Raw genomic sequence first — 204,688 nt, 5'->3', positions numbered from 1 at the left:
CTGCTTGTAAGGCAGATGCTCTCCCAGCTGAGCTAATCACCCTTCGTCTCGAAGTGGGGCGCATTCTACAGTCGGCAGAACCTAAGTCAATGCCCTGATTGAACTTTTTTTCATTTTCCGCAAAAAAAGTTCGGCGCGCGGTTGGGGCCTCGATTCTGGGCACGGTTCGCGAGCAAGCTCGCTCCTACAGGTAGGGTGGTGCAGCTCGGGTGTAGGAACGAGCTTGCTCGCGAACAGCCCAACGCCGAACTCTCCCGCCAAGAAAAAGGGCGACCCTCGGGCCGCCCTCCTCTTCCACACTCGACACTCAGTCGAGGTAGATCATCTTGCAGGTCATGCCGCCATCGATCACCAGTTCCTGCCCGGTGACGAATCCAGCACCGTCGCCGACCAGCCAGGACACCGCCGCCGCGACGTCCTCCACCGTCCCGACACGGCCGACCAGGTGCTGGTCATGGTCCAGCTCGGTCAGCGGCTCGGCTTCACGCGCACGCAGGTCGCGAGCATCGATCCAGCCTGGGGAGATGGCGTTGACGCGAATCTCCGGCCCCAGGCTGCTGGCCAGGGCATGGGTCAGCGACAACAGGCCGCCCTTGCTCGCCGCATAGGCTTCGGAGTTCGGCTCGGACTGGTGCGCGCGGGTCGAGGCAATGTTGACGATGCTGCCGTTGTGCGCGCGCAGGTACGGCGCGCAGTGCTTGGCCAGCAGCATCGGACCGGTGAGATTCACCGCCAGGGCGCGGTTCCACTCGTTCAGGCCCAGGCCTTCCAGCGGCGTGTTGTGCGGCCGGGCGATGGCGGCGTTGCTCACCAGCGCATCGAGACGGCCGTACTGGCCGATGACATCGGCAATCGCCGTCGCCACCTGCGCCTCGTTGGCCACGTCCAGCGCCACGAAAGCGGCGCGCTCGCCCAGTGCCCTGGCGACCTTCGGCCCGCGCTCGCGGTCGATGTCGGCCAGCACCACTTGCCAGCCCTCGGCGATCAGCCAGGCGCTGACACCCAGGCCGATGCCGCGCGCCGCGCCCGTCACCAGGGCGACGCGACCGTTACCGAAGAGCTCCGTTGCGCTCACAGGGCGGCCAGACCCCGCGCCAGGTCAGCCGTGATGTCAGCGACATCCTCCAGGCCCACGGCGACGCGGATCAGGTTGTCACGGATGCCGGCGTTCTCGCGCTCGGCCGGCGACAGACGACCGTGGGAAGTGGTGGCCGGGTGGGCGATGGTGGTCTTGGTGTCACCCAGGTTGGTGGTGATGGAGATCATCCGGGTGGCGTCGATGAAGCGCCAGGCCGCAGCCTTGTCGCCCTTCACCTCGAAGCTCACCACCGCACCGAAGCCCTTCTGCTGACGCTTGGCCAGTTCGTGCTGCGGGTGGCTGGCCAGGCCCGCGTAGTGCACGCGGTCGATACCGGGCTGCCGTTCCAGCCATTCGGCGACCTGTTGCGCCGAGGCGCTGTGGGCCTGCATGCGCACACGCAGGGTTTCCAGGCCCTTGAGGAAGATCCAGGCATTGAACGGGCTCAGGGTCGGGCCGGCGGTGCGCAGGAAGCCGACGACGGGCTCCATCTGCGCGCGGCGACCGGCGACCACGCCACCCATCGTGCGGCCCTGGCCGTCGATGTACTTGGTCGCCGAGTGGATCACCACGTCCGCGCCCAGTTTCAGCGGCTGCTGCAGCGCCGGGGTGCAGAAGCAGTTGTCCACCGCCAGCAGCGCGCCCTTGGCATGGGCGATCTCGGCCAGCGCAGCGATATCCACCAGCTCGGCCAGCGGGTTGGACGGCGATTCGACGAAGAACAGCCTGGTGTTCGGCTTGCAGGCCGCTTCCCAGGCTTTCAGGTCGCTCAGCGGCGGGTAGTCCACCTCGATACCGAAGCGCTTGAAGTACTTCTCGAACAGGCTGATGGTCGAGCCGAACACGCTGCGCGAGACCAGCACATGGTCGCCGGCGCTGCACAGGCTCATCACCAGGGAGAGGATCGCCGACATACCGGTGGAGGTGGCCACCGCCTGCTCGGCGCCTTCCAGCGCAGCGATGCGCTCCTCGAAGGTACGCACCGTAGGGTTGGTGTAGCGCGAGTAGACGTTGCCCGGCACTTCACCGGCAAAACGCGCGGCCGCATCGGCGGCACTGCGGAACACATAGCTGGAGGTGGTGAACAGGCCTTCGCCGTGTTCAGCCTCCGGGGTGCGGCGTTGCCCGGCGCGTACCGCGAGGGTATCGAAACCGACACCCTCCAGATCGCTGTCCAGCCGGCCGGCTTCCCAATCCTGAGCCATGCCCTGCTCTCCCTATTCGTGTCTGAATCAGTCGTTGTACAGATCGATGATGGCGCTGACGGCGGTACCCTTGGTCTTGGTCGCGTCGTTGCGCGCCTGCTCGATCTTGTCCAGGTAGGCTTCGTCGACGTCGCCGGTGACGTATTCACCGTTGAACACGGCGCAGTCGAAGTGTTCGATCTTGATCTTGCCGCCCTCGGTGGATTCGATCAGGTCCTGCAGGTCCTGATACACCAGCCAGTCGGCACCGATCAGTTCGCCGACTTCCTCGGTGCTGCGGTTGTGCGCGATCAGCTCGTGGGCACTCGGCATGTCGATGCCGTAGACGTTGGGGTAGCGTACCGCCGGGGCAGCGGAGCAGAAGTAGACGTTCTTCGCGCCGGCCTCGCGGGCCATCTGGATGATCTGCTTGCAGGTGGTGCCGCGAACGATGGAGTCGTCCACCAGCATCACGTTCTTGCCGCGGAATTCCAGCTCGATGGCGTTGAGCTTCTGGCGTACCGATTTCTTGCGCGCGGCCTGGCCGGGCATGATGAAGGTACGGCCGATGTAGCGGTTCTTCACGAAGCCTTCGCGGAACTTCACGCCCAGGCGGTTGGCCAGCTCCAGCGCGGCGGTGCGACTGGTGTCCGGGATCGGGATGACCACGTCGATGTCGTGGTCCGGACGCTCGCGGAGGATCTTGTCGGCCAGCTTCTCGCCCATGCGCAGGCGCGCCTTGTAGACCGAGATGCCGTCGATGATGGAGTCCGGACGGGCCAGGTAGACGTGTTCGAAGATGCACGGCGCGTACTGCGGATTGGCCGCGCACTGGCGGGTGTAGAGCTTGCCGTCTTCGGTGATGTACACCGCTTCGCCCGGCGCCAGGTCGCGGATCAGGGTGAAGCCGAGGACGTCCAGGGCCACGCTTTCCGAGGCGATCATGTATTCCACGCCGTTCTCGGTGTGGCGCTGGCCGAAGACGATCGGGCGGATCGCATGGGGATCGCGGAAGCCGACGATGCCGTAGCCGGTGATCATCGCCACCACGGCGTAACCGCCAACGCAGCGGGCATGCACGCCGGCAACCGCGGCGAACACGTCTTCCTCGATGGGCTGCAGCTTGTTGCGCACCGCCAGCTCATGGGCGAACACGTTGAGCAGCACTTCCGAGTCGGAGTTGGTGTTCACGTGGCGCAGGTCGGATTCGTAGATTTCCTTGGCCAACTGCTCGACGTTGGTCAGGTTGCCGTTGTGCGCCAGGGTGATGCCGTAGGGCGAGTTGACGTAGAACGGCTGCGCCTCGGCGGAGCTGGAGCTGCCCGCGGTGGGGTAGCGCACGTGGCCGATGCCGATCTTGCCGACCAGGCGCTGCATGTGGCGCTGCTGGAAGACGTCACGGACCAGGCCGTTGTCCTTGCGCAGGTACAGACGGTCGTCCTGACAGGTGACAATCCCCGCAGCGTCCTGGCCACGATGCTGGAGAACGGTGAGCGCGTCATAGAGCGCCTGATTGACGTTCGACTTGCCCACGATACCGACGATGCCACACATGCGACGCAACCCCTAGTTGGTTTCAGGCTAAAACAATCCGTTATTCGGCAGTATCCACCGGACCTGCCGTTACGGCGACGGCTACCCGTCGCCTCCACCCGCCCGTCACTGGGCCGGCAGCAAAGACCCCGCTCCGGACGGCGGAGCGATGGTAACGCCGGACATCCAGTGCCCGGCGAACGCCAGAATGGTGTTCTTCGACCAGTCGGCGACGATCAGGAAGTGCGGCAGCAGCACCGACTGCTGCCACCACGGGTCCTGTTGCACCGGCGCCAGGCTCAGCAGGCCGACCAGCAACACCACCAGCAGCACGCCACGGGCGCCGCCGAACACCATGCCGAGCACGCGGTCGGTGCCGGACATGCCGGTCACCCGTACCAGCTCGCTGATGAGGAAATTGACGAGCGCGCCCAGCAGCAGCGTGACGACGAACAGAATGGCGCAAGCGGCAATGACGCGCCCCGAGGGCAACTGGATGTAGGGTGCGAGGTGCTCGGCCAGCGCGCCGCCGAACATCCAGGCGACCGCACCGGCTACGATCCAGGTGACCAGCGACAGGGCTTCCTTGACGAAACCACGGCTCAAGCTGATCAGGCTGGAAATGACGATGATGCCGATCATCGTCCAATCGACCCAGGTAAATGCCACGTTGCGGCCCAGAAACGGAAAGGCCCCGCATTTTAGCAGAGGCCTTCGATTTAGCGGAGCCCCAGTTTGACCCGAGGCTGATTGAGTGAAGCTAACGAACCGACTCAGCCGCGCTCGGGCTGGAAGCGCACGACGAAGCCATTGAGCTTCTGCTGCTTGCCGAGCTGGTCACGCAGGCGGTCCGCCTCGGCGCGCTCGACCACCGGACCGACGAATACGCGGTTCATGCCGTCGAAACTGCGCACATAGGCGTTATACCCCTGGCTGCGCAGCGACTTCTGCAGTTCGTCCGCGCGGGCGCGGTTGGACAGGCTGGCCAACTGTACCGACCAACTGACCGGCAGGTTGCTGGCGTCCAGGCGCTGAGCCGGCGCTGTGCTGGCCTGAGCCGGCGCCGGCTGCGGCGCGGGAGCGGCCGGCTTGGGTGCCGGAGCGGCCGGCTGGGCCGGAGCCGATTGAGCGGGAAGGCTGGCGATGGGCGCAGTCGGCACGGGGGCGACTTCCGGCTGTGGGGCAGCATCGGCTTCCTCGGCCTGCGGCTCCGGCACCTCGGTGGGCTGCACCTCGACGCTCGGCATCGCCGGCGGCTTGGGCATCACCGGCGCCTCGACCACGACCTGACGCATCTCGTCCTCGCGGGTAAACAGCATCGGCAGGAAGATGATGGCCAGCGCCAGCAGCACCAGCGCACCGACAACCCTCTGCTTGAGCCCCTTATCGAGCAAGGCCATGAATCACTCCCCTTTTCCGTTATCGAGCAGCCCTGACGAGCCACTCCAGGGCATCCGCCACGCTGTAGAACGAACCGAATACCAGAATCTCGTCGCCCGCCGACGCCTCATTGCACTGCGCTTCGAGCGCCGCGGCAATGTTCGCGTGACGACTGACGCTCGCGCCACGGGCACGCAGCGCAGCTTCCAGCTCCTGGGCCGGCCGACTGCGACCAGTGGGCAGCGGCGCGACGGCCCAATCCTGCACCAAGCCGAGCACGGGTTCCAGTACGCCGTCCAGATCCTTGTCCGCCAGCAGGCCGAACACGGCGCGCCGCACACCCTTGGGCGGCGCCGCACGCAGGCGGCCGGCCAGGTACTGCGCGGCATGCGGATTGTGCCCGACATCCAGCAGCAGATGGCGCGCTTCACCGCGCCATTGCACGACGCGACGATCCAGGCGCCCGGTGACGCGGGTACGCTGCAGGGCGGCGATCAGTTGTTCCGGCAGCCACGGCAGGTCCATGAGTGCATAGACCTGCAAGGCCAGCGCCGCGTTCTCCATCGGCAGGTCGAGCTGCGGCAGGTGATGCAGGCTCAAGGCTTCCCCGGCGGCATTGCGGCCGCGCCAATGCCAGTCGCCCTCCCCCAGCGCCAGGTCGAAATCGCGGCCGCGCAGCACCAGCGGCGCGCCCAGGCTGCGGGCCTGCTCCATGATCGGCGCAGGCGGCTCCAGGTCGCCACACACGGCGGGCCTGCCAGCGCGGAAGATACCGGCCTTCTCGAAGGCGATGCTTTCACGGGTATCGCCCAGCCAGTCGGCATGGTCGACAGCAATGCTGGTGACCACCGCGATGTCGGCATCCAGCAGATTCACCGCGTCCAGCCGGCCGCCCAGGCCGACTTCCAGCACCACGGCGTCCAGGCCGGCGCGCTCGAACAGCCAGAAGGCCGCGAGGGTGCCCATCTCGAAGTAGGTCAGGGAAGTTTCGCCACGGGCCGCCTCGACGGCGGCGAAGGCTTCGCAGAGCGCCTCATCGCTGGCTTCGACGCCCTCGATGAGCACCCGCTCGTTGTAGCGCAGCAGGTGCGGCGAGCTGTACACGCCGACGCGCAGGCCCTGCTCGCCGAGCAGGGCGGCGAGGAAGGCACAGGTGGAACCCTTGCCGTTGGTGCCGGTGACGGTCACCACGCGGGGCGCGGGACGCCCCAGCCCAAGCCGGCCGGCCACCTCGCGGGAGCGATCCAGCCCCATGTCGATTGCCGTGGGGTGGAGTTGTTCGAGGTAGCTGAGCCAGTCGGCAAGGGTACGTGGGGTCATCCTGCGAGCGCGGTACTTGGAGTGTTGGTGAACTTGGCCAGCAGGCTGGCGAGCCGCTGACGCATTTCCGAACGGTGGACGATCATGTCGATGGCACCGTGCTCCAGCAGGAACTCGCTACGCTGGAAGCCTTCGGGCAGCTTCTCGCGCACGGTCTGCTCGATCACCCGCGGGCCGGCGAAGCCGATCAGGGCGCGCGGCTCGCCGACGATCACGTCGCCGAGCATCGCCAGGCTGGCGGAAACGCCGCCGTAGACCGGGTCGGTCAGCACGGAGATGAACGGAATGCCTTCTTCGCGCAGGCGCGCCAGCGCGGCGGAGGTCTTGGCCATCTGCATCAGGGAAATCAGCGCTTCCTGCATGCGCGCACCGCCCGAAGCGGAGAAGCAGATCATCGGGCAACGGTTTTCCAAGGCGTAGTTGGCGGCGCGCACGAAACGCTCGCCGACGATGGAGCCCATCGAGCCGCCCATGAAGGAGAACTCGAAGGCGCTGGCCACCACCGGCATGCCCATCAGCTTGCCGCTCATGGAGATCAGCGCATCCTTCTCGCCGGTGTCCTTCTGCGCGGCGCTCAGGCGATCCTTGTACTTCTTGCTGTCGCGGAACTTCAGGCGATCCACCGGCTCCAGCTCGGCGCCAAGCTCTTCGCGACCCTCTTCATCGAGGAAGATATCCAGGCGGGCACGGGCGCCGATGCGCATGTGGTGATCGCACTTCGGGCAGACGTCCAGGGTCTTTTCCAGCTCGGGACGGTACAGCACCGCCTCGCAGGACGGGCACTTGTGCCACAGGCCTTCCGGAACCGAGCTCTTCTTCGCTTCGGAACGCATGATGGAAGGGATCAGCTTGTCTACCAGCCAGTTGCTCATGCTCTCGTCTCCAGTGCAGGGGCACGGCCTGACGCCATGCGCGTACCCCTGAGCAAATTCATCGTCGCGGTTCCGGCCTCAAGACCCGAACCCCTCGCAAACAAAGGCGCCGCCTGGGGCGTCGCCACGAATACACCACTCGATGCGGGTCGCCGGCGGGCAAGCTCTGACGACTGCCAGCCCCGACGACTCCCAGCGCTGCCGGGCAGCGATTGGGTAGTGGACGGCGGCAGGCCGCTCGTCGTCACATGAAGATTCCGCGTCACGCCACGGACCGGCACAGGGCTATGAAGTCGCGGATCTTCTGCGCGTCCTTGATGCCCTTGCTCGCCTCCACCCCGCCGCTGACATCCACGGCGTAGGGGCGCACCCGGGCGATGGCGCCGGCCACATTGGCGACCGTCAGGCCGCCGGCCAGGATCAACGGGCGCTGCACATCCCTGGGCACCAACGACCAGTCGAACGCCTGGCCGGTACCACCGGGCACGCCTTCCACGAAGGTATCGAGGAGGAAACCACTGGCCTGTGGATAGTTCGCGATCTGCGCCGCCACGTCGTCGCCCGGCTTCACACGCAAGGCCTTGAGGTAACGCTTGTGCCAGCCGGAGCAGGCTTCGGGCGTTTCGTCGCCGTGGAACTGGAGGATGTCCAGCGACACCGCATCGAGGATTTCCCCCAGCTCGCAACGGCTGGCATCGACGAACAGGCCGACGGTGCTGACGAAGGGTGGCAGCGCGGCGACGATCGCCCGCGCCTGCTGGATGCTGACCGCGCGCGGGCTCTTGGCATAGAACACCAGGCCGATCGCATCGGCGCCGGCCTCGGCGGCGGCCAGGGCATCCTCGACACGGGTAATACCGCAGATTTTGATGCGAACGGCGGACAAGATGCAGCAACCTTCAGGCAAGTGATCGATCGATGGTAGCAAATGCCCCCGGCATCGTCAGCCAAGGATATCGGGCAAACTTGAAAGGAAATGTGGCCCCAGGTAGCGCTCCGGCAGCTCGAACGCTTCCGGGTACTCCACCCGCACCAGATACAGCCCGTACGGGTGCGCCGTAACGCCACCCGCGCGACGATCGCGCGCCGCCAGTACCTCCGCCGCCCACTCCGGCGGACGCTCGCCGGCGCCGATGGTCATCAGCACCCCGGCGAAGTTGCGCACCATGTGATGCAGGAAGGCATTGGCGCGAATATCCAGCACGATGAAGTGGCCATGCTCGATCACCTCGAGGTGATGCACAGTCTTCACCGGCGACTTGGCCTGGCACTGCACCGCGCGGAACGAGGTGAAGTCATGGGTGCCGACCAGCGCCCTGGCCGCCTCACGCATGCGCGCAACGTCCAGCGGACGGTGGTTCCAGGTGACCTCTTCAGCCATATGCGCCGGCCGGATCAGGTCGTTGTAGATTACATAGCGGTAGCGCCGCGCCATCGCGGTGAAGCGCGCATGGAACTGCGCCGGCATCACCTTCGCCCAGGTCACGCTGATGTCCGCCGGCAGGTTGGCGTTGCCGCCCATCACCCAGGCCTTCAGCGGCCGCTCGACGCGGGTATCGAAGTGCACGACCTGCCCGCTGGCATGCACGGCGGCATCGGTGCGCCCGGCGCAGATGACCGACACGGGTTCATCGGCCACTTTCGACAGGGCCTTCTCCAGTGCCGCCTGCACCGACGGCACGCCGCCTTCCTGGCGTTGCCAGCCGCGATACCGCGCACCTTTGTATTCGACGCCCAGGGCAATCCTGGAAACGCCAGCGGCAGCCACTTCGGCTGCCGGAGAATCTTTATATATCAACGGCTTATAGTCTTTTCGTTTCCGCAACCGGTCAGATTATACCTGCCTGCACACCTACTGCCACGCGGGGCGCCTGTTTAGTTGCGGAAACGATTTTGATGGCATTTCTGCCGCAGGCAGCCGCTTCATTTATATAGGAAGAGGGTCGCCCAGCCCAGCCATATCGGCCCGCTCTACTGGCATGACCGCACCGCGGCGCGCAACTGCACCTCATACCCCTTCCGCTGCTCCAGTTCAGCCAGCAGCGCCCGCACCTTGGTCTGCAGGGTGTCGACCTTCTGCAGCGATGCTGTCGCCCAGGTCGGCACTTCCACTGCCGGCGCCCGGCACGGGACGGCCACCGGCACCTCCACGCGCACCGTGCGCGGCTCAAGCTCGACCTGGCCGGCGCATCCCGCCAGCGCAACCAACACCCACAGCACCTGCGCCACTTGCACTTTTCGGCTGTACCTGCCGAAAATCGCTGCACCTGCACTTTTTTCACACGTCTGCAGACTCATAGCCCCAACTCCTTGTCGATCAGCGCCTCCACCACCGCAGCCGGGTCTCCCTCGGCGCGCTCCTGCTGCAGCCGCTGGGCGGCGGCGTAGTGCTCGCCGGCCTGACGCTTGGATTCGGCGACAGCCTGATCGGCCTTCGTCTGCCGCTGCTCCGCCTGCTTGACAAGCTCGCCGAGCTGAGCGCCCTGCTCCTTGGCCAACTCTTCCAGGTTGCCGCGGGCGGCCACGCACTGGCCCTTGGCGTCGTTGGCGGCGTCGAGCTGCGGGCGGTAGTGCCCGGCAGCTAGCCAGGCACCAAGACCGGCGCCAGCGGCCACCAGCAGCAGGCAGGCCAGCGCCAGGGCGCCAACCTTCCACCCCGCACTCATGCCACAACCCCGCCGGCCGCCCGGTACTGCTGCACCAGGTCTTCGAGCTTGTGCTCGTGTTGTTGGTACCCGGCCCCCGGAAGCGATGCCCAGATGTTCCGGCACTTCGCGATAGCTTCGCGCACGCGCCCGGCCTTGATGTCATCCAGCGCCTTGCGCTCACTGATCTGCTGCAAAGCCACCCGGTCCTGGTTCTCCGGCGTGAAGCCGCCAGTTAGTCCCAGGCTCTTGCGGTAGGCATCCCAGTAGCGAGACAGCAACTGGTACCGGCCAGCAGCTGTCGACCGGATGTTCAGGCGCGGCAGGTAGATCGACTGGCGCGGGTGGTCTGCGTAGCCCTGGAACAGGCCGCCGCCCACCACCACGTTGTAGCCATCGTCGCTGCCACGATTGGTGCTGGTCCCTTCACTCCAGGCCAGCATATCCAGGAAGGCGAGAACGTTCTGGCCGCCGGCTTCGGCAGCGCTGATTCGAGGCATTGGTCAAACTCCAGAAATGAAAACGCCAGCTCGATGGCTGGCGTTGGGGTAGAGGCGCAGGATCTGCGCTTCGGTGATTGGCATGATCAGTTGGCCTTTATCCAAGCATTAGACCCAGTTCCGACCAAGCGCAGGGAAGTGCCGGCCGCAACGGCGAATCCGCCAGGATTGACTGTCAGCGAGTTCGATGCGTGGGCGTTACTGATGGTCAGGTCGCTATCGATCGGCCACGGGGCGCTAGTCAAGGCGTCCAGGGTAATCACGGCGCCCGCCGAGTGGTTGTTGTAGACGAGTTGCTTCGGCCATTGAGAGGCGGCGATGGTGTCGGTGGACAACGACCCGGTCCGGCGCAACACCATTCTGTCAGCGTTGAAACAGGTTTCGTCGGAGTGCTGCACTCGTCGGCCGAACGTGCCCTTGTAGGTGTTGTTGCCGTAATTGTTGTTCGCCGAATTGAAGTGAGTGGTGAGGTCCTTGGCTCGCTCGAAGAAGCCGAATACACCCGTAGCAGCAGGATCGGCAATCAGTGTATTACCGGTGAAGGTCGAGTCGGCCACGCCCAGCAGTCGCACGCCATTGGTGCGGAAGTTGATCAGGGTGTTGCCCGTGAAAGTCATATAGCGCACGGCGTTCCGGAACAGACAGGCATAGTTATCTGCTGCGCTGGTCGGCATAGTCACGGTGTTGTTGCTGATCGTTATTCCTTCCGCCCAACTGCCCATGACCGGGCTACCCGCAAATAGGGTCTGGTCAATCCCAATGCCAATGCCTTCAGATACCGAGCCATATCCCTTGACGCGGTTGTTGGAGATGTCGAGATCGCCAAGCTGCGCCTGGAAACCATCCCATACCTGTCCCTGTACCAGGATGCCGCCCGCGCTGCTGATGCCTGCGCCATGCGACAGCACGTTGTCGAGAATGCGGATGCCGGTGGAGTTGCGCTTGAACACAGTGTCGAAGAGGAGAATTCCGTAGGCGTTGGCGCTGCTCTTGGTGGTGACAAACTGGTTGCCCTGGATCAGCGTGTTGAATACGTTTCTGCCCTGGATGCCTTCTCCGCCGGTGCCGATGTTGTCCGTGACGGTGTTTGGACCACCCTCGATCTTGATCATTGAGTTGACGCTGCCGACGATGTTGCGGTCGATGATGGTGTTCTCGGAGCTGTTCGAGAAGTAGATCGAATGGTCGAGCTGATTGACGCAGAAGTTTCCATCAATGAGCGTGTTGCGTGCCTTCGAGGACACGATTCCGTCCAGACCGGTCACGGTGATCGAGCCCACGTCGTTGCCACCGCCGCTGATCCCTTGGATGCAGCCAACGACTTGGTTGCCGCGCACAGTGGCATCGGAGGTGACGTGGGTATAGATGCCGAACAGTGAAGGGATAGCTATGGAACCGGCATAGCTGCACTTCACCGTGTTGTACAGCGCGCGGCAGCCGGCCGCTTGCTTGATCAGCAGGCCGCAGCTGTAGGGCTCGGTGTAGCGCACTCGGTAGCTTGTGCAGCGGTCGCCCTGCAGGCGTAGCAGGGCAGGTGGGTTGCCGTCGACTACTGTCGGGTCGTAGGTGCCAGGTCCCACCAGTTCGATGTGTTCGATCCAGGCACGTTGGCCAGTCACTCGGATCAGGTCGAAGTTATCGGACGTGGCCAGAATACGGCCTTTGCCGGTGATTCGCGCATTGTTGACGGCGATGGTCAGGCCGATGGCCGCACTGTTGTCGATGGTGATATCGACTCCTTCCGGAATCACCACCTCGCGACCGGTCGCAATGGCGGCAATGATCTCTGCCACGGTGGCACCGTTCTTCAGCACCATACGGTCGCCGATCAAGTTGTACACCGTGGCGCCCTCATGTCCAACCTTGTCGGAACCGCTGTCAGGTCCGCTGTCGTTGGCCAGGTCCTGACGCAACGACTGGTCTACGCGCATCACCAGCAACGTTTCATCGACGGCCCAATTACCGCTCAATTCAACCGGGAACTCGGCCGGCAGCCTGACGCTGTAGAGAACGCCATCGCGCTCGATCAGTTGTGTCGGACGATCCACCGTCAGAGGAGACCCGTCGACATATTCCAGCGGCGGCAGTTCGAACCCAGAGTTCGCCAGGAAGTTGTAGACGTCCTGCTCGAATCCCGTCCACGACTTGCGGCTGCGCCCGAGACGGTCAAACCATTGATTGCTGGTGGCATTCAGGGCCAGGTCGAAGTTCCCAGCGTTGTCGAACAGATCGCGAGGATCGGACGAACCGTTTGGCTCTACGGGATTGCCGGTGTTGTAGCGCATGCATTTCTCCAGGCACAAAAAAGCCCGCTCATGGCAGGCTCAGGGAATGGAAGGCGATCAGGGCGCGGTGGCGTCGTCGAACTGGTAGACGCGCTCGTCGTAGTTGACGGCGGCGACCGACGCACCGACGTTGCTGCTCGGCTCGATGGACGAAATCAGAACCGGGTAGCACCAGCGCTTCAGCGTTCCGAACAGCAGGTGCGGTGGCTCGATCTCCCATGACAGGTCAGGGATGAAGTCAGGGGCCACGATTGTTAGGGCGTAGTCGTCGACCCTGGTCGCCGCGTAGGGACCTGACAGCGTGCCATCGGGACGGCGGAGCGCGACCTGGTGCGGATCCGTCGACGACCAGTCGAATGGCTCACTGGACTCCAGTTGCACCCGCCCGCCGCCGATCGCCTCGAATCCCAGCAGCAACGCGCTCTGGCCGTAACCTGGCACGTCATCCGCAACGGCGCAGTAGCCGAGATAATCGCTGTTCAGCGCATCCAGTTCAGTGGACCAGGTGTTGTCCCAACGGCGGTACAGCTGAATCATCCGCCGGCGCATGCCGATCCGGTAGGCGCGGTCGCGGCTGGTGACGCCTGGCGCGCTGATCTTCTCGACCTTCCTGCCGACATCGCCAGGCAGACGGCACTGCACCGTCGCCTTTTCCCAGGTCAGTCCGTCCGTGTACTCCACATCGACGCCGTCATAGTCGCCCGGCCCAGGAGCGGTGAAACTGCGCACCAGCCCCTCGGTCATGTTCTGCGGGGTGTACATGTGGTCGAAAGAGGTACGCGGCTCGTCGCGCACCGGCGAGATGAGGCCACGCTTGATGGTCAGCTCGGCGAAACCGGCATCGAGCGGGTCTTCGAGGTTGCTCTTCACCGTACCGGCGTCGGTGATCGCGATGTCGTAGGTGTCACCTCGCGCCTTCCAGATGGCGTCCAGCCGGTCGAGTTCCACTAGGTCGAGGTCGGCGTCGGTGTAGCCGATGGACTTCGCCACGTAGGCGATCCAAGGCACGATGTCCCGCGTTGGCTGCGGCGATGTCCAGGCTCCGCCACTCCGCGTCGGCAGGATGCGGGTCGGCTTCAGCGAGATCTTGTTGTCTGTCATCGAGGAGATGCGATCCGAGGAACGCACCTTGACCGCGATTGTGGTGGCGCCGGCGTAGCTGGTAGGCGCCGGCAGTTTCGCCCGTAGCCCATACCACTGAGCCTTGTCGCGGTATTCGGATGTGGAGTTGCCGCCCTGATTGACGAACACCTTCCGCATCCGTACTTCCGGGCGCATGGCATATGGGAGAGCGATCTGGTCGGTGAACCCCTGCTGGTCCAGGGTGTTGCCGGCATGGCTGAAGTGAACGACGTTCCAGGCCCCGCCGACAGCCATGTCCCGCCACTCCACGTCATAGAAGGCGCTGATCTGGTAGAACTGCCCTTCCCGGCCGACACCGCACAGCCCTTCCGGCATGAACACGTCGAACTCGATCAGGGAGGTCTTCTCCCGCTCAGGGCAGGCTGGGAACGGGCCACGGTAGCCGCCAACGGACCCGCTCATGTCCAGGCTGATGACGGCTGACGAGGTCGTCATGCTATTGAACCCTGGCCAGCCGAGGTCGGTTGAGCCGCTGGAGGTCAGACGCTGGACTGTGATGCTCTGCTTGTCGCCTGAGGTCGTAGCGATGCGATACAGCAGGCCCTTCGGCCCGATGGTGGCCAGGCCGGTGCCCAGCGTGAGCTGGTCGGCCGGCGAGCCCCAGTCATAATCCAGCGTCATGCCGGTGCTGACGTCGAACTCCGAGACGATGTAATAGCCGCCGTTGACACCGACGACCTCGATCTCATCGCCTGGGCTGGCGTTGAGCATCCCCAGCGGACCGGTAACGACATCGCGCGGCGTGCCGTCGGTGACCGTGTAGCTGTACGGCGCGACCACGCGAATCACCTGTCCATCTTCCCAGTCGTCGGGGAACTTGCCCTGGCCGACCGGGATGGAGATGGTGAATCCGCTGAACTGGTACGCCGCGGCGGTCGGCGACGGGGTGACGTCGGTCGATAGCGTCAGCTCCAGGCCTGCGGTACCGGTGGACGTGGCGCCTACCTCGGCCGCAGTGTGCCACCACTGCGCAGCAGTTTCCGCCGATAGGTCAGCGCCCGGCCCATAGATGGTGTAGCTGGCGTCCGCGCCCAAGGCGAGCAGCGCGGTGTCGCCGATGAGCACCGATCCAGCCGGAATCTGGTATTCCCCCTTTCCCACGCACAGCAGGACTTCCATCCACTGCTCGCGCGGAGCGGAGAAGTACTTGCGAGGCGGAAGTAGATAGTCCGGGTAGCGCTTGGGTGACCCTGCAAGCTCAGGGATGACGTCGCCCAGGGCAGCCTTGTTCGCGTTCGCCGACGCGTCGTTCAGCGAGTTACCGCTACCAGGCGCCGACGGCATGCCCGGCATCTTGGGCATCAGTGCGCGGAACACGGATTGCACGCCCTTGAAGAGCGCCGCAGTGATGGTGAAGGGGTCAGTACCGCGCGGTTCGATGTAGATGCGCACGGTGTCCTGCGTCTGCAGCAGGGTATCGCCCCACTCTGCCGCCGGCACGATCCGTTCCTGGGCGTTGATCTGCTGCTCGGTCAGGTCGGTCCTGGTGGCGAACTCGGCGCGGATCAGGCCAATGGTGATCGGGTGCAGGTCGCGATCGCTGTAGCTCGGCACGTTGGTCGTCAGCCAGTCGCGGATGGTCAGCGGCTGAATGATCGGATGCCGCTCCAGCGGCTCACCATCAAGGCGAGACGGAAATATCTCGATCACGGTAATAGATCACTCGCAGGTAGCGCGCCTCGAAGTCGGCCAGGCGCTGAATTGTTGGGGTACCGCGCGGGTTGATGTCCAGAACGGCCAGGCGCCCTTCCTTCTCGACCACCAGGCCGACGTGGACGCACAGCGCGCCACGCATCGCCGCGGCAATGACGCCGGGCGCCGGCTCACACTCGACCAGGGCGCGCTCAACTTCAGCGTGGTAAGCACGCTGCATGTCCACCGGGGTAAGCCGCGTGACCGCACCGAAGTCGCTCAGGCGTGGCAGACCATAGAGTTCGGAGCGGGCCAGGATCACCAGCCCCCAGCAGTCCAGGCACGGCAGTTCGCGGCCGCCCTCAACGTAGGTGGCCGTCAGGTATCGATCGAACATGGGTCAGCTGATGTACTTGAGCCCTGGCGCGAATGTCGTGGTGTACACGTCACGCGGCCAGCCGGTGTTGATCAAGTCGTAGTAGCCGGCGGTGACTTCCACGGTGGTCCCGGAGCAGCGGCCGCTCTTCACCACCATCCGATATGGAGGCTCAGCCGGCGCGCTCCGGTCGGTGTCGAGGAAGATGCGCAGCGTCAGGAAAATCTTCTCCCCTGCCTCGATGGCGGCATCGATTCGCTGCTGGGCTTCGCCGGTGACGTTGTCGATGGCGAATCCCACTGTCTGCGCACCGGAGTTGTCGCGCTTCGGGATCGCCACGTCGATGCCGGCCGCCTGGAAGGTAAGCGTCCGCGCATCCTCCGTGGTGAATACCTGGTCTTCGAAGCCCTGGCACAGCAGCAGCGAGTCAGCCCACGCCGAGCAGGACATCTCCAGCGTGGCGATCGCGACTTCCGGGCCGCCCGAGGCATAGAAGCGTTCGAGTACCGTCATGCTTCAGGCCACTCCCTGTTCAGAGCTACGTCGATGATGTTCATGTTGAACCAGAGGTCGGGGAACTGATCCCAGTACGGCGGAATCAATGGGCGCTCGCGCAACTCGACGGTTGCCGTGATCTCCCAGCGACTGACCTGGACGAGCGTCGGGCCGTCGTACATCCCGCGAATCTTGCAGGTGTACGGCACGAAACCAGCGGGTGTCAGGAGCTCAGCATCAAACCACTGAGTGCCGTCCACGAGGGTTGACTGGAACCACCGCTCGAAGAACGCGGCCTGGTTCTGATCCATGTTCCAGCGGACGTTCACCAGCGTCGGAACGTTCGTATAGTGACGGCGCTCCCGCATCCTGCCGGTAACCAGCATCGTGCTGAGCTTCGGGTCGGTGGTGGTGAGCTTGTAGCTGTCCTGCAACGGTTTCGGCAACTGCGATGGGTACTGAATGGGTTCACTCATGAGCCTGCCGTCCTCAGTGCGTACTTCTGCTGCAGGGCCTTGTGGGCCTTGCCGTCGCCCATGATGCTGGCCACCCAGATGTCGATAATGTCGGAGCCGTCATCACCCTTGCGCGCCTCAGCGGTGCCCGCACGAGATGGGTCCTCGTAGAGGTTCACGGTTGGCGCGCCGCCGGCCGATGCCGCGGTTGAGCTACTGCCGCTCGACGAGCTCGGCACTCGGTCGTTGGAGTTGATCGACTCCAGCAGCGCGCGATTGCGCCGCGTGGCCTCTGCATTGACGACGAACTCGCCATCGCTGAGCCAGCGGAGATTGCTGTCGGAGGTTCCGGTGCCGGCGCCATTCACAATGCCGCCCGTGGCGAGGCCGGGGATCATTGCTAGGGATGATGCCAGAGCGGTGGTGGAGGTCAGCGCAGCGGCTGCCGGGCCGGAGTTACCGCCAAACGTTGCCAGCGATGCCATTGCCGCCGCAGGCGCCCAAGCGGCAGCCGTGGTGCCCGCCATTGCAATAGTCGCTGCTGTCTGCGAAGTCCCCAGCGTCATCGCCAGCAGCGCATTGGCGCCCATCTGGACGCCCATTTTCACGAAGCCTGAGATGATGCTGCGCAGCGCCTCACGCCCGATGTCGCCAAGGGAACTCATGGAGAGATTGAGGTCCATGATGTCCTGGGTGATGCCCTCGGTTACCGTGCTGAAGGCCCCCTGGAAGATGCTCTGCGTTTGGCCGGCGACGTTGGCGGCCTGGTCGCCGAAGTTCTGAACGGCAGCGGTCCACCCGTTGATGGGGTTGGACATGGCGGCATCCATCTGCGCCCAGCCCTGCTGCATTGCTGCGATCTGCTGCGGCAAGTACTCGTTTGTCAGGTCGATCTGGGCCTGGAGCTCCTGCCGCTGCTTCTCGGTCGTGGCCTGGGCCAGTTCGGTACGCAGTTGCAGCACCCGGTCGTTGGTCTGCTGCTCAAGCTGCAGGCGCTGCTGGTAGCGCTCCGCCTCTTTGCTGCCCATGCCGACGGCGGCTGCCTGCGCGGCGTACTGCTCACGCTGGATCAGCAGTTGCCGCTCCACCTGCGCCTGGTACTGCTCGGCAGCGGTCAGGCCCTGCGCACCCTTGATGGCGGCGGCATAGTTCTGCGATGCCTGGGCCAGCGCCTTGCCGTACTCCTCGCGGGTGATCTTGCCCTTGGAGAGGGCCAGTTGGAGCTGGCTTTCTTCCTTTGTCAGGGTGCGCGCGGCCTGGGCGGCCGGATCGTACTGGGCCAGCAGGCGGGACGCGGTGTTATCCGCTTCCCGCACACCGGCGTTCTGGCCGCGGGTCTTCGGCGCGTTCTTTTTCGCCTCCCGCTCCTTGATGTCGGCGATCTGCTGCTCGATGTTTTTCCGCGACGCGGCGTACTTGGTTTCCTCTTCGGCGGTGAAGCCGCCAGCCTTCAGGGCATCCGCCCGGGCCTTGTCCAGGTCCTTCAGCTGTTTCTCCAGCTTCTGGGTCTGGGTTTGCGCCGAGGTGTAGATGCTGTTGATCGTGTCGACACCCTTCTTGCCGGCCGTCTGCAACAGGTTGTTGGCGATGTCCTCGGCCTGTTTCTGGCCATCGGCGGCGATCTTGCCTTGGAGTTCGGCGGCGCGTGCATAGAGAGTGTCGAGGCTGTCCCGGTTGATGCCCAGGCCCATAAGGCGGCCGCCGCGACCGACGCCCTTCTGGGCGTTCTCGATCTGCTTGTAGACCTTGGCCAGCTGCTGCTCGGGGGTTTCGGTGCGGCCTACATCGAGCATTGCGTCCCAGGCAGACTTCGCGGCACTTTTCAGGCCGTTCCAAGCGCTTTCCACATAGCCAAGGTTCTTCTCCATCTCCGCCGACCGCGTGTCCAATGCGTCGGCATAAGCGTCAGTCGCAACGCGTGCCGCATCCATAGTGCGGCCCTGCTCCTGCAGGGACTGGATGTTGGCGTACTGGGCAGCAGTGAGGAAATGCAGCTGGTCGTCCAGCTTTTTCACCGCGCCGACCGGGTCATTGGCGAGGTCGTTGAAGTTCTGCACCACTTCGGTGGTGGCCTGGCTGGTCAGCTTCGACCAGTTCATGGCGCTGGCCGTGATGCTGGTGTACATGGTGGTCAGCGGGTTTCCGGCGGACGCCAACTGGGTCAGTACAGCAGCAGCCTCGCCAACGGTGGCATTCCCCTTGCCGACCTGCTGGGCGAAGTTCGCGAGCTGACTGGCCGAAGTGCCGGCGGCATTGCCATTGGCGATGATGGCGTTGGTCATGAGCTCGGTTTCTTTCGAGCCCTGGTAGTACGCCACGCCAAAGGCGCCGACCGCAGCCGCTGCCAGTGTGAACGGGTTGACAAGCCCGGCCACATAGCCGCCCACGGCTTTGATCGCAGGACCGATTCCGCCGAACATGTCCTTGAGCTGGCCACCCTGTTGCAGGAACACCATCAGCGGCGCCTGGCCTGTGGCGAGGCCAACGGTAATGTCCGTGATCTGCGCCGGCAGCATGCGCATGTTGTTCGCCATCATCTTGGCCGACTGGCCGGTCTTGTTCAGGCCATCGGACGTATCGCTCAAGGCGTCACGCATAGCCTTAAGCCGGGCGTTCGCCTCTGCCACGGTTTCCGCGTCGACCAGGCCGAGTTTCTTGTACCGGGCGAGCTTCTCCTGCATGTCGTCCAGGCGATCAAGGGCGGCAACCGTCGGGTTGATCTGTCCGAGCAGTTTCATCAACCCGGCGCGCTCTTCGTCGATGCTCTGCTCAGCCGAGCGAGAGCTGCGCCCTACCCGACTGGTAGCTTGATCAAGGTTCTGCGCTTCGTCGGCCGCCTGCGACATGTTCGCGGCAATGCTGGTCAGTTGTGCATTGATCGCGCTCTGGCCCTGTGAGAAGGCGCCAAATGTCGTAACCAGATGCGACATTTGGGTATTCAGCTGTCCTAGCTGTGCGTTCGACTGGGTGATCCCAGCGTCGAGTCTGCCAACGCCCTGGCCAACGGCCATCATGGCATTCTCAAGCGCGACAGAGCGCGAAACGAGCGCAGTCAGCTGGGTGCTGGTGGACTCAGTGGCGCTCTCGATGCGAGAAAGCGAAGCCACGGTAGCGGCTGCAGCTTTGCTCATGTTCGGGCCGAGCTTCAGTGTTACTTCGCTCAGTCGAGAGGTGCTGGCAGCAGCCTCGTTGCCGCTCTCCTCCACTCGATCCAGGGCATCGCTGAGATTGATTGCATTCTTCTCAGCCGGCCTTGAGTCGATAGTTATGCTGAGGCGAGTTTCGTCCGCCATAGCGGTCTCCGGCTACTTTTTCGAGGTCGTCTTTTCCGCGTTCTGCGCTTCCCACTGGTCGCGGTACTCGTCGTCCAGGGCGAAGATGGCGGCTTCGAATTCTTCGAGGGGGATGGCGGTGGGGAACCGCTGGAGGTAAGCGTCGATATCGCGGTGAGAGAGCGCGGCCGGTTGGCCGATCATGCCGATGTACTGCCGCCCGCGGCTGATGCAGTGGTAGGCACCGAGGATTTCGGCGCTTACCCCGTCAATCTCAGGAGCCGGAGGCACCGGCAGGCCGAAGCGCTCGTGCTGGTGCCGCTTCTTCTCGTGCTGGGGGCCAGCCCACTCCCTGGCCCAGCGATAGGCGCTCAGGACTTTCCCACGGTCTCCTGAGCGTGCTGCTCGATGCGTTCGGCGATGTCGTTGCCGGTGCGCATGGCGTGCAGATAGAGCTCCGGGTAATCGTTGAGCAGCACCTGGCAGCGCGCCGGGGTGTATTCAGCGGGAACGCCGGGCTCCTCAGCCTCCTGCACGCCCTTCCAGTCCTTGATCAGTTGTTCTGTGGCCAGCACCACCAGCAGGCGGCCCTGTTCGTCGTAGGCGACCTCGCCCAGCGCGGCAGGATCGAAATCCCGAGTACCAACCCCAGCGGCCATGTCGATACAGGCGATGTGCCGCTTGATCAGCGCGAGGTGAGACTGGTACAGCGGGTTCATGATCGACGCGACGAGCAGCGAGAGGTCTGCTTCCTCCTCGACGGGGTGCGGCGCCAGGCGGCCGGTCTCCTTATCCAGCTTGAAGTGCACCCAACGGGTGCCGTGGAGATCGAGCTCGGGCTTCTTCTTCAGGGTGATGGCCATGATATTCCTCTGCGGTAAAAAGGCCCGGCGCGCACCGCAGGGCGCGCCGGGCAAGGTGAATTACGCGGTTACGGTGACCGCGCAGGCGTCGGTTTTGGTCGGATCAGCCACGCTGGTGGCGGTGATGGTCGCAGTGCCTACGGCAATGCCAGCGACGAGGCCGGTCGCACTGACGGTGGCGATCGCATCATCGGAGGATTCCCAGGTTACGGTCTGGCTCGCACCAGTCGGCAGCACAGCGGCTTCCAAGTCGACCGCTTCGCCGACGGCTACCGACACGGTGTCTGGGGTAACGGTTACGCTCGCGATGGCGACCGGGGCCGGCAGGCGGGTGATGGTCGGCGGCACGCGGCGGGCGGTGTAGTTCAGCTCCACCTGGACGATCTCTTGCGCGCCGGCATCCGGCCAGTCGCCGCTGACCTCCAGTTCCGGCAGCAGGATGGAGTAGCCGCCATCGGCGTTGGCGATGGTGAACTCCAGGCTGATGGCATCGCCGGTCTGCTGCTTCTTCCAGTTCTGGTAGGCCAGCTTCGACCAGGCAATGGTGATCGAGCCCGACGGGGTGAAGGTGGTCGGGATGATGTTGCCCGGGAACGGGTTGCCATTGCCGATGCAACGCTGGGTCTGGACGGCGTTGTCGAATTGCAGGGTGAAGGAATCGACGCAGGCATTGTCCTCGCCGACCTGCACGCCATTGATCTTCAGGCCGCTGATGTCCTTGAACCCGAAGCGGCGCTGCGCGGCTTCGGGCTGTGCGTTGACGATGTAGGAGGTGTCGTCAGCCTTGTCGGACCAGGCGCGAGCGGCGAAGGTCGAGGTTACGGTCACCTCGTTGTCACCGGGGAAGTCGAACGCCATCGTCGCAACCTGGGCGCCACGGGCGATACCGGCGACTCCGATATCCGCGGCATAGGTGGCCAGCGAGAAGGTGATGCGGTCGTTGCCCATTGTCAGCACGTTGGCGGCCCATTCCTTGCCGAAGCAGGACGCCATGAACTCATCGAGCGCGCCATAGCGCCACTTCGTTTCGACGTCGCCGCCTACATCCACGGTGGTCTGGGCGGTGCCCTGGGCCATCCGGTCGGCGCCGATCTCGTTGTTCTCCTCGGTGTTGTAGGTCGGGGTTACGCCGTTGCTGATGCGGGTCAGCGTGTTCCAATTGCCGGAGGGCGTGACGCCGGGGGTTACCTCTTTGATCCAGGCGAGCTGGACCTTCGCGCCAGAACTCATGGGGCGATTCTCCTGTGTAGGCGAAAGAAACCGCCGGGCTGGCGGTGGAAGGGAGGCCTCAGTAGGCCCGGTACGGAATGTTCAGGTTGACCTGGTACCAGCCGCGGCCGTCATCGCCGAGCGTGTTCATGGACACGGCGAAGCAGTCGAAGGGGTACGCGGGGTCGGTGTAGAACTGGAAGTGCTCGACGAGGGTGTCCGCAGCCTTGGTGATGGCCAGCGTGCCCTTGTTGCTGGGCACGAAGAGCTGAATGGTGACGCGACCGTCGCGGCGAACGCAGGGGCCGTTGCCAATCTCGGTTGAGGTCGAAGCCGCAGGGAGATCCACCAGACGCGCCCAGATGGCTTTTCCGACTGGATTGAATGGTCCCTTTGGGTTGTTCGGGTAGTCGACATCGTCTGCAGGAATTCCTGCCCATGCGGTCATCCGACTGATGATCACGCCGCGGATTTGCTCAAAGGTCATTTGGTGAACTTCGCACTGACAGCTATATGGGCCACGCCATATACGCCCCCGGGGGCCTGGCCGGAATGGCCATCTTCCAGCGCGCCGGCGTAGATCAGGTTGTTCTGGATGTAGATCACCGAGTACGGCACCAGGTGGGCAAGTTCGGCATACCCTTTGGCGATGGTTTCGTGGCCGTCCTTGTCAAACGCATTAAGCGAGTAGAAAACCGGCTCTCCAATGCTGACGATGTTGTTGGCCACGAAACGACCAGTATCGACAGGCGCGTGCTCCACGATCTCACGCAGTGCCTCCATGGTCATATCGCTCTGCCTCTGCACCACATTGGCCTCCACGGTATCCATGAAGGCGCTTGGCGACACGCTCCAGGACCTTCCGCCATTCCGCCTTGCCATCAGGCTTTCCTCAACTGCAACTCATGGTGCACGCCGGCAGGGTCGCCGCCGACAGTCACGATGCGGTAACCAGCCAGTACCTCGCCAAGGATCGGCACCACGTCGACGGTGCTCAGCTCATGCCCGACCTTGGGCAGGTCCTCCACCTCGTTCACCAGGGCGATCAGCAGGATGTCGCCCACCAGGATGTTCAGCCCGTCGATGCGGTCCTCGTCATACTCGTGGAATACACCGCGCCCGCTGTATATCACGGGCTGGGCTGTGGTGGTCTCGGTGATAGGGTCCCAAGTGCCGGGCCCCATGTACTGGCCGGAGAAGACGGTTACCGACTCGTTGAAGATCGTGTCGAACAGCTCGCCGAAGATGGCCTGCATTTCATCGCGCACGGGGAGCTCCTAGTTTGTATTCGACCCAGCACCGACAGCCGATGATCTCGTCGTCTCCGGCGCCGAGCGAATCGTCGCCCGGATACATCAGTAGCGCACCGCGTCCACTCACGAAGGGGCTGCCGAGCTGCTGCTTCTGCCCCTGCATTGGCGCATGGCTGTGCCGGACGCGGTCATCGCCGACGGTGTGCCACTCCTTCTGGATGCGGCTGCGCTCCACTCCGTCGCCCACCAACTGCTCGTAGACCTGGTCGCGGGCTGCGCTGAAGGCGTTGTGAGCCTGGGTGGCGGCCAGTTGCTCGGCGCCGGTGCGCAGCAGGCGCTCGGAATACCGGCCCACGATGCGGTCAACGTCGGCCTGAGCCACCGCCTTTCCGCGCTCGATCGCGCGCTGGACGATTCCGTCGAAGCGGCGGTCGCGCTTCAGGCGAGTCAGGTACTGGCGCATCTGCACCGGGTCGCCGCTGAGCAGCTGCACGCGGGCATTGGCCACGAACTTGGCATAGCCGCCAGGCTGGCCGACCACGCCGCCGGTGCGCTCTCCGGTGCGGCTGCTGCGCCGGCCGACCAGATCCAGGGCGGTGCGCCGAGCCGACTGGCCGAGCAGGTCTGCGGTCTGGATGGTGTAGCGGACGGCCAGGCGCGTTGCCTCCGCCGTGTCGCGCTGTAGCTCCACGGCGTTCCGGGCGAGCCAGCCGGTGGCGTCGGCGCCCATGGCGTCGAACTCAGGAGCGACAGACCGCGGCAGGTAGCTGATCTCCCAGACGGCGCCCGAAAGGTAGGTGGCGCGCACCTGCTCAAGGAACGCGGCCAGCAGGCCCAGCGACAGCACTTCGACGATGGCGTCCTCGTCCTGCTCCTGGATGTAGCGCTCGATCTCCGCGACCACGGCGGCATCGGTGACCGCCCTGACCTTGTCGAGGTAGGCCTGCTGCAGCGCCGGCTCCTTGCCCTCGATCGCGGCGAGGATCTCGGCCTCGGTCATACCGTGGCCACGCCCGGGCACGGGCAGCGCCAGGCCATGATCGGCGCCAGAATGTCGTTGATGATTCCCACGTAGGGTTTGTTGGGCTGGTCGTCACCCTCGGCTGGGCCGAAGAACTCGGTCTTCAGCGGGCCAACCGTAGCGCTCTTCACCGCCATGCTGGCGACGTAGTCCGGGTTCAGACTGCCGGGCTTCACCAGCTCACGCAGCGCGGCCTCATAGGTGGCCTGCTCGACCTCCGTCGGCACGCTGCCGGCGTCGATCGGATCGCCCTCGCGGTCAATCGCTCCAGAGCGCGGCCATTGCAGCGCCTGGCTGCGGCCTCCGGCTTTCTTGCCGGGGAACACAAAGATGCATTGGGTGGTGGGCACCTGGGTGCCCAGCCCGTCGATGTACGCCGATGCTCGGGTGAGCGCCGCGGTCTTCGCCTCCTCAGTGCCAGTCCAGGCGGCATTGCCTCTTTCGGAATGGTACTGGTCCGCCCCGGCGACCGTTCCATAGAAGACGCTCATTCATGCCACCTGCTGGGGCCAGCGTAGGCCCTTCTTGATGCGACAAACCTGCGAAGCGCTGACACCGAAGCGCCTGGCAACTTCCGCCCCGCTTATGCCTTGCGCGGAGAGCTCGCGGATCTCGGCAACTTGGGCAGCGCTCAACTTTGCCTGCGAGTTCTGTTCACCAAAGCGAATGAGATGATCGGTGGCACCCCGTGCTCTCAACCCTTCCTGGTAGGAATGGAGAATGTTCTGCCCGGCCGTGCACCACTCCAGGTTTATGGAGGCGTTGTTGGCCTTGTTCCCGTCCTTGTGATTGACCTGCGCTCCGTCGAACCAACCTTCGACAAAGGCTTTCGCAACCAGGCGATGCACATTCGCACACTCCTGGCCTCCCTCTCGGCAGAGCATCACAAACATGTAGCCGGAGGGTTTTCTGCCCTGCCGAAGAACGATTCCACCACACTGCCGCTCGGTTTTTCCGAATGCCACGGTTCGCGGCAGAGACCGCACACGCCCAAGACTTGAGACCTCATAGAGCTCTTCAAAGCCCGACACCGTGCGCCATTGCTCGGACGTAACGATTGCATCGGCCATCATCGTTCTCGAATAGGTGGGCCGTCCTGGCCCGGATGGTTCATCCCTGTGCGGGGTTATTACTGCTGATCGGCCTGCTTGTCGGCCAGGGCCTTCTGGAGCTCTTCCAGGGTCGCATCGGGACCAGCCGGCACGCCCAACGCGGCCAGTTGGTCGATCAGCGCCTGCTTCTGCGCCGCTTCGTCGGCTGGAGGCTGGTTGTTGGCGGCAGCCTTGGCTTCAGCCAGCTTCGCGACCAGGGTTTCGGTCTTGCTGTTGGAGCCGGCATTGACGCCAAGGGCCTTCAGCTCGGCGAACAGTTGCTGGCGGTAAGCCTCTTCGCCGCCCTGGTCGTCTCCGCCCTCGCCGCCCTCTACCACCAGCACGCCGGTGAGCACGTAGAACGCGAGGTTCTTGCGGCCCTTGATCTCCTCCCACTCGGGAACGTCGAGCGACGCCCCCGGCAGGATGACGGCGCCGCTCGGCAGGCCAATGGGGGTGACGCGATGGGTGTTGGTGACTTTGGCCATGATGAACTCCCGTCAGATGCCGTCGGTGTAGCGGACTTCCGCCGGACGACGGATATCCACGCCACCGAGGCGGAAGATGCCAGGGACCTCCCAGCGCAGCGGGCCCGCTTGGTATACCGGACGGAAGCGGTGCGGCATCGGGATGTGCATCTTCAGCACCGACGGATCGCGGCGGTAGCTGATCATGCGCGCGGTGCCGCCGGCGCCAGCGGTATCCAGGCCGTTCAGGCCGCGGATGGTGAGCGGGCGACCAGTGCTTGCGGTGTACACGTTGTTTTTCTGCAGGTAGGTCAGGATCGACTCCAAACCGTCCTGATTCACCTTGCGAGTGGCGATCAGCAGGAACTTCGCGTAAGGCATCAGCAGGGTGTCGGAGAACGCGGTGAACAGCGTGCCCTGGGCCTGCACGGTCAGCGCGGTGTTCACGTCGGCCAGGATCTGGTCGGCGGTGGCAGTTGCCCAGTCGCCAGTTACGGCGCTGCCCGCGGTCACGCCTGGGTAGTTGAACAGGCCGCTGAAGCCTTTGGACGAGTCACCCGCCAAGGCAACGCGGTCCACGAACTCCTCGTAGGCACGGCGTGCGGCGGCTGCATCGTCGGCGGTGAGGTTCAGGCCCAGCATCTGCGCCTGGCTGATCTCTTCCAGCCCGTAGCCGTAGCCGATAGCGGCCATGTGCACGTTCGACTCGAACTTCGAGCGCTCGGTGCTGGCCAGCGGAAGGTCGTCGGCGTTGCCGTTGACCCAATCGGCCTTGCCGACCTTATCGGCCGAGTAGAAGGTAACGGTCTTGATCCACTCGGGCGCCGAGGTGTCAACCGGGATCAGCTGCGGATACTGGATATCCGGGTAGACGATCTCGTTGACCTGGCGCTCGATGTAGGTGGTCTGCGAGACCACGAAGCCCAGGGCGGCCTGGGCATCGAGCAGGTGAATACGGCTCATGGTTTCTCCTTAGCCCAGGCGGACTTGAGCGAGTTGGTTGGCGCCAGTGGTGCTGGTGTCGAAGCGCGCACCAGCGACCAGCACGTTGTCGGTAGCGACGTTGGTCCAGACGCCAGTGGCCGGCACGAAGTAGACCGGGTCGCCCGCGGCGACCTGCACGGAGGCGGTCACCCAGATGGCGCCCTCGGTCATCACGCGGGCCGACTCGTACTGGCTGTACTGGTTGGCCTCAGCTTTGACGGAGCGGTCGCGGACGCTGATGCCGACGAATTTCGCGGCAGTGTCGCCAGCAGTCGCGGCACGGCCGGCCTTGTCGGCGGCGCCCTGCATGACCGGGATGCCGAACGCCAGGCCGCCAGAGGCCTCGACGGTACGGGAGATCAGGGTCTTCGGGACTTCGTCGACGATCATGCCCGGCAGGCCGGGGCGGATGTTCGCGGCATATGTAGTTTGTACTGCAGGCATGTCTGCCTCCTGGCCTTTTGGCCGTTCGCAATTACAATGAGAACATCAAGCACCATGCCGGAGGCAAAAATGCGTGACGACTGTCGTTGTTTGGTTGATGGATGCGAGAACCAGTCAAGGGCTCGCGGTATGTGCAGGGCCCACTATCTTCGGTGGCGTCGACATGGAGACCCGAAGGCCGGCAGGGCTCGAAATGGGGAGCCTATGGAATGGCTCATGAACCATCGCGAGCATCAATCTGATGCCTGTCTTGCGTGGCCTTTCGCGAAAACCTCACATGGCTATGGGGAAATCCGCAGGGGTCGATCAACAGCCGGAGCCCACGCCGTGATGTGCGAGATCGTCAATGGACCTGCACCATCGCCAGGGCATCAAGTTGCCCACTCATGCGGAAAAGGGCATGAGGGATGTGTGAACCCGAAGCACTTGCGATGGGCAGAATGCGCGGACAACCTTTCGGATCGCTATGGGCATGGAACAATCAACCGCGGTCGCCGGAATGGCCGTACGAAGCTGACTGAAGAGCAGGTTCTCCAAATCAGGGCGCTCAAGGGCGCCATGTCCGAATCGGAGATAGCCGAGAAGTTTGGAGTTGCCAGGGGAACGATATCTTCGATCATGCTTGGGGATAACTGGTCCTGGCTTTCCTAGTTCTGGCTATTTGGCACCTCCCTTCCAGGCGTCGTTGAGACGCGATTCGTAGGCCGATTGACCGTTGTCAGTCGGGCTGGTGGTCTTGCGGTCGCCCAGGACGCGGCGGACCGGGTCGACGTTGGTGTCCTCGACCAGCAGGTCGAAGCGGGCGTCGATGTAGGCCTCGGTCTTGCCGGCGATGGCGGCGTCGCCCAGCTTGGCCACAACCACAGCCTTGCGGATCTCGGCCGGGGACTTGCCGGTGTAGTCGCCGTCGGCGATCTGGACCGCAAGGGCCAGCAGGTCGGCACGCTCGGTCACCAGCTTGTCGATGGCAGCGTCGTTCAGGACCTTGCCCTTCAGGCCGTCGATCTCGGCGTCCTTCTTGGCGAGCTCGGCATCCTTGGCAGCCAGCGCGGAGGCATGGGCGTCCTGGATGGTCTTGAGGTTCACGCCCGCGTCTTGCAGCTGCTTCTGCAGCTTCTCGACGACTTGGGCGCCCTGCTCGGTGGTCTCGATCGTGAGGCCATCGACCAGGAGTTTGCGGAGTGCATCAGCCATGTCATGGCCTCCTTTCGGTTTCTGCGCAGGGGGTTTCGCAGCGGGGCTGCGCGAGTCCCCGATGCGTAGTTGCTCGCCGCCTCGGGCCTTGTCGACCAGGGCGAGGTGGTTCATTCGCATGTCCGTGACGATGGCGTCGTAGGGTTCTCCCTCCGGGGTTACGCCGTCCTGGAACACGACGGATGCCTCCAGGCCCATCGAGAGCTCGCGCTTGCCGGCCTCGTAGTCGCGGATGGTGTTGGCGTCCATCAGCACCAGCGGCACCTGGACGAAGTCGCCGTCGCGAAGGACCTCGGCGCCGGTGTTGCCGACAGCCAGTTCCTTCCAGTTGTCGGCGTTCACCTCGCCGTGGTGGTCGTTGGTCATCGGGCGGAAGGCGTAGGAGCGCATGGCGTCCTCAGCGAACACCGCCTCCGGCGGCCGATAGACGCGCACCAGAGGCATCTCAGGCTTGCCGACCTCGGAACCGAGGTAGTCCTGCACGCCGATGCGGGCCACCTTGGCGACGGCCACGAGGTAGCCGTCAGTGGTCCGGCGAACCCCGGACACCGACAGGGAGTGGTCGAGAAGGAGCATTGCTATTCCTCGTTGAGATCGTCCGACCAGCTCGGGGTGATCTCTTCGAAGATCTCCGGGCCAAGCTCGATGACGCCGCGGTACGGCTCGACCTGGTCAAGGTCGACGCTGCCGGGCTGGTAGGTGAAGGTGATGTGCGGCTGGTAGTCCGGCCAATCCCAGGAGGCGCCGGCGTCGAGGATGTCCTGGTGTCGCCAGGTCAGCTCGGTGTTGTTGAACAGCAGGACGATGGCGCCCTCGCCGAACTGCTCGACCATACGGGGGCCGCCGGCGGAGCTGGTGAGGTTGCCGTTCGGCTTGTTGGTCCAGGCCTGTGCCACAGCCATCCAGTCGACCGGGACCTTGCTGTAGGCGACGGTGACGTGCAGGTCTTCGGCCGGCAGTGTGGTCTCGAAGCCCTGGGCCTTCGCCCAGTCGATGATCGCGCCAGCGTTCAGCACCTTGCGGGACACGTAGAGCGTGCGCGCTGCGGCGTCCTGCAGCTTGGTGGTGCCGCCCTCCTCGTCCTGCTGGTCCTCCGGAACCTCGGAGCCGAACTCCTCGATCGCCGATTCCAGGCCTGGCATCACGCTGTTCTCCACCAGCAGCGTCTCGGCGGCCTTGCTGATGGCATCAGCCGGGAAGAGCTTGGTTTCGACGATGATCTTGATGGTCTCGGCGGTGGTCTTGCCGATTTCCGCCCGCTCCTTCGCCGTGGTTTGCCAGAGGCTGTTCCAGACGTAATGGATTTCCGGGGGGCGGCTGCCCAGCGCGGAGCGCACCAGGCACTCATCCAGCACCGACATGGCCGGCGTGATGTCCAGTTCTTGGCTCGACTGGATGCGATCGTAGTAGTTGCGTAGGTCCGCCTCGCCGGTGGAATTCATGCCGGCGGGAGACTGGCTGAGCATCCGCGTTGCCGGGATGTCAGCAGCGCCGCAGCCAGCCTGCATGAAGCGATCCATGATGTCGGGCAGCGTGCCGAAGTTGGCGCTCTTGCTCTCGTACTCCTCTTCCTTATCCAGCAGCAGTGCGCCGTTGATGCCTTTCGCCGTAGCCGCCAGCCGGAAGCGTTCCAGCAACTTCTTCTCATAGCTGGGATCCTGCATGCCCTGCATGAAGTCGGGAACTCGGATGATGTCGACCTTCGCCTCGAAGATCAGGCTGGCGACGTTGGCCATCGTGCTGTCGATCTGCTGGATGGCCTCGAAGACGGCCTGCAAGATCGAGTCACCCCAGCCGAATTGGTTGCCGCTGGCCAAGTCCTGGTCGGGGATATCGGCGCCGGTGAAGATCACCAGGCGGGACGGGTGAATCTCGATCGCGCTGCCGCCCAAGCGGTAAGCCTTGGGCTTGCCGTAGTTCGGCGACATGACGTCACGATCCTGCTCGGTAGCAGAGAGGTCGCGCCGGCTCATGACCGTCAGGTACTTGATGCCGCCCTTGCCCAGCCGATCAGGGTCCAGGGGCTTGCTGGTGTCACTGTCGCCGGTGCCGATGAAGATTGCCGCGCCGCCCCAAAGCCGCGCCTTGGTAAGCGCCTCCTTGGTGCGAGCCCTGACCTGTAGGCGCTTCTCCTCGGCCTCGATCTTCTCGATCTGCTGCTTGCTGGCCTGCCACGCCCGCCAGCGCCGGGTGGCGTCCTTGGCGGGAATGTCGATTACCTTCCGGGGGAACCACGCGCCACGGTAGGCGTTCTGCAACTGCTCGTCGGTGAGCAGGACCGGCGCGTAGAAGCTGCCGGCAGCCTTGTCGCGCTCCGTGCCCAAGTTGGCCACGAAGTTGACCAGCTTGTCGCTGAGGAAGCGGACTACGCCCATTAGGAAACACCTGCGAGGGAGTACCGATTGATCGGGAACTCCTTGTGGATGAAGTAGCCACCCGCGTCGTTGGGGTGTTCGATGTCGGCCGACTTGTCCGGCTCGCCGTTAGTTCCCCACACCTGCTGCTCCAGGGCGTCCGCGTAGGTCGGGCACCGGTCGGGGTTCACCCGGTACCGCCGCTCACCCTTGGCGTTGCAGAACATGGCGTTCATGGAGTTAATCCGGTCCTTTACCGGGGGGTTGGCGGCGGGCGCCGAGACGATGAAGCCAGCCTGCTTGAGCAGCGCGATGTCGGTCTCGCTGGCCCGGACGGACTTGCGCGAGTCGCCGGAGGCGTCGGGGTAGATCCTGATCTGGCGGGTCGGCCGGTAGTCGCCATCGGCGTACAGCCAGAACCGTTCCTTGAGCTGCCGGATCATGTCGGGGGTGTCGTAGGCGTTGATGATCTCGTCTACCGCGTGCGGCAGGCCCAGGCGCTTCACGTGCACCACGGCGGCCATCTTGCCGACGTTGAAGTCCATGCCCGTGAAGATCGGTTCCCCAGGCTGCACCGTCTCTTGCGAGGCGTTGAGCTTGCGGTCGAAGGCGGTGTAGATCGTGCCCGACGTCAGGTTGACGAACTGCCCGCGCAGGTACGCTGCGATCAGCTGCGGCGGGTACGACTCCATCAGGGAATCGATGTAGTCGTCCGGGAGGTTCGCCTCGTTGTCGTAGGTGCTGGCCTGGACCAGTCCGTACAGCTCCTGCAGGTGCGGCTTCTCGCGAAGCTGCTTCACGAACTGCTGGAAGACGAACTTGAAGCCTTCCGGGGTGGTGGTGACGTCCACGCGGTTACGGAGACGGTCCACCTTGTAGCGCATACGCGCGATGATTTTGCGCCAGGCCTGCTGGGCCTTGATCAGCGACAGTACGTCGAGCTCGTCCACCAGGGACCGGCCGACCTTGAAACCGACGATGGTCTGCGGCTTCTCCATGGAGCGGCAGATGATGGTCGTGCGGTAGGCGCTGCCGCTGTAGAGGTGAACCTCGTGGTTCGCCTGGTTGATCTTGGTCCGCAGCCCCCAATCGAATGCCACCTCCTCCATCGTCGGATAGAAGATGTCGCGGATCTGGGCGTAGGTCGGTGCGAAGTAGCCGGCGTTGATGCGCGGCCATTCCCAGGCGTGCTGGGCTAGGCCCGAGCAGCCTACCCAGGTCTTGCCGCTGTTGTGATGGATAGCGCCATCGACGGTCACGTAGCAGTTGTTATCCAGCACCTGAAGGTCGTAGTAAGCCTCTACAACATCGAGGGCGACAACGCTTAAAATGTAGCAGGATTCGATTGCGGAGCTTTGATATGACGCCTCTAGACCAGAAGATTTGTGATCTTGCCCATCCTGATCGCAGTGCATCCGAAGTTGCGAAGCTTGCAGGATGTGAGCGCAGCCATGTTTATCGCTGCATTGAGAGGTACGGCCTAACGCTGAAGCAGCGAACGAAACCTGCTCCTCGGCCAAGCTTGAAGCAGCAGATTCTTGACCTTGCAGGCGCGGGTCGGACTTCTGCAGAGATCGCAGCCCTGCTTGGATGCAGTGACAAACATGTGCAGAACACTCTGCGCACTCACAATGCTGGCCGACTGTCTCGCGGCGGCAGGTTTGGCGAGCTGAACCATAGCTATCAGGCTGGCAGGATTGTTGATCTGGACGGCTATGCGCTGGTCCAGGCTCCGCCAGACCATCCCCAAGCAAGGAAGACTGGCTTGATGTTCCAGCACCGACTGATTGCGGAACAGAAGATTGGTCGATACCTGCTTCCGTCAGAAGTCGTTGACCATATTGACGGGCTTCATCTGCATAACGACCCAGAGAATCTGCGAGTCTTTGATTCGAATGCTGATCACCTGCGTGCCACGATTTCGGGACTGCGGCCAAATTGGTCTGAAGAAGGCTTTGCGAAGATGCAGATACCTTCACACCTGCGACCAGCATATCCACGCGTCGATAGCTACCGTCAGCGCAGAGAACGCGGTGATGTCCGCTTGCTACAAATTCTCCTCGCTGCGTCACGACTCGGAATAGAGTCGCCGCACCTTTTGGGTACGCACCACCACTTAGAGCAAGCTCAAATCGATTATTCACAGCCGACCACGATAGAACGTGCATTGGCCGATCGATTTCCTGAATGGGCATAGGCCCAAACTCAGTCATAACCAGAGTGCTTCCTCGCAGGCACCCGAATCCAGCCACGAAGCCGCAGAACTTGTGCGGCAGGGCAAGAAACTTCGCCTGAGGCCTATTCAGCGTCGGCATCGCGCACCCTCGCGTCGATGATGGTCACCGCGACGCTGGTCGGCGGCGCATCGTCCTCGGGGTTCTCCAGCAGCTTCAGCTCGGCGCGCTTCTTCGCCACTTCCAGGCGCTTCAGCTCGATGTCCAGCGCGGCCGACTCGGTGCCGACGTGCCGGCTCAGCAGCTCCAGGTTGCGGAGCTTGTCCGGCCACTTGACCTTGCGGAGAACGCCGGCGATTCGGCGGTCATCACCACGGCCTTCAAACAGCTCGGCGACCTCGATGCCGGACAGGAACTGGCGCCAGACCTTGGGCCATTCGCGGATCGGCTTGAAGCTGCCGTCATCCTCGTGGATATCCAGCACGTCCATCTCGTCGATCTCGCGCAGGCGGCGGACGACGTAGTCGGCGGAGACCTCAGTGCGCTTCGACCGCTCGGCCATAGCCTCGGCGATCGCTTCGGCCACCTCCGGCACGCGGAGCAGCTCGTAGCCCATTTCTGCCGCGCGCTTCGGGGCGTACCCGGCTCGGATGGCTGCCTGCGTCGCGTTGAGGTCGACCAGGTACTCCTCGACGAACAGGCGCCGCTTCTTGTTCAGCGCCATAGGGACCTCAGGTTAGGGATGCCGGCGGCGATCCACTCCGTCCCAGTGTTCGCTCCAGTCAATGCGGACGATGCGCGCCACGTTGCCACGCGCCTTGAAGACCAGGACCGCCAGCACCAGCAGGATGATCAGCAGCCAAGGCGACAGGCTGTAGTGAGGGTGGCCACGCAGCAAGTCCAGGAAAAACGTCAGGGAGTAGCAGCCAGAGCCCACCGACAGCAGGTAAGCCAGTAGCGAAACGCCAGCGCGGTAGCGCGCACCCTGCCGGCGGTAGCTGGCGATGCGAACGCAGATGGCGCTGCAGATGACAGCAGCGACAAGGGCCCACGGATCAACCATTCCGACCATCGCGATCATCTCGACCTCCGAAGCGGCCCGCGACGAAGCGGAGCCAGCCAGGCGTCTTCCCCCCTTGCACCCACTCAAGCAAGCTGATGCCCACGTAGACGCACAACAGGGCTCCAAGCCCGGCCACCAAGCCAGAGGTCTCCACCCATTGTTTGCCGACGAGCTCGCCGGCGATGTAGTAACCGAAGATCCAGGACACCAGGAAGTAGCCGATGCGGGTCAGCACCGACAGGTCCTTGGCCTGGACGACGAAGAACATGGCGCCGGCGAAGGCGCCGATCAGGGCATTGACGTCGATGCCCAGCAGGTAACCGCCGCCGAATCCGACGGCGCCAGCAACTGCAACGGCTCCGGCTTCGGACATGGGGCGATCTCCAGGGCGTGTTCAGGCAGATGGGCTGCGTACGTTGCGCAGCCCTGGTGTGGTGCTTTCCTCAGGCAACAAAAAACCCGGCACGGAGGCCGGGTTTCTGTGTGTTCTGGTGCTTGGGTGCAACTGTGCACAATGGCGAAACAGTATCGAAATGCTCACCAAGTCGTCAAGCAGCGTGCTTCAGGCGCTCTTTCTGGCTCCAGTAGGCCGCCACGCGGTCGTGGTACCGGCGATGCACATGGGGCTGTTCCAGGATGTCGTCACCCCACTCTTCGCGGTATGCCGCGCTGTAACCCTTCATCCGTGCCGCCCATGCCGCCAGTTGTTGGTCGGACATGCTGCGCAGACGTTCGGCTAGGCGTTGCTGGTGGTGATCACGGCGTACCGCGTACCGCTCGGCGCGCTGTTCAGCTACCACGTCACGATCCGTCTGTAGCCAGCGCCAGCCAGGCCCCCGGCGAAGCCCGCTTTGCTTCGCGACCACCTGCGCCACCGGCGCCAGCGCCTTCGCGTCGAGTTGATCGACGGCCTTGGCCAAACGCTCCCAGATGCCAGCCCAGTCTCGAGCCCAATGCGGAATGCTCGGCCCGGCTCCGTACCAATCGCGAACGAACTCGCAGACCTGACCCGGCGCCCATGTATCGCGCCCGTTGACCGCTGCCTTGTGGCTCTTGATCGCGGCCAAGGCCATCCAGTAGGCGATTTCCTGGCGCCGCTGCGAGCATGCCGGCAATTCGGCAGTGAACCAGACCAGGGAGTGAGCGATGTTCAGGTCCTGGCCGTTGGCGATGGGCGAGTACAGCGTATGCCCGAAGTGCTGCAGCGGCTTCGGTAGCGTGCCGATAGCGGCCTGCACCAGACCGGCCGCCAACATGTGGGCGGTGCGCCCGTTGGTGTCCTTGCGGTCCGGGTGCGTCTCGTTGGCCACCCGCCCCCGCTTGCCGAGCTTCGCCTTCTCCGCGTCCACGGCGAGGACTGAGTCGCGGTTCTCGTACATGCAGTCGTGCCAGGCTTGGCGTGCGCTGATCAGTCTCATTTCGGCTCTCCCCTGTGGTTTTCTGTGGTCACTGCTCGCCCTCGAGGAGAGGGACGACTTTCACTCGCACGCCCGGCGTTTCGCCATAGCGCTTCCCCACCATCGCCTTCACGACCTGGACGTCATCCTTCCAGACGACACCGTTCAGGCCGTCGAAAATCGCTTTAATCACGTTATCCGCGTCCGGTTTCTTGGTGGGGTACAGCTGCCCGGCCAGTGCCTGGGCCTTCCGCTTTTTCGACATGGATTGAGGGATGCTCAGGGCGATATCCAGCTCCACCAGCACCGGCCCTTCGATCAGGGCGCGACCCAGCATGGCCTGGTGTCCGGCGTGCGCGATCAGCCCCTCGTAGTTGATGGTCTTGTCGCTGGAGTGCATGCGCGTGAAACCATGCCGGGTACTCAGTCTCGGCCTTCCCTTCCCCACCGGCTCGCCGGGTACCGTGAAGAGCACGGGGCGCAGGTCAGTCATTGGCATGACCTCCCTTCATGCCCCGGTACCGACTGGCCATGCTGGTGACCTTGGCCGGCTGCGGATGCTCGTCGAAATCCAGCTCCTCCAGCGCTCCAGGCGCCAACTGCTCGAAACGCGAGTATTTGCCCAGGAAGGCGCAACGCACGGTGCACGGCTCGCCGTTGCGGTGCTTGCCGATGATCACCTCGGCGATCCCCTTGTACTGGGTCTCCGGGTGATACACCTCGTCGCGGTACACGAACATGATCACGTCGGCGTCCTGCTCGATGGCGCCGGATTCGCGCAGGTCGGACATCATCGGGCGCTTGTTCGGGCGCTGCTCCAGCGAGCGGTTGAGCTGGGACAGAACGATGACCGGGATTCCAAGCTCCATCGCCAGCAGCTTGCATTGGCGGGACATGTCGCTGACGTCCTCGGTACGGCTCGACTTGCCGGAGCTCTCCAGCAGCTGCAGGTAGTCCACCACCAGCAGGCTCAGCCCGTGGCGCTGCTTGTGGCGCCGAGCCAGAGCGCGCAGGCGGGCCGCGTTCAGCCCTGGGCGGTCGGCCATGTACAACTTCGAGCGCTTGACCTTCAGCGAGGCAGAGTTCAGTTCAGCGTAGTGATCAGCCGGTGCAGAACCGTCCTTGATCGCGGTGAGCGGGATGCGCCCGAGCGAAGCCAGGATGCGGTCCATCAGGCCGCCGTTGGTCATTTCCAGCGAGACCACCAGGGCCGAATCCCCAATCTCGCAGGCGACGTGCTCGGCGATGTTGATCGCCAAGGCGGTCTTGCCCATCGCCGGACGGCCAGCAATGACGATCATGTCGCCGGGCTTCATGCCCATCAGGCGCTGGTCCAGGTCGCCGATACCGGTGGCCAGGCCGTCCAGTTTGCCACCGAGGTCGGAGCGGCGCTGCAGCTCCTCGATGTGGTCGGTCAGCACGTCAGCGGCATGGCGGACTTCGTGCGTCGAGATTTTCGAATCCAGAGCCATGACCATCGCCTGGGCAGCGCCGACCTTGTCGGCCTGGGTCGCATCGCTGTGGGCCAGCTCGTGCAGGCGGTCACCAGCAGCAGCGAGGGCTCGGTCAACCGCACGCTCCCGAACGATCCGCGAGTAGGTTCCGGCGTTGGCAACACTCGGCGTGCCCTGGATGATCTTGGCGATGTAGGCCAGTCCGGTGATCAGGCCATCGGTGGTCTGGACCTGGTACCGGTCGCCCAGGAATTCACCGACGGTCACGATGTCGGCCGGCTGGCTGTCGCTGTGCAGAGCCAGGATGGCACGGTACAGGTCGCCGTTCTCCGGCCAGTAGAAATCCTCGGGCGTCAGGTCGGCCGACAGCACGTCGATGAGTTCGTTGCGCAGCAGCATGGCGCCCAGGACGCCCTGCTCGGCTTCCAGGCTGAACGGGTCACGCATGGTAATTCCCCTCGACGATCTTCACGAAGTTCGACGGCGCGATGATCCAGTCGAACGTGGCACGGAATGGTTTCCCGCCGTTGCGGCCAGGAACGTTGCCCATCAGGAACGGTGATGCCCTGACGGTTTCGAACAGCTCCTGCCAGAACTCCATCGAGCGGTGGGCTTCGTGCTCTCGCCATCTGGCTTGCAGGTGGCGTCGACGATTGTCGTTGAGCAGGGCTACCGCTGGCAGCTCTGGCAGCGTTCGGTGGTACAGGTCTGCGATGGCCTGGGCTGGGCACGGTTTGATCCCGTGCTGGTGGCCGTTGAGGTTTTCAGGTTGGTCGGGTTCGAACAGGTCTTGGTCGTTCGACTGGTCCGGTTGAGGCGCAGCGTCAACGAGTCCATCGTCAGATGGACTTAGCTCTTGATCTTTAATCCCTGTCCCTGTCCCTGTCCCTGTCTTAGCCGTGTCAGGTGCGTGACCTGTCACAGTGACTGGTTCGTGACCTGTCACAGTGACTGGTTCGTGACCTGTCACAGGTTTAACGATCTTCTCTAAACGTGACCTGAGCTCGGACGTATGGGTGTTCCAGGGCAGGACGATTCCAACTGCCCGGAGCGCATCGAACATCCGCTTGCGGTCCTCGCGCTCCTTCTGTTTCCGGGCTTTCTCGTTGTCCTTGGCCTCGCGATACTCAACGCGCTCGGCCCAGGCCTCGATAGCTTTCTCGGCCACTACCGGGTGGTAAAGACGGCCATCGGAGCACTCGATAAAGCCCCTCAATGCACCCTCACGGACCTTGCGCCAGCCCTTGATATCGCTTCGGCCATACCCGGCATAGGTAGCAAGAGCTGTGTCGGAATTGGGTAGAGAACCGGCTGGAACCTGTCCCCAGGATGCGCACCACAGCAGAACTGCGGCGCGGAATTCATCGCCAGTGGCCTCGATCGCCAAGTCGCTGTCGCGCAACCTGGCCACATCCAGTGGCATGAAAGACAGTCCGCGCAGATCAACATCCGGCGGAACAAGTGGTTCAGGAAGCGACATTTGAGGCCTCCTTCGGCCTACACAGCGACGCTCGGAGATGCGCAAGGCATTCCCGGCGGGCTTTCTCTTTCGCGATAGGGCTGTAGCTCTGCTTGATCAGGCGGGCAGCCTGCAGGGCCATCTGCTGATGGAATGCGATATCGCCGGCAGGAACTGGAGCAGTACCACCGAGCCCCTGCAGGACCTCGTCAAGGACTTCGGACACCGGACGATTGGCAAGCACGTCAATCCCACTCCAGCTGCTCGACGCTCTCTACTTCGGAGAGCTTCGACTTCGCCAAGTGCAAGATCGCGCCGATCTCCTTCTCGTTGAAGCACTTCATCTCGCTGCCCACGACCTTCAGGTCCAGCACGGCGAGGATGCGGGCGAACTCCAGGAACTTCTCCGGCTTCATCCTGCTGATCGTCGACTCGTCGCAACCCACTGCAAGCGCCACCGGCGCGTTGCCGACCGATGCAAGACGCTGCACGACAAGGCTGTAGATCTTGCGGGCCCTTGCTTCCTGCTCAGGGTTCAATTGAGGCGTGGACATGGTCAGGACGCCAGCTTTTGCCAGGGGAACTCGGGGCACAAATCCGCCCTGCTCACCTGGCCGCCTGCGAGCTCCTCAATTAGAGCAGCGCGCGCGGCTGGAACTGGCCTCAGGCCAGAGCACCACTGACTGACAGTCGGGGCGCGAACACCAAGGAGGCGAGCCAATTTGGCTTTACCGCCAACAATCCTGGCAGCCGCTTCCATCGCTTCGGTTGGGGTCATAGGAGTGTTCTCCAGTTGATCTGGAGAACAGAATAAGGCATTGGCTAATAAATTGACAAGCCATTGCCTAACCAGCTAATTGAAAGGCCATATTAGGCAATGCTTACAGGACCAGAACTCGGAGCCGCCATCGAGGCCGCCCGAATAAAGAAAAAAATCGCCAAGAATGCCCTTGCTGAAGCGTTCGGGGTAAAGCCGCCCTCAATCCAGGGCTGGGTCAAAAATGGACGCATCGATAAATCGAAGCTGATCGATGTGATGAAGTACTTTTCCGACGTTGTTGGCCCCGAGCATTGGGGGCTAAATCCTGCGGAAGCGGAATTGCTGGGGGTTGGTTCTGGGTTTTCGGAGTCTCAATCACATGCCGGTGGACCGAAATTCAGAGCCGACTATTTCCAAAGCAAGGCAAACGATTTCGTGAGCAAGGCTGCCAGCCACTACGAAACCCTGGCGCTACCTGAAGACGCCGAGCGGGTTCGGACCATCATCCAGAACATCCACGCGCTCACTGAATACAAAAGCGGTGATCGAGAGCTCTCATGGCTATCCAATCTGCTTGGCATGCCGGTGGACCGCATCCATGCCATCGCGAATCTGGAAGGATCGATTGATGATCTCGTTGATCTCGCCCAGGAGATCGAGATCAAGCTTGGGCTACCAGAAAAGGCGATGACTGATTCCGATCCGGCCTCCCCCTCACGCCGTGCGTTGATTCGCTATCTGCTGACAGATACACCGGGGCTCGATCCGTACATTGCATACGAGGCCAGGCTGAAGGCCGCTCTTGCCGCAATCGAAAAGGCCTGCAACGAGGGACGAACCACCATTGGAACCGTGCATAGGTTGGAGGAAATCGTCCAAGGTCTGCCAACTGAGAAGCGAGAGATGCGCCCTCATCTTGGCCTCATGCCGAGAACCAAGAAGGACAGGGAAAAAGACCCAGAAGAAGACCGTCCGTTCTGGTTCTAGATCTAGCCATTTCACAAGGAGGTCCCATGCGAGCAATCGCTATCGCAGCGCTATTGATCACCCTGACCGGCTGTGCCAGCCGGGGGACGCCCATTGAGCAAGAGGATGTACGTCAGATCGTCCAAGGACAAACGACCTTCGATCAGATGATCGAACGATTTGGCAACCCGCTTTCCCAGTCCTTCGACTCCGAAGGGAATCTGCAGGCAATCTGGTTCTACGTCTACGTAGGGCCGTTCGGGACCGGCATGGAGCAGCAGAACCTGACGGTACTCTTCGACAAGGACAACAAGGTCAAACGGTACGTGATGACCAATGGTCAGCCGGGGAAGCGCTGATATGACGACGCGACGACTTGCCGGAATTTACCTGGTCCAGTCCATCTCTCTGATAAGCGCATGCGCCTGGACTGGCGCTGCACTCGCTGAGCCGACGTACATCGAAAAAATGACCGGGCTTCCAGCAGTTTGCACCATCGATGACATGTATCAACAGACCGAGGTTGATGCTGCCGCGAAGGAATTTGGCGAAGGCAGCAAGAATTGGTCCAAGGCATTCCACTCCCGACTTGAAGCTATACGCACTTGCGTGGACGGAGCAAAAGAAAAGGGAAAGCTGCTTTACAAAGCTGAGGTGGCGAGCAAGCCAGAGCTGAAGCACCAGCTTTCCGAAATGTATATCGCATGGCTTGATTATCTCGATCATCTATCCGATCAGGACAGGTCAGCATTTGAAGAAGCCTACGAGCAATCTGCAAATCGGCTTAAAGCTGAGCTCGACGCTAGCTGATGCTGCGCCTCAAGCCCAGACATGGCTTTAGCGCGGCCATCTGGCGCGGCGGCTCGATGTAGCCAGGTCATCTCGCGTGGCAGTGATCTATAGGCAGACAAGGAGTGGCAATGGACTGGCTGAAAGTCGTTCTCTGGTCAATCTACTGGACCGGGAATGTCGGAACCTTCATCAAGCTGACGTTCTTCGACGGCTACCACTACAACTGGTGGAACTGGATGATCGCTATCCCAGTGAACGAGTTCCTTTCTGTCATCTGGCCGCTCTACTGGGCGATCCTCAGGCCGTTTTTCTCGTGATCTACCGGCAGATAACGGATCCTGCTTCAGAAGTGGCATAGGGAGATCGTCGAGCAATGAAACAGGCACTCGGCTGGGCGTTCTTTTCCGGCCTGGCACTAATCGCCATCGATGTCCTGTACTACCTGGGAACCGGGAAAGGGGGCGAGCTTTTCGTTGTCGGGATGGTGGCCTGCTGCGCATGCGCACTTATTGGCGGAATTTTCGAACGCTCAGGCAAGCTAGAAGACTACATCACGATGTCCGTGGCGCTTGCGTTCTTTGGCTGGCTCGCTTTCAAGGAATTTTTCTGAGGCGATACCAGATCATCATGGGTAACTGATTCATCACTGGAGATTGGCCTATGTCGACCTTTGCAATGATCGTTGCATCGTTCCTTGATCCGATTGCCTGGGTGATCGGTATCGTGATTGGTCTGATTTTCAAGAAGGCCTGGCTTGCCGCTCTGGTCTCAGCGGTGGCGGTGTTCGGCGTGTCTCTTTTCCTGCTTCGCAACCCCAGTGACGACGCACTCATCATGAAGCTCGTCAGCGGAGCGGTCATGGGGTTGGCGGGCTGGAAGCTCCGAAAATTGCTCTCTCCGCCGGCAAAGGCGAAGGGCGATAGTTAAGGAGGGTCATGGGGGTGACCTTTCCAGCCATGACATGGTCTAACCTGTGGCTGTTGGAGATCGGTTTGTGACGACAGGCAACACTGTCACGACGCTATGTCACAAATGGACTCCCTGCTGTGTGGTATAAATCAATCAAGCCACGAGACAGTGGCGCCAAAAATCAACCAACGACTGGGGTGGTGCGATGCGCAGAAAACTGAATGATGGATGGGAAGACTACTGAATGGAGGCGTCATCGGCTCAGGAGGGAGCCAAATATCTCGGTGAATCAATAGGGTTTTGGATTCAAACGGCGGTGATACTGCTTGGCGCAGCCGCCGCCGTTGCCACTATCTACGCCAATGGGGTGCTTTCTCGGCGCTCCATCGCCCACAACGAGAAGCTTGCCAGGCAGCGCGCAACAATCGATCTCCTTCTGACACAAAAGACCGACCATAATCTGATCGAGTCGAAGAAAGCTGTGGGTTCGATTCACAGCAATGGAGGCGACTTCACATCGCTTGCCACAAAGGAGAAATCGCAGGATGAGAACCGAGGGCATATCCTGGCGATCATCAATAATTACGAATTCATCGCCCTTGGCATAAGGGAAGGCGCATTAGATGAAGCCATCTATAAGCGTGCCGTATACAGCCAGGTCATGCGCGATTGGAAGGCCATGAAGGCATTCATCATGGAGTTGCGCCGGCAGAACCAGATCGATACCCTTTTCCAAGAATTCGAGGTACTGGCCAAGCGCTGGGAGAAAGAAAAGCTCCAATGCGATAGCTAGCCTTGCGAGAGACCAAAGCCCCGCCACCGAGCGGGGCTTTTCGTTTCTGCCTACCCTTCCCTCCCGGCTCTGCACTGAGCTGACGGCCGCCCTTCCCGCCGCTGAACCTACTACAGCGCCACCCTCCCCACCTGACGCCGAGCCCTGAGCCCGCCGCGAGCGGACTTCTTATTTCCGCTTCAATGCCAACCGTTCCGTTTGGAGCCGCACATCAGGCACTTGCTGTATGCACCGTATCGGCCGGACAGGTGGCGCACGTGGCCGCCGCAATCATCACATCCCCCATTCAGCTCTCCCCTGCTCCAGCGATATTCAAGCCAGGCGTTCCAGCTGCACCACAGGGCGCCAATCGCGGTCATGGAAAGCGCACCGAAATACAGCGCGCGCTTGAACGGCAAGGAAATCTGCTCGTAAGGCGCCGATGCAATTGGGTCAATCAGGATTGCCCCAGCGAGGCCCGCTAACAACAGGGTAACGGGGCGCCCATTAAGGCGGAGAAAACGAGGAAGGTTCGTCATCGTGTGGCCACTCCTTGGCTGAAGAAGAAAGACGATCATTTTGCCACTATCCAGCCTTTCCGACCAGAAGCCCGCTAGCGCGGGCTTTTTTGTGTGCGCGCGGAATTTATTAGGCAAAATTAGGCATTGGCTATTTACAAGACATTAGGCATTGGCTTATCTTCCTCTCAACGCCACCACAACACGGCGCCAGGCCACCGAGCCGACCGTTCTTTAAGAACCAGACGAATCCAGCGACGTACCGGCGCCAGCCGGTGGGGAAAAGCTAAACCGTCGCCCATGCAGCCTCTGGACAGCTGCCGGACTCGCCAGATCGCGAGGACGCCAAACCATGCGAGCCACCCGACGTGACGCCAGTAGCGGCGACGGGGAGAGGTTGGGAGACCCGGCACCAAAGCATGGCGCGGAACAAACACAGAGGAGGGACCAGACCATGCAGTAGGAAGACCAGCCGGCGAACGGGCCGGCAGTAGCGCGAACCCTGCCCCAATCACTCGGGCAACAGAGCTGCAGTAAGGCGCGCTCCATTCACCCAGGAACCGATGACCACCGCAGCGCAGCCGATTAGCCGTGGTGACCAGGAAGCTCGAAGCCCACACCCGCGAAGCTCGCCAGGCGATCGGCCGCCTTGGAAGCAGACAGCTTGATGAGCATGCAGCCGCGCAAGACCCCAGCAGGTGCGCGCGGCACCAATGCATCACTGAAGCGCCTTCCACAGAGGGCGCTTTGGGATGACAACGAACACAGCCCAGGAGGGCAAGAAGATGGGGCAAATATCCATTGTTGGTTACGAAAGCGAATGCCACTGCGAACACTGCGGTCGCGCACTGAAGCATGGGATCCGCTTGAGCGATGGGCGCGTGGTGGGGGCTTCCTGCTTCGACAAGAAGCTGACCATGCCGCGCAGCTATCAGGGCAAAACCTTCCGCTTCGGCGCCGAGTTCATCGTAAAGATCGCGAAGGTGGTGCAGTTCTACTCGCCATCCAACTGGTCCCGCTTCGGGGTTTCGGCGTCGAGCACCATCTTCGAGGTGGCCGCATGAAAGCGAATCCAAAGCGCGGACAGGCAAGCCTGAAGGGTGACGGGCGCGACTATTCGCGCCTGGTGCTCGCAGCCTTCGACTCAATCGAGGATGAAGCGGAAACAACCAGGATCGTTGAGCTGAACCGCCGACGGCGCGAAGTGAATGAAAGCGCCAAGAAACGGTTTTGAGCAACAGGTGCCACATCATCACTTCTGCCGCTTCACCGAGGCGGCAGCGGGATGCCTACCAGCATCAATTCCCCTTGGTTTTGCCCGGCTCCGGCCGGGTTCTTTTCCCCGCCCAGTCGAGCACAAGGACAGACCATGAGCATTCCAGCATCCATCAAAGCATCTGAACTCCCCGCCTTCGGCCAGCAGTTCGCCGGCGGCACCCTCTTTACCCGTCAGTGGTACGGCGACAAGGAATACGCCCTGGTGGCGCTCGGCGCCGACACCGAACTCTCCGGTGTCTGGGGCGAGTATGGCCAGGACGTGGCCACCAACCACGGCGACGGCGAAGCCAACACCCGCGCGATGGCCGAAGCCGGTAGCGAGCTGGCCGCTAAGGTGCTGGTCCTGGAGGCCTTCATCCCCTCCGCGCTCGAATCGCACCAAATGATGTTCGCCAAGCAGCTCGGCTACCTGACCGACCTGCGCGAGGATGCCTGGTACTACACCAGCACGCAGTACTCCGCCGACTACGCCTTCCTCATGGACTTCGAGGATGGCTGGCAGGACTACTACGTCAAGGGCACCGAGCGCCTCGCGCGCCCCGTCCGCAAGATTCTCATCCTCCATTGATTCATTACTTCAGTCCTTCTGGAGAGCACCATGACCGATATCGCCGCCTACGCCATCAAGCCGCTTGTTCAGTTCCTTGATCCGAAAGACCTTCCCGCCCGCGGGCAGCCATTTGCCGGAGGCACCTTCATCGATCGCTATTGGGTCAATGATCAGGAGCGCGCCCTGGTCCTTCTCGGCCCCGAACATGAGCCGAGTGGTGCCTGGGGTGAGTACGGCCAGGACGTGGCCACCCACTACATCGACGGGGCGGCAAATACCCAGGCTATGGCAGAGGCTGGTAGCGAGCTCGCCAAGAAGGTTCTGGCGCTGGCCGCACACATTCCATCCTGCCTGGAGGGTCAGCTGCTGATGGCAGCCAAGCACGCCGGTCTGATCACCGACCTTCGCGAGGATCGATTCTATTGGCTGAGCACGCAGTACTCCGCCCTCAGCGCCTTCATCATGGCCTTCGAGGATGGCTGGCAGGGCTACGGCGACAAGGGCTGCGAGCGCCTCGCGCGCCCCGTCCGCAGCCTGCCCATCCTTCAGTAATTCACTCCTTCATTCTTTCCGCCTGCAGGCGATTCGCGGGGCCACGCCCACCGCGGCCAGACCTGACGCATTCCGGGTAGCGCCGGACGTTCGCTCCTTTCGCGAGGTACGCCATGTGGCTTTCCGAATACCGCCGGCGCGCCCGCTTCCGTGGCGCCCAGGCGGCCTACGACCTGCGCGGCGATCCCTTGTGGGATGGCCCTGATCCTGAACCCGAAGAGCTCGACGAGGAATGCAGCGATGACGACAGCGACGATCAACGCCGACTGGGCGAAGAAGAAAGCCCGCTGGATGTTGGAACGCGAGATTCACCTGATCAGCACCAGAGCTGTGCCTAGCGCCGAGGCCGCCAGGGCAATGGTCGAGGCCTACACCGTCGTTTCTCTGCTCGACGATCAGCAGCACGACGACTTCATCCGGCTGGCGGAGGACGCGGCGCGCAAACGCAAGCGCCAGCTCACCGCCAGCCGCGTAAACCGCCTTCTTGAGGAGATCCGGAATGACGACCAGACCTGTGCAATCGCTCGTTGACGACCAGCTCGCCGACCTGATCATGCCGGCCGGTGCCGATCTTGCCGCTGCTCTCGGCCTGCCGCGCGAGACGCTGGTGCAGAACCTGCCGCGCCGTATGGCGCTGACCATCAAGAAAGGCCGGAAGTGCCTGGGGGTGCGCCGTGGAACTCAATGACGGCGACGCCACATTCGTTGGTTCCTTCAACAAGGTCGCTTGGACCGAGGATGGCCGGAAGCTCACGTTCGGGTTCAAGCCCCCGCGCGGCGAGCAGTTCGCAGTCCTTCTCCTTGGCAGCGCTCCGAAGGGCGCCGAGGACTTCGACATCGAGGCCGCGCTGAACCGTCTGGGATTCTTCCGCCGGGAGCCGCGGCCATGAACGCCAAGCGCAAAGCCACCCTCATCGGCGCCCTGCTTGCCTGCGCATTCTACCTGATCCTGCTCCTCGGTCCTGCTATCGGCGGGCACATCACCGGGGAGCAACCAGTCGGCAGCAGCCAGTCGAATTAGTGCTTCGCCGCCTTCTCTTGCTCCAGGACCTTCCTTGAAAGCTCCAGGATTGTGTTCGTAGCACTCTGGTACAGGAAGAAATGGCCTACAGCCCTTCCCTGCGGCTCGTAGATATAGCTAAAGCCGGCAGTCAGGGCTTTGTGAATTTCCTTGATTCCAAGAGCTGATGCGAGATTGACCATGATCTCTTCCAGGCTATCCCGCTGGCTTGTCCCCGTGTGCTTCGTCGTCGCCGTGTAAACGCCCCTTTCAGGTGTCGGCGCTGTAACGATCTTTGCCTTCTGCATCGCTGATCTCCTTATCAAAAAACTGAATCTAACAGCTGCCACATCTACGGTGGCAAGGACTTCCTATGTCTGCAGCTCTCGCATCGGTCGGCGCGCTCGACCGGACCAAATATTTAGGCGGCAGCGATGTCGCCGGCATCCTCGGCATCAGCCCCTGGCGCACCCCGATGGACGTGTACCTGGACAAGGTCCAGCCGCGCACCGGCCCGGTCGACCCGGCGAAGCAGAAAATCTTCACCCGCGGCCAGCGGATGGAGCCCTACGTGATCGACCTGCTGGCCGAAGAGACCGGCCTGAAGATCATCGGCCGCGGCAACCGCTACCGCGATCACCAGCACGACTTCATGGCCGCCGAGATCGACGCCGAGGCCGCCAGCGGCGAGAACATCGAGATCAAGACGGTCAGCCCCTTCAAGGCGAAGGAATGGGGCGAGCAGCAGACCGACGCCGTCCCGGTCCACTACACCGCCCAGGCCATGCACGGCCTGATGGTCACCGGCCGCCAGGTCTGCGTCTTCGGCGTGCTGATCGGTGGAGATGACTTCCGCGTGTACCGGGTCGAACGTGACGACGAGACCATCGCGGCGATTCGCCAGAAGGAAGTCGAGTTCTGGGAGCGCATCCAGCGCCTGGATCCGCCGGAGGCCACGGCCATCAGCGACATCCTGCGGATGTTCGAGCGCGACGCCGGCACCAGCATCGAAGCCGACGGCAAGGTCGTGGAGGTGTTCAACCGCCTGCGCGAGCTGAAGGCCCAGGCCAAGGGCCTGGACTACGAGATCGAGTCCGCCGAGGAGCGCATCAAGCTCTTCCTGCAGGACCACGCCAGCCTGACGGTCAACGGCAAGTCGGTGCTCACCTGGAAGACCCAGAGCACCAGCCGCTTCGATCAGACCGCCTTCAAGGAAGCCCACCCCGCGCTGTTCGAGCAGTTCAAGAAGACGAGCGAATCCCGCGTATTGCGCATCAAGTGACCCCGGAGCCCAGCATGTCCGCTACCGCCCTGAAAGCCGCCGCGACCGGCAATGTCGCCAACAACGGCCAGCCGAAGACGCTGGCCTCCCTCATGACCGACCCGAAGATCAAAGCCCAGATGGCCCTGGCGCTGCCGAAGCACATGACGGCCGACCGCCTGGCGCGCATCGCGCTCACCGAGATCCGCAAGGTTCCGGCCCTGGCCAAGTGCAACCAGGAGAGTTTCCTCGGCGCCGTGATGCAGTGCGCCCAGCTCGGTCTGGAGCCGGGCAACGCCCTCGGCCATGCCTATCTGCTTCCGTTCGGCAACGGCAAGGCCCGCGACGGCCTAGCGAACGTCCAGCTGATCATCGGCTACCGCGGCATGATCGACCTGGCGCGCCGCTCCGGGCAAATCGTCTCGCTGACTGCCCGCACCGTTCACCAGAACGACCAGTTCAGCTACCGCTACGGCCTGGATGAAGATGTTCAGCACGTTCCGGCTGAGGGCGAGCGCGGCGCCATGACCCACGTCTACGCCGTCGCCAAGCTGAAGGATGGCGGCGTGCAGTTCGAGGTCATGAGCAAGGCCGACGTCGACAAGGTGCGCGCCACCAGCAAGGCGTCCGGAAACGGACCGTGGGTCACCCACTACGAGGAGATGGCGAAGAAGACCGTCATCCGCCGGCTGTTCAAGTACCTGCCGGTCAGCATCGAGCTGCAGACCGCCGTCACCCTGGATGAGCGTGCCGACGCAGGGCTCGACCAGGACAACGCGTCGATCCTCACCGGCGAGTACAGCGTCGTCGATGACCAGCCGCTGGGCGACGCGCCGGAGGGCGTGAACACCGACACCGGCGAGATCACCGACCCGCAGGCCGGCAAGCACGGCGGCGACGATGAGCCTCCGCTTGACCTCGGGTAACCGGCCATGACCAGCCAGACCATCGAAGAGCAGTTCGACCGCGTGGAGGAGTTCACCAGCCTCCTCTGCGCGGCGGAGCTCAGCGCCGCCAACACCTGGGAAGAGCAGTTCACCGCCGACCTGCGCGCGAACTTCCAGCGCTACGGTGCGCGGATGTTCCTGAGCGAGTCCCAGCACACCACCCTCGATCGCATCGCCAACCAGTAGGAACCCGACCCCATGAGCCAGAACAACGCCGCTTTCCTCCACATGACCGCCGACACGCTCGGCAAGAGCCTGCTGCAGGGCCTGATTCAGGAAATCCGCATCCTGCCCGACGTCTGGCAGAAGCTGTCCGAAGCCAAACAGACCGACGTGATCGACCGCCTGGAGCAGCAGGTGCGCAATGCCGCCACCATCGCGGTGCACACCATTGCCGGCGCCGAGCGTGAAACGGTCTACGGCAAGCTCGAATCCATCGCGGCCAAGGACAAGATGAAGGCCGTGATCGTGGTGAACCACTCCAGCCCGAACAAGCACGACCTGCTGGACGCGGTGAACGAAGACTGCCTGCTGATCATCGGGGGCGCGGCCGAGTTCCTCGACGGCATGAAGGACGTGAAGGCCGATCCGGACCAGAACCCTCTGGACCTGAATGGCGGCGACCACGACATGGAAGACCCTGGCGCCTGGGGTGGCGAGCAAGCGGCAGACGACAGCGACGTCGTCGACGCCGAGTTCCAAGAGCTGCCGCAACTCACCGTCGAGCGCTTCGCCGGCCACACCCTGGGAGAGATCGCCATCGGCGTCGCCACCAAGAAGGACGTGTTCGATGCAGCCTGGCTGCAATCGCGCTTCGCCCTCACCACCGAGGAGGCCGAGCGCGTCGTTCTCCAGCTGCTGGACCAGGGCGTCATCGTGCTCGAGCAGGAGAACGAGGAATCCCGCGAACTGAACACATACCGCGTCATCAAGAAGCCGGGGGACATTGCCCTCGACCTGGAGTGAGCCATGCGCATCACGAAACTCGAAATCACCAACTTCCAAGGGCTGCGTCATGCGGCCCTTGATGTTTCTGCGCCGGTGCTCCTGGTGGCCGGCCACAACGGCGCCGGTAAGAGCAGCCTTCTGGACGCCATCTGCCACGCATTTACCGGCAAGCCTCGCCGCGTCGCGCAGAAGCAGCACATGAACCAGCTGATCACCGAGGGCGCCAAGAAGGGCGAGGCCCGCGTCGAGTGGTTGGATGCGGCCAATGAGGTACAGGTCTGCGGGGTGGCGCTGCCCACCGGCAAGGGCTCCCCCCTCACCGACTCGCCGTTCCTGCCCTACGTGCTCGACGCCAGCCGCTTCGCCGCGCTGGAGTCCAAGGAGCGCCGGAAGGTTCTGTTCGAGCTCAGCGGCGCCAGCGCCAGCCCTGCGGTAGTCGGCAAACGCCTGGAAGCCAAGGGCATGGACCTGAAGCTGTTCGAGAAGGTGAAGCCCCTGCTCCGCTCCGGGTTCCCGGCAGCCGTCGAGCAGGCCAAGGCCTACGCCAGCGAGGCGCGCGGCGCCTGGAAGGCGATCACCGGAGAGAACTACGGCAGCGAGAAGGCCATCGACTGGGCGCCCGAGCTGGTTGCCTCCGTGGTGACCGACGACCAGGTCGAAGAAGCCGGCAAGGCCCTGCAGGCGCTTGAGGACGATCTCGCCGAGGCCCAGCAGGCCCTGGGCGCCAGCAAGCAGGCCCGCACCGCTGCCGACAGCCGCGCCCGGCGCATCGCCGAACTGCGCGAGCTGGCCGAACTGGAGCCGCGCCGCCGCAACAAGCTCACCACCGACGAGCAGAGCCAGGACGAGTGGTCGGAGAAGGTCATGGCCGCCGAGCTGGCCTCGTCCGGCAGCGTGCCGCACCAGCCGCTGACCTGCCCCCACTGCCAGGGCGCGGTAGATCTGCAGGCCGGCACCTTGGTGGTGCACCAGCCGCCGGAGAAGATCGCTGATGCCGAGGCCGCCCGCCGGCTGCCGGAGTATCGCGGCTATCTGGCCAGCGCCCAGCGCGCCGTGGAGAACAGCCAGCGCGACCTGAACGAGTGCCTGGCTGCCGCCGAGCAGATCAAGGCCCTGGAAGCCGAGTCCGCCAGCGCGCCGACCACCGAGGCGATCGCCAACGGTGAGCAGGCCATCAACGAGCTGCGCCAGACCCGTGACGCGAGCCGCGCGAAGCTGGCCGCCCTGCAGGAAGCCCTGGACGCCGCCGCTCAGCGTGAAAGCTCGATCGCGAAGGCGCAGGCCGCGCACCAGGACGTGGTGGCGTGGACCGGCATGGCCGACGCGCTGTCGCCCACCGGCATTCCGGCGGAGATCCTCGCCGACGCTATTGGCCCGGTGAACGACACCCTGAAGCGCCTGGCCGGCACCGCAGGCTGGTCGCCGGTGGAGATAAGCGCCGACATCGACGTGACCTTCGGCGGCCGGCTCTACGGCCTGCTGTCCGAGTCGGAGCGCTGGCGGTGCGACGCGACCATCGCTCTGGCCATCGCGACGATCTCCGGCCTGCGCCTGGTCCTGCTGGATCGCTTCGACGTGCTGGACCTGCCGAGTCGCGGCCACGCCATCGCGCTGATGCGCGCCGTGACCTTCGACCGCGAGATCGACTCGGTGATCGTTGCCGGCACGCTGAAGGAGCAGATGGGCAAGACGCCGGAATGGCTGCAGGCGGTCTGGATCGACAAAGGCTATCTCGTCGATGACCAGCACCACCTCGCAGCCTGACCCTCAACACTGGCGCTGCAACGGCGCCCAGCACCACGAGCCGTCCCCTATGGAATGCAAGATCACCCCCTCTCGCCGGACGGAGGATGCTGCGCGCCTGGCCGCCCTGGTCGCAGCCTCTGGCATCCAGCCGGTACCGGTCGCCGGGTTCACCAGCGTGAAGCCGCTTCCGCCGCGCTCCGAGCGCATTGACCCCGACACAGTCCCGAAACGCCGCCGGCACGGACTCAGCCGCGCTGAGCGGCGCCTGCTGCGTCAGATCGCGGAGGCTCTATGAGCAAGCGAAAGCCCCACAACATGCGAGCGCGGCTGGAGCGATCCTGCCGCGCCCTGCTCAGCTCGAACCATGTGGCCGTCGTAAACCTCGACCCGAGCCAGCGCCAGGGCATGATCAACTGGAAGAACTGCAAGAACATCCCGCCCGGGCGGCAGATCGCCGACGCCATCTGCGATATCGCCCACCAATGGACGATCTACCTCAGCGCGTTCTGCATCGACCAGCGCGGGCAGCGCTACTACCGGTCGGTCGAGATCGCCCCGCAGGGCATATACCTGGTGAAGGACCTGGCCGACGCGATCGAGCACTCCTATCTGGAAGTGCGCAACGACTGCAACCCCAACCATCTGATCGGCTCCGGCTGGATCGCCATCCCCTCCGCCGTCTCGCTCGACGAAGACCAGGCCGCGCGCGTGTTTGACGCCGTTGGCGCCTGGGATCAGCAGAAGGCCGCATAACCCATCACCACGCCATCCGCAGCACTCGCGGTGCGGCGGCGCTCTACCTGGAGAAAGTCATGACTCGCGAAGAGGCCTACGACGCGGTTGCCAAGCTCGCCGCGGAGCACGCGCTGATCCTCCAGGGCTTCGGCGGCGTGCTGACCATCGTTCACCCGGAAACGCAGCGCGCTGAGGGCTTCGAGGAACACTGCCTGTACATGGCAGGCATGGGCCCGATGCCAGAGAGCAAGGGGAAGCCTAAGCCAGAGCCAGCTCCGCATAAGCCGAGAACGGACGAACAGCTCGACATCTTCAACGATACCAAGGAGCCCGCAGCATGATCAGCTACGGATCGGTCTGCAGCGGCATCGAGGCCGCGAGCGTTGCGTGGCACTCACTGGGCTTTCGCGCCGACTGGTTCGCCGAGATAGAACCCTTCCCTTGTGCCGTTCTGGCTCACCGCTGGCCGGGCGTCCCGAACCTGGGCGACATGACAAAGCTGGTCCGTCAGGTGCTGGCCGGCGCGATGAGGTATTGCCAATGGAAACCCAAGCCGAAACCCTCAACGAAGACGAGATTGCCGCCATCACCGGGTACCGGATACCGTCAAAACAGATCGAATGGCTCCGCAGGAATGGCTGGCAGCACGCACTCAGCGGTGCGCGGCGCCCCGTGGTAGGGCGCGTGTACGCGCGTCTCAAGCTGGCAGGCGTGAAACCCTCATCCTCCAATGCCGCGTCAGAGCCGTGGACGTTGGACCTTTCTCGCGTGGGGTAAGAGATGCGCCCGAAGAAACCAGCAAACCGTGACTTGCCGCCAAGGATGATCCGCCGGGTGCGCACGCTGAAATCGGGCCAGGAGTGGGTCGGCTACTACTACGCCGGGCGTGACGAGAAAGGTAAGCGCAAGGAAATCCCGCTGGGCACAGACCCTGACGAAGCTCGCGTGAAGTGGGCGCAGTTGGAGCGAACCAAGGTGCCGGCCACCGCCAAGACGGTCGGCGACCTGTTGCGACGCTACGACCGCGACGTGATCCCCGGCAAGGGCGTCAAGACCCAGAAGGACAACCGGAAGTGCTTGGTGCACCTTTTCCGAGCCTTCGATGACGCGCCGATGGAAGCGATCACGCCGGCTGTCATAGCGCAGTATCGGGACGGCAGGACCGCTCCCGTACGCGCAAACCGGGAGATAGCCCTGCTCTCACATGCATTCAACATGGCCAGGGAGTGGGGGATTTATTCGAAGGAGAACCCGGCGCGGGGCGTCAGACGGAATAAGGAGGCGCCGCGTGACGTGTATGTCACCGACGAGGTGTGGCAGGCAGTGTATAGCGAGGCACCGCGCGAGCTGCAGGTTGCAATGGACATTGCATACCTGACCGGGCAGCGGCCAGCAGACGTGCGGAAGATGCGGTGGTCAGAGGTGACGGACGATTTCCTCCTGGTCGGCCAGGGCAAGACCTCCATGAAGCTGCGGATTCGCCTCCACATCGACGGGCTACGCACCGGCCTGGGCCGGCTGCTCGATCAGCTGGACAAGTCGCGCCCTCATCTGATCACCACCGCCGAGGGAAAGCAGCTCACCGAGTCCATGTTGCGCCAGCGCTTCGAGCCAGCACGCAAGCGGGCGGCAGGGAAGGCGATGGAGAACGGCGACCCCGACCTGGCCGCCGCCATCATGCAGTTCCAGTTCCGCGACATTCGCCCGAAAGCGGCCTCGGAAATAGTCAGCCTGGAGGATGCATCCGACCTGCTTGGCCATACCACCCAGGACATGACGAAGCGCGTTTACCGGCGCGTCGGCAAGGTGGTGAATCCCGTGAAATAGCCAAGGGGTTGCGGAAATGACTCGAATAGTTGCGGAAACTGCACGTCTGAAAGTGGCGTAATCACCGCCTCTCCGAAGCACAAACGGCAGCCACTTCGGCTGCCGCTTGGGTTACTGCTTCACTCATCTATCTGGAGCCTTCCGGCTCAGGCGATACGCCCGAGCAGTTCACGCGCTTCCTGCTGCTGATTGTCGTTACCCTCGGCGAGTACTTCGTCGAGGATGTCGCGGGCGCCTTCGGTGTCGCCCATGTCGATGTAGGCACGCGCCAGATCCAGCTTGGTGGCCGCTTCGTCGGCACCGGAGAGGAAGTCGAACTCGTCCTCCTCGTCCGCGCCTTCAGCGGGAATCTCGAGCTCACTCGTCGCAAACGACGCATCCGGCTCCGACTCCAGCGCCGGCGACGAGACCTTGGACTCGTCAACGTCGCCCGCCAGACGATCCAGCTCGGCGCTGACCTCGTCGAGTTGAGCGGAGAAACTGTCGCCATCCCTGACCGGCTCGGGCTCATCACCCGGCAGGGAGAGGTCGAAATCATCCGGCAGATCGGCCAGCGACTGCGTCACACCCGCGTCCTTGTCGAAGGAAAACGCCTCCACGCCGACGCTGGACAGCGAGGCCGCGTCATCTTCCAGGCCCAACAGGAAGTTTTCTTCCGCGGAGGCCGGGGCGTCCTTGTCCAGATCGAGCGCAAAGTCAGCCAGGTCGTCGGACAGCGATACGTCCGCAGGCTTGGCAGCCGGTTCCTCGCCCAGATCGAGATCGAAGGCGAAGTCGTCGTCCGACTTGGCCGGCTCGGCGACCGGCGCATCGAACGCCAGGTCGCCGTCCAGGTCGAAGCCACTCAGCGACAGCTCATCGCTCTTGTCCTCGGCCGGCGCAACGGGCTTGCCGTCTTCCAGCTCGAGATCATCCAGCGCCAGATCGAAAGCGTCGTCGAGATCGCCGGGCAGGGAGGCCGGCTCGGCAACGGGTTCCGGCTGGGCCGGCGAATCCAGGGTCAGGTCGTCGAGGCTGAAGCTGTCGAACTCGTCGGCAGCCGCCACCGCGGCAGCGCCTGCGGCACCCACCGCAGCCAGTGCGACCATCCCCGGATAACGGGACTTCAACTGCTCGACCTGGCTGTCGGCGCCACCCATCTCGCGCAATTCGTTTTCCTGGCGGGCGAAACCTTCGCGGTCACCGATCTCGGCATACACCTCCATCAACTTGAGGCGCAGGTCGGTGCGTTGCGGCTCATCGTAGATGGCGCCCTGCAGCAACTCGGCGGCCTGATTGAAGCGGCCGTAGGCGATGTAGATATCCGCCTCGCCCAGGGCATCGCTGGTCTGCGCCGCGACTTGCTCGGGAGTCGATGCCACCGGAGCGGCCACTTCGGTGGCCGACTGAATATCGAGGGAGTCCAGGTCGGAGTCGCCAAGGGCGAGATCGCCGCCCAGGCCCTGCTCGTCCGCTTCGGACTCGGCGTCCAGTTGCTCGCGCTCCTGGGCGGCCCTGCGGCGGGAAATCACCATCAGCAGCACCAGCAGCGCCAACAGGGCACTGCCGGCGATAGCGCCCAGCCAGACGGGGTTGGCCAGGAGCTCATCGATGAAGCTCGGCGCGGGCTGTTCGACCGGCGCGGGAGTCGGGGCCTTCTGCGCTTCCGCCGGCTCGGGCGCCGGAGCGGGCTGAGCAGCCGGAGCAACCGGCGCACTCGCCTCGGGTGCGACCGGTGCGGCAGGAGCTACCGGCTCGGCGGGCTCGGCCGGTTCGGCGGGCGGAGCAGGCTCGGCGGATTGAACCGGAGCAGCCGCCTGATCGGGGGTTGCTGGCTGAGGAGCCGCAGCGGGCGCATCCGCCGCCGGAGCCTGGCCAGCGTCTTGCGGCGCCTTGCCAAGCTCGCCCTGCAGCTTCGCCAACTGGGCATCCTTCAGCTCGATGAGCTTCTGCAGCTTGTCCATCTGGCTCTGCAGATCACTCATGCGGCTTTGCAGTTCGTCGTTCTCGCGGCGAGTGCTATCCAGGCTTTCCTGGGTAACGGCCAGCTTGTCGGCAATGGCCTTGCCGTCCTTGTCGCCCTTGTCGCCACCCTTGGCCTTGCCGTCCTCGCCAGAGACCAGACGCAGGCTGTCCTTGCTCTCGGCTTGCGACGGAGCGGCGCCGGCGTTGGCTCGCGGGGTGGCGTCCAACTGGCGGGCGCCGCCGACCGGCAGGCTGCGTCCCTCGCGCCAGGCCGTGTGTTGCTGGTTGACCTCGGCGACGGCCTCGGGCTGCGAGCGGGACTTGATCTGCTCCGCATCCGGCAGGCGCAGCACCTGGCCGCTCTTCAGGCGGTTGATGTTGCCGCCGAGGAAGGCGTCGGGGTTGAGGTCCTGGATCGCCAGCATGGTCTGCTGGACCGATACGCTGTTGTTCGGGCGGGCGCGTGCGGCGATTTCCCACAGGGTGTCATTGCGACCGGTACGGTACTCGTTACCCTCCAGGCGACGGGGCGACGGGGCCTCCGCCGCAGCGGGGCGAGGGGCCGACACAGCGGCCGGACGCGACGCAACCGGCTGGCGAGCGATCGGCGCCGGAGCGGCACTGGGCGCGCGAGGCGCCGCGGCCGCGGCGGTTTGCGGGGAATACAGCGGCGGATCGAGCAGCACGGTGTACTCGCGCAGCAAGCGCCCATTGGGCCAGAGCACCTCGACCAGGAAGTTCAGGTAGGGCTCCTGCACCGGGCGGTCCGAGGTCACGCGAATGACGCTCTTGCCGTTCGGCTTGACGATGGGAGTGAACTTCAGCCCGGTCAGGAAGTACTGGCGGTCGACGCCCGCCTTGTTGAAGTCTTCCGGGGAAGCCAGCTTGGGGATCACCTCGCTCGAGGAAAGATCACGAACTTCGACCAGGTCGATCTCGGCATCCAGCGGCTGGTTCAGTGCCGAACGCAGGTGGATGTCTCCCAACCCCAGTGCATGCGCCATGCCCGTGGTCAATGCCGAAGCAGCCGCGATTGCCTGCACCAGTTTACGAAGCCGGATCATAATTTAATCCCTTGTTTTAATAGCTTTTTCTGGATTAGAACGATGTCTATCGGGTTGTCGCTGCCCATGATGCCCGCCGTTTTTACAGCTGGGCCTCCCCCTGTCAGCGCCAATCCCGGCCAGTATTGCCAAGCTAGAATACTTCTTCAAATATTCGGTAAGTATCTTTTACAGATAGTGTTTTATCAACAATTCGCCCAAGTTCACAGCATTTAGGGCGGCGCCTTTTCGCACATTATCTGACGCAATCCACAAATTCAGTTGGCACGAATTTGTCAGACCAAGACGCAGGCGTCCGACATAGACACTATCCTGCCCCTGCGCATCACCGATGACAGTCGGATAATCATCGTCAACCCGCTCGATGCCGGGCGCGGCATCCAGGGCGGCCTGCAGCGCGTCCAGCGAAAGCGGTGCGCCGGCGGTGATCGACAGCATCAGCACATCGCCGAAGAACACCGGCGCCAGGGCACAGGTAATGTCCAGCGCCCCCTCCAGCGCGGGGAACAGCGAAGACAGTTCCGCCGCCATGCGCCGCTCCAGGGCCGAATGGCCCTGCTCATCCACCGCACCGACCTGGGCCAGCATGTTGAAGGCGTATTGCCGATCGACGAGCTTCGGCTCCAGCGGACGGGCGTTGAGCAGTTCGGCGGTTTGCCGCGCCAGCTCCTGGACGCCCTCGCGCCCCAGCGCCGAGGCGGAAAGGCAAGCGGTGACGCTCAGTTGGCGAACGTCCAGCACATCCCGCAGCGCCGCGAGCACTTCGGCGACTTCCGCCGCCGGCGCACAGGGCGCGGCGATCCGTGCCGGCAGGCTGAGCGACTCCAGCACGTCAGCATTGGCTGCCGGAAACGCCACCACGGCCTGTTCGGCCAGCGCCGCGCCACTCAGGTCGATCACACTGCAGCCCGCCGCCAGCGCCAGGCCGGAGCACTCGAGAGCGGCATCGGCCGTGGTGGAGAGGAAGGCCATGCGGACCTTGGCGAAGTCGAAATCGGACAGTTTGCCGACGCGCAGGTTGCGCCCACGGAACGCCACCGACTTGCCGGCGGATTCGCCCGTGGCCAGCAGATACAGGGTGCCCACGGGAAAATCCCGCTCTTCCAGCAGCTCGACCAGTGCCTCGCCTACAAGTCCGGTGGCGCCTACTACGGCGATGTCGATGGTTTCAGGCATCCAGTGTCTCGCGATATCAGGAAAGAAAACTGCGCAGCACTTTACTTCCCCCCCAACGGCGAGGCAATCGAGCACCTCGCCACCTATCGCCGCACGATGGGCTATGGGTGCGTGACGCCCTCCGACGCCTGGGCGGCAATGACCGCCCCGGCTGGAGCCGATGCTGCGGGCTGCGCGGTGCCGGTGCCGGTGCCGGTGGAAGCCTCGGTGGGCTTGCCGGCCTTGTCCTGCTCCGCCAGCCGGGCGATCAGGCTGGCGATCTGCGCATCCTTCAGCTCGACCAGCTTGTTCAGCTTCTCCATCTGACTCTGCAGGTCGGCAATCCGGCTGCGCATTTCATCGCCTTCGCGACGGGCGCTATCGAGCCCCTCCTGAAGTACCGCCAGTTGCTCGGCGTCGGCCTTGTCCTTCTGATTCGCCGCGCGCCCCGACACCAGACGCAGGCTATCGCGCGCCTCGGCGCTGACCGGCGCCGCTCCCGCCTCGGTCTTTTTCCGCGCATCCATCTGCCGCCCCTGCGGCAACGCGACCTGTCGGCGCGCCTGCCACTCACCGTTCTGCGCCTGGATGCGCGCAACGGCCTGGGCATGACTCTGAGCCCGCGCCTGCTGCTCATTCGGCAGACGCAGCACCTGCCCCACCTTCAACCGATTGGCGTTGCCATCGACGAACGCATCGGGGTTCAGTTGCTGGATCGCCAGCATGGTCTGCATCACCGACACGCTGGAAGACGGGCGATTGTGCGATGCGATGTTCCACAGGGCATCGTTGCGCTGGATTCGATAGCTCTCCGACGGCGCCGATACCGCTGGCGACGGTGCGGCCTGGCGGGCCGGTGCGGCAAGCGGACGGGTTGCGACGGTCGCCGGCGGAGCCACCGGCGTGGCGACATAGCTCGGCGGATCGAGCAGCAACGTGAACTCGCGCACCAGGCGCCCCTGCGGCCACACCACCTGCAGCACGAAGTTGACGTAAGGTTCCTGAATCGGGCGCAGCGAACTGACGCGGATGGTCCCACGGCCGTTCTTGCCGATGTCCGAGCTGAAGCGCAGGCCGGTCACCAACTGGCTGCGGTCGACTCCCAGGCGGTCGAAGTCCTGCTGGGAAGCGAGGCCGACCACCACCTCGTCCGTACTCAGATCGCCCACGCCGCGCAGGTCGATGCTCGCCGACAAGGTCTGCCCAAGGACCGCGCGCGACGAGATCTCACCCAGCTCCAGCGCATCGGCGGTGCCTGGCAGGAAGGCCGAGGCAATGGCCGCCGCCAACAAGAATCCGTGAAACCGAGACATCCTCTCCCCCGCAGCAAGTATCCGATTGGCCGGCGCGAAAGGGCACACCGAAACCTGGACTGCGAGGATAGCGACTGGTTCCGAGCTGCTTTTACGGGTCCGTCACAGAACACCGCGAAATCAAGGGAGAGTTCCACCGACAGCGCGTACTTCGAGCGTTTTTGTGCGGGATATCACGTGACGCAGACAGCACGACGCCGGCACAGGGCCGGCGTCGTGGGTATCGCTGAAGGAGCGATCAACGCTCGAGCAGAATACGCAGCATGCGCCGCAGCGGCTCGGCGGCGCCCCACAGCAACTGATCGCCGACGGTGAAGGCGCCGATGTACTGCGAGCCCATGTTGAGCTTGCGCAGACGGCCGACCGGAACGCTCAGGGTGCCGGTGACGGCTGCCGGGGTCAGTTCGCGCATGCTGATCTCGCGCTGGTTGGGGACCAGCTTGACCCAGGGGTTGTGCTGGCTGATCAGACCTTCGATGTCGGTCAGCGGCACGTCCTTGTTCAGCTTGATGGTCAGCGCCTGGCTGTGGCAGCGCATGGCGCCGATGCGCACGCAGATGCCGTCCACCGGGATCGGGTTCTTGAAGCGACCGAGGATCTTGTTGGTCTCGGCCTGGCCCTTCCACTCTTCGCGGCTCTGGCCGTTGGGCAGTTCCTTGTCGATCCACGGGATCAGGCTGCCGGCCAGCGGCGCGCCGAAGTTCTCGGTGGGCATGGCGTCGCTGCGAATGGCCTCGGCGACCTTGCGGTCGATGTCGAGGATGGCGCTGGACGGGTTGGCCAGGTCATCGGCCACGGAGGCGTTGATGGCGCCCATCTGCTTGATCAGTTCGCGCATGTTCTGCGCGCCGGCACCGGAGGCCGCCTGGTAGGTCATGGCGCTCATCCACTCGACCAGGCCGGCTTCGAACAGACCGCCCAGAGCCATCAGCATCAGGCTGACGGTGCAGTTGCCGCCGATGTAGTTCTTCGCGCCGGCATCCAGCGACTGGTCGATGACCTTGCGGTTCACCGGGTCGAGGACGATCACCGCGTCATCCTGCATGCGCAGGCTGGAGGCGGCGTCGATCCAGTAGCCCTGCCAGCCGGCTTCGCGCAGCTTGGGGAAGACTTCGTTGGTGTAGTCGCCGCCCTGGCAGGTCAGGATGACGTCGAGGGTTTTCAGTTCCTCGATGCTGTAGGCGTCCTTCAGGGGGGCAATGTCCTTGCCAATGGACGGACCTTCGCCACCCACGTTGGAGGTGGTGAAGAACACCGGCTCGATCAGGTCGAAGTCCCGCTCTTCCAGCATCCGCTGCATGAGCACCGAACCGACCATGCCACGCCAACCGATCAGACCTACACGCTTCATCGCTACTACACCTTCATATATTTAGAGGGCCGTCGCTCCCGCTTTCCTGCAAGGGGCCGGGAGCGAGCGAACCGGAGAGATTACAGATTCCGCAGCGCGGCGACTACCGCATCGCCCATTTCGCGGGTTCCGACCTTGGTGCAGCCTTCGGACCAGATGTCGCCGGTCCGCAGGCCCTGGTCGAGCACCAGGCTCACGGCCTTCTCGATGGCGTCGGCGGCGGCGCCCTGGTTGAAGGTGTAGCGCAGCATCATCGAGACCGAGAGGATGGTCGCCAGCGGGTTGGCGATGCCCTGCCCGGCGATGTCCGGAGCCGAACCATGACAAGGCTCGTACATACCCTTGTTATTCGAATCCAGGGACGCTGAAGGCAGCATGCCGATGGAACCGGTGAGCATGGAAGCCTCATCCGACAGGATGTCGCCGAACATGTTGTCGGTGACCATCACGTCGAACTGCTTGGGTGCGCGGACCAGCTGCATGGCGGCGTTGTCGACGTACATGTGCGACAGCTCGATGTCCGGGTAGTCCTTGGCGACTTCCTCGACCACTTCGCGCCACAGCTGGCTGGAAGCCAGGACGTTGGCCTTGTCCACCGAGCACAGCTTCTTGTTGCGCACGCGGGCCATGTCGAAGCCTACGCGGGCGATGCGGCGGATTTCGCTCTCGCTGTACGGCAGGGTGTCGTACGCCTGGCGCTCGCCGTTCTCCAGCACGCGCTGCTCGCGCGGCTGACCGAAGTAGATGCCGCCGGTCAGCTCGCGGACGATGAGGATGTCCAGGCCGGCGACCACTTCGGGCTTCAGGCTGGAGGCATCGGCCAGTTGCGGGTAGAGGATGGCCGGACGCAGGTTGCCGAACAGGCCCAGTTGCGAGCGGATCTTCAGCAGGCCGCGCTCGGGGCGGATGTCGCGCTCGATCTTGTCCCACTTCGGGCCGCCCACGGCGCCCAGCAGTACGGCGTCGGAGTGGCGCGCGCGCTCCAGGGTCTCGTCGGCCAGCGGTACGCCGTGCTTGTCGATGGCGGCACCGCCGATCACGTCCTCGGTCAGCTCGAAGCCCAGGGCGAACTTGTCGTTGGCCAGCTCCAGCACCTTGACCGCTTCGGCCATGATTTCCGGGCCGATACCGTCGCCGGGGAGAACCAGAATCTGTTTGCTCATCTTTCTGCTCACTTTTTGAAAGTCGCTTGGCCAATAAAGCCGCTTGGCAAATAACGTAACGCCCCGGATGGCTCGCGCCATCCGGGGCGGTCAGAACCTTGAGATCAGCGCTCCGCCCAGAGCACCAGCACGTCGGTGCTGAAGGAACCCTCGGCGTCGATCTCGAAATACTCGCGCACCTCGTCGCCCATCGAAAGCTGCAGGGCACGAATGGCCTCGCGCATCACCTCGGGGGTGCGCATGCGCTCGACCCAGGAAGTGAACTCCAGACGCAGGCGCTGGCGCTTGACGGCGGTCACGGCGAGGCCGGCTTCGCCGACCAGGCGCGCCCACTCCGACGGGGAGTAGTCACGCACATGGCTGGTGTCGCGCAGGACCTCGACAGTCTGCAGATAGGTGTCCAGCAGAGGCAAGCCCGGCGCCGCGACGTCGATGAAGCAGACCACGCCATCCGGCTTGAGCACCCGGCGTACTTCGCGCAGCGCCTGGCCGACATCCCGCCAGTGGTGCGCGGAATAGCGGCTGAAGACGAAATCGAACTCGCCATCCTCGAACGGCAGCTGCTCGGCGGCGCCACAGCGGGTGGAGATGTTGCCCAACCCGCGCTCGGCGGCGGCCGAAGCCACCACGTCGAGCATCTGCTGGGACAGGTCGTAAGCCACCACCTCGCCGGCCAGCGGCGCGACGTTGAAGCTCACGTGCCCTGCCCCGCAACCCAGGTCCAGCACGCGCGCGCCGGTGGTCGCCGACAGTCGCTCGCGCAGCTGGGCGAATTCTTCGCCCTGGGCGTGTACGGCGCTGGTCAGGTAAGCGTTGGCCTGGGCGCCGAACTGGCGCTGGACCACTTGCTCGTGGCGACTCTCGGTCATGGCTTTCTCCTTATTAGGGTGCGCCGCCGCTCAGGCGTCGCGGAACAACCAGGGCTGGCTCTGCTTGTAGCCGGTTTCGAAACGGCGGATGGCGTCGGCGTCCTGCAGGGTCAGGCCGATGTCGTCCAGACCGTTGAGCAGGCAGTGCTTGCGGAACGCATCCACGTCGAAGCGGTACTGCTTGCCGTCCGGGCGGGTTACGGTCTGCGCGGCAAGGTCGACGGTCAGTTGGTAACCCTCGGTGGCTTCGCACTGGGCGAACAGCTCGTCGACTTCCTCATCCTTCAGGATGATCGGCAGCAGGCCGTTCTTGAAGCTGTTGTTGAAGAAGATGTCGGCGAAGCTCGGCGCGATCACGGTGCGGAAACCGTACTCGTCCAGCGCCCACGGCGCGTGCTCGCGGGACGAGCCGCAGCCGAAGTTCTCACGGGCCAGCAGCACGCTGGCGCCCTCGTAGCGCGGGAAGTTGAGGACGAAGTCCTGGTTCACCGGGCGCTTGGAGTTGTCCTGGTTCGGCTGGCCCACGTCGAGGTAGCGCCACTCGTCGAACAGGTTCGGGCCGAAGCCGGTGCGCTTGATCGACTTGAGGAATTGCTTGGGGATGATCTGGTCGGTGTCGACGTTGGCGCGGTCGAGCGGCGCGACGAGGCCGGTATGCTGAGTAAAGGCTTTCATTTATAGGTCTCCTCAGGCCTGCATCAATTCACGTACGTCGATGAAACGACCGGTCACGGCAGCCGCGGCGGCCATCGCCGGGCTCACCAGGTGGGTACGGCCACCGGCGCCCTGGCGGCCTTCGAAGTTGCGGTTGGAGGTGGAGGCACAATGCTCGCCGCTCTCCAGGCGGTCCGGGTTCATCGCCAGGCACATGGAGCAGCCCGGCTCACGCCATTCGAAGCCGGCTTCGATGAAGATCTTGTCCAGGCCTTCCTGTTCGGCCTGGGCCTTCACCAGACCCGAGCCCGGAACGACCAGCGCCTGCTTCACGGTAGAAGCGACCTTGCGGCCCTTGGCCACGGCAGCGGCGGCGCGCAGGTCTTCGATGCGCGAGTTGGTGCAGGAGCCAATGAAGACGCGGTCCAGCTGGATATCGGTGATCGCCTGGTTGGCGTTCAGGCCCATGTACTTCAGTGCGCGGGTGATGGAGTCGCGCTTGACCGCATCGGCCTCGGCCGCCGGGTCCGGCACGTTCTGGTCCACCGCCAGGACCATTTCCGGGGATGTCCCCCAGCTGACCTGCGGCTTGATGTCCTCGGCACGCAGCTCGACGATGGTGTCGAAGTGCGCATCGGCGTCGGAAACCAGGTCGCTCCAGGCTTCCACGGCCTTGTCCCAGTCACTGCCCTGCGGCGAGAACGGACGGCCCTTCACGTATTCCACGGTCTTCTCGTCGCACGCCACCATGCCGACGCGGGCGCCCGCTTCGATGGACATGTTGCAGATGGTCATGCGGCCTTCCATGGACAGGTCGCGGATGGCGCTGCCGGCGAATTCCAGGGCATGGCCGTTGCCGCCGGCGGTGCCGATCTTGCCGATCACCGCGAGCACGATGTCCTTGGCGGTCACGCCGAAGGGCAGCTTGCCTTCCACGCGGACCTGCATGTTCTTCATCTTCTTGGCGACCAGGCACTGAGTGGCGAGCACATGTTCGACCTCGGAGGTGCCGATGCCGTGGGCCAGCGCGCCGAAGGCGCCGTGGGTCGAGGTGTGCGAGTCGCCGCAGACCACGGTCATGCCCGGCAGGGTCGCGCCCTGCTCCGGGCCGACCACGTGGACGATGCCCTGGCGGACGTCGTTCATCTTGAATTCGAGGATGCCGAAGTCGTCGCAGTTCTCGTCCAGGGTCTGGACCTGGATGCGCGACACTTCGTCGGCGATGGCCGCGAGGCCGCCCTTGCGCTCGACCTGGGTGGTCGGCACGTTGTGGTCCGGGGTGGCGATGTTCGCATCGATGCGCCACGGCTTGCGGCCGGCCAGGCGCAGGCCTTCGAAGGCCTGCGGCGAGGTCACTTCGTGGAGGATGTGACGGTCGATGTAGATGAGCGACGAACCATCGTCACGGCGCTTCACCTCGTGCATTTCCCAGAGTTTGTCGTAGAGCGTCTTGCCGGCCATCAGAGAATCCTCATCAGCGTCTTTCTATGCCCCTTGGGCTTGTGGGGATGATGCTATGGAATGGAGCCGAATAACTCAAATTCATATTTTTTATCCAAAGGATTCCCACAAGGAATACTGTGCGTTATAAAAGCCGGGCGCCGCTTCCAGAGCGCAGGGAGTCGACATGGACCTGACCAGCCTCAACACCTTCCTCGCCATCGCCGAGTCCGGCAGCTTCTCCGAAGCCGGCGAGCGCCTGCACCTGACCCAGCCGGCGGTGAGCAAGCGCATCGCCGCCCTGGAGAGCCAGTTGGGCGTACGCCTGTTCGACCGCGTCGGCCGCGAGGTGACCCTCACCGAGTCCGGCCGCGCCCTGCTGCCGCGCGCCTACCAGATCCTCAGCGTGCTGGACGACACCCGCCGCGCCCTGACCAACCTGAACGGTGAAGTGAGCGGCCGGTTGGTCCTGGCCACCAGTCACCACATCGGCCTGCACCGCCTGCCGCCGCTGCTGCGCGCCTTCACCAAGGCCCACCCGCAGGTGGCGTTGGACATCCAGTTCTGCGACTCGGAAGTGGCCTACGAAGAAATTCTCCACGGACGCGCCGAGCTGGCCGTGATCACCCTCGCCCCGGAAACCGCCGAACCGGTACGCGCCGTGCCGGTGTGGGACGACCCGCTGGACTTCGTCGCCGCCCCCGAGCACCCGCTGTCGGTGCAGGGCCCGGTGTTCCTCGCCGACGTGGCGCGGCACCCGGCGGTATTCCCCGGCGGCAACACCTTCACCCACCACATCGTGCGACGCATGTTCGAGGCCGAGGGCCTGACGCCGAACATCGGCATGAGCACCAACTACATGGAGACCATCAAAATGATGGTCTCCATCGGCCTGGCCTGGAGCGTGCTGCCGCGCACCATGCTCGACGACAGCGTCGTACGCCTGCCGCTGCAGGATATCCAGCTCAGCCGCCAGCTGGGCTACATCCTGCATACCGAGCGCACGCTGTCCAACGCCGCGCGAGCCTTCATGCGTCTGCTCGACGCCCAGGCAGCCGGGCTTGCGCCTGCCGCGGCCTAACCTCTATTGTTCTGGCATAACTAGAAGAACAAGGGGCCTGAATGCCCGTCCGCACGTCACGCCGAGACCGCCTTGTAAGCGGTCCCGGTTTCTGTCCGGGGAGCGACGCATGACCCAGCACTCCCCGTCCCTGCCCGAATCCGACGGCCAGGACCAATTCGCCAAGGCCTTCCACACCGGCCCCGACGCAATGGTCATCAGCGACCGGGACAGCGGGCGCTTCCGCGAGATCAACGCCAGCTTCACCGAGCGTTTCGGCTGGAGCCGCGAAGAGGCCATCGGCCGCACTTCGCTGCAACTGGGTATCTGGCGCAGCCTGGACGAGCGCCAGCGGATGCTCGACAGCATCGACGCCGAGCAACGCATCGACGGCTTCGAAGTCACCCTGCTCACCCGCGCGGGCGAAGAACGCAGCGCCCGCGTCTACGGCTGCCAGATCGAACTGCAGGGCCACATCTGCCTGGTCCTGACCATCCGCGACGTCACCCGCCTGCGCGCCCAGGAACAGGCCCTGCGCGACAGCCAGGAACGTCTCGACCTGGCGCTGGACTCCGCCCAGCTGGGCATCTGGGACTGGCACATCCCCTCCGGGATGCTCTACGGCTCGATCCGCGCCGCCGTGCTCCACGAATTGCCGGCGCAGGACTTCCACGGTCCCTTCGGCGAGTTTTTCGCCTGCGTCGACGAGACCGATCGCCGGCGCATGCGCCAGGCTTATGCGCGCCTGGCCAAGGGACCGGACAACGACTACCAGTTCACCTACCGCGCCCAGTTGCAATCCGGCGAAGTACGCTACCTGGAGAGCCGCGCGCGGCTCTACCGTGACACCGAGGGCAAGCCGCTGCGCATGGCCGGCACCCTGCTCGACATCACCGAGCAGGTCATGCGGGAGCGCACCCTGGAAGCCTCCGAGGAAAAATTCGCCAGCCTGTTCCAGGGCAGCCCGGATCCGATCTGCGTCTCGCGGGTGCGCGACGGCGAGTTCATCGAGGTCAATCCGAGCTTCTGCAGCACCTTCGGCTGGCGGGCCGAGGAGGTCATCGGCCATTCCTCGCACCTGATCGCCTTCTGGGCCGATCATCGACTGCGCGAGCGGCTGTTCGAGCAACTGATGCGGGACCATTCGCTGCAGAACGCCGAAGTGCAGTTCCTCACCCGCGAAGGCCGGAGCATCACCTGCATGGTCGCCAGCCGGCTGATCTGGGTCGACCGCCAACTGTGCATCCTCTCCACCTTCCGCGACGTCACCCGGCGCCAGCAGGCGGAAACGGAACTCAAGGCCAGCCAGGAGAAGTTCGCCAAGGCGTTCCACTCCAGCCCCGACGCCATCACCATCACCGAGCGCGACAGCGGCCGCTACATCGAGGTCAACGAAGGCTTTCACCGCCTGACCGGCTATCGCCCCGAGGAAGTCACCGGACACACCTCGCTGGAGCTCAACATCTGGGGCGACCCGGAGGAGCGAACCAAGCTGCTGGCGGCCCTCGACCGCGACGGCTACGTGCACCACCTGGAGATGTGCGGCCGCCACCGCGACGGTCATACCAAGACCGTGGACGTCTCGGTCGAACCCATCGACCTGGGCGGCACCGCCTGCCTGCTGCTCACCGCCCGCGACACCAGCGAGCTGCGCGAAGCGGAAGCGCGCATCCAGCACCTGGCCTACCACGACGCCCTGACCGACCTGCCCAACCGCGCGCTGCTGATGGACCGCCTCAAGCAGCAGATCGCCCTGCTGCAGCGCCACAACCTGCGCGGCGCGCTGCTGTTCCTCGACCTGGACCACTTCAAGCACATCAACGACTCGCTGGGGCACTCGGTGGGCGATGCCATCCTGCAGATGGTCACCGCGCGCCTGGAGGCCAGCGTACGCCAGGAAGACACCGTGGCGCGGCTGGGCGGCGACGAGTTCGTGATCCTGCTCACCGGCATCGATGGCAGCCGCCTGGAAACTGCGCGCCGCGTGCGCCAACTGGCCGAAAAACTGCGCGACCTGCTGGCCGAGCCCATGCTGCTGGACGGGCACCGCCTGCAGATCACCCCGAGCATCGGCATCGCCCTGATCCCCGATGACGGCGCCACTCCCGAGGACCTGCTCAAGCGCGCCGACATCGCCATGTACCGCGCCAAGGACGCCGGACGGAACACCGTGCAACTGTTCCACGCCTCCATGCAGAAGGCTGCCAGCGAACGCTTGCGCCTGGAAAGCGGCCTGCGCATGGCCATCGCCCGTCGCGAGTTCAGCCTGCACTACCAGCCGCAGATCGACTCCCGCGGCGGGCGCATCGTCGGCGCCGAAGCTCTGTTGCGCTGGGAACACCCGACACAGGGAGCGCAATCGCCTGCCAGCTTCATTCGCGTGCTGGAAGACAGCGGGCTGATCATCGCCGTAGGCCACTGGGTCATCGAGGAGGCCTGCCACACCTGCGCGCGCCTGCTCGCCGAAGGACGGATCGACATCGAGGACTTCTGCCTCAGCGTGAACATCAGCCCCCGGCAATTCCGCCAGAACGACTTCGTCGAGCGTGTCCTCGACAGCCTGGACAAGGCCGGACTCCCCGCCCGCCTGCTGAAGCTGGAGATCACCGAAGGGATCGTCATCCAGCAACTGGAGGACACCATCGCCCGGATGCAGCGCCTGCGCCAGGCCGGGGTGCGCTTCGCGATGGACGACTTCGGCACCGGCTACTCCTCGCTCACCTACTTGAAGCGCCTGCCAGTGGACAGCCTGAAGATCGACCAGAGCTTCGTGCGCGATGCGCCCAACGACAGCAATGATGCGGAGATCGTCCGCGCAATCATCGCAATGGGCCACAGCCTGGGCCTGGAACTCATCGCCGAAGGCGTGGAAACCCCGGAGCAGCTGGCCTTGCTGGAGGAACAGGGCTGCCACCTGCACCAGGGCTACCTGTTCAGCCGGCCCGTGCCACTGGAAGCCTTCATCGACCTGCTTCCGCCCCGGGACGGGCAAGGGGCGCCCTGAGGCGCCCCGCTCGGTCAGCCGGCCGGGCGCAACTCCGACATCACCACCATCACCTGCGCCTCGTCCGCCTCGCCGTCGTTCAGATAAAGATGGCCGACACTGCTGTCGAAGTAAGCCGTCTCGCGCAGGCCGATGCTCACCGACTCGCCCGTCTCGAACTGGATGCGCACACGCCCGGACACCACCAGGGCGAACTCCTGGCCGGGGTGGCGGACGAAATCATCGAAGTCCCCCACCTCGCGGGCGAAGATGCGCGCATACAGCGGGGTCATGCTGCGCTGCGGAAAGTCGCCGGCGATCGGGTAGTACTCGTAGCCGCCGGTGTCGTAGCCGGCGGCATCATCGACGCGGGTCTTCACGAAGGTCTTCAGCCCGGCCTGGGCCCCGACGGACGGTAGCGGGCGGAACAACTGGGCGATATCCACCTGCAACGCGCGGGCCGCTGCCGCCAGCTTGTCATAGCTCACCGCGACCTGCGCCAGCTCCATTTTCGACAACGTGGAAACCGCCACGCCAGACAGGTCGGAGAGCTGTTTCAAGGTCAGCTTCTGTTGCTTGCGCACGGCCCGCAGGCGCGCGCCGACTTCGTTCCGGTCCAGTTGCTGTGGCTTGGGCAGGGCTTGGGCGGTTTCGCTCATGGGACATCTCGGAAGTGGGTGCGGAAAGTTTACCGGGCCTTGCCTTTACCGCAAAAATTCTCATATCTTAGATTTCTCACATAAGAGAAAGCCTGTAAAAGGTCCTTGCCGTGAAACCATTCGACATCGTCATCATCGGCGCCGGTATTGCCGGCGCCTCCCTCGCCTACCGCTTGAGCGAAACCCACCGAGTGCTGGTGCTCGAGCGCGAAGAGCAGCCCGGCTACCACTCCACCGGGCGCTCCGCCGCCATGTTCATGGAGGCCTACGGAACGCCGCAGATCCAGGCGCTGACCCGCGCCAGCCGGGCCTTCTACGAGAACCCGCCAGCCGGCTTCAGCGAGCACCCGATCCTCACTCCGCGCGGCTGCCTGTACGTCGGCGGCCCGGAACACGTCGAGCTGCTCAAGCAGGCCGAGGCCACGCCCGGGGTGGAGCGCATCAGCACCGAACGGGCGCTGGAGTTCCTCCCCTGCCTGCGCGCCGACGCCATCGCCGGTGCGCTGTACGAACCCGACGCCCGCGACCTCGACGTGCATGCGCTGCACCAGGGCTACCTGCGCGCGCTGCGCCAGCGCGGCGGCGAACTGCGCTGCAACCGCGAACTGCTATCGGCAGGATTCGCCGACGGGCTGTGGACGCTCGAACTGAGCCAGGGCGAAACCGTCCAGGCCGCGCAACTGGTCAACGCCGCCGGCGCCTGGGCCGATCACGTGGCCGAGCGCTGCGGCATCCGCCCGATCGGCCTGCAGCCCCGCCGCCGCACCGCCTTCACCTTCGCCGTCCCCGAGGGTGTGGACGTCAGCCACTGGCCGACAGTGATCGGCATCGACGAGAGCTTCTACTTCAAGCCCGACGCCGGCCAACTGCTCGGCTCGCCCGCCAACGCCGACCCGGTGGAGGCGCAGGACGTCCAGCCCGAAGAACTCGACATCGCCCTGGGCATTCACCACATCGAGGAACACACCACCCTGGCGATCCGCCGGCCGAACCACAGCTGGGCCGGCCTGCGCTCCTTCGTCGCCGACGGAGACCTGGTGATCGGCCAGGACGCGCAGAACCCGGCGTTCTTCTGGCTGGCCGCCCAGGGCGGCTACGGCATCCAGTCGGCCGACGGCGTCTCCTGCCTGGCCCAGTCGTTGCTGCTCGGCCAGCCGCTCCCCGAAACCCTGCGCCAGGAAGGCGTTGATCCCCTGCGCCTGAGCCCGGCGCGCTTGCGTTGAGTCCTACCGGAGGCAATCCCATGAGCGATATCCAGCGTTACCCCAGCCCCCTGCCCTTCCCCTTCTCGCGCGCGGTCAAGGCCGGCGGCTTCCTGTTCCTGTCCGGGCAAATCCCGATGAGCGCGGACGGCCAGGTGGTGAAGGGCGACATCCAGACCCAGGCCGAAGCGGTGATGACCCGCATCGCCGAGAGCCTGGAAGCCTGCGGCGCGAACTTCTCCCAGGTGGTGAAGGCCACCGTGTGGCTGTCCGACATGGCGCACTTCGCCGGCTTCAACGAGGTGTACCAGCGCTACTTCGACCAGGGCCTGCCGGTACGCTCCTGCGTGGCTTCGGCGCTGGCGCTGGGAGTGGACGTCGAAGTGGAAATCCAGGCCTTCGTCGGCGAAGCATGATCCTTGCGGTTCCGCACCGGGCGGGGCCGCTTCCATAACAACAACAGAGTCTCGATCATGAAAACCAGTCTCAAGCTCGGCGGAGCATACATCGGCCTGGTGGTGGGCGTCGGCTTCGCCTCGGGCCAGGAGATCCTCCAGTTCTTCGGCGGATTCGGCATCATGGGCCTGGCAGGCGCCGCGGTGGCGCTGGCGCTGTTCGCCTTCCTGCTGATGAACCTCTACCAGATCGGCAGCCGCCTGCAGACGCAGTCGCACAAGGAAGCGATGGAGTTCATCTGCGGCAAGCCGCTGGGCCGCGTCGTCGACCTGATGCTGACCTTCTTCCTGTTCGGCACGATGGTGGTCATGTTCGCCGGCGCCAACTCGTCCTTCGAACAGCAACTGGGCATCGGCCACTCCATCGGCGGCATCGTCCTCGGCGTGCTGACCATCATCACCGTGTGCCTGGGCCTGAAGCGGGTGATCACCCTGATGAGCCTGATCACGCCGGTGCTGATGGTCATCGTGGCGATCATCGCCATCTACGCCCTGACGCATATCCAGAAGCCGCTGGCCGAACTGGAACAGATCGCCCTCGCCCTGCCGCACCCGGCGCCCAACTGGCTGCTCAGCGCCTTCCTCTACGTGTCCTACAACGTCGCCGCCACCGCGGCCGCCGTGGTGGTGATGGGCAGCAGCGTGGCCAACCTGCGCAAGGCCGGCCTGGGCGGTGTGATCGGCGGAGCCGGGGTCGGCGTGCTGATCCTGGCGATGGCCCTGGTGATGCTGGTGCAGATCGATGTGATCGGCGACAGCGCCATTCCCACCCTGCTGCTGAGCAACCACATTGCGCCGTGGTTCGGCGACGTGATGCTCGCCCTGTTGCTGGTGAAGCTCTACTGCACCACCAGCGGCTTCGCCTATACCCTGGCCGCGCGTTGCGCCGCCTACGGCGTGCCCTTCCGCGTGGCCACCGTGGCCGCCGTGGTGCTCGCCTTCATCGGCAGCCAGGTCGGCTTCGTCAAGCTGGTGGGGATCGTCTACCCGGTAATGGGCTACCTGGGCTTCGTACTCATGGTGGCGATCATCATCGCCTGGTGGCGCAATCGCTCGGCGCCGCTGGGGCAAAACGCCTGATCGAGGCACAAACGAAAACGCCCGTCTCTTTCGAGACGGGCGTTTTACCATGCGGCTACGACTCGGCTATCGCCGAGACGATACTCAGCCTTCGATGGCCGGACGCTGGCCGTTGATGGCGATCCGCTTGGGCTTGGCTTCTTCCGGGATGATGCGCACCAGCTCGACGCTCAGCAGGCCGTTCTTCAGCGACGCGCCCTGGACCTCGATGTGGTCGGCCAGGCGGAAGGACAGCTTGAAAGCACGCTGGGCGATGCCCTGGTGCAGGTAGGTGACGCTCTCGGAAGCCTTCTCGCGTTTGCCGCCGCTGACGGTTAGCACGCTGCGCTCCACGTGCAGCTCCAGGTCTTCTTCCTGCAGGCCGGCGGCGGCGATGACGATGCGGTACTGGTCGTCACCATGCTTCTCGACGTTGTAGGGCGGGTAGGAACTGCCGCTTTCGCTGCGCAGGGCGGATTCGAACAGATCGTTGAAGCGATCGAAGCCGACGGACTGGCGGAACAGCGGGGCGAGGGAAAGGACGTTGCTCATGCGAATCTCCTGAAATTTTCAGCAAGGTATGATCTGGAGCCTGACTTCAGAACTCCGCTGCGGGACCCGTCTTCGGCTTCCCGCAGGAACATAGATTGGGCTGTGGAAATCCATTTCAAGCCCCCTTCGCAACAGGAGATGATCGATGGCCCAGGTCATGCTGATCACCGGCGCCAGTCGCGGCATCGGCGCCGCCACCGCGCTGCTCGCCGCCGAGCGCGGCTTCACCGTGGCACTCAACTATCGCCGCGAGCGTGAAGCGGCCGAGGCGCTGGTGGCGCGGATCACCGCCGCCGGCGGAACAGCGCAAGCCTTCGCCGCCGACGTGGCGAACGAGGCGGACGTGCTGCGTCTGTTCCACGAAGTGGACGACGCGTTCGGTCGCCTCGACGTGCTGGTGAACAACGCCGGTATCCTGGAACGTCAGATGCGCCTGGAAGACATGGACGTGGCGCGCCTGCAGCGGGTGTTCGCGGTGAACGTCACCGGCACCTTCCTCTGCTGCCGCGAGGCGGTGAAGCGCATGGCGCGCCGGCATGGCGGCAACGGCGGGAGTATCGTCAACGTCTCGTCAATGGCCTCGCGCCTGGGTTCGCCCAACGAGTACATCGACTACGCGGCGGCCAAGGGGGCGGTGGACAGCCTGACCATCGGCCTGGCCAGGGAGGTGGCCGGCGAAGGCATCCGCGTGAATGCCGTGCGGCCGGGGCTGATCAGGACCGAGATCCACGCCAGCGGCGGCGAGCCGGGGCGCGTGGAGCGACTGCAATCGGCGATTCCCCTGGGCCGGGGCGGCGAAGCGGAGGAAGTGGCACGGTCGATCCTGTTCCTCGCGTCGGAGGAATCCAGCTACAGCACCGGCGGGTTCATCGACGTCAGCGGCGGGCGCTGACTCGGCGTTGTCCTGGGCCACGCTTTTGTAGGAGCGAGCTTGCTCGCGAACCGCCCAACGCCGGCGCATCTGGATGGACCGCGTTCGCGAGCAAGCTCGCTCCTACGAAGAGCAACCCGGCATCAGGCCGCTTCTTCGATCTCGACCTGCATCATCCGGTCGATCACTTCGCAGTCATGCTCGCGCCGCACCCGGGCGAACAGCTCCACCGCTTCGGGATAGCTGCGGGTGAGCATGCCCAGCCACTGCTTCAGGCGTCCCGGCGCATAGCGCGGCGCCAGCTTGCGCCGGGCCTGGCGCCAGAAGTCGTCGAGCAGCACGCGCACTTCCGACCAGGGCATCGGCACCACTTCGCGGCCGTCGCGCCAGGCGGCGATCTGCCGGGCGAGGTCCGGGCGGGAAACCAGCCCGCGACCGAGCATGATGTCCGCCACGCCACTGATGGAGCGGCAGCGGTGGTAATCCTCGAGCGTCCACACCTCGCCGTTGGCGAACACCGGCACCTTCACCGCATCGGCCACCCTGGCCACCCACTCCCAATGGGCCGGCGGCTTGTAACCGTCGGCCTTGGTCCGCGCGTGCACCACCACATGGGCGGAACCGGCATCGGCCAGGGCACGGGCGCAGTCGATGGCGCCGTCCGGACTGTCATAGCCCAGACGCATCTTCGAGGTCACCGGAATGTGGGCCGGCACCGCGCGGCGCACCGCCTCGATGATGCTGAACATCAGCTCGGGTTCTTTCAACAAAACCGCGCCGCCACGGGAGCGATTCACGGTCTTGGCCGGGCAGCCGAAGTTCAGGTCGATCACCGGGGCGCCCAGCTCGCAGGCCTGCACGGCGTTCTCCGCCAGCAACTGCGGATCGGAACCGAGCAGTTGCACACGCATCGGCACGCCGGCGCGGGTGCGGCTGCCATGCGCCAGCTCCGGGGCAAGCGCCAGGAAGGACGACGGCGGCAGCAGGCGGTCATTGATGCGGATGAATTCGGTGACGCACCAGTCGATGCCGCCGACGCGGGTCAGCACATCGCGGAGGATGTCATCTACCAGCCCTTCCATCGGGGCCAGGGCAATCTGCACTGGGGAATCTCGGCTATGGCGAAGGGCGCGGATTGTAGGGAATGCGCCGCGCCGGGAAAAGCACGGCGCGACGGATCACGCGCCGCTGGCGACGGTTTCCGGCGACAGCAAGGCGCGGCCGTAACCCTCGATGAACTCCGTCGGCATGCGCCTGGGCTTGCCGGTGGACAGTTCGATGCAGACGAAGGTGGTCTGCGCGCACAGCAGGGTCAGTGCATCGGCAGGCCGCACCAGCTGGAAATGCCGGGTCATCCGCAGGCGCTGGTCGGACTCGACGATCCAGGTGCCCAATTGCAGCTCATCGCCTTCATAGGCGGCGGCCAGGTAATCCACCTCATGCCGCACCACGGCCATCGCGCGGTCCAGCCGGCGGTACTCCACCAGATCCAGCCCCAGGCTCTGCGAGTGGCGCCAGGCGCAGCGCTCCAGCCAGCTGACGTAGACGGCATTGTTGGCATGGCCGAGACCGTCGATGTCTTCCGCCTTGACCACGATGTCGATGACGAACGGATCGGGCAACTGCCAACTCATGAAGAATGCTCCAGGCTTGCGGCCAGCTCGCGCGCTTCGATGGCCAATTGAGTGATCTGATCCCAGGCGCGGGCGCGCACCAGGCTGGGCGGCGCAATCCAGGTGCCGCCGACGCAGGCGACATTGGGCAGGCGCAGCACGTTGAGCAGGTTCTCCTGGGTGATGCCGCCGGTCGGGCAGAAGCGGATGCCGGAGAACGGCGCCTTCAGGCTCTTGAGCATCTTGATCGCGGCATTGCCGTCGGCGGGGAACAGCTTCAGCGAGCGGTAACCGTACTCCAGCGCCACCAGCACCTCGGAAGGCGTCATCACGCCCGGCAGGAAAGGCATCTTCGCATCTTCCGCTGCCGCCACCAGTCGCGGCGTGCAGCCCGGGCTGACGGCGAACTGCGCACCGGCATCGCGGGCTTCCTGGAATTGCTCGGTGTGGATCAGGGTACCGGCTCCGAGGATCATCTCGGGCAGCTCACGGCGGATTTCAGCGAGGGCATCCAGCGCCTGCGGCGTGCGCAGGGTCACTTCCAATACCCGCACCCCGCCGTCATGCAACGCGCGTGCGAGATCCCCCGCCAGCGCCACATCCTCGATCACCAGCACCGGCATGACCGGGCGCGCCTGTTGCAGCACCCAATCCATCGACAGACTCATGCGTTCCCCCCAATCAGCCACCCGCGTACGCAAGACCTCGCGCCCAGGCCGGGGCGGCCGGAAATGTCCGGAAGTCTACGCCACGCCGCCAGGCCTGACGACCCGCACCGGGCCATCCCCCAACGAAAACGGCGGCTCACGGCCGCCGTCATCGCACCGCCGGATGACTCAGGATGCCAACGCCAGCGCGAGTGGCTCATCGACGCCTTCCAGCAACTCCAGCACCGCCTCCGACAGCGCGATCTCGGCCAGCACGCGATGGTGCCCGCCGCTCGGCAGCCGCAGCAACCGGCTGCCTGGCCAGGACTCGTGGATGGCGACGGACTCCGCCACCCGTACCTGACGATCATCCTCGGCATGAACCACCAGCCCCGGCATGCCCAACTCGTAGCGCGCCACGTCCAACTGCCTGGCCGGAATGCCCGCCTGCCGCTCGACCTGGCGAATGAAGCTCGCACGCGCCTCCGGCGGCAGGCCGACATAGCGAGCGAAACCACGCAGCACGGTGAGGACCTTGCTCGGCGCGGCGATGGTCACCAGGGTCTCGGTGCGCAGCCCCATCTGGGTCGCCAACAGCGCACTGGCACCGCCCAGGGAATGGCCGATCACCGCGCGCAGGGGCGGCAGCTCGCCGGCCGCCTCCAACAGGGCACGGGCGAACAGCACGACATCCGCCTCGCTGCCCGGCGAGCGGCCGTGGGCCGGACCGTCGAGGGCAATCACCCCGTAGCCGGCGCCGACCAGCTTCTCGATCAGCGCGGCGAACTGCGTCGGACGCCCCGCCCAACCGTGCATCAGCAGCACCGCCGGCCCCTCGCCCCAACGCAGCGCGGAGAGACCGAAGCGCAGGGTGATGCGCTCGGAACTGGCCAGCAGCGGCAGCTCCCAGTCGCGCGGCGGCAACTCATGGGGCGTCATGAACAGCTGACGCATGCGCCCCGCCGCCCATTGCGGCGCAACGCGGCCCAGGGTGGCGTTGATTCCTCGAACCCAGTTCAGACTGCTCATTTTCCGTACCTCCTCAGATCACCGCTTTTTTCGCGGCACGCAGGACACGATCGGACAGGTCGCCCTTGCCCAGGGCACGGGCCAACGCCAGTCCGCCAATCATCAGGGCCATATCGCTGAGCACCGCGTCGATTTCCTCCGGGCGCCCGGCAAGGCTCGCCACCATCAGTTCCACATGCTCCTCCAGGGCGGCGCGAAAGCCTTCCGGCAGGTGCGCCACTTCGCTCAGGGAACTGGGGATAGGACAGCCTTCGTCCTCGGTGTCGCGGTGCTTGCGCGACAGGTAGAACTGCGCCGCCAGGGCGCGACGCTCGGCGAAGCTCAGTTGCGGGTCGAACGTCTTCAGGCCGACCCGGCGCTTGCTCAGCAATTGGCGGAAAGCCTCGAGCATCAGCGCATCCTTGCTCTCGAAGTGCGCATAGAACCCCCCCACGGTCATCCCCGCCGCCGCCATCACCTCGCCGACGCTGGGGTCGACCGGGCCGCGCTTGAGCAGCGCATGGGTGGCGGCGGAAAGGATGCGTTCGCGGGTCTGGGCCTTCTTGTCGCTCATGTCTGGCTTCTCACTCGGATAAATATTATGGGTGAAATATTATTACCATAATAAAAATCGGCAAGCCAAAAGTGCGACCACTGGTCGGGAGAACGATTTTCGGAAGGTAGAAAAACAAAAGGGCCACTCGAAAACTGAGTGGCCCTATAGGCACCGCAGAGCGGTAAAAATGGCGTCCCCTAGGGGACTCGAACCCCTGTTACCGCCGTGAAAGGGCGGTGTCCTAGGCCACTAGACGAAGGGGACATATCCTTCGAAGAAACCCACCCTATGGTGGATTCTGGCTTCATCCCGAATGGGAAATTGGTGGAGCTAGACGGGATCGAACCGTCGACCTCTTGCATGCCATGCAAGCGCTCTCCCAGCTGAGCTATAGCCCCAGATCACTCTGGCTGACGACGCGAACGCACCGTCGCTGGATAGTGGCGTCCCCTAGGGGACTCGAACCCCTGTTACCGCCGTGAAAGGGCGGTGTCCTAGGCCACTAGACGAAGGGGACGCAAAACCTTCGATTTCAGCTCCGCCCGGATCGACGAAACTTACTGGACTCTCTGTCCATAAGAAATTGGTGGAGCTAGACGGGATCGAACCGTCGACCTCTTGCATGCCATGCAAGCGCTCTCCCAGCTGAGCTATAGCCCCAAAGTACCGCTGGATCTACCGTTCCGCTTCGCTCTGTCATTCAGTTCGTCGCTGGAACGGGGCGCATCTTAGGGGCGAGACGAAACCCTGTCAACAAGATTTTTTCAGATTTCTAATTTTTTTCTCCCAAAGAACAATCACTTATGTGACCGTCCCGATTTCCGGCCGGCGGAACGAGCGGGCCGCGCGCCCTCCTCCGGCCGCGCCAAATGGGCTGCGCAGGTATGAAAAAGGCCGGGCACCTGACGGCGACCGGCCTTCTCCAGTGTAGGAAAGATATTAGGCGCCGATGGCGTCGCGAATCTTCTCCCACTCCTTGGCTTCTTTCTTCGATGCACCACCCAGCAACTCCAGGGCCTGGCGCAGACGGTAGCGCGACAGATCGGCACCGAGGATTTCCATCGCGTCGAGTACCGACACCGAGCTGGCCTGGCCGGTGATGGCCGGGAACATCAGCGGCATCACGTCACGCAGCTTGAGGCCCAGGTGCTCGGCCACGGCCTGGATGGTCGCGGTGATGCGGTCCTTTTCCCACTGGCGCAGCGCTTCGAGCTTCCACAGCACCAGTTGCAGCACCTGGCGAACCTGGGTGGCGTCGAGCTTCTTGTGCTCGAACAGCTTGGCGTCCAGTTGCACGCCGCCGCTGAAGAAGAAACCGGCCAGCGGAGCGATCTGACTGAAGTTCTCCACCCGGCCCTGTACGTGCGGGGCGATCTTCATCAGATACTCAGGGTTGAGCGCCCACTTCTGCACTTCCTTGGCGAAGTCCTCCACCGACAGCTCGCGAATCCACTGGCCGTTCAGCCAGGAGAGCTTCTCGATGTCGAAGATCGGGCCGCCCAGCGACACGCGGGACAGGTCGAAGTGCTCGATCATCTCCGCCAGGCTGAACTTCTCGCGCTCGTCGGGCATGGACCAGCCCATGCGGCCGAGGTAGTTCAACAGCGCCTGGGGCAGCAGGCCCATGCGCTCGTAGAAGGTGATGGAGGTGGGGTTCTTGCGCTTGGACAGCTTGCTCTTGTCCGGGTTGCGCAGCAGCGGCATGTAGCAGAGCACCGGCTGTTCCCAGCCGAAGTACTCGTACAGCTTGATCAGCTTGGGCGCCGAGGGCAGCCACTCTTCGCCGCGCAGGACGTGGGTGATGCCCATCAGGTGGTCGTCGACCACGTTGGCGAGGAAGTAGGTGGGCAGGCCGTCGGCCTTCATCAGCACCTGCATGTCCATGCGGTCCCACGGGATTTCCACGTCGCCGCGGAGCATGTCCGGCACCACGCAGACACCCTCGGTCGGCACCTTCATGCGTACCACGTGGGATTCGCCGGCGGCGATGCGCTTGGCCGACTCATCCCTGGGCAGGTGCATGCAGTGGCCATCGTAGCGCGGGGTTTCCTTGCGTGCCTGCTGTTCGGCACGCAGCGCGTCGAGGCGTTCGGAGGAGCAGAAGCAGGGGAAGGCGTGGCCTTTTTCCACCAGCTCGTCGCTGTACTGCTTATAGATGGCGCCGCGTTCGCTCTGCCGGTACGGACCGTGCGGACCACCGACGTCCGGGCCCTCGTCCCACTCGATGCCCAGCCAGCGCAGCGCGTCGAAGATCTGCTGTTCCGATTCGCGAGTCGAGCGCAGCTGGTCGGTATCCTCGATACGCAGGATGAACTGGCCGCCGTGCTGACGGGCGAAGCAGAGGTTGAACAGCGCGATATACGCGGTGCCGACGTGCGGGTCGCCGGTAGGGGACGGCGCGATACGGGTGCGGACAGTGGTCATGAAGGCTCTCATGTGAATCGGTGAGGACAGCGCGGGCCGGGACACGCGCTCATGGACGCGATGTTATCAGGCGGGCCGCCCCCGGCTCCAGCCAACGCTCCGCATCGAGCGGCAGGTTGTTGATCAGGAAGTCGAGAAAGGCCTTCACCTTCATCGCCTGGAAGCGCCGCGACGGATAGACCGCATAAAGCTCGCCGACCGGCAGTTGCACCTGTGGCAATACGCGCACCAGGCTTCCGCTGCCCAGTTGCTGGTCGACGATCAGCTCCGGCAGCGAGGCGATCCCGGCACCGGCCAGCACCGCCTCGCGGGCGAAAGTGATGTTGTTGCACGACAGCACGCGATGGCAGGGAATCGTCTCGCCACGCAGCGGCCAGTAGCGCTGGGAGTCGGACTGCAACAGCACGGCGCGATGGCCAACCAGTTCCTCGACCTGTTGCGGATGGCCGTGCAGTCTCAGGTACTCGGGGCTCGCGCACAGGCAACGATTGGTGAGCAGCATGCGCCGCGCGATCAGCGTGGAGTCTTCCGGCTGGCCGACCATGATCACGATGTCCACGCCTTCCTCCAGCGGATCGACGCTGCGCGAGGTCAGTTCGACTTCGGCGGTGATCTGTGGATACAACCCCATGAAGCCCCCCAGCACCTTGGCCAGGTACATCTGCCCGAACTCGATGGGCGCGGTGATCCGCAGCAGCCCCGACGGCGCCTGCTGCAACTGCATCACCGCCTGCTCGGCCTCGGCGAAGTCGTGCATGATCTGCCGGCAGCGGTCGTAATACGCCTGTCCCACTTCGGTCAGGCGCAGCTTGCGAGTGGTGCGGTTGAGCAGCCGCACGCCAAGGCGCTCTTCGAGCAGGACGATACGCCGGCTCACGGTGGACTTCTGCATGCCCAGGCTCTGCGCGGCCTGGGTAAAACTGTGCAGTTCCACGACGCGGGTGAAGATCAGCGCATCATCCAGCCCCATGATTGTTCCCTATAAGCAACAAAGTTTCCGAAGTGTAGCGGCTACGTGCCGCCACGGAACACTGTTACATTGGCAAACATTTTTCGCCAACCAAACGCTCGTTTACCTATGCCTGCCCAACTGCAACGTCGCCTGACCGTGTTTTTCGTCATCCTCGTGGTGGTCGCCCTCGCCTTCCTGGCGCGCTGGTACTTCATCGGTCGCTTCGTCGAGGAAACCGATAACGCCTACGTGCAGGGCGAGATCACCCGTATTGCCAGCCAGCTCGGCGCCCGCATCGATGAGGTGCTGGTGCAGGACAACCAGCACGTGGAGAAAGGCCAACTGCTGGTGAAGCTCGAAGCCGACGATTTCAAGCTCGCCCTGGATCGCGCCAAGGCCACCCTGGCTACTCGCGAGGCGGAGTTGCAACAGGCGCACAGCAAGCTCAAAGGCCAATCGAGCAACATCGCCGCCAGCCTGGCCGACGTGAACGCCAGCCAGGCGACGCTGGGGCGCGCCGAAGTCGACCTTGGCCGCGCCCAGGCGCTGCGGGGGCCAGGCTATGTCTCGGAAGAACGCGTCACTACCCTGACCGCCGACTCTCGCGTCGCCCGCTCCCAGGTCGCCAAGGCCCAGGCCGACCTGCAGGCCCAGCGCATCCAGCGCGACACCCTGGGTACCGACATCCAGCGCCTGCAAGCGCAGATCGAGAGCGCCCGCGCCGATATCGCCCAGGCCGAACTCAACCTGGCCCGCACTGAAATCCGCGCCCCGGTGAGCGGCCTGGTTGGCCAGCGCAACGCCCGCATCGGCCAGTACGTGCAGGTCGGCACCCAGTTGCTGTCGCTGGTGCCGGACGATGGCATCTGGATCCAGGCCAACTTCAAGGAAACCCAGATTGGCCGCATGCGTCCGGGACAGACCGTCAAGCTGGTGTTCGACTCTTTCCCCGACACCCCCATCGACGGCGAAGTGCAGAGCCTGTTCGCCGCCTCCGGCGCCCAGTTCAGCCTGCTGCCGCCGGACAACGCCACCGGCAACTTCACCAAGGTGGTGCAGCGCATCCCGGTGAAAATCACCTTCGCCGACGACAACCCGCTCAAGGGCCTGATCCGCCCGGGCATGTCCGTCGAGGCCGAGGTCGAGCTGCGTGTCCGCTGACGCCCTGGTGCGGCCGGTCGGGGAGCCGACCCGCCGCGACTGGATCGCCGTCTTCAGCGTCATGCTCGGCGCGTTCATGGCGGTGCTCGACATCCAGATCACCAACTCCTCGCTGAAAGACATCCAGGGCGCACTGGCCGCCACCCTGGAGGAAGGTTCGTGGATTTCCACCTCCTACCTGGTGGCGGAAATCATCATGATCCCGCTCACCGCCTGGCTGGTGCAGCTGCTCTCGGCGCGGCGGCTGGCCTGGATGATCTCCACCGGCTTCCTGTTCTCCTCCCTGCTCTGCTCCTTCGCCTGGAACCTGGAGAGCATGATCGTGTTCCGCGCCATGCAGGGCTTCACCGGTGGCGCGCTGATCCCGCTGGCCTTCACCCTGGCGCTGATCAAGCTGCCGGAACATCACCGCGCCAAGGGCATGGCGCTGTTCGCCATCACCGCCACCTTCGCGCCGTCCATCGGACCGACCCTGGGCGGCTGGCTGACCGAGAATTTCGGCTGGGAATACATCTTCTACATCAACATCCCGCCGGGCCTGCTGATGATCGCCGGACTGCTCTACGGCCTGGAGAAGAAGCCCCCGCACTGGGAGTTGCTGAAGAGCACCGACTACGCCGGCATCGTGACGATGGCCGTCGGCCTGGGCTGCCTGCAGGTGTTCCTGGAGGAAGGCCATCGCAAGGACTGGCTGGAATCCAACCTGATCGTCAGCCTGGGCAGCATCGCGCTGGTCAGCCTGATCCTCTTCGTGATCCTGCAGACCTCGCGGCCCAACCCTCTGATCAACCTGGGCATCCTGCGCAACCGCAACTTCGGCCTGTCGAGCATCTCCAGCATCGGCCTGGGCATGGGGCTGTACGGTTCGATCTACGTATTGCCGCTGTATCTCGCGCAGATCCAGGGCTACAACGCCATGCAGATCGGCGAAGTGATCATGTGGATGGGCGTGCCGCAGCTATTCATCATCCCGCTGATTCCCAAGCTGATGAAGATCATCGAACCGCGCCTGCTCTGTGCCCTGGGCTTCGGCCTGTTCGGCATGGCGAGCTTCTTCTCCGGCGCGCTCAACCCGGACTTCGCCGGCCCGCAGTTCAACCAGATCCAGCTGTTGCGCGCCCTCGGCCAGCCGATGGTGATGGTCACCATCTCGCTGATCGCCACGATCTACCTGCAACCGCAGGACGCCGGCTCCGCATCCAGCCTGTTCAACATCCTGCGCAACCTCGGCGGCGCCATCGGCATCGCCCTGCTGGCGACCCTGCTCGATAGCCGCGCCAAGGTCTACTACGACTACCTGCGCGAAGCGGTGGTGCCGGTGAACGGTGCGGTGGACGAGCGCCTGGCGCAACTGGCGTCGCAACTGGGCAGCCAGCAGGCGGCACTGGGCAAGATCAGCGAGATCGTCCACCAGCAGGCGGCGATCATGGCCTACAACGATGCCTTCCATGCCATCGGCATCGTGCTGGCGGTGAGCATGGTGGCGGTGCTGCTGACTCGTCCGCTGCCGGCCGGCGTCGGTGCCGACGCGGCGGCCGGGGCGCACTGACCATCCTGCGCCAAGCCCCCTTGTAGGAGCGAGCTTGCTCGCGACCCCCGCTTCACGCCGAAGCATGACGGTGCTGTGCGGTTCGCGAGCAAGCTCGCTCCTACGAAAAGCTATCCACGCCTCGACTGTCCTCCCCTGTCAGCCCATCGACACCATCCGGTCGCGCAGCTTGCCGATCTCGTCGCGCACCCCGGCGGCGGCCTCGAACTCCAGGTCGCGGGCCAACTGGTACATGCGTTCTTCCATCTGCTTGATGCGCTTGGCGATCTCGTCCGGCGTACGCAACTCGTTCTCGTAGCGGCCACTTTCTTCCGCGACCTTCGCCAGGCTGCGACGCTTGCCCCTGGCTCCCGGCACCACGGCGCCTTCGAGGATATCCTTGATGTCCTTCTTCACACCCTTGGGCACGATGCCATGCTTGGCGTTGAACTCCAGCTGCTTGATGCGGCGGCGCTCGGTCTCGTTGATCGCCCGCTGCATCGAGCCGGTGATGTTGTCGGCGTAGAGGATCGCCTTGCCGTGCAGGTTCCGTGCGGCGCGGCCGATGGTCTGGATCAGCGAGCGCTCGGAACGCAGGAAGCCTTCCTTGTCCGCATCGAGGATCGCCACCAGCGCCACCTCGGGCATGTCCAGGCCCTCGCGCAGCAGGTTGATCCCCACCAGCACGTCGAAGGCGCCGGCGCGCAGGTCGCGGATGATCTCCACCCGTTCCACGGTATCGATGTCCGAGTGCAGGTAGCGCACCCGCACGTCGTGGTCGCCCAGGTAGTCGGTGAGGTCCTCGGCCATGCGCTTGGTCAGGGTGGTGACCAGCACGCGCTGGTCCTCGGCCACGCGCAGGCGGATCTCCGAAAGCAGGTCGTCCACCTGGGTGGTCGCCGGGCGGATTTCCACTTCCGGGTCGACCAGACCGGTGGGGCGCACCACCTGCTCGATCACCCGGCCGGCATGCTGCTCTTCATAGGGGCCGGGGGTCGCCGAGACGAAGATGGTCTGCGGGCTGATCGCTTCCCACTCCTCGAAACGCAGCGGCCGGTTGTCCAGCGCCGAGGGCAGGCGGAAGCCGTATTCCACCAGGGTTTCCTTGCGCGAACGGTCGCCCTTGTACATGGCGCCGACCTGGGGAACGCTGACGTGGGATTCGTCGATCACCAGCAGGGAGTTGGCCGGCAAGTAGTCGTAGAGGGTCGGCGGCGGCTCGCCGGGACCGCGCCCGGAGAGGTAGCGGGAGTAGTTCTCGATGCCGTTGCAGTAGCCCAGTTCGAGGATCATCTCCAGGTCGAAGCGGGTGCGCTGCTCCAGGCGCTGGGCCTCCACCAGCTTGTTGTTGGTGCGCAGGTAGTCCAGGCGCTGCTTGAGCTCGGCCTTGATGTGCTCGACAGCTTCCAGCAGCGTTTCCCGTGGAGTCACGTAGTGGCTCTTGGGGTAGAAGGTGAAGCGCGGCAGCTTGGTGATCACCTCGCCGGTCAGCGGGTCGAAGGCGGCGATGTTCTCCACCTCGTCGTCGAACAGCTCGACGCGGATGGCTTCCAGGTCCGATTCCGCCGGGAAGATGTCGATCACATCGCCACGCACGCGGAAGGTGGCGCGGGCGAAGTCCATGTCGTTGCGGGTGTACTGCAGGCTGGTCAGGCGGCGCAACAGCTCGCGCTGGTCCATCTTGTCGCCACGGTCCAGGTGCAGGACCATTTTCAGGTAGGACGCCGGGTCGCCCAGACCGTAGATCGACGACACGGTGCAGACGATGATGGCGTCCTCGCGCTCCAGCAGCGCCTTGGTCGCCGACAGCCGCATCTGCTCGATGTGGTCGTTGATCGAGGAATCCTTCTCGATATAGGTATCGGAGGACGGCACGTAGGCTTCGGGCTGGTAGTAGTCGTAGTAGGAGACGAAGTACTCCACCGCGTTGTTCGGGAAGAAGGTCTTGAACTCGCCATAGAGCTGCGCGGCCAGGGTCTTGTTCGGCGCCAGGATCATGGTCGGGCGCTGTACCTGGGCAATGACGTTGGCGATGCTGAAGGTCTTGCCGGAGCCGGTCACCCCCAGCAGCGTCTGGTGCGACAGGCCCGCTTCCAGCCCTTCCACCATCTGTCGGATGGCTTCGGGCTGATCGCCGGCGGGCTTGAAGCGCGAATCCAGCTGGAATAACGACATGGGAACCTCGCATTGGCGTGTGACGCTTCGGTCGCCAAAGCGTCATACCAGTCGAAAAGCATGCGCGACAACTCGCGGCCTGCCATAGAGGCCTATATAATACCGGCCCGTCGACGCAACCCCCAGCGCCGTGAGCGGGGGGTTGTAATTGCACTTCACTCCCGCCTTAGAGCTGCTGCCAAAATGAGTCTGTTCTCTGCTGTCGAAATGGCCCCCCGCGACCCCATCCTGGGCCTGAACGAAGCTTTCAACGCCGATACCCGTCCGGGCAAGATCAACCTGGGCGTAGGCGTTTACTACAACGAGGAAGGCCGTCTCCCGTTGCTGCGCGCCGTGCAGGCCGCGGAGAAAGCCCGCATCGAGGCCCATGCCCCGCGCGGCTACCTGCCGATCGAAGGCATCGCCGCCTACGACTCGGGCGTACAGAAGCTGCTGTTCGGCGCTGATTCCGAGCTACTGGCCGAAGGCCGCGTGGTGACCACCCAGGCCGTCGGTGGCACCGGCGCGCTGAAGACCGGCGCCGACTTCCTCAAGCGCCTGCTGCCCAACGCCACCGTCGCCATCAGCGACCCGAGCTGGGAAAACCACCGCGCCCTGTTCGAAGCCGCCGGCTTCCCGGTACAGAACTACCGCTACTACGACGCCGCCACCCACGGCGTGAACCGCGCCGGCCTGCTGGAAGACCTCAACGCCCTGCCCTCGCAGTCCATCGTGGTGCTGCACGCCTGCTGCCACAACCCGACCGGCGTCGACCTGACCCTGGACGACTGGAAGCAGGTCCTGGACGTGCTCAAGGCCAAGGGCCACGTGCCCTTCCTCGACATCGCCTACCAGGGCTTCGGCGACGGCATCGACGAAGACGCTTCCGCCGTGCGCCTGTTCGCCCAGTCCGGCCTGAACTTCTTCGTGTCCAGCTCCTTCTCCAAGTCGTTCTCGCTGTACGGAGAGCGCGTTGGTGCGCTGTCGGTCGTGACCAACAGCCGCGAGGAGTCGGCCCGCGTGCTGTCCCAGGTCAAGCGCGTGATCCGCACCAACTATTCCAACCCGCCGACCCACGGCGCCAGCGTCGTCGCCGCCGTGCTGAACAGCCCGGAACTGCGCACCCTGTGGGAAGACGAACTGGGCGAAATGCGCAGCCGTATCCGCACCATGCGCGAAGCGATGGTCCAGCAACTGGCCACCCTGGGCGCCAAGCGTGACTTCGGCTTCGTGGCCCAGCAGCGCGGCATGTTCTCCTACTCCGGCCTGACCGCCGAGCAGGTCGAGCGCCTGAAGAACGAGTTCGGTATCTACGCCGTCGGCACCGGCCGCATCTGCGTCGCCGCACTGAACAACGGCAACCTGGACACCGTGACCCGCGCCATCGTCCAGGTGCTGTAAAAAATTAAGGGGAAGTCATCGGGGCGATGTTGACTTCCCCTTTTTAATCAGTAAGATACGTCCCGTTGTTCCGCGATAGCTCAGTCGGTAGAGCAAATGACTGTTAATCATTGGGTCCCTGGTTCGAGTCCAGGTCGCGGAGCCAAATTCAAAGCCCTCGGCACATGCCGGGGGCTTTTTCTTTGTGCCGCTGGACTCTCTCCAGGGACTACGTCCCAGGTGATTCCCCCTTCGGGGCCGCGCTGAAGCGCGTTCGGCTAGCGCCGTCGAGTCCAGGTCGCGGCAAAGCCCCTAAAAAAGCCGGTCAGCGACCGGCCTTCTTTCTACCTCGGCTCCTCAGAGCAAAATCCTGTCTCGATTCTTCTCCAGGATCCCTTTGCCGATCCCCTTCACTTCCAGCAGTTGATCGACGCTGGTGAACGGGCCGTTGGTCGTACGGTAATCGATGATCGCCTGGGCCTTGACCTTGCCAATGCCTTTCAGCGACTTCAGCAGCTCATCCACGGTCGCGGAGTTGATGTTCACCGTGTCGGCTTGCGCGACCGGCGCCCTGTTGGCGGGAGCGGAGGATTCGGCCGCAGGCGCGGCGACAGGTTCTGCCTTGGTTGCCGCGCCAGCGACACCCACGAAAGAAAGACTGGCCAGCAGAATCAGGCTCGCAACGGAAAGCAGGCTCTTCTTCATGAATCATTCCTTGATGTATCAGGTTTCGAGGCGGCGCCATTGCGCCGCCCGGAAAACATATCGCCAGGAATGTCCGTGAAAACGCCGGTTTAAAGAGTCGGCGGCAGTTTCCGCCACCGCCGATAGATTGCGCAGAAAAGGCTGACAGCGTTCGCAGATGCGGTTCTCCAATCCTCTGCTAGGAGCCCATTTTCAGGGCTCCATGCTGCGCCGCTGCTGATGGATAAGGTCGACGATTTCGCCTTCCGGGCAATAGCCATTGACCGTTTCGCGCAGCAACTGCCGCACGCGCGCATAGTTGCCCTGGTCGACCGCCTTGAGCAGATCGACCAGCACCAGCTTGAAGCCCTCCCAGGGCATCAGCTCTTCGCTGGCCTTCATGATCATGGGGTGCTCGGTGGCGCTGACGTTATCGCCGATCAGCAACTCCTCGTAGAGCTTCTCGCCCGGCCGCAGCCCGCTGAACTCGATGGAAATATCGCCGTGGGGCGTCCGCTCAGAGCGCACGCTCAGGCCGGACAGGTGGATCATCCGTTCGGCCAGTTCGAGAATCTTCACCGGCTGCCCCATGTCGAGCACGAACACGTCGCCGCCACGCCCCATCGAGCCCGCCTGAATCACCAGCTGGGCGGCTTCGGGAATCGTCATGAAGTAACGGGTGATGCCGGGATGGGTGACCGTCACCGGCCCGCCGCGCTTGATCTGCTCGCGGAACAGCGGAATCACCGAACCGGACGACCCCAGCACATTGCCGAAGCGCACCATCGTGAAACGGGTCTTGTTGACCTGATGCACGCCGGATTTGTCGCCGAACAGCACCGGTGCCGACTCCTGGCTCAGGGCCTGCAGGATCATCTCCGCCAGACGTTTGGTACTGCCCATGACATTGGTCGGGCGCACCGCCTTGTCGGTGGAGATCAGCACGAAATGCTGGACTCCGGCCTGCACCGCCACCTGCGCCGTATGGAGCGTTCCGAGCACATTGTTGAGCACGCCTTCGGAAATGTTGTGCTCGACGATCGGCACATGCTTGTAGGCAGCGGCATGGTAGAGGGTGGACACCTTCCAGGTCCGCATGACGTCGAGCAACCACTCGGGACTGCGCACGGAGCCCAGGATCGGTACCAACTGGACCGCCAGGGACTCGCGCTTGACGCGCATTTCCAGTTCCTGGTGCACGCGATAAAGGTTGTACTCGCTGTGCTCGAACAGGACGAGCACCGTCGGCGCAGAAGCCAGTATCTGGCGACAGAGCTCCGAGCCGATGGAACCACCCGCCCCCGTTACCATCACCGCCTGACCACGGATACAGTGCTCGAACAGCTCCCTACGCGGCTCAACCGCATCCCGCCCGAGCAGGTCGGCGATGTCCACCTCCTGGATGTCGTCCACCCGTACCCGGCCATTGGCCAGGTCGATGAAGCCGGGAACGCTGCGCACATGCAGTGGATAGGGTTCCAGCAACCCCAGGATCTCGCGGCGGCGCGCACGCGAGGCGGACGGAATCGCCAGCAGCACTTCCTGAGCGCCGGTCTCCTCGATCAACTGTTGGATATGCTTGGGCTTGTAGACACGCAAGCCAGCGATGACGCGGTTGGCGATCTCATCGTCGTCATCGATGAAGGCCACGGGCCGCATGGCCCGCCCCAGACGCAAAGCGGCGACCAGCTGGTTACCCGCCGAGCCGGCGCCGTACACGGCGACCTTTGGCAGGCCGTCCTGCTTGTTGAAGAACGGGACCGCCTGCACAACGCCGTACCAGTCGCCCATGAAATACTGGCGCATGGCCAGACGCAGGCCACCCATCATCAGTAGGCTCAGCCACCAGTAATTCAGCACCAGGGAACGCGGAACCGCCTCGATCACCGAACGGTTCCAGTACACCACCAGCGACAGCAGCAGGGCGGACAGTGTAACCGCCTTCCAGATGGCGATCAGCGCGTCGTTGCCCAGATAACGCATCACCGCGCGGTACATGCCGAAACGGATGAACAGCGGAGTCGCCACCAGTGGCGCAGCGACGAACAGCCAGCCGTGCACGCGCATCGGATAAAGCAGGTCTTCCGTCCCCAGACGCACGATGAATGCCATCCAGAGCGAAAACCACACCAGCATGATGTCAGTGGCGACCTGCAAGAGGCGCTTGTAGCGTCGCGGAAGCCTTAGCAAGCGTTCTCGAAGCATTTGTGCTTGTCCTTCATCGAGAGCGGAGATAACCCGTTCTTCCCCGCTACATTGACCACCATTTCCAATGGAGTTCAGCTCACGTCCTGATCATCCGGACGACCTGCACCCAGACGAGCTACCACAAGCACCAGAGGAGCATAGGCCACAATCAGTACCGGCAAACCGGAAACCCACCCCAGACTGACCAGAATCGCCAGCGGCATCAACCAGCACAGGTTGATGCCTGTAATTGCCAGGGAAACCCGCAAGTGGCTGCCATATTGCCGTGAGGCCCGCTGGTAGGCATGGCTGCGATGCGCCTCGTAGACCCGCTCGCCGCGAATCAGGCGATGGAGCAAGGTGTAGCTCGCATCCACGACGAATACCCCCAGCAGGATCAGCCAGCTCCAGAGCAGCGACGACGATACCCATCCCGCCTGGAGCGCCATGCCTCCCAATACGACCCCGAGAAAGCCGCTGCCGGCATCCCCCATGAAAATACGCGCCGGCGGAAAGTTCCATACCAGAAATCCCGCGGTCGCCGTGGCCAGGATCAATGGGAGCCACGCATTCGAGCCCGCGCCGGCCAAGCCGTAACAGAGCGCGCCCGCCAGGCAGACACCGATGGCTTCCAGGCTGGCGATGCCATCGATGCCATCCATGAAGTTGTACAGGTTGAGCAACCAGACAAGAAATACCAAGGCTAGCAGATCACCCGGAAGCCCCAGGTCGAGCATGCCCCAGGGCACGGACAGCACCGGCAACCCGCCCACCCAGTACAGCAGCCACCCCGCCCCGAGGAAATGCCCGAGCAGGCGCCAGCGCGCCGGAATATGCCGATGATCGTCCAGGAAGCCTATGGCCGCCACCCAGGCGCCGGCCGGCAGCAGGGCCACCAGGCTGCGAACCTCCACCACACCCAGGACAGCCGCCAGCGCCAGGCAGCCGAGGAACCCCGCCACGATGGCGACACCACCGCCCCGGGGCGTCGGAATCCGGTGCGAGCTACGCGCATTGGGGATGTCCATGATGCTCCGTGCCAGCGCATAGCGCCGTACGCCCCAGGTCATGCCCCAGGACACCAGGAAAACCGCCGCCAGCAATACACCCATGCTCATTGGCCTCGGCACTCCCTGTACCATTCTGCGGTTTCCCGGATGGCCTGCTTCACCGGCACCGGCGGCTGCCAATCCAGAATCCGGCGGGTGGCGGAGATGTCCACCTGCAGCGAACCCAGCAGGCGCTGCACCTGCTGACCGCGCCCGGTAAGCACCCCCAGCGCGCGCAGGGCCAGGGCCGGCACCGGCAGCAGCCGCGGGCGCACACCCAGTGCTTCGCTCAACTCGCGGCACAGTTGCGTCGTGGACAGATCCTGCCCATCGCTGACCAGGAACACCCGGCCAGCCGCCTCGGGGTGACGCGCGCACAGCAACAGCAGATCGACCAGGTTGTCCCGCGCAACCAGACTGCGGCGATTGTCGATGGCTGCGAAAGGCAGTGGCAACCGCCGCTGCAACGCCCCCATCAGACTGGCGAAATTGGCCTTGACGCCCGGCCCGTAGACCAGCGGCGAGCGCACCACGACCACTTCAAGCCCGGTCTCGCCGGCAATGGCGAACAGCGCCTGCTCCGCCTCGAGCTTGGACTGGCCATAGGGATCCTGCGGGCGCGCGGCGTAATCGGCACGGTACGGCTGCCCCGGCTCGGTTTCCTCGCCATTGACCTTGATGGAACTGACGTAAACGAATCGCTTCACGCCCACAGCAGCGGCCTGCCGAGCCAGGTGGCGAGTCGCATCGACGTTCACCGCACGGAACGCGGCCAGCGGATCGCTGGCGCGCTCGCCGATGACAGGCACACGCGCCGCCGCATGGATGACCACGTCGATACCCCGCAGGGCCTCGTCCCAGCACTGGGTGGCACTCAGCCCTTCGATATCTGCGCACTCGACGCCGGCTGGCACCTCGTCCGGCGGCCGCCGCACGGCGATGCGCACCCGCACGCCCGGCTCCGCGCACAAGCGCAGCAGCACGCCTCCACCGACAAAACCTGTCGCGCCCGTCAGTAAAACGTTCAATCCGGCACCTGTAGAAACTGACACCCACGGCGTCATTCAGAGAGTCGCCCTAGAGAAGCGAGATGACCGGCCGCAGCGCATTCCAGGCATGGCAGCTCGGACACTGCCAGTGCAGCTCCCGCCCGGCGAAGCCACAGCGGCTACAGCGATAGCGCGGCATTGTCCTATACAGGCCGATGATAATTGGAGCAATTTTTTCAACGGCGGATGGGTTGTCGACAGCTTTCTCGACTCCGTCCAGAAATTCGCCGATTCCCTGCCAGGAGGGACGCTGTTCGACGCGCCGCAGCAGACTGTCACGCCAATGCGTCGAGGCGCCGTCATCCTCGGTTTCGGCCAGGACAGCCAGGATCAGCGGCGGCACCTCTTCGGACTCCGCCAGGTCACGGAGAAACTTGCGCACCAGCGGCACGCCCAGGCAATCGTAACGCCGCAACAGCGGCACGATCTCCCCAACGAAAGCCTTGGCGTCCCGCGCCAGCTCAGTCATCGTGGCAACGGCCGCGGGATGGTCCTGGCGCCAGAGCTCACAGTCCAGCCGCATCAACAGCGCACGCACGCAATGGCGATCCACCCGGCGAGCTTCGCGCAGAAGCTCCTGCATGGCGCTGCGGTCACCGCTCCGGCCCTTGTCCTGGGCCAGCTCGCAATAATAGTTGGCCAGCGCCGCGCTCAGCTCGGGGCGGCTCGGCACCAGCTGGGCGGCCAGCTCGATCGCCCGCGACCAACCCTTTTCCCGCTCGCAGATCAGGCGCTGCTCATCCAGCGCCTCCAGCGAAATCGGCTCGCCCTGCAGATGGATCAGCTCATCCAGCAACTCCTCGGCGCTGCCGAGCAGGCCGCCGGCAATGAAGTCACGCGCCAGCTCGAGGCGAACCTGGGAGGCCAGCGATGCGTCCTCCCCCGTGCGCCCCAAGAGATCCTGGTGAATATGAATGGCCTTTTCGATGTCACCGCGACGGCGGAACAGGTTGCCGACGTGCAGATGGCTTTCCAGCGTCTCCGGGCTGAGCAGCAGCCCCTGGGACAGGCTTTCCAGCGCATCGTCGGAGTGGCGCTCCAGCAGATTGTGCATGCCGTGGATGCGCGAACGCAGGTCCTTGCCTTCGCCGGCAGCGGATCCAGGACGCGAACGCCGCCCCATCCACCAGCCGATGGCCAGGGCGCAGAAGAAGAACAGTGTCGCCAGTACGCTAGGCATGGTCCGTCAGCGACTTGTCACGCAGCGCGTCGTTCTCCTTGCGGAAGCGGGTGATTTCGGAGCGCATGCCGGCCATGCGGACGCGCGCCCGGGCGCGGACGGGAACGCTCAACAGCAGGCCGATCAGCCCACCGAGGATGAAAGCCAGGGAAACGAACAGCACCAGTGGCCATTGCGGCGACTGCCAGCCGAGGAAGGTCAACTGCACGGGCTGGAGGTTTTCCAGGGCGAAAACCACAACCACGGCGGCCAGCACGACGAACGCCAGGATGAACAGGAAACGCTTTACCCGAAGCATGGAAACTCCTTCAAAACGGATACCCCGGGATCACTCGGGCTCGTTGACGCGGTCGCGCAGCTCCTTGCCGGGCTTGAAGTGCGGGACGAACTTGCCGTCCAGGCGCACGGATTCGCCGGTTTTCGGATTGCGGCCAGTGCGCGGCGCACGGTAATGCAGCGAGAAGCTACCGAAACCCCGGATTTCGATGCGATCCCCAGTGGCCAGAGCCTGGGACATTTGCTCAAGCATGGTCTTGATCGCCAGCTCCACATCCTTTGCGGAAAGCTGCCCCTGATGGGTGACGATTCTCTCGATCAACTCCGACTTGGTCATGGTTTTCCCTTCTTTTTCAAGCGGCTAGATCAGCTCTAGGTTCTTTTAGCATGCTGATCATGCTTTGAACAGCCCGAAGGGGGAGGATGTGATTACTCCCCCACCGGACCGGTGCCAGGAATAAAAAAATGGCCGGCCTCCGGGGGATGGAGGTCGGCCACGGCCGCACCCAGGAGCGAAAGGGTGCGCAAGGAAAAAACGGATCAGGCGACGGCGGCGAGCTGGGCCTTGGCCCTGGAAAGGCCCTTCTCGGCGAACTCGGCCCCCATGTTCAGGCCTTCGGCATGGATGAAGATGACATCGTGGATACCGACGAAGCCCAGCGCCTGGCGCAGGTAGGGCTCCTGGTGGTCCAGCACGCCACCGGCGTAGACGCCGCCGCGGCTGGTCAGCACGAAGGCGCGCTTGCCGGTCAGCAGCCCCTGCGGGCCGGTCTCGGTGTACTTGAAGGTGACGCCGGCGCGCAGCACGTGGTCCAGCCAGGATTTCAGGGTGCTGGGGATGGCGAAGTTGTACATCGGCGCGGCCAGCACCAGCACGTCGGCGGCCTGCAGTTCGGCGGTCAGCAGATTGGAACGCTGCAACGCCGCGCGCTCGGTTTCGGACTGTTCCTGTTCAGGCTTCATCCAGCCGCCCAGCAGATCGGCGTCCAGGTGCGGGACCTGCTCGGCGGCGAGGTCGCGAACCTGGATGTCATCCGCCGGGTGGGCGGCCTGCCATTGGGCGATGAAATCGCGGGTCAGCTGACGGGATACGGAACCTTGCTGACGGGCGCTGCTTTCGATAACCAGAACGCGGGACATGGATTCGACCTCCATCGGTCATAACTGGGCGATGGAGTGAATCCTAAAGATGGATAAGTCGATAAAAAAGCGGAAATAATCGCTACTAATTATCGAATAAATTGATTTTCAAGCAGACTGCTTCTAGTCTTGAGCGAACATCGAAGCGCCGTTAGGCCGGCCTGCAGGTGAGTTTGATGCGCAGCTTGATCACCGCACGGCTGAAGCTGGAGGTCATGTTGGCCTGCTTGCCCGGCTCCAGGGTGGCCTTGCGCACATGGGGCGTTTCCGGGCCATTGACGAACACCGCGGTACAGGTCACCGACTGCTGGCCGTTGTTGCGCAGGAGGATGGCTCCCATCTGGTCACCGATGTCCTGGGTCTCGTAATCGACCTCGGTGCCGTTGAGGCTCTTCTGCACCTCGATGGGATAAGCCAGGGCGGTCAGCGGCAACAAAGCCAGTACGGCACAGCAGATTTTTTTCATGGCGGTCTCTTGCAGGTCTTCTTCGGACCGCCAGATTAGACAAGAGGAAGCGAGGATGAAAGCGCCCCGCGTTACCCTGGATCAGTGGAGAACCCTGCAGGCCGTGGTCGATCACGGCGGCTTCGCCCAGGCGGCGGAAGCCATGCACCGTTCGCAGTCGTCGATCAGCTATACCGTGGCGCGGATGCAGGAACAGCTCGGCGTGCCGCTGCTGCGCATCGACGGGCGCAAGGCCGTGCTCACCGAGGCCGGGGAGGTGCTACTGCGGCGCTCCCGGCAACTGGTGAAGTCCGCCGGGCAACTGGAAGAGCTGGCCCACCATATGGAACAGGGCTGGGAACCGGAAGTCCGCCTGGTGGTGGATGCCGCCTACCCCACAGTGCGCCTGGTGCGCGCCCTCTCCGCCTTCATGCCGCAAAGCCGTGGCTGCCGGGTGCTGCTGCGCGAGGAAGTGCTTTCCGGCGTGGAGGAAGCCCTGGTGCAGGGCCACGCCGACCTGGCCATCAGCGGCCTGCACATCGCCGGCCACCTGGGCGCCGACCTGAGCGTGGTGGACTTCGTCGCCGTCGCCCACCCCGACCATCCGCTGCACCGCCTGCAACGGGAACTCACCCACCAGGACCTGGAAGCCCAGATGCAGGTGGTGATCCGCGACTCCGGTCGCCTGCAGCCCCGCGATGTCGGCTGGCTGGGCGCCGAGCAGCGCTGGACGGTGGGCAGCCTGGCCACCGCCGCCACCTTCGTCAGCAACGGCCTGGGCTTCGCCTGGCTGCCGCGACACATGGTCGAGCGCGAACTGCGCGACGGCCTGCTCAAGCCGCTGCCACTGACCCAGGGCGGCGTACGCGAGAGCCGCTTCTATCTCTACCCGAACAAGGAAAAGCCGCTGGGCCCGGCCACGCAGATTCTCGTCGAGCTGCTGACCACCTTCGCCAGCGTCCCGCTGGACGCGCACTTCGCCGCCCCCGAGAGCCCGGCCTGAAGCCGGACTCGCCCAAGGAGCCCGCCATGCCCTTCTTCGACCACACCGGCCACCGCCTGCATTACGAGGAAAGCGGATTCGGTACCCCGGTACTGCTGGTGCACGGCCTTGGCTCCAGCACCCGCGACTGGGAATACCAGGTGCCGGAACTGGAAAAGCGCCACCGGGTGATCGCCCTCGACGTGCGCGGCCACGGCCAGTCGGACAAGCCGCGCGAGCGCTACAGCATCGCCGCCTTCGCCGAGGACGTTATCGCCCTGCTCGACCACCTGCACCTGGGCCGCGTGCACCTGGTGGGCATCAGCATGGGCGGCATGATCGGCTTCGAACTGGCCACCCGCTGGCCGGAGCGGCTGAACAGCCTGACCATCGTCAACAGTGCGCCGGAGGTCAAACCCCGCACTCCGCGCGAGTACCTGGAAGTGGCGCGCCGCCTGTTCCTCGCCCATGTGCTGGGCCTGGACACCGTGGGCAAGGCCCTGGGCAAGCTGCTCTTTCCCAAGCCCGAACAGGCCGACTTGCGCCGCAAGATCCAGCAGCGCTGGCCGCAGAACGACAAACGCGCTTACCTTTCCAGCCTGCACGCCATCATCGGCTGGGGTGTGCAGGAACGCCTGGCGCGCATAACCTGTCCCACGCTGGTGATCAGCGCCGACCGCGACTACACCCCGGTCTCGCTCAAGCAGGCCTACGTCGGGCACTTGCCCAACGCCCGCCTGGTAGTGATCGAGGACTCGCGCCACGCCACGCCGCTGGATCAACCGGAACGCTTCAACACCACCCTGCTCGACTTCCTCGAGCAGGTCGACCATCCCTAGAACCTTCAGGAAACATCCGCCAAATGACCCTGTTCAAACGCTTCCTGCTCGCCGCCTGCTCCCTCGTCCTGGCCGGTTCGGCATTCGCCGCCGACGCCAACAAGCCGCACGTGCTGCTGTCCACCAGCCAGGGGGAAATCGAAATCGAGCTGTACGCCGACAAGGCGCCGATCTCGGTGAAGAACTACCTCGCCTATGTCGACAGTGGCTTCTACAACGGCACCATCTTCCACCGCGTGATCCCCAACTTCATGATCCAGGGCGGCGGCTTCACCGAGAACATGAACCAGAAGGACACCCAGGCGCCGATCAAGAACGAGGCTGACAACGGCCTGCTCAACGAGCGCGGCACCCTGGCCATGGCCCGCACCAGCGACGTGAACTCCGCCACCAGCCAGTTCTTCATCAACCTGACCGGCAACGACTTCCTCAACCACGGCTCCCGCGACTTCGGCTACGCCGTGTTCGGCAAGGTCGTACGCGGCATGGGCGTGGTCGACCAGATCGCCGGCGTCAAGACCGGCAATCGCGGCATGTTCCAGGACGTACCGACCACCCCGGTGGTCATCCTCTCCGCCAAGCGCCTGTGATGCCTCGCGCATACGCCTGACGGAGGCCCTGTTCAGCGGGTCCAGGATGGACCCGCTACCAATCCGAGAAGAATCATGCTTTACCGTCGTTTCGAACGTCTGATCGACCCCTTCCGCGACGTCCCCGAGCGCATGCCGCCCACCGACGTCATCCGCTTCTACGTCTACTACCTGCGCCAGGTCTGGCCGGTGTTCCTCGCCCTGCTCATCGTCGGCCTGATCGCCGCGCTGATCGAAGTCGCGCTGTTCAGCTACCTCGGGCGCATCGTCGACCTCGCCCAGGGCACCGCCCCCGCCGACTTCTTCACCCAGCACGGCCGCGAGCTGATCTGGATGGCCGTGGTGGCGCTGATCCTGCGCCCGGTGTTCTTCGGCCTGCACGACATGCTGGTGCACCAGAGCATCAACCCCAGCATGACCAACCTGATCCGCTGGCAGAATCACCGCTACGTACTCAAGCAAAGCCTGGGCTTCTTCCAGAACGACTTCGCCGGACGCATCGCCCAGCGCATCATGCAGACCGGCAACTCGCTGCGCGACTCCGCCGTACAAGCGGTCGATGCCATCTGGCACGTACTCATCTACATCGTCAGCTCCCTGGTACTGTTTGCCGAGGCCGATTGGCGACTGATGATCCCTCTGCTGCTCTGGATGATCGGCTACGTCGGCGCGCTGGGTTACTTCATTCCACAGGTGAAGCACCGCTCGGTGGTTGCCTCGGACTCGCGCTCGAAACTCATGGGCCGGATCGTCGACGGCTACACCAACATCACCACCCTCAAGCTGTTCGCCCACACGCGCCAGGAAGAGGACTACGCCCGCGACGCCATCGACGACCAGACCCGCAAGGCCCAGAGCGCCGGGCGCGTGGTGACCTCGATGGACGTCACCATCACCGCCTTCAACGGCCTGCTGATCGCCGGCACCACGGGCCTGGCCCTGTGGCTGTGGACCCAGTCGCTGATCTCGGTGGGCGCCATCGCCCTGGCCACCGGCCTGGTCATCCGCATCGTCAACATGTCCGGCTGGATCATGTGGGTGGTCGGCGGCATCTTCGAGAACGTCGGCCAGGTGCAGGACGGCATGCAGACCATCGCCCTGCCCCGCCAGGTGGTGGACAAGCCCGATGCCAGGCCGCTGACGGTGAGTCGCGGCGAGGTGCGTTTCGAGCAGGCGAGTTTCAGCTACGGCAAGGGCGGCGGCCTGATCGACGACCTCGACCTGGTGGTGCGCCCCGGCGAGAAGATCGGCCTGGTCGGCCCCTCCGGCGCCGGCAAGTCCACCCTGGTCAACCTGCTGCTGCGCCTGTATGACCTGGAAGGCGGACGCATCCTGATCGACGGCCAGGACATCGCCGGCGTGACCCAGGAAAGCCTGCGCGCGCAGATCGGCATGGTCACCCAGGATACCTCGCTGCTGCACCGCTCGATCCGCTCCAACCTGCTCTATGGCCGCCCGGATGCCGGCGAAGCGGAGTTGCAGGACGCGATCCAGAAGGCCCGGGCCTCGGAGTTCATCCCGCAGCTGAGCGACGCCGAGGGGCGCAGCGGGCTCGACGCCCACGTCGGCGAGCGCGGCGTAAAGCTCTCCGGCGGCCAGCGCCAGCGCATCGCGATCACCCGCGTGCTGCTCAAGGATGCGCCGATCCTGATCCTCGACGAGGCCACCTCGGCGCTGGACTCGGAAGTGGAGGCGGCGATCCAGGAAAGCCTGGAGACCCTGATGCAGGGCAAGACGGTGATCGCCATCGCCCACCGCCTGTCCACCATCGCCCGCATGGACCGCCTGGTGGTGCTGGAACATGGCCGCGTGGTCGAGAGCGGCAGCCACGCCGAGCTGCTGGCTCATGGCGGGCTGTACGCGCGGCTGTGGCGGCACCAGACGGGTGGGTTCGTCGGGGTGGATTGATCTCCGATGCTCCGCCGCTCCGGCAAGCTGCGCTGATACATCCGTTATCTGTAGGAGCGAGCTTGCTCGCGAACAGCCCGAGCATCAGGGCCGCCGGGAAATCCGTTCGCGAGCAAGCTCGCTCCTACGAAGAGCCGCTCGCGCCCCCATAAAAAAGCCCGGCACAAGGCCGGGCACGTCCAGATCAGGACAGCTCAGTGTGTATCCAGCAAAGCCAGCGCCTCGCGGCCCAGGCGTTCGACCGTGGCCCAGTCGCCGCTGTCGATGGCGGCCTTGGGCAGCATCCAGCTACCACCCACGCACATCACGTTGGGCAGCCGATGGTAGTCATTCAGATTGTCCGGGCCGACGCCGCCGGTGGGGCAGAAACGCACGTCCGGGAACGGCCCGGCAAAGGCCTTGAGCGCTTCCACGCCGCCGCACACCTTGGCCGGGAACAATTTGAAGCGGCGCAGGCCGTGGCGGTATGCGGCCATGATGTCCGACGCCGTGGCCACCCCCGGCAGCAGCGGCACCGGGCGGCCGGCGGCGTATTGCAGCAGCTCATCGGTGCAGCCCGGCGTCACGATGAATCTCGCCCCCGCCTCTTCCGCCTGGCGGAAGGTTTCCGGGTCGAGCACCGTTCCGGCGCCGACCAGCAGTTCCGGACGCTGTTCGCTCAACTGGCGAATCGCGATGAGCCCCAGCGACGTCCGCAACGTGACCTCCAGGACGGCGAGCCCTCCAGCGGCCAGGGCATCCGCCATCGGCAGGATGTCCGCCTCGCGCTCGATGGTGATCACCGGCAGGATCCGCGCGCGCCGCGCCAGGGCATCGATCTGCTGGATGTGTTGTTCAGACATTGCGGTAACTCCGTGCCTCAGGGGCACCAGTGGATCGAAAGAGGCGAACGCAGGAACGCATTGATTGGCATGCGCTGGTCGTCGTTGTCGCTGAGCGCCTGGCTCAGGGTGGCCAGCTTGGCCTCGCCCTGGATGGCCAGCAGTTGCACCCGCGCGCCTTGCAGCACGGCGCGGGTCAGGGTCAGGCGCTGACGGGGCACGCTCGGCGCCCACATCGGCAGGCAGCGGCGCGTGCTCGCCGGGTCGAGCGCATCGGCCAGGTTGGCGCTGCCGGGAAACAGCGATGCCGTGTGGCCGTCGTCGCCCATGCCCAGCACCAGCACATCGATGGGCAACGCCAGTTCGTGGAGGTAGCGATCCGCCTTGGCCGCCGCCTCATCCAGGCTGCTCGCCGGCTGGTAGAGGCCGATGAAGTTCGCCTTGGCCGCCGCCCCCTTGAGCAGGTGACGGCGCAGCAGGCCGGCATTGCTGTCCGGGTGCGACTCGGGCACCCAGCGCTCGTCGGCCAGGCTGACGGAAACCTTCGACCAGTCCAGCTCGGCGCCGCTCAGCGCTTCGAGGAAGGCGATCGGGCTACGCCCGCCGGACACCACCAGCAGCGCCCGCCCCCGCGCGGCCAGCGCCGCGCGCAATCCATCGGCCACGCTGGCGGCCAGTCCCCTGGCCTGCTCGGCGGCGTTCTTCCAGGTCTTCCAGGCCATGCCTTCAGCCAGTTTCGGTTCAATGATCGCCATACCAGTCCCTCCCGTCGCGCGCGATCAGGGCAACGGCCGCCTGGGGGCCCCAACTGCCCGCCGGGTACGGCTTGGGCTGCTCGCCCAGGCGGCCCCAGCCGGCGATCAGGTGGTCGCACCATTTCCAGGCGAACTCCACCTCGTCCTTGCGCACGAACAGGTACTGATTGCCTTGCATGACTTCCAGCAACAGCCGCTCGTAGGCATCCGGCGTGCGGGCCGTGTGAAAGGTCTCGGAGAAATTCAGTTGCAGCGGGCCGGTGCGCAGCTGCATGCCCTTGCCCAGGCCCTGGTCCTTGGTCATCACCTGCAGGGAAATGCCCTCGTCCGGCTGCAGGCGGATGATCAGCCGGTTGCTGATCAGCGAACGCTGCTCCGGGGCGAAGATATAGTGCGGCGGCTCCTTGAAGTGGATGACGATCTGCGACAGCTTCTGCGGCATGCGCTTGCCGGTGCGCAGGTAGAACGGCACGCCGGACCAGCGCCAGTTGCGGATGTCCACGCGCATCGCGACGAAGGTTTCGGCGTCGCTGTTGGGGTTGGCATTTTCCTCGGCGAGATAGCCGGGCACCGCCTTACCGTCGATGAAACCGCTGGTGTACTGCCCACGCACCACGCGGGTGGCCAGTTGTTCCGGCGCGATGGGCTCCAGCGCGCGCAGCACCTTCACCTTCTCGTCGCGGATGCTGTCGGCGGTCAGGTCCGCCGGCGGGTCCATCGCGATCAGGCAGAGTAGTTGCAACAGGTGGTTCTGCACCATGTCGCGCAACTGGCCGGCCTTGTCGAAGTAGCCCCAGCGGCCTTCGATGCCGACCTTCTCGGCCACGCTGATCTCCACATGGGAGATGTGGTTCTGGTTCCACTGGGTCTCGAACAGGCTGTTGGCGAAGCGCAGCGCGATGAGGTTCTGCACCGTCTCCTTGCCCAGGTAGTGGTCGATCCGGTAGATGCGGTTTTCCGGAAAGAAGCGCGCCACCGCGTCGTTCACCACGCGGGAGGATTCCAGGTCATGACCGATGGGTTTTTCCAGCACCACCCGGGTGCGCTCGGCAAGGCCGACGGCCGCGAGGTTCTCGCAGATGCCGCCGAACACCGAGGCCGCCGTGGCGAAATACGCCACCAGCGTCTGCGCGTTGCCAACCCGCTCGACCAACGTTCTGTAGGCGCCGGCGTCGAGGAAGTCCATGCTCAGGTGCGTCAGCCGCGCCTGGAAGCGGGTCCACACGGCGTCATCCCACTCGTTCGCCGGCACCGCCTGGCGCAGGCGGCCTTCGATGGTGGCCAGCGGCGCCTCGCTGGCACCGTCGTCACGGGCCAGGGCGAGGATGCGGGTGTCGCCGTGCAGCAGGCCCTCGCGGTCCAGTTGATACAGCGCCGGCAGCAGCTTGCGCAGGGCGAGATCACCCAGTGCGCCGAACAGCGCCAGGGTACAGGGTAGAACGCGCACATCAGGCATTTGTTGTTACCAACTAAATTTTGAACGATAGTTAGTCTTACACGCCGGCATTAAGACAAATATGTAGTAATTAAACAACATATTTTTGCCACCTCGCGCTGTTGTTGGTCGCCTGCCGGCCTGACGTTAGGATAGCGCCGCTGGCCGCCCCTACCCGGCCAACCGTCGATTGCCCAAGGAGCACGGATGAAAAACCTGCTGGAGCAGATCCAGAGCCGTCTGGAACAGCTGAACAAGGCCGAGCGCAAGGTCGCCGAAGTGATCCTGCACGACCCGCAGCAGGCCACGCGCTTCAGCATCGCCGCGCTGGCCCAGGCCTCCAGCGTCAGCGAGCCGACGGTGAACCGCTTCTGCCGCTCCTTCGGCATGAGCGGCTACCCGGAACTGAAGATCCAACTGGCCCAGAGCCTGGCCAGCGGCGCGGCCTTCGTCACCCAGGCGGTGGCGGAGAACGATGGCCCCGAGGCCTACACCCGGAAGATCTTCAGCAGCACCATCGCCTCGCTGGACAGCGCCTACAAGCTGCTCGACCCGAAGCTGATCGACCGCGCCGTGGATCTGCTGATCCAGGCCCGGCAGATCCACTTCTTCGGCCTCGGCGCTTCGAGTTCCGTGGCGCTGGATGCGCAGCACAAGTTCTTCCGCTTCAACCTGGCAGTGTCGGCCCACAGCGATGTGCTGATGCAGCGGATGATCGCCTCGGTGGCGCACACCGGCGACCTGTTCGTGGTGATTTCCTATACCGGGCGTACCCGCGAGCTGGTGGAAGTGGCGCACCTCGCGCGGCAGAACGGCGCCTCGGTGCTCGGCCTGACCGCCGCCGACTCCCCACTGGCCCGCGCCAGCACCCTGAGCCTGGACATTCCACTACCGGAAGACACCGACATCTACATGCCGATGACCTCGCGGATCATCCAGCTCACCGTGCTCGACGTCCTCGCCACCGGCGTAACCCTGCGCCGCGGAGTGGACTTCCAGCCGCACCTGCGGCGGATCAAGGAGAGCCTGGTGCCGACGCGCTACCAGCTCGATGAGGAGGATTGAGAGACGGCCAGCAGGTATTGCGGCCTTTTGTAGGAGCGAGCCCGCTCGCGAACAGTCTCGCCGGCGACTACGGAGCCAAGCGGTTCGCGAGCAAGCTCGCTCCTACAGTCGTTCAGACCGCCCGCGTCAGACCAACCCGGCCCGCAGGTTCAGCAGCATGCGCTCGCCCTGCGCCAGGATCAGCCCACCGGCGCGATAGCCCGCGGCGCCGATGCACAGGAAACGCTCCGCCTCGCTCGCCGTCACCTGCTCCACCGCGCGGCTGCCGGGGTGCCAGATGACGCTGCCGGCGCCTACGTTCTTGTCGATGCGCAGGCGGCGTTGCCAGCCGGCATCCTCCAGTACCAGGGAGCCGGTGTTGTAGAGCACCTGCTTGACCGCGCCACGGGGCGCCCAGGTGTTGGGCAGGCCGCTGGCCTTGCCGTCCAGTTCCATGCCGTGGACCACCGAGCGGCGTAGCGAACCCACGCGCCAGTAAGGTTGCAAGGCAAAGCTGAACAGGCAGTCGCTGTCATCTTCGTGGTAGCTGGAGAGCTCGATGTCCAGGTCCTGGCCCAGGCGCGCTTCCAGGCGCACGTGCCAGTCCTCGATGTCCAGCTGCCAGCTGACCACCACCTTGCTGTCATCGGCCCAGGCATCGAGCATGCGCCACTCGCGCTGGCGCGCCCAGCCGTGCTGGGGCCAGTCGGGCTCGACCGGATGGCTGCCGAACCAGGGCCAGCAGACCGGGATGCCGCCACGGATCGGCGCCGTGCTCAGGCTCGGCCACTGCCCGGAGCACCACAACAGCGGGCGCGCGCCGCGCGGCTGGAAGTGCAGCAGTTGCGCACCCTGGCGGCTGAACACCGCCTGGCACTGCGGATGGTCGATGAGCAGCAGGTCGCGACGCTGGAAGCGCACCCAGTCGAAGGGGCGCTTGGCCCGCATGGAATGAAAAAAGCGCTGCAGCGGATGCTCGAGCATTATCCGGATGTCCTGATCCAATCCCTGCCCGGACGCTCCGGGGCGTAAAGAGGCTGTAGTTTCACTACATTCGATGAAAGGCGGCGATTCTACTCGCAAAGCCTAGTCACGCGCAGCGCCCGCGCCAACGAAAAGCACATCCGCAAAGCGCCCTCCCCGCCATCCCGGCAGGCCGACGCGGGACCGCGACACTCCACACCGGCTCAGGCTTCGGCCCTCAAGGCCTGCTCCAGAGCCACACCGGCACCGAACAGCCCCGGATGCTCCGCCGTCATCACCCACACCGGCACCTGCTCCAGATACGGTCCGCTGGTCTTGCCGCGCGCCGCGAAGGCCGCGGCGAAACCGCTGCGCTGGAAACGTTCGAGGAAGCGCGGAACGATGCCACCGGTGATATACACGCCGCCCAGCGCGCCCACCGTCAGCGCCGCATTTCCGGCGACCCGCGCCAGCCACAGGAAAAAGTGTTCCAGAACCCCATCGGCATAGGCATCGCCGGTCATGGCGCGCTCGCCGATCTGGGCGGCGGTAGCGCACTTGGGCTCAATGCCATCGAGCTGGCAGCTCATGCGGTAGAGATTCTCCAGGCCACTACCGGACAACACCCGCTCGGCCGAGACATGGCCGTACTTCTCGCGCAGCAGTTGCCAGAGGGCGAAATCGCGCTCGGACGTCACCGGCAGGTCGACATGGCCACCCTCGCACGGCAGCACCTCCCAACCGCCAGCCGGCAGCGGCATCAGGCTGGCGACGCCCAGGCCGGTGCCGGGACCGATGATCAGTTTCGCGCGCCCCTCCAGCGCGTTGCCAGTGCGCACCTGCACCAGATGCTCTTCCGACAGTCGCGAAGCCGCCCAGGCCATGGTGCTGAAGTCGTTGACCAGCAGCAGATGACTGAGCCCCAGCGCGGCGCGGAAGGCGTCGCGCTTGATTACCCAGTGGTTGTTGGTGAAGCGGAAGTCACCGGCGCCCACCGGCCCGGCACAGGCCAGGCAGACGTTGTGGATGGCCGACAGCGGCTGACCGATGCGCTGCAGGTAGTCGCGCACGGCGTCTTCCGGACGCGGGTAGTCGGCGCAGGCCAGGACCTGAATGGATTCGAGGACTTCCCCGCGCCACAGGGCGAAGCGGGCGTTGGTGCCACCGATATCGCCGACCAGGGCGAAAGCGTTCTGGGCGTTGCTGGAATTCATGGCGAGCTCGGCCTGGAAATGTGAAAGAAGGGGCTCATGCCAGCATAGGACATCGACTCGATCCCCCGCGCGACGGGCTGGCCGTCGCACGGGAGACCCACGTCTCAGCGCGCGCCGCTGAGCTCGGTGGTGAAGCTGCACGCCCCCTGCTCCGCCGGACTGAAGGCGTTGCGCATGAAGGCGAACAGTTCGCGCCCCATGCCCTGGTTATCGATGACCGGGGTTTCCACCTGCGGACGAGCGTCCCATTCCGCCGCATCCACCAGCACGCGCAGCTCGCCGGTGGTGCCGTCGACGCGCACCACGTCGCCGTCGCGCAGCTTGGCCAGCGGGCCGCCGTTGAGCGCCTCGGGGGACACGTGGATCGCCGCCGGCACCTTGCCGGAGGCGCCGGACATGCGCCCGTCGGTGACCAGCGCCACCTTGAAGCCACGGTCCTGCAGCACGCCGAGGAACGGCGTGAGCTTGTGCAGCTCCGGCATGCCGTTGGCGCGTGGGCCCTGGAAGCGCACCACGGCGACCAGGTCGCGCTCCAGCTCGCCGGCCTTGAAGGCGGCGGCCAGGCTCGACTGGTCGTGGAAAATGCGCACCGGTGCCTCGACGATCTGATGCTCCAGCGCCACGGCGGATACCTTCATCACGCCGCGACCGAGGTTGCCTTCCATCAGGCGCAGGCCGCCTTCGGTAGAGAAGGGCTTGTCCAGCGGACGCAGGATGCTCTCGTCCAGGCTCGCCGCCGGGCCTTCGCGCCAGACCAGCTTGCCCTCGTCGAGGAAGGGTTCCTGCAGGTAGCGACGCAGGCCCTTGCCAACCACGGTCTGCACGTCCTCATGCAGCAGGCCGCCATCCAGCAGTTGACGGACCAGGAAGGACATGCCGCCCGCCGCCTGGAAGTGGTTGATGTCGGCCTGCCCGTTCGGGTAGATGCGCGCCAGGGTCGGCACCACCTCGGAGAGGTCGGCCATGTCCTGCCAGGTCAGCTGGATGCCGGCGGCCTGGGCGATGGCCAGCAGGTGCAGGGTGTGGTTGGTCGAACCGCCGGTGGCGAGCAGCGCCACCACCGAGTTGACCAGCGATTTCTCATCGACGATCTCCGCCATCGGCACGTACTGGCCATTTTCCGGCGTCAGGCGGGTGGCCTGGCGCGCGGCCTCGCGGGTCAGCTCGTCGCGCAGCGGGGTATTCGGGTTGACGAAGGAGGCTCCCGGCAGGTGCAGGCCCATCACTTCCACCAGCAGCTGGTTGGTGTTGGCGGTGCCATAGAAGGTGCAGGTGCCCGGCGCGTGGTAGGAGGCCATCTCCGAGGCCAGCAGCTCCTCGCGGGTGGCCTTGCCTTCGGCGAACAGCTGGCGCACCGCGGCCTTCTCCTTGTTGGAGATACCGGTGGGCATCGGGCCGGCAGGCACGAACACCACCGGCAGATGGCCGAAGCGCAGCGCGCCGATCAGCAGGCCGGGGACGATCTTGTCGCACACGCCCAGGCACAGCGCGGCGTCGAACATGTTGTGCGACAGCGCGATGGCGGTGCCCATCGCGATCACATCGCGGCTGGCCAGGGACAGCTCCATCCCCGGCTCGCCCTGGGTCACGCCGTCACACATGGCCGGCACGCCGCCGGCGAACTGGCCGACCGAGCCGATCTGCCGCAGGGCGTCCTTGATCAGTTCCGGGAAGCGCTCCAGCGGCTGGTGCGCGGAGAGCATGTCGTTGTAGGCGGAAACGATGGCGACGTTGGCCTGGTTCATCAGCCGCAACGCCTGCTTGTCGGATTCACCACAGGCCGCGACGCCGTGGGCGAGGTTGCCGCAGGGCAGCGTGCCACGGTGCGGGCCCTTGGTGGCGGCTGCCTTGACCAGGTCGAGGTAGCGCTGGCGCGTGGCCGCGCTGCGGGCCTGGATGCGCTGGGTGACTTCGAGCACGCGGGGGTGCATGGCAGCATTCTCCTACAGACTATCAGTTGTTATTTTTACAACATAATCTTCGAATACAAAGCATTTACTTTTCTTCGAAGCGGAAATTTAATGTTTTTTACCACAACATAAGAAAAGAGACGACCTTCATGACTATACGCCTGGCGATCAACGGGTTCGGCCGCATCGGTCGGAATATCCTCCGTGCACTCTACTCCGGCCCCTACCGCCAGCACCTGCAGGTAGTGGCGATCAACGACCTGGGCGATGCGGCGATCAACGCCCACCTGTTGCAGTACGACAGCGTGCACGGACGCTTCCCCGGCCGGGTGGAACATGACGCGGAAAGCCTCAGCGTAGAGGGCGACCGCATCGCCGTCACGGCCATCCGCAACCCGGCGGAGCTGCCCTGGAAGGCGCTGGAGGTGGACATCGTGCTGGAATGCAGCGGTCTTTTCACCGCCCGCGACAAGGCCGCCGCGCACCTTGCAGCCGGTGCGCGACAGGTGTTGATCTCGGCGCCGGGCCAGGGTGTCGACGCCACGGTGGTCTATGGCGTCAACGAACAGATCCTGCGGGCGGAGCACCGGATCGTCTCCAACGCCTCCTGCACCACCAACTGCCTGGCGCCGGTGGTCCAGGTACTGCACCGCGAGCTGGGCATAGAGCACGGACTGATGACCACCATCCATGCCTACACCAACGACCAGAACCTCTCCGACGTCTACCACAGCGATCCGTACCGGGCGCGCTCGGCCACCCAGTCGATGATCCCCACGAAAACCGGCGCCGCCGACGCGGTGGGGCTGGTGTTGCCTGAGCTGGCCGGCAAGCTGACCGGGCTGGCGGTACGGGTGCCGGTGATCAACGTGTCGCTGGTGGACCTCACGGTGCAGGTCGCCCGCGACACCAGCGCCGAGCAGGTCAATGCGTTGTTCGAACGCGCCAGCCAGGGCTCGGCGATCCTCGGCTGCAACCGCCAGCCGCTGGTCTCGGTGGACTTCAACCACGATTCGCACTCGGCGATATTCGACGCCAGCCACACCCGGGTGAGCGGCCGGCTGGTCAAGGCGATGGCCTGGTACGACAACGAGTGGGGCTTCTCCAACCGCATGCTGGATACGGCGCGGGCGATGTGGGACGCGCGGAGCTGAGACGCCTCGGCCGCCGGGGTTCGCGAGCAAGCTCGCTCCTAGAAGGGTGGAGCGTTTGTTCTTCGTAGGAGCGAGCTTGCTCGCGAACAGCCAGCGCACAATCAATAGCCACGGCGCATAACGCTTCGCGCGATGCCTCCGACGAACTAGAATCCGCCGGTCCACCTGCATCCGCCATCCCCATGCTCGCCCTCAAGCTCACCCTGGTTCCGCTGTTCCTGTTGCTGGTTTCGCTCTGCGGACGCTGGTGGGGCCCCGCCGTCGCCGGCTGCCTCGCCGCCCTGCCCGCCATTACGGGACCGATCCTCTACCTGATCACCGTGGAGCATGGCCGCGATTTCGGTGCCCGGGCCGCACTGCTGGCGCTGGCGGCGATCTTCGCTTCGGAAGCGTTCAACTTCGCCTATGCCTGGATCTGCCGGCGCCACGCGTGGCCGCTGGCGCTGGGCGGCGCGCTGCTGGCCTGGCTGGTCGCCGCCTGGGGGCTGACGCAGCTACCCGCCCTGCCCATCTGGGCATTGATGGCTGCGGCGCTGGGAGCACTGACCAGCCAACTGTTCATGCCGCGTGCCGAACTGCCGGCAGCCGTCTCGCCGGTAGGACGCCTCGAACTGGGGTTGCGCATGTTCGCGGGCGCCTTACTGACCCTGGCCGTCACCGCCCTCGCCGGCTGGGCCGGGCCGAGCTGGAGCGGCCTGCTGGCGGTGTTCCCGCTGCTCTCCATCGTGCTCTGCGTGTCGTCGCAGCGGCTGCATGGCGCGGGCTTCGTCATCGCCCTGCTGCGCGGCATGGTCACCGGGCGCCCGGCCTTCGCGGCATTCTGCCTGTGGCTGGCGCTGCGCCTGCCGGACAGCGAGGCACTGCCGTGCTTCGCCGAAGCGGCGCTGCTGGCCGTGCTGGTACAGGGAGCCGTGCGCTGGCTGATCGGGCTGCGCAGCCGAAGGCTGGCGAAAGCCGCCTGAAACGCTGCCCGAAATGAACAACGCCACGGCTGATCCAGCCGTGGCGTTTTCGTTTGCGGCAGCGAGTGACGCTTAGAGCAGCGTGAAGCTCTGCTCCTTCACGTTGTCCGAATCCAGGCCGACGTAGACCTTGAACTCGCCCGGCTCCGAGGCGTAGCGCAGTTGGCTGTCGTAGAAGCGCAGGTCTTCCTCGCGGATCGGGAACTGCACCACCTTCGACTCGCCCGGCTGCAGCAGGATCTTGCTGAAACCCTTGAGTTCCTTGACCGGGCGGCTGATGGACGCGGCGACGTCGCGCAGGTAGAGCTGCACGGTGGTCTCGCCGGCGACCTTGCCGGTGTTCTTCACGGTCACGCTGGCGGTCAGCTGGTCACCCTTCTTCAGCTTGCTGCCCGACATCTTCACGTCCGAGACGCTGAAGTCGGTGTAGCTCAGGCCGTAGCCGAAGGGGTACAGCGGGCCGTTCTGCGAGTCGAAGTAGCGCGAGGTGTACTTGTTCGGGTGCTCGTGGTCGAACGGGCGGCCGGTGTTCAGGTGGTTGTAGTAGATCGGTACCTGGCCCACCGAGCGCGGGAAGGTCATGCTCAGCTTGCCCGCCGGGTTGTAGTCGCCGAACAGCACGTCGGCGATGGCGTTGCCGCCCTCGGTGCCGCTGAACCAGGTTTCCAGGATGGCATCGGCGTTGGCGCTTTCCCAGCGCAGGTCCAAGGGCCGGCCGTTCATCAGCACCAGCACCAGCGGCTTGCCGGTGGCCTTGAGAGCCTTGAGCAGTTCGATCTGGCTCTGCGCGATGTGCAGGTTGGTCTTGCTCGACGCCTCGTGGGCCATGCCCTGGGCCTCGCCGACCACGGCCACCACCACGTCGGCCTGCTGCGCCTTGGCCACGGCCTCGTCGATCATCGACTTCGGGCTGCGCGAGTCGACGCTGACGTCCTCGCTGTACTCGTTGAGGTACTTGATGATCTCCGCATCGTCGGTGACGTTGGCGCCCTTGGCATAGAGCAGCGCAGCCTTGCCACGGGTCGCCGTGCCCATGCCTTCGAGCACGGTCACCGCCTGGAAGGCCTTGCCGGCGGCGGACCAACTGCCCATCACGTCGCGCTTGCTGTCGGCCAGCGGGCCGACCAGGGCGATCACGCCGTCACGCTTGAGCGGCAGCACGCCGTTCTGGTTCTTCAGCAGGACCATGCCCTTGCGCGCGATCTCGCGGGCGTCGGCACGGTGCAGGCGCTCCTCGGCGTCGGTGTCCACCGGGTCCTTGCCCTGCAGGTAGCGGTACGGATCCTGGAACAGGCCCATGTCCCACTTGGCGGCCAGCACGTCGCGGCAGGCGCGGTCGATCTCGGCCTGGCTGATCAGTCCGGCCTTGAGCAGTTCGGGCATGTGCCTGCCGTAGAGATCGTCGTTCATGTTCATTTCGACGCCGGCGTTGATCGCCAGGCGGGTGGCGTCGCGCTCGTTGGCGGCCACGCCGTGCTTGATCAGTTCGCCCACCGCGCCGTGGTCGCTCAGGGTCAGGCCCCTGTAGCCCCACTGGCCGCGCAGCAGGTCCTGCAGCAGCCACTGGTTGGCGGTGGCCGGCACGCCGTTGATGCTGTTCAGCGAGACCATCACCGCGCCGGCGCCGGCGTCGATGGCCGCGCGGTACGGCGGCAGGTAGTCCTGGAACATGCGCTGCAGGCTCATGTCCACGGTGTTGTAGTCGCGGCCGCCTTCGCCGGCGCCATACAGGGCGAAGTGCTTGACCCCGGCCATGATGGTTTGCGGCTGGTCCAGGCCCTTGCCCTGGTAGCCCCTGACCACCGCGGCGGCGACCTTGCTGGTCAGCCAGGCGTCTTCGCCGAAGCCTTCGGAGACACGGCCCCAGCGCGGGTCACGGGCGATGTCGACGGTGGGCGAATAGGTCAGGTTGAGACCGTCGGCGCTGGCCTCGATGGCCGCGACGCGGGCGCTGCGCTCGATGGACGCCAGGTCCCAGCTCGCCGCCAGGCCCAGGCCGATGGGGAATACGGTGCGGTGGCCGTGGACCACGTCATAGGCGAAGAACAGCGGGATCTTCAGCCGGCTCTTCATCGCCGCATCCTGCAGGTCGCGGATGCCCGGACGCACCACGGTATTGAACACCGCGCCGGTGGTGCCCTCGGCGATTTCCTTCAGCAGTACCGGCTTGGGATGGTCCGGCCCGACGCTGACCAGGCGCAACTGGCCGATCTTCTCTTCCAGCGTCATGCGCTGCATCAGGCTGTCGAGGAAGGCGTCCTTGGACTGGCCGGGCAGCGGCACGGCGGGAGCCTCGGCGGCGAGAAGCGATGCGCTGTTCAGGCCCAGCAGCAGGCCGAGCCAGCAGATGCGGCTGATTGGAGTTCTTTTCATATGGGTACTCAGCAGCCTGCGCGAGGCGCCGGGCCACTGTGGAATGTTGTAGAGGGTCGTCGAAGGGGCCGGTATTCCGGCGGCTCCCCCGGGTGGTGCCGCCGACGCCGTTCGAACGCGGCACATAAGTTCGTCGTGCCGGCAGCGGAAGTCAATCACCGAATGGCTGGAAAGCAGCGGCCATCCAGGCCAACGCCTGCACTCAATGGTCGCGATTGCGCGCGTTGAACTCCATTTCCTCGAGCATGGCTTCGCGCAGCGCACGCTCTTCGTCCCATTCGTCTTCCTCGGGAGCGGACGGCGCTGAGGTCAGCGGCGCGGTTGCTGCGGTCTCGGCATTCGTTTCGGGCTCGGCAGCCGCTTCGGCTTCACCCTGCGGCTCGACCTCCGGCAGCGCGTGAACGCCGCTGAAGTCGGCATCCACGCCGGAGTCTTCGTCGTCGCTCGGCGGGCGATCGATCAGGTCGTCGAAGTCGGTCTTCAGGCCCTGCTCCATCTCGTCCAGCTCGGCGAGCAGGCTGCGGAAGCTGGTTTCCTCCGGCTTTTCCTCCGGCGGCGCGGGCTCCGGCTCCTCGCCGGCATCGCGCAGCGCCTGGTCGGCCAGGGCCTGCAGGGACGGCGGGACGTAGTCCTCGTCGTATTCCTCGGGGCCGGGCAGGCTGACGGTGGGCGCCATGTCCTCGAGGATCGGCTGCGGCTCGGGCTCCATCAGTTTCAGCTCGGCCAGCGGCGGCAGTTCTTCCAGGCTCTTGAGGTTGAAGTAATCGAGAAAGGTCCGCGTGGTCGCCAGCATCGCCGGGCGGCCGGGCACCTCGCGGTAGCCGACGATGCGGATCCACTCGCGCTCCATCAGCGTCTTGACGATCTGGGTGTTCACCGCGACGCCACGGATTTCCTCGATCTCGCCACGGGTGATCGGCTGGCGGTAGGCGATCAGCGCCAGGGTCTCCAGCAGGGCACGGGAATAGCGCTGCGGGCGCTCCTCCCACAGGCGGCCGACCCAGGGAGCGAGCTTCTCGCGCACCTGCAGGCGGTAGCCGGTGGCCACTTCCTTCAGCTCGAAGGCACGCCCCGCGCAGGACAGCGACAGCACCGCCAGCGCATCGCGAAACTGTTGCGGCTCCGGCCGCTCGGCCTCTTCGAACAGCTCGCCGAGGCGCTCCAGCGACAGCGGCTTGCCAGCCGCCAGGAGGATGCCTTCGAGCAGGGTCGCCAGTTCTTTGGGGTCGGACAGGTTCATCGAGTCGCTCAGTGGGTCAGCCGAAACGGGTGAAGGCCGGGTGGTACGCCACTTCGCCGCGCACCGCCTGTGCCGCCGGGGTCAGGCGCAGGCACTGGCAGTACTGGGCGGGAGTGCCGGGGAATACCAGGGTGTCGTCGGCGATGAAGCCGAAACGCGAATAATAAGCCGGATCGCCCACCAGCACACAGCCGGCCACGCCGTCGGCGCGCAGCTGCAACAGGCAGGCCCTGGCCAGCGCGCTGCCGATGCCGGCCTTCTGCCGCGCCGGCAACACCGCCAGCGGGCCCAGGCCCAGCCAGCCGATGGATTCGCCGTCGATGGTCACCGGCGAGGCGGCCAGGTAACCGACCACGTCGCCGGCCTCCTCGGCCACCAGCGCGAGGCTGAGGGCCCCGTCCTCGCGCAGGGACTGCACCAGCAGGTGCTCGGTCTGCCGGCTGTGCGGATGGTCGGCGAAGGCCGCGCGCAACAGGGCGTCGATGGCGGCGTGGTCGCCGGGTTGTTCAGAGCGAATCTTCAAGGTCATCGAAAGTCGGCTCCGCAGGCGCGGCCTCCTCGGGCTCGAAGGCCCCCTCGCCTTCCTCCTGTGCGGCTTCGGCGGACGGGGCGCCTTCCGTGGTCTCGGTCCGGGCGCGCACGTGGATCGGCGCGAAGGCGGCGTTCTGTACCAGCTCCACCAGTTGCTCCTTCACCAGTTCGAGCACGGCCATGAAGGTCACCACCACGCCGAGCTTGCCCTCCTCGACGCGGAACAGGCTGACGAAAGGCACGAAGCCCTCGCCCTTGAGGCGCTCGAGGATTTCGCTCATGCGCTCGCGGGTGGAGAGCATTTCGCGGGTGACCTGGTGACTCTCGAACAGGTCGGCGCGGCGCAACACTTCGGCCATGCACAGCATCAGCTCCTGCATGTCGACGTCGGGCAGCAGCTTGCGCGCCCGCGCGTCCGGCGCGGCAACGCTGGGCAGGATGATGTCGCGGCCCAGGCGCGGCAGGGTGTCGAGATCCTCGGCGGCCTTCTTGAAGCGCTCGTACTCCTGCAGGCGGCGGATCAGCTCGGCGCGCGGGTCTTCCTCTTCTTCCTCGGCCTCGGCCGAGCGCGGCAGCAGCATGCGCGACTTGATCTCGGCAAGCATGGCGGCCATCACCAGGTATTCGGCGGCCAGCTCCAGGCGCACCGACTTCATCAGCTCGACGTAGCCCATGTACTGGCGGGTGATCTCCGCCACCGGGATGTCGAGGATGTTGATGTTCTGCTTGCGGATCAGGTAGAGCAGCAGGTCGAGCGGGCCTTCGAAGGCTTCGAGGAAGACTTCCAGGGCGTCCGGCGGGATGTACAGGTCCTGCGGCAGCTCGGTCAGGGCCTCGCCGTAGACCAGCGCCAACTGTACCGGGGCCCGGTATTCGGTGGCGCTGGACGGATCGTCCGGCTCGGTCAGGTCACTCATCGGCCACTCGTCAGGCTCTGGGGGATATGGGCGGCATTATCCCTGCTTTTACCCCTCGTGGGTGGGGGAAATGGCTCAAGGGATGGGCGGTGTCAAATCACGTCGCGCGGCGGTGGGCATTCCTGTAGGAGCGAGCTTGCTCGCGAACCAGGCTCCGCAGCGGGGGCTTGTTCGCGAGCAAGCTCGCTCCTACGAAAAGCGTTTATCAGCGGTAGGACAATCCCATGGCATGCCGCACCTCCACCAGCGTCTCGCGGGCGGTTTCGCGGGCGTGCTCGGCACCCTCGGCGAGGATGCTGCGCACCAGCTCCGGGTTGTCCTCGTAGTCCAGCGCGCGTTCCTGGATCGGCGCCAGTTCCTGCTGGATCGCCTCGATCAGCGGCCGCTTGCAGTCCAGGCAGCCGATGCCGGCGCTGCGGCAGCCCTCCTGCACCCACTGCCGACAGCCGTCGTCGGAGTAGATCAGGTGCCACTGCCACACCGGGCAAAGGTCCGGATTGCCGGGATCGTTGCGGTGCACCCGCGCAGGGTCCGTGGGCATCCGCGCGATCTTTTCTTCCACCTCCGCCGGGCTGTCGCGCAGGGCGATGGTGTTGCCGTGGGACTTGGACATCTTGTGGCCATCCAGCCCCGGCATCTTCGGCGCCTGGCTGACCAGGGTCTGAGGCTCGGGCAGCAGCAGCCGGCTGCTGCCTTCGAGGTAGCCCAGCAGCCGCTCGCGGTCGCCCAGGGTCAGGCTCTGCTGCTCCTTGAGCAGGGCCTGCGCGGTTTCCAGTGCCTCGGCGTCGCCCTGCTCCTGCCAGGTGCGGCGCAGGCTGGAGTAGAGTTTGCCGGTCTTCTTGCCCAGGCGGCCGATGGCGGTCTGCACCCGTTCCTCGAAATCGTCTTCGCCGCCGTAGAGATGGTTGAAGCGACGGGCGATCTCGCGGCTGAACTCGACGTGGGCGAACTGATCGGAACCCACCGGCACCCAGCCGGCGCGGTAGATCAGGATGTCCGCCGCCTGCAGCAGCGGATAGCCGAGGAAGCCGTAGGTGGAGAGGTCCTTGTGGCTGAGCTTTTCCTGCAACTCCTTGTAGGTCGGCACCCGCTCCAGCCAGGACAGCGGACAGATCATCGACAGCAGCAGGTGCAATTCGGCGTGCTCGGGTACCTGGGACTGGATGAACAGGGTCGCCGCGCTGGGGCTGATGCCCACGGCCAGCCAGTCGATGGCCATGTCGCGCACATGCCGGCGGATGCCCTCGGTCTCGTCGTACTCGGTGGTCAGGGCATGCCAGTCGACGATGGAAAAGAAACACTCGTATTCGTGCTGCAGCTTTACCCAGTTCTGCAACACGCCGTGGTAATGCCCCAGGTGCAGGCGCCCGGTGGGGCGCATGCCGGACAGCACGCGGCGCTGGGAATCGACGCTGGCCAAAGATCAACCTCGTGGAATCAACGGACGAAGTGCGCAGTATAGAAGTCAGGCACCGACCATGAACGGTTCCGGGTCGCCGCAGCCGACACGCACCACCACCGGGTCCTCGTCGGTCAGGGCGATCACCGTGGAAGCCTCACCGCCGCCGTAGCCGCCGTCGATGATCAGGTCCACCTGATGCTCCAGCAGGTCGCGCATCTCGTACGGGTCGTTCAGCGGCTCGGTCTGCCCCGGCAGGATCAGGCTGACGCTCATCAACGGCTCGCCCAGTTCCTCCAGCAGGGCCAGGGCTATGGGGCAGCTCGGCACGCGCAGGCCGATGGTGCGGCGCTTGGGGTGCAGCAACATGCGCGGCACTTCGCGGGTGGCGTTGAGGATGAAGGTGTATGGCCCCGGCGTGTGCGCCTTGAGCAGGCGGAACAGGCCGGTGTCGACCTTGGCGTAGAGCCCAAGCTCGGAGAGGTCGCGGCAGACCAGGGTGAAGTTGTGCTTGTCGTCCAGCCGGCGGATGCGGCGGATGCGCTCCACCGCCGACTTTTCGCCGATGCGGCAACCCAGCGCGTAGGAGGAATCGGTGGGATAGGCGATCACGCCGCCCTGCCGGACGATCTCCACCGCCTGTTTGATCAGGCGCGACTGGGGGTTTTCCGGGTGGACCTGGAAGAACTGGCTCATTGAGTCTCCTTGTTCCCTATGGCGTTGTCCGCAGAGGCGAAACGCGGCCAGAGCGGCGGCAGGTCCTCCGGCACCGCGCGGTACAGGCCCAGTTCGGACCAGTCGCTGGGACCGTGGAAATCGCTGCCGGCGGTGACCATCAGGCCGAACTCGCGGGCGAGGATGCTGAGCACGCCGACCTGCTCCGCCGGTTGCGGCCCATTGACCACCTCGATGGCATGGCCGCCGGCGGCGATGAAGTCAGCGACCAGCTTGCGCCGCTTGGTACGCGTGAAATCGTATTGGCAGGGGTGCGCCAGGCTGATCCAGGCGCCGGCGCCGCGCAGGCTGCCGAGCGCATCGGCAAGGGCCGGCCAGTGCTGCTTGACGTCCCCCAGCTTGCCGGCGCCCAGCCACTTGCGGAAGGCTTCGGCGCGATCCTTGACGTAGCCCTGGCGCAGCAGGAATTCGGCGAAGTGCGGACGCGCCGGGGCGTTCTCGCTGTCGCCCAGCTCGCGCTGCACCGCCCGCGCGCCCTCGAAGGCGCCGGGCATGCCCTTGGCCTCCAGGCGCCGGCCGATCTCCTCGGCGCGGGTCCAGCGGGCGCGGTGCAGGTCGTGGAGGGCCTTGACCAGCGACTCGGCGCGCGGATCGAAGCCATAGCCCAGCACGTGGATGGTGGCGCCGCCCCAGGTGCAGGACAGCTCCACCCCATCGACCAGTTCCATACCCAACCGACGTGCGGCTTCGCGGGCCTCGGGGAGGCCGTCGAGGGTGTCGTGGTCGGTCAGCGCCAGCACGCGCACGCCGCGTCCGTGGGCACGCTCGACCAGGGCCGTCGGGCTGAGGAGTCCGTCGGACGCGGTGCTGTGGCAGTGCAGGTCGACTCGCATGCAGGGCTTCCGTAGGCTGGGGACGGCTTATTTCTGTATAGACGCTTATGTGCGCCCGCTCTCACGGTAATCGGTTGAAACCATGACCGGGCACAGCGTTGGGCGGATGAGGCTTTCAGTTCACCGGCAGGTTGGTATTATGCCGGCTCTACCAGGCTCTGGCTGCCGTAATGAAGCAATTCATCGATTTCATCCCCCTCATTCTGTTCTTCATCGTCTACAAGCTCGATCCGCGCAACGTCGAACTGGCCGGCCAGAGCTTCTCGGTCGGCGGCATCTACAGTGCCACCGCCATGCTGATCGCCGCGTCCGTGGTGGTCTACGGCGCCCTGCTGATCAAGCAGCGCAAGCTGGACAAGGGCCAGTGGGTCACCCTCGCCGCCTGCCTGCTGTTCGGCGGCATGACCCTGGCCTTCCATAGCGAAACCTTCCTCAAGTGGAAGGCGCCCGTGGTGAACTGGCTGTTCGCCCTGGCCTTCGCCGGCAGTCACTTCATCGGTGGCCAGCCGCTGATCCAGCGGATCATGGGCCACGCGGTGCACCTCTCCGAGTCCCTCTGGGCGAAGCTGAACGTCGCCTGGGTGCTGTTCTTCCTGATCTGCGGCTGTGTCCAGCTGTTCGTCGCCTTCACCTTCCAGAGCATCTGGGTGGACTTCAAGGTGTTCGGCAGCCTGGGCATGACCCTGCTGTTCCTGATCGGCCAGGGCGTGTTCCTGGCCCGCCACATGCACGATGAACCTACCGGCGAAAAACCCAAGGACTGACATGCTCTACGCGATCATTGCCCGTGACATCACCGCTTCCCAAGAACGCCGCCTGGCCACTCGCCCCGCGCACATCGCCCGCCTGGAGCAACTGAAGGAAGAAGGCCGCCTGGTGCTGGCCGGCCCGCACCCGGCCATCGACAGCAACGACCCGGGCGCCGCCGGCTTCACCGGCAGCCTGATCGTCGCCGAGTTCGAGTCCCTGGCCGCAGCGCAGGCCTGGGCCGACGCCGACCCGTACCGCGCCGCCGGCGTCTACGCCGAGGTCGTGGTCAAGCCCTTCAAGAAAGTCCTGCCCTAACCCGCTCGAACGTTGTACCCCGCGGCACGGAACGCCACGGGGGTTCGCAGCCGGACACCGCCGGGATGGCCGTGGACGGCGGACCATCATCGAACAAGGAGTCCCGATGCGCCGTCTGCCCCTGCTGGTCTGCCTCACCCTGCCCCTGGCCGTCCAGGCCGAACAACCCGCTCCGGAACAGCCTCCGGCCGCCGCTGTCGAACCCATCGATAGCGCGAGCGCCGACGCCCGCGGCGACCTCGAACGCCGCCTGGCCGAGAGCGAACAGCAACGCCAGGCGCTGGCCGCCCAACTGGCCGCCCAATCCGCAGATCGGGACAACCGCCGGGACGAAGCCGTCATCGGCCGCCTGCGCCAGGAGAACCAGCGCCTGAAGCTGCAACTGCGCGAGGCCCAGTCACAACAGCCGCCACGCCTGCTGTCCGAACAGCAGACCTGGTACGTCACCGGCGGCGGCACCGCCCTGCTGGCCTTCGCCCTCGGCGCGCTGAGCCGTGGCAGCCGCCGCCGGCAACGTCGCGAATGGATCAACTGAAAGATACCTTTTCATGAGTGAACTGCTGCTGATCGACGACGACCGCGAGCTTTGCGAGCTGCTCGGCACCTGGCTGGTCCAGGAAGGCTTCAGCATCCGAGCCGCCCACGACGGTGCACAGGCCCGCGCCGCGCTGGCCAGCCGCGCCCCTGACGCGGTCGTGCTCGACGTGATGCTGCCCGACGGCAGCGGGCTGGAACTGCTCAAGCAATTGCGCGGCGAACACCCTGACCTGCCGGTGCTGATGCTCTCCGCCCGCGGCGAGCCGCTGGACCGCATCCTCGGCCTGGAGCTGGGCGCCGACGACTACCTGGCCAAACCCTGCGACCCCCGCGAACTCACCGCCCGCCTGCGCGCCGTGCTGCGCCGCAGCCACCCGGCGCAACCCAGCGCGCAGCTGGAGCTGGGCGACCTGGCGCTGAACCTGTCGCGCGGCGTGGCAAGCATCGGCACGCAGGAAATCAGCCTGACCCTCTCCGAGAGCCGCATCCTCGAAGCCCTGCTGCGCCAGCCGGGCGAACCGCTGGACAAGCAGGCCCTGGCGCAACTGGCGCTGGGTCGCAAGCTGACCCTGTACGACCGCAGCCTGGACATGCACGTCAGCAACCTGCGCAAGAAGCTCGGCGGCCACCCCGACGGCCGCCCACGCATCCTCGCCCTGCGCGGCCGCGGCTACTTCTACGCGCCCTGAAGCGCGCTGGCGGGCGCCTTCGCAAAGCGTGCGGCGCTGCTTCACGTAATCTTTACCGAAGCTTTACCTGTGACTGACGGCCCTTGACCTTGCCGCCCCTAGACTGGGCTCATCCGGTAACGACCGGTCCCTGAAAGGAGAAACACCATGCGCAAGACCCTGACCGCCCTGCTGATCGCCGCCGCCCTGCCGACCGTCGCGCTGGCGGCCACTCCCGCGCCGACCGACGCCCCGCCGCCGGCCCCGTTCATGAAAGGCCATGACCACGGCATGATGCGTGGCGAGCACCGCGGCGGCGCGTTCCGCGAACTGAACCTGACCCAGGAACAGCGCCAGCAAGTCGGCAAAGTGATGGGCGAGTCCATGAAAGATCGCCGCGCGATCACCGAAAAATACTGGAACAAGCTGCCCGAGGCCGACCGCAAGGCCATGCAGGCGGAACTCAAGGCCAACCGCGACAAGGCCGACACCAGTATCCGCGGCATCCTCACGCCCGATCAGCAGAAGAAGTTCGACGAACTGAAGAAGCAGCGCGAGCAGCGCAAGGCCGAATGGGCGGAGTTCCAGACCTGGAAGGCCCAGAAAGACGGCGCCAAGACCAACTGATCGCTCCAGCAAGCCGCAGGCGCCGGGTTATCCCGGCGTCTTGCCGTGGGGCCCCGATAATGGATAGAGCATGCGGCTGAACAGGAAGACCATGCGTTCACTCTTCTGGCGAATCCTCGCCGCCTTCTGGCTCGCCCTGCTACTGGTGGCCGGACTGTCGATCCTGCTGGGCCGCGCACTGAACCAGGACACCTGGGTCATCGCCCGCTATCCCGGACTGCATGACCTCGCCCGGCAATGGACCCAACAGTACGAAACCCGTGGTCCGGAAGCCGCACAGGCGCTGCTGGAGACCCGCCGGCGGCAATACGAACTCTCGGTGCAGGTACTCGACGAGAGCGGCCAGCGCCTGGTCAACGGCACCTACCTGCCGCGCCCGTCCCGCCCGCACGGCACCTTCGACCGGGAAAACCTGCCGCGCTTCCCCTGGCGACAGCTGAGCCAGGAATACACCAGCCCCCGTACCGACCAGACCTACCTGTTCATCTACCGCATTCCCCACCCGGCGCTGCAGGCCTGGCATCGCGGCAGCCTGCTGTGGCCGCTCAGCGCGCTGGGCATCGCCCTGGTGGTGCTGACCGTGTTCAGCCTGCTGCTGACGCTCTCCATCACCCGTCCGCTGAACCGCCTGCGCCGCGCCGTGCACGACCTCGGGCAGACCGCCTATCAACAGGACAGCCTCGCCCGCCTGTCGCGGCGCGGCGACGAACTGGGCGTGCTGGCGCGCGACTTCAACCGCATGGGCGCCCGCCTGCAGCGCCTGATCAGCAGCCAGCGCCAGTTGCTGCGCGACGTCTCCCACGAACTGCGCTCGCCGCTGGCCAGGCTGCGCATCGCCCTCGCCCTGGCCGAACGCGCCAGCCCAGAGGAACGCGCCAGCATGTGGCCGCGCCTGGAGCAGGAGTGCGATCGCCTGGAAGCCCTGATCGGCGAGATCCTCGCCCTCGCCCGCCTCGATGCCGACCCGGGCCCGGCCAGCCGGATCGCCCTGCTGCCGTTGTTCGAACGCCTGCGCGACGACGCCCAGTTGCTTTATCCGGACCAGCAGGTCCGGCTGGATGTCGCGCCGGAACTCACGCTCGACGGCTGGCCCGACATGCTCGAACGCGCCCTGGACAACCTGCTGCGCAATGCCCTGCGCTTCAACCCCGTAGAGCAGCCGCTGGAAGTCCGCGCCGAAACCGACGGCGAACGCCTGCACATCGGCGTGCGCGATCACGGTCCCGGCGCCAGCGAAGAACACCTGGCGCACCTGGGCGAACCCTTCTTCCGCGCGCCCAATCAAGGCAGCCCCGGCCACGGCCTGGGCCTGGCCATCGCCCTCCGCGCCATCGAACGCCACGGTGGCCGGCTGCGCCTGGGCAACCATCCCGAGGGCGGTTTCCTGGCCAGCGTCGACCTTCCGCTCCACCGGCCGGCCGCCTGAGCGACGCACCTTTTCGGAGTTCCCGCATGAGCCTTCCCGCCCTGCACGCCCCGCTCCCGCATCCTCCCGTGCCGCCATTCGACGCGCCGCCGGACGACCCGCAAAGCCTGGTCCTGGCGGTGGAACTGGCCCGCCTGGCCGCGCAATGGCGCGAACGCTGGCCCGGCCTGCGCCTGAACCTGCCGCAATCAGGCACCTGGCCACTGGAAAGCTGGCCCGAAGCCCTGCGCGGCGCACTGGACGCGCTGCTGCAAGCCGCCCTGCAACGACGGCCGAACGCCGCGCTGGAACTGGTACTCAGCTCAACGCGCGGGCTCTTGAGAGTGGACCTGCAGGGCCATGATCCGCAGGCGCGGGCCTGGCTGCCGGACGCCCTGCGCCCGGCTCAACGCCTCGCCGCCTGGCAGGGTGGGCGCCTGCTGTGGCGCGCCCACGGCAAGGGCTGGAGGATTCGCTTGGGGCTGCCGCTCAGCCCCGCCAGGCGCTGACGAACGCGGCCGGCTCGAGTGGCATCGGCCGGCGCAGCCCGCCCATCGGCGTGCCCAGGTAGATGAAGCCGACGATGCGCTCGCTGGCCTCGAGCCCCAATCCCTCGCGCACGACCGGATCGAACGCCATCGCGCCGGTACGCCACATCGCCCCCAGCCCCTGCGCATAGGCGGCCTGGACGATGCCATAGGCGGCGCAGCCAGCGGCCAGCCACTGCTCGATTTCCGGCACCTTGGGGTGCTCCTGCAGGCGCGCCACGGCAACCACCAGCGTCGGTGCGCGCAGCGGCATGGCGCGGGCCTTGGCCAGCACCTCCGGGGTCGCATCGGCTTGCTCCGCCTGCAGGGCGCGGGCGAACAGCTCGCCCAGGCGCGCGCGCGCATCCCCTTCCACCGTCAGGAACCGCCAGGGCCGCAGTTGGCCATGATCCGGCGCGCGCAGGGCGGCGCGGAACAGGTGGTCCAACTGTTCGGCGGACGGTGCCGGCTCACCCAGGCGAGCGTGGGACACACGGTTCTGCAACGCGTCGAGAGCCTCCATCGGCTACCTCCAGACAAACTCGAAAGCCGCCATTGTAGACGCAAAGGTTTCGCATTTGCTCGATGCCCGATGCGGTGCCAGGCCGACGTAGCGTACCGGGCGAGCCGCGCTGCCGCAGATGATGACCGCCCAAACAGAAGGACTCACGGCAATGCGCGCAGCAGACGCCACGATCCAGACACGGATGGTTGTTGGACAGGGATGCGAATGCCCCAGAGAAACCGGCGAGCGCCGGCGGGCTGCGCGAGACTCCATCCATCCCCTTGCGCGGGTGAAGAGGGCCGATTCACTCGGTTTACACTTGCCCGACGGCGGGTAGAATGGCCGGTTCACCGACACCCGAGCTTCGCCGCATGGCCCTGCCGACACTACGCACCCTTGGATTCATCATCGGCATCTTCGTGATCACCCTGGCGGTCGCCATGCTGGTGCCGATGGCCACCCTGCTCTACTACGGCCGCGGCACCGAGCTGCACCCCTACATCTGGTCCGCGATCATCACCTTCACCTGCGGGCTGGGCATGGTCATCCCCGGCCGCCCGGAGCAGGTGCACCTGCGCCCGCGGGACATGTACATGCTCACCGTGTCGAGCTGGGTGATCGTCTGCTTCTTCTCCGCCCTGCCCTTCGTGTTCGCCCGGCACATCAGCTTCACCGATGCGATCTTCGAGAGCATGTCCGGCATCACCGCCACGGGATCGACCGTGCTCAGCGGCCTGGACAAGATGTCGCCGGGCCTGCTGATCTGGCGCTCGCTGCTGCACTGGCTGGGCGGCATCGGCTTCATCGGCATGGCGGTGGCGATCCTGCCGATGCTGCGCATCGGCGGCATGCGCCTGTTCCAGACCGAATCCTCGGACCGCTCCGACAAGGTCATGCCACGCTCGCACATGGTGGCCAAGTACATCGTCGGGGTGTACATCGGCATCACCATCCTCGGCGCGCTGGCCCTGTGGTGGGCCGGCATGGGCCTGTTCGACGCGGTGAACCACGCCATGTCGGCGATCTCCACCGGCGGCTTCTCCACCTCCGACCAGTCGCTGGCCAAGTGGCACCAGCCGGCGGTGCACTGGGTGGCGGTGGTGATCATGATCCTGGGCAGCATTCCCTTCGTGCTCTACGTGGCCACCCTGCGCGGCCATCGCAAGGCGCTGATCAGGGACCACCAGGTCCACGGCTTCCTCGGCCTGCTGCTGTTCACCTGGGTGGTGATGGGCACCTGGTATTCGGTGAACTCCGATCTCTCCTGGTTCGACGCCTTCCGCATCGTCGCGGTGAACGTCACCTCGGTGGTCACCACCACCGGCTTCGCCCTGGGCGACTACAGCCTGTGGGGTCACTTCTCGATCATGCTGTTCTTCTACCTGGGTTTCATCGGCGGCTGCTCCGGCTCCACCGCCGGCGGCATCAAGATCTTCCGCTTCCAGGTCGCCTTCACCCTGCTGCGCGCCAGCCTCTACCAGTTGATCCACCCGCGCGCGGTGATCAAGCAGAGCTACAACGGCCACCGCCTGGATGAAGAAATCGTCCGCTCGATCCTGACCTTCTCGTTCTTCTTCGGCGGCACCGTCGGCGTACTGGCGCTGGGCCTGTCGTTCCTCGGCCTGGACTGGATGACCGCGCTGACCGGCGCGGCCAGCACCGTGGCTGGCGTGGGGCCGGGCATGGGACCGATCATCGGCCCATCGGGCAACTTCGCGCCGCTGCCGGACGCCGCCAAATGGCTGCTCAGCGCCGGGATGCTGTTCGGCCGGCTGGAGATCATCACCGTGCTGGTGCTGTTCACGCCGGCGTTCTGGCGGCATTGAATCTTGATGGTTCGTTGCGTCGGCTCCTCTCCTCCAGGAAGCCCCTCACCCCGGCCGCATGGCCCCCTGGAAATCCATACCCTGTAGGGGCGAGCTTGCTCGCGAACGAGCTCCCCGGCAACACCGGCGTCAAGCTGTTCGCGAGCAAGCTCGCTCCTACGAAGAGCCGGCGTCTGTCCGTCACAGCCCTTGCCGATACTCTCCCGGCGTCATCCCGAACCAGCGCCGGAACGCCCGGAAGAAATTGCTCGGCTCGGAGAACCCCAGCAGATAGGCAATCTCCAGCAGCGTCATGCATGGCGTGGCCAGGTACTGCTGGGCCAGCTCGCGGCGGGTGTCGTCGAGCAATTGCTGGTAGCTGCTGCCCTCCTCCTGCAATCGCCGCTGCAGGGTGCGCTCGGACAGGTGCAGCGCCTGCGCCACGTTCTCGCGCTTGGGCTCGCCCTGGGGCAGCAGGCGGCACAGCACCTGGCGGGTCTGGTGGCTGAAGCGGCTGCTGACGAAGCGCGCCAGGTACTCCCCGGCGAAACGGTCGTGCAGGCGCGCCAGTTCCTCGTTGGCGGTGGGCAACGGCGCGCCCATGTCCTCATGGGAGAACAGCATGGCGCAGTGCGTGTGACCGAAGCTCAGCGGCGCCTGGAACAGCTCGCGATAGGGCTCGGCATTCGGCGGCGCGTCACCGGCCAGGCGCACCTCCAGTGGGTTGATCGGACGCCCGGTGATCCAGCGCAGCATGCTGATCAGGCTGGCCAGCGAGCACTCAGCGCTCTGCCGTGGCACCGGCAGACGGTCGCCATGCACGACGATGCTGTACAGGCAGCCCTCGGGCAGACGGCGGAAGGTCAGGTCGGCGCCCTCGGCAATGATCCGCTGGTAGCGTTCCAGGCGCTCGAAGCCCTCGCCCAGGTTGCGGCTGGACATCAGCGCATAGCCCACCACCGGAAACGCCGGCGTGTGTACGCGGGCAATGTTCAGGCCGATGGCCGGGTTGCCGGACAGCTCCACCGCGCGGCTCCACAGGCGACTCATGGCGTCCTGCGGGTAGCGGGCATCGGGGTCTTCCAGGGCCGCGAAATCCAGCTGTAGCTCGGTGAACAGCGCGCGGCCGTCCAGGCCTTCCAGTTCCAGGGACTGCACGATCCCCCGCACCCAACTGGACAGGGTTGTACGCTCAGGCATGCTCGATTCTTCTGATTATGGTGATGACTCGTGCCGGCAGCGCGGCACAGCGGGATACTAAACTGGCACCCTACGTCATCCGCAAGTCCGCAGGCCCGCGCCTACACTGGGCCACCACAACAACAGGAGGTGCGCCATGAGCACCCGGACCGCCGATCGATTCCAGAGCTTCGCCGAGTTCTACCCCTATTACCTGCAGGAACACAGCAACCCGACCTGCCGCCGCCTGCACTACGTGGGCAGCCTGCTGGTGCTGTCCCTGCTCGCCTACGCCATCGCCAGCGGGCAGTGGCTGTGGCTGCTGGCCCTGCCGTTTGCGGGCTACGGCTTCGCCTGGGTCGGGCACTTCGTGTTCGAAAAGAACCGCCCGGCCACCTTCAAGTACCCGCTGTGGTCGTTCATGGGCGACTGGGTGATGCTCAAGGATGCCTTCACCGGGCGCATCCGCTTCTGAACCATCGCCAACCGGCATAAGACCTCGGCAGCGCGCGGGACGATATCGCAGCCTTGCGGAAAGGAGGTTCGTGTCGCCGAGTGCAAGCCAGCCCGGACGGCGCTACCGGCGGATCAGCCGTTCCCGCGCGCGGGCCTGATCGTCGGGCGCCAGTTCCGCCAGCAGCTCGACCTCACCGGCGATCAGCGCGCCCATCGGCACACCGTCGCGGTAGAGCACCCGGTTGCCCGCCAGCGCCGGTACCTTGCGCCCCGGCAGCAGGGTGCCGGACAGGTTCAGCGGATCGACAGCCGAAACCACCACCCACTCCCCACCGACCTCGCGGCGGCGCACCTCGCGCAGCAGCCCGACCGCCTCCGGCAGGGCGAACTGCTCGCCCGTGAGCCCGGCGACGAAGCGGCCGCCACGGATTTCCCCACGCGCTTCCAGGCGGTGATAGACCCGCAGCAGGTCGCGCCACGGCGGCAGCCAGTCGGCCTCGCGGTCGAGCAGGCGCCAGCAGACCACCCCGTAGCGGCGCAGCAGGGTCATGGCGACATGTTCCAGGGCTTCCGCCGGCAGCCGCGCACCCGCTTCCTGCGTGGATCGGCGCAGCAGCGCCCAGCGCCCGGCGTCGGCCATGCCGAACAGCGGCGTGCGCGAACGCCGTTGCGGATGGCGCCGCGCCGCCGGCATCAGCAGGGCGCGCAGGCCGGCGAAGCTGTCGGCATTCACCCGCCCTGCCGCTACCAACTCGCCCAGCACGGTTTCCAGCTCGGTGCGCAGCAGGTGGCTGTCGCTGGCCAGTTCCTCGAAGAAGGACGCACCGTGCTCCTTGAGCACCTCCAGCACCTTGTTGGCCTTGGTGGACAGCTCGGTATCCGCCTGCCCCCCGCTCAGCACGCTCCATTGCGCCATCTGCGCACGTGGCAGCAGCACGATAGGCGTGCTCTTCAGTGGGCCGCCGCGGCCCTTCGCGGCGATTCGGCCGGGCAGGCGCGCCCAGACGATGCGGCCGGCGCGACACAGGTCATCCAGCCAGTTGATTCCGTAGTCGGCCACGCGGCTGGGCAGGATGTCGCTCTCCCAGGCACCGGCAGCCGCCTGGAAACCTTCCAGTTGGCTGAGCACGCCGGCCAGCGACTCCGCACCGCGCATCCGCGTGCCCGCGGAGACACGCTGCCAGTCGAACAGGAAGCGCATGAAGTCGGCACGCTGCACTGGCTCGATCTCCCGGCGCAGGCGCTTGACCGTGTAGCGGTGGATACGCGCCAGCAGGTGGCGCTCGCACCACTCCTCCTCGCGCGCGCCGGGCGTGAAGCGTCCGCGCAGCACATAGCCCTCGCGCTCCAGGCTGGCCAGGGCGAAGCCGGCATCGCCGGTGGCAATGCCCAGGTCCTCGGCCAGCTCGCGCTGCAGCCGCGGGCCGAATCCGGTGAGCCGTGCGCGCACCAGTTCCACCCGCGCGTCATCCGTCGGACAGTCCTCGCACAAGGATGCCGGCAGCTCGAGCGGCGGCTTCGTGGCAGCCCGCGGATGCAGCGCGCGCCACTGGCTGAGCCGTTCCGCCGCCACCCACACGGCGCCTGCGGGTAAGGCCAGGCAGGTCGCCCGGCCCGCCTTGGCCAGCGACTTGAGCAGAATCGGCCAACCCTCGCTGGCCTGGGCCTCGCTGTCACGGATACCGCCCAGGCCGCTCAGCGCCTCGTGCATCTCGTCGGCGTCGCGGGCTTCCGGCCAGGCCTCGGCGCGCACCGCGGCGATGGCTTCGGCATCCAGCGCGCCGAGGTCGTCGGCGCTTTCCGGATCGGTCCAGCGGCGACTCTGCACGGCCTGGGTGCGGCGCTCCTCCAGCGGCGCGTCGTCGAGGAAGGCGTAGGGACTGGCCGACAGCACTTCCGCCGCCAGCGGCGAAGGTGCCGGCAGGTCGCGCGCCAGCAAGGTCACCTCGCCGCGCTCCATGCGTCGCAGCAGGACCAGCCAGCCTTCGCTGTCCATCGCCTCGTGCAGGCAGTCATCGAGGGTCTGCGCCACCAGCGGGTGATCGGGTATCTCGCGCTCGCCGACGATGTTCTCCAGGCACGCCACCTGGTCGGGGAATACCGAGGCCAGCAGGTCTTCGCTGCGCATGCGTTGCAGTTGCGGGGCGACCTTGCGCCCGCCGCTGTAGCGCGGCAACGCCAGCGCGGTGGTGGCGTTCCAGCGCCAGCGCACACCGAACAGCGGCGCATCGAGCAGCGCCTGGATCAGCACCTGCTCGGCGCTGTTGGAGTGCAGGTAGCGCCAGACTTCCTCCAGCGGGAAGCTGTGGCTGGTGGACAATGAGAGGATGATGGCGTTTTCGGTGGCGGCGGCTTGCAGCTCGAAATTGAAGGTGCGGCAGAAACGCTTGCGCAACGCCAGGCCCCAGGCACGGTTGAGGCGGCTGCCGAAGGGCGAATGGATCACCAGCTGCATGCCGCCGGCCTCGTCGAAGAAGCGTTCGAGGATCAGCGTCTGCCGGGTCGGCAACGCGCCGAGGGCGTGACGGGCGCGGGCCAGGTATTCCACCAGTTGGCGCGCCGCGCCCTCGTCCAGCTCCAGTTCGTCCCGCAGCCAGCCGAGGGCTCGGGCCAGGGGCTCGGCATCGCCTTCGCCCTGGGCCAGCAGCTCATCCAGCCGGGCGCGCAGGCGGGACACGCTGAACGACAGCTCATCGCTGCGGCCCGGCGCTTCGCCGAGCCAGAAGGGAATGTTCGGCGGTTGACCCTGGGCGTCCTCGACACGCACCCGCCCCGGTTCGATGCGCAGGATGCGGTAGGAAATATTGCCCAGCTGGAACACATCGCCGGCCAGGCTTTCCACGGCGAAATCCTCGTTCACCGAACCCACCGTCAACCCTTGCGGCTCCAGCAGCACGGCGTAGTCGCCGGTATCGGGGATGGTGCCGCCGGAGGTCACCGCGGTGAGCTTGGCGCCCCGCCGCCCGCGCAGGCGCCGGTGCACGGCATCGCGGTGCAGGTAGGCGCCGCGCTGGCCGTTGCGGCTGGTGTAGCCCTCGGCGAGGGTACGCAGCAGGGCGTCGAAGTGTTCGCGAGTCAGGTCGGCATAGGGCTGGGCGGCGGTGAACAGCTCGAACAGGGCGTCCTCGCCCCATTCCCGGCAGGCCACTTCGGCGACGATCTGCTGCGCCAGCACGTCCAGCGGCGCGCGCGGAATCGTCAAGGCATCCAGCTCGTCGCGGCGCACGCTGTCGAGCAGCGCCACGCATTCGACCAGATCGTCCCGCGAAGCCGGGAACAGCCGTCCCTTGGGCGTACCGCCGACGCTGTGCCCGGAGCGCCCGACGCGCTGCAGGAAGCCGGCGATGGAGCGCGGCGAACCGAGCTGGCAGACCAGCTCCACGTCGCCGATGTCGATGCCAAGTTCCAGCGATGCAGTGGCCACCAGCACCCGCAGCTGGCCGACCTTGAGTCGCCGCTCGGCGCCCAGGCGCAGTTCCTTGGACAGACTGCCGTGGTGCGCCGCCACCCAGCCGGCGCCGATGCGCTCGGCCAGGTGCCGGGTGACCCGCTCGGCCTGGCGCCGCGTATTGACGAACACCAGGGTGGTGCGATGCGCCTCGGCCAGTTCGGCGAGGCGGTCGTAGACCTTGTCCCAGACATCGTGGGACATCACCGCCTCCAGCGGCGCCGGCGGCACCTCCAGGTTCAGGTCGCGCTGGCGACTGTAGCCGATGTCGATGATGCGGCAGGCCTGGTGGCGGCCGACCAGGAAGCCCGCCACCGCCGAGAGGGGTTTCTGCGTGGCGGACAGGCCGATGCGCACCAGCGGCGCTTCGCACAATGCCTGCAACCGCTCCAGCGACAGCGCCAGGTGGCTGCCGCGCTTGTTCGCCGCCAGCGCGTGGATCTCGTCGACGATCACGCTGCGCGCGCCGGCCAGCATCGCGCGGCCGGAGTCCGAGCCGAGCAGCACATAGAGCGATTCCGGCGTGGTGACGAGGATGTGCGGCACCCGTCGGCGCATGGCCTCGCGCTCGCGGGAGGTGGTGTCGCCGGTACGCACGGCGGTGCGGATGTCCACTTCCGCCAGGCCCATCCTGCCCAGCGCCGCGCGGATGCCGGCCAGCGGTTCTTCCAGGTTGATGCGGATGTCGTTGGACAGCGCCTTGAGCGGCGAGACGTAGACCACCGTGGTGCGATCCGGCAGTTCACCGCCGTTGGCCAACCCCTCGCGCACCAGCACATCGATGGCGGCGAGGAAGGCGGTGAGCGTCTTGCCCGAGCCGGTGGGCGCGGCCACCAGGGTCGAATCGCCAGCCTGGATCGCCGGCCACGCCAACGCCTGCGCCTGGGTCGGCGCGGCGAAATGCGCGCGGAACCAGGCCGCCACCGCCGGATGGAAGGCGGCCAGCGCGTCGGCGCGCCTGACGCGGGATGAGGTTCGGGAGGTGGTCATGTTCCCCACTATGGTGGCGCGCGAAGCCCGTCACAAGGACCGCCGATCGTGGCTCGTCGCAGGCCGCGCCAGCCGTTACTCTTCCCTCATCCACCAGCGGACGGACAGCCGATGAGCGAGCGAGATCGCGACTACTACTGGGAGCAGGTCAAGCAACAGAACCGACAGAAGCCGCCCGACGACCCGAAGCGCAACTGGCGGATACTGGTGAAGCCACTGCTGTGGTTCCTCATCCCCCTGCTGATCCTCGCCGCCGGCACCGCCCTATGGCGCAATCCGGCCAGCCAGCCCTGGCTCCACGAGCGCTGGGTGCTGCTGCAGATTCGCCTGGGCATTTCGCCTGACGGCATGCCGGCGGCTCCAGCCGCCTCGCCCTATAGCGACAGTCCGCGAAAGCTTTCCGAATGCATCAAGCCGGGCAACGTGATCGACGATGAAGTGCGGGCGTGCGTAAAAGGGTACCGGCCGAAGACGTGGTGAGCTTCAGGAGCCTGCGTTCGCAGGAGCGCACTGTGTTCCCCGCCCCGCGCCGGCCTTGCCGGTCAATCCCGGACAAAGTTCGCCTGCGCCCGAGGCGAGCGTAGGAGCCCTGGCGCCAACCTGTGGGAGCGAGCTTGCTCGCGAACGCTGTTTCCCGATGACTCCAGCGTTTGGGCGGTTCGCGAGCAAGCTCGCTCCTACAATCAACTCAGGACTCCTCGCTGTGCCCCAATCCATGCATGCGCAGCTTGTTGGCGATAGTGGTATGCGACACCCCCAGCCGCTTGCCCAGTTGCCGACTGCTCGGGTGCTCCCGATAGAGCCGCTCCAGCACGGCCTTCTCGAAACGGCCGACGATGGCATCCAGTCCGCCGTCCAGGGAGAAATCCCCCAGCGGATGCGGCGCGCCATAGTCCGGCAGGCGGATGTGCTCGGGCTTGATGGTGCCGCCCTCGCATAACGAGACCGCCTGGAACAGCACGTTCTCCAGCTGCCGCACGTTGCCCGGCCAGTGGTAGCGGCCGAGGCGGTCCAGCGCCTGTGGGGCGAGCCTGGGCAGCGCGCAGCCGATCTGCCGGCTGGCCTGGTCGAGGAAGTGCTCCACCAGCGGCTCCAGGCCGTCCAGACATTCGCGCAGCGGCGGGATGTGCAGCGACAGCACGTTGAGGCGGTGGTAGAGGTCCTGGCGGAACTCGCCCTTGCTGCACAGTTCGGACAGGTCGACCTGAGTCGCGCAGATCACCCGCACGTCGAGGTACACCTCCTCGTCGCTGCCCACCCGGCGGAAACAGCCGTCCTGCAGGAAGCGCAGCAGCTTGGCCTGCAGACGCGGGCTCATCTCGCCGACGCCATCGAGGAACAGCGTACCGCCGGCGGTCAGCTCCAGGAGACCGAGCTTGCCCTCCGGGCGCGCGCCTTCGAAGGCGCCGGGACCGTAGCCGAACAGCTCGGTCTCGGCCATCGACTCGGGCAGGCCGGCGCAGTTCAGCGCCATGAACGGCGATTGCCCGCGCGGGCTGGCCAGGTGACAGGCGCGGGCCAGCAGCTCCTTGCCGGTGCCGGTCTCGCCTTCGATCAGCAACGGCGCATCCAGCGGCGCCATGCGCCGTGCCTCGCGGACCACGGCGGCCATCACCCGCGAGCTCTGGAAGATACTGTCGAAGCCGCGCAACTCCAGGCGCCGCACGTTATAGATGCGCTCGCCGACGCGATCGGCGCGGTGCAGCGTCAACACCGCGCCGGCCAGCGCCTCGCTCTCGTCGTGCTCGGACTGCAGCGGCGCGATGTCGGCGAGGAATACGTCGCCCTTCACCTTCACCCGCAGGCCATTGATGCGCGCCTTGTTGGCCCGCACCAGTTCCGGCAGGTCGAGGTCCTCCACGTAGCGCGACAGCGGGATGCCCGGCACCTCGTCGACACGCACGCCGAGCAGTTGCGCGGCCGCGCGGTTGGCGGCGACGATCTGCCCGGCCATGTCGATCGACAACACCGGGAAATCCAGCGCCGCCAGCAATGCGTTCAGCTCCAGGTGGCGGCGCTCGCTGGGCATCAGGCCGACGCGCTTGACGCCGAACACGCCGGGCACCGCCTCGAGCTTGGGCTTGAGCGACTGGAACTGAAGATTGATGAGGTTCGGGCAGAGCAGGTAGATGGCGTTGCCCTGCTCGCCGCCGACTTCGCCGCGATTGACGTTGATGCCGTAGTCGACCAGCAGGTTGAGGATGTCGCGCAGGATACCGACGCGATTCTGGCAGTGCACTTTGATGCGCATGGCGGGCCCGTGATTGTGATTCTGATGGGCGCTCCGGCGCTTTTTTCGCAAGGCAACCGGAAATTTCCGTCAAGAATATGTGACACCATGACACACCTTCAAGCCATGAAGGGACGAGCGCACGTCAAAGCGTAATCATTTCTTTACGCAATCCCCTTCCTCAAGAGCCGCCAGGCGTCTATCCGGGGGCTGTCCGGTAGCACGACTCGCGTTAATTGTGGAGCATCACAACAACAAGGCCCGATGCCGGAGGCCCCATGAAGACAACGCAGTACGTGGCCCGCCAGCCTGACGAACACGGTTTCATCCACTACCCGGAAACCGAGCACCAGGTCTGGAACACCCTGATCACCCGCCAGTTGAACGTGATCGAGGGCCGCGCGTGTCAGGAGTACCTGGACGGCATCGAACAACTCGGCCTGCCCCATGACCGCATCCCGCAACTGGCCGAAATCAACCAGGTGCTGCAAGCCACCACTGGCTGGCGCGTGGCGCGGGTGCCGGCGCTGATCCCCTTCCAGACCTTCTTCGAACTGCTGGCCAGCCAGCAATTCCCGGTAGCCACCTTCATCCGCACCCCGGAGGAACTGGACTACCTGCAGGAGCCGGATATCTTCCACGAGATCTTCGGCCACTGCCCGCTGCTCACCAACCCCTGGTTCGCCGAGTTCACCCACACCTACGGCAAGCTGGGCCTGGCCGCCAGCAAGGAAGAGCGGGTGTTCCTCGCCCGCCTGTACTGGATGACCATCGAGTTCGGCCTGCTCGACACCTCCCAGGGCACGCGCATTTATGGCGGCGGCATCCTCTCCTCGCCGAAGGAGACCGTCTACAGTCTCTCCAATGTCCCCGAGCACCAGGCCTTCGACCCGCTGGAATGCATGCGCACCCCATACCGCATCGACATCCTGCAGCCACTGTACTTCGTGCTGCCGGAACTCAAGCGCCTGTTCGAGCTGGCCCACCAGGACATCATGGCGCTGGTGCGCGAAGCCATGCACCTGGGCCTGCATGCGCCGAAATTTCCGCCCAAGCAGGCCGCCTGATCCGCTGTATTTACCCCAATCTGTGCCTGTGAGCGGACTCACTCGCGAACGTAAGATGATTCGCGAGCCCGCTCCTACGCCCCCACTCAGGAGAAAGCCATGACCGCACTCACCCAAGCCCATTGCGAAGCCTGCCGCGCCGACGCCCCGAAGGTGTCCGACGAAGAACTGGCAGTACTGATCAAGCAGATTCCGGACTGGAACATCGAAGTCCGCGACGGCCACATGGAGCTGGAGCGCGTCTTCCTGTTCAAGAACTTCCGCCACGCCCTGGCCTTCACCAACGCCATCGGCGCCATTGCCGAGGAAGAAGGCCACCATCCCGACCTGCTGACCCAATGGGGCAAGGTCACCGTCACCTGGTGGAGCCACGAACTCAAGGGCCTGCACCGCAACGACTTCATCATGGCCGCCCGTACCGACGAGGTGGCGCAAACCGCCGAGGGCCGCAAATGAGCCATTTCGCCAAGGTCACCCGCGTGCCGGGCGACCCGATCCTCGGCCTGCTCGACGCCTACCGGGCCGACCCGAACCCGGCGCGACTCGACCTTGGTGTGGGTGTCTACAAGGACGCCCAGGGCCTGACTCCGATCCCCCGCGCGGTGAAGATCGCCGAGCAACGCCTGGTAGAAACCGAAACCACCAAGAGCTACGTCGGCGGCCACGGTGACGCACTGTTCGCCGCGCGCCTGTGCGAAGTGGTGCTGGGCACCGACTCGCGCCTGCTGGCCACCCAGCGCGCCGACGCCACCCAGACCCCGGGCGGCACCGGCGCCCTGCGCCTGGCGGCGGACTTCATCGCCCGCTGCCTGCCGGGCCGGAGCGTCTGGCTGAGCGACCCGACCTGGCCGATCCACGAAAGCCTGTTCGCCGCCGCCGGTGTGCGTGTATCGCACTACCCCTACGTCGATGCCGACAACCACCTCGACGTAGAAGCCATGCTCAGCGCCCTGGAGCGCGTACCCCACGGCGACGTAGTGCTGCTGCACGCCTGCTGCCACAACCCCACCGGCTTCGACCTGGCCTACAACGACTGGCAACGCGTGCTGGACGTGGTGCGCCGCCGCGAGCTGCTGCCGTTGCTGGACTTCGCCTACCAGGGCCTGGGCGACGGGCTGGAAGAAGACGCCCGCGCCGTGCGGCTGTTCGCCGACAGCCTGTCGGAAGTGCTGATCACCAGCTCCTGCTCGAAGAATTTCGGCCTCTACCGCGAACGCACCGGCGCGCTGATCGTCTGCGCCGGCAGCGCCGCCAAGCTCACCGACGTGCGCAGCCAACTGGCGCTGATGGCCCGCAACCTCTGGTCCACTCCGCCGGCCCACGGCGCCGAAGTGGTCGCCACCATCCTCGGCGACACGGACCTCAAGGCACTCTGGCTGGAAGAGCTGGACGGCATGCGCGCGCGCATCGCCGATCTGCGCCTGAGCCTGGTGGAGGCCCTGCGCCCCCACGGCCTGGCGGAGCGCTTCGCGCACATCGCCATCCAGCGCGGCATGTTCTCCTACACCGGCCTGACGCCGGACCAGGTACGCCGCCTGCGCGAAGAACACAGCGTGTACATGGTCGGCAGCGGCCGCGCCAATATCGCCGGGCTCGCCGCCGAACGCCTGGACGACCTGGCGGCGGCCATCGCCAGCGTCTGCCGCTGACGAATCGTCTACCTCTTCGACCGGCCCTCGGGCCGGTCTTTTCTGAGACAGGGGAGCGGCGCCCACGTCACTGCGGGCAAGGTTTCGGAAATGTCCTTATCCCTCGACGACAGCCCTCCAACGCCCTCGGCCCTGCCTTGTAGCGCGGGATACGGTGCCATTGCCCCAGGCACTGGAAAACCTCGCCCAGCCCAATTCACCGACGGATCGGAAGGGCATATTGCTGGCGCGTGAAAACGTACGGATACCCTGGCAGACTCCATCACAATCCGTAGGAATGGCGGCGAAAAGGCCTCACTCAAGGAGCCTTGCCTGGCAGGGCCCAATGGAATGCCAGTTGCAGGTTGATGGACGGCGAGACGCCATTGCTCAACTCTACCCGCTCGATGCTGATCCAGCGCTCAGCCCCCTCGATGGCGAGGAGCAATCGTCCATAGCTGGTGGGATCGAAGCTCCCGCGCACCTGTACTTCGATTCGTGGATCCGGCTTGCCATCATTGAAGTCCACCGGATCCAGCACTGTCACCCGCGGCTCCATGACGCCCGCCTTCCTGATCTCGATATCCAGCCAGGACTGCACATCGGCACGTGCCAGCGAGGTATTCTGTGCCTGCCATAAATGGGCACGGAACTGCGCCAGGCGATCCTCCGCCTGGACAGCGCGTTCGGGCCAGTAGGACTGTCGGGCCAGGTCGTGCATTTTCCGGAGCTCCTCCGCAATGCCCGTGTACTCCTGCTGCCTGGCGCCTTTCCAGTCGGCACAGACACCCACCAGGTCGATCACCAGCAACGCAAGGATGATCCAGCCGGCCAGGCGCAAACGAGGTTGCTCCTGCCAGCGCTGTACCCACTGATGCCAACGCTGGCGTGGCACCGTCCATAGCTCTCCCATGACTCCACTCCATTAATTCAGGGACATGGCCAACTGCAAACCGTCCCCTCGGGGAGAAGGTTCTACTCGTACATCGTGGAAGTGCCCCTCGTCCTGCAGGCGCTGGACGAAGAAGCGCGGATCCATGTTCGTGGTGTTGATCAGCAACGCCAGCTCACGGCCATCGAAACGCCAGGTGGTCAGCCTGCTGTCCGGCGGAAGCAGCTCCGCGACTCTTTTCATCAACTCGATCTGCGTGGGTATCGCTTGCATTCGCCGCTGGAGTTCCTGGGATTGCGCTACCGCCCGCTGAGCCCGGGAGCGAGCATCGAGTAGCGGCTCGATATCCTTGACCAGTTGCGCATGCTCGCTCTGCAACTCCCGCATGCCCGACCAGGAAAGAACGCCCTGGGTTATCTCCATCGTGCCCCCCAGCACCAGCGCCGCAGCCAGTCCATGAGGCACCCAGCGCTCCCAGGCCCTGTCCCCCGGTCCTCCCGCTGCTGCCCACGGCGCTTGCAGATATTCGAACCGCTGCACCTCAGGCACAGTTGTGACCTCCAACCCCGCCAGACCGCGTGTCGCGAAGCGGATCTGCTGCAGAGAGGGTGGTTCCCGGAAGTGAAGACTCAGCAGCAGGACCCCCTGCTTCCACACCTGCAAGTCATAGCCGTGCATCACCTGGATCAGGCGCAGGACAGGTGAAGCCACTGCCTCCACCGGGCTTTGCAACAGAGACTCGGGCAGGCAGCGATAGCGCCTGGGGGCATCGGCCATGTCCTGCGCCAATGCCTGCCGGACCTGCCTGTCCCACATCCACAGCAAAGCATGGCCACCCCGCCAGACGGCATGGTATTCAGGGGTGCGATATGCCGACAGGCTGGACACCTTCATCGCCAGCGCCTGACCACGCTGCGCTCGAGGCACATGACTGAAGTCGAGGCAACGGTACAGGCACTGGGAACGGTCGATCACCCATTGCGTGGGGGCGGTACGCCAGAGCCCTTGCGGACGATGGGTCCAACGCAGGAGGCGGCTCCCGTCAGCCCCAAGGGCCTGCCACAAGCGGGGCGGCGAGTAGGCCAGGTAGAGTTTGAGGCGATTGAGGTTCGACGATTTCAGAAGCATGGCTGGGTAAGGTTCTTCGTTGAAGGAATTGCCAGGGCGGCAGAGAGGAACTGTTGGGTAGCAGCTTGAGTTGAAACTCATGGCGAACCTCACCATCGCGGGGACGGATACGGATCAGAACCACAGAGCTGGGTAAACGTGACCAACCTTCCGGAGGAATATCGCCGTAGTAACCGCCGAGAATATTTTCCAGATCGGAGCCACTGAGAATGGGGCGCTCTCGACGAAGATCGAGCAGCCGCAGAAGTCCTCCTTCGGGAACTCTCCACGCCTGAGTGAGCACGGCAGCACTGGCCGTGTTCAGATTGAGGCCGGCCTCTCCCACCGTGACCAGTTCGCTCCACCCTCTGGCGACCAGTAGCTCCTCCCACTGCTGCCACGATGGCAGGCGGAACACCTCCATAGGTGAGCGCAGGCGACGACGGGCCAATAACGAGGAGGCCGTTCCACGCTCAGCCGCCTGGTAGAGCGCCAGTTCGCGCAACATGCGCGCAGTGCTTTCCGCCGGTACGCCAAGGCTGAGCAGGAGGGCATTGATAGCGGCAGGATCACTGCTGTTCAGGCTCAACCGGGAGGCCCGGTCAATCAGTGCCACGCAGAAACCGTTGACCCAACAGAGCTCCCGGCCATCCAGAGGCAACTCAGCTCCCGCGGACAGCATCGACGGATCCATCTCCGACGGATCGGCGGGAGCACTCTCCGGAGTGGTTTGGCCTGCGGCAGTCAGGCGATGGGTAGCCATCAGCCAGGTCAGGCGGCTCAGCATGCTGCGCTCCTCGAAACTTCTCTGTACCCCTTGCCGCTCCGCTTCGAGCGTTTCCCGAGAGCGATCGATCCACAGCACCGCGGCGCCCACCACCAGCGTCATGCAGGCCAGGAACCAGATGACGCCGACCAGTACGAACCCTTGCTGGCCACCGATTCGATCGGTCCTGATATCAGCGATCATCCAGGGCAAGACCTCGTCTGGGCATCTGTACCGGCGCCATCAGGAACAACCGCTCCTGTTCGGAAGCCACGGCAACCGCATCCGGCAGCGCGTCCGCCAGCTCAGGAACGGGAGGCCAGTCCTCATGCCAGCGTCCCTGACCGTCCAGGTATTCGAAACGGGCATCCGCCGCAATCGCCAAAAGTGGCCAGCGGCTGGCCTCGACACGCCGCACATAGATCAGCTCGGCAGCAGGGCCCTCGGGCTCCAGGCGAAAGGCAAAAGGCGTCGGGATACCTTCCCGGCGGTCCACGCTGCTCAGCGTCACGGCCTCGAAACTCAGCGGATCACCACGAAATCGCTCGCCAGTTTCGCCCTGCTCGGGTGCTGCCAGCTGGGAAATGGCATCGGAGAACCAGCCGAACGCCAACTCCCGTAGATAGCGCTGATGCCCTTCGCGCGCAAAGGTATCGTTGACCTTGGCGACGTAGGTCATTCCCTGTATCAGCAGGGTCGTGATGAACGACAGCAGAACGAGCACCACCAGCAGCTCCAGCAATGTGAAGCCAGACTCGCCCCTGTGCACGCTCCGCCGGGGCATCATTCGTCCCCCCCGGCATCCTGCGCCACGCGGGTTCGTTGGAAGCCCGGCAACTCGACGAACAACTCGATCGGGTCGGCGTGTTCCTCGAGAATGAGGGCCTTGACCCGGTACAACGCGGCATCGTACGGCCCCGGAGCGCCGCTATGGCGCCCGACGACTGGGCGCGCCTCCACCAGAGCATCGCACGTCCACTCCAGCGTATAGGGCCCCAGGTGCACCTGGCCTTCGTGCTGAAGCGAAGGGTTGATCTGCTCCAGATAAGCCAGGGCGACTCGGGATGCATCGAGCCGACGCTGTACATCCGCCATTCGCTCCACTGTGACGAATCCGGAATTGAGCCAGGCCAGCAATGCCCCGCCGACCACTACCAGCAGCGTCATGGCGACCACCGCCTCCAGCAGCGTGAATCCAGCCTGGCGGCGACTCATGAGCGGCTCGGCAGGCACAAGGGGGCATCCAGCCTGAGGTGATCCACCACCTCCCCCCGGATCAGATCGACCTGCCCCCCCAGACAGGCACCATTGCGGCGAAACACCACAGGTGGCTGGGCCGACAAGGACCAGCCGGGCGGCAGATCCAGCATCCGCCCGGGCCAAACACCCTCGCGACCTATAACCACGTCGGTCGCCTCGAGTCGCGCACGATAGCCAAGGCTGCGCAACTGATCGGCAATGTCCTGCATATCGATACGGCGCTTCCAGGCCTCCTGCATCTTCAGCAGACCGGGCATGACCACCGCACCGAGCAGGGCTACCAGCGCCAGCACCACGACCATTTCGAGCAACGTGAATCCCGATGGTCGCTCACTGCACGGGTAGATAGCCGATCTCGGCATTCTCACCTTCGCCACCTGACTGGCCATCGGCGCCACGGCTATAGAGCGAAAATGGCTGCTCCTGGCTTGGCTTGGCGCTGTAGATATAGGGATGGTTCCAGGGGTCCAGGGGCACGCCGCCCTCGAGGTAAGGTCCCCTCCAGTACTTCCTGATGAGTTCGTCGGTGGGGGCGGTGTTCAGCAACGCCAGCCCCTCCTGCTCCGTCGGCAACCTGCCGATGTCCAGACGCATGGTCATCAATGCCCCCTTGAGCATCTTGACCTGGGTTTCGGCGGTCTGAATCTTGGCTTTGTCGGCCTGACTGAACAGTCGTGGGCCGACCAGTCCCATGAGCAACCCGATGATCACCAGGACCACGATCATCTCAAGCAAGGTAAACCCTCGCTCTCCATACCTGCTCTTCACTCGCGTTCTCCCTCCATACGACCGACGTCAGAACCGGCGCCGGCGACTTTCCGATGCCCGGCGGGGCAAGCCCGTCGCGGTCCGTTCACAGCACGATGTCGTTGGCGCTGGTGATCGCCAGAACGACGCCGGTGATGATCACGCCGAAGGCCGTACCGATCAGCAGGATCGATAACGGCTCCACCAGCGCCAACACTCTCCGCATCCTCGACCGCCCCTGCTCCTCATACAGCCCAGCGAGGCTGTCGAGCATTTCCGACAAGCGCCCGGACGTCTCCCCAACCCGAATGAGGTTGCCGCCCGTGGCGGTTATGGCATGCCGATTCTCCAGCGCCAGCGAGAGGGATAAACCGCCTCGTACATCCTGGGTGACTCGCTCCATCACCTCCCGCTGCGTCGGAACCCGCAGACTCTCGGCGGCAAGGCGCAAGGCATCGACCAATGCCACGCGATTGCCCAGCAAGGTGCCGAGCACCTTCGACCACTGGGCGACCTCGGCCTGTAGCAGCCACTCGCCAAGAACGGGCAGCCGCAGCAAGGCCCCCAGGCCTCGCCCTCGTACCCGGGAGTTGCCTGCCAGCGATACAGCGAGCACTGCGGCCATCGCCACCATCAAGGCCAGGAGCATCGCGTTGTTCCTGCACCACACGCCGCTGCTGAGTACCGCCCAGGCCAGCCAAGGCAAACGATCGGCATGCTCGAGCAGGTTGGCGAACTTGGGCACGACAAAGACGAACATCATCGCCACCGCGCCGATACCGCTCATCACCAGGATCGCCGGGTAGATCAAGGCATTGCGGATCTCGTCCCGGGTACGCCGCTCGTACTCCATCTGGGCGACGCAATCGCGCAACGAGGCTGCGAGGTTGCCGGTCATTTCTCCGGCGGTGACCAACTGATAGGCATAGCGAGGCAACGGTAGACGCGCCGCCTCCAGTACCTGGGGGAAAGAACGTCCCTGGCGGAGCCCGTCATTCATCCCTTGCAAGGCATCGGCCAGGCGGGGATGCTGCGCGGCCCGCTGTTGCGCCTCGACCGCCTCCGCCAGGCTGACACCTGCGCCAAGCAAGGTCGCCAACTCATAGAGCGCCAGATTGAGCTCCTCGGCCCGCAACCTTCGACCCCTGCGCATCATCGAGCGACTGGGTTGCGCCAGCGACAGCGGCGTCAGCCCCTGGGCCTCCAGTTGCCGTGCGGCCTCCTCCCTGGAGTTGGCATTCAATTCACCGCGACAGCGTTTACCGTGGCGGTCGATGGCTAGGTACTGCATGCGCATGGTGTCAACCGCTGGTCACACGATGGACTTCATCGACCGTGGTCAAGCCCATCCAGGCCTTGATAAAGCCGTCCTCGCGCATGCTGCGGAAACCCTGAGCCAGGGCCAGGCGCCGCATCTGCTCCACTGGAGAACGCTGCATGATCAGTTCCTGCATCTGTGGCAGCACGTCAATCATTTCGTAGATTCCCAAGCGCCCCCGGTAACCGGTGCCCTGGCACTGCGCGCACCCCACCGCGCGCTTCCAGGCCGGCGCCCGATTCGGGAACAACTTCGCCACCAGACTCTCCACCCCCTGCCGCTCTGCTTCGGGGAGCCCGGATGCATGAGGTTCAGCACAGTGGCTGCACAGGCTTCGAACCAACCGCTGGGCCTGCACACCGCGCACCGGTGAAGCAACCAGAAACGGCTCCACCCCCATATCGATGAGGCGGGTGAAAGCGCTCACGGCGTCATTCGTGTGCAGTGTTGAGAACACCAGATGTCCGGTCAGCGAGGACTGCACGGCAATTTCCGCCGTTTCCAGATCACGGATCTCACCGATCATGATTACGTCCGGGTCCTGGCGCAGGATCGAGCGCAACGCCGCGGCAAAGGTCAGGCCGATTTCCGAATGGGCCTGGACCTGGGTGATATGCGGCACCTGGTACTCCACCGGGTCCTCCACCGTGATGATCTTGCGTACCCCGTCATTGATCGATTCCAGGCAACCGTAAAGCGTGGTCGACTTGCCCGAGCCGGTGGGGCCGGTAACCAGCACGATGCCATGAGGCTCCAGCGTCCAGGTACGCACCATTTCCAGGTGATCCGGCAGCATGCCAAGGCTATCCAGACGTAACCCCTCACGCTTCTTGGGCAACAGACGCATCACCACGGACTCGCCGTGCACACCGGGTAACGTCGAAACCCGGATATCCATCTCCTGGCCACCGACTCTCACGCTCATCCGCCCATCCTGTGGAAGACGTCGCTCGGCGATATCGATCATGGAAATCAGCTTGATTCGCGACACCACGGCGGCAAAACGCTCGCGAGGAAGCGATAGCTGCGACTGCAGGACGCCATCCACCCGGAGGCGCACCTGGAAGCTGAACTCGCTCGGCTCGATATGAATGTCCGAAGCACGCTTCTCGATAGCCTGGCCGATCACGTTGTTCACCAACTCGACGATCGGCGCCTCTTCTGCCATTTCACGCAGATGCCGTACATCGTCATCCCCGATCGTCTGGGACTTCCATCCATCACGTTGCTGGTGTTCATCGATGATCCGCAGCCAGGCATCCAGTTCCTGGGAACGGCACAACACCCAGTGCGGGGTCAGGTCGGGATAGAAGTGACTCAACACATCACGCAGGGCGGGCTCCAGGGGGTCGCGAGCCGCCACCAGCAAGGCGTTCGGCTCGTCCTGCCAGAGCACTATCTGTTCGGAAAGAAACCACTCGACACTGATCGGCGTCGCCTCCAGCAATCCGGCAATAGCAACGGCCGACGGCCCCTCCAGATCCCGCCCTACGAGAGGAAGTGCCAACTGCTCGGCAAGCTCTTCAAGCAGCGCCGTCTCCGAGAGTGCGCCGGAGCGCATCAGGATGCCTCCCAGGCGGCCACCGATGCGTGCCTGGAGATCGAGCGCCCGTTCAACCTCCTGATCAGACACCAACCCCTTGCGAATCAGGCGTTGCCCCAGCAGGTCCGGTGAAACCGCCTGCATCAGGTCGTCCGCTCGTTCAGAGGACATCGGCAAATCCGCATTTCACGCGCATGAACAGCCCGATACCGATCACCGCGAGAACCCCGGCCGTCACATGGTAAGCAACGATCTGCGACAGCTCCGGCAATGGCGAACCGAAGAGAACAGCCCGCACCGTCTCGACCGGAATAGTCAACGGGTTCAGCGCGAGGTAGGAGCGCGCGGATTCAGGAAGAGAGGTCAACGGGTAAAGGATCGGACTGAGGAACAAGGCGAGTATCAGGACGAACTGCACGATTTGTCCGACATCTCGGAAATACGTCCCCAGCGCCGCGATTAGGAAGGTCAACCCGACAAGGCATACGAGAAACGGCAGCAACACCAACGGCAGGTAGAGCACGCTCCAAGCCAGCGGATGTCCCAACAGCAGCATGGCTACAAGCAGGACAAGGTAGCCGATGAATACATTGAGCAGCCCGGCAAGAACCACGGAAAGAGGAATGACTTCAAGGGGAAAAACCAGTTTCTTCACGTAGTTGCCATAGCTGTGCATCACTGATGCCGCACGGCTCAGGCATTCACCCAGCAGGGTATTGAGCAGCAACCCCGAAAACAGGGTCAGGGCAAATGAAGAGGTGTCCTGATCGGCACCCCAGCGGGACTTCAGGATATGGCCGAACACGAAGGTGTAGACAACCAGCATCAGGAAGGGGGCGATAATGATCCAGGCCCGCCCCGGCAAGGTGCCGCGATACCTGGATTCGATCTCCCGCCGCGCCAGCGCGACGGTCAGTCCGAAGCGCTCGAACACGGACTCGTACCAGGAAAGAAAGTGATGCTTCGACACGCACGCCCCCCGACCGACTCGGACCGGTTTTCTACAAACCGCCCAGAAAAATGAGTAGGTAATGGTGAGGGCTGGGAGACTTTCGGAGATGCAGGACCGTTCCGCAGCTACGGACGGCATTTTCCGAGGATGAGGAGGAACCCATCCGAACGCTCAGGGCATCCGGATGGGCAGAGGGGATCAGAGATTGTCCAGGCCGAGCCGGGCGATCTCTCCGAGAATGCTCTCCACCACCGCGTCGATGGTCATCTCGGTGGAGTCCACCAGAATCGCACCTTCCGCCGGTTTCAGCGGTGCCACGGCGCGTTGGCTGTCGCGCTCGTCGCGGGTGCGGATTTCCTCGGCCAGTTGCGCCTGGTCGCTGTCGATGCCCTTGTTCTTCAGCTGCAGGTAGCGGCGGCGGGCGCGCTCCTCGGCCGAGGCGGTGAGGAAGATCTTCAGCGGCGCATAAGGGAAGACCACGGTGCCCATGTCGCGACCGTCGGCCACCAGGCCCGGCGCTTCGAGGAAGGCACGCTGGCGTTGCAGCAGCGCGTCGCGCACCGCGGGCAGCGCGGCGACTTGCGAGGCGCCGGCGCCGACCTGCTCGGTACGGATCACGTCGGTGACGTCTTCGCCTTCGAGGATGATGTGCTGGCCCTGCCCGCCCTTGCGGTGGGTGAACTGCACGTCCAGGTGCGCAGCCAGGACCTTGAGGGCCTCCTCGTTGGTCAGGTCGATGCCGTGGTTACCGGCGGCGAACGCCAGCAGGCGGTACAACGCGCCGGAATCCAGCAGGTTCCAGCCCAGACGCTTGGCCAGCAGACCGGCGACCGTGCCCTTGCCGGAACCGCTGGGGCCGTCGATGGCGACGACCGGCCATTCGCCTCTCATTTACTTGCCCTCCTCGGCGACGCGGATGCCCGCGCCGGCGGCCAGCCCTAGGAAGTTCGGGAAGGAGGTGGCGACGTTGGCGCAGTCGTGGATGCGGATCGGCGCGCCGGCACGCAGGGAGGCCACGCTGAAGGACATGGCGATACGGTGGTCGCCGTGACTCCAGACTTCGCCGCCACCGTAGCTGCCGCCGTCGATGATGATGCCGTCCGGGGTCGGTTCGCACTTCACGCCCAGGGCCAGCAGGCCGTCGGCCATGACCTGGATGCGGTCGGATTCCTTCACCCGCAGTTCTTCCGCGCCGCGCAGGACGGTGCGGCCTTCCGCGTTGGCGGCGGCGACGAAGAGTACCGGGAACTCGTCGATAGCCAGCGGCACCAGGTCTTCGGGGATATCGATGCCTTTCAGCCGGGCCGAACGCACGCGGATGTCGGCAACCGGTTCGCCGCCCACTTCACGCTGGTTTTCCAGGGTGATGTCGGCGCCCATGAGCTTGAGGATGTCGATGATGCCGGTGCGGGTCGGGTTGATGCCGACGTGCTCCAGGGTCAAGTCGGAACCTTCGGCGATGCTCGCGGCAACCAGGAAGAAGGCCGCCGAGGAAATGTCGGCCGGGACTTCGATGGAGGTGGCGCTGAGCTTGTGGCCGGACTCGACGCGGGCGGTAGCACCTTCGACGTCCACCGGGTAGCCGAAGCCGCGCAGCATGCGCTCGGTGTGGTCGCGGGTCGGGGCCGGTTCGGTGGTGGAGGTTTCACCGGCCGCGTAGAGGCCGGCGAGCAGCAGGCAGGATTTCACCTGGGCGCTGGCCATCGGCATTTCGTAGTGCATGCCGGTGAGCTTGTTGCCGCCACGGATGGTCAGCGGCGGACGGCCTTCGGGACCGGTCTCGATCACCGCGCCCATTTCCCGCAGCGGCTTGGCCACGCGGTTCATCGGACGCTTGGACAGTGAGGCGTCGCCGGTCAGGGTGGTGTCGAACGGCTGGGCGGCGAGCAGGCCGCTGAGCAGGCGCATCGAGGTGCCGGAGTTGCCCAGGTAGATCGGGCCGGGCGGAGTCTTCAGGCCATGCAGGCCGACGCCGTGAACGGTCACGCGACCGTGGTGCGGGCCTTCGATGACCACGCCCATGTCGCGGAACGCCTGGATGGTGGCGAGGGCGTCTTCACCCTCGAGGAAGCCTTGCACCTCGGTCGTGCCTTCGGCCAGCGAGCCGAGCATGATCGAGCGATGGGAAATGGACTTGTCGCCCGGTACGCGAACACGTCCGGAGAGGCGGCCACCCGGCTGGGCCAGGAAAATCAGGTCATTGTTGTGCATGGCGTCCACATAGGCCCGGCGGGCCAGGATTTTGCTGAAATGCTCGCGGGCAACGCGGGCGCGGGTGAAGACGCCCATCAGTTGTTGCCCGTCCCCTTGGTCGACGGCCTCGCGCAGATCATCGAGGTCGTCACGGAATACGTCGAGGATGCGCAGCACCGCCTCGCGGTTGGCGAGGAAGATGTCGTGCCACATCACCGGGTCGCTGCCGGCGATCCGCGTGAAGTCGCGGAAGCCGCCAGCGGCATAGCGGAAGATCTCCAGATTCTCGCTGCGTTTGGCCAGCGAGTCGACCAGCGTGAAGGCCAGCAGGTGCGGCAGGTGGCTGGTGGCGGCAAGGACTTCGTCGTGGTGCTCGACAGCCATCTGTTCGACATCCGCCCCCAGCTCGCGCCAGAGGCTTTCGACGCACTGGATCGCGTCCGCATCGGCATTATCCAGCGGCGTGAGGATGACTTTATGACGGCGGAACAGTTTCGCGTTGGCCGCTTCCACCCCGCTCTGCTCGGAGCCGGCGATGGGATGGCCCGGTACGAAGCGCGCCGGCATGCCGCCGAACACCGCTTTCGCCGCACGTACCACGTTGCCCTTGGCGCTGCCCACGTCGGTGAGGATCGCGTTGCCAATGTCGAGGCTGGCGAGTTCGCCAAGAACCTTCTCCATCGCGAGGATCGGCACGGCGAGCTGGATCACGTCGGCCTCGCGGCAACCGGCGGCGAGGCTTTCTTCGCAACGGTCGACCACGCCCAGTTCCACCGCCAGACGGCGGGTTTCCGGATCACGGTCGACGCCGACCACTTCCTCGAAAAGACCTTTTTCGCGGATGCCCTTGGCAAAGGAGCCGCCGATCAGGCCAAGCCCCACCACAACCAGGCGGCGAAGCTTTTGCGGCTGGACATCAGGCACGGGCGAGTACCTTGGCCAGCGCTTCGAGGAAACGGGCGTTCTCGGCCGGCAGGCCGATGGAGATGCGCAGGTGCTGTGGCATGCCGTAGCCGCCCACCGGACGGACGATAACGCCCTCGGCGAGCAGGGCCTGGTAGACCGGACCGGCATCGCGCTTGAGGTCCACGGCGATGAAGTTGCCCTTGGAGGGAATCCATTGCAGGTCCAGCGCGCGCAGGCCGTTTTCCAGCTGGGCCATGCCTTCGTCGTTGATGCGCTTGCCTTCGGCCAGGTACTGGGCGTCGTCCAGCGCGGCGCAGGCGGCGGCCAGGGCCAGGCTGTTGACGTTGAACGGCTGGCGCACGCGGTTGAGTACGTCGGCGACCTGCGCCGAGGAGATCGCGTAGCCAACGCGCAGGGACGCCAAGCCGTAGGCCTTGGAGAAGGTGCGCGAGACCAGCAGGTTCGGGTAGCGCGCCATATATTTCAGGCCGTCCGGCAGCTCTTCGCCTTCGGCGTACTCGATGTAGGCCTCGTCGAGCACCACCAGGACATTCTCCGGAACCTGCGACAGGAAGCGCTCCAGCGCGTCCGGGCCGAACCAGGTGCCGGTGGGATTGTTCGGGTTGGCGATGAAGACCACGCGGGTGTTGGCGTCGATGGCCGCCAGCATGGCTTCCAGGTCATGGCCCCAGTCTTTTGCCGGCACGACCTTGCCCTGGGCGCCGACGGCCTGGGTGGAGATCGGGTAGACAGCGAAGGCGTACTGGCTGAACACGGCGTTCAGGCCGGGCGCGAGGTAGGCGCGGGCAACCAGGTCAAGAATGTCGTTGGAGCCGTTGCCCAGGGTGACCTGCGCGGTGTCGACGGAGCAACGGGCGGCCAGTCGGCTCTTCAGCTCGAAGCCGTTGCCGTCGGGATAGCGGGTCAGTTCGGCCAGTTCGGCGCGGAGCGCTTCGAGGACCTTGGGGCTCGGGCCCAGCGGGTTCTCGTTGCTGGCCAGCTTGACGATGCCGGCGGGGTCAAGCTTCAGCTCGCGGGCCAGCTCATCGACCGGCTTGCCGGGTACGTAGGGGGAAAGCTTCTGCACACCCGGCTGGGCCAGGGCAAGGAAATCACACGACATCGCTAAAAGCCTCAAGCTATGGGCCGCAAGCCATCAACCGTCTACCGACGTGTCGGCAGCTTGCGGCCCTGGCTTGCGGCTGTCGGTTCAGAGAACCGCTTTGGGGTACGAGCCCAGCACCTTCAGGGCAACGGCTTCGCTGTTGATTTTTTCCAGCACGTCCTTGATCAGCGGGTCCTTGTGGTGACCGACGAAGTCGATGAAGAACACGTAGGTCCACTTGCCGCTACGCGACGGGCGAGTCTCGATGCGGGTCAGGTCGATGCCGTTGTTGTGGAACGGCACCAGCAGCTCGTGCAGCGCGCCCGGCTTGTTGCGCATGGAGACGATGATGGAGGTCTTGTCGTCGCCGGTGGGCGGCACTTCCTGGTTGCCGATCATGAGGAAGCGCGTGGAGTTGTCCGGGCGGTCCTCGATCTTCTCGTGCAGCTTGTCCAGGCCGTACAGGCTGGCCGCCATGTCGCCGGCAATCGCGGCGCTGTTCCACTCGCTCTTCACCCGCTTGGCGGCGTCGGCGTTGCTGGAGACCGCCACGCGCTCGACATTCGGGTAGTGCGCGTCCAGCCACTTGCGGCACTGGGCCAGGGACTGGGCGTGGGAGTAGATGCGGGTGATGTTGCTGGTCTTGGTGTTCTCGCCCACCAGCAGGTGGTGGTGGATGCGCAGCTCGACTTCGCCGCAGATCACCATGTCGTGCTCGAGGAAGCTGTCGAGGGTGTGGTTGACCGCGCCCTCGGTGGAGTTTTCCACAGGCACCACGCCGAAGTTCACCGCACCGGCGGCGACTTCACGGAACACCTCGTCGATGGCCGCCATCGGGGTGCTGATCACCGCGTGGCCGAAGTGCTTGAGCGCCGCGGCCTGGGTGAAGGTGCCTTCCGGGCCGAGGTAGGCCACTTTCAGCGGCTGTTCCAGAGCCAGGCAGGAGGACATGATCTCGCGGAACAGACGAGCGACTTCCTCGTTGTCCAGCGGGCCCTTGTTCAGTTCCATGATGTGCTTGAGCACCCAGGCCTCGCGCTCGGGCCGGTAGAACACCGGCTTCTCGCCTTCGGGCAGGGCGGCCATCTTTACGCGCGCCACGTCGGTGGCGCAGCGGGCGCGTTCGCTGATCAGCTCGAGGATCTTCTCGTCGAGGCTGTCGATGCGTACGCGCAAAGCCTTGAGCTGGTCAGCGTCGCTCATCAGCCGTGCTCCTTCTCGAACTCGGCCATGTAGCCGACCAGGGCTTCGATGGCGTCCAGACCCAGGGCGTTATAGATGGAGGCACGCATGCCGCCCACCGAACGGTGGCCCTTGAGGTTGAGCAGGCCGCGCGCGTCGGCGCCTTCGAGGAAGGCCTTGTCGAGCTTCTCGTCGGCCAGGCGGAACGGCACGTTCATCCAGGAGCGGGCGCTGGGCTGGATCGGGTTGGTGTAGAAGTCGCTGCTGTCGATGAAGCCGTACAGCATGTCCTTCTTGGCGCGGTTGCGCTGCTCCATCGCCTCGACGCCGCCCTGCTCCTTCAGCCACTGGAAGACCAGGCCGGAGAGGTACCAGGAGTAGGTCGCCGGGGTGTTGTACATAGAGCCGTTATCGGCGGCGACCTTGTAGTTGAGCATGGTCGGGCAGATGCTGCGGGCGCGGCCCAGCAGGTCTTCACGGACGATGACAACGACCAGGCCGGACGGGCCGATGTTCTTCTGCGCACCGGCGTAGATCAGGCCGAACTTCGACACGTCGGTCGGGCGCGAGAGGATGTCCGAGGACATGTCCACCACCAGCGGGACGTCGCCGACTTGCGGAATCCAGTCGAACTCCAGGCCGCCGATGGTCTCGTTGGACGCGTAGTGCAGGTAGGCGGCGTCCCTGGACAGGTTCCACTCGTTCTGCCCGGGGATGGCGAAGTAGTCGTACTTGGATGCACTGGCAACCACGTTGACGTTGCCGTAGCGGCGAGCCTCTTCGATGGCCTTCTTCGACCAGATGCCGGTTTCCACGTAATCCGCCACGCCGTCTTCGGGCAGCAGGTTCAGCGGGATCTCGGCGAACTGCTGGCTGGCGCCGCCCTGCAGGAACAGCACCTTGTAGTTCGACGGCACGCCCATCAGGTCGCGCAGGTCCTGTTCGGCCTTCTCGGCGATGGCCACGTAGTCGTCGCTACGGTGGCTCATCTCCATGACCGACAGGCCCTTGCCCTGCCAATCCAGCAGTTCGGCGCGGGCGCGCTCCAGCACCTCGGTGGGAAGCGCCGCGGGACCGGCGCAGAAGTTAAAGGCTCGCTTGCTCACATCCACTCTCGCTATCAGTCTTCGCTGGCCTGCGGGGCTTCTTCAGCCACAGCTTCGCCTGCTTCTGGGTTCTCTTCCGACACTTCGCCCTCGACGATCTCGCCGTCGATGACGTCGTCTTCGTCTTCCACCACGGTCGGCTCCTGCACCCGCTCCAGGCCCACGACGGTCTCGTCGGCGGCGAGCTTGATGAGGATCACGCCCTGGGTGTTACGGCCCGCACCGCGAACTTCGTCGACGCGGGTACGCACCAGGGTGCCCTGGTCGGAAATCAGCATGATCTCCTCGCCATCCAGCACCTGGACGGCGCCCACCAGATTGCCGTTACGCTCGTTGATCACCATGGCGATCACGCCCTGGCCACCACGACCGCGACGCGGGTAGTCGGCCAGCGGCGTGCGCTTGCCGTAACCGCGTTCGGAGGCGGTGAGGATTTGCGCCTCGCGGCACTCGGGGATCAGCATGGAGATGATGCGCTGGTCTTCGGCCAGGCGCATGCCGCGCACGCCACGGGCAGCACGACCCATGATGCGCACCTTGCTTTCCTTGAAGCGGATCACCTTGCCGGCGTCGGAGAACATCATCACGTCCTTCGATCCGTCGGTGATGGCGGCGGCGATCAGCGAATCGCCCTCTTCCAGCTTCAGGGCGATCAGACCGTTGGAGCGCGGCTTGGTGAACTGGATCAGCGGGGTCTTCTTCACGGTGCCTTTCATGGTGGCCATGAAGATGTAGGCGCCGGTCGGCTCGTCCTGGCTGAAGTCGGCGTCGTCGCCCTCTTCGCCCTCTTCGGCTTCCACCACTTCGGCGACCTGCTCGGCAACCACGTCGTCGTCATCGTTCTCGTCGCCGGCGAACTGGGCGCGCACGGCTTCCAGGTCGATCTGCAGCATCGCGGTGATGCGCTCGCCTTCGTCCAGCGGCAGCAGGTTCACCAACGGACGGCCACGGGCGGTACGCGAGGCTTCCGGGATCTCGAAGGTGCGCAGCCAGTAGACCTTGCCCTTGCTGGAGAACAGCAGCAGGGTGGCGTGGCTGTTGGCGACCAGCAGGTGTTCGATGTAGTCCTCGTCCTTCACACCACTGGCGGACTTGCCCTTGCCACCGCGACGCTGGGCCTCGTAGGCGGCCAGCGGCTGGGACTTGGCGTAGCCGCCGTGGGAGATGGTCACCACGCGCTCTTCTTCGGTGATCAGGTCGGCGATGGTCAGGTCCATCTGCGACGCGACGATCTCGGTGCGGCGGGCGTCGCCGAACTCGGCCTTGACCTTCTCCAGCTCCTCGCGGATGACTTCCATCAGACGCTCGGGACTGGTCAGGATGCGGATCAGCTCGCCGATCAGGGTGAGGATTTCCTGGTACTCGGACAGGAGCTTCTCGTGCTCCAGGCCGGTCAGGCGGTGCAGGCGCAATTCCAGGATGGCCTGGGCCTGCTCCGGCGACAGGAAGTACTTGCCGTCACGCAGGCCGTACTGCGGGTCCAGGTCTTCCGGACGGCAGGCATCGGCGCCGGCGCGCTCGACCATCGCTTCCACGGCGCTGGATTCCCAGCCAGTGGCGATCAAGCGCTCCTTGGCCTCGGCCGGGGTCGGCGAGGTCTTGATCAGCTCGATCACCGGGTCGATGTTCGACAGGGCGACCGCCTGCCCTTCGAGGATGTGGCCGCGTTCGCGGGCCTTGCGCAGCTCGTAGACGGTCCGGCGGGTCACCACTTCACGGCGGTGACGGATGAACACCTCGAGCATGTCCTTGAGGTTCATCGTGCGCGGCTGGCCGTCGACCAGGGCCACCACGTTGATGCCGAAGACGCTCTGCAGCTGGGTCTGCGCGTAGAGGTTGTTCAGCACGACCTCGCCCACTTCGCCGCGGCGCAGCTCGATGACCACGCGCATGCCATCCTTGTCGGACTCGTCGCGCAGCTCGGTGATGCCTTCGATCTTCTTCTCTTTCACCAGCTCGGCGATCTTCTCGATCAGACGGGCCTTGTTCAGCTGGTAGGGCAGCTCGGTGATGATGATCTGCTGGCGGTTGCCACCCTTCTCCATGTCCTCGATGGTGGCGCGGGCACGGATATAGACGCGGCCACGACCGGTGCGATAGGCCTCGATGATGCCCGCACGGCCGTTGATGATGCCCGCGGTCGGGAAGTCCGGACCGGGGATGTACTGCATCAGGTCATCGATGGACAGCTCGGGGTTGTCCATCAGCGCCAGGCAGCCGTCGATCACCTCGGTGAGGTTGTGCGGCGGGATGTTGGTCGCCATGCCCACGGCGATACCGCTGGAACCGTTGACCAGCAGGTTCGGGATCTTGGTCGGCATGACCGCCGGGATCTGCTCGGTGCCATCGTAGTTGGGCACCCAGTCGACGGTTTCCTTGTCCAGGTCCGCCAGCAGCTCATGGGCAAGCTTGGACATGCGCACTTCGGTGTATCGCATGGCCGCGGCGTTGTCGCCGTCCACCGAACCGAAGTTGCCCTGGCCGTCGACCAGCATGTAGCGCAGCGAGAAGGGCTGGGCCATGCGGACGATGGTGTCGTACACCGCGGTGTCGCCGTGCGGGTGGTACTTACCGATCACGTCGCCGACCACACGGGCAGACTTCTTGTAGGGCTTGTTCCAGTCGTTGCCCAGTTCGCTCATGGCGTACAGGACGCGGCGATGCACGGGCTTCAAGCCGTCGCGCGCATCGGGTAGGGCACGACCGACGATCACGCTCATGGCGTAATCGAGGTAGGACTGTCGGAGTTCGTCTTCGATGTTGACCGGGAGGATTTCTTTGGCCAGTTCGCCCATGAGAAGCCTGGTTCCTTTTTCAAATGGGACTCCGCCTCGCCCGTCCTGAGCCCGGCGGAGCGCGGTGCGCCATCAAAGCGCCACCGACTCTCTACAAATCAACGACTTGGCCGTTGATCCGCGATGCTGTGGGGGCCGTGAAAATGCCCCCTTAAGAACCGTCGGAGCTTACCACAAGCCAGGGTCAAACCCTACCCTCGCCCAGCCCCCACGATGAATTGCCGCAGGCCCCGTCAATGCAGGCGCTTGCGGCTCATCAACTGGGCCATGCGCTCGGCGTCGGGACGCTCGACCACCCCGCGCTCGGTCACGATGGCATCGATCAGATCCGCCGGAGTCACATCGAAGACCGGATTAAAGGCATCGACCTCGGCGGCGACCCGCTTGCCGCCGATTTCCAGCAGCTCACGGCCGTCGCGCTCCTCGATCGGGATGTCCTCACCGCTTTCCAGGTTCATGTCGATGGTCGAACTGGGCGCCACCACCATGAAGCGCACGCCGTGGTGCATGGCGTTGACGGCCAGCTGGTAGGTGCCGATCTTGTTGGCGACGTCACCGTTGGCGGTGATGCGATCGGCCCCGACTATGACCCAGGTGATGCTCTCGGTCTTCATCAGGTGCGCGGCGGCCGCGTCGGCATTGAGGGTAACCGGCACGTTCTCGTTGGCCAGCTCCCAGGCGGTCAGGCGCGCGCCCTGCAGCCAGGGACGGGTCTCGTCGGCGTAGACGCGCTCGATCAGCCCTTCCAGGTGCGCGGCGCGGATCACCCCCAGCGCGGTACCGAAGCCGCCGGTGGCCAGGGCGCCGGTGTTGCAGTGGGTGAGGATCTTCTGTGGGCCGCTGTGCTGCTTGCGGATCAGCTCCACGCCCAGTTGGGCCATGGTCAGGTTGGCTTCGCGGTCGCTTTCATGGATGGCGATGGCTTCCGCCTCCAGCAGCGGCATCGGGTCTTCGCCCGGCTTCAGACGCTCCAGGCGGTCGCGCATGCGGTTCAGCGCCCAGAACAGGTTGACCGCGGTGGGACGCGACTCGGCCAGCACGCTGAAATCGTTCTCCAGCGCCGCGCGCCAGTCACCACCCACGGCCAGGCGGGCGCGTAGCCCCAGGACCACGCCATAGGCGGCGGCGATGCCGATGGCCGGCGCGCCACGCACCACCATCTGGCGGATGGCCTCGGCCACGCCCTCGGCGCTCTCGTAGGTCAGCCAGGTTTCCTCCAGCGGCAGCAGGCGCTGGTCCAGCAGGCGGAGGGTCCCCTTGCGCCAATCAATGGCTGTCACCCGTTCGGCCGCCAACAGTCGCTCACGCATGGAACACCTCTTCATTTCAATGGAATCGCGGGCCTTTCCCGGCCCCGGGAATCGTCCCGCACGGGCGGGTAAAAGCGCCGAGTATACCGAGCCGGATCGAGTGGCGCTCGGCTATACTCGGGCCCTTTATCCCCGCGCCCAGGATGCGCTCCATGCCCACCGCCAAAGTCCCGCTCGACCTGCTGCTCTTTCCCTCCTGGATCGTCCCCGTGGAGCCCGCCGGCGTCGTCCTGCGCGATCACGGTCTGGGCATCCGCGACGGCCGCATCGCCCTGCTCGCCCCGCGCGCCGAGGCGCTGCGCCACCCGGCCTCGGAAACCCGCGAGCTGCCGGGCATGCTGCTCTCCCCCGGCCTGATCAACGCCCACGGCCACGCGGCGATGAGCCTGTTCCGCGGCCTGGCGGACGACCTGGCGCTAATGACCTGGCTGCAGGAACACATCTGGCCGGCGGAGTCCAAGTGGGTCGGCGAGGACTTCGTCCGCGACGGCACCGAGCTGGCCATCGCCGAACAGCTCAAGGGCGGCATCACCTGCTTCTCTGACATGTACTTCCACCCGCAGGTGGCCTGCGAGGCGGTGCACAAGGCCGGCGTGCGCGCGCAGATCAGCGTGCCGGTGCTGGACTTCCCGGTGCCCGGCGCCCGCGACGCCGACGAGGCGATCCGCCAGGGCCTGGCGCTGCGCGATGACCTCAAGCACCACCCGCGCATCAAGGTGGCCTTCGGCCCGCATGCGCCCTACACGGTCAGCGACGACAAGCTGGAAAACATCCTGATGCTCGCCGAGGAACTGGACGTCGGCATCCACATGCACGTCCACGAGACCGCCTTCGAGGTCCAGCAGGCGCTGGAGAAGCATGGCGAGCGGCCGCTGGCGCGCCTGCACCGCCTGGGCCTGCTCGGTCCGCGCTTCCAGGCCGTGCACATGACCCAGGTGAACGACGAGGACCTGGCGATGCTGGTGGAAACCAACAGCTCGGTGGTGCACTGCCCGGAATCCAACCTCAAGCTGGCCAGCGGCTTCTGCCCGGTGGAACGGCTATGGCAGGCCGGCGTCAACGTCGCCATCGGCACCGACGGCGCCGCCAGCAACAATGACCTCGACCTGCTCGGCGAAACCCGCACCGCCGCCCTGCTGGCCAAGGCCGTGGCCGGCCAGGCCACCGCACTGGACGCCCACCGCGCCCTGCGCATGGCCACCCTGAACGGCGCCCGCGCGCTGGGCATGGAGCAGGAAACCGGCTCGCTGGAGCTGGGCAAGACCGCCGACCTGACCGCCTTCGACCTCTCGGGCCTGGCCCAGCAGCCGGTCTACGAGCCGGTTTCCCAGTTGATCTACGCCAGCGGCCGCGACTGCGTGCGCCACGTCTGGGTCGGCGGCAAGCAGCTGCTGGACGACGGCCAGCTCACCCGCCTGGACGAAGAGCGCCTGATCGCCGTGGCCGGCGAGTGGGGTCGCAGGATCGCCGGCGCCTGAGCCCACCCCGGATCGGCATCCTCAGGCCGCGCTGCCTGAGGATGCCGGCCGCCGCTGCGACAATCTGTCATGCCGCGCCCCATCCATTCCACGAAGCTGGCATCATAGTCAGTCTTCGTTTCCAGCTTTTTGATCAATAGGGACACCATGAGCAACGTCGACCACGCCGAGATCGCCAAATTCGAGGCCCTCGCCCACCGCTGGTGGGACCGCGAGAGCGAGTTCAAGCCCCTGCACGACATCAACCCGCTGCGGGTCAACTGGATCGACGAGCGCGTCAGCCTCGCCGGCAAGAAGGTACTCGACGTCGGCTGCGGCGGCGGCATCCTCAGCGAAGCGATGGCCCAGCGCGGCGCCACCGTCACCGGTATCGACATGGGCGAAGCGCCCCTGGCGGTCGCCCAGTTGCACCAGCTGGAATCCGGCGTGCCGGTGGAATACCGCCGCACCACCGCCGAAGAACTGGCCGAAGAGATGCCCGAGCAGTTCGACGTGGTGACCTGCCTGGAGATGCTCGAGCACGTGCCGGACCCTGCCTCGGTCATCCGCGCCTGCTACAGGATGGTCAAGCCCGGCGGCCAGGTGTTCTTCTCCACCATCAACCGCAACCCGAAGGCCTACCTGTTCGCCATCGTCGGTGCGGAATACGTGATGCGCCTGCTGCCGCGCGGCACCCACGACTTCAAGAAATTCATCCGCCCCTCCGAACTGGGCGCCTGGTCGCGCGACGCCGGCCTGGCGGTCAAGGACATCATCGGCCTGACCTACAACCCGCTGACCAAGCACTACAAGCTGGCCGACGACGTCGACGTCAACTACATGATCCAGACCCTGCGCGAGGAGTGAGTCGCATGCTCAGAGCGGTTCTCTTCGACATGGACGGCACGCTGCTGGACACCGCGCCGGACTTCATCGCCGTGTGCCAGGCGATGCTCAAGGCCCACGGCCGCCCGCCGATCGACGACCAGCGCATCCAGGACGTGGTCTCCGGCGGTGCCCGCGCGATGGTCGCCGCGACCTTCGAGATGGACCCGGAAGCCGCCGGTTTCGAGGCCCTGCGCCAGGAGTTCCTCGATCGCTACCAGGAACATTGCGCCGTCTTCACCCGCCCGTACGACGGCATGGCCGAGCTGCTGGAGAGCATCGAGCAGTCGCGCCTGATCTGGGGTGTAGTGACCAACAAGCCGGTGCGCTTCGCCGCGCCGATCATGCAGCAGTTGGGCCTGGCCGAGCGCTCCGCCGTGCTGGTCTGCCCGGACCATGTGAAGAACAGCAAGCCGGACCCGGAAATGCTCCTGCTGGCCTGCAGCCAGCTGAAGATCGACCCGTCCGAAGCGCTGTTCATCGGCGACGACCTGCGCGACATCGAGTCGGGCCGCGCCGCCGGGACCAAGACCGCCGCCGTGCGCTACGGTTACATCCACCCGGACGACAACCCCGCGCACTGGGGCGCCGACGTCATCGTCGATCAGCCCCGCGACCTGCTCGCCGTCCTCGACCGCGCGCTCTGCTCCTGCTGAGTTCAATTCCCGGGAGCTCGTCGCGCTGACGGGCTCCGCTTAGGAGAAACCATGTTCGACTACTCCGCCCGCCCCGACCTGCTAAAGGGCCGCGTGATCCTGGTGACCGGCGCCGGTCGCGGCATCGGCCGGGCCGCTTCGCTGACCTTCGCCGCCCACGGCGCCACCGTGCTGCTGCTGGGCAAGACCGAGGACTACCTCAACGAGGTCTACGACGAGATCGTCGCCGCCGGCCATCCGGAACCGGTAGTGATCCCGCTGAACCTGGAAACCACCCTGCCGCACCAGTACGACGAGCTGGCGGCCACCATCGAGAAGGAGTTCGGCAAGCTCGACGGCCTGCTGCACAACGCCTCGATCCTCGGCCTGCGCTCGCCCATCGAGCAGATTTCCACCGACAATTTCACCCGCGTCATGCAGGTGAACGTCAACGCCATGTTCAGCCTCACCCACACCCTGCTGCCGCTGCTCAAGCTCTCCGAGGACGCCTCGGTGGTCTTCACCTCCAGCAGCGTCGGCCGCAAGGGCCGCGCCTACTGGGGCGCCTACGCGGTGTCGAAGTTCGCCACCGAAGGCCTGATGCAGGTGCTGGCGGACGAGTGCGAGGACATCACCCGCGTGCGCGCCAACAGCATCAACCCCGGCGCCACCCGGACCGCCATGCGCGCCCATGCCTATCCGGGCGAGAACGCCTTCAACAACCCGGCGCCCGAAGAAATCATGCCGGTCTACCTGTATCTCATGGGTCCGGACAGCAAGGGCGTGAACGGCCAGGCCTTCAACGCCCAGGACTGACCCCACGGCGCCCTCGCCCCGCCTCGGGGGCGCCGCATTTCGCCGGTTTTCTGGCTAGCGCGCTTTCTGACTCCCGGCAAAGTGCCATTATTTCGCCACTCTTCTGACGAAACTTCCACCCCATCGGAACCCAACCCGCCTTCTGTCGGTCCATAAGCGCTCTTTTGGAGACTTTTCGAGGGCTGGCACGGAAATCGCTCTGTCCCTCCTGTCGCCGTACAAAATGCGTCAGAGGTTGCCTCGCGTCATGGTTCCCCCCAAACAGTCCAACACCATCGACTTCGATGCCGCCAAGCTCCAGCGCCTGGCCGCCCAGGAGACGCGCCAGCGTCCCAGGCTTCCGCTCGACCCGCTGGAACTGCGCCAGCAACTGAACCTGCAATTGCAGGCCAGCCTGGAAGCCGAACGTATCCTGGCGGTGTTCTTCAGTGAGATCCAGCGCCTGCTGCCGGTGGACTACCTGGCCTACCAGCACTCGGGGGCCGACCTGCGCCTGGAGTTCGGCGACTCGGCAGCGCACAGCGCCGGCTATCGCCTCACCCATGACGGCGAGTACCTGGGCGAACTCTGCTTCCGCCGCCGCCAGCGCTTCTCCGAGGCCGAGCTGGGCCAGTTGGAGTCGCTGATGGCCTGCCTGCTCTACCCGCTGCGCAACGCCCTGCTCTACCGCGCCGCGGTGCAGTCCGCCCTGCGCGATGCGCTCACCGGCACCGGCAATCGCATCGCGATGGACCAGGCCCTGACTCGCGAGGTCGAGGTCGCCCGGCGCCACCTGCAACCGTTGTCGCTGCTGATGCTCGACCTGGACCATTTCAAGCAGATCAACGACGCGTTCGGCCACAGCATCGGCGACGACGCCCTGTGCGCGGTGGCGGCGGCGGTCAAGACCAGCCTGCGCAACGTCGACATGGTGTTCCGTTTCGGCGGCGAGGAGTTTCTCGTGCTGCTTTCCAATACTCCCGGCAGCAGCGCCGCCCAGGTGGGCGAACGGCTGCGGCGCGCCGTGGAGGAGCTGGACCTGGTCATCGACGGCAAGCGCTTGCCGCTTTCCATCAGCCTGGGCTGTGCCACGCTCAATGGCGGTGAGTCGGTGGACGACCTGTTGCGCCGCGCCGACAGCGCCCTCTACGAAGCCAAGCGCGACGGGCGCAACCGGCTGGCCTGCGCGAGTTGAGAACTATCTCCCTGTAGGAGCGAGCTTGCTCGCGAACAGCGTTTCCCGGTGACTTCGGTGTCAGGCGGGTTCGCGAGCAAGCTCGCTCCTACAAAGCTCTGCTAATTCGCAGGCAATGAAAAAGGGCTCCGAGGAGCCCTTTTTCATTTATCGCTAACGCTTAGCGCTTGAAGCCCGGGCGCATGCCGTCACCGGCAGCCTGCGGGCGACGCTTGGCAATCGGCTTGCGCGCCGGCTTGCCCGGACGCTCGGCCAGCGGGGCGCCCTTGTCGCGCTCGGGCGCGCGAGCTGGACGATCGCTCGGTGCCTTGCGCGGTGCACGGTCTTCGCCGGCATCGCTGCGCGGACCACGGGCCGGACGATTACCGCCCGCGTCACGCGGCTTGCGCGGAGCACGGCTGTCTTCGCCACGCGGGGCGCGAGCAGGACGATCACTGCCCGTCTCGCGCGGCTTGCGCGGGGCACGGCTGTCATCACCACGGGGGGCTCGGGCCGGACGCTCGTCGCCATCACGCGGAGCGCGCGCCGGACGCTCACCGGCAGCCGGGCGCGGCGCGCGCTGCGGGCGCTCGCCTTCGGCGCGCTCGGTGCGGGTACGCGAGCCACGGCCCGGACGCTCGCTGGGCGCCAGCTTCTTGCCGAGCTTGCGCTCCTGGCGCTCGACCTTCTCCTTGGTCTTGGTGGAAACCGCCGGCAGGGCGACCGGCGTCAGGCCGACTTCCTCGCTGAGGATATCCAGCTCGCGCTGGCCCATCTCGCGGTAGCGGCCCATGGTCAGCTCGGAGGTCAGGAACACCGGTCCGAAGCGCACGCGCTTCAGGCGGCTGACGATCACACCCTGGGACTCCCACAGGCGGCGGACTTCGCGGTTACGGCCTTCCATCACCACCACGTGGTACCAGTGGTTGAAGCCTTCGCCACCGGGCGCTTCCTGGATATCGCTGAACTTGGCCGGGCCGTCTTCGAGCATTACGCCGGCTTTCAGGCGCTCGATCATCTCTTCGTCGACTTCGCCGCGCACGCGCACGGCGTACTCGCGGTCCATCTCGTAGGACGGGTGCATCAGGCGGTTGGCCAGCTCACCGTCGGTGGTGAACATCAGCAGGCCGGTGGTGTTGATGTCCAGGCGACCGACGTTGATCCAGCGGCCGCTGCGCAGGCGCGGCAGGCGGTCGAACACGGTCGGGCGGCCTTCCGGATCGTCGCGGGTGCAGACTTCGCCTTCGGGCTTGTTGTAGATCAGCACGCGACGGACGTGCTCTTCGATCTTCTCGCGCTTGAGTAGGCGGTCATCGACAGCGATGGCATCGCGGTCGCCGACGCGCTGGCCAAGGGTGGCCACGGCGCCGTTGACTTTCACCCGGCCATCTTCGATCCAGGCTTCGACGTCACGGCGCGAGCCGACGCCCATGCGAGCGAGGACCTTCTGCAGTTTCTCGCCGGCCGGCGCGGGGATCAGTTCTGGGTTTTCGTGCGTGTCGGTCATCTGGGCACCTCCCGGTGTGGCATGCAACGAATAAAAAGGTCGCGCATCATACGCGCTTGCGCGCGGCAAAGCATCGCCCGCGATCGGGAAAGACTAGCCGACTTACAGAACCCTACACGGGGAATGGATCAATGCACCGCGAAGACGACTTCACCGGCGCGAAGCTCGCGCTGTTCCATGCCGGCCAACTGGTGGTCTACAAGCGCGACGAGAAACCCGGCATCCCCTACCCCGGCTGCTGGGACTTCCCTGGCGGCGGCCGCGAGGGCGACGAAACCCCGGCGCAGTGCGCACTGCGTGAACTGGAAGAGGAGTTTGCCATCCGCCTGGATGCCCGGCGTATCGAGTGGCAGCGCCGCTACCGCGCCACCCACGGTCCCGCGCCGTGGGCCTGGTTCCTGGTGGCGCGCCTGGATCGAGCCGAGCTCGACGCCATCCGCTTCGGCGACGAGGGCCAGTATTGGCGCCTGATGCGGGTCAGCGAATACCTCGCCCACGGACAGGCCGTGGATTACCTGCAGGAGCGCCTGCGGCATTTCCTCGCAGGCCGCGTCGAGATCGGCTGATTCCACGCGGCCAACCGCTGATATGCATTTGTACGGCCCATCTGAATCTGTTTCCGGCTGACACATCTCCTTAGATTGCCCGCTCACCGAAGCACGCCGCCGGCCCACCCGCGCGTGCCCGGACGTACTGACACAAGCGGGAATCCAGCATGAACACGAGAAGCACGGAGCAGGCGTATAACTACAAGGTGGTTCGCCAATTCGCCATCATGACGGTGGTCTGGGGCGTCGTCGGCATGGCTATGGGGGTGCTGATCGCCTCCCAGCTGGTCTGGCCGCAACTGAACCTTGACCTGCCGTGGACCAGTTTCGGGCGCCTGCGCCCGCTGCACACCAGCCTGGTGATCTTCGCCTTCGGCGGCTGCGCCCTGTTCGCCACCAGCTATTACACCGTGCAGCGCACCTGCCAGGCGCGGTTGTTTTCCGACAGCCTGGCCGCCTTCACCTTCTGGGGATGGCAGGCGCTGATCGTGGTGATGCTGATCACCCTGCCGCTGGGCTACACCACCACCAAGGAATACGCCGAGATCGAGTTCACCGGCGCGGTGTGGATGGCCATCGTCTGGGTCGCCTACGCGGTGGTGTTCTTCGGCACCCTGATGAAGCGCAGGACGCCGCACATCTACGTGGGCAACTGGTTCTTCGCCGCCTTCATCGTGGTCACCGCGATGCTGCACATCGTCAACCACCTGTCGATCCCGGTGGACTGGTTCAAGTCCTACCCGGTGTACTCCGGCGCCACCGACGCGATGGTGCAGTGGTGGTACGGCCACAACGCGGTGGGCTTCTTCCTCACCACCGGCTTCCTGGGGATGATGTACTACTTCGTGCCCAAGCAGGCCGGACGCCCGGTGTATTCCTACCGGCTGTCCATCGTGCACTTCTGGGCGCTGATCACCCTGTACATCTGGGCCGGCCCGCACCACCTGCACTACACCGCGCTACCGGACTGGGCCCAGTCGCTGGGCATGGTGATGTCCCTGATCCTCCTGGCTCCGAGCTGGGGAGGGATGATCAACGGCATGATGACCCTCTCCGGCGCCTGGCATAAGCTGCGCACCGACCCGATCCTGCGCTTCCTCGTCGTCTCCCTGGCCTTCTACGGCATGTCCACCTTCGAAGGCCCGATGATGGCGATCAAGACCGTCAACGCCCTGTCTCACTACACCGACTGGACCATCGGCCATGTCCATGCCGGCGCCCTGGGCTGGGTGGCGATGATTTCCATCGGCTCGCTCTACCACCTGATTCCCAAGGTCTTCGGTCGCGAACAGATGCACAGCATCGGCCTGATCAACGCGCACTTCTGGCTGGCCACCATCGGCACCGTGCTGTACATCGCCTCGATGTGGGTCAACGGCATCACCCAGGGCCTGATGTGGCGCGCGGTGAACGCCGACGGCACGCTCACCTACTCCTTCGTCGAAGCGCTGCAGGCCAGCCACCCCGGCTTCGTGGTGCGCATGAGCGGCGGCATGCTGTTCCTCGGCGGCATGCTGCTGATGGCCTGGAACACCTGGATGACCGTGCGCAGGCCGCAGCCCGAAGCGCTGCTCGCCGCCGAGCGGATGGCCTGAGGTGACGCTCTGGCTGGGGCTGGCCGGCCTGCTGGCGCTGTACTTCGGCGTCGGCTGGAGCCTGCGGGCGCACCGCGAGCGCGGTATCGAGGAGGCCAGCATGCTGCCCTTCGCCGATGACGACGAAGTCGCCCGGCGCATGGAAAAAACCACCGGACGCAGCCGTACTGGCTGCGCCTGCCCCGGTCGCTGCCAGGGCGACTGCGAGCACTGGCACGACTGGCAGCCCTAGCGCGGTATCTCACGCAAAAACCTGCGACAGAGCGCCGCATCACCTCCATCAATTTTCATTAGCAAGCACATCAATTTCTCGGCGGGCGGCCGGAATGAAACTATCTGTCCCGTGCCCCGCCACCCGATGGACGCCTGAAGCATCGTCCCCTGCCCTGCCTGGACCCCAGGACAGACATCATCGATGCCAGCGCTCCCCGGTGGGGCTTTCAAACCCATTCACCGAGTCCGTTCACCGAGGAATATCAGAATGAAGCTTGCCTCTGTCGTGTCGGCTGTGATCTCCAGCCTTGCCCCGATGGCTTTCGCCCAGGACGCCATCAAGAACCCCGGTGCCGATCTGCCGGTTACCGAATACCACTACGGCATGGCCCTGGACGTGGACAAGGTGCTGCACCGCACCGACAACTCCGGCAAGGTCGGCATCGTGCCGGCCTACATGGTCTACCAGGACCACAACGGCGAAACCCACAAGGTTCGCTTCCTCGAATGGGGCGGCAGCACCAGCCAGGGCTGAGCCCCGCCGAACATCGCCCTCCGGCCGTCTTGGCCCACCCCCGCGAGCCTGTGGTGGCGGTCGGGGGGCGATCCTGATTTGCCGCCGCACCACAGCCGTCATCCCGCAAGTCCGCGAAACTCAGCCCTACCAGGAAGCTGCGCCACCTGTAGGAGCGAGCTTGCTCGCTAACAGAACGCCCCGTAGACATCGTTGCAAAGCGGTTCGCGAGCAAGCTCGTTCCTACGAAGAGCCCTGCTGCCGATAGGGCAACGCGGTCCGGGCCTCTTCGGCGTAGGCGAGAATGCCGGCGCGCTCCTGTTCCAGAAACTCCGCTACCGCCGCCCGCAAACCGGGATGCCCCAGGCGATGCCAGGAGCGCGTGACCACCGGCTCGAAGCCACGGATCAGCTTGTGCTCGCCCTGCGCCCCCGCATCGAAACGCCGCAGACCGTGGCCAATGGCGAAGTCCAGCCCCTGGTAGAAGCACGTCTCGAAGTGCAGTCGATCGAACTCCGCCAGGCAACCCCAGTAACGACCATACAGCGAATCGCCACCGACCAGGCTGAAGGCCATCGCCACCGGGCGTCCGCCGCGATGGGCGAACACCACGCGAACGGCCTCCGGCATGCGTTCGCCGAGCAGGCTGAAGAAGGACCGCGTCAGGTAAGGCGCCTGCCCGCGCACCTCGTAGGTGCTGCTATAGCAGGCATGGACGAAGTCCCAGTGCGCCTCGGAAAGCTCGCGGCCTTCCATCCAGACGAAATCGATGCCCAACCCGGCGACCTGCTCGCGCTCCTTGCGCAGTTGCTTGCGCTTGCGCGAACTCAGGGCGTCGAGGAAATCCTGGAAATCGCGGTAACCACGGTTACGCCAGTGGTACTGGCAACCCAGCCGCTCCATCCAGCCATCGGCCCCACCGAGCAGCGCGTCGGCGGCACCATCGGTGAAGTTCACGTGTACCCCGGAGCAACGCGCCTCATCCACCTCCCTCGCCAGCGCACCGACCAGGCTCAGCGCGGCCTCAGGTGCGCCCAGCAAGCGCCCGCCGGCCACCGGGGTGAAGGGAATGCCCACCAGCAGCTTGGGGTAGTAGCCGATACCCGCCCGCTGGCAGGCATCGGCCCAGCTCCAGTCGAACACGTACTCGCCGTAGGAATGGCCTTTCAGATAGGCCGGCGCGGCGGCGAGCAGGCGGCCATCGTCGTCGAACAGGGCGCGATGAGCCGGTGTCCAGCCGGTACGCCCATCGACACTGCCGCTTTCCTCCAATGCCTGGAGAAAGGCATGGCGCAGGAACGGCTGGCCGTCCGTCAGCAGGGCATCCCACTGGCGGGCATCCACATCGGCGAGGCGGGAAAGAGTCTGGATTGGCATGGCCGACAGTCTGGCGCGCAGCGCCCGGGAATGGAAGATTGGCGCAGGAAAAGCCCGCGCCAGTGACATTCACGTTCGTCGGTATCCGGCAAACGGACCCAACGACTGGTCTATGGTGGGGATTGACAAGGCTTGCCGGCAACCCCAGCCGGCTCCATTCCGCCCGCCACGCGCCCGGCCCGGAAGAGTGGCGATTTGCCCGGAGGACGTCCCATGAGCCTGATGCAATGCGAATACCGCAAGTACACCATCACCGCCGATGTCGTTGAACATCCCGGCATGCCCACGCCCTGGGCCGGCGGCTGCCACATTACCAGCCCCGACGGCCAGACCACCAAACGCAAGACGTTGCCGCTGGAATACGCCTACATGGCGGACCTGGAGAAGGCCCAGCACGCCTCCATCGCCCACGGCAAATGGCTGGTGGACCAGAGCCTGGACCACGACCGTCCGCTGTTCTGATCAGCAGGCTGGCGCTTCGCTGACCGGCAACTCCGTCAGGCGTACCTGCAGGGAAAGGAATTCCTGCGCCGACGACCGCCACGATTGACCGCGCGCCCACTGCGCGCAGACCTGGCGATCCAGAGCCAGCGCCCGCAGGCAGGCGCTGCGCAGGTCCTCGTGCAACGCACCGGTCACGCCCTCTTCCAGCACATCCAGCGGCCCCGCCACCGGGAAGGCCGCTACGGGCGTGCCGCAGGCCAGCGCCTCGTACATCACCAGCCCCAGGGTATCGGTCCGCGAGGGGAACACCAGCACGCTGGCCTGGCGATAAGCCGCCACTAATGCGTCGCCGTGGCGATAGCCGAGGAACTCCACCTTTGGATAACGCGCCTGCAGCTCCGCCCGCTGCGGGCCATCACCCACCACGCGCTTGAGTCCGGGCAGGTCGAGACCCAGGAAAGCGTCGAGGTTCTTCTCCCGCGCCAGGCGTCCCACATAGAGAAACACCGGCTCCGCCGCCGGCGCTCCCTCGCCTGGCTGGAAACGGCAAAGGTCGACGCCCTTGCGCCACAGCACCAGGCGCTCCAATCCACGCTCGGCAAAGGCCTCGCGCATCCGCTCGCTGCTCACCAGCACAGCCTGGCTCGGCGCGTGGAAGCGGCGCAGGAAGGCATAGCCCCAGCCCAGCGGCAACCAGGGCCAGCGGGTGTTCACGTATTCGGGAAAGCGCGTGTGGATGGCGCTGCTGAACTTCAGGCCCCGGCGTATCAGCCAGCGCCGGGCGGCCCAGCCCAGCGGACCTTCGGTGGCGAGGTGAACGCAGTCGGGAGCGAACTCGCGGATCCTCTCGCCGACCCTCCACAGGTCCCAGGCCAGGGGAATTTCCGGATAACTCGGGCACGGGCAATGACGAAAATCCTGCGGGGTGATCAGGCCGACCGCATGGCCCATCTCCTCCAGCTCAGCCACCAGCGCCCGCAGGCTGGTGACCACGCCGTTGACCTGCGGCAGCCAGGCATCGGTGACGATCAGCAGCCTCATGCCGCCGTCTCGACCGCCGTCAGCTCCGCGCCGCGCGCCTGCTCCTCGGCCAGCCGGTAGAGCTGGATGCTGCCGTCCCAGTGCTCGATCAGCGCCGAGCAGGACTCCACCCAGTCGCCGCAGTTGAGGTACTCCACCTCGCCGATCTGGCGGATCTCGGCATGGTGGATATGCCCGCAGATCACGCCATTGAGACCGCGCTTGTGCACCTCGTGGGCGATGGCTTCCTCGAAGTCGCTGATGAAGTTCACCGCCGTCTTGACCTTGTGCTTGAGGTACGCCGACAGCGACCAGTAGCCATAGCCGTAGCGGCTGCGCCAGTGGTTCAGCCAGCGATTGAGGGTCAGGGTGAATTCGTAGGCGGAGTCGCCAAGGAAGGCCAGCCACTTGTGGTAGCGGGTGATCACGTCGAACTGGTCGCCGTGGATCACCAGCAGCCGGCGGCCGTCGGCGGTGGTGTGCTCGATCTCGTCCACCAGGCGGATGTTGCCCAGCAGCAGCGAGGAATAGCGGCGCAGGAACTCGTCGTGGTTGCCGGTGACATAGATCACCTCGGTGCCGCGCTTGCTCATGGTCAGCAAACGGCGAATCACGTTGGTGTGCGCCTGCGGCCAGTAGATGCCGCCGCGCAGCTTCCAGCCGTCGATGATGTCGCCCACCAGATAGATGCGGTCGGCATGGTAGCGCTTGAGGAAGCCGGCCAGGTGCTCGGCCTGGCAGTCGCGGGTGCCGAGGTGGACATCGGATATCCACAGGGTCCGCACCCGTTGTTTCTTCGTCGGCGTCATGCGTTGCGCGCTGCTCATCGTCGGCGACCTCCAGTGGGGTTTCTCCGAGTGTCGACCCACGGGGTGAAGCGCAGGTGACCGACTGGCGACAGTCCCGTTACAGCCCGCGGCGCGCTAGACTGTCAGCCTGCCCGCCAGCACGAAAAGCAGCCTTGCATGAGCCAGATCCTCTCCCTGCGTCACTACAGCCATGACCATCTCGCCCATAGCCACAGCCATGCGCAGCTGGTGCTGGGGCTTTCCGGCAGCCTGGACTTCGAAGTAGGCGGACGCGGCAGCCTGGTGACCCGGCAGACTTTCGCCGTGGTGCCGCGCGAGGAGCACCACGCCTGCGCCAGCCCCGACGGCAGTCGCTGCCTGGTGGTGGATCTGGAAGACGAAGACGATCTGCTCGCCGACCTGGGGCTGCACAACGACGCCGGTCGCCGCCTGCTGGAAACCCCCGGCCAGCGCTTGCTCAGCAACGATCAGGCACAACTGGTGCACTGGCTCGCCGGCAGCCCGCTGCACGATCCGGTGCTGGCGCGCCAGGGCGCGATCCTGCTCTTGGCCAGCCTCGCCGCCGGCCAGCAGCGCGTGGAAGAACCCGCGCAATTGCCGCTGGCCAGCCTGGATAGCTACATCGACCGCCATGCCGCGCACCCGCTGCAGGTCGCCGACCTGGCGCGACTCGCCGGGCTGTCCGGCGCGCGCTTCCACGCCCGCTTCCTCGCCGAAACCGGGCAAACGCCCATGGACTATGTGCGCCAGCGTCGCCTGCAGCTGGGACGCGATCTGTTGCGCGGCTCGCACCTGTCGGTCGGCGAGATCGCCGCGCAGGTCGGCTACGCCTCGCAAAGCGCCTTCACCGCCGCGCTGGTGCGCCAGTTCGGCACCACCCCGCGCCAACTGCGCCAGCAGGCGCGCGACAATTCCCGCTAGCCGCGCGACAGACAGCCGTGCGCCCAGGGCCTAGACTGCCGGCAACCAGGCAAACCAGCGGGAGCAGCGATGTCGGCAGACACCATCGAGTGGCAGGATTTCGAGCGCGTCGAACTGCGCGTGGGCACCATCGTCCATGCCGAACCCAACGTGAAGGCGCGCAAACCCGCCTACATCCTCCAGGTCGACCTCGGCCCGCTGGGGATCAGGACCTCCAGCGCGCAGATCACCGCGCACTATGAAGCCAGCGAGCTGATCGGCCGCCAGGTGCTGTGCGTGTGCAACTTCGAGCCCAAGTCCATCGCCGGCGTGCGCTCGGAAGTGCTGGTCACCGGCGCCTACGACAGCGACGAGAAAGTGGTGCTGGCCGGTTTCGACAAGCCGCTGCCCAATGGCGCGCGGTTAGCCTGATGCTCGTTCCACCGCGCGCCGGCTGTCCTGGCGCGCGTCCCTCTTTCCCGACAAGGCCCCGCCACCGCCCCCGGCATGAAACGCGTCACTCAACTCACTCCCCGCGGCGCCCTGATCGGCCTGCACATCGGCGCCCTGATGTTCGGGCTGTCCGGCATCTTCGGCAAACTCATCCTCGCCGGCCCCCTGGTCATCGTCTTCGGCCGTGCGCTGTTCGGCTCGCTGTCGCTGGCGGCGGTGTTCGCCGGGCATCTGCGCGGGCAACGGCGACCCACGCTGAAACAGGCCGCCATGCTGCTGGGCGGCGGCGTGCTGCTGTGTACGCACTGGCTGACCTTCTTCCTCGCGGTAAAGGTGGGCAACGTCGCCGTGGCCACCCTCGGCTTCGCCAGCTTCCCGGCCTTCACCGTGCTGCTGGAGGGCCTGCTGTTCCGCGAGCGCATCCGCAAGGGCGAGTACGGGGTGGTAGCGCTGGTGTGCATCGGCCTGGTGATGGTCACGCCAACCCTGGACCTGCGCGACGGCGCCACTGCCGGACTGCTCTGGGGCACTCTCTCAGGCCTGCTGTTCGCCCTGCTGTCGCTGGCCAACCGGGTGAGCGTGCGCGGCATCGACCCGATCCAGGCGGCGCTGTGCCAGAACCTGACGATCATCGCCTGCCTGCTGCCGCTGGTGTTCGTCGAACTGCCCTCGGTGCGCGGCATGGACTGGCTCTGGCTGGTGCTGCTGGGCGTGCTCTGCACCGGCGTCGCCCACAGCCTGTTCGTCGCCAGCCTGCGGTTGATCAAGGCACGCACGGCGGCGGTGATCTTCGCCCTGGAGCCGGTCTACGGCATCGCCTTCGCCACCGTATTGTTCGGCGAAGAACCGAGCCTGCGGATGCTGGCGGGTGGCGTGCTGATCATCTTCGCCACCTTCCTCAGTGCGCGCGGGTCGCACTGATCTCGCTCCGCGCTTGCTTTTCGCAGGAGCGAGGGGGACGCCTGGTTCTTGCTCGCGAACCGCTTGGCAGCGAAGCAGGATCAGTTCGCGAGCAAGCTCGCTCCTACGAGATATATCTGCGCTCGGGGCGACCCTAACCCTCGGCTTTGGCATCCTGCGTCGTACCCCCTGCATCCATGCAGTCGTCTCCCAGGGAGAGAGGGGACCGTTCGGTGCAGGAGGAAATCTCGGTCTCAGCCGGCACGGTCTGCCCCCTCTCCCGGAGGGAGAGGGTTGCTCCTACAAGGGCTGGAGCAATGCGTGCGGCAAAAAGAAGGCCGCCTCGCAGCATGCGGATTGCGAATCCTTGCCCTGGGGAGGGAATACCAAGGGTTCCTCGCATGACAGCCTGCGAAGCGGCCTGTCCGGTGACGGCTCCTGTGTTCCAGGAGCCTCGGTTGACGCGGTATCGGGCGGAGCGATGTCCGCCGCTCCAGGTGCAATGATCGCGTGTTCGCCCGCCCTTGAGTGTCAGCACAAGGTAAAGACTGGGTAAAACCGGCTCACGCCTGCGCCAGCAGGCCGCGGCAATAACGCGCCACGCCCTCCTCCACGGCCAGCATCGGCTCGCGGTAGCCCGCCTCGCGCAGCAAGGCGATGTCGGCGCAGGTGTAGCACTGGTACTTTCCGCGCAGCTCGTCCGGGAACGCGGTGTATTCCAGTAGCCCGGCGCGCGTCGCCGCATCCCGGGTCAGCGGCTGCAGGTCCTGTTGCTCGCGCAGGGTGTTGATCACGGCCAGCGCCACGTCGTTGAACGGCTGCGCGCGACCACTGCCGAGGTTGAAGATGCCGCTGTGCTCGGGGTGGTCGAGAAAGTACAGATTGACCTTCGCCACGTCCTCCACCGAGACGAAATCGCGCTGGTGGCCGCCAGCCGGGTAGTCGCCGTATTCGCCGAACAGTTTCACCTTCCCCGTCTCGCGGAACTGGTTGAAGCAGTGGAAGGCCACCGAGGCCATGCGCCCCTTGTGCTGTTCGCGTGGGCCGTAGACGTTGAAGTAGCGGAAGCCGGCGATCTGGCTGCGCGCGGTGGGCAGTACCTTGCGCACACGCTGGTCGAAGAGGAATTTCGAATAGCCATAGACGTTCAGCGGCCGCTCGCAGGAGCGCATCTCGCGGAACTCCTGGCCGCCGCCATACACCGCCGCCGACGAGGCGTAGAGGAACGGCACGCCCAGCGACAGGCTGGCGTCGAGCAACTGGCCGCTGTAGCGGTAGTTGTTGTCCATCATGTAGTGCCCGTCGCGCTCCAGGGTGCTGGAGCAGGCGCCCTGGTGCAGCAACGCGCGCACCACGCCGAAGTCGCCGCGGGCGTAGCGTTCGATGAAGTCGCGCTTGTCCAGGTAATCGCTGATGTCGCAATCGGCGAGATTGGCGAACTTGTCGCCCTCGGTCAGATCGTCGACCGCGATGATGTCGGTCTCGCCGCGCGCATTCAGCGCCTTGACGAGGTTGCTGCCGATGAAGCCGGCGGCGCCGGTGACGATGATGCTCATGTCGGGCATCCCCTGCGGAGAATGGATGCACCCAGACTACGAGTGGCACGGACGTACCCCGTTGACATGAAGCAAAGAAGTTAGCTTGCTATCGAAATGATATTTCGGCGACTCAGGGGCGGTCGTTGTGGCCCAGGCCACGCTGCGGATCGATGCGGTCGCGCACCCGCTGCTTGAGCACCTTGGCCTCGGGGAACCCACCGTCGGCCTTGCGCTCCCAGATCTGCTCGCCATCGCAACTGATGTGGAACACCCCGCCGGTGCCCGGCACCAGGCTGACCTTGCCCAGGTCGTCGCCGAAGGTACTCAGCAGTTCCTGCGCCAGCCAGGCGGCGCGCAACAGCCACTGGCACTGGGTGCAATAGGTGATGACGATTTCGGCTTTGGCTTCGGACATGAATCAGACCCTGCAGTAGGACGCGCACCTATAATACCGGCCGACACGCCTATTCGGATTCCCCTGTTATGCGCCGCCTGCTGTTCGCCCTCCTCCTGCTCCTGCCCCTCGGTACCCTGGCGGCCAACGCGCCGCCGAAGATCGGACTGGTGCTCTCCGGCGGCGCGGCCCGGGGCCTGGCGCACATCGGCGTACTCAAGGCACTGGACGAACAGGGCGTCCATGTCGACGCCATCGCCGGCACCAGCATGGGCGCGGTGATCGGCGGACTCTATGCGGCGGGCTACACACCCAAGGAGCTCGAAAAGCTGGCGCTGACCCTGGACTGGCAGCAGGCGCTGTCCGACTCCCCGCCACGGGTCGACATGCCCTTCCGGCGCAAGCAGGACGACCGCGACTTCCTGGTGAAACAGAAACTCAGCTTCCGTGACGACGGTACCCTCGGCCTGCCGCTGGGCGCGATCCAGGGCCAGAACCTGTCGATGCTGCTGGAAAGCCTGCTGGTGCACACCAGCGACACCCGCGATTTCGACAAGCTGGCCATCCCCTTCCGCGCAGTGGCCACCGACATCTCCACCGGCGAGAAAATAGTGTTCAGCAAAGGCCACCTGCCCCAGGCGATCCGCGCCAGCATGTCGATCCCGGCGGTGTTCGCCCCGGTGGACGTCAACGGCAAGCTGCTGGTGGACGGCGGCATGGTCGACAATATCCCGGTGGATGTCGCGCGGCAGATGGGCGTCGATGTGGTGATCGCGGTGGACATCGGCAACCCGCTGCTGGACCGCAAGCAACTGACCTCGGTGGTGGACATGCTCAACCAGTCCGTCACCCTGATGACCCGCAAGAACTCCGAGGCGCAACTGGCCACCCTGAAATCCACCGACGTGCTGATCCAGCCGCCGCTCAGCGGCTACAGCTCCGCCGACTTCGGCAAGGTGCCGCAACTGATCGACGCCGGCTACCGCGCCGCCACCATCCTCGCGCCGCGCCTGGCCAGCCTGCGCCAGAGCAGGGACGAACACGCCGTGGCCCTGAACGAGGCGCGCACGCCCGGCGAACGCCAGCCGGTGATCAATCGCATCGAAGTGGAGAACAACTCCAAGGTCAGCGACGACGTCATCCTCCACTACATCCGCCAGCCGCTGGGCGAACGCCTGGACCTGGAACGCCTGCAGCGCGACATGAGCACCCTCTACGGCCTGGACTACTTCGACCAGGTGCAGTACCGCGTGGTGCACCAGAAGGACGGCAACGCCCTGGTGATCCACGCCTACGGCAAGCGCGGCGGCACAGACTACCTGCGCCTGGGCCTGAACCTCTCCGACGACCTGCGCGGCGACAGCACCTTCAACGTCGGCGCCAGTTACCGCATGAATGGCATCAACCGCCTCGGCGCGGAATGGCTGACGCGCCTGCAGATCGGCGACCACCAGGAGCTCTACAGCGAGTTCTACCAGCCGCTGGACGTGGGCTCGCGCTACTTCGTCGCGCCCTTCCTGTTCAACGAGGCGCAGAACGTCGAAGCCACCGACGACGACGATCCCATCGCCGAATACCGCCTGGAGCGCTATGGCTACGGCCTCAATGTCGGCCGGCAGATCGCCAACAACGGCGAGATCCGCTTCGGCGTGGCCCAGGCCTACGGCAAGGCCGACGTCCGCGTGGGCGAACAGGACCTGCCCGACTTCAACTTCAACGAAGGCTACGCGGAGCTCAAGTACTCCTTCGACACGATGGACAATGTCGACTTCCCCCGCGAAGGCGAAAACATCCAGGCCGCCTTCCGCAAACACACCCCCTCGCTGGGCGACGACGACCGCTACCGGCAGTGGGACATCCACCTGGACAAGGCACTGAGCAGCGGGCCGGACACCTTCGTGCTGGGCGGTGGCTACGGACGCACCCTCGACGATGCCGAGGTGGTGGTGTCGAGCTTCCTGCTCGGCGGCGCGCGGCAGCTCTCGGGCTTCCGCCAGGATGCCCTGGCCGGGCAGAACTACAGCCTCGGCCGGGTCATCTACTACCGGCGCATGACCGAGCGCTCCTTCCTGCCGCTGGACTTCCCCTTCTACCTGGGCGGCAGCCTGGAACGCGGCCGGGTGTGGAACAACGACAACAGCTACGACACCGGCTACGTCAACGCCGGCAGCATCCTGATGGGCTTCGAGACGCCGCTGGGGCCGCTGTCCTTCAGCTACGGCCTGAACGACGCCAGCGAGCACGCGATGTACATCAACCTGGGACGGAATTTCTAAGCCCTGCTCGCCACCGGGACCCGGCCTGTAGCGAGCTTGCTCGCGAACGGTGGTTTGCCGGGTATCTCTGCGCCAGCCTGGATGCCCATGTTCGCGAGCAAGCTCGCTCCTGCAAGGGAGGATTCGTCGCAGGACGCGCCGGAGGTATCCATCCGCCTTGTACCGGGCGCTTGCAGGAGCGGACTCCGTCCGCGATTTGCCCCGCAGCGGCGTTGATCGCGGACGGAGTTGCTCGATCAGCGCCCATGAAAAAGCCCGGCACGAGGCCGGGCTCTTCCATTCATGCGTGGATCAGGCAATCCGTGCCAGCAGCTCGCGCGCCTCGGCCTTAGCCTTGGAGTCGCCGCTCTCGATCACACGCTTGAGGATGCGGTAAGCCTCCTCCAGGTTGCCCCGATCGATGCAGGTCCGGGCCTCATCGAGGCTGGCCAGCAGCTCGTCATGCTCGTGCAGCTCGCTCTCGGGCAGCTCGAACACCAGGTCGACTTCCTTGGCCTGGCCGAACAGGCTGGCATGCTCGCCATCCAGCTCCAGCTCGGTGATTTCCGGCAGCTCGCGCAGGTTGCTGCGGAAATCGGCGGGAGCGGGTTGTTCGGCGGCCGGCGTGCTCTTGTTGCGTTGTGGCGTATCGACGGGATCGACGGAGTCCCAGTCCAGATCCAGCGACATGTCGCTGAGGTTCAGGGCGAAGTCCGGTTGCGCTTCACCCGCGTTGGACGCGGGCGTTGCGTCCAACGCCAGGTCATCCCAGTCGGTGAGGGTTTCACCCGTCGGGGCGACCGGGAGTTCCTCCCCGCGCTCGAGCATTGCCGGATAGCGCGACTTGATCTGGTCGATCGGCTTCTGGTCCCCGCCACGGGCCACCAGTTCGTGTTCCTGTTCATGGAAGCCGGCCAGGTCACCCAGCTCGGCGAGCACCAGCAACAGCTTCATGCGCAGCTCGCGACGTTCGGGCTCCCGGGCAACGGCCTTGCGCAGCATGTCGCGCGCCTGGTTGAAGCGGCCGTAGGCGATGTAGATGTCCGCCCCCTCCAGGCTGTCCGCACTGGCAGCCGGAAGACGCGCCACCCCGGACTCCGGAGCCATCACCGGCGGTTGGGGACGCTGGATCGGCACAGCCACGGGCGGCGGCACGGCACCGCCCGCCAGGGGTTTGGCCGGAGGTATCGCCGCTTGCACCTGGCGCCCGCCGATGTCCTTGAGCGGCGGCTCGTTACGCTTGCGGCGCATCAGCAGCAGCCCGGCCAGCAACGCACCGAGCGCGCCCACACCAAGCCACGGCCAGAAGTTGAACTGTGCGCCCCGAGCGTCGCTGGCAGGTGTCGCCGGCGTGGAAGCCGGTACCGCCTTGGGCGCCACCGGAACCGCCGGTGCGACGGGCCCATCGCGGCGAGCCAGCTCGGCCTGCAGGCTCTGCACCTGCTGGTCGCGGCTTTCCAGGGCCTTCTGCAGCGCTTCCAACTGCTTCTGCATGGCGTCCATGCGCTGGTTCAACTGGTCGCGCTGGGCGTTGCTCAGGGCGAGGTCTGCTTCGACCTTGGCCAGGTTGCCATCGACCGCCGGGGCGGCGGGTGCGGAGAAAGATGCCATTGCCGCATCACCGGCTGGCGGCGCGGAAAGCGTTGCCGGGGCGGAAACGTCGGTCTGGAGGTTCGACGATGCGGCATTCGCCGTGGCTGCCGCAGCGGCGGGCTGCGGCGCAGGAACATTGCCGTACCCTGCGAGCTGCTGGCCCTGGGGCAGGACCAGCGTCTGGCCGACCTTCAGCCGGTGCGGGTCGCCATTGACGAAGGCTCGCGGGTTCAGTGCCAACAGGCTGTCCATCAGTTGTCTGTGCGAAGCGCCGCTGCCGCTCAGGCGGGAAGCGATGCTCCACAGCGTATCGTTGCGCACGGTGGTGTAACGCCCCTCGCCCGCCGGGATGGGCGTGGCCGCAGGGGCGCTGCGAACCGGTTCGGCGCGCCAGCGGGGGGCTTCGGGAGTCCTGCGCTCGGGCAACGGGATACTGGCGGCGACCGAAGTGCGCGCACTGTTGTAGTTCGGCGGATCGAGCAACACAGTGTACTCACGCAACAGGCGCCCGTTGGGCCGCTCCACTTCCACCAGGAAGTTGAGGTACGGCTCGCGCACCGGCTGGGTGGACACCACCCTGATGTAGCTGCGTCCGGCGCGGATCACCGGGGTGAAGCGCAGGTTCTGCAGGAACATGAAGCGGTCGACACCGGCCTGTTCGAAGGCCGTGGGGCTCGCCAGGCGGGCGATCAGTTCGTCGGAGGTCATGTCGCCTGTCTGCAGCAGGGCGATTTCCGCATCCAGCGGCTGGTTCAGCGACGAGTGCAGGGTGATCTCACCCAGGCCGAGAGCATTCGCATGAGCGGAAACAAACACAGAAAGCGCAGCGAGCGTCAGCGGAATTTTTGTTATTCGAGCCATAACCCTACCCCTAGTCTGGGTCTGCCGGCCGTTCCCTGACCACCCGAAAGCAGCAGGTTCTACCTGTCCACACACTCGAATCGCCATGCCGGACGACAGACCGCACGCGCCCCACCACTGCACCTGAAAGGTACAGGCCGATTGATATCAGGGATTAGGTGGTCCAAGGGATTTGGTCAAGACAAGTCGTCGGAAAACCGGCGAATGGTCCAGAGAAACTCACTGGGGGACTGGCGATTCCGCGAGAAAACGCCAGAAAAATGGCTATTTAGCCGAATAAAATGTGATGCACTTCTCAGTTTTTCTCCAAATTACTGAGAATCCGGCTAAGGAGCCGCTGACAGACGGCAATCTCGTCCTCGGTGATACCGCTGAGCACTTCATTGCGCACGGCAGCGGCAATGTTCTCGATATCGGTGATCAGGACATCCGCCTTGGGCGTCAGGGCGATGCGCTTGGCGCGGCGGTCCTCGGCCACGGCCTGGCGACGAACCAGTCCCTGGGCTTCGAGGCCGTCGAGCAGACGGGCCAGGGTCGGGCCCTCCACGCCGACGGATTGCGCGAGCTCGCGCTGGGTGGGCGCGGCGGCGTGGCGTGCCAGGTGCAGCAGCACCAGCCAGCGCGCCTGGGACAAACCGAGGTGACTGAGCCGGCGGTCGAGTTCAGCCCGCCATGCACGCGAAGCCTGGGCCAGTTGGGTACCGAAGTAGTGCTTATCGTTGTCTGCCATTGTGTCGCAAAGTTCGGGCTAATTGATTTGACTAATTATTAGCCAGCTAATCAAGCCCGTACAATGACAGATTGTCGCAGGGTATGACGCAGCACTTCACCATTTCGCATATTGGTCTTCTACGAATCCCCACAGATTGTCGATGCGCACCTCGGCCTCTCCCGCCGGTTTCAGCACGCCGCTGAAGCGCCCGAAGATCTGCTTGAAGTTGCTCGCCAGCAGGCCCAGGTTGAGGCGCTCCTGGTGCAGGCCGTGGGCTTCGAAGCGCAGCTCGACCTGGCCGTCGTAGGAACCGATGGTCCAGGGCTGTAGCGGCTGGTCGCGGTCGAACTCGAAACGCACGGTATCGACCTTCACCAGCCGGCCATCGAGCCAGTAGCAGTTCTCGGTGAAACTGGTTTCATTGACCCCGCACGAGAGGTTCAGGCCGACGCGCCGTCCCTGCGCCTCGCCGGACAGGCAGGCCCAGTTCCAGAAGGTTTCGCGGCGCATGTAGCCGGCGGACCAGTCGTGGTGCGCGTAGGCATCCAGCGCACGCAGGTCGTAGTTGCCCAGCGCGCTGCGCACCTCGCCGAGGCAGTGCACGCCGGCCACCTTGCGCGCATAGACCCATCCGTTCACCGCCGCCGGGGTACACAGGCTCATGGGTTCGAAGGCTGGTTGCGCCTCGCTGAAACACGCGTCGATACGGGTGCCATCGTCCAGTTCCACCAACAGGCGCTTCTCCAGTGGAGCCAAACCGTTCTCCAGGCGCAACAGGTTGCGGCCCTGGAGCAGCTCGCAGACGCCGTCGTTGGGCGCCTGCGAGAAGCGCGAGCCCTTGCCCAGCGGGCACTTGAACTGGCGTTCGATCATGCGCCCGCTTTCCGGGTGGTAGAGGTAGACGAAGCCGATGGACAACAGGCTCAGATCGGCCAGCGCGCAGCCGCCGATCAGCGTCGGGCTGATCAGGCCGAAGTACTGGAACTGATGGAAACTGCGCCACTTGCTCAGCGCGCCGAGACGACGCCCCATAGGGGAGCGGAAGTCGAAGTCGCGGTGGTTGATCGTCGCCGGGGTGGTGGAAAAGATGCCGTAGTGCGGTTGGCCGTTGGGCTGGATCAGCTGCTGCATGGGCGCGGGCTCGGTGGCGGGGTCCGGCGCATCCTAGCACCGGCCCCGCGGGCGCCGCAGTCACGCACGGCGCCAGTGCGGGGGACGGAATCGGCCATCAGGACGGGCCCCGCGCTGGGTGTACAACAGCTCAAGGCATTCAGGCCACCACCTGATTGCGTCCGAACGCCTTGGCCTCGTACAACGCCCGATCGGCGTGTTCATAGATGCTGCGCAGCGGGTGCCCGGTTTCCGGCCACAGGCAGGACACCCCGATGGACAGCGTCACTTCGTCCGCCGTCAGCGAGCCCTCGTGGGCGATGGCCAGCCCCTGCACCGCCTCGCGCAGCACTTCGGCGCGCTCCCTGGCCTCGCGCTCGCTGGCCCCGTAGAGCAGCACGGCAAACTCTTCGCCGCCCAGGCGCACGGCCATGTCCAACGGCCGCCGGGCGCAGGCGGCAAGCACCTCGCCGATGCGTTGCAGCACGGTATCGCCAGCCTGGTGGCCGTAGCGGTCGTTGTAGGCCTTGAAGTGGTCGACGTCGCAGAGCAGCAGCGCCAGTCCCACGCTCTCGCGCTGCGCCTGGCGCCACAGGCGTTCCAGCTGGCGGTTGAAGCTACGGCGGTTGTGCAGGCCGGTGAGGCTGTCGTGCTCGGCCATCATCTTCAGCAGGCGGCTGATCAGGAAATGCTGGCGGGACTTGTACTCCAGCAGGTAGCACCCCACGGCGCCGACCAGATTGCCGAACAGCAGGAACACCACGTTGCTGATCAGCTTGGGCAACGGCAGGGCGACATACAACTCGAACCCCACGTACGCCAGCAGGATGACGAAGGCGCAGGCCACCGCCTCGGAAAAGCGCAAGCCGATCAGGAAGTAGGCGGCCATGCTGACCAGCAGCAATCCCTCGTAGGGATACGTCTGGTCCACGGTATGGGCGATGCCCGCCACGGCCGCCGCGCCGATGCCGACGCTGAGGATGCAGGCCAGGCTCAGCGGCACCAGCAGTTGGGTATGCCGGCGCTGCAGGATCAGCCCGCCGCAGACGGTCAGCAGCACCAGCACGCCGATGCGCACTGCGAGCATGTCCCAGTGTTCTGGAGTCCGGATGAGGAGAAAGTCGATGGCCGCCAGCGCCAGCCAGATCAGCACTCCGACGCTCAGCGCGGTGCGCTTGAGATCGAAGCTGTCTTCCAGCAAGTAGTGACGGTACTGGGTTTCGAGGTCGGGCTCGAAGCTCAGACGGCGAAAGCCCCGGGAGAGCTGTTCGGCATAGGCATTGGAGCGGACGTCGTCCAGCCAGCTTTGTTGCGGCACGTTCACCTCTTCTCGTGGAGGTCTAAGTGCCACCATAGCTGTTCGAGATGAGCGTCACAAGTTTGTCGTTTTGCCCCGTCACGAATATGACGAAGCGGGGTGCGATGAATGTACAAGCGGACTCCGTCCGCGATCAGCGCCGCTGCGGAACTCTTCGCGGGCAGAGTCCTACGGAAAAGACAATAACGACGCGATCAGACTTCCAGCTCGGCCTGCAACGCGGCGCGCACACAGTGCAGCACTCCCAGCGGCACGCGGCCTTCGAAGAGCTCGGCGATGGCATTCACCGGCGGCAGCTCGCCGTCCTCGTCGAGGAAGGCGTCCTGTACTTCGCCAAGCAGCTCCTCGGGCAGGTCCAGCGCCTGCTCCAGGGTCAGTTGCTGACGGCCGATGGCCTCGGCCAGCAGGCTGTAGACGTTCTTCTCGCTGCAATCGAGCTGGCGGGCGATCTGTGCCGGGGTCATGCCGGCGCGGGCCAGGGTCACCAGTTCATGGCGCAGGTCGGTGACCGGCGCCGGGGCGTCGGGCGCCGCCTCGGACTCGGTGAGCACGTCGAGGAAGGCCTGGCCGTAGCGTTCCAGCTTGCGCGCGCCGACGCCGCTGACCTGGGCCATCGCGGTGAGCGTGGTGGGCTGGCTGCGCAGCATCTCCAGCAGGGTCGCATCGGGGAAGATGACGTAGGGCGGCACCGAGTGCTCCTGGGCCAACTTGCGCCGCAGGGTACGCAGGGCTTCCCACATCTCGCGCTCTTCCTGGCGTACCAGTTGGCTGGCCGGGCTGGCGCCGCCAGTGGAAGACGACGACTTGCTGCGCTGCGGCTTGGGATCGCGGCGCAGGGCCAGCGTCTCTTCGCCGCGCAGCAGCGGGCGACAGGCCTCGGTCAGGCGCAGGCCGTTGAAGCCGTCGACGTCCACATCGGCGAAGCCGCGGGCGACCAGTTGGCGGAACAGCGTGCGCCATTCGTCCTCGGCACGGGACTTGCCGATGCCGAATACCGCCAGGTGCTGGTGGCCGGCACTGCGGACCTTCTCGGTGTCCTTGCCCAGCAGCACGTCCACCAGGTGGCCGACGCCGTAGCGCTGGCCACTGCGGTAGATCGCCGACAGGGCCTGGCGCGCCGGCTCGGTGGCGTCCCAGGTTTCCACGCCATCGACGCAGATATCGCAGTGGCCGCAAGGATCGGGCATCACCTCGTCGAAGTAGGCCAGCAGCGCCTGGCGGCGGCAGCGGGTTTCCTCGCACAGCGCCAGCATGGCTTCGAGCTTGTGCCGTTCGACGCGCTTGTGGCGCTCGTCGCCCTCGGAGTTCTGCATCATCTGCCGCAGCAGCAACACGTCCTGCAGGCCGTAGGCCATCCAGGCGTCGGCGGGCAGGCCGTCACGGCCGGCGCGGCCGGTTTCCTGGTAGTACGCCTCCAGGCTCTTGGGCAGGTCCAGGTGCGCGACGAAGCGCACGTTGGGTTTGTCGATGCCCATGCCAAAGGCGATGGTGGCGACCATGATCAGCCCTTCCTCGTTGAGGAAGCGCTTCTGGTGGAAGCCGCGCAGGTCGTTGGACAGCCCGGCGTGGTACGGCAGCGCCGGGAAGCCCTGGTTGGAGAGGAACTCGGCGACCTCCTCGACCTTCTTGCGCGACATGCAGTAGACGATGCCCGCGTCGCCGCGCCGCTCGGCGAGGAAGCCCAGCAACTGCTTGCGCGGCTGCTCCTTGGGCACGATGCGGTAGAAGATGTTCGGCCGGTCGAAGCTGGAGAGGAACTGCTCGGCGTCCTGCAGGTGCAGGCGCTGGATCATCTCCTCGCGGGTGCGCATGTCCGCCGTGGCGGTCAGGGCGATGCGCGGCACGTGCGGGAACAGCTCGGCGAGCTGGCCCAGTTGCAGGTATTCGGGACGGAAATCATGGCCCCATTGCGATACGCAATGCGCTTCGTCGATGGCGAACAGGCCGATCTGCAAACGCTGCAGGAAAGCCAGCATGCGCGGCTGCACCAGGCGTTCCGGGGCCAGATAGAGCAGCTTGATCTCGCCGCGCTGCAGGCGGTCGGCGATCTCGCGCTGGGCCTCGGGGCTCAGCGAGGAGTTCAGCGCCGCCACCGGCACGCCCAGTTCGTCCAGCGTGGCGACCTGGTCTTCCATCAGTGCGATCAGCGGCGAGACCACCACCGTCAGCCCCTCGCGCAGCAGCGCCGGGACCTGGAAGCACAGCGACTTGCCGCCGCCGGTGGGCATCAGCACCAGCGCATCGCCGCCGCCGGCCACGCGCTCGATGATCCGCGCCTGATTGCCGCGGAAGGCGTCGTAACCGAAAACGTCTTTGAGGATGCGCTGGGCCTGATCGAGCATGGGGGACTCCAAATGAAGCCGCGCATTATACGCAAGCCACCCGCCCGCGCCCGGCACCTTGTCCGGGAAACTGCGGAAAAATCCGTCACATGCGTCCGAACCCCGCGTCAGTACGGGCCGCGCGGGCATTTGGCTTTTGCCGAGGGGCCCCGGAACGACTACAATCTGGGGCCGATCACCTCCGAGGTAGTACCCGATGTCCTTCGCCGACCAACTGTCCCGCCTGCAAGCCTTTCTCGATGCCGATGACCTGCACGAGGAAGCCTTGGATTACGTGGCGGCACACGGCTACCTGACCGCCCTGGCGATCTGCCCGGAGGAAGTGCCGGAGCGCGAGTGGATCGATGCCCTGTTCGCCGAGCCGCCGCACTACCGCAGCGACGAGGAGCGCAGCGAGATCGAAGGCACCCTGGTCCAGCTCAAGGCACACGTCACCCGCCTGCTGGCCAGCGACGAAGAGCTGGAACTGCCGTGCGAACCCTACCTGGGCGCCGAGCCGGACGACTCCGACATCCGCGGCTGGTGCATTGGCTTCATGGAAGGCGTATTCCTGCGCGAGGCCATCTGGTTCGAACAGGCCGAGGAAGAAGTCAGCGAGCTGCTGCTGCCGATCATGGTCGGTTCCGGACTGTTCGACGAACAGCCCGAGTTCGACGAAATCGCCCGTGATCGCCAACTGGTGGACGATATGGTCGCGCAGATCCCCGAGCTGCTGACCAACCTGTTCCTGCTGTGCCAGGCCCCGGAAGAAAAGCCGGCCCTGCTCAAGCCCCGCACTCACTGATCCGCCACCGGAGCTGCGCCGCGCGGCTCCGGACTCGTTTCGCGCCAGTCGATGCCTCGAGAAATCCGCCAGAGCCGCCACGCCTGGGTTCGCTACTGCCTGCTCGGCGTGGGCTGGCTCAGCGTGACGCTGGGCGTGATCGGCATCTTCCTGCCGGTCCTGCCCACCACGCCCTTCCTCCTGCTCGCCGCCGCCTGCTTCATGCGCAGCTCCCAGCGCTTCTACGACTGGCTGGTGAACCACCCGAAGCTCGGCCCGTGGATTCGCGACTACCTGGACGGCGAAGGCATCCCGCTCAAGGGCAAGGTTTACGCCATCGGCCTGATGTGGTGCAGCATCCTGATCTCCGGTTTCCTGGTGCAGCGCCCCTGGGCCTGGGCCTTCATGCTGACCAGCGCAACCTTGGTGAGCATTTATCTGATCCGCACCAAGACCCGGCGCCTAGACTGATCGCGGAGTCAGCGGCGGCACCTGGCCGCCCTCCTCCGGCACTGGCGCCGCCACCACCGGCCCCACCGCATCCACGGTGAAGCCGAAGGTGTTCACCCCGCCTTCGCTGCGCACGAATACCGAGCCGCCGTGCATGCTCGCCACCGCCTTGACGATGGACAGCCCCAGCCCGTGGCTGGTCTGGCTGTTGGCGCGGGCCAGATCGGCGCGGTAGAAGCGCTCGAACAGCCGCGCACGCTGCTCGGCGTTGATCGGCTCGCCGGGGTTGCTGACTTCCACCAGCGCGGCGCCGCGCTCGCCGCTCAGGCGCACCTCGATGCGACCGCCTGGCGCGGTGTGCTGGGCGGCGTTGTACAGCAGGTTGGTCACCGCTCGCTGGAACAGCGCCCGCTCGACACAGGCACGGGCATCGCCACGAAGGTTCACCTGAACGCCCTGCTCGTCGAAGATCACCTCGAGGAAATCCACAGTCGTCGCCACTTCGGCCGCCAGCGAGGTTTCCACCCGCTCGGCCGCCAGCCCGCCCTGATCGACGCGGGCGAGGAACAGCATGTCGTTGACGATGGCGCGCAGGCGTTCCAGCTCTTCCAGGTTGGACTGCAGCACCTCTTCGTAATCCTGCGCGCTGCGCTCGCGGGACAACGCCACCTGGCTCTGGCCGATCAGGTTGGCCAGCGGCGTGCGCAGTTCGTGGGCGACATCGGCGTTGAACGACTCCAGGCGCAGGTAGGCCTGCTCCAGCCGATCCAGCGCCTCGTTGAAGGCGCCGGCCAGCGCTGACAGTTCCGTCGGCAAGCCTTCCAGGCGCAGGCGCTGGGACAGCTGCTTCGGGCTGATCTGCCGCGCCTCGGCGGAGAGATCGCGTACCGGCCGCAGGCCCACCCGGGCGATCCAGTGCCCGCACAGCGTCGCCAGGGCGATGCCCAGCGCGGACAGCACGAACAGGGTGATCAGCGTGGCGTGACGGGCATGCTGGAAGGCCACGCTGTCAATCGCCGCGAGCAGCACCAGCGCCGGGCGCGAGCCGCTGGCCGGCAGCACGCCGACGCGGGCGCTGAGCCGCGAATCATGATCGGGCAGTTCCAGTTCGGCGTAGCCGTTGCCGCTGCCGAGCATCCGCCGTACCGCGTCGTTGGGCTGGCCATAGCGGAAGCGCGAGTCGTCGCTGTCGATCCAGAAGCGGATCAGCTGGTACTCCTGGCTCAGGGTGTTGAGCTTGAGCTGCATGTGCGGCCAGCGTTCGGCCAGGTCGGGCTTGTCGAGCATGCGTGCGACCATGTTGAAGCGGGTGTCCAGCTCCGAGCGCTGCAGGCGCTCGATCTGCCCGTCCAGCACGCAGTAGAGGGCCGAGCCGATCAGCAGGAAGATACCCAGCGCGGCGCCGGCGAACATGCCGGCCAGACGGGTCGACAGCGACAGGCCCTTCACGCCTCGCGCTCCTGGGCCGTGCGGCTTTCCAGCACGTAGCCCATGCCCCGGATGGTATGCAGCAGCTTAGTGTCGAAGGGCCCGTCGAGCTTGGCGCGCAGACGCTTGATGGCGACCTCCACGACGTTGGTGTCGGTGTCGAAATTGATGTCCCAGACCAGCTCGGCGATGGCCGTCTTGGAGAGGATTTCGCCACTGCGCTGGGCCAGCACGCAGAGCAGCGAATACTCCTTGGCGGTCAGTTCCAGGCGCGTGCCGCCACGCTGCACGCGGCGGCTGACCAGATCGATGGCGAGGTCGGCGATGCGCATCTGTGTGGCGCTTTCCAGGTGTGCGCCACGGCGGGTCAGGGCTTGCAGGCGCGCCACCAGTTCGAGGAAGGAGAACGGCTTGATCAGGTAATCGTCGGCGCCCTCGCGCAGGCCGCGCACGCGGTCTTCCACACGCTCGCGGGCGGTGAGCATGATCACCGGCGTCTGCCGCTGTTCACGCAGGGCGCGCAGCACGCCGTAGCCGTCGATGCCGGGGAGCATCACGTCGAGGACGATGACGTCGTATTCGCCATTGAGCGCCAGGTGCCGGCCGTCGATGCCGTTGCTGGCGACGTCCACGGTGAAGCCCTGCTCGCTCAACCCGCGCTGCAGGTAGTCGGCGGTCTTGCTCTCGTCTTCGACAATCAGTACGCGCATGCCAGCCCTCCGTTCGTGACGCCCGCAGTCCGGCATGCTACCCAGCCACTCCTCATACCGCACCTCCCAGCGCGGCCGGTGCCGGTTGCTGGCGATGGAACAGCCGGTCCAGCGCCAGGTACACCACCGGCGTGCTGAACAGGGTCAGCGCCTGGCTGAAGAGCAGCCCGCCGACCACCGCCACACCCAGCGGCTGGCGCAGTTCCGAGCCGGTACCGAAGCCGATCATCAGCGGGATCGCCCCCAGCAGCGCGGCCAGCGTGGTCATCATGATCGGCCGGAAGCGCGCCAGGCACGCCTCGCGGATCGCGTCGTAGGGCGACAGCCCACGCTGGCGTTGCGCGGCCAGGGCGAAGTCGACCATCAGGATGCCGTTCTTCTTGACGATGCCGATCAGCAGCACCAGGCCGATCAGCGCCATCACCGAGAACTCCAGGCCCCAGCCCCAGAGCAGGAACACCGCGCCGATGCCGGCCGAGGGCAAGGTGGAAAGAATGGTCAGCGGGTGCACGAAGCTCTCGTAGAGCACGCCCAGGATCACGTAGACCGCAAACAGCGCCGCGAGGATCAACAGCGGCTGGCTGGCCAGCGAACTCTGGAAGGCCGCCGCGGCGCCCTGGAATTCGCCGCTGATGCTCGACGGCATGCCGATCTCCGCCTGCGCCCGCTGCACCAGGCTGACCGCATCGCCCAGGGCCACGCCCGGCGACAGGTTGAAGGACAGCGTGACGGCCGGGAACATGCCGTTGTGGTTGATCTGCAGCGGCCCGGACTTGGCCGGTGTGACCCGCGCCAGCGCAGCCAACGGCACCATCTCGCCGGTCAGCGGCGAACGCAGGTGGAACCAGGCCAGGCTTTCCGCGCGGCCGCGCTGGCGCGAATCCAGTTCGAGGATGACCTTGTACTGGTTGACCTCGGTCTGGAATTCGCCGACCTGGCGCTGGCCGAAGGCGTCATAGAGGGTCTGGCTGACGTCCTCGGCGGACAGCCCGAAGCGCGCCGCCGCCACCCGGTCGATCGCAAGCGAGGTGACGCTGGCGCCCATCTGCAGATCGTTGGACACATCCTGCAGGCCGCCCTCCTCCTTCAGCCGCTGGGTCAGGCGATCCGCCCACTGCGCCAGCGCCGCGCTGTCGTTGCTGCGCAGGGCGTACTGGTACTGGGTGCGCACCGGCCCGGTGGCGAGGTTGATGTCCTGCGCCGAACGCAGGTAGAGGACGATGCCCGGCACCTTGGCCAGCTTGGGGCGGATGCGGTTGATGAACTCGTCCACCGAGACGTCGCGGTCGCCACGGTCCTTGAGCACGATCCAGAAGCGTCCGTTGGCCAGGCTCTGGCTGCCGCCGGTGATGCCGATGGCGTGGTTGTAGCTCTGTACCGCCGGGTCGGCGGCAACGATGACGGCGAGCTGGTTGTGCTTCTCGGCCATGTCGGCATAGGAGATGTCCTCGGCGGCCTGGGTGGTGCCGAAGACGAAGGCGGTGTCCTGGGACGGGAAGAAGCCCTTGGGAATGCCGACGTAGCCGCCCACCGCGATGGCCACGCAGACCGCGAAGCCGGCGAGCACGCTGCGCTGGTGGTGCAGCGACCAGTCCAGCCCCTTGGCGTAGCGTGCCAGCAGCCAGCCGGCGATGCCTCCGTCGTCGTGCCCGTGCCCGCTTTTATGGTGATGGGGCGCCCCCATGAAGCGCGAGGCGAGCATCGGCGCGATGGTCAGCGAGGCCAGCACCGAAATCAGGATGGCCGCCGTGACGCTGACGGCGAACTCGCGGAACAGCCGCCCGACGATGCCGCCCATGAACAGCAGCGGGATGAACGCGGCGATCAGCGAGAAGCTGATGGAGACCACCGTGAAGCTGATCTCCGAGGCGCCGGCCAGCGCCGCCTGCACCCGGTCCTTGCCCTGCTCCAGGTGGCGGTGGATGTTCTCCACCACCACGATGGCGTCGTCGACGATGAAGCCCACGGCGATGATCAGCGCCACCAATGTCAGGTTGTTCAGGGTGAAGCCCAGCAGGTACATGGCCGCGAAGCTGGCGCTGAGCGACACCGCCAGCACGGTGGCGACGATCAGGGTGGCCGACAGCTGGCGCAGGAACAGCCCCATCACCAGCACCACCAACCCCATGGTCAACAGCAGGGTCAGCTCCACTTCATGCAGCGAGGCTCGAATGGTGCGGGTGCGATCGTTGAGCACTTCCACCTCGACGCCCGCCGGCAGCATTTCACGCAGGCGCGGCAGCTCGGCCTGGATGGCATCGGAGGTCTCGACGATGTTCGCGCCGGGCTGGCGCAGGATCACCAGCGCCACGCCGGGGCGGCCGTCCGGCCAGGCCTGCACGTAGTCGTCTTCCGGCGCCTTCACCACCTTCGCCAGATCGCGCAGGAACACCGGTGCCCCGGCGCGGTAGGCCACCACCAGGTCGCCATATTCATTGGGACTGAACAACTGGTCGTTGGCCGCCAGGGTGGACACGCGGCCGTCGCCGAACAGCGCGCCCTTGGCTTGGTTGATGCTCGCCGACTGCAGCGACTGGCGCAGGTCGGCCAGGGTCAGGCGGAACGCAGCCAGCTTCTCCGGCTGCGCCTGGATGCGGATCGCCGGGCGCTGCTGGCCGACCACGAAGATCTGCCCGACCCCGCTGATCTGGCTGAGCTGGCGTGACAGCAGCACTTCGGCAAGGTCACTGAGCTCGATCAGCGGCATCAGCTCGGAATTCACCCGGACGATCATGATCGGGCTGTCCGCCGGGTTGATCTTGCGCCAGGTCGGCAGGTTCGGCATGTCCGCCGGCAGGCGCCCGGCGGCGGCGTTGATCGCGGCGGTGACCTCCTGGGCGGCGACGTCGATGTTCTTTTCCAGGTCGAACTGCAGCGTCAGGGTGGTCGAGCCCAAAGCGCTGGTGGAGAGCATCTGGGTGATGCCGGGGATGGCGCTGAACTGCACTTCCAGCGGAGTCGCCACCGAAGACGCCATGGTTTCCGGGCTGCCGCCGGGCAGCAGCGCCTGCACCTGGATGGTGGGGAAATCCACCTGCGGCAGTGGCGCCACGCCAAGACGGAAGAACGCCAGCAGGCCGAGCAGCAGCGAGGCGATGGTCAGCAGGCAGGTGGCGATGGGGTGGCGCACGCACCAGCCGGACATGCCGGCGCGCACGCTCACGGCTCGCTCCGGCGGGCCAGGCTCTGCACGTCGCCCTGCACGTCCACGCGGGCGCCGGGGGTCAGGCGCGAGTGGCCGTCGAGCACCACTTCATCGTCCGCCGCGAGGCCTTCGACCAGGGTGCGGCCATCCACTTCCTGGACAATGCGCACCGGCACCTTCTGCGCCTTGCCGTCCTCGATACGAAACACGAAGGCGCCATCCAGACCACGGCGTACGGCACGGCTGTCCAGCACCAGACCGTTGCGCAGCACGCCGGACTGCAGGTCGATGGCGACGAACTGCCCCGGCCAGAGCTGGTCGTCCTTGTTGTCGAAGACCGCACGCACGCGGATGGTCCCGGTGCTGCTGGCGACCTGGTTGTCGATACTGCGCAGGTGGCCCTCGCCGAGCAGCTGGCCGCCGTCGCGGCTGCGCGCGATCACCGGGGAATCGCCCTTCATCAGCGGTTGCAGTTGCGGCAGGCTTTCCTGCGGCAGGGCGAAGACCACCGAGATCGGCGACATCTGGGTGACGGTGAACAGGCCGCTGCTGTCATTGGTGCGCAGCAGGTTGCCGACGTCGACGTTGCGGATGCCGACGCGGCCGGCGACCGGCGAGGTGATGCGGGTGTAGGACAGGCGCACGCGCTCGGCGTCGATGGTGGCCTGGTTGCCACGCAGGGTGGCGCGCAGGCGCGCTGCCTCGGCTTCGGTCTGCTCCAGGGTCTGGCGGGAAATCGATCCGCGCTGGCTCAGCGTCTGGTAGCGCGCCAGATCCTGCTCGACGATGCGCAGCTGCGCCTGATTGCTTTGCCTGGTCGCCTCGGCCTGCTCCAGCGCGGCGTTGATGGCGCGGTCGTCGATGGTCGCCAGCAGTTCGCCCTCCTTGACCATCTGCCCCTCTTCCACCAGCAACGCGGTGAGCTGGCCCTCGACCTGCGGGCGCACCAGCACGCTGTGCAGCGAGGTAACGGTGCCGACGCCGTCGAGGTTCTGCGTCAGGTCCTCGCGGGCCACGCGCGCCAGGGTCACCGGCACGCCGGCTGTCTGCGCCGCGGCCTGGGGCGCCTCGTGCCGGCCGGCAAAGCCCCAGAAGCCCGCTCCCAGCGCCGCCACTCCCAGCACTCCCGCCGCCAGCCAAACCCGCCGTTGCCCCTGCATCCCGCTCTCCTGCGTCTGGTTCGGCCACAGCGGCCGCATCCTGGGGTTATAAGCCAGAGCGCGGGACCGCACGCTGACCCTTAAATGACAATCCTGTCAGATTCGCCGGCAAGGCCTGTACGACGGGGCTTTTCGCCCAATGGCGATGCGCCAGCGCAAGTTTTCGAAGAGCGCCTAGACTCCACACATCCCACATGGAGCGCTGGCGATGCAGCCAACCGGAGGAGCCCTCAGGCTGTTCGCCAGCCCGCCGCGTCTGCGGGCCGGCGCGCTGCTGCTCGCGCTCCTCGCGCTGACCGCCGGCGCCACCTGGAACTTCGACGCCATCCTGAAGAATGCCGAGCAGCGCTACGGCAACCTGGGCACCGCGAAAACACGCATCGAGTCCTGGGGCCGGCTGATCGACGACAGCGAGAACCTCGACGAAGCCGCCAAGCTCAAGGCGGTCAACGCCTTCTTCAACGGCGCCCTGGTGTTCACCGACGACCGCACCGTCTGGCACCAGGAGGACTACTGGGCGACGCCCATCGAATCCCTCTACAAAGGCGCCGGCGACTGCGAGGACTACTCCATCGCCAAGTTCATCACCCTGCGCCGCCTCGGGGTCGCCAGCGACAAGCTGCGCATCACCTACGTCAAGGCACTGCAGCAGAACCAGGCGCACATGGTGCTCACCTACTACGCCTCCCCCACCGCCGAGCCGCTGGTGCTGGACAACCTGATCCCGCAGATCAGGCCAGCCTCCCAGCGCAAGGACCTCCTGCCCGTCTACGCCTTCAACGCCGAAGGGCTGTGGCTGCCCGGCCCCGGCGGCGGCAAGCGAACCGGCGACAGCAAGAAGCTGTCGCGCTGGCAGGACCTGTTGACCAAGATGCGCGCCGAGGGCCTGGACCTCGACGAGACGCGATAGGAGAACCCCGGCATGTCATTGCTCAAGCAACTGTTCCTGGCGATCTGCCTGTTCCTCGTGGTGGCCTTCGCCGGCAGCTTCGCCGCCAGCCTGGAAAGCTCCCGCGAACAGATGATCAGCCAGTTGCGCTCCCACGCCCAGGACGCCGCCACCGCGCTGGGGCTGTCGCTCACCCCGCACGTGGACGACCCGGCGATGATCGAGCTGATGGTCAGCTCGATCTTCGACTCCGGCTACTTCGCCACCATCCGCGTGGTCAGCATTCCCGACGGCAAGGTCGTCGTCGAGCGCGACACCAGCACCCGCTCCGACCAGGTGCCACGCTGGTTCGCCCGGCTGGTGAACCTCAAGGCCCAGGGTGGCGACGCGCTGATCATGCGCGGCTGGGAGCAGGCCGCGCGGGTCGAGGTGGTCAGCCATCCGCAGTTCGCCCTGGCCAAGCTGTGGGACGGCGCGCTGGGCAGCCTGGCCTGGCTGCTGCTGTGCGGGTTGATCAGCGCCATCCTCGGCGGCTGGCTGCTGCGCACCCAGTTGAAGCCGCTGGACCAGATGGTGCAGCAGGCCCAGGCCATCACCCGCCGCGAATTCCTCACCCTGCCCAGGGAGCCGCGCACACCCGAACTCAAGCGCGTGGTGCAGGCGATGAACCAGATGGTGGACAAGCTCAAGGCACTGTTCGCCGAGGAAGCCTCGCGCAGCGAGAAGCTGCGCGAAGAGGCCTACCAGGACAGCCTCTCGGGCCTGGCCAACCGCCGCCTGTTCGACGCGCGGCTGGACGCGCAACTGTCCCCCAGCGAACAGAACGCCGCCGGCTACCTGCTGCTGCTGCGCCTGAACGACCTGGCCGGGCTCAACCAGCGCCTGGGCGGGCAGCGCACCGACGCGCTGATCCGCGACGTCGCCGAGCTGCTGGAGCGCGAGCGCGAACAGCACGGCACCCCGGACTGGCTGGCGGCGCGCAGCCGTGGCGGCGAGTTCACCCTGCTCGCCCCAGGCGTCGACAGCGCCAGTGCCGAGCAATTGGCCGATGAACTCAGCGCCGCCCTGGAAAACCTGCGCGGCACCGGCGCCAGCGACTGCACACCGGTGGCCCACCTGGGCCTGTCGGCCTTCCGTCCCGGCGAATCGTCGGCCAGCGTCCTCTCCCGCGCCGACCAGGCACTGGCCCAGTCGCAGTCCTCGCCGGGCCGTCCCTGGCAGCGCCTGGACAGCTCCGGCAGCCAACCGGTGCAGGACTCCCGCGCCTGGCGCGAGTGGCTCGACGATGCCTTGCAGAAGGGCAAGTTGCAGCTGTGGTTCCAGCCCGTGCGCGCCTGCGCCGAGAACGGCGAGTTGCTGCACCAGAAAGTCCTCGCGCGGCTGCTCGATCCCAAGGGAGAAGCCGTCGCGGCCGGGCAGTTCCTGCCGTGGATCGAACGCTTCGGCTGGTCCGCGCGCTTCGACCTGGCCATGCTCGAACACGCCCTCGCCCATCTCGCCCAGCAACCGGCGCCGCTGGCGCTGTCGCTGTCAGCGGAAACCGTGCGCAGCGCCGAGCCGCTGCGCGAGCTGTTCGAGATCCTCCGCGCCCACCCGCAGGAGGCTCAATTGATGACCCTGGAAGTGGACGAACGCTACCTGCCGCCGCCGGCGGAGCTGGAGAAGCTGGCCCAGTCGGTGCAGGACGTCGGCGCCAAGCTGGGCCTGCAGCACTTCGGCGGGCGCTTCAGCCTGATCGGCAACCTCACCCGCCTCGGCCTTGCATACCTGAAGATCGACGGCAGCTACATCCGCGCCATCGACCAGGACAATGACAAGCGCCTGTTCATCGAGGCGGTCTTCCGCGCGGCCAACAGCATCGACCTGCCGCTGATTGCCGAGATGGTGGAGAGCGAGGGTGAATTGAAGGTATTGCGGGAAATGGGGATCGCCGGGGCGATGGGCCGGCTGGTCGGGGCGCCGAAGCCGTCGCAGAAGAACGGCTAGATCGCGCGACCTTGTAGGAGCGAGCTTGCTCGCGAACAGGCCCCGTTGCGAAATCCATTTCGCAAGCAAGCTCGGTCCTACACAAATAAATCTGCACCACGCTCCGGACCGCCCCGTTCAACGACGGATTTTCTCGCCCCAAGCGAAAAACCGGACGTCTCAGTCCTTCTTGCCCTTCTTCGCACTGGCGTACGCCGCCTCCAGCGCGTCGTTGATGGTCTTGAGCACCTTCACCCGCGCATAGCGCTTGTCGTTGGCCTCCACCAGCGTCCAGGGCGCGATCTCGGTGCTGGTGCGGTCGACCATGTCGCCCACCGCATCCACATAGAGGTCCCACTTGTCGCGGTTGCGCCAGTCTTCCTCGGTGATCTTGAAGCGCTTGAACGGAATCGACTCGCGTTCCTTGAAGCGTTCCAACTGGGTGTCCTGGTCGATGGACAGCCAGAACTTCACCACCACGATGCCGAACTCGACCAGTTGCTCCTCGAAGTCGTTGATCTCCGCATAGGCGCGCAGCCAGTCGGCCTCCGAGGCGAAGCCCTCGACCCGCTCCACCAGCACCCGGCCATACCAGGAGCGGTCGAAGATGGTGAACTGCCGGCGCGCCGGCATGTGCCGCCAGAAGCGCCACAGGTAGGGCTGGGCGCGCTCCTCCTCGGTGGGCGCGGCGATCGGCACGATGTGGTACTGGCGCGGGTCCAGCGCATCGGTCACGCGACGGATGGCTCCCCCCTTGCCGGCGGCGTCGTTGCCCTCGAACACGGCGATCAGCGAATGACTGCGGAAGCGCTTGTCGCGCATCAGCGTAGCCAGGCGCGCCTGCTCCTTGGCCATTTGCTCCTTGTACTGATCCTTGTCCAGTTTCAGGGTCAGGTCGAGCGCGCCGAGCAACCCCTTGTTGTCCAGGCTGGACACCAGCGGCGCGGCGTGGGGTTGCGGCGTGGGGCGGTCCTTGAGCTTGAGCGCGGCCTGCAGGCCTTCGAGGAGGGTACGGCCCACCGTCAGGCTGCGGTAGCGCTCGTCGGCGCCCTCGACCACGTACCAGGGCGCATAGTCACGGCTGGTGCGGCGCAGCACGCGCTCGCCATAGCGCACGAACTTGTCGTAGACCTCGCTCTGCTTCCAGTCCAGGTCGCTGAGCTGCCAGCTGCGGGTCGGGTCGTTCTCCAGCGCCTTGAGGCGCTCCTTGAGCTGCTTCTTGGACAGGTGGAACCAGAACTTGAAGATCAGTGCGCCTTCGTCGGAGTACATGCGCTCGAAGCGTTCGGCGTCGCCGATCAGCCCATCCAGCTGGCTGTCCTTGACCTCGCCCATCACCCGCGCATAGAGCATCTGGCTGTACCAGTTGCCAAAGAAGATACCGATACGCCCCTTGGGCGGCAGCTTGCGCCAGAAGCGCCACTGCGGCGGACGGGAGAGTTCCTCGTCGGTGGGCAGGAGGAAACTTTCCACCTGGATCAGGCGCGGATCCATCCATTCGTTGAGCAGCTTCACCGTCTCGCCCTTGCCGGCGCCCTCGATGCCATTGATCAGGATGATCACCGGGAAGCGCGCCTGCTGCTTGAGCTCGTACTGCGCCTCGAGCAACGCCTCACGCAGGACGGCGACCTCCTTCTCGTAGGTTTCCTTGTCAATGGAATGGCCGATCTCGGCGGATTCGAACATGCACCTCTCCTTGTTTCCGAATGCTGTAAAAGGTAGCGGAAGTGACGGGCGGGCTGCTGACATTTCGTCTTGGCCGCGACGACGTCCGCGGGGTTGCGGGGGGCGCCAGGGAAAGACCTGCGCTCCGGCGCGGCAACACGGCGCACATCGAAACATCGGCAACCCCTGAGGCCGACACGGCGGATCGGCTAAACTGCCGCCTTTGCTTTCACCACGACCGACGCATGCCTCTTTCCCATCCCAAAGCCCACAGCGCCCAGATCGACTGGGACGAAAACGGCCAACCCACTTCCCGCGCCTATGGCGACGTGTACTTCTCCCGCGCTTCCGGCATCGATGAAACACGCCATGTGTTCCTTGACGGCAACCGTCTGGCGCAACGGCTGAGCGAGCTGCCCGCCGACGGCCGGCTGTGCATCGGCGAGACCGGCTTCGGCACCGGGCTGAACTTCCTTTGCGCCTGGCAACAGTTCGAAGCCCTGGCGCCCCGGGAAGCACGGCTGCAGTTCGTCAGCACCGAGAAATTCCCGGTCGCGCCGGACGACCTGCGCCGCGCCCTGGCCCTCTGGCCGGAACTGGCGCCCTGGTCGGAACAACTGCTGGCCCAGTACGTAGCGGTCAACCCCGGCTTCCAGCGCTTCGTCTTCGCCGACGGCCGCGTGGTGCTGACCCTGCTGGTGGGCGATGTGCTGGACACCCTGCCGGAGCTGGATGCACGGATCGACGCCTGGTTCCTCGACGGCTTTTCGCCGGCGAAGAACCCGGAGATGTGGACCGACGCCCTGTTCGCCCAGCTCGCCCGGCTTTCGGCGCCGAACGCGACCCTGGCCACCTTCACCAGTGCCGGATTCGTCCGGCGCGGCCTCATCGCCGCCGGCTTCGCTATGCAGCGCGTGAAGGGGTTCGGGCAGAAGCGCGAGATGCTGGTGGGCGATTTCGCCGGCGAAAACAGCGCACCCGCCAAACCCTGGTACGCCCGCCCCGCCCGCCCGAACGGCCCGCGCGCGGCACTGGTGATCGGCGGCGGCATGGCCGGTTGTGCCAGCGCCGCCAGCCTGGCCGCGCGCGGCTGGCAAGTGACGCTGATCGAGCGCCACGCCGGCCTGGCCGAGGAAGCCTCCGGCAATCCACAGGGCGTGCTCTACCTCAAGCTGTCGGCCCACGGTACCGCGCTGTCGCGCCTGGTGGTCAGCGGCTTCGGGCATACCCGCCGGCTGATCGAGCGCCTGCAGAACGGCGCGGACTGGTCGGCCTGCGGCGTGCTGCAGTTGGGCTTCGACGACGCCGAGGCGCAACGCCAGGCGCAATTGGCCGAGGCCTTCCCGGATTCGCTGCTGCGTCTGCTGGATCACACCGAAGCCGAGCGCATCGCCGGTGTCGGCCTGCCCGCCGGCGGCCTGTTCTTCCCCGAAGGCGGCTGGGTGCATCCACCGGCGCTGTGCCGGCACCTGGCGCAGCATCCGAACATTCGCGTGCTGACCGGCGAGGAAGTCCGCCTGCAACACGAAGCCGATGGCTGGAGTGCCTGGAGCGGCGAGGAAAAGCTGACCAGCGCGCCCATCGCCATCCTCGCCACCGCCGCCGAAGTACGGCATTTCGCCGGCGCCGAGACGCTGCCGATGAAGCGTATCCGCGGACAGATCACCCGCGTTCCGGCCACCGCCGAGAGCGTCGCGCTGAGCACCGTGGTCTGCGCCGAAGGCTACGTCGCGCCGCTCCGCCACGGCGAACACACCCTGGGCGCCAGCTTCGAGTTCAAGCGCAATGACACCGAGCCCTCGCTGGAAGAACACCTGGGCAACCTCGACCTGCTGGCGGAAATATCCACAGACCTGAGCGAACGCCTGCACATCGCCCACCTCGATCCGGCAACCCTGCAAGGCCGCGCGGCCTTCCGCTGCACCACGCCGGACTACCTGCCGCTGGTGGGCCCGCTGGCCGACCGCGACGCCTTCGCGGCGGCCTACGCGGTGCTCGGCAAGGACGCCCGGCAGGTGCCGGAAACACCCTGCCCCTGGCTGAACGGCCTGTACCTGAACAGCGCCCACGGCTCGCGCGGGCTGGTCACCGCGCCGCTGTCCGGCGAGCTGCTGGCAGCCTGGCTGGACGACGAACCGCTGCCGCTGCCGCGCGCCGTGGCCGAGGCCTGCCACCCCAATCGTTTCTTCCTGCGCGACGTCGTGCGCGGGCAGAAGACGTCCTGATCACCGCGCGGCCGGATGGGCCGCGCCACCTCTCCAGAGCGGACCACCGACATGGATGCATTACTGCTGGAATCCTCGGTCATCGGCCTGATCCTCGGCCTGTTGCTGGGCCTCACCGGCGCCGGCGGCTCGCTGGTGGCGCTGCCGCTGCTGCTCAGCCTGCACCTGCCGCTGCACGACGCCATCGGCGTCAGCCTCGGCGCGGTGGCACTGTCGGCGGCGATCGGCGCAGTGCCCCGTGCGCGCCAGGGACAGGTGGCCTGGCGGCCGCTGCTCTGGCTGGTCATCACCGGCTGGCCGGGCAACGCCATCGGCCAGTGGCTGGGGCAGTTCGTGCCCGAAGCCTGGCTGATCGTCGGTTTCTGCCTGCTGGTGCTGTGGTCGGCCTGGCGTATGTGGCAGGGCTCGCGCCAGGAGCGTGCAGGCCCCCAGGCGATGCGCAACGGCCCGCTGCTGGGCGTGGGGCTGGCGGTGGGCCTGCTTTCCGGCCTGATGGGCGTGGGTGGCGGCTTCCTGATCGTACCGGGATTGCTGTGGTTCACCCCGCTGTCGATGCTGGCGGCGACGGCGACCTCGATGGCGGTGATCGCGCTGGTGTCCGGCGGCGGCTTCCTGCTCTACCTGAGCCATGCCCAGCCGCCCCTGCCGCTGCTGGCCTGCCTCGCGACGGGCGGCGCACTCGGGGTGCTGGCCGGCAACCGCCTGGCCGTGCGCCTGGGAGGCGCGACGCTGCAGCGTCTGTTCGCCCTGATGCTGGTGGCGGTCAGCCTGTCGCTGGCCGCGCAGAAGCTGCTGGCGTCCTAGGACGCTTCCTCTTCCGCGCCTGTCGCATCCGGCGTCTCGAACAACTCGGCGGCGCGCAGCAGCCCCGCGAGAATCGCGTGCTGCTCCCACTCCGGCAGTCCGGCGAAACGCTCCAGAGCGTGCTCGGGCAGCAGCTCCGGCCCATCGCGCAGCGCCTCATGCCCCGCGGCGTCCAGACTCAGCCAGTGTCTGCGGCGGTCATCGGAGTCACGCCGGCGCGTCAGCAGCCGCTGGCTTTCCAGGCGCGTCAGCACGCTCGACAGCGATGACTGGGAGAGCGCGACGTGCCCAGCCAACTGACCAGCGGTAATTTCCCCCTCCAGCTCCACCACCTGCAGGATCAGCAGTTGCAGCGGCGTCAGTTCGCCATCGCGCCCCAGGCTCTTGGAGTGCACGTCGGCCGCCTGCTGCAGGCGGCGCAACGCCTGCAGCATCGACAGGGCGTGGGCGTTACGCATCGAAGATTTGCTATCGGCCATCATCGTTCACCTGCGCCTTCGGACTTTCCTCAATGAAATCAAATAGAACTCTCATCCATTCGAGCGGTCCTCCCCTATGGCCCCCTTGAGGGACCACCCACTCATCCCCAACGGAGAACCGGTAAGGACATGTGCGGAATAGCAGGAGAACTTCGCTTCGATAACCAGGCCGCCGATCTCGCAGCGGTCGAACGCATCACCCACCACCTCGCCCCACGGGGCCCCGATGCCTGGGGCTTCCACAGCGAAGGGCCACTGGCCCTCGGGCACCGGCGCCTGAAAATCATGGACCTGGCCGAAGCCTCCGGCCAGCCGATGATCGATCCGACGCTGGGCCTGTCGCTGGTGTTCAACGGCGCAATCTACAACTACCCCGAACTACGCGGTGAACTTGAAGCCCTCGGCTACCACTTTTTTTCCGGTGGCGATACCGAAGTACTTCTAAAGGGATACCACGCTTGGGGTGAACAACTATTGCCACGTCTCAATGGCATGTTTGCCTTCGCCATCTGGGAACGCGACAAACGGCGCCTGTTCATCGCCCGCGACCGTCTCGGCATCAAGCCGCTGTACCTGTCGCGCACCGGCAAGCGCCTGCGCTTCGCCTCCAGCCTGCCGGCGCTGCTCAAGGGCGGTGACATCGACCCGGCGCTGGACCCGGTGGCGCTCAACCACTACCTCAACTTCCACGCCGTGGTCCCCGCGCCGCGCACCCTGCTGGCCGAGGTGCAGAAACTGCCGCCGGCCACCTGGATGAGCATCGACGCCCAGGGCCACACCGAGCGCCAGCGCTGGTGGAACCTGGGCTACGGCCCGTTGCCCGATGAACGGGAACTGACCCTGGACGACTGGGAAGAACGCCTGCTGGACAGCCTGCGCGACGCCGTCAGCGTGCGCCAGCGCGCCGCCCGCGAAGTGGGCGTGCTGCTCTCTGGCGGGGTCGATTCCAGTCTGCTGGTCGGCCTACTGCACGAGGCGGGCGTGGACGATCTGCTGACCTTCTCCATCGGCTTCGAGGATGCCGGCGGCGAGCGCGGCGACGAGTTCCAGTACTCCGACCTGATCGCCCAGCGCTATGGCACCCGCCACCATCAGTTGCGCATCGCCGAGAAGGAAGTCATCGAGCAGCTGCCGGCCGCCTTCCAGGCCATGAGCGAGCCGATGGTCAGCCATGACTGCATTGCCTTCTACCTGCTCTCCCGCGAGGTGTCGAAGCACTGCAAGGTGGTGCAGAGCGGCCAGGGCGCCGACGAGCTGTTCGCCGGCTACCACTGGTATCCCAAGGTGGCCGGCGCGAAGGACCCGCTGCAGGCGTACCGCACGGCCTTCTTCGACCGTAGCCACGGCGAGTACCTGGACACCGTGCGCGAAGCGTTGCAGGTGGAGGACGTGGCCGGCGAGTTCGTTCGCGAGCACTTCGCCCAGCCCGGCGCGATCGATCCGGTGGACAAGGCTCTGCGCCTGGACAGCACCATCATGCTGGTCGACGACCCGGTCAAACGGGTCGACAACATGACCATGGCCTGGGGCCTGGAAGCCCGCGTGCCGTTCCTCGACTACCGGGTGGCGGAGCTCTCGGCGCGCATCCCGTCGCGCTTCAAGCTCGGCGACGGTGGCAAGCAGGTGCTCAAGGCCGCCGCGCGCAAGGTCATCCCCAGCGAGGTGATCGACCGCCCCAAGGGCTACTTCCCGGTGCCCGGCCTGAAGCACCTGCAGGGCAACACCCGCGCCTGGGTCAGCGAACTGTTGCTGGATCCGAGCCAGGATCGCGGCCTGTTCGAGACGGCGATGTTCGACCGTCTGCTCAGCAACCCGTCGACCGACCTCACGCCGCTGCGGGGCTCCAAGCTCTGGCAGTTGGCCGCGCTCAATCTCTGGCTGACCGAACACGGTTTGTGAAGCCCAGGACGAATGCTTTTCAGGGAGTCCACCATGAAGACCCATTTTAACCTGCCTCACCCCCACAACCAGCGCCTGCTACGAGGCCAGACGCCCACCTACGAACGTCTCCAGGCACGCTTCGCCGGCGATCACACGCAACAACGCCACGAAGGCCCGCTGATCCTGCAATGCGGCTGGGGCCGTCTGCTGATCGGCCATACCTTCGCCACCGCCGAGCAACTGGCCAACGAACTGCTCAACGAACGCCCCGGCGAGCGTGACATCGCCCTCTACGTCGCCGCGCCGCAGCAAGTGCTGACGCAGGCGCCGCAACAGCTGTTCCTCGATCCTTCCGACGCCTTGCGCCTGTGGTTCACCGACTACCGCCCGGCGCGCCGGCCGTTCCGCGGCTTCCGCATCCGCCGGGTGCACAGCGACGAGGACTGGGCGGCGATCAACCGCCTGTACCTGGCGCGCGGCATGCTCCCGGTGGATGCCGCCCAGGTCACCCCGCGCCACCAGGGCGGGCCGGCCTACTGGCTGGCCGAAGACGACGAGACCGGCACGGTGATCGGCACCGTCATGGGCATCAACCACGCCAAGGCCTTCCGCGACCCGGAAGGCGGCTCCAGCCTCTGGTGCCTGGCGGTGGACCCGCAGTCCAGCCGCCCCGGCGTGGGCGAGGCCCTGGTGCGCCACCTGATCGAGCACTTCATGAGCCGGGGTCTTGCCTACCTCGACCTGTCGGTGCTGCACAGCAACCAGCAGGCCAAGTCGCTCTACCGCAAGCTGCGCTTCCGCGAGCTGCCGACCTTCGCCATCAAATGCAAGAACGGCATCAACCAGTCGCTGTTCCTCGGCCCAGGCCCCGAGGAGGACCTGAACCCCTACGCCAGGATCATCGTCGACGAGGCCCATCGGCGCGGCATCGACGTGCAGGTGCAGGACGCCGACGCCGGGCTGTTCATCCTCACTCAGGGCGGCCGGCGCATCCGCTGCCGCGAATCGCTGTGCGACCTGACCAGCGCGGTGAGCATGAGCCTGTGCCAGGACAAGACCCTCACCCACCGCACCCTCGACCGCGTCGGCCTGCGCCAGCCGCAACAGCGCCTGGCGGGCAACGTCAAGGACAACGCCCAGTTCCTTGCCGAACACGGCTCGCTGGTGGTCAAGCCGGTGGACGGCGAGCAGGGACAAGGGGTCGCCGTGGACCTGCGCAGCGCCGGCGAAGTGGAAAGCGCTATCGCCCAGGCCAGGCAGTTCGACACCCGCGTGATCCTGGAGAGCTACCACGCGGGCCAGGACCTGCGCGTCGTGGTGATCGGCTATGAAGTGGTGGCCGCCGCGATCCGCCGCCCCGCCGAGGTCATCGGCGATGGCCGGCACAGCATCCGCCGGCTGATCGAGGCGCAGAGCCGGCGACGGCAGGCCGCCACCGGGGGCGAAAGCCGCATCCCGCTGGACAAGGAGACCGAACGCACCCTGGCCGCCGCCGGCTTCGGCTACGACGACGTGCTGCCCAGCGGCCAGCGCCTGGCCGTGCGCCGCACCGCCAACCTGCACACCGGGGGCACCCTGGAGGACGTCACCGAGCGGCTGCATCCGAAACTGGCCGACGCCGCGATCCGCGCGGCGCGTGCGCTGGAGATCCCGGTCACCGGCCTCGACCTGCTGGTGCGCGACGCCGACCAGCCGGACTACGTGATCATCGAAGCCAACGAGCGGCCGGGGCTGGCCAACCATGAGCCGCAGCCCACCGCGGAGCGCTTCGTCGACCTGCTGTTCCCGCTGAGCCGCGAACTGCTCAACCGCGAATCCCATCCCGGCACGGAGGCTTCGGCATGAGTCCATTGCCACAACCCGACCTGAACTACCTGCAGCGCGTGCTGCTGGAAATGCTCGCCATCCCCAGTCCCACCGGCTTCACCGACACCATCGTGCGCTACGTCGCCGAACGGCTGGAGGAGATCGGCGTGCCCTTCGAAATGACCCGCCGCGGAACCATCCGCGCGACGCTCGCGGGCCGGCGCAACAGCCCGGACCGCGCAGTCTCGGCGCACCTGGACACCATCGGCGCCATCGTCCGCGAGATCAAGCCCAACGGCCGCCTGGCGCTGGCGCCGGTGGGCTGCTGGTCGAGCCGCTTCGCCGAGGGCAGCCGGGTCACGGTGTTCTGCGAGAACGGCGTACTACGCGGCAGCGTGCTGCCGCTGCTGGCCTCCGGGCACGCGTTCAACACGGCGGTGGACAGCCTGCCGATCAGTTGGGACCACGTCGAACTGCGCCTGGACACCTACACCGTCAGCCGCGCCGACAGTGAAACCCTGGGCGTGGCGATCGGCGACTTCGTCGCCTTCGACCCCTTGCCGGAGTTCACCGAGAGCGGCCACATCAGCGCCCGCCACCTCGACGACAAGGCCGGGGTGGCCGCACTGCTGGCGGCGCTGAAGGCAATTCGCGAGAGTGGCCAGGAACCGCCGATCGACTGCCACCCGCTGTTCACCATCACCGAGGAAATCGGCTCCGGCGCGGCCGGTGCGCTGCCCTGGGATGTCAGCGAGTTCGTCGGTATCGACATCGCCCCGGTGGCCGAGGGGCAGAACTCCAGCGAGCACGCGGTGAGCGTGGCCCTGCAGGACTCCGGCGGGCCTTACGACTACCACCTGTCACGGCACCTGCTGCGGCTGAGCGAACGCCACGAGATCGCCGTGCGCCGCGACCTGTTCCGCTACTACCACAGCGATGCGCAGTCGGCGATCACCGCCGGCCATGACATCCGTACCGCGCTGCTGGCCTTCGGTTGCGACGCCACCCACGGCTACGAGCGCACCCACATCGACAGTCTGGCGGCGCTGTCGCGTCTGCTCACCGCCTACCTGCTGAGCCCGCCGGTGTTCGACAGCGACGCCGAACCCAGCGAAGGCGCCCTGGAACGTTTCAGCAAGCAGCTGGAACATCCGGTGCACATGGAAAGCACCACCCATGTGCCGCCGGTGGATGATCTGATCGACACCAGCGACGCCCCTGGCAAAGACAAGAACTGAGCTGCACTCGCCGCAGCGCGGGACTACAATCCCGCGCTGCGATTTGCGAGTACCCGCCATGCTGATTCCCTTTGAGCTGATCGAAGCCGACACCCTGAACAACCTGCTGGAAGACTTCGTCACCCGCGAAGGCACCGACAACGGCGACGACACCCCGCTGGACGTCCGCGTCGAACGCGCGCGGCATGCCCTCAGGCGCGGCGAGGCGGTGATCGTCTTCGACCCGGAAAGCCAACTGTGCCAGCTGGTGCTGAAAAGCGAAGTGCCGAAGGAGTGGCTGGCGGACTGAGCAAGAGCTCTTTGCAGGAGCAACTGTGTTCTTCCGGGTTAACCCCTGCCTGTGCTTCCCCCTCACCCCAGCCCTCCCCAGGAACGGGGTGGGGTGAGGGGTTCTTGTAGGAGCGAGCTTGCTCGCGAACCTTACGCTCACTGATCGCACCGGTTCGGCCGGTTGCCCCGTTCGCGAGCACGCTCGCTCCTACAGGCTTCGATCCCGTTCGGATCAGGGCGCGAGCTTCGGCCCGAACAGCACCACGCTGGCGCCGATCACGCACAGCGCCACGCCGAGCCAGTCGCTCCACAGCGGGCGGCTCTTCTCCACGAAAGCCAGCCAGAACAGCGAAGCGGCGACGTAGATGCCGCCGTACGCGGCATAGGCACGCCCGGCATAGCTGGCCTCGACGCGGGTGAGCAACAGGGCGAACACCGTCAGGCTGAGCAGGCCGGGAATGATCCACAGGGCGCTCTTGTCCAGGCGCAGCCAGAGGTAAAAGGCGTAACAGCCGGCAATCTCGCAGAACGCGGCGAGGACAAACCAGAGGTAGTTGATCATGGGCTCTATCCGTGACGGGAGGCGTTCGAGTCAGCCGCGCAGGCCGCCCTCGCGCTCCCAGGCGCAGCGCACTTTCAGTTCGCCTTCGCGGGGGCTGTGGAAGCCGTTCTCGGATTCCCAGCGGAAGGTGTGGCTGCCGTTGACTTCGGTTTCCAGGTGGACCACCGCGCTGGCCCAGTAGAGACGGCGCAGCAGGGCTTCGAACTGTTCGACCCAGAGCTTCCATTCGTATTCGATGGTCTGGTAGCTGGCACCGAAATGGATCACCTGGGACTGGTACAGGCCGGCGCCCTCGGTTTCGCAGCGGCTGAACATCTCGCGGCCAAGAAAAGGCCACGCCTCCCCCATCGGCAGACTGTCGAGCACCTTGCGGTTGGCGGCGCGGCGCAGGCGGCGCTCCATCGAGTCGCCGGGCCAGTCGCGGATGCAACCATAGACGATGGATTCGGACTGCAAGCGGGTTCTTCCTTCAATGACACCGATGCCTTCTAACACAGGCCTGGCGATGCGCAAAGCGCGAATCCCCACAGCTGCGCAGTAGCCCGTGTCTAGTCCTGAAATAGGTTTACACCTCTGAGGGTTGGCACCAG

General features: G+C 65.5%; 202 protein-coding genes, 5 tRNA genes and 1 pseudogene. 80 read left to right on the top strand and 128 right to left on the bottom strand.

What is annotated here, in order from left to right; translation table 11 throughout:
* Positions 1-307 precede the first annotated feature (307 nt).
* The 33 genes from ACYCAX_RS11865 to ACYCAX_RS11705 all read right to left on the bottom strand — a co-directional run bounded on the left by ACYCAX_RS11865 (position 308) and on the right by ACYCAX_RS11705 (position 32,330).
* Positions 308-1,075 (bottom strand): SDR family oxidoreductase, encoded by a 768-nt coding sequence (locus ACYCAX_RS11865; protein WP_015478049.1) that lies wholly within the window; start codon positions 1,073-1,075, stop codon positions 308-310.
* A complete protein-coding gene (locus tag ACYCAX_RS11860) occupies positions 1,072-2,283 on the bottom strand; it encodes an O-succinylhomoserine sulfhydrylase (protein WP_015478050.1) in 1,212 nt (403 codons plus the stop codon). The genes ACYCAX_RS11865 and ACYCAX_RS11860 overlap by 4 nt, the downstream gene beginning before the upstream one ends.
* Positions 2,284-2,310: 27 nt before the next feature.
* Positions 2,311-3,816, bottom strand: coding sequence for an amidophosphoribosyltransferase (gene purF, locus ACYCAX_RS11855; protein ID WP_460248092.1), 1,506 nt, complete (start codon positions 3,814-3,816; stop codon positions 2,311-2,313).
* A 105-nt stretch (positions 3,817-3,921) separates the two neighbouring features.
* On the bottom strand, positions 3,922-4,464 hold the full coding sequence (locus tag ACYCAX_RS11850; RefSeq protein ID WP_086009567.1) for a CvpA family protein: 543 nt from the start codon (positions 4,462-4,464) through the stop codon (positions 3,922-3,924).
* Between the two features lie 104 nt (positions 4,465-4,568).
* On the bottom strand, positions 4,569-5,195 hold the full coding sequence (locus ACYCAX_RS11845; RefSeq protein WP_460248091.1) for an SPOR domain-containing protein: 627 nt from the start codon (positions 5,193-5,195) through the stop codon (positions 4,569-4,571).
* Between the two features lie 19 nt (positions 5,196-5,214).
* The gene (gene folC, locus ACYCAX_RS11840; RefSeq protein WP_460248090.1) at positions 5,215-6,495 is read right to left on the bottom strand and encodes a bifunctional tetrahydrofolate synthase/dihydrofolate synthase; all 1,281 of its coding nucleotides are present in this window, start codon (positions 6,493-6,495) and stop codon (positions 5,215-5,217) included.
* Positions 6,492-7,367 carry an acetyl-CoA carboxylase, carboxyltransferase subunit beta gene (accD, locus tag ACYCAX_RS11835; protein WP_015478055.1) on the bottom strand — a complete coding sequence of 292 codons (876 nt, stop codon included), beginning with the start codon at positions 7,365-7,367 and terminating at the stop codon, positions 6,492-6,494. The genes folC and accD overlap by 4 nt, the downstream gene beginning before the upstream one ends.
* Positions 7,368-7,629: 262 nt before the next feature.
* Entirely contained in the window at positions 7,630-8,253 is a 624-nt protein-coding gene (locus tag ACYCAX_RS11830) for a phosphoribosylanthranilate isomerase (protein WP_460248089.1), read from the bottom strand.
* Between the two features lie 57 nt (positions 8,254-8,310).
* The gene (gene truA, locus ACYCAX_RS11825) at positions 8,311-9,165 is read right to left on the bottom strand and encodes a tRNA pseudouridine(38-40) synthase TruA (RefSeq protein WP_460248088.1); all 855 of its coding nucleotides are present in this window, start codon (positions 9,163-9,165) and stop codon (positions 8,311-8,313) included.
* Between the two features lie 173 nt (positions 9,166-9,338).
* Entirely contained in the window at positions 9,339-9,665 is a 327-nt protein-coding gene (locus tag ACYCAX_RS11820; RefSeq protein ID WP_460248087.1) for a hypothetical protein, read from the bottom strand.
* Complete coding sequence (locus ACYCAX_RS11815; RefSeq protein ID WP_460248086.1) at positions 9,662-10,033, bottom strand: hypothetical protein; 372 nt, start codon at positions 10,031-10,033, stop codon at positions 9,662-9,664. The genes ACYCAX_RS11820 and ACYCAX_RS11815 overlap by 4 nt, the downstream gene beginning before the upstream one ends.
* Positions 10,030-10,512, bottom strand: coding sequence for a glycoside hydrolase family 24 protein (locus tag ACYCAX_RS11810; protein WP_460248085.1), 483 nt, complete (start codon positions 10,510-10,512; stop codon positions 10,030-10,032). The genes ACYCAX_RS11815 and ACYCAX_RS11810 overlap by 4 nt, the downstream gene beginning before the upstream one ends.
* A gap of 86 nt (positions 10,513-10,598) precedes the next feature.
* Positions 10,599-12,797: a right-handed parallel beta-helix repeat-containing protein gene (locus ACYCAX_RS11805; RefSeq protein ID WP_460248084.1), complete on the bottom strand. Its 2,199-nt coding sequence runs from the start codon at positions 12,795-12,797 to the stop codon at positions 10,599-10,601.
* Between the two features lie 57 nt (positions 12,798-12,854).
* A complete protein-coding gene (locus ACYCAX_RS11800; protein WP_460248083.1) occupies positions 12,855-15,590 on the bottom strand; it encodes a host specificity factor TipJ family phage tail protein in 2,736 nt (911 codons plus the stop codon).
* Positions 15,562-15,969 (bottom strand): hypothetical protein, encoded by a 408-nt coding sequence (locus ACYCAX_RS11795; protein ID WP_460248082.1) that lies wholly within the window; start codon positions 15,967-15,969, stop codon positions 15,562-15,564. Before ACYCAX_RS11795 ends, ACYCAX_RS11800 begins: the two co-directional genes overlap by 29 nt.
* Positions 15,970-15,972: 3 nt before the next feature.
* On the bottom strand, positions 15,973-16,461 hold the full coding sequence (locus ACYCAX_RS11790; RefSeq protein ID WP_460248081.1) for a DUF1833 family protein: 489 nt from the start codon (positions 16,459-16,461) through the stop codon (positions 15,973-15,975).
* Positions 16,458-16,919 (bottom strand): transposase, encoded by a 462-nt coding sequence (locus tag ACYCAX_RS11785; RefSeq protein WP_460248080.1) that lies wholly within the window; start codon positions 16,917-16,919, stop codon positions 16,458-16,460. Before ACYCAX_RS11785 ends, ACYCAX_RS11790 begins: the two co-directional genes overlap by 4 nt.
* Positions 16,916-20,191 (bottom strand): phage tail length tape measure family protein, encoded by a 3,276-nt coding sequence (locus ACYCAX_RS11780; RefSeq protein WP_460248079.1) that lies wholly within the window; start codon positions 20,189-20,191, stop codon positions 16,916-16,918. The genes ACYCAX_RS11785 and ACYCAX_RS11780 overlap by 4 nt, the downstream gene beginning before the upstream one ends.
* Before the next feature lie 12 nt (positions 20,192-20,203).
* Positions 20,204-20,374 (bottom strand): hypothetical protein, encoded by a 171-nt coding sequence (locus tag ACYCAX_RS11775; protein ID WP_460248078.1) that lies wholly within the window; start codon positions 20,372-20,374, stop codon positions 20,204-20,206.
* A gap of 167 nt (positions 20,375-20,541) precedes the next feature.
* Positions 20,542-21,033 carry a hypothetical protein gene (locus ACYCAX_RS11770; RefSeq protein ID WP_460248077.1) on the bottom strand — a complete coding sequence of 164 codons (492 nt, stop codon included), beginning with the start codon at positions 21,031-21,033 and terminating at the stop codon, positions 20,542-20,544.
* Positions 21,034-21,093: 60 nt separating this feature from the next.
* Positions 21,094-22,263 carry a phage tail tube protein gene (locus tag ACYCAX_RS11765; RefSeq protein ID WP_460248076.1) on the bottom strand — a complete coding sequence of 390 codons (1,170 nt, stop codon included), beginning with the start codon at positions 22,261-22,263 and terminating at the stop codon, positions 21,094-21,096.
* Between the two features lie 58 nt (positions 22,264-22,321).
* Positions 22,322-22,729 carry a phage tail terminator-like protein gene (locus ACYCAX_RS11760; RefSeq protein WP_460248075.1) on the bottom strand — a complete coding sequence of 136 codons (408 nt, stop codon included), beginning with the start codon at positions 22,727-22,729 and terminating at the stop codon, positions 22,322-22,324.
* Complete coding sequence (locus ACYCAX_RS11755; protein WP_460248074.1) at positions 22,726-23,073, bottom strand: HK97 gp10 family phage protein; 348 nt, start codon at positions 23,071-23,073, stop codon at positions 22,726-22,728. Before ACYCAX_RS11755 ends, ACYCAX_RS11760 begins: the two co-directional genes overlap by 4 nt.
* Before the next feature lie 50 nt (positions 23,074-23,123).
* Positions 23,124-23,510 carry a hypothetical protein gene (locus tag ACYCAX_RS11750; RefSeq protein ID WP_460248073.1) on the bottom strand — a complete coding sequence of 129 codons (387 nt, stop codon included), beginning with the start codon at positions 23,508-23,510 and terminating at the stop codon, positions 23,124-23,126.
* On the bottom strand, positions 23,500-24,495 hold the full coding sequence (locus ACYCAX_RS11745; protein ID WP_460248072.1) for a hypothetical protein: 996 nt from the start codon (positions 24,493-24,495) through the stop codon (positions 23,500-23,502). The genes ACYCAX_RS11750 and ACYCAX_RS11745 overlap by 11 nt, the downstream gene beginning before the upstream one ends.
* Positions 24,492-25,007, bottom strand: a complete 516-nt coding sequence (locus ACYCAX_RS11740; protein ID WP_460248071.1) for a DnaT-like ssDNA-binding protein — start codon at positions 25,005-25,007, stop codon at positions 24,492-24,494. Before ACYCAX_RS11740 ends, ACYCAX_RS11745 begins: the two co-directional genes overlap by 4 nt.
* The gene (locus ACYCAX_RS11735) at positions 25,008-25,586 is read right to left on the bottom strand and encodes an NUMOD4 domain-containing protein (protein WP_460248070.1); all 579 of its coding nucleotides are present in this window, start codon (positions 25,584-25,586) and stop codon (positions 25,008-25,010) included.
* Positions 25,587-25,645: 59 nt separating this feature from the next.
* A complete protein-coding gene (locus tag ACYCAX_RS11730; RefSeq protein ID WP_460248069.1) occupies positions 25,646-26,095 on the bottom strand; it encodes a hypothetical protein in 450 nt (149 codons plus the stop codon).
* A gap of 12 nt (positions 26,096-26,107) precedes the next feature.
* Entirely contained in the window at positions 26,108-27,037 is a 930-nt protein-coding gene (locus ACYCAX_RS11725; RefSeq protein WP_460248068.1) for a DUF2184 domain-containing protein, read from the bottom strand.
* Positions 27,038-27,046: 9 nt separating this feature from the next.
* Positions 27,047-27,502, bottom strand: coding sequence for a structural cement protein Gp24 (locus tag ACYCAX_RS11720; RefSeq protein ID WP_460248067.1), 456 nt, complete (start codon positions 27,500-27,502; stop codon positions 27,047-27,049).
* A gap of 657 nt (positions 27,503-28,159) precedes the next feature.
* Positions 28,160-29,272 carry a DUF2213 domain-containing protein gene (locus ACYCAX_RS11715; protein ID WP_460248066.1) on the bottom strand — a complete coding sequence of 371 codons (1,113 nt, stop codon included), beginning with the start codon at positions 29,270-29,272 and terminating at the stop codon, positions 28,160-28,162.
* Between the two features lie 2 nt (positions 29,273-29,274).
* Positions 29,275-31,071: an anti-CBASS protein Acb1 family protein gene (locus ACYCAX_RS11710; protein WP_460248065.1), complete on the bottom strand. Its 1,797-nt coding sequence runs from the start codon at positions 31,069-31,071 to the stop codon at positions 29,275-29,277.
* Positions 31,071-32,330, bottom strand: a complete 1,260-nt coding sequence (locus ACYCAX_RS11705) for a terminase large subunit domain-containing protein (protein ID WP_460248098.1) — start codon at positions 32,328-32,330, stop codon at positions 31,071-31,073. The genes ACYCAX_RS11710 and ACYCAX_RS11705 overlap by 1 nt, the downstream gene beginning before the upstream one ends.
* Before the next feature lie 80 nt (positions 32,331-32,410).
* Here ACYCAX_RS11705 and ACYCAX_RS11700 point away from each other — a divergent pair, with 80 nt between their 5' ends.
* Positions 32,411-33,247, top strand: coding sequence for an HNH endonuclease (locus ACYCAX_RS11700; RefSeq protein ID WP_079980299.1), 837 nt, complete (start codon positions 32,411-32,413; stop codon positions 33,245-33,247).
* A 101-nt stretch (positions 33,248-33,348) separates the two neighbouring features.
* On the opposite strand, the gene ACYCAX_RS11695 is transcribed toward ACYCAX_RS11700, so the two are convergent.
* The 9 genes from ACYCAX_RS11695 to ACYCAX_RS11655 form a co-directional block, all read right to left on the bottom strand.
* Positions 33,349-33,948, bottom strand: coding sequence for a terminase small subunit (locus tag ACYCAX_RS11695; protein ID WP_460248064.1), 600 nt, complete (start codon positions 33,946-33,948; stop codon positions 33,349-33,351).
* Between the two features lie 12 nt (positions 33,949-33,960).
* Positions 33,961-34,287, bottom strand: coding sequence for a phage holin family protein (locus tag ACYCAX_RS11690; protein WP_460248063.1), 327 nt, complete (start codon positions 34,285-34,287; stop codon positions 33,961-33,963).
* A complete protein-coding gene (locus ACYCAX_RS11685; protein ID WP_460248062.1) occupies positions 34,280-34,660 on the bottom strand; it encodes a putative holin in 381 nt (126 codons plus the stop codon). The genes ACYCAX_RS11690 and ACYCAX_RS11685 overlap by 8 nt, the downstream gene beginning before the upstream one ends.
* 175 nt (positions 34,661-34,835) lie before the next feature.
* Entirely contained in the window at positions 34,836-35,705 is an 870-nt protein-coding gene (locus tag ACYCAX_RS11680) for a hypothetical protein (RefSeq protein WP_460248061.1), read from the bottom strand.
* Between the two features lie 28 nt (positions 35,706-35,733).
* Positions 35,734-36,177 (bottom strand): RusA family crossover junction endodeoxyribonuclease, encoded by a 444-nt coding sequence (locus tag ACYCAX_RS11675; protein ID WP_460248060.1) that lies wholly within the window; start codon positions 36,175-36,177, stop codon positions 35,734-35,736.
* A complete protein-coding gene (gene dnaB / locus ACYCAX_RS11670; RefSeq protein ID WP_460248059.1) occupies positions 36,170-37,585 on the bottom strand; it encodes a replicative DNA helicase in 1,416 nt (471 codons plus the stop codon). Before dnaB ends, ACYCAX_RS11675 begins: the two co-directional genes overlap by 8 nt.
* Positions 37,578-38,618 (bottom strand): hypothetical protein, encoded by a 1,041-nt coding sequence (locus ACYCAX_RS11665; protein ID WP_460248058.1) that lies wholly within the window; start codon positions 38,616-38,618, stop codon positions 37,578-37,580. The genes dnaB and ACYCAX_RS11665 overlap by 8 nt, the downstream gene beginning before the upstream one ends.
* Before the next feature lie 224 nt (positions 38,619-38,842).
* Positions 38,843-39,151 (bottom strand): CII family transcriptional regulator, encoded by a 309-nt coding sequence (locus ACYCAX_RS11660; protein ID WP_460248057.1) that lies wholly within the window; start codon positions 39,149-39,151, stop codon positions 38,843-38,845.
* A 2-nt stretch (positions 39,152-39,153) separates the two neighbouring features.
* Complete coding sequence (locus ACYCAX_RS11655; RefSeq protein WP_460248097.1) at positions 39,154-39,357, bottom strand: Cro/CI family transcriptional regulator; 204 nt, start codon at positions 39,355-39,357, stop codon at positions 39,154-39,156.
* A 117-nt stretch (positions 39,358-39,474) separates the two neighbouring features.
* Here ACYCAX_RS11655 and ACYCAX_RS11650 point away from each other — a divergent pair, with 117 nt between their 5' ends.
* The 7 genes from ACYCAX_RS11650 (at position 39,475) to ACYCAX_RS11620 (ending at position 42,817) form a co-directional block, all read left to right on the top strand.
* Positions 39,475-40,344 carry a hypothetical protein gene (locus ACYCAX_RS11650; RefSeq protein WP_460248056.1) on the top strand — a complete coding sequence of 290 codons (870 nt, stop codon included), beginning with the start codon at positions 39,475-39,477 and terminating at the stop codon, positions 40,342-40,344.
* 26 nt (positions 40,345-40,370) lie between these two features.
* A complete protein-coding gene (locus tag ACYCAX_RS11645; RefSeq protein ID WP_460248055.1) occupies positions 40,371-40,682 on the top strand; it encodes an outer membrane protein assembly factor BamE in 312 nt (103 codons plus the stop codon).
* A gap of 1 nt (position 40,683) precedes the next feature.
* Positions 40,684-41,133 carry a hypothetical protein gene (locus ACYCAX_RS11640; protein ID WP_460248054.1) on the top strand — a complete coding sequence of 150 codons (450 nt, stop codon included), beginning with the start codon at positions 40,684-40,686 and terminating at the stop codon, positions 41,131-41,133.
* A gap of 110 nt (positions 41,134-41,243) precedes the next feature.
* Positions 41,244-41,432, top strand: a complete 189-nt coding sequence (locus tag ACYCAX_RS11635; protein WP_460248053.1) for a hypothetical protein — start codon at positions 41,244-41,246, stop codon at positions 41,430-41,432.
* 56 nt (positions 41,433-41,488) lie between these two features.
* The gene (locus ACYCAX_RS11630) at positions 41,489-41,725 is read left to right on the top strand and encodes a hypothetical protein (protein WP_460248052.1); all 237 of its coding nucleotides are present in this window, start codon (positions 41,489-41,491) and stop codon (positions 41,723-41,725) included.
* 50 nt (positions 41,726-41,775) lie between these two features.
* On the top strand, positions 41,776-42,042 hold the full coding sequence (locus ACYCAX_RS11625) for a hypothetical protein (RefSeq protein ID WP_460248051.1): 267 nt from the start codon (positions 41,776-41,778) through the stop codon (positions 42,040-42,042).
* Between the two features lie 226 nt (positions 42,043-42,268).
* Positions 42,269-42,817: a DUF4760 domain-containing protein gene (locus tag ACYCAX_RS11620; RefSeq protein ID WP_460248050.1), complete on the top strand. Its 549-nt coding sequence runs from the start codon at positions 42,269-42,271 to the stop codon at positions 42,815-42,817.
* 179 nt (positions 42,818-42,996) lie between these two features.
* Here the strand turns inward: ACYCAX_RS11620 and ACYCAX_RS11615 are convergent, their stop codons facing one another.
* Positions 42,997-43,335: a hypothetical protein gene (locus ACYCAX_RS11615; protein WP_460248049.1), complete on the bottom strand. Its 339-nt coding sequence runs from the start codon at positions 43,333-43,335 to the stop codon at positions 42,997-42,999.
* Between the two features lie 764 nt (positions 43,336-44,099).
* On the opposite strand from ACYCAX_RS11615, the gene ACYCAX_RS11610 reads away from it, so the two are divergent.
* The 8 genes from ACYCAX_RS11610 (at position 44,100) to ACYCAX_RS11575 (ending at position 46,715) form a co-directional block, all read left to right on the top strand.
* On the top strand, positions 44,100-44,378 hold the full coding sequence (locus tag ACYCAX_RS11610; RefSeq protein ID WP_460248048.1) for a hypothetical protein: 279 nt from the start codon (positions 44,100-44,102) through the stop codon (positions 44,376-44,378).
* Positions 44,375-44,548: a hypothetical protein gene (locus ACYCAX_RS11605; protein WP_460248047.1), complete on the top strand. Its 174-nt coding sequence runs from the start codon at positions 44,375-44,377 to the stop codon at positions 44,546-44,548. Before ACYCAX_RS11610 ends, ACYCAX_RS11605 begins: the two co-directional genes overlap by 4 nt.
* A 135-nt stretch (positions 44,549-44,683) precedes the next feature.
* Positions 44,684-45,160, top strand: a complete 477-nt coding sequence (locus ACYCAX_RS11600) for a hypothetical protein (RefSeq protein ID WP_460248046.1) — start codon at positions 44,684-44,686, stop codon at positions 45,158-45,160.
* A 30-nt stretch (positions 45,161-45,190) separates the two neighbouring features.
* Positions 45,191-45,694, top strand: coding sequence for a hypothetical protein (locus tag ACYCAX_RS11595; RefSeq protein WP_460248045.1), 504 nt, complete (start codon positions 45,191-45,193; stop codon positions 45,692-45,694).
* A 195-nt stretch (positions 45,695-45,889) separates the two neighbouring features.
* The gene (locus tag ACYCAX_RS11590; RefSeq protein WP_460248044.1) at positions 45,890-46,225 is read left to right on the top strand and encodes a hypothetical protein; all 336 of its coding nucleotides are present in this window, start codon (positions 45,890-45,892) and stop codon (positions 46,223-46,225) included.
* Complete coding sequence (locus ACYCAX_RS11585) at positions 46,194-46,382, top strand: hypothetical protein (protein ID WP_460248043.1); 189 nt, start codon at positions 46,194-46,196, stop codon at positions 46,380-46,382. The genes ACYCAX_RS11590 and ACYCAX_RS11585 overlap by 32 nt, the downstream gene beginning before the upstream one ends.
* Entirely contained in the window at positions 46,369-46,584 is a 216-nt protein-coding gene (locus ACYCAX_RS11580; protein ID WP_460248042.1) for a hypothetical protein, read from the top strand. The genes ACYCAX_RS11585 and ACYCAX_RS11580 overlap by 14 nt, the downstream gene beginning before the upstream one ends.
* The gene (locus tag ACYCAX_RS11575; protein ID WP_460248041.1) at positions 46,581-46,715 is read left to right on the top strand and encodes a hypothetical protein; all 135 of its coding nucleotides are present in this window, start codon (positions 46,581-46,583) and stop codon (positions 46,713-46,715) included. The genes ACYCAX_RS11580 and ACYCAX_RS11575 overlap by 4 nt, the downstream gene beginning before the upstream one ends.
* On the opposite strand, the gene ACYCAX_RS11570 is transcribed toward ACYCAX_RS11575, so the two are convergent.
* A complete protein-coding gene (locus tag ACYCAX_RS11570; protein ID WP_460248040.1) occupies positions 46,712-47,002 on the bottom strand; it encodes a hypothetical protein in 291 nt (96 codons plus the stop codon). The two genes, ACYCAX_RS11575 and ACYCAX_RS11570, sit on opposite strands and share 4 nt — an antisense overlap.
* Before the next feature lie 65 nt (positions 47,003-47,067).
* On the opposite strand from ACYCAX_RS11570, the gene ACYCAX_RS11565 reads away from it, so the two are divergent.
* The 10 genes and pseudogenes from ACYCAX_RS11565 to ACYCAX_RS11520 all read left to right on the top strand — a co-directional run bounded on the left by ACYCAX_RS11565 (position 47,068) and on the right by ACYCAX_RS11520 (position 54,158).
* Positions 47,068-47,976, top strand: coding sequence for a YqaJ viral recombinase family nuclease (locus tag ACYCAX_RS11565; protein ID WP_460248039.1), 909 nt, complete (start codon positions 47,068-47,070; stop codon positions 47,974-47,976).
* A 14-nt stretch (positions 47,977-47,990) separates the two neighbouring features.
* A complete protein-coding gene (recT, locus tag ACYCAX_RS11560) occupies positions 47,991-48,881 on the top strand; it encodes a recombination protein RecT (RefSeq protein WP_460248038.1) in 891 nt (296 codons plus the stop codon).
* 6 nt (positions 48,882-48,887) lie between these two features.
* Positions 48,888-49,088, top strand: a complete 201-nt coding sequence (locus tag ACYCAX_RS11555; protein ID WP_460248037.1) for a hypothetical protein — start codon at positions 48,888-48,890, stop codon at positions 49,086-49,088.
* A gap of 12 nt (positions 49,089-49,100) precedes the next feature.
* A complete protein-coding gene (locus ACYCAX_RS11550; protein ID WP_460248036.1) occupies positions 49,101-49,868 on the top strand; it encodes a cell division protein FtsK in 768 nt (255 codons plus the stop codon).
* A 3-nt stretch (positions 49,869-49,871) separates the two neighbouring features.
* Positions 49,872-51,614, top strand: coding sequence for an AAA family ATPase (locus ACYCAX_RS11545; RefSeq protein WP_460248035.1), 1,743 nt, complete (start codon positions 49,872-49,874; stop codon positions 51,612-51,614).
* Positions 51,615-51,887: 273 nt separating this feature from the next.
* Positions 51,888-52,349: a hypothetical protein gene (locus tag ACYCAX_RS11540; protein ID WP_460248034.1), complete on the top strand. Its 462-nt coding sequence runs from the start codon at positions 51,888-51,890 to the stop codon at positions 52,347-52,349.
* A gap of 59 nt (positions 52,350-52,408) precedes the next feature.
* Entirely contained in the window at positions 52,409-52,672 is a 264-nt protein-coding gene (locus ACYCAX_RS11535) for a hypothetical protein (RefSeq protein ID WP_460248033.1), read from the top strand.
* A pseudogene (locus ACYCAX_RS11530) lies at positions 52,669-52,854 on the top strand (DNA cytosine methyltransferase); the annotation flags it as partial. The gene ACYCAX_RS11535 and the pseudogene ACYCAX_RS11530, both read left to right, overlap by 4 nt.
* Positions 52,855-52,871: 17 nt before the next feature.
* Positions 52,872-53,108, top strand: a complete 237-nt coding sequence (locus tag ACYCAX_RS11525; RefSeq protein WP_460248032.1) for a DUF4224 domain-containing protein — start codon at positions 52,872-52,874, stop codon at positions 53,106-53,108.
* A gap of 3 nt (positions 53,109-53,111) precedes the next feature.
* Positions 53,112-54,158, top strand: a complete 1,047-nt coding sequence (locus ACYCAX_RS11520; protein WP_460248031.1) for a phage integrase — start codon at positions 53,112-53,114, stop codon at positions 54,156-54,158.
* Between the two features lie 146 nt (positions 54,159-54,304).
* Here the strand turns inward: ACYCAX_RS11520 and ACYCAX_RS11515 are convergent, their stop codons facing one another.
* The 8 genes from ACYCAX_RS11515 to leuC all read right to left on the bottom strand — a co-directional run bounded on the left by ACYCAX_RS11515 (position 54,305) and on the right by leuC (position 65,132).
* On the bottom strand, positions 54,305-57,166 hold the full coding sequence (locus ACYCAX_RS11515) for a FimV/HubP family polar landmark protein (protein WP_460248030.1): 2,862 nt from the start codon (positions 57,164-57,166) through the stop codon (positions 54,305-54,307).
* A gap of 168 nt (positions 57,167-57,334) precedes the next feature.
* Complete coding sequence (locus tag ACYCAX_RS11510; protein ID WP_460248029.1) at positions 57,335-58,342, bottom strand: aspartate-semialdehyde dehydrogenase; 1,008 nt, start codon at positions 58,340-58,342, stop codon at positions 57,335-57,337.
* Between the two features lie 101 nt (positions 58,343-58,443).
* Positions 58,444-59,610, bottom strand: coding sequence for a type IV pilus assembly protein FimV (locus ACYCAX_RS11505; RefSeq protein WP_460248028.1), 1,167 nt, complete (start codon positions 59,608-59,610; stop codon positions 58,444-58,446).
* 262 nt (positions 59,611-59,872) lie between these two features.
* Positions 59,873-60,985 (bottom strand): aspartate-semialdehyde dehydrogenase, encoded by a 1,113-nt coding sequence (gene asd / locus ACYCAX_RS11500; protein ID WP_015478061.1) that lies wholly within the window; start codon positions 60,983-60,985, stop codon positions 59,873-59,875.
* An 80-nt stretch (positions 60,986-61,065) separates the two neighbouring features.
* Positions 61,066-62,148 carry a 3-isopropylmalate dehydrogenase gene (leuB, locus tag ACYCAX_RS11495; protein WP_015478062.1) on the bottom strand — a complete coding sequence of 361 codons (1,083 nt, stop codon included), beginning with the start codon at positions 62,146-62,148 and terminating at the stop codon, positions 61,066-61,068.
* Positions 62,149-62,252: 104 nt separating this feature from the next.
* A complete protein-coding gene (locus ACYCAX_RS11490; protein ID WP_460248027.1) occupies positions 62,253-63,017 on the bottom strand; it encodes a class I SAM-dependent methyltransferase in 765 nt (254 codons plus the stop codon).
* A 30-nt stretch (positions 63,018-63,047) separates the two neighbouring features.
* Entirely contained in the window at positions 63,048-63,692 is a 645-nt protein-coding gene (gene leuD, locus ACYCAX_RS11485) for a 3-isopropylmalate dehydratase small subunit (protein ID WP_460248026.1), read from the bottom strand.
* A 12-nt stretch (positions 63,693-63,704) separates the two neighbouring features.
* Entirely contained in the window at positions 63,705-65,132 is a 1,428-nt protein-coding gene (gene leuC, locus ACYCAX_RS11480; RefSeq protein WP_460248025.1) for a 3-isopropylmalate dehydratase large subunit, read from the bottom strand.
* Between the two features lie 166 nt (positions 65,133-65,298).
* On the opposite strand from leuC, the gene ACYCAX_RS11475 reads away from it, so the two are divergent.
* Together ACYCAX_RS11475 and ACYCAX_RS11470 are read left to right on the top strand one after the other, a co-directional pair.
* Entirely contained in the window at positions 65,299-66,192 is an 894-nt protein-coding gene (locus ACYCAX_RS11475; protein WP_015478066.1) for a LysR family transcriptional regulator, read from the top strand.
* A gap of 109 nt (positions 66,193-66,301) precedes the next feature.
* Positions 66,302-69,175 carry a sensor domain-containing protein gene (locus ACYCAX_RS11470; RefSeq protein WP_294980572.1) on the top strand — a complete coding sequence of 958 codons (2,874 nt, stop codon included), beginning with the start codon at positions 66,302-66,304 and terminating at the stop codon, positions 69,173-69,175.
* Positions 69,176-69,189: 14 nt separating this feature from the next.
* Here ACYCAX_RS11470 and ACYCAX_RS11465 read toward each other — a convergent pair whose 3' ends face one another.
* A complete protein-coding gene (locus ACYCAX_RS11465) occupies positions 69,190-69,813 on the bottom strand; it encodes a helix-turn-helix domain-containing protein (RefSeq protein ID WP_015478068.1) in 624 nt (207 codons plus the stop codon).
* 110 nt (positions 69,814-69,923) lie between these two features.
* Between ACYCAX_RS11465 and ACYCAX_RS11460 the strand changes: the two genes are divergently transcribed.
* Genes ACYCAX_RS11460 through ACYCAX_RS11450 form a run of 3 tightly spaced genes read left to right on the top strand, consistent with a single transcriptional unit; the run spans position 69,924 to position 72,550 of the window.
* Positions 69,924-71,036 carry an NAD(P)/FAD-dependent oxidoreductase gene (locus tag ACYCAX_RS11460; RefSeq protein WP_460248024.1) on the top strand — a complete coding sequence of 371 codons (1,113 nt, stop codon included), beginning with the start codon at positions 69,924-69,926 and terminating at the stop codon, positions 71,034-71,036.
* A 20-nt stretch (positions 71,037-71,056) separates the two neighbouring features.
* Positions 71,057-71,431: a RidA family protein gene (locus ACYCAX_RS11455; protein ID WP_015478070.1), complete on the top strand. Its 375-nt coding sequence runs from the start codon at positions 71,057-71,059 to the stop codon at positions 71,429-71,431.
* Between the two features lie 57 nt (positions 71,432-71,488).
* Positions 71,489-72,550, top strand: a complete 1,062-nt coding sequence (locus ACYCAX_RS11450; RefSeq protein WP_294980565.1) for a YkvI family membrane protein — start codon at positions 71,489-71,491, stop codon at positions 72,548-72,550.
* Between the two features lie 84 nt (positions 72,551-72,634).
* Here ACYCAX_RS11450 and ACYCAX_RS11445 read toward each other — a convergent pair whose 3' ends face one another.
* Positions 72,635-73,081 (bottom strand): Hsp20 family protein, encoded by a 447-nt coding sequence (locus ACYCAX_RS11445; protein WP_015478072.1) that lies wholly within the window; start codon positions 73,079-73,081, stop codon positions 72,635-72,637.
* A 145-nt stretch (positions 73,082-73,226) separates the two neighbouring features.
* On the opposite strand from ACYCAX_RS11445, the gene ACYCAX_RS11440 reads away from it, so the two are divergent.
* Positions 73,227-73,973, top strand: a complete 747-nt coding sequence (locus tag ACYCAX_RS11440; RefSeq protein ID WP_015478073.1) for an SDR family oxidoreductase — start codon at positions 73,227-73,229, stop codon at positions 73,971-73,973.
* Between the two features lie 122 nt (positions 73,974-74,095).
* On the opposite strand, the gene ACYCAX_RS11435 is transcribed toward ACYCAX_RS11440, so the two are convergent.
* The 11 genes from ACYCAX_RS11435 to ACYCAX_RS11385 form a co-directional block, all read right to left on the bottom strand.
* A complete protein-coding gene (locus ACYCAX_RS11435; RefSeq protein ID WP_460248023.1) occupies positions 74,096-75,055 on the bottom strand; it encodes a tRNA dihydrouridine synthase in 960 nt (319 codons plus the stop codon).
* Between the two features lie 75 nt (positions 75,056-75,130).
* Complete coding sequence (locus tag ACYCAX_RS11430) at positions 75,131-75,586, bottom strand: acyl-CoA thioesterase (RefSeq protein ID WP_015478075.1); 456 nt, start codon at positions 75,584-75,586, stop codon at positions 75,131-75,133.
* On the bottom strand, positions 75,583-76,233 hold the full coding sequence (locus ACYCAX_RS11425; protein ID WP_015478076.1) for a bifunctional 4-hydroxy-2-oxoglutarate aldolase/2-dehydro-3-deoxy-phosphogluconate aldolase: 651 nt from the start codon (positions 76,231-76,233) through the stop codon (positions 75,583-75,585). The genes ACYCAX_RS11430 and ACYCAX_RS11425 overlap by 4 nt, the downstream gene beginning before the upstream one ends.
* Before the next feature lie 168 nt (positions 76,234-76,401).
* On the bottom strand, positions 76,402-77,241 hold the full coding sequence (locus ACYCAX_RS11420) for an alpha/beta fold hydrolase (RefSeq protein WP_460248021.1): 840 nt from the start codon (positions 77,239-77,241) through the stop codon (positions 76,402-76,404).
* A 13-nt stretch (positions 77,242-77,254) separates the two neighbouring features.
* Positions 77,255-77,794: a TetR/AcrR family transcriptional regulator gene (locus tag ACYCAX_RS11415; RefSeq protein WP_015478078.1), complete on the bottom strand. Its 540-nt coding sequence runs from the start codon at positions 77,792-77,794 to the stop codon at positions 77,255-77,257.
* 170 nt (positions 77,795-77,964) lie between these two features.
* Positions 77,965-78,040: transfer RNA gene (locus ACYCAX_RS11410), tRNA-Glu, on the bottom strand.
* Positions 78,041-78,098: 58 nt separating this feature from the next.
* Positions 78,099-78,174, bottom strand: a tRNA-Ala gene (locus ACYCAX_RS11405).
* 43 nt (positions 78,175-78,217) lie between these two features.
* Positions 78,218-78,293, bottom strand: a tRNA-Glu gene (locus tag ACYCAX_RS11400).
* Between the two features lie 67 nt (positions 78,294-78,360).
* Positions 78,361-78,436, bottom strand: a tRNA-Ala gene (locus tag ACYCAX_RS11395).
* A gap of 279 nt (positions 78,437-78,715) precedes the next feature.
* The gene (gene gltX / locus ACYCAX_RS11390) at positions 78,716-80,200 is read right to left on the bottom strand and encodes a glutamate--tRNA ligase (RefSeq protein WP_460248020.1); all 1,485 of its coding nucleotides are present in this window, start codon (positions 80,198-80,200) and stop codon (positions 78,716-78,718) included.
* Between the two features lie 49 nt (positions 80,201-80,249).
* A complete protein-coding gene (locus ACYCAX_RS11385; RefSeq protein ID WP_015478080.1) occupies positions 80,250-81,170 on the bottom strand; it encodes a LysR family transcriptional regulator in 921 nt (306 codons plus the stop codon).
* Positions 81,171-81,278: 108 nt separating this feature from the next.
* Between ACYCAX_RS11385 and ACYCAX_RS11380 the strand changes: the two genes are divergently transcribed.
* A complete protein-coding gene (locus tag ACYCAX_RS11380) occupies positions 81,279-82,313 on the top strand; it encodes an HlyD family secretion protein (protein ID WP_015478081.1) in 1,035 nt (344 codons plus the stop codon).
* Complete coding sequence (locus ACYCAX_RS11375; protein WP_015478082.1) at positions 82,303-83,862, top strand: MDR family MFS transporter; 1,560 nt, start codon at positions 82,303-82,305, stop codon at positions 83,860-83,862. The genes ACYCAX_RS11380 and ACYCAX_RS11375 overlap by 11 nt, the downstream gene beginning before the upstream one ends.
* A 138-nt stretch (positions 83,863-84,000) precedes the next feature.
* On the opposite strand, the gene uvrB is transcribed toward ACYCAX_RS11375, so the two are convergent.
* Entirely contained in the window at positions 84,001-86,016 is a 2,016-nt protein-coding gene (gene uvrB, locus ACYCAX_RS11370; protein ID WP_015478083.1) for an excinuclease ABC subunit UvrB, read from the bottom strand.
* Between the two features lie 183 nt (positions 86,017-86,199).
* Between uvrB and ACYCAX_RS11365 the strand changes: the two genes are divergently transcribed.
* Positions 86,200-87,396, top strand: a complete 1,197-nt coding sequence (locus ACYCAX_RS11365; protein WP_460248019.1) for an amino acid aminotransferase — start codon at positions 86,200-86,202, stop codon at positions 87,394-87,396.
* A 69-nt stretch (positions 87,397-87,465) separates the two neighbouring features.
* Positions 87,466-87,541 (top strand) — tRNA-Asn (locus ACYCAX_RS11360).
* 191 nt (positions 87,542-87,732) lie between these two features.
* Here ACYCAX_RS11360 and ACYCAX_RS11355 read toward each other — a convergent pair.
* The 9 genes from ACYCAX_RS11355 to ACYCAX_RS11315 form a co-directional block, all read right to left on the bottom strand.
* Positions 87,733-88,080: a ComEA family DNA-binding protein gene (locus ACYCAX_RS11355; RefSeq protein ID WP_015478085.1), complete on the bottom strand. Its 348-nt coding sequence runs from the start codon at positions 88,078-88,080 to the stop codon at positions 87,733-87,735.
* 192 nt (positions 88,081-88,272) lie between these two features.
* A complete protein-coding gene (locus tag ACYCAX_RS11350) occupies positions 88,273-90,264 on the bottom strand; it encodes a polysaccharide biosynthesis protein (protein WP_294973974.1) in 1,992 nt (663 codons plus the stop codon).
* A 74-nt stretch (positions 90,265-90,338) separates the two neighbouring features.
* Positions 90,339-91,364, bottom strand: a complete 1,026-nt coding sequence (locus tag ACYCAX_RS11345) for an MraY family glycosyltransferase (RefSeq protein WP_015478087.1) — start codon at positions 91,362-91,364, stop codon at positions 90,339-90,341.
* Positions 91,361-92,323, bottom strand: a complete 963-nt coding sequence (locus tag ACYCAX_RS11340; protein WP_460248018.1) for a UDP-glucose 4-epimerase family protein — start codon at positions 92,321-92,323, stop codon at positions 91,361-91,363. The genes ACYCAX_RS11345 and ACYCAX_RS11340 overlap by 4 nt, the downstream gene beginning before the upstream one ends.
* Before the next feature lie 49 nt (positions 92,324-92,372).
* Complete coding sequence (locus ACYCAX_RS11335; RefSeq protein WP_460248017.1) at positions 92,373-93,398, bottom strand: tetratricopeptide repeat protein; 1,026 nt, start codon at positions 93,396-93,398, stop codon at positions 92,373-92,375.
* Between the two features lie 118 nt (positions 93,399-93,516).
* Entirely contained in the window at positions 93,517-93,822 is a 306-nt protein-coding gene (locus ACYCAX_RS11330) for a lipopolysaccharide assembly protein LapA domain-containing protein (protein WP_015478090.1), read from the bottom strand.
* Between the two features lie 30 nt (positions 93,823-93,852).
* On the bottom strand, positions 93,853-94,137 hold the full coding sequence (gene ihfB / locus ACYCAX_RS11325; RefSeq protein WP_015478091.1) for an integration host factor subunit beta: 285 nt from the start codon (positions 94,135-94,137) through the stop codon (positions 93,853-93,855).
* 203 nt (positions 94,138-94,340) lie between these two features.
* Positions 94,341-94,940, bottom strand: coding sequence for an FMN-dependent NADH-azoreductase (locus ACYCAX_RS11320; protein WP_294973984.1), 600 nt, complete (start codon positions 94,938-94,940; stop codon positions 94,341-94,343).
* Positions 94,941-95,091: 151 nt separating this feature from the next.
* On the bottom strand, positions 95,092-95,406 hold the full coding sequence (locus tag ACYCAX_RS11315) for a hypothetical protein (protein ID WP_015478093.1): 315 nt from the start codon (positions 95,404-95,406) through the stop codon (positions 95,092-95,094).
* Positions 95,407-95,461: 55 nt separating this feature from the next.
* On the opposite strand from ACYCAX_RS11315, the gene ACYCAX_RS11310 reads away from it, so the two are divergent.
* From ACYCAX_RS11310 to ACYCAX_RS11295, 4 genes are all read left to right on the top strand, one after another.
* A complete protein-coding gene (locus ACYCAX_RS11310) occupies positions 95,462-96,388 on the top strand; it encodes a LysR family transcriptional regulator (RefSeq protein ID WP_015478094.1) in 927 nt (308 codons plus the stop codon).
* 26 nt (positions 96,389-96,414) lie between these two features.
* The gene (locus tag ACYCAX_RS11305) at positions 96,415-97,206 is read left to right on the top strand and encodes an alpha/beta fold hydrolase (protein ID WP_460248016.1); all 792 of its coding nucleotides are present in this window, start codon (positions 96,415-96,417) and stop codon (positions 97,204-97,206) included.
* 29 nt (positions 97,207-97,235) lie between these two features.
* Positions 97,236-97,796: a peptidylprolyl isomerase gene (locus ACYCAX_RS11300; protein ID WP_041712654.1), complete on the top strand. Its 561-nt coding sequence runs from the start codon at positions 97,236-97,238 to the stop codon at positions 97,794-97,796.
* Positions 97,797-97,871: 75 nt separating this feature from the next.
* Complete coding sequence (locus ACYCAX_RS11295) at positions 97,872-99,704, top strand: ABC transporter ATP-binding protein (protein ID WP_460248015.1); 1,833 nt, start codon at positions 97,872-97,874, stop codon at positions 99,702-99,704.
* Positions 99,705-99,898: 194 nt separating this feature from the next.
* Here the strand turns inward: ACYCAX_RS11295 and ACYCAX_RS11290 are convergent, their stop codons facing one another.
* Genes ACYCAX_RS11290 through zwf form a run of 3 tightly spaced genes read right to left on the bottom strand, consistent with a single transcriptional unit; the run spans position 99,899 to position 102,736 of the window.
* The gene (locus ACYCAX_RS11290; RefSeq protein WP_460248014.1) at positions 99,899-100,546 is read right to left on the bottom strand and encodes a bifunctional 4-hydroxy-2-oxoglutarate aldolase/2-dehydro-3-deoxy-phosphogluconate aldolase; all 648 of its coding nucleotides are present in this window, start codon (positions 100,544-100,546) and stop codon (positions 99,899-99,901) included.
* Between the two features lie 17 nt (positions 100,547-100,563).
* A complete protein-coding gene (gene pgl / locus ACYCAX_RS11285; RefSeq protein WP_460248013.1) occupies positions 100,564-101,280 on the bottom strand; it encodes a 6-phosphogluconolactonase in 717 nt (238 codons plus the stop codon).
* On the bottom strand, positions 101,267-102,736 hold the full coding sequence (gene zwf, locus ACYCAX_RS11280; RefSeq protein ID WP_015478100.1) for a glucose-6-phosphate dehydrogenase: 1,470 nt from the start codon (positions 102,734-102,736) through the stop codon (positions 101,267-101,269). Before zwf ends, pgl begins: the two co-directional genes overlap by 14 nt.
* A 186-nt stretch (positions 102,737-102,922) precedes the next feature.
* On the opposite strand from zwf, the gene ACYCAX_RS11275 reads away from it, so the two are divergent.
* A complete protein-coding gene (locus ACYCAX_RS11275) occupies positions 102,923-103,780 on the top strand; it encodes a MurR/RpiR family transcriptional regulator (RefSeq protein ID WP_294974003.1) in 858 nt (285 codons plus the stop codon).
* A 126-nt stretch (positions 103,781-103,906) separates the two neighbouring features.
* Here the strand turns inward: ACYCAX_RS11275 and ACYCAX_RS11270 are convergent, their stop codons facing one another.
* The 3 genes from ACYCAX_RS11270 to edd all read right to left on the bottom strand — a co-directional run bounded on the left by ACYCAX_RS11270 (position 103,907) and on the right by edd (position 107,867).
* Entirely contained in the window at positions 103,907-104,743 is an 837-nt protein-coding gene (locus ACYCAX_RS11270; RefSeq protein ID WP_015478102.1) for an aldose epimerase family protein, read from the bottom strand.
* A 203-nt stretch (positions 104,744-104,946) separates the two neighbouring features.
* Entirely contained in the window at positions 104,947-105,936 is a 990-nt protein-coding gene (locus ACYCAX_RS11265; RefSeq protein WP_294974007.1) for a glucokinase, read from the bottom strand.
* A 104-nt stretch (positions 105,937-106,040) separates the two neighbouring features.
* Positions 106,041-107,867 (bottom strand): phosphogluconate dehydratase, encoded by a 1,827-nt coding sequence (gene edd, locus ACYCAX_RS11260; RefSeq protein WP_294974009.1) that lies wholly within the window; start codon positions 107,865-107,867, stop codon positions 106,041-106,043.
* A gap of 128 nt (positions 107,868-107,995) precedes the next feature.
* On the opposite strand from edd, the gene gap reads away from it, so the two are divergent.
* Positions 107,996-109,000 (top strand): type I glyceraldehyde-3-phosphate dehydrogenase, encoded by a 1,005-nt coding sequence (gene gap / locus ACYCAX_RS11255; RefSeq protein ID WP_460248012.1) that lies wholly within the window; start codon positions 107,996-107,998, stop codon positions 108,998-109,000.
* Positions 109,001-109,182: 182 nt separating this feature from the next.
* Positions 109,183-109,962, top strand: coding sequence for a hypothetical protein (locus ACYCAX_RS11250; protein WP_294974013.1), 780 nt, complete (start codon positions 109,183-109,185; stop codon positions 109,960-109,962).
* A 72-nt stretch (positions 109,963-110,034) separates the two neighbouring features.
* Here ACYCAX_RS11250 and bglX read toward each other — a convergent pair whose 3' ends face one another.
* The 7 genes from bglX to ACYCAX_RS11215 all read right to left on the bottom strand — a co-directional run bounded on the left by bglX (position 110,035) and on the right by ACYCAX_RS11215 (position 117,990).
* Positions 110,035-112,320: a beta-glucosidase BglX gene (gene bglX / locus ACYCAX_RS11245; protein WP_460248096.1), complete on the bottom strand. Its 2,286-nt coding sequence runs from the start codon at positions 112,318-112,320 to the stop codon at positions 110,035-110,037.
* 217 nt (positions 112,321-112,537) lie between these two features.
* Positions 112,538-113,575 (bottom strand): SMC-Scp complex subunit ScpB, encoded by a 1,038-nt coding sequence (scpB, locus tag ACYCAX_RS11240; protein ID WP_460248011.1) that lies wholly within the window; start codon positions 113,573-113,575, stop codon positions 112,538-112,540.
* A 16-nt stretch (positions 113,576-113,591) separates the two neighbouring features.
* Positions 113,592-114,104 (bottom strand): GNAT family N-acetyltransferase, encoded by a 513-nt coding sequence (locus ACYCAX_RS11235; RefSeq protein ID WP_460248010.1) that lies wholly within the window; start codon positions 114,102-114,104, stop codon positions 113,592-113,594.
* Entirely contained in the window at positions 114,082-114,894 is an 813-nt protein-coding gene (locus tag ACYCAX_RS11230) for a segregation and condensation protein A (protein ID WP_460248095.1), read from the bottom strand. The genes ACYCAX_RS11235 and ACYCAX_RS11230 overlap by 23 nt, the downstream gene beginning before the upstream one ends.
* A gap of 334 nt (positions 114,895-115,228) precedes the next feature.
* On the bottom strand, positions 115,229-116,443 hold the full coding sequence (locus tag ACYCAX_RS11225; protein ID WP_460248009.1) for a tryptophan--tRNA ligase: 1,215 nt from the start codon (positions 116,441-116,443) through the stop codon (positions 115,229-115,231).
* Between the two features lie 45 nt (positions 116,444-116,488).
* A complete protein-coding gene (locus ACYCAX_RS11220; RefSeq protein ID WP_015478112.1) occupies positions 116,489-117,118 on the bottom strand; it encodes an L-threonylcarbamoyladenylate synthase in 630 nt (209 codons plus the stop codon).
* Positions 117,115-117,990: a PHP domain-containing protein gene (locus tag ACYCAX_RS11215; protein WP_015478113.1), complete on the bottom strand. Its 876-nt coding sequence runs from the start codon at positions 117,988-117,990 to the stop codon at positions 117,115-117,117. Before ACYCAX_RS11215 ends, ACYCAX_RS11220 begins: the two co-directional genes overlap by 4 nt.
* Before the next feature lie 170 nt (positions 117,991-118,160).
* Between ACYCAX_RS11215 and ACYCAX_RS11210 the strand changes: the two genes are divergently transcribed.
* From ACYCAX_RS11210 to ACYCAX_RS11180, 7 genes are all read left to right on the top strand, one after another.
* Positions 118,161-118,754, top strand: coding sequence for a septation protein A (locus tag ACYCAX_RS11210; protein ID WP_015478114.1), 594 nt, complete (start codon positions 118,161-118,163; stop codon positions 118,752-118,754).
* Between the two features lies 1 nt (position 118,755).
* Positions 118,756-119,055: a YciI family protein gene (locus tag ACYCAX_RS11205; protein WP_015478115.1), complete on the top strand. Its 300-nt coding sequence runs from the start codon at positions 118,756-118,758 to the stop codon at positions 119,053-119,055.
* Between the two features lie 106 nt (positions 119,056-119,161).
* The gene (locus ACYCAX_RS11200; RefSeq protein ID WP_294974028.1) at positions 119,162-119,590 is read left to right on the top strand and encodes a translation initiation factor 2 (IF-2, GTPase); all 429 of its coding nucleotides are present in this window, start codon (positions 119,162-119,164) and stop codon (positions 119,588-119,590) included.
* A 13-nt stretch (positions 119,591-119,603) separates the two neighbouring features.
* Positions 119,604-120,281: a response regulator transcription factor gene (locus tag ACYCAX_RS11195; protein ID WP_015478117.1), complete on the top strand. Its 678-nt coding sequence runs from the start codon at positions 119,604-119,606 to the stop codon at positions 120,279-120,281.
* 147 nt (positions 120,282-120,428) lie between these two features.
* Positions 120,429-120,887: a Spy/CpxP family protein refolding chaperone gene (locus tag ACYCAX_RS11190; protein ID WP_015478118.1), complete on the top strand. Its 459-nt coding sequence runs from the start codon at positions 120,429-120,431 to the stop codon at positions 120,885-120,887.
* A 91-nt stretch (positions 120,888-120,978) separates the two neighbouring features.
* Positions 120,979-122,313: a sensor histidine kinase gene (locus tag ACYCAX_RS11185; protein WP_015478119.1), complete on the top strand. Its 1,335-nt coding sequence runs from the start codon at positions 120,979-120,981 to the stop codon at positions 122,311-122,313.
* Positions 122,314-122,339: 26 nt separating this feature from the next.
* On the top strand, positions 122,340-122,801 hold the full coding sequence (locus tag ACYCAX_RS11180) for a hypothetical protein (protein WP_294974036.1): 462 nt from the start codon (positions 122,340-122,342) through the stop codon (positions 122,799-122,801).
* Here ACYCAX_RS11180 and ACYCAX_RS11175 read toward each other — a convergent pair.
* Positions 122,782-123,342: a nitroreductase family protein gene (locus tag ACYCAX_RS11175; RefSeq protein ID WP_460248008.1), complete on the bottom strand. Its 561-nt coding sequence runs from the start codon at positions 123,340-123,342 to the stop codon at positions 122,782-122,784. The two genes, ACYCAX_RS11180 and ACYCAX_RS11175, sit on opposite strands and share 20 nt — an antisense overlap.
* Before the next feature lie 353 nt (positions 123,343-123,695).
* On the opposite strand from ACYCAX_RS11175, the gene ACYCAX_RS11170 reads away from it, so the two are divergent.
* Positions 123,696-125,150, top strand: coding sequence for a TrkH family potassium uptake protein (locus tag ACYCAX_RS11170; RefSeq protein ID WP_294974042.1), 1,455 nt, complete (start codon positions 123,696-123,698; stop codon positions 125,148-125,150).
* 180 nt (positions 125,151-125,330) lie between these two features.
* Here the strand turns inward: ACYCAX_RS11170 and ACYCAX_RS11165 are convergent, their stop codons facing one another.
* Positions 125,331-126,329 carry an AraC family transcriptional regulator gene (locus tag ACYCAX_RS11165; RefSeq protein WP_294974045.1) on the bottom strand — a complete coding sequence of 333 codons (999 nt, stop codon included), beginning with the start codon at positions 126,327-126,329 and terminating at the stop codon, positions 125,331-125,333.
* Between the two features lie 136 nt (positions 126,330-126,465).
* Here ACYCAX_RS11165 and ACYCAX_RS11160 point away from each other — a divergent pair, with 136 nt between their 5' ends.
* Positions 126,466-126,783, top strand: coding sequence for an Mpo1-like protein (locus ACYCAX_RS11160; protein ID WP_294974047.1), 318 nt, complete (start codon positions 126,466-126,468; stop codon positions 126,781-126,783).
* Positions 126,784-126,885: 102 nt separating this feature from the next.
* On the opposite strand, the gene ACYCAX_RS11155 is transcribed toward ACYCAX_RS11160, so the two are convergent.
* Positions 126,886-131,202, bottom strand: coding sequence for an Lhr family helicase (locus tag ACYCAX_RS11155; RefSeq protein ID WP_460248007.1), 4,317 nt, complete (start codon positions 131,200-131,202; stop codon positions 126,886-126,888).
* A 111-nt stretch (positions 131,203-131,313) separates the two neighbouring features.
* On the opposite strand from ACYCAX_RS11155, the gene ACYCAX_RS11150 reads away from it, so the two are divergent.
* Positions 131,314-131,682 carry a hypothetical protein gene (locus tag ACYCAX_RS11150; protein WP_015478126.1) on the top strand — a complete coding sequence of 123 codons (369 nt, stop codon included), beginning with the start codon at positions 131,314-131,316 and terminating at the stop codon, positions 131,680-131,682.
* Positions 131,683-131,890: 208 nt separating this feature from the next.
* Here the strand turns inward: ACYCAX_RS11150 and ACYCAX_RS11145 are convergent, their stop codons facing one another.
* Entirely contained in the window at positions 131,891-133,453 is a 1,563-nt protein-coding gene (locus tag ACYCAX_RS11145) for a sigma-54-dependent phenylalanine hydroxylase transcriptional regulator PhhR (RefSeq protein ID WP_015478127.1), read from the bottom strand.
* Between the two features lie 257 nt (positions 133,454-133,710).
* On the opposite strand from ACYCAX_RS11145, the gene phhA reads away from it, so the two are divergent.
* The 3 genes from phhA to ACYCAX_RS11130 all read left to right on the top strand — a co-directional run bounded on the left by phhA (position 133,711) and on the right by ACYCAX_RS11130 (position 136,148).
* Entirely contained in the window at positions 133,711-134,499 is a 789-nt protein-coding gene (gene phhA, locus ACYCAX_RS11140) for a phenylalanine 4-monooxygenase (protein ID WP_015478128.1), read from the top strand.
* A gap of 99 nt (positions 134,500-134,598) precedes the next feature.
* The gene (locus tag ACYCAX_RS11135; RefSeq protein ID WP_015478129.1) at positions 134,599-134,955 is read left to right on the top strand and encodes a 4a-hydroxytetrahydrobiopterin dehydratase; all 357 of its coding nucleotides are present in this window, start codon (positions 134,599-134,601) and stop codon (positions 134,953-134,955) included.
* Positions 134,952-136,148 (top strand): amino acid aminotransferase, encoded by a 1,197-nt coding sequence (locus ACYCAX_RS11130; RefSeq protein ID WP_015478130.1) that lies wholly within the window; start codon positions 134,952-134,954, stop codon positions 136,146-136,148. The genes ACYCAX_RS11135 and ACYCAX_RS11130 overlap by 4 nt, the downstream gene beginning before the upstream one ends.
* Positions 136,149-136,446: 298 nt before the next feature.
* Here ACYCAX_RS11130 and ACYCAX_RS11125 read toward each other — a convergent pair whose 3' ends face one another.
* The 17 genes from ACYCAX_RS11125 to mtnA all read right to left on the bottom strand — a co-directional run bounded on the left by ACYCAX_RS11125 (position 136,447) and on the right by mtnA (position 155,309).
* A complete protein-coding gene (locus ACYCAX_RS11125) occupies positions 136,447-137,040 on the bottom strand; it encodes a hypothetical protein (RefSeq protein ID WP_460248006.1) in 594 nt (197 codons plus the stop codon).
* 12 nt (positions 137,041-137,052) lie between these two features.
* Positions 137,053-138,147 (bottom strand): KH domain-containing protein, encoded by a 1,095-nt coding sequence (locus ACYCAX_RS11120; RefSeq protein ID WP_294979135.1) that lies wholly within the window; start codon positions 138,145-138,147, stop codon positions 137,053-137,055.
* Positions 138,062-139,096 (bottom strand): hypothetical protein, encoded by a 1,035-nt coding sequence (locus ACYCAX_RS11115; protein ID WP_015478133.1) that lies wholly within the window; start codon positions 139,094-139,096, stop codon positions 138,062-138,064. Before ACYCAX_RS11115 ends, ACYCAX_RS11120 begins: the two co-directional genes overlap by 86 nt.
* Entirely contained in the window at positions 139,086-139,676 is a 591-nt protein-coding gene (locus ACYCAX_RS11110) for a prepilin-type N-terminal cleavage/methylation domain-containing protein (RefSeq protein WP_460248094.1), read from the bottom strand. Before ACYCAX_RS11110 ends, ACYCAX_RS11115 begins: the two co-directional genes overlap by 11 nt.
* Positions 139,676-140,107 carry a PulJ/GspJ family protein gene (locus ACYCAX_RS11105; protein ID WP_294979130.1) on the bottom strand — a complete coding sequence of 144 codons (432 nt, stop codon included), beginning with the start codon at positions 140,105-140,107 and terminating at the stop codon, positions 139,676-139,678. Before ACYCAX_RS11105 ends, ACYCAX_RS11110 begins: the two co-directional genes overlap by 1 nt.
* Positions 140,104-140,514 (bottom strand): prepilin-type N-terminal cleavage/methylation domain-containing protein, encoded by a 411-nt coding sequence (locus tag ACYCAX_RS11100; RefSeq protein ID WP_041712099.1) that lies wholly within the window; start codon positions 140,512-140,514, stop codon positions 140,104-140,106. Before ACYCAX_RS11100 ends, ACYCAX_RS11105 begins: the two co-directional genes overlap by 4 nt.
* The gene (gene gspG, locus ACYCAX_RS11095) at positions 140,483-140,920 is read right to left on the bottom strand and encodes a type II secretion system major pseudopilin GspG (protein ID WP_015478137.1); all 438 of its coding nucleotides are present in this window, start codon (positions 140,918-140,920) and stop codon (positions 140,483-140,485) included. The genes ACYCAX_RS11100 and gspG overlap by 32 nt, the downstream gene beginning before the upstream one ends.
* Before the next feature lie 85 nt (positions 140,921-141,005).
* Positions 141,006-142,196, bottom strand: coding sequence for a type II secretion system F family protein (locus ACYCAX_RS11090; protein ID WP_294979124.1), 1,191 nt, complete (start codon positions 142,194-142,196; stop codon positions 141,006-141,008).
* 4 nt (positions 142,197-142,200) lie between these two features.
* Positions 142,201-143,931 carry a GspE/PulE family protein gene (locus ACYCAX_RS11085; RefSeq protein ID WP_294979122.1) on the bottom strand — a complete coding sequence of 577 codons (1,731 nt, stop codon included), beginning with the start codon at positions 143,929-143,931 and terminating at the stop codon, positions 142,201-142,203.
* Positions 143,921-144,730 (bottom strand): ABC transporter permease, encoded by an 810-nt coding sequence (locus tag ACYCAX_RS11080; protein WP_294979119.1) that lies wholly within the window; start codon positions 144,728-144,730, stop codon positions 143,921-143,923. The genes ACYCAX_RS11085 and ACYCAX_RS11080 overlap by 11 nt, the downstream gene beginning before the upstream one ends.
* A 180-nt stretch (positions 144,731-144,910) precedes the next feature.
* Positions 144,911-145,603 (bottom strand): (d)CMP kinase, encoded by a 693-nt coding sequence (cmk, locus tag ACYCAX_RS11075; RefSeq protein ID WP_015478141.1) that lies wholly within the window; start codon positions 145,601-145,603, stop codon positions 144,911-144,913.
* Positions 145,604-147,829, bottom strand: coding sequence for a bifunctional prephenate dehydrogenase/3-phosphoshikimate 1-carboxyvinyltransferase (locus ACYCAX_RS11070; protein ID WP_460248005.1), 2,226 nt, complete (start codon positions 147,827-147,829; stop codon positions 145,604-145,606). It lies immediately after the preceding gene.
* Complete coding sequence (gene hisC, locus ACYCAX_RS11065) at positions 147,822-148,934, bottom strand: histidinol-phosphate transaminase (protein ID WP_460248004.1); 1,113 nt, start codon at positions 148,932-148,934, stop codon at positions 147,822-147,824. The genes ACYCAX_RS11070 and hisC overlap by 8 nt, the downstream gene beginning before the upstream one ends.
* Before the next feature lie 87 nt (positions 148,935-149,021).
* Positions 149,022-150,119, bottom strand: coding sequence for a prephenate dehydratase (gene pheA / locus ACYCAX_RS11060; protein ID WP_015478144.1), 1,098 nt, complete (start codon positions 150,117-150,119; stop codon positions 149,022-149,024).
* The gene (gene serC / locus ACYCAX_RS11055; RefSeq protein ID WP_460248003.1) at positions 150,119-151,204 is read right to left on the bottom strand and encodes a 3-phosphoserine/phosphohydroxythreonine transaminase; all 1,086 of its coding nucleotides are present in this window, start codon (positions 151,202-151,204) and stop codon (positions 150,119-150,121) included. Before serC ends, pheA begins: the two co-directional genes overlap by 1 nt.
* 14 nt (positions 151,205-151,218) lie before the next feature.
* On the bottom strand, positions 151,219-153,999 hold the full coding sequence (gene gyrA, locus ACYCAX_RS11050; protein ID WP_460248002.1) for a DNA gyrase subunit A: 2,781 nt from the start codon (positions 153,997-153,999) through the stop codon (positions 151,219-151,221).
* Positions 154,000-154,232: 233 nt separating this feature from the next.
* The gene (gene mtnA / locus ACYCAX_RS11045; RefSeq protein ID WP_015478147.1) at positions 154,233-155,309 is read right to left on the bottom strand and encodes an S-methyl-5-thioribose-1-phosphate isomerase; all 1,077 of its coding nucleotides are present in this window, start codon (positions 155,307-155,309) and stop codon (positions 154,233-154,235) included.
* A 152-nt stretch (positions 155,310-155,461) separates the two neighbouring features.
* On the opposite strand from mtnA, the gene ACYCAX_RS11040 reads away from it, so the two are divergent.
* The 5 genes from ACYCAX_RS11040 to ACYCAX_RS11020 all read left to right on the top strand — a co-directional run bounded on the left by ACYCAX_RS11040 (position 155,462) and on the right by ACYCAX_RS11020 (position 160,276).
* Positions 155,462-156,787, top strand: a complete 1,326-nt coding sequence (locus ACYCAX_RS11040) for a TRZ/ATZ family hydrolase (protein ID WP_015478148.1) — start codon at positions 155,462-155,464, stop codon at positions 156,785-156,787.
* Between the two features lie 147 nt (positions 156,788-156,934).
* Complete coding sequence (gene ubiG / locus ACYCAX_RS11035; protein ID WP_015478149.1) at positions 156,935-157,633, top strand: bifunctional 2-polyprenyl-6-hydroxyphenol methylase/3-demethylubiquinol 3-O-methyltransferase UbiG; 699 nt, start codon at positions 156,935-156,937, stop codon at positions 157,631-157,633.
* Entirely contained in the window at positions 157,630-158,307 is a 678-nt protein-coding gene (gene mupP / locus ACYCAX_RS11030; RefSeq protein ID WP_294974307.1) for an N-acetylmuramic acid 6-phosphate phosphatase MupP, read from the top strand. Before ubiG ends, mupP begins: the two co-directional genes overlap by 4 nt.
* 51 nt (positions 158,308-158,358) lie before the next feature.
* Positions 158,359-159,102, top strand: a complete 744-nt coding sequence (locus ACYCAX_RS11025; protein ID WP_294974304.1) for a YciK family oxidoreductase — start codon at positions 158,359-158,361, stop codon at positions 159,100-159,102.
* 247 nt (positions 159,103-159,349) lie between these two features.
* The gene (locus ACYCAX_RS11020; protein WP_015478152.1) at positions 159,350-160,276 is read left to right on the top strand and encodes a GGDEF domain-containing protein; all 927 of its coding nucleotides are present in this window, start codon (positions 159,350-159,352) and stop codon (positions 160,274-160,276) included.
* 160 nt (positions 160,277-160,436) lie between these two features.
* Here ACYCAX_RS11020 and rluB read toward each other — a convergent pair whose 3' ends face one another.
* Positions 160,437-161,762, bottom strand: a complete 1,326-nt coding sequence (rluB, locus tag ACYCAX_RS11015) for a 23S rRNA pseudouridine(2605) synthase RluB (protein WP_294974300.1) — start codon at positions 161,760-161,762, stop codon at positions 160,437-160,439.
* A 131-nt stretch (positions 161,763-161,893) separates the two neighbouring features.
* Here rluB and ACYCAX_RS11010 point away from each other — a divergent pair, with 131 nt between their 5' ends.
* From ACYCAX_RS11010 to ACYCAX_RS10995, 4 genes are all read left to right on the top strand, one after another.
* Positions 161,894-162,328 carry an NUDIX hydrolase gene (locus ACYCAX_RS11010; protein ID WP_015478154.1) on the top strand — a complete coding sequence of 145 codons (435 nt, stop codon included), beginning with the start codon at positions 161,894-161,896 and terminating at the stop codon, positions 162,326-162,328.
* 149 nt (positions 162,329-162,477) lie between these two features.
* Positions 162,478-163,905, top strand: a complete 1,428-nt coding sequence (ccoN, locus tag ACYCAX_RS11005) for a cytochrome-c oxidase, cbb3-type subunit I (protein WP_015478155.1) — start codon at positions 162,478-162,480, stop codon at positions 163,903-163,905.
* Position 163,906: 1 nt separating this feature from the next.
* On the top strand, positions 163,907-164,137 hold the full coding sequence (locus tag ACYCAX_RS11000) for a cbb3-type cytochrome c oxidase subunit 3 (protein WP_294974295.1): 231 nt from the start codon (positions 163,907-163,909) through the stop codon (positions 164,135-164,137).
* A gap of 249 nt (positions 164,138-164,386) precedes the next feature.
* Positions 164,387-164,653 carry a DUF2790 domain-containing protein gene (locus ACYCAX_RS10995; protein ID WP_015478157.1) on the top strand — a complete coding sequence of 89 codons (267 nt, stop codon included), beginning with the start codon at positions 164,387-164,389 and terminating at the stop codon, positions 164,651-164,653.
* 222 nt (positions 164,654-164,875) lie between these two features.
* On the opposite strand, the gene ACYCAX_RS10990 is transcribed toward ACYCAX_RS10995, so the two are convergent.
* Positions 164,876-166,009 (bottom strand): GNAT family N-acetyltransferase, encoded by a 1,134-nt coding sequence (locus ACYCAX_RS10990; protein ID WP_460248001.1) that lies wholly within the window; start codon positions 166,007-166,009, stop codon positions 164,876-164,878.
* A 213-nt stretch (positions 166,010-166,222) separates the two neighbouring features.
* On the opposite strand from ACYCAX_RS10990, the gene ACYCAX_RS10985 reads away from it, so the two are divergent.
* Positions 166,223-166,471, top strand: a complete 249-nt coding sequence (locus tag ACYCAX_RS10985; RefSeq protein ID WP_015478159.1) for a hypothetical protein — start codon at positions 166,223-166,225, stop codon at positions 166,469-166,471.
* Here the strand turns inward: ACYCAX_RS10985 and ACYCAX_RS10980 are convergent, their stop codons facing one another.
* Together ACYCAX_RS10980 and ACYCAX_RS10975 are read right to left on the bottom strand one after the other, a co-directional pair.
* The gene (locus ACYCAX_RS10980) at positions 166,472-167,494 is read right to left on the bottom strand and encodes a glycosyltransferase family 4 protein (protein WP_460248000.1); all 1,023 of its coding nucleotides are present in this window, start codon (positions 167,492-167,494) and stop codon (positions 166,472-166,474) included. It abuts the gene before it with no gap.
* On the bottom strand, positions 167,491-168,300 hold the full coding sequence (locus tag ACYCAX_RS10975; protein WP_015478161.1) for a UDP-2,3-diacylglucosamine diphosphatase: 810 nt from the start codon (positions 168,298-168,300) through the stop codon (positions 167,491-167,493). The genes ACYCAX_RS10980 and ACYCAX_RS10975 overlap by 4 nt, the downstream gene beginning before the upstream one ends.
* 138 nt (positions 168,301-168,438) lie before the next feature.
* On the opposite strand from ACYCAX_RS10975, the gene ACYCAX_RS10970 reads away from it, so the two are divergent.
* The 3 genes from ACYCAX_RS10970 to ACYCAX_RS10960 all read left to right on the top strand — a co-directional run bounded on the left by ACYCAX_RS10970 (position 168,439) and on the right by ACYCAX_RS10960 (position 170,556).
* Positions 168,439-169,203 (top strand): helix-turn-helix transcriptional regulator, encoded by a 765-nt coding sequence (locus tag ACYCAX_RS10970; protein ID WP_460247999.1) that lies wholly within the window; start codon positions 168,439-168,441, stop codon positions 169,201-169,203.
* A 69-nt stretch (positions 169,204-169,272) separates the two neighbouring features.
* Positions 169,273-169,614, top strand: coding sequence for a tRNA-binding protein (locus ACYCAX_RS10965; protein ID WP_460247998.1), 342 nt, complete (start codon positions 169,273-169,275; stop codon positions 169,612-169,614).
* A 75-nt stretch (positions 169,615-169,689) separates the two neighbouring features.
* Positions 169,690-170,556 (top strand): DMT family transporter, encoded by an 867-nt coding sequence (locus ACYCAX_RS10960; RefSeq protein ID WP_460247997.1) that lies wholly within the window; start codon positions 169,690-169,692, stop codon positions 170,554-170,556.
* Positions 170,557-171,098: 542 nt separating this feature from the next.
* Here ACYCAX_RS10960 and rfaD read toward each other — a convergent pair.
* Both rfaD and ACYCAX_RS10950 read right to left on the bottom strand, forming a co-directional pair.
* Positions 171,099-172,091 (bottom strand): ADP-glyceromanno-heptose 6-epimerase, encoded by a 993-nt coding sequence (gene rfaD / locus ACYCAX_RS10955; protein ID WP_015478165.1) that lies wholly within the window; start codon positions 172,089-172,091, stop codon positions 171,099-171,101.
* A gap of 112 nt (positions 172,092-172,203) precedes the next feature.
* A complete protein-coding gene (locus tag ACYCAX_RS10950; protein ID WP_015478166.1) occupies positions 172,204-172,488 on the bottom strand; it encodes an Rdx family protein in 285 nt (94 codons plus the stop codon).
* A gap of 68 nt (positions 172,489-172,556) precedes the next feature.
* Here ACYCAX_RS10950 and ACYCAX_RS10945 point away from each other — a divergent pair, with 68 nt between their 5' ends.
* Positions 172,557-174,743: a patatin-like phospholipase family protein gene (locus ACYCAX_RS10945; RefSeq protein WP_460247996.1), complete on the top strand. Its 2,187-nt coding sequence runs from the start codon at positions 172,557-172,559 to the stop codon at positions 174,741-174,743.
* A 291-nt stretch (positions 174,744-175,034) separates the two neighbouring features.
* Here ACYCAX_RS10945 and ACYCAX_RS10940 read toward each other — a convergent pair whose 3' ends face one another.
* The 5 genes from ACYCAX_RS10940 to recQ all read right to left on the bottom strand — a co-directional run bounded on the left by ACYCAX_RS10940 (position 175,035) and on the right by recQ (position 182,658).
* Positions 175,035-177,131 (bottom strand): FimV/HubP family polar landmark protein, encoded by a 2,097-nt coding sequence (locus ACYCAX_RS10940; protein ID WP_460247995.1) that lies wholly within the window; start codon positions 177,129-177,131, stop codon positions 175,035-175,037.
* Between the two features lie 340 nt (positions 177,132-177,471).
* Positions 177,472-177,906 carry a transcriptional regulator SlyA gene (slyA, locus tag ACYCAX_RS10935; protein ID WP_015478169.1) on the bottom strand — a complete coding sequence of 145 codons (435 nt, stop codon included), beginning with the start codon at positions 177,904-177,906 and terminating at the stop codon, positions 177,472-177,474.
* Positions 177,907-178,002: 96 nt separating this feature from the next.
* Positions 178,003-179,019 (bottom strand): DUF2804 domain-containing protein, encoded by a 1,017-nt coding sequence (locus tag ACYCAX_RS10930; RefSeq protein WP_460247994.1) that lies wholly within the window; start codon positions 179,017-179,019, stop codon positions 178,003-178,005.
* A 139-nt stretch (positions 179,020-179,158) separates the two neighbouring features.
* On the bottom strand, positions 179,159-180,352 hold the full coding sequence (locus ACYCAX_RS10925; protein WP_051070442.1) for a GGDEF domain-containing protein: 1,194 nt from the start codon (positions 180,350-180,352) through the stop codon (positions 179,159-179,161).
* Between the two features lie 158 nt (positions 180,353-180,510).
* Positions 180,511-182,658 (bottom strand): DNA helicase RecQ, encoded by a 2,148-nt coding sequence (recQ, locus tag ACYCAX_RS10920; RefSeq protein WP_294974262.1) that lies wholly within the window; start codon positions 182,656-182,658, stop codon positions 180,511-180,513.
* Positions 182,659-182,854: 196 nt separating this feature from the next.
* Between recQ and ACYCAX_RS10915 the strand changes: the two genes are divergently transcribed.
* Both ACYCAX_RS10915 and ACYCAX_RS10910 read left to right on the top strand, forming a co-directional pair.
* On the top strand, positions 182,855-183,442 hold the full coding sequence (locus ACYCAX_RS10915; RefSeq protein WP_015478173.1) for a UPF0149 family protein: 588 nt from the start codon (positions 182,855-182,857) through the stop codon (positions 183,440-183,442).
* 51 nt (positions 183,443-183,493) lie between these two features.
* Entirely contained in the window at positions 183,494-183,892 is a 399-nt protein-coding gene (locus tag ACYCAX_RS10910; protein ID WP_015478174.1) for a YbaN family protein, read from the top strand.
* Here ACYCAX_RS10910 and ACYCAX_RS10905 read toward each other — a convergent pair.
* Genes ACYCAX_RS10905 through ACYCAX_RS10890 form a run of 4 tightly spaced genes read right to left on the bottom strand, consistent with a single transcriptional unit; the run spans position 183,884 to position 190,314 of the window.
* Positions 183,884-185,311 (bottom strand): heavy metal sensor histidine kinase, encoded by a 1,428-nt coding sequence (locus ACYCAX_RS10905; RefSeq protein ID WP_460248093.1) that lies wholly within the window; start codon positions 185,309-185,311, stop codon positions 183,884-183,886. The genes ACYCAX_RS10910 and ACYCAX_RS10905 overlap by 9 nt on opposite strands.
* 5 nt (positions 185,312-185,316) lie before the next feature.
* The gene (locus tag ACYCAX_RS10900) at positions 185,317-186,009 is read right to left on the bottom strand and encodes a heavy metal response regulator transcription factor (RefSeq protein WP_015478176.1); all 693 of its coding nucleotides are present in this window, start codon (positions 186,007-186,009) and stop codon (positions 185,317-185,319) included.
* Positions 186,010-186,061: 52 nt separating this feature from the next.
* Positions 186,062-189,172: a multidrug efflux RND transporter permease subunit gene (locus tag ACYCAX_RS10895; protein WP_460247993.1), complete on the bottom strand. Its 3,111-nt coding sequence runs from the start codon at positions 189,170-189,172 to the stop codon at positions 186,062-186,064.
* Positions 189,169-190,314, bottom strand: a complete 1,146-nt coding sequence (locus ACYCAX_RS10890; RefSeq protein WP_460247992.1) for an efflux RND transporter periplasmic adaptor subunit — start codon at positions 190,312-190,314, stop codon at positions 189,169-189,171. The genes ACYCAX_RS10895 and ACYCAX_RS10890 overlap by 4 nt, the downstream gene beginning before the upstream one ends.
* 208 nt (positions 190,315-190,522) lie before the next feature.
* On the opposite strand from ACYCAX_RS10890, the gene lapG reads away from it, so the two are divergent.
* Positions 190,523-191,224: a cysteine protease LapG gene (gene lapG, locus ACYCAX_RS10885; protein ID WP_015478179.1), complete on the top strand. Its 702-nt coding sequence runs from the start codon at positions 190,523-190,525 to the stop codon at positions 191,222-191,224.
* Between the two features lie 12 nt (positions 191,225-191,236).
* Positions 191,237-193,189, top strand: a complete 1,953-nt coding sequence (gene lapD / locus ACYCAX_RS10880; RefSeq protein WP_460247991.1) for a cyclic di-GMP receptor LapD — start codon at positions 191,237-191,239, stop codon at positions 193,187-193,189.
* A gap of 159 nt (positions 193,190-193,348) precedes the next feature.
* Here the strand turns inward: lapD and pap are convergent, their stop codons facing one another.
* The gene (gene pap / locus ACYCAX_RS10875) at positions 193,349-194,854 is read right to left on the bottom strand and encodes a polyphosphate:AMP phosphotransferase (protein ID WP_294974242.1); all 1,506 of its coding nucleotides are present in this window, start codon (positions 194,852-194,854) and stop codon (positions 193,349-193,351) included.
* Between the two features lie 224 nt (positions 194,855-195,078).
* Between pap and mnmC the strand changes: the two genes are divergently transcribed.
* Together mnmC and ACYCAX_RS10865 are read left to right on the top strand one after the other, a co-directional pair.
* The gene (mnmC, locus tag ACYCAX_RS10870; RefSeq protein WP_460247990.1) at positions 195,079-197,058 is read left to right on the top strand and encodes a bifunctional tRNA (5-methylaminomethyl-2-thiouridine)(34)-methyltransferase MnmC2/FAD-dependent 5-carboxymethylaminomethyl-2-thiouridine(34) oxidoreductase MnmC1; all 1,980 of its coding nucleotides are present in this window, start codon (positions 195,079-195,081) and stop codon (positions 197,056-197,058) included.
* 51 nt (positions 197,059-197,109) lie between these two features.
* On the top strand, positions 197,110-197,862 hold the full coding sequence (locus ACYCAX_RS10865) for a sulfite exporter TauE/SafE family protein (protein ID WP_015478183.1): 753 nt from the start codon (positions 197,110-197,112) through the stop codon (positions 197,860-197,862).
* Here ACYCAX_RS10865 and ACYCAX_RS10860 read toward each other — a convergent pair.
* Complete coding sequence (locus tag ACYCAX_RS10860) at positions 197,859-198,341, bottom strand: MarR family winged helix-turn-helix transcriptional regulator (RefSeq protein ID WP_041712665.1); 483 nt, start codon at positions 198,339-198,341, stop codon at positions 197,859-197,861. The genes ACYCAX_RS10865 and ACYCAX_RS10860 overlap by 4 nt on opposite strands.
* Positions 198,342-198,470: 129 nt before the next feature.
* On the opposite strand from ACYCAX_RS10860, the gene ACYCAX_RS10855 reads away from it, so the two are divergent.
* The 4 genes from ACYCAX_RS10855 to ACYCAX_RS10840 are packed head-to-tail and all read left to right on the top strand — an operon-like array spanning position 198,471 to position 203,555.
* Entirely contained in the window at positions 198,471-200,240 is a 1,770-nt protein-coding gene (locus ACYCAX_RS10855; protein WP_015478185.1) for an N-acetylglutaminylglutamine amidotransferase, read from the top strand.
* A gap of 33 nt (positions 200,241-200,273) precedes the next feature.
* Positions 200,274-202,067, top strand: a complete 1,794-nt coding sequence (gene ngg, locus ACYCAX_RS10850) for an N-acetylglutaminylglutamine synthetase (RefSeq protein WP_460247989.1) — start codon at positions 200,274-200,276, stop codon at positions 202,065-202,067.
* Positions 202,064-203,266 carry an osmoprotectant NAGGN system M42 family peptidase gene (locus tag ACYCAX_RS10845; protein WP_015478187.1) on the top strand — a complete coding sequence of 401 codons (1,203 nt, stop codon included), beginning with the start codon at positions 202,064-202,066 and terminating at the stop codon, positions 203,264-203,266. The genes ngg and ACYCAX_RS10845 overlap by 4 nt, the downstream gene beginning before the upstream one ends.
* Positions 203,267-203,324: 58 nt before the next feature.
* Positions 203,325-203,555, top strand: a complete 231-nt coding sequence (locus tag ACYCAX_RS10840; protein WP_015478188.1) for a YheU family protein — start codon at positions 203,325-203,327, stop codon at positions 203,553-203,555.
* Between the two features lie 213 nt (positions 203,556-203,768).
* Here the strand turns inward: ACYCAX_RS10840 and ACYCAX_RS10835 are convergent, their stop codons facing one another.
* Together ACYCAX_RS10835 and ACYCAX_RS10830 are read right to left on the bottom strand one after the other, a co-directional pair.
* The gene (locus ACYCAX_RS10835) at positions 203,769-204,098 is read right to left on the bottom strand and encodes a YnfA family protein (RefSeq protein ID WP_294979087.1); all 330 of its coding nucleotides are present in this window, start codon (positions 204,096-204,098) and stop codon (positions 203,769-203,771) included.
* Positions 204,099-204,128: 30 nt separating this feature from the next.
* On the bottom strand, positions 204,129-204,554 hold the full coding sequence (locus ACYCAX_RS10830) for a hypothetical protein (protein ID WP_015478190.1): 426 nt from the start codon (positions 204,552-204,554) through the stop codon (positions 204,129-204,131).
* Between the last annotated feature and the right edge of the window lie 134 nt (positions 204,555-204,688).

The organism is Pseudomonas sp. MT3 (genome assembly GCF_054720805.1).
This window is presented reverse-complemented; position numbering and strand designations above follow the sequence as displayed.

What these genes read in the sequence shown, in the direction of transcription:
- ACYCAX_RS11350 (WP_294973974.1), bottom strand. Translation starts at nt 90,264, where the DNA reads ATGCTTCGAGAACGCTTGCTAAGGCTTCCGCGACGCTACAAGCGCCTC.
- ACYCAX_RS10980 (WP_460248000.1), bottom strand. Translation starts at nt 167,494, where the DNA reads ATGAGGCTGCTGATCGTCACCGATGCCTGGCTGCCGCAGGTCAACGGC.
- ubiG (WP_015478149.1), top strand. Translation starts at nt 156,935, where the DNA reads ATGAGCAACGTCGACCACGCCGAGATCGCCAAATTCGAGGCCCTCGCC.
- ACYCAX_RS11270 (WP_015478102.1), bottom strand. Translation starts at nt 104,743, where the DNA reads ATGCTCGAGCATCCGCTGCAGCGCTTTTTTCATTCCATGCGGGCCAAG.
- ACYCAX_RS11520 (WP_460248031.1), top strand. Translation starts at nt 53,112, where the DNA reads ATGCGCCCGAAGAAACCAGCAAACCGTGACTTGCCGCCAAGGATGATC.
- ACYCAX_RS11455 (WP_015478070.1), top strand. Translation starts at nt 71,057, where the DNA reads ATGAGCGATATCCAGCGTTACCCCAGCCCCCTGCCCTTCCCCTTCTCG.
- ihfB (WP_015478091.1), bottom strand. Translation starts at nt 94,137, where the DNA reads ATGACCAAGTCGGAGTTGATCGAGAGAATCGTCACCCATCAGGGGCAG.
- ACYCAX_RS11440 (WP_015478073.1), top strand. Translation starts at nt 73,227, where the DNA reads ATGGCCCAGGTCATGCTGATCACCGGCGCCAGTCGCGGCATCGGCGCC.
- ACYCAX_RS11150 (WP_015478126.1), top strand. Translation starts at nt 131,314, where the DNA reads ATGAGCGAGCGAGATCGCGACTACTACTGGGAGCAGGTCAAGCAACAG.
- ACYCAX_RS10945 (WP_460247996.1), top strand. Translation starts at nt 172,557, where the DNA reads ATGCGCCGCCTGCTGTTCGCCCTCCTCCTGCTCCTGCCCCTCGGTACC.
- ACYCAX_RS11655 (WP_460248097.1), bottom strand. Translation starts at nt 39,357, where the DNA reads ATGGAAGCGGCTGCCAGGATTGTTGGCGGTAAAGCCAAATTGGCTCGC.
- ACYCAX_RS11785 (WP_460248080.1), bottom strand. Translation starts at nt 16,919, where the DNA reads ATGAGTGAACCCATTCAGTACCCATCGCAGTTGCCGAAACCGTTGCAG.
- ACYCAX_RS11625 (WP_460248051.1), top strand. Translation starts at nt 41,776, where the DNA reads ATGTCGACCTTTGCAATGATCGTTGCATCGTTCCTTGATCCGATTGCC.
- ACYCAX_RS11135 (WP_015478129.1), top strand. Translation starts at nt 134,599, where the DNA reads ATGACCGCACTCACCCAAGCCCATTGCGAAGCCTGCCGCGCCGACGCC.
- ACYCAX_RS11820 (WP_460248087.1), bottom strand. Translation starts at nt 9,665, where the DNA reads ATGAGTCTGCAGACGTGTGAAAAAAGTGCAGGTGCAGCGATTTTCGGC.
- ACYCAX_RS11660 (WP_460248057.1), bottom strand. Translation starts at nt 39,151, where the DNA reads ATGTCCACGCCTCAATTGAACCCTGAGCAGGAAGCAAGGGCCCGCAAG.
- ACYCAX_RS11215 (WP_015478113.1), bottom strand. Translation starts at nt 117,990, where the DNA reads ATGCGAGTCGACCTGCACTGCCACAGCACCGCGTCCGACGGACTCCTC.
- ACYCAX_RS10910 (WP_015478174.1), top strand. Translation starts at nt 183,494, where the DNA reads ATGCCTCGAGAAATCCGCCAGAGCCGCCACGCCTGGGTTCGCTACTGC.
- ACYCAX_RS10995 (WP_015478157.1), top strand. Translation starts at nt 164,387, where the DNA reads ATGAAGCTTGCCTCTGTCGTGTCGGCTGTGATCTCCAGCCTTGCCCCG.
- ACYCAX_RS11470 (WP_294980572.1), top strand. Translation starts at nt 66,302, where the DNA reads ATGACCCAGCACTCCCCGTCCCTGCCCGAATCCGACGGCCAGGACCAA.
- ACYCAX_RS11295 (WP_460248015.1), top strand. Translation starts at nt 97,872, where the DNA reads ATGCTTTACCGTCGTTTCGAACGTCTGATCGACCCCTTCCGCGACGTC.
- ACYCAX_RS11780 (WP_460248079.1), bottom strand. Translation starts at nt 20,191, where the DNA reads ATGGCGGACGAAACTCGCCTCAGCATAACTATCGACTCAAGGCCGGCT.
- ACYCAX_RS10860 (WP_041712665.1), bottom strand. Translation starts at nt 198,341, where the DNA reads ATGGCCGATAGCAAATCTTCGATGCGTAACGCCCACGCCCTGTCGATG.
- dnaB (WP_460248059.1), bottom strand. Translation starts at nt 37,585, where the DNA reads ATGCGTGACCCGTTCAGCCTGGAAGCCGAGCAGGGCGTCCTGGGCGCC.
- ACYCAX_RS11735 (WP_460248070.1), bottom strand. Translation starts at nt 25,586, where the DNA reads ATGGCCGATGCAATCGTTACGTCCGAGCAATGGCGCACGGTGTCGGGC.
- ACYCAX_RS11725 (WP_460248068.1), bottom strand. Translation starts at nt 27,037, where the DNA reads ATGAGCCGTATTCACCTGCTCGATGCCCAGGCCGCCCTGGGCTTCGTG.
- ACYCAX_RS11190 (WP_015478118.1), top strand. Translation starts at nt 120,429, where the DNA reads ATGCGCAAGACCCTGACCGCCCTGCTGATCGCCGCCGCCCTGCCGACC.
- ACYCAX_RS11365 (WP_460248019.1), top strand. Translation starts at nt 86,200, where the DNA reads ATGAGTCTGTTCTCTGCTGTCGAAATGGCCCCCCGCGACCCCATCCTG.
- ACYCAX_RS11305 (WP_460248016.1), top strand. Translation starts at nt 96,415, where the DNA reads ATGCCCTTCTTCGACCACACCGGCCACCGCCTGCATTACGAGGAAAGC.
- pheA (WP_015478144.1), bottom strand. Translation starts at nt 150,119, where the DNA reads ATGAGCGACGCTGACCAGCTCAAGGCTTTGCGCGTACGCATCGACAGC.
- ACYCAX_RS11650 (WP_460248056.1), top strand. Translation starts at nt 39,475, where the DNA reads ATGCTTACAGGACCAGAACTCGGAGCCGCCATCGAGGCCGCCCGAATA.
- gap (WP_460248012.1), top strand. Translation starts at nt 107,996, where the DNA reads ATGACTATACGCCTGGCGATCAACGGGTTCGGCCGCATCGGTCGGAAT.
- ACYCAX_RS11550 (WP_460248036.1), top strand. Translation starts at nt 49,101, where the DNA reads ATGAGCCAGAACAACGCCGCTTTCCTCCACATGACCGCCGACACGCTC.
- ACYCAX_RS10990 (WP_460248001.1), bottom strand. Translation starts at nt 166,009, where the DNA reads ATGCCAATCCAGACTCTTTCCCGCCTCGCCGATGTGGATGCCCGCCAG.
- ACYCAX_RS11110 (WP_460248094.1), bottom strand. Translation starts at nt 139,676, where the DNA reads ATGCCCCGGCGGAGCGTGCACAGGGGCGAGTCTGGCTTCACATTGCTG.
- ACYCAX_RS11310 (WP_015478094.1), top strand. Translation starts at nt 95,462, where the DNA reads ATGAAAGCGCCCCGCGTTACCCTGGATCAGTGGAGAACCCTGCAGGCC.
- ACYCAX_RS11335 (WP_460248017.1), bottom strand. Translation starts at nt 93,398, where the DNA reads ATGCACAATCTGCTGGAGCGCCACTCCGACGATGCGCTGGAAAGCCTG.
- ACYCAX_RS11795 (WP_460248082.1), bottom strand. Translation starts at nt 15,969, where the DNA reads ATGTTCGATCGATACCTGACGGCCACCTACGTTGAGGGCGGCCGCGAA.
- ACYCAX_RS11355 (WP_015478085.1), bottom strand. Translation starts at nt 88,080, where the DNA reads ATGAAGAAGAGCCTGCTTTCCGTTGCGAGCCTGATTCTGCTGGCCAGT.
- ACYCAX_RS11220 (WP_015478112.1), bottom strand. Translation starts at nt 117,118, where the DNA reads ATGAGCCAGTTCTTCCAGGTCCACCCGGAAAACCCCCAGTCGCGCCTG.
- slyA (WP_015478169.1), bottom strand. Translation starts at nt 177,906, where the DNA reads ATGGCAGACAACGATAAGCACTACTTCGGTACCCAACTGGCCCAGGCT.
- ACYCAX_RS11445 (WP_015478072.1), bottom strand. Translation starts at nt 73,081, where the DNA reads ATGAGCAACGTCCTTTCCCTCGCCCCGCTGTTCCGCCAGTCCGTCGGC.
- ACYCAX_RS11425 (WP_015478076.1), bottom strand. Translation starts at nt 76,233, where the DNA reads ATGAGTCTGTCGATGGATTGGGTGCTGCAACAGGCGCGCCCGGTCATG.
- ACYCAX_RS11320 (WP_294973984.1), bottom strand. Translation starts at nt 94,940, where the DNA reads ATGTCCCGCGTTCTGGTTATCGAAAGCAGCGCCCGTCAGCAAGGTTCC.
- ACYCAX_RS10855 (WP_015478185.1), top strand. Translation starts at nt 198,471, where the DNA reads ATGTGCGGAATAGCAGGAGAACTTCGCTTCGATAACCAGGCCGCCGAT.
- ACYCAX_RS11490 (WP_460248027.1), bottom strand. Translation starts at nt 63,017, where the DNA reads ATGACCGAGAGTCGCCACGAGCAAGTGGTCCAGCGCCAGTTCGGCGCC.
- ACYCAX_RS11770 (WP_460248077.1), bottom strand. Translation starts at nt 21,033, where the DNA reads ATGGCCATCACCCTGAAGAAGAAGCCCGAGCTCGATCTCCACGGCACC.
- ACYCAX_RS11815 (WP_460248086.1), bottom strand. Translation starts at nt 10,033, where the DNA reads ATGAGTGCGGGGTGGAAGGTTGGCGCCCTGGCGCTGGCCTGCCTGCTG.
- mnmC (WP_460247990.1), top strand. Translation starts at nt 195,079, where the DNA reads ATGCCTCTTTCCCATCCCAAAGCCCACAGCGCCCAGATCGACTGGGAC.
- ACYCAX_RS11205 (WP_015478115.1), top strand. Translation starts at nt 118,756, where the DNA reads ATGCTCTACGCGATCATTGCCCGTGACATCACCGCTTCCCAAGAACGC.
- ACYCAX_RS11265 (WP_294974007.1), bottom strand. Translation starts at nt 105,936, where the DNA reads ATGAATTCCAGCAACGCCCAGAACGCTTTCGCCCTGGTCGGCGATATC.
- rfaD (WP_015478165.1), bottom strand. Translation starts at nt 172,091, where the DNA reads ATGAGCATCATCGTCACCGGCGCCGCCGGCTTCATCGGCAGCAACCTC.
- ACYCAX_RS11160 (WP_294974047.1), top strand. Translation starts at nt 126,466, where the DNA reads ATGAGCACCCGGACCGCCGATCGATTCCAGAGCTTCGCCGAGTTCTAC.
- ACYCAX_RS11510 (WP_460248029.1), bottom strand. Translation starts at nt 58,342, where the DNA reads ATGCCTGAAACCATCGACATCGCCGTAGTAGGCGCCACCGGACTTGTA.
- ACYCAX_RS11685 (WP_460248062.1), bottom strand. Translation starts at nt 34,660, where the DNA reads ATGTCCGAAGCCGGAGCCGTTGCAGTTGCTGGCGCCGTCGGATTCGGC.
- ACYCAX_RS11680 (WP_460248061.1), bottom strand. Translation starts at nt 35,705, where the DNA reads ATGAGACTGATCAGCGCACGCCAAGCCTGGCACGACTGCATGTACGAG.
- ACYCAX_RS11085 (WP_294979122.1), bottom strand. Translation starts at nt 143,931, where the DNA reads ATGTCCTCTGAACGAGCGGACGACCTGATGCAGGCGGTTTCACCGGAC.
- ACYCAX_RS11535 (WP_460248033.1), top strand. Translation starts at nt 52,409, where the DNA reads ATGACTCGCGAAGAGGCCTACGACGCGGTTGCCAAGCTCGCCGCGGAG.
- ACYCAX_RS11120 (WP_294979135.1), bottom strand. Translation starts at nt 138,147, where the DNA reads ATGCTTCTGAAATCGTCGAACCTCAATCGCCTCAAACTCTACCTGGCC.
- ACYCAX_RS10845 (WP_015478187.1), top strand. Translation starts at nt 202,064, where the DNA reads ATGAGTCCATTGCCACAACCCGACCTGAACTACCTGCAGCGCGTGCTG.
- ACYCAX_RS11665 (WP_460248058.1), bottom strand. Translation starts at nt 38,618, where the DNA reads ATGTCGCTTCCTGAACCACTTGTTCCGCCGGATGTTGATCTGCGCGGA.
- ACYCAX_RS11745 (WP_460248072.1), bottom strand. Translation starts at nt 24,495, where the DNA reads ATGACCGAGGCCGAGATCCTCGCCGCGATCGAGGGCAAGGAGCCGGCG.
- ACYCAX_RS10925 (WP_051070442.1), bottom strand. Translation starts at nt 180,352, where the DNA reads ATGGTGGCACTTAGACCTCCACGAGAAGAGGTGAACGTGCCGCAACAA.
- ACYCAX_RS11860 (WP_015478050.1), bottom strand. Translation starts at nt 2,283, where the DNA reads ATGGCTCAGGATTGGGAAGCCGGCCGGCTGGACAGCGATCTGGAGGGT.
- ACYCAX_RS11675 (WP_460248060.1), bottom strand. Translation starts at nt 36,177, where the DNA reads ATGACTGACCTGCGCCCCGTGCTCTTCACGGTACCCGGCGAGCCGGTG.
- ACYCAX_RS11200 (WP_294974028.1), top strand. Translation starts at nt 119,162, where the DNA reads ATGCGCCGTCTGCCCCTGCTGGTCTGCCTCACCCTGCCCCTGGCCGTC.
- ACYCAX_RS11610 (WP_460248048.1), top strand. Translation starts at nt 44,100, where the DNA reads ATGGGGCAAATATCCATTGTTGGTTACGAAAGCGAATGCCACTGCGAA.
- ACYCAX_RS11515 (WP_460248030.1), bottom strand. Translation starts at nt 57,166, where the DNA reads ATGATCCGGCTTCGTAAACTGGTGCAGGCAATCGCGGCTGCTTCGGCA.
- ACYCAX_RS11575 (WP_460248041.1), top strand. Translation starts at nt 46,581, where the DNA reads ATGAACGCCAAGCGCAAAGCCACCCTCATCGGCGCCCTGCTTGCCTGC.
- ACYCAX_RS11540 (WP_460248034.1), top strand. Translation starts at nt 51,888, where the DNA reads ATGAGCAAGCGAAAGCCCCACAACATGCGAGCGCGGCTGGAGCGATCC.
- ACYCAX_RS11710 (WP_460248065.1), bottom strand. Translation starts at nt 31,071, where the DNA reads ATGGGCGTAGTCCGCTTCCTCAGCGACAAGCTGGTCAACTTCGTGGCC.
- hisC (WP_460248004.1), bottom strand. Translation starts at nt 148,934, where the DNA reads ATGTCGTGTGATTTCCTTGCCCTGGCCCAGCCGGGTGTGCAGAAGCTT.
- ACYCAX_RS11345 (WP_015478087.1), bottom strand. Translation starts at nt 91,364, where the DNA reads ATGAGCATGGGTGTATTGCTGGCGGCGGTTTTCCTGGTGTCCTGGGGC.
- ACYCAX_RS10965 (WP_460247998.1), top strand. Translation starts at nt 169,273, where the DNA reads ATGTCGGCAGACACCATCGAGTGGCAGGATTTCGAGCGCGTCGAACTG.
- ACYCAX_RS10835 (WP_294979087.1), bottom strand. Translation starts at nt 204,098, where the DNA reads ATGATCAACTACCTCTGGTTTGTCCTCGCCGCGTTCTGCGAGATTGCC.
- leuC (WP_460248025.1), bottom strand. Translation starts at nt 65,132, where the DNA reads ATGGCCGGCAAGACGCTCTACGACAAACTCTGGGAAATGCACGAGGTG.
- ccoN (WP_015478155.1), top strand. Translation starts at nt 162,478, where the DNA reads ATGAACACGAGAAGCACGGAGCAGGCGTATAACTACAAGGTGGTTCGC.
- ACYCAX_RS11010 (WP_015478154.1), top strand. Translation starts at nt 161,894, where the DNA reads ATGCACCGCGAAGACGACTTCACCGGCGCGAAGCTCGCGCTGTTCCAT.
- ACYCAX_RS11805 (WP_460248084.1), bottom strand. Translation starts at nt 12,797, where the DNA reads ATGCGCTACAACACCGGCAATCCCGTAGAGCCAAACGGTTCGTCCGAT.
- pap (WP_294974242.1), bottom strand. Translation starts at nt 194,854, where the DNA reads ATGTTCGAATCCGCCGAGATCGGCCATTCCATTGACAAGGAAACCTAC.
- ACYCAX_RS11430 (WP_015478075.1), bottom strand. Translation starts at nt 75,586, where the DNA reads ATGAGTTGGCAGTTGCCCGATCCGTTCGTCATCGACATCGTGGTCAAG.
- uvrB (WP_015478083.1), bottom strand. Translation starts at nt 86,016, where the DNA reads ATGTCGTTATTCCAGCTGGATTCGCGCTTCAAGCCCGCCGGCGATCAG.
- ACYCAX_RS11585 (WP_460248043.1), top strand. Translation starts at nt 46,194, where the DNA reads ATGACGACCAGACCTGTGCAATCGCTCGTTGACGACCAGCTCGCCGAC.
- ngg (WP_460247989.1), top strand. Translation starts at nt 200,274, where the DNA reads ATGAAGACCCATTTTAACCTGCCTCACCCCCACAACCAGCGCCTGCTA.
- ACYCAX_RS11275 (WP_294974003.1), top strand. Translation starts at nt 102,923, where the DNA reads ATGAAAAACCTGCTGGAGCAGATCCAGAGCCGTCTGGAACAGCTGAAC.
- leuB (WP_015478062.1), bottom strand. Translation starts at nt 62,148, where the DNA reads ATGAGCAAACAGATTCTGGTTCTCCCCGGCGACGGTATCGGCCCGGAA.
- ACYCAX_RS11810 (WP_460248085.1), bottom strand. Translation starts at nt 10,512, where the DNA reads ATGCCTCGAATCAGCGCTGCCGAAGCCGGCGGCCAGAACGTTCTCGCC.
- gyrA (WP_460248002.1), bottom strand. Translation starts at nt 153,999, where the DNA reads ATGGGCGAACTGGCCAAAGAAATCCTCCCGGTCAACATCGAAGACGAA.
- pgl (WP_460248013.1), bottom strand. Translation starts at nt 101,280, where the DNA reads ATGGCGATCATTGAACCGAAACTGGCTGAAGGCATGGCCTGGAAGACC.
- ACYCAX_RS11290 (WP_460248014.1), bottom strand. Translation starts at nt 100,546, where the DNA reads ATGTCTGAACAACACATCCAGCAGATCGATGCCCTGGCGCGGCGCGCG.
- ACYCAX_RS10985 (WP_015478159.1), top strand. Translation starts at nt 166,223, where the DNA reads ATGAGCCTGATGCAATGCGAATACCGCAAGTACACCATCACCGCCGAT.
- rluB (WP_294974300.1), bottom strand. Translation starts at nt 161,762, where the DNA reads ATGACCGACACGCACGAAAACCCAGAACTGATCCCCGCGCCGGCCGGC.
- ACYCAX_RS11620 (WP_460248050.1), top strand. Translation starts at nt 42,269, where the DNA reads ATGGAGGCGTCATCGGCTCAGGAGGGAGCCAAATATCTCGGTGAATCA.
- ACYCAX_RS11775 (WP_460248078.1), bottom strand. Translation starts at nt 20,374, where the DNA reads ATGATCGGCCAACCGGCCGCGCTCTCTCACCGCGATATCGACGCTTAC.
- ACYCAX_RS11115 (WP_015478133.1), bottom strand. Translation starts at nt 139,096, where the DNA reads ATGATCGCTGATATCAGGACCGATCGAATCGGTGGCCAGCAAGGGTTC.
- ACYCAX_RS11315 (WP_015478093.1), bottom strand. Translation starts at nt 95,406, where the DNA reads ATGAAAAAAATCTGCTGTGCCGTACTGGCTTTGTTGCCGCTGACCGCC.
- ACYCAX_RS10950 (WP_015478166.1), bottom strand. Translation starts at nt 172,488, where the DNA reads ATGTCCGAAGCCAAAGCCGAAATCGTCATCACCTATTGCACCCAGTGC.
- ACYCAX_RS11235 (WP_460248010.1), bottom strand. Translation starts at nt 114,104, where the DNA reads ATGACCTTGAAGATTCGCTCTGAACAACCCGGCGACCACGCCGCCATC.
- scpB (WP_460248011.1), bottom strand. Translation starts at nt 113,575, where the DNA reads ATGAACCTGTCCGACCCCAAAGAACTGGCGACCCTGCTCGAAGGCATC.
- ACYCAX_RS11450 (WP_294980565.1), top strand. Translation starts at nt 71,489, where the DNA reads ATGAAAACCAGTCTCAAGCTCGGCGGAGCATACATCGGCCTGGTGGTG.
- lapD (WP_460247991.1), top strand. Translation starts at nt 191,237, where the DNA reads ATGTCATTGCTCAAGCAACTGTTCCTGGCGATCTGCCTGTTCCTCGTG.
- ACYCAX_RS11740 (WP_460248071.1), bottom strand. Translation starts at nt 25,007, where the DNA reads ATGAGCGTCTTCTATGGAACGGTCGCCGGGGCGGACCAGTACCATTCC.
- zwf (WP_015478100.1), bottom strand. Translation starts at nt 102,736, where the DNA reads ATGCCTGATGTGCGCGTTCTACCCTGTACCCTGGCGCTGTTCGGCGCA.
- ACYCAX_RS11175 (WP_460248008.1), bottom strand. Translation starts at nt 123,342, where the DNA reads ATGGAGGCTCTCGACGCGTTGCAGAACCGTGTGTCCCACGCTCGCCTG.
- ACYCAX_RS11250 (WP_294974013.1), top strand. Translation starts at nt 109,183, where the DNA reads ATGCTCGCCCTCAAGCTCACCCTGGTTCCGCTGTTCCTGTTGCTGGTT.
- ACYCAX_RS11385 (WP_015478080.1), bottom strand. Translation starts at nt 81,170, where the DNA reads ATGGGGCTGGATGATGCGCTGATCTTCACCCGCGTCGTGGAACTGCAC.
- ACYCAX_RS10960 (WP_460247997.1), top strand. Translation starts at nt 169,690, where the DNA reads ATGAAACGCGTCACTCAACTCACTCCCCGCGGCGCCCTGATCGGCCTG.
- ACYCAX_RS11415 (WP_015478078.1), bottom strand. Translation starts at nt 77,794, where the DNA reads ATGAGCGACAAGAAGGCCCAGACCCGCGAACGCATCCTTTCCGCCGCC.
- ACYCAX_RS11185 (WP_015478119.1), top strand. Translation starts at nt 120,979, where the DNA reads ATGCGTTCACTCTTCTGGCGAATCCTCGCCGCCTTCTGGCTCGCCCTG.
- cmk (WP_015478141.1), bottom strand. Translation starts at nt 145,603, where the DNA reads ATGAGAGGCGAATGGCCGGTCGTCGCCATCGACGGCCCCAGCGGTTCC.
- asd (WP_015478061.1), bottom strand. Translation starts at nt 60,985, where the DNA reads ATGAAGCGTGTAGGTCTGATCGGTTGGCGTGGCATGGTCGGTTCGGTG.
- ACYCAX_RS10865 (WP_015478183.1), top strand. Translation starts at nt 197,110, where the DNA reads ATGGATGCATTACTGCTGGAATCCTCGGTCATCGGCCTGATCCTCGGC.
- ACYCAX_RS11590 (WP_460248044.1), top strand. Translation starts at nt 45,890, where the DNA reads ATGGCCCTGATCCTGAACCCGAAGAGCTCGACGAGGAATGCAGCGATG.
- ACYCAX_RS11465 (WP_015478068.1), bottom strand. Translation starts at nt 69,813, where the DNA reads ATGAGCGAAACCGCCCAAGCCCTGCCCAAGCCACAGCAACTGGACCGG.
- ACYCAX_RS11600 (WP_460248046.1), top strand. Translation starts at nt 44,684, where the DNA reads ATGAGCATTCCAGCATCCATCAAAGCATCTGAACTCCCCGCCTTCGGC.
- ACYCAX_RS11570 (WP_460248040.1), bottom strand. Translation starts at nt 47,002, where the DNA reads ATGCAGAAGGCAAAGATCGTTACAGCGCCGACACCTGAAAGGGGCGTT.
- ACYCAX_RS11165 (WP_294974045.1), bottom strand. Translation starts at nt 126,329, where the DNA reads ATGCCTGAGCGTACAACCCTGTCCAGTTGGGTGCGGGGGATCGTGCAG.
- leuD (WP_460248026.1), bottom strand. Translation starts at nt 63,692, where the DNA reads ATGAAAGCCTTTACTCAGCATACCGGCCTCGTCGCGCCGCTCGACCGC.
- ACYCAX_RS11765 (WP_460248076.1), bottom strand. Translation starts at nt 22,263, where the DNA reads ATGAGTTCTGGCGCGAAGGTCCAGCTCGCCTGGATCAAAGAGGTAACC.
- ACYCAX_RS10930 (WP_460247994.1), bottom strand. Translation starts at nt 179,019, where the DNA reads ATGCAGCAGCTGATCCAGCCCAACGGCCAACCGCACTACGGCATCTTT.
- ACYCAX_RS11720 (WP_460248067.1), bottom strand. Translation starts at nt 27,502, where the DNA reads ATGCCTGCAGTACAAACTACATATGCCGCGAACATCCGCCCCGGCCTG.
- ACYCAX_RS11545 (WP_460248035.1), top strand. Translation starts at nt 49,872, where the DNA reads ATGCGCATCACGAAACTCGAAATCACCAACTTCCAAGGGCTGCGTCAT.
- ACYCAX_RS11145 (WP_015478127.1), bottom strand. Translation starts at nt 133,453, where the DNA reads ATGCGCATCAAAGTGCACTGCCAGAATCGCGTCGGTATCCTGCGCGAC.
- ACYCAX_RS11195 (WP_015478117.1), top strand. Translation starts at nt 119,604, where the DNA reads ATGAGTGAACTGCTGCTGATCGACGACGACCGCGAGCTTTGCGAGCTG.
- ACYCAX_RS11565 (WP_460248039.1), top strand. Translation starts at nt 47,068, where the DNA reads ATGTCTGCAGCTCTCGCATCGGTCGGCGCGCTCGACCGGACCAAATAT.
- ACYCAX_RS10975 (WP_015478161.1), bottom strand. Translation starts at nt 168,300, where the DNA reads ATGAGCAGCGCGCAACGCATGACGCCGACGAAGAAACAACGGGTGCGG.
- ACYCAX_RS11020 (WP_015478152.1), top strand. Translation starts at nt 159,350, where the DNA reads ATGGTTCCCCCCAAACAGTCCAACACCATCGACTTCGATGCCGCCAAG.
- ACYCAX_RS11040 (WP_015478148.1), top strand. Translation starts at nt 155,462, where the DNA reads ATGCCCACCGCCAAAGTCCCGCTCGACCTGCTGCTCTTTCCCTCCTGG.
- ACYCAX_RS11330 (WP_015478090.1), bottom strand. Translation starts at nt 93,822, where the DNA reads ATGCTTCGGGTAAAGCGTTTCCTGTTCATCCTGGCGTTCGTCGTGCTG.
- ACYCAX_RS10970 (WP_460247999.1), top strand. Translation starts at nt 168,439, where the DNA reads ATGAGCCAGATCCTCTCCCTGCGTCACTACAGCCATGACCATCTCGCC.
- ACYCAX_RS11105 (WP_294979130.1), bottom strand. Translation starts at nt 140,107, where the DNA reads ATGAGTCGCCGCCAGGCTGGATTCACGCTGCTGGAGGCGGTGGTCGCC.
- gltX (WP_460248020.1), bottom strand. Translation starts at nt 80,200, where the DNA reads ATGACCACTGTCCGCACCCGTATCGCGCCGTCCCCTACCGGCGACCCG.
- ACYCAX_RS11090 (WP_294979124.1), bottom strand. Translation starts at nt 142,196, where the DNA reads ATGCGCATGCAGTACCTAGCCATCGACCGCCACGGTAAACGCTGTCGC.
- mtnA (WP_015478147.1), bottom strand. Translation starts at nt 155,309, where the DNA reads ATGCGTGAGCGACTGTTGGCGGCCGAACGGGTGACAGCCATTGATTGG.
- ACYCAX_RS11100 (WP_041712099.1), bottom strand. Translation starts at nt 140,514, where the DNA reads ATGCCGAGATCGGCTATCTACCCGTGCAGTGAGCGACCATCGGGATTC.
- ACYCAX_RS11555 (WP_460248037.1), top strand. Translation starts at nt 48,888, where the DNA reads ATGACCAGCCAGACCATCGAAGAGCAGTTCGACCGCGTGGAGGAGTTC.
- ACYCAX_RS11025 (WP_294974304.1), top strand. Translation starts at nt 158,359, where the DNA reads ATGTTCGACTACTCCGCCCGCCCCGACCTGCTAAAGGGCCGCGTGATC.
- ACYCAX_RS11630 (WP_460248052.1), top strand. Translation starts at nt 41,489, where the DNA reads ATGAAACAGGCACTCGGCTGGGCGTTCTTTTCCGGCCTGGCACTAATC.
- edd (WP_294974009.1), bottom strand. Translation starts at nt 107,867, where the DNA reads ATGCACCCCCGCGTGCTCGAAGTCACCCAGCGCATCCAGGCCCGCAGC.
- phhA (WP_015478128.1), top strand. Translation starts at nt 133,711, where the DNA reads ATGAAGACAACGCAGTACGTGGCCCGCCAGCCTGACGAACACGGTTTC.
- recQ (WP_294974262.1), bottom strand. Translation starts at nt 182,658, where the DNA reads ATGCTCGATCAGGCCCAGCGCATCCTCAAAGACGTTTTCGGTTACGAC.
- ACYCAX_RS10900 (WP_015478176.1), bottom strand. Translation starts at nt 186,009, where the DNA reads ATGCGCGTACTGATTGTCGAAGACGAGAGCAAGACCGCCGACTACCTG.
- ACYCAX_RS11210 (WP_015478114.1), top strand. Translation starts at nt 118,161, where the DNA reads ATGAAGCAATTCATCGATTTCATCCCCCTCATTCTGTTCTTCATCGTC.
- ACYCAX_RS11690 (WP_460248063.1), bottom strand. Translation starts at nt 34,287, where the DNA reads ATGGTTGATCCGTGGGCCCTTGTCGCTGCTGTCATCTGCAGCGCCATC.
- ACYCAX_RS11180 (WP_294974036.1), top strand. Translation starts at nt 122,340, where the DNA reads ATGAGCCTTCCCGCCCTGCACGCCCCGCTCCCGCATCCTCCCGTGCCG.
- ACYCAX_RS11595 (WP_460248045.1), top strand. Translation starts at nt 45,191, where the DNA reads ATGACCGATATCGCCGCCTACGCCATCAAGCCGCTTGTTCAGTTCCTT.
- ACYCAX_RS11715 (WP_460248066.1), bottom strand. Translation starts at nt 29,272, where the DNA reads ATGCTCCTTCTCGACCACTCCCTGTCGGTGTCCGGGGTTCGCCGGACC.
- ACYCAX_RS11420 (WP_460248021.1), bottom strand. Translation starts at nt 77,241, where the DNA reads ATGAGCAGTCTGAACTGGGTTCGAGGAATCAACGCCACCCTGGGCCGC.
- ACYCAX_RS11380 (WP_015478081.1), top strand. Translation starts at nt 81,279, where the DNA reads ATGCCTGCCCAACTGCAACGTCGCCTGACCGTGTTTTTCGTCATCCTC.
- ACYCAX_RS11155 (WP_460248007.1), bottom strand. Translation starts at nt 131,202, where the DNA reads ATGACCACCTCCCGAACCTCATCCCGCGTCAGGCGCGCCGACGCGCTG.
- ACYCAX_RS11605 (WP_460248047.1), top strand. Translation starts at nt 44,375, where the DNA reads ATGAAAGCGAATCCAAAGCGCGGACAGGCAAGCCTGAAGGGTGACGGG.
- ACYCAX_RS11640 (WP_460248054.1), top strand. Translation starts at nt 40,684, where the DNA reads ATGACGACGCGACGACTTGCCGGAATTTACCTGGTCCAGTCCATCTCT.
- ACYCAX_RS11760 (WP_460248075.1), bottom strand. Translation starts at nt 22,729, where the DNA reads ATGACCTTTGAGCAAATCCGCGGCGTGATCATCAGTCGGATGACCGCA.
- ACYCAX_RS11695 (WP_460248064.1), bottom strand. Translation starts at nt 33,948, where the DNA reads ATGGCGCTGAACAAGAAGCGGCGCCTGTTCGTCGAGGAGTACCTGGTC.
- ACYCAX_RS10890 (WP_460247992.1), bottom strand. Translation starts at nt 190,314, where the DNA reads ATGCAGGGGCAACGGCGGGTTTGGCTGGCGGCGGGAGTGCTGGGAGTG.
- ACYCAX_RS10840 (WP_015478188.1), top strand. Translation starts at nt 203,325, where the DNA reads ATGCTGATTCCCTTTGAGCTGATCGAAGCCGACACCCTGAACAACCTG.
- ACYCAX_RS11615 (WP_460248049.1), bottom strand. Translation starts at nt 43,335, where the DNA reads ATGACGAACCTTCCTCGTTTTCTCCGCCTTAATGGGCGCCCCGTTACC.
- ACYCAX_RS11525 (WP_460248032.1), top strand. Translation starts at nt 52,872, where the DNA reads ATGGAAACCCAAGCCGAAACCCTCAACGAAGACGAGATTGCCGCCATC.
- ACYCAX_RS11130 (WP_015478130.1), top strand. Translation starts at nt 134,952, where the DNA reads ATGAGCCATTTCGCCAAGGTCACCCGCGTGCCGGGCGACCCGATCCTC.
- ACYCAX_RS11125 (WP_460248006.1), bottom strand. Translation starts at nt 137,040, where the DNA reads ATGGGAGAGCTATGGACGGTGCCACGCCAGCGTTGGCATCAGTGGGTA.
- recT (WP_460248038.1), top strand. Translation starts at nt 47,991, where the DNA reads ATGTCCGCTACCGCCCTGAAAGCCGCCGCGACCGGCAATGTCGCCAAC.
- ACYCAX_RS11645 (WP_460248055.1), top strand. Translation starts at nt 40,371, where the DNA reads ATGCGAGCAATCGCTATCGCAGCGCTATTGATCACCCTGACCGGCTGT.
- ACYCAX_RS11755 (WP_460248074.1), bottom strand. Translation starts at nt 23,073, where the DNA reads ATGGATACCGTGGAGGCCAATGTGGTGCAGAGGCAGAGCGATATGACC.
- folC (WP_460248090.1), bottom strand. Translation starts at nt 6,495, where the DNA reads ATGACCCCACGTACCCTTGCCGACTGGCTCAGCTACCTCGAACAACTC.
- ACYCAX_RS11635 (WP_460248053.1), top strand. Translation starts at nt 41,244, where the DNA reads ATGGACTGGCTGAAAGTCGTTCTCTGGTCAATCTACTGGACCGGGAAT.
- ACYCAX_RS11475 (WP_015478066.1), top strand. Translation starts at nt 65,299, where the DNA reads ATGGACCTGACCAGCCTCAACACCTTCCTCGCCATCGCCGAGTCCGGC.
- purF (WP_460248092.1), bottom strand. Translation starts at nt 3,816, where the DNA reads ATGTGTGGCATCGTCGGTATCGTGGGCAAGTCGAACGTCAATCAGGCG.
- ACYCAX_RS11700 (WP_079980299.1), top strand. Translation starts at nt 32,411, where the DNA reads ATGACGCCTCTAGACCAGAAGATTTGTGATCTTGCCCATCCTGATCGC.
- ACYCAX_RS11730 (WP_460248069.1), bottom strand. Translation starts at nt 26,095, where the DNA reads ATGGCCAAAGTCACCAACACCCATCGCGTCACCCCCATTGGCCTGCCG.
- ACYCAX_RS10915 (WP_015478173.1), top strand. Translation starts at nt 182,855, where the DNA reads ATGTCCTTCGCCGACCAACTGTCCCGCCTGCAAGCCTTTCTCGATGCC.
- accD (WP_015478055.1), bottom strand. Translation starts at nt 7,367, where the DNA reads ATGAGCAACTGGCTGGTAGACAAGCTGATCCCTTCCATCATGCGTTCC.
- ACYCAX_RS11845 (WP_460248091.1), bottom strand. Translation starts at nt 5,195, where the DNA reads ATGGCCTTGCTCGATAAGGGGCTCAAGCAGAGGGTTGTCGGTGCGCTG.
- ACYCAX_RS11170 (WP_294974042.1), top strand. Translation starts at nt 123,696, where the DNA reads ATGGCCCTGCCGACACTACGCACCCTTGGATTCATCATCGGCATCTTC.
- ACYCAX_RS11790 (WP_460248081.1), bottom strand. Translation starts at nt 16,461, where the DNA reads ATGACGGTACTCGAACGCTTCTATGCCTCGGGCGGCCCGGAAGTCGCG.
- lapG (WP_015478179.1), top strand. Translation starts at nt 190,523, where the DNA reads ATGCAGCCAACCGGAGGAGCCCTCAGGCTGTTCGCCAGCCCGCCGCGT.